Raw genomic sequence first — 169005 nt, forward strand, 5'->3', positions numbered from 1 at the left:
CCAGCCCTCCGCGGCCGCGTCACCACCGGCCGGGTCCGCTCCGCGGGCGCGCGACGTCGCGGCGGGACCCTCGGGTCCCGGTCGCTCCGTGTCGTCGTGCGCCATCGGACCAGGTTATCGCCGTGGCCGCCGCGACGCCCTCGGCCCGGCCCCGGCGCGGCCGGAGCGTGCCCGATCGGTGCCCCGCCGCGGACGGGCCCCGGGGCGGGGGTTCGAACATACTGTCGGACCCCGCGGCTACGGTGCGCAGGTGACCTCCTGCTCCCCGCAGCTCACGTTCGACGAGCTGGGCACGCCGCTGCGCGACGTGACCTTCTGCGTGGTGGACCTGGAGACCACCGGCGGCAGCCACCGGACCGACGCCATCACCGAGGTGGGCGCCGTCGCGGTGCGCGGCGGCGCGCGGATCGCCGAGCTGGGGACCCTGGTGGACCCCGGCGTGCGGGTCCCGGCCGACATCACCCGGCTGACCGGCATCACGAACGCGATGCTGGGCGGCGCGCCGCCGCTGGGCGCGGTCCTGCCCTCGGTGCTGGACATGCTGCGCGGCGCGGTGCTCGTGGCGCACAACGCGCCGTTCGACACCGGGTTCCTCCGGGCCGCCTGCGACCGTCACGGGCGGCCCTGGCCGGGGCCCCCGGTGCTGTGCACCGCCCGGCTCGCCCGGGCCGTGCTGCCGCACGCCGAGTGCCCCAGCGTGAAGCTGGGGGCGCTCGCGCGGCACTTCGGCTGCCCGACCACCCCCGACCACCGTGCGCTCACCGACGCCCGGGCCACCGTCGAGGTGCTCCACCACCTGCTGGAGCGGATCGGCAACCTCGGCGTGCAGAGCCTGGAGGAGCTGCTGCAGCTCGTGCGCGACCGGGCCCCGCACCGCCCGACCACCGCGCAGCGCCGCCGTCGCCACCTCGCGAACGGCGTCCCCGCCGAGCCGGGCGTCTACCTGTTCCGCGGCGGTGACGGCGAGGTGCTCTACGTCGGCACCAGCGGTGACCTGCACCGGCGGGTGCGGTCGTACTTCACCGCCGGGGAGAAGCGCCGCCGGGTGCGGGACATGGTCGCCCGTGCGGAGAAGGTCGACACCGTCGTCTGCGCGCACGCGCTGGAGGCCTCGGTGCGGGAGCTGCGGCTCATCGCCGCGCACCGGCCGCCCTACAACCGCCACTCCCGCAACCCCGGGCGCGCGTTCTGGGTGGTGCCGACGGCCGAGGCGTTCCCCCGGCTCTCGGTGGTGACCACCCCGCGGGCCGGCGCGCTCGGGCCGTTCGGGTCCCAGCGCGCCGCCACCGACGTGCTGGACGCGGCCCTGGACGCGATGCCGCTGCGGCGGTGCACGATCCGGATCCCGGCGCGCGCCCCGTCGGCCACCCCGTGCGCACTGCACGAGCTGGGCCGCTGCGCGGCCCCGTGCGCGGGCCTGCAGCCCGCCGAGGACTACGCACCGGCCGTGCAGGCGTGGGACCAGCTCGTCGCCGGGCGCGACGACGCCCCGCTGCGCGTGCTCGCGGGCGAGGTCGACGACCGCTCCGCGGGCGGGCGCTACGAGGCCGCGGCCCGCGCGCGGGACCGGCTCGCCGTCCTCGCCGGCGGGGTGGACCGGGCCGCGACGCTGGCCGCGCTGGCGGGGATCGACGAGCTGGTGGGCGCCCGTCCGGACGGGGCGGGCGGCTGGGAGCTCGCCGTGCTGCGCCACGGGCGGCTCGCCGCCGCGGGCACCGCGCCGCGCGGCGTGCGCCCGATGCCGGTGGTGGAGGCGCTGCGGGCGGGCGCGCAGACGGTCCTGCCGGAGGACGGGCCCCTGCGGGGCGCCCCGGCCGAGGAGGTCCGGCTGCTGCACCGCTGGCTCACCACCGGTGGCACCCGGCTCGTGCACAGCCAGCCGTCCTGGTCCGAGCCCGCCCGCGCCGGCGGCGCCTGGCGGGAGTGGGCGCAGCGGGCGCGCGAGGCGTCGCACCGCACCGGAGAGCACTCCCCCGACGAGTCCGCCGGCGTCTGAGCCCCCCACACGACGGCGGGCCCCGCCGGGACCGTGTCCCGGCGGGGCCCGCCGTGTCGTGCGTCCGGGCCGTGGCCCGGGTCGTGCTCAGTCCCGCGGCTGCTGCGGGCGACCGCCGTCGTCCGGACGGCCCGCGAGCTCGCCGTCGCGCGACTCCAGCTCCGCACGCGCGCTGCGGCGCGCGCCCGACTCCTCGAGCTCGCGCTCGTGGACGTCGTGGCGGGCCTTCGCCAGCGCCCGCGACTCGTCGGCCGGGTCCGGCGACAGCAGCGACCCGGAGACCGGCTCGCCGGCCAGGCCCAGCTGGTTCATCCGCTTGGGCACCGAGGCGCCCTGGTACTCCAGCGGGATCGCGTGGCCGTGCGTGTCGACCCCGGCCAGCGGCTGGTGCACCTCGATGAACTCACCGTGCGGGAGCCGCTTGATGATGCCGGTCTCGATGCCGTGCTCGAGCACCGCGCGGTCCGAGCGCTGCAGACCGATGCACCACCGGTAGGTGACCCAGTACACGATCGGCGGCACGGTCAGCAGGCCGATGCGGCCCGCCCACGTGGTCGCGTTCAGCGAGATGTGGAAGAAGTACGAGATCCAGTCGTTGAACCCGCACATCACCAGCCACAGGTAGAACGAGATCGCCATCGCGCCGAGCGCGGTCCGGACCGGCACGTCGCGCGGGCGCTGCAGCAGGTTGTGGATCGCGTCGTCGCCGGTGAAGCGCCGCTCCAGCGCCGGGTAGGCCGCCGCCAGGGCGAACAGCACCGGCAGGAAGCCCGCGGTGGGGATGAACGCGGCCGGGATCGTGTAGGTGTCGAAGAGGTAGAACTCCCACGGCGGGAAGATCCGGCCCATGCCCTCGGACCACAGCATGTAGAAGTCCGGCTGCGACCCGGCGGAGATGTGCGAGGCGTCGTAGGGGCCGAGGTGCCAGATGGGGTTCATCTGGAACAGCCCCGAGATCAGCGCCAGGACACCGGCGACGACGAAGAAGAACGCGCCGCCCTTCGCCGCGAACTGCGGCATGATCCGCACGCCGACCACGTTGTTCTCGGTCCGGCCGGGACCGGGGAACTGCGTGTGCTTCTGGTACCACACGAGCCCGAGGTGCACGGCGATCAGCGCGAGGATGATCCCGGGCAGGATCAGCACGTGGATGATGTAGAGCCGCGGGATGATCTCGGTGCCCGGGAACTCGCCGCCGAACAGCGCCCAGTGCACCCAGGTGCCCATGATCGGCACGGTCAGCGTGATGCCCGAGGCGATCCGCAGGCCGACGCCGGAGAGCAGGTCGTCCGGCAGGGAGTAGCCGGTGAAGCCGGCGAAGGTGCCCAGCAGGATCAGCACGACGCCGATGGTCCAGTTGGCCTCGCGCGGCTTGCGGAACGCACCGGTGAAGAACACCCGGAACATGTGGATGATCATCGCGGCGACGAACAGCAGCGCCGCCCAGTGGTGCAGCTGGCGCATGAACAGCCCGCCGCGGACCTCGAGGGAGATCTCGAGCGCGGACTCGTACGCGCGCGACATGTGCACGCCGCGCAGCGGGTCGTACGGGCCGTTGTAGACGACCTCCTGCATGGAGGGGTCGAAGAACAGCGCCAGGTACGTGCCCGACAGCAGCACGATGATGAAGCTGTACAGGGCGATCTCGCCCAGCATGAACGACCAGTGCGTCGGGAAGACCTTGTTGAACTGCTTACGCAGCCCGCTCGCGGCGTGGTACCGCTGGTCCGCCTGGTCCAGGGCCTCGGCTCCCTTGGCGGCCAGGCCGCCGGAGGAGGACGTGGGTGTGGTGATCGAACTCATGTCGTCTTCGGCCTCTCCCAGAACGCGGGTCCGACGGGCTCCACGAAGTCGCTGCGGGCGACGAAGTAGCCCTCCTCGTTGACCGTGATCGGCAGCTGCGGCAGCGGCCGGGCGGCGGGCCCGAAGACGGGCTCGGCGTCCTGCGTCGCCAGGAACTGCGACTGGTGGCACGGGCAGAGAATGCGGTTGTCCTGCGCCTGGTACAGCGAGGTCGGGCACCCGAGGTGGGTGCAGACCTTCGACCAGGCGTAGAAGTCACCGTAGTTGAAGTTCTCCTGGCCGGGGCGCTTCGTGACCTGCGTCCCGGGACGGAGACGGATCAGCATGACCGGCGCGTCGGAGGCGCGCTGCGCGTGCAGCAGCTTCTCCTCGTTGCCCCGCTCGCTCTCGCGGTAGGGGAAGACGGTCATCATGGCCCCCGGCTCCATGTCCTCGGGTCGCACTCGTGCGATCTCGGACACGATACCGGTGTCGGTGCGCAGGTACACCGTCTCGCCGTTCTCGGGCCGCCAGCCGGTGTGCCAGAGCGGCGCGTCGTCGCCCTCGGCCCACGGGTTGCGGATGATGCCGCCGAGCGCGACGACACCGGTGCCGATGCCGGCCACGGCCGCGGCCAGCCCCGCGCTGCGGATGATCAGCTTGCGGCGCCCGATCGTGGTGCTCTGCCCGGCGCTCGCGACCTGCGCCAGGAAGGTGGCGCGGTCGACGTCGTCGGACGGCCCGTCGTGGCGCTGCTGGACCGAGACCTCCTCCGGGAACAGCTTCTTGACCATCTGGATGACCGCGATGCCGATGGAGAGCACCGAGAACCCGAAGGTGAAGCCGATGACCGGGGTGTAGAGGTTGTACAGCTCCTGGCCGGGCTCGCCGACGTTGACGTACTCCCAGGGCCACCAGATGAAGGCGACCACGAAGGCGAGCATCGAGATTGCCGAGATGACGAACCACAGCGCGACCGAGCGCTCGGCCCGCTTCTCCGCCCGGGTCCCCGCGACCGGGAACGCCGGGGTGTTGTGCACGACCTCGACCTCGTCGAGCTCACCGGCCAGGCGGGCCAGCTGCTCCGGCGACATCGCGTCGAGCTCCTCTCGGGTCGGACGGCGGTCCGACCCGGTGCTGACATCGCTGCTCAACTCTTCGCCCCCAACCAGATGGCGAACCCGACCAGGCCGGACATGACGACGGCGAAGATGAAGATGCCCTCGGCCGTCGGCCCGAGACCCAGCAGCGAGTACCCGCCCGGGTCGTTCTCGTGGTTCACCGACTTGATGTACGCGATGATGTCCTGCTTCTCCTGCGGCGTGAGCTGCTGGTCGGAGAAGCGCGGCATGTTCTGCGGACCGGTCTGCATCGCGGTGTAGATCTGCTCCTCGCTCGCCGGTTCGAGCGCGGGCGCGTACTTGCCGGAGGACAGCGCGCCGCCGACCCCGGTGAAGTTGTGGCAGGACGCGCAGTTCAGGCGGTAGAGCACGCCGCCGCGGCCCGGGTCGTCGCCGCGCAGGGCCTCGCCGGTGGCAGCCGGGGTGACCGGGCCGCCGCCTTTGGCCTGGACGAACGCACCCAGCGCCTCGAGGTTGGCCTGCCCCTCCTGGGTCTCCGGGTCGAAGATCGGCAGCGGGTGCTTGCGCGCGGCCTGTGCCTCCTGGCGGGCCATCGGCATGCGGCCCGAGGACACCTGGAAGTACACCGCGGCGTCGCCGACGCCGATCAGGCTCGGCCCGCGGTCCTGCACGCCCTGCAGGTTCGCACCGTGACAGGTGATGCAGGTGTTGTTGTAGAGCTGCTCGCCCTTGGCGACCAGCGCGGCGTCCGGCTGGGCCTGGGCGACCTGCGGCTGGGGCGCGAAGGCGGCGTAGAGGAAACCGACGGACAGCAGGCCCAGCCCGATGGCGAGGGCACCGGCGATGCGGCGCTTCATCCTGCCGTGCGGACGGGTGCGGCCCCCGGCCTTCTCGTCCGGCCGGGCGGCCGGTGGTGGGTTCTGGTTCTCGGTCATCGCTGGGGGTCTTCCAACCTCGACGTCGTGGCGGGTGCTGTCAGGGAACGGGCGGCGCGATCGGTCAGCGGATGAAGTAGATCGTGGCGAACAGCCCGATCCACACCACGTCGACGAAGTGCCAGTAGTACGACACCACGATCGCCGCAGTGGCCTGAGCGGGTGTGAACTTGCTCAGCTTCGTGCGGATGATGAGGTAGACGAACGCGACGAGGCCGCCGACCACGTGCAGACCGTGGAAGCCCGTGGCCAGGTAGAAGACCGAGCCGTAGGCGCTGGAGGAGATCGTCGTCTCGTGCGCGGTGACCAGCGTGTAGTACTCGAACGCCTGGCCCAGCACGAAGATCGTCCCCATCACCAGCGTCACCACGTACCAGCGGCGCAGGCCGAACACGTCGCCGCGCTCGGCGGCGAACACGCCGAACTGGCAGGTGAACGAGGACGCGACCAGCACGATCGTGACCGTGAGCGCGTAGGGGACGTCGAGCTCGGTGGGCGGCGGCGGCCAGGGGCCGTCGTTCTGCGCCCGCGCGGTGAAGTACATCGCGAACAGCCCGGCGAAGAACATCAGCTCGCTGGAGAGCCAGACGATGGTGCCGATGCTGACCAGGTTGGGTCGGTTCAGCGAATGGATCCGCGCGCTGATGTTGGGTGCCGCTGTCGTCACGCCGGGCATTATGACCCGAGCCGAACTTCTACGGCTTGTCGGGATACCCCTCGCGCCATCACGATCGGCGAACGGTGGCCGTGATCGGGAACTCCCCGGCTGGTCGGAGCGACCGCGCGGGGGCCCCGCGTGGCCTCCGGCACGACGACGTTCGGGGGTGTCGGGGGGTTCCCCTAGTATCGGCGGGCGTGAGCGGACGAGCGGCAGAGATCGGCAGCGCGGCCGGATCGGTGACGGGGACGAACACGGTGCTGGTCTACAGCCACCGCCCCGAGGTCCGCGCCGGCATCATCGAGGCGGTCGGGCGGCGCCCCGCCCCGGACGTGGGTCGCGTGCGGTGGGTGGAGGCCTCCGGCATCGCCGAGGTCCTCGCCGCGTGCGACGCGGGCGAGGCGGACCTGCTGGTCCTCGACGGCGAGGCCCAGCCGACCGGCGGGATGGGCGTGGCCAAGCAGCTGCGCCACGAGATCGTCGACTGCCCCCCGATCGTGCTCACCGTGCGCCGCCGCGACGACCGCTGGCTGGCCACCTGGTCCGAGGCCGACGCCGTGCTCGTGCACCCGCTCGACCCGATCGAGGCCGCCGAGGTCGTCGCGCAGGTCCTGCGCGACCACCGGGCCGGCACCCTGACCCAGCCGTAGCGAGTAGAGGACACCGCCTGCCGTGAGCGCTCCCACCTGGCCCTCCGTGATCGGCCGCCTGATGCGCGGAGACGACGTCTCGGCCGAGGAATCGACCTGGGCGATGGGTCAGGTGTTCGCCGGGGAGGCCACCCCCGCGCAGCTCGCCGGCTTCCTCGTGGCGCTGCGGGCCAAGGGCGAGACGCCCGCGGAGATCTCCGGCATGGCCGACGCGATGCTCGCCCACGCGCTGCGGGTGCGGGTGCCCGGCCGGGCGGTCGACGTCGTCGGCACCGGCGGGGACCAGGCGCACACGGTGAACATCTCCACCATGGCCGCGATCGTCGTCGCGGCCGCGGGGGCGCCGGTGGTCAAGCACGGCGGGCGCGCCGCGTCGTCGCAGTGCGGGACGGCCGACGTGCTGGAGGAGCTCGGCGTCGCGATCGAGCTCACCCCGGCGGCGGTGGAGCGCTGCGTGGCCGAGCTGGGCGTGGCGTTCTGCTTCGCCCAGTCCTTCCACCCCGCGATGCGCTACGCCGGCGGGGTGCGCCGCGAGCTGGGCGTGCCGACGGCGATGAACCTGCTCGGCCCGCTGTCCAACCCGGCCCAGCCCGAGACCGGCCTGATCGGCTGCGCCGACCCGCGCCACGCCGCCACGATGGCCGAGGTCTTCGCCCGGCGCGGCAAGTCGGTGCTGGTCGTGCGCGGCGACGACGGGCTCGACGAGCTGACCACCACCGCGTCCAGCACCGTCTGGGTCGCCGACGCCGGGTCGGTGCGCGAGGAGCGGCTGGACCCGGCCGATCTGGGCGTGCGGCCCGCGACCGCGGAGGACCTGCGCGGGGGCACCCGGGCGGTGAACGCGGCCGTCGTGCGCGACCTGGTGGCCGGCAAGACCGGCCCGGTGCGCGACGCCGTGCTGCTCAACGCCGCGGGCGCGCTGGCCGCGCACCGGGGCGTGGGCCCCGACCTGACCGCCTCGATCGGCGACGCGCTGGACACCGTCGCGGCCGCCGTCGACTCCGGGGCGGCCGCGGACCTGCTCGCCCGCTGGGCCGCGCTGTCGACCGAGCTCGCCGCGGCCTGACCCGCCCGGGCCCGCCGGGCTCAGTCCAGGCCGATGGCGAACGCGGCGTCGGTGTCGGCCTTGGAGTAGGACCGGAACGCGATGTGGGTGTCGGTCCCGACCACCCCGTCGATCTTGCTGAGCCGGCTCGCGATCACGTCGGCGAGCTGCTCGTGCTCGCGCACCTTCACGACCGCGATGAGGTCGACGTCGCCGGCGCAGGAGTAGACCTCCGAGACGCCGTCGAGGTCCGCGATGGCCTGCGCGGTCTCGGGGATCCGGTCGGCGGCGGTGTGCACCAGGACGATCGCGGTGATCACGGCGGGGCTCCCCCTCGGGTCAGGACCTGCGGACGCCGATCAGGTTAGTGCCGCGATCCCGTGTGGCGCAGGCCGCACCGGAGTTGCTAGGGTGATCGCCATGCGCACCGTCGAGCACACCCTTGCTCCGAGCGCAGCGCTGCCCGCACGACTCCTCGCGGTAGTAGCACTGCGCGTCGGCTGATCCAGGCCGCCGACGCGCCCGCGCCGAATCCCGGCGCCTCCCTCCCGCACATCGCGGTGAGGATTCCCGAGACCTGGCTCGCGTTCCCGCTTCTCTCTCGCGCAACGCACGGAGCCACCCATCATGAGCATCACCGTCGACCGTCCGACCACCTTCTCCTTCCCCGCCGGGTCCGGCGGCGCCGCTGACATCGCGTCGCGGATGCCGCGCCGGCACACCGTCGTCACCGGCGACGGCATGTCCGGCGTCATGCAGATCGCCGCCGCGCTGCAGGGCTGCGGCCGGACGCTGCGCGAGTTCTGCGTCGACGTCCGCGAGGGCGTCGCCTACAGCTCGGTCACCTGCACCATGTCGATGACGCCGGCCGAGGCCGACGACTTCTCCCACGGCATGCTCGCGCTGCCCGGCGTCATGGCCGTCGACCCGTACTGAGCACCCCGCGCGGGCGTCAGGTCCGCGAGCTGCGGCTCCGGGCGGCGTCGAGCATCGCCGCCCGGTCCGCGATCTTGACCCGTTCGGTGCCGCCGCGGCGCTCCCCCAGTGCGACCTCGGCGGCGTCGAGGCGCAGCCAGTCCTCCCACAGCACGGGCTCCACCCCGTACTCGCGCATCCGCTCCGGCACCGCGTCGCCCCCGGGCCGCGGCGGCGTCGCCAGCGTCGGCAGGTCCGCCAGCACCGACGCGGCCGTCTGCGCCCCGTCGCCCTTGTTCGTGCCGATCACCCCGGTCGGGCCGCGCTTGATCCAGCCGGCCACGTAGCTGCCGCGCACCGGCTCGCCGCCGAGCAGCACCCGTCCCTCGTCGTGCGGGACGGTGCCGGTCGCCGCGTCGAAGGGCAGTCCCTCGATGGGCTCGCCGGCGTAGCCGATGGCGCGCACCACCAGTCCGGCGTCGAGCGTCTCCCGCTCCCCCGTGCCGTGCACCCGGCCGTCGGCGTCCAGGGCGTTGCGCTCGATCTCGACGCCGCCGACGCGGCCGGTGCCGTCGTCGACCAGGCGCACCGGGGAGCGCAGGAAGCGCAGGTGGATGCGCCGCGGGGCGCCGGTGCGCTCGCGCGCCGCCCACTCGGTGAGCATCTCGATGTTCTGGCGCATCCGGCGGTCCGACGGCTCCCCGGTCCCGGCGGCGAGCAGCCCGTCGTCGTGCACGACGACGTCGACGTCGTCGAGTCCGCCGAGCCCGCGCAGCTCGGCCGGGGTGAACTTCACGTGCAGCGGGTCGCGGCGCACGAGCACGTGCACGTCGGTGACGGCGCTGGCGCGCAGCGCGTCGAGCACGGCGTCGTGGGCGTCGGTGGCCGCGAGGTCCTCGGCGGGCCGGGCCAGGACCCGGGCGACGTCGACGGCCACGTTGCCCGCCCCGACCACGACCGCACCCGGACGGTCGAGCAGCGGGCCCGGCCCGACGGCGTCGGGGTGGCCGCAGTACCAGGAGACGAACGCGCCGGACCCGACCGACCCGGCGAGGTCCTCACCGGGCACCCCGAGGTCGCGGTCGACCGCGCTGCCGGTGGCGTGCACGACCGCGTGGTAGTGCTCGCGCAGCACCTCCCCGGGGATGCCGCCCGGTCCGACGTGCACGTCGCCGAGGAACCGGACGCGCTCGGAGTCGTCGAAGGTCCGCACCAGCGCCCGGATCACCGACTTCATCTTCACGTGGTCGGGGGCGACGCCGTAGCGGACCAGGCCGTAGGGCGCGGGGAGGCGGTCGATGACGTCGACGTGCACCCCGGGGTCACCCGCCAGCAGCGCCTCGGCGGTGTACAGGCCGGACGGACCGGACCCGATCACCGCGATCCGGTACGGGCGTGGGGCGGGGACCTGCGGGGTCGTCACGTGCGCACCTCCGAGCCGGGGACGGTGACGACGCTAACAGCGATGCCCCGGCCGGGCGATCACCGCACGCGCAGCGACGTCCCGACCGCGCGGACGGCCGGGCGGCCGTCGGGCAGCAGCAGCTCGGTCTGCAGCGTGCGGAACCGGCGGCCGTCGCGGATCGCGGTGGTCCGTGCGCGCAGCCGTGCCTCGACCTGGACCGGGCGCAGGAAGTCCACGGTCAGCGAGAGCGGTCGGGCCCCCTCCCCGCCGGGGTGGGACCGCTGCGCCGCGGCGGCGAGGCCGGAGAGCACCGCGCCGTGCGTGGTGCCGTTGAGGTTGGCCGTGGACGGCCCGGGGGTGAACACGACGTCTCCGTCGTCGCCGTCGCGCTCGAGGTGCTGCAGCCGGGCCGGGTCGAACGGGGGCAGGGCCGCCCGGAAGTCCTCGTCCGGGGCCGCGGCGGGGTCACCGGCGCCGGCGCTGCCGGGGTCGGCGAGCCCGCCGGGGCGCGACGGCACGCCGGTCAGCGCCATCGTGGCCACGACGTGCGCGACGACCACCCCGGTGTCGTCGCGGATCTCGGCCCGCCCGACGCCGGTCTGCTCGTCGAGGTGCAGCAGGCTCAGCTCCGCGGTCAGCCACCGCGCGTCCGGCGACGGCGGCGCGGTGAAGTCCAGCCGCAGGTCCACCGTCGGGGCGCCCGCGACCAGGCGCGCGGTCGAGAACACCAGGTAGCCGATCCCGGAGTCGGCCAGCAGTGCGGGCAGCACGGCCAGCACCCCGCCGTCCGGCGTGCGCACGTCGTCGTGCAGCGGGGCGCGCAGCACCACCCGCTGCCGGGTCGAGGACGGGTCGGGCACCATGCCGAGCCCGGTCTCGACCGGGGCCCGGCGCATCCGCTCGCGGGTGCCGGGCCCGGGCCGCGGGCCCGCCTGTCGTGACTGCGCCGTCGGTCCGGTCATCCGCTCATCGTGCGATACGACGACGTTTCGCTGCGGCCCGGGTCCCTGTGCCGTCCCTCACGCCGGCGGGCCGCTCACGGGGCGGGGTGCCAGGCGGCGAGCCGCTCGCCCTCCTCCGCGACCGCGCGCGCGTCGGCCGCGTCGAGGGCGGTGAACGGGCTGGTCACGACGCGCTGCCCGCGCCGCTCCCAGGTGCCGGCGACCCGGCCGTGCAGCAGGAACGTCGGCGCCGAGCGGGGCTTCGTCGTGGCGAACACGTGCGCGCGGTGCGCGGCGGGCACGATCCGGGCGCGGGCGGCGTGCCCGAGCAGCAGCACGGCGTCGAACGGGCCGAGGAAGCGGACCGGCAGCGGGGTGCCCGGACCGGGCAGCGGGGCGCGGGGCACGTCGAGCAGCTCGGCGCCGTCCTCGCCGGTGAACCGGCGCAGCGTCAGCTCGCCCAGCGCCGCGCGGGCGACGGCGACCGGCCAGCCGGCGAAGCGGGCGACGTCCGGCGCGGTCGCCGGGCCGAACGCGCGCAGGTAGCGGCGCGCGAGCTCGCAGCGGTCCTCCGGTGTCGGCTCGCGGGTGCCGGCGGGGCCGTACACGTGGGCGCGCGGGGTGTCCCACGTCCCGGCGGGCGGCACCCGCACCAGCCCGGTCCAGTGCTGCACGCCCGGCCAGGTCCCGGCGGGGAGGCCGTGGGCGGCGAGCTCGGCGGTCAGATCGGCCTGGCGGCGCGGGCCCGCCGCGACCGCCCCGGCGACGACGCCGGCGGCCGCGGCCATGTCGGCGCCGGTGACGTCGCGGCGCAGCCGCAGCCAGTCGGCGCGCTGCTCGTCGCGCACCGCCGCGGTGAAGCGCGGGTGGTCGCGGGCCGAGAGCATGTGGATCGTCGAGCGCATCGCCCAGGCCTGCACGACCCGCCCGTCGTGCAGCATCGCGGTCAGCGCGGCCCGGTCGAACCCCTCGAGGCGGGCGTGCAGGCCGAGGTAGCCGGACGGCGCGTGCTGGGTCTGCAGCCCGCACAGCCGTTCCAGCGCGCGCGGGACGGTGGTCGCGACGCGGCCGGTCAGCAGCTGGCGGGCGAGCAGGGCCCGCAGCGCGTCGTCGGCGGTCAGGACGCGCACGTCGGCGGCCGTCGCGATCAGGCGCGGGCGTAGCGGCCGGCCGGGCGGGTGAGTCCGAAGCGGTCGCGCAGGGTGCCGTCGTAGGGGGCCGGGGCCCAGGCGTCGCCGAGCGCGGGCAGCAGCGCGTCGACGATCTCGCCGACCCCGTCGGGCAGGGCGAGCGGCACGAGGACGAAGCCGTCCGCGGCCCGCTCCTCCGCCGCGTCGCGCAGCAGCTCCGCGAGCTCGGCGGCGCCGCCGGTGTGGCGCAGGGTCGCGGGCGCGGTGTCGGCCCCGGCCGGGGCGAGCGCGTCCAGCTCGCGCAGGCGGGCGCCGGCGTCGTCGCCCAGCAGCGTCTCGACGTCGAGCAGGACCGCCACCCGCTCCGGGTCGCGCCCGGCGCCCGCGACGGCGGCGCGGACCCGGTCGCGCGCCTCGGCGGCCGCGGCGACGGAGCCGGCCGCGACCCGGACGACGTCGGCGTGGCGGCCGACGACGGCCAGCGCGGCCTGCTCGTCGCCGCGCAGCACGGTCAGCGGGTGGCCCTGCGGCGGGCGCGGGGTGATCGACGGGCCCTTCACCGAGAAGAACTCGCCGGTGAAGTCGATGTGGTGCAGCCGGTCGCGGTCGACGAACCGGCCGGTGGCGGCGTCGCGGATCTCGGCGTCGTCCTCCCAGGAGTCCCAGAGCCGGGCGGCGACCTCGACGACCTCGCCCGCCTCGCGCCACAGCGACGCGGCGTCGCGCCCGGCCGTCTCGGCGGGGGTGGCGCGGCCGAACAGGTCGGCCTCGGCCTGCGTGCGCGAGACCTCCGGCTGCCACCCGGCGCGGCCGGTGGACACGAAGTCCAGGGTGGCCACGGCCTTGGACAGGTGGAACGGCTCGGTGTGGGTGACGGTGACCGCGGGCACGATCCCGATGCCGGGCACCGCGGGCGCGACCCGGGCGGCGACGGCGACGGCGTCGAGGGTGCCGGGCAGCGCGGCCGGGTCCGCCGAGGGCGGCTGCAGCGAGTCGGGCAGCACGACCAGGTCGAGGCCGCCGCGGGCGGCGGTGCGCACGAGGTCGAGGTGGTGGCCCGCGGTGAACAGCCGGGCCGGGTCGGCGCCGCCGGCCCGCCACGCACCGGGGTGGCGCCCCGCCGCTCCGAGTTCGACCGCCAGGTGCAGACGTCCGCTCACCGTGCCTCCGTACCGTCTCGGCTCGTGTCCGGTCCTGTCCCTGGGCGCAACCCGGCCGCGGCGCCGTCTGTTCCCGCCGGCTCAGCCCGCGGTGCGCAGGTCGGCCTCGATCGCGGCGGCGCAGGCGCGCAGCTCGGGCAGCACCTCGGCGCGCAGGTCGGCGGCGTCGCGGCGGGACACGTGGGTCGAGACGTTCGCCGCCGCGACGACCCGGCCCGCCCGGTCGTGCACCGGCACCGCGACCGAGCGCAGCCCGGGTTCCAGCTCCTGGTCGACGACGCAGTACCCGTCGGCGCGGACCCGGTCGAGCTCGGCGGACAGCGCGCCGGGGGTCGTGACGGTGTGCGCGGTGAGCGCCGTGGGCTCCAGCGCGTCCAGGTGGGCCCGCAGCGTGGCCGGTGGGAGCGCGGCGAGCAGGACGCGGCCCATCGACGTCGCCCAGGCCGGGAAGCGGGTGCCGATGGTGATCGTCACGGTCATGATCCGCGAGGTCGGGACCCGGGCGACGTAGACGACGTCGTAGCCGCCGGCCGGGTCGCCGTCGAGCACGGACACCGATGCCGACTCCCGCACCGTCGCGACCAGGCGTTCCAGGTGCGGCGCGGCGATCTCGGGCAGCCCCATCGCCGACAGGTAGGACCAGCCGAGCTCGAGGACCCGCGGGGTCAGCGCGAACAGCCTGCCGTCGGTGCGGACGTAGCCCTCCTCGACCAGGGTCAGCAGGAACCGCCGGGCCGCGGCCCGGGTCAGGCCGGTGGCGCGGGCGACGTCGGCGAGGGTCTGCTCGGGGTGCTCGGCGTCGAAGGAGCGGATGACGGCGAGCCCGCGCGAGAGCGAGCGGACCTGCTCGGTGCGCGGCGCGGGGGCGCTCACCGGGGCCGCCCGGCGAGCACGGTGTCGACGAGCTCGGCGGCGTGCCCGGTGCCGTGGCCCTGGGCGCCCGCGGCGAGGGCGAGGTTGCGCGCCATGGCGTCCGGGTGCACCTGCAGACCCTCCAGGCAGTCCCGCAGCCGGGCGGCGGCGCCCGCGGTGACGCGCAGCAGGTCCACCAGCGTCTCCCACTCCGCGTGCCAGGCCCCGGCGGCGCGCTGGAACTCCTGCTCGGCCCCGGCCAGCAGGGTCGCGACCAGCGCGGGGGCCCGCTTGGCGGCGCCGCGCGCGGTGACGGCGGCGGCCGGGTTGCGCTTGTGCGGCATCGAGGAGGAGTCACCGGGCGCGCCCTCGGAGACCTCGCCGAGCTCGGTGGCCGAGAGCAGCACGACGTCGCCCGCGGGCTTCGCGCACGCCCCGGCCGCGACGCCGAGCGCCCCGGCGAGCTCGCCGATCCGGGTCCGTTCGGTGTGCCACGGGACGCCCTGGGGTGCGAGGCCGAGCCGGGCGGCCAGCGCGTCGGCGACGGCGGGGCCGTGCGGGTGGGTGGCCGCGAGCGTCCCGGCGGCGCCGCCGTAGGAGACGGGCAGCGCGTCGAGGGCGCGGGTCAGCCCGGTGCGGGCCCGGTCGAGCCCGCTGCACCAGCCGGCCGCGACGAGGCCGAACGTGGTGGGCAGCGCCTGCTGCCCCAGGGTGCGGGCCGCGCAAGGCGTGTCGCGGTGACCGGCGGCGAGCGCGGCGGCGGCGTCGGCGCAGGCGGCGAGGTCGGTGCCGATGCGGTGCCCGGCACGGCGGGCCAGCAGCACCAGCGCGGTGTCCATGACGTCCTGGCTGGTCGCGCCCGGGTGCACCGCCCGCTCGGCCCCCGGCTGGATCCGGGCCGCGGCCGCCTTGAGCCGCTTGACCAGCGGGATCACCGGGTTGCCGCCCTCGCGGGCCTCGGCGGCCAGCAGGTGCGGGTCGACCCCGGCGACGGCCGCGACGGCGCGCTCCACGCCGTCGGCGTCGGTCCCGTCGACCGCGCCCTGCTCGGCGGCGACGGCGGAGAGCGCCAGCTCGACCTCCAGCAGCGCGGCGATCCAGGCGCCGTCGTCGAGGAGTGCGTCGACCCGGTCGGTACCGGACAGCGGCCCGAACAACGTGTTCGCCATGCGTACGAGTGTACGGCTTCCGCACAGGCAGAATCGTCCCCGTGCTGACCCACATCCTGCTCGACCTCGACGGCACCCTCGTCGACTCCGCCCCCGGCATCCTCGGCTCGCTGCGCCGCGCGATCGACGAGGTCGGTCTCGACGTGCCCGGCCCGGCGCTGGGCACCCACCTGCTCGGCCCCCCGCTCTACCGCAGCCTGCCCCCGATCCTCGGTGACGACGGGACCGCCGCCGTGCTGCCGGTCTACCGCCGGCTCTACGGCGACGAGGACGGCTGCCTGGACTGCACCCCGTACCCGGGCGTGGAGGAGCTGCTGCGCGCGCTGTCCGACGCCGGCGTCACGATGGCGCTCGCGACCAGCAAGGCCGAGCCGTCGGCGCGCAAGATCCTCGCCCACCACGGCTGGACCGACCTGTTCACCGAGATCGTCGGCGACACCCGCGCCGCGGACCGCCCGACCAAGGGCGCCGTCGTCGCCGAGGCGCTGCGCCGGCTGTCCGACCACGGCCACCCCTACGACACCCCGCCGCTGATGGTCGGCGACCGCCTGCACGACGTCGAGGGCGCCGCCGAGCACGGGCTGCGCTGCGAGGGCGCGGGCTGGGGCTACGCCGAGCCGGGCGAGCTGCAGGCCGCCGGCGCCACCGTGGTGCACGACTCGGCGACGGCGCTGCGCCGCGCGCTGCTCGGCTCCTGAGCGTCGCATCCGGGTGAAACCGGGGCACGGGCGCACGCATCCGCGGGGCGGTCGCGCGGACCGGCTCCTCAGCTGAGGACCGGCTGCGCGGCCCCCTCCGATCGGACCGTGCGCCTGCTCCGGACGGGCGGATATACACCGGACATGACGGTCGCCGCGCTGTACCGCTACCCGGTCAAGTCGATGCTCGGGGAGTCCCTGACCCGGGCCACCCTCACCGACCGCGGGGTCCTGGGCGACCGCGCGTACGCGGTGCTCGACGTCGCGACGGGCATCATCGCCAGCGCCAAGGTCCCGAAGAGGTGGCTCGGCCTGCTGAGCTTCTCGGCCCGGTTCGTCGCCGAGCCGGTCGCCGGCGAGCACGCTCCCCCGGTCGAGATCACCTTCCCCGACGGGTCCGTGCTGCGCAGCGACGACGAGGGCCTCGACATCGCGCTGTCGGCCGCGCTGGGACGGGAGGTGTCGCTGATCTCGGTGCCGCCGGAGGGCGCGTACTTCGAGGAGCTGTGGCCCGACATCGAGGGCCTCACCCCGCAGCAGCTCGCGCCCCGCACGCTCATCGACGCCACCACGACGCGGCACGAGGACACCGGCGAGACGATCAGCCGGTTCGACGTCTCCGCGTTCGGCGCCCCCGGCACCTTCTTCGACCTGTCCTCGCTGCACGTCATGACCGAGTCCACCCTGGACCGGCTGCGCGAGCTGGCCCCGGACGCGACGTTCGACCCGCTGCGGTACCGGCCCAACATCGTCCTGCGCGGCGACGACGCCGGCTTCGTCGAGAACGACTGGCCCGGCGCGACGAGCACGCTGGGCGACGCGGCCCGGATCACCTTCTCCTTCGCCACCATGCGCTGCGTGATGACGACGCTGGCGCAGGGCGACCTGCCCGACGACCCGGACACCCTGCGCGCGATCGCCCGGCACAACCGCATCGAGATCCCGCAGGTCGGCGGCGTGTGGGCCTGCGCGGGCGTCTACGCCGAGGTCGCCGCGGGCGGCGAGATCGCCGTCGGGGACGCCCACACCACCCCCGAGCCGGCCCCGGCACCCGCCTGAACCACCCACCCGCATCCCCGGTCGGATGCGTCCGTCACCGGCACCGTCACGGAGGTCCGCGGACCGAGGTGTTCGCAGAGCGAACGCTTGTGCGTCGAGCGAACGCTGCGTACAGTGCCGGACGACGGAGGTGCGTGATGGACAAGGTGGTGGCATCCGCCGCGGAGGCGGTCGCCGACATCGGCGACGGCGCGTCGCTCGCGGTCGGCGGTTTCGGCATGTCGGGGGTCCCGACGGTGCTGATCGCCGCCCTGCTCGAGCAGGGCGCGACCGAGCTGGAGACGATCTCGAACAACCTCGGCGTCGACGGCTTCGGCCTCGGCACCCTGCTCGCCGCCGGACGCATCCGGCGCACGATCGGCTCCTACGTCGGCAACAACAAGGAGTTCGCCCGCCAGTACCTCGCCGGTGAGCTGGAGCTGGAGCTGACCCCGCAGGGCACGCTGGCCGAGCGGCTGCGCGCCGGCGGTGCGGGCATCCCGGCGTTCTACACCCCCGCCGGCGTCGGGACCCTGGTCGCCGAGGGCGGCCTGCCGTGGCGCTACGCCGCCGACGGCTCGGTCGCCGTCGAGTCCCCGGCCAAGGAGACCCGCGAGTTCGACGGTGTCGCCTACGTCCTCGAACGTGCGCTGACCCCGGACTTCGGGCTGGTCCACGCCTGGAAGGGCGACCGGCACGGCAACCTCGTCTACCGACGCGCGGCCCGCAACTTCAACCCCGACTGCGCCGCCGCGGGCCGGGTCACGATCGCGCAGGTCGAGCACCTCGTCGAGCCCGGTGAGCTGGACCCCGACGAGATCCACACCCCCGGCATCCACGTGGCGCGCGTGCTGCACGTGCCCGGCGTCGAGAAGCCGGTCGAGTTCAGGACGGTGCGTGAGAAGTGAGCCTCACCCGCGACGAGATGGCCGCCCGGGTCGCCCGTGAGCTGCCCGACGGCAGCTACGTCAACCTCGGCATCGGCATGCCGACCCTGGTCCCCGGCCACATCCCGGCCGGCCGCACGGTCGTCCTGCACTCGGAGAACGGCATCCTGGGCGTCGGCCCCTACCCCACCGACGACGAGGTCGATGCCGACCTCATCAACGCCGGCAAGGAGACCGTCACCGTCGCCGACGGCGCCGCGTTCTTCGGCTCCGCGGACTCCTTCGCCCAGATCCGGGCGGGCAAGCTCGACGTCGCCGTCCTCGGCGGCATGGAGGTCGCCGCCAACGGCGACCTCGCCAACTGGGCCGTGCCCGGCAAGATGATCAAGGGCATGGGTGGCGCGATGGACCTCGTCCACGGCGCGAAGAAGGTCGTCGTGATGATGGACCACGTCTCCAAGGACGGGTCGCCGAAGATCGTCGAGCGCTGCTCGCTGCCGATCACCGGCCTGGGCTGCGTCACCAGGATCGTCACCGACCTCGCCGTCATCGACGTGACGCCGGACGGGCTCGAGCTGGTCGAGACCGCGCCCGGCGTCAGCGCCGACGAGGTGCGGGAGAGGACCGGGGCGCCGCTGCGCGGCGCCTGATCCCGCGCTCAGGCCCGCGGGGCGCCCGGGACGACCGGCATCCGGGTGAGCCCGCGGACCAGGGTGGACTCGCGGTAGGTCAGCTCGGACGGGTCGACGGCGAGCCGCAGGTCCGGGCGCTGCGCGACGAGCCTGCCGATCGCGACGCGGCCCTCGGTGCGGGCGAGCTGGGCGCCCAGGCAGAAGTGGATGCCGTGCCCGAAGAACACCCCCGACGACGCGTCGCGGGTGATGTCGAGCCGCTCCGGGTCCGCCACCCAGGCCGGGTCGCGGTTGGCGGCGGCGAGCCCGAGCATGACCGTGGCGCCGGCCGGGATCGTCACCCCGGAGTAGGTGACGTCCTCGGCGGCGAACCGCATCGGCGCGTTGGACACCGGGGACTCGAAGCGCAGGAACTCCTCGACCGCCGAGGTGATCAGCGTCGGGTCCTGCTCCAGACGGGCGCGCTGCTCGGGGTGGGTCAGCAGTGCCAGCACGCCGTTGCCGATGAGGTTGACGGTGGTCTCGTGGCCCGCGATGAGCAGCAGCGTCGCCATCGCGACGAGCTCCTCGGGCGAGAGCCGGTCGCCGTCGGCCTCGCTGACGGCCAGCAGCGAGCTCAGCAGCGCGTCGTCGGGCTCGGTGCGCTTGCGGTCGATCAGCTCGGCGAGGTAGCCGGACAGGCTGCCCATCGCGGCGAACTTCTCCTCCGCCGGGGAGTCGTCGACCATCACCGACGACCACGCCGAGAACTGGTCGCGGTCCTGCGCCGGGACGCCGAGCAGCTCGCAGATCACCAGCACCGGGACCATGAACGCGTAGGAGCGCATGAGGTCGACCGGGCCCTCGGCGGGCAGCGCGTCGAGCAGCTCCTGGGTGATCTCCTCGACCCGCGGCTGCAGCTCGGCCATCCGGCGCACCGTGAACGAGCGGCTCACCAGCTTGCGCAGCCGGGTGTGGTCCGGCGGGTCCATCAGGATCATCATCGGCGTCGGGGCGGCCGGGTGGGCGTCGCGCTGGTCGGCGGGCAGGGTGTACCGCCAGTCCTTGCTCAGCCGCGGGTCGACGAACGCCTCGCGGACGTCGGCGTAGCGGCTGATCAGCCACGCCGTGCCGTCCGGCAGCGCGAGACGGCGCACCGGCTCCTCCTCCCGCAGCGCGGTGTACGCGGGGTGCGGGTCGGTCCAGAACGCGCCCGAGAACAGGTCGTGCCGCTCGGTGCCGGTGGTGGTGAGGCCAGTCGTCGGAGCCATGGCCCCATGGTGCCAGGACCGTGTAAGCGCGTGCTTACATCAGACGGGTGACCGAGACCACCGCCGGGTCGAGGGCGATGTCCGGCGGGACCGCGTGTCCCAGCACCACGGCCGCGGCCAGCGCCGCCAGCGCCGGGGAGGACTCGATGCCCGAGCCGCCCTGACCGGCGACGAAGTAGAAGCCGGGGTGCCCGGGCCGCTGTCCCAGCACCGGGGCCCGGTCCGGGGCGAAGGTGCGCAGCCCGGCCCACGCGGTGCGCACCGACCGCAGTCCCAGCGTGGTCGCCGCGGCGACCCGGTCCACGGCGAGTGCGACGTCGAGCTCGTCGGGCCGGGCGTCGCCGGGCGCGGCCGGGGTCTCGTCGGCCGGCGAGACGAGCACGGTGTCGGCCTCGGCCTTGAGGTACCAGCGCTCGGCGGCGTCGGCGAGCATCGGCAGCGCGGCGCCGTCGACCCGCAGCGCCGCCGGGTCGGGCGCCGCGCAGGCCGCGATCGTGCGCCGGTAGGCGGTGAGCCCCGCCCCGGGGACGCCGGCGAGCGCGGCCACCGCGTCGGCCCAGGCCCCGGCCGCGTCGACGACGACCCCGGCGAGCACCCGGTGCCCGGCGGTCGTCGTCGCCGCCCAGCCGGCGCCGTCGCGGGCGAGCGCGGCCACCCGGGCGCCGCGCAGCAGGGTGCCGCCGCGGGCGCGCAGGCCGCGCCGGTAGCCGTCGTGCAGGGCGGCGGTGTCGACGTCGCAGGCACCGGCGGTCCACGCCGCCGCGAGCGGGGCGCCGCGCAGCACCGGGGCCCGCCGCCACGCCTCGTCCGGGTCGAGCGCGACCGGGGCGCCGGGCTCGCCGTGCTGCGCGCGCAGGGTCGCGGCGAGCCGCCCGGCGGCGAGCTCGTCCTGCGCGACGTGCAGCACCGGGCGCGGGGAGAGCAGCGGCGGGGTGCCGAGCTCGTCGGGCAGGGCGGCGAAGCGCGGGCCGGAGGCGTCGATCAGCGCGCGGAACGGCCCCGAGCCGTGACCCGGGATGTAGGTGGCGGCCGAGCGCGCGGTCGCGTGCACCGGCAGGTCCTGCTCGGCCTCGACGAGCACGACGCGGGCGTGCGCGGCCAGCTCCCGGGCCACCGACACCCCCGCGATGCCGCCACCGACCACCAGCACGTCCGCCGTCTCCATGCCCCGACCCTAGGAAAAACCGGTGGCCGCGAACCGCGCGGGCGCCGTAGCGTCGCCGCCATGCTGATCCGGTTCCTCTGAGCGGCCCGCGGGGCCACGGTCTGCCACCGCCCCGCCGCCCGCCCGGCCCGTGACGTCGTCACCGGCCGTGGAACCGTGCCCGGCCCCCGTGCCGGCCCGTCCGCGTCCCCTGCCACGTCACCGGCCCTCCCGGTCCGAGACCGATCCACTCCCAGGAGGCCCGCATGCGCACCACCCGACCCGTACCCACGAGCGTGCCCACCGGCACGGGCGCGACCACCACGGCACCGGCCAACCGCGCCGAGCGGCGCGCGGCGCGGCGCGGCCGCGACACCGGGGCCGGCGGCCCGGCCGTGCCGCGCACCGCGGGACCCACCCCGCAGGCGCGGCCCGCGCACGTCCGCACGGACTTCGCGGCCCGGCGCACCGGCTGAGCCCGGCCGCGGCGGGGCGGATCACGGCGTCGCCCCGCCGCGGCGGCCACCGCCCCGTGGGAGGCTGGACGCCGTGACCGTCACCGTCTGGTGGGCCGCCCCGGCCGATCCGGGCGTGCGCCCCGACCTCGTCGCGCTGCTCGACCAGCACGAGCGCGAACGGATGGCCGCCCTGCGCCGCGACGCCGACCGCGCCCGCTACCTCGCCGCGCACGCCCTGGCCCGCCTCGTCCTCGGCGAGCACCTCGGCACCGACGCCGCCGCGCTGCACCTGGACCGCACCTGCGGCTGCGGCGCCCCGCACGGCAAGCCCCGCCTCGCCGCCCGGCCGGACGACCCCGGCTTCTCCCTCACCCACTCCGGCGCGCTCGTCGGGCTCGCGCTCGGCCCCGGGCCGGTCGGCGTCGACGTCGAGGCGCACCGCCCGCTGTCCTCGCTCGACGGGCTCGCCGAGCACGCACTGTCCGCCGCCGAGCGGGCCGCGGGCACCCCCGCCGCGGCCGCGTTCCTGCGGACCTGGACCCGCAAGGAGGCGCTGCTCAAGGCGACCGGCGACGGTCTGTCCAGCCCGATGGACGCCATCACCCTGTCCCCGCCGGACGCCCCCGCCCGCGTCCTGGACTGGGCCGGGGCCGCCGGGCGCTGGTGGGTCGCCGACGTCGCCACCGGCCGCGACGACCACCCGGCCGCCGTCGCGGGGGCCGGGCGCGAGGTCCCGCCCGTCACCGTCGCCGACGGCGACGCGGTCCTCGCGCCCCGCCCGCGCCGGTGAGCGCCGGCACCGACCGCTGGGTCCTGCACCTGGACATGGACGCGTTCTTCGCCTCCGTCGAGCAGCTGACCCGCCCCACCCTCGCCGACCGCCCGGTCCTGGTCGGCGGGGCGGGACCGCGCGGCGTCGTCGCGGGGGCCAGCTACCAGGCGCGGGTGTTCGGGGCCCGCTCGGCGATGCCGATGGGCCAGGCCCGGCGGCGCTGCCCGCACGCCACGGTCCTGCCGCCGCGGTTCACCCTCTACAAGGCGGTCTCCGACGAGGTCATGGCCGTGCTCGCCGAGCACTCCCCCGTGCTCGAGCCGGTGTCGGTGGACGAGGCGTTCGTGGAGCCGCCCGACCTGGTCGGCGCGACGCCCGGGCAGGTGCAGGAGTGGGGCACCCGGCTGCGGGCGGCCGTGCGCGACCGGACCGGCCTGCCCGCCTCGGTCGGCGCGGGCTCCGGCAAGCAGGTCGCCAAGATCGCCTCCGAGCTGGCCAAGCCCGACGGCCTGCGGGTCATCGCACACGCCGAGCAGGCCGCGGTGCTCGACCCGCTGCCCGTCCGCTCGCTGTGGGGCATCGGGCCGGTGTCCGGCGAGGCGCTGCGCCGGATCGGGATCGAGACGATCGGCGGGCTCGCCGCGATGGACGCCCGCGAGGTCGCCGGGGTGCTCGGCGGCGCGGTCGGCACCGAACTGCACCGCCTGGCCCGCGGCCTCGACGACCGCCCGGTCGCCCCGCGCGGCGCGGCGAAGCAGATCAGCGCCGAGACGACCTTCGACACCGACCTGACCGCGATGACCGCGGTGCACGCGGCCGTCGGGTCGATCTGCGTCGCGGTGCACCGCAGGCTCGTCGCCGACGGCCGGGCCGCGCGCACGGTCACGGTGAAGGCGCGCACCGGGGACTTCACCACCCACACCCGCTCGGAGACCGCGCCGTACGGGACCCGGGACCTGGCGACGCTGAGCGCGATCGCGCGCCGGCTGGCCGGGCACGCCGTCGGCGAGGGCGGGGTGCGGCTGCTGGGCGTGTCGGTCTCCGGCTTCGGCGACGAGCCGCCGCTGGCGCTGTTCGAGGCGGTCCCGTCCGGGTCCGGCTGGACCACCGCCCCCGCCGCGCCCGACGGCCCGGCCGACCCCGCCACCACCGCACCGGAGCCCTCCGACGACCTCCCCGGCGGCGTCCTCGGCGACCTCCCCGGCGGGCCGGGCCCGGCACCCCTCGCGCCCGGCCCGTCCCGCCCGGACCGCCCCGACCGCGAGCCGGACCCGGACCGCCCGTGGCGGGCCGGCGACGACGTCACCCACCCCGAGCACGGGCACGGCTGGGTGCAGGGCGCCGGGCACGGTCGCGTCACCGTCCGGTTCGAGACGGCCGCGACCGGCCCCGGCCGCACCCGCACGCTCGACGCCGCCGACCCGGGCCTCGTCCGTGCCGACCCGCTGGGCAGCTGGCGGGCCTGACCTCAGCCGATCAGCGGGCTGCGGTGCGGCGGGGCGACCCGGGTACCGGGGGTCGTCACCACCAGGCCCGGGACGGCGCGGGAGAGCCCGTCGAGCACCGAGCCGAGCGCCGGGTCCGCGGCTGGGTCACCCTCGACGAGCAGGACCGCGGGCCCGCCGCCGCAGCGGGCGGCGATGCGGGCGACGGCGTCGCGCGGGACGACCCGCTCGACCCGCCACGCCTCGGCGTAGAACAGGGCGGTCGACTCGGCCTGCGGGAAGACGAACACCGTCCCCGCGCCGGCGAGCAGGTCCGCGGCCGCGGACGCGGCGGTGCCGGGTGCCCCGGCGTCGGACGGGGCCGTGCCGAGCACGACCAGGGCGTCGCTCATCGTGTCCTCCTCGAGGGTCCGCGCCCTCACCAGTGGGAAGTCCTACGACGACGGACAGTCTCCTGGCTCCCGGATCGACACGCCCTCCCCGGCCTTCCCGCCCGCGGGGGGCGGTGGCGCCGGGTGGGGAGGGCACTCCCCGGTGACAGTGGCGGGACCGCGCCGGACTCGCACCGGCTTCCTGCCCCGTCGTCGTGATGAGCCCACCACGGCGCCGGGGAGCCGGTCAACCGGTACCGGCGGACCGCACACCGCGCAGATGGTCGAGGACGTCGTGCTCGGCGAGGCTCCCCACCGTCTCGCCGCCGTCCAGCACGGCCAGCGCGTCGCCGCGGTGCGCGGCGAGCACCCCGAGGACGTCGTGCACCGGGGAGTCCGCGGTGAGCACCGGCAGCGCCGGGTCGGGTGCGACCGGCCCGGCCGGCCGCATGACCTGGGCGACGGTCACCCGGCGCAGCGCCTCGTCGGTCGGGGTGTCGGCGGCGAGGTCGATGCCGCGGCGCAGCAGCTTGAGCGTGTAGATGTTGTCCCGCGACACCAGGTGCGACAGCCCGGTGGCCAGCACGACCGCCGCCATCAGCGGCAGGATCAGGGCGTAGTCGCCGGTCAGCTCGAACACGATGAGCACCGCGGTGATCGGAGCGTGCGCGGCCCCGGCGAACACCGCGGCCATGCCGACCAGGCCGAACGCGCCGGGGTCCAGGTGCATCCCGGGCAGCAGGGCCGCCGCGGCGAACCCGAACGCGGTGCCCACGGTGCCGCCGATGAACAGCGACGGCGCGAACACCCCGCCGGAGCCGCCGATGCCGATCGTCAGCCCGGCCGCGAGGATCTTCCCGACGACGAGCAGCAGCAGGAACCCGACGACGTAGCGGCCCTCGACCGCGGCCTCCAGCACCGGGTAGCCGACGCCGTACATCTGCGGCAGCGCCAGCAGCAGCCCGCCGAGCAGCAGCCCGCCGACGGCCGGGCGCAGCCACTCGGGGCCGCGCCACACCGCGTCGCAGGCGTCCTCGACGACGTAGAGGATCCGGGCGAACGCCCAGCCCAGCAGGCCCGCGAGCAGGCCGAGCAGTGCGTAGAGCGGCAGCTGGGCGGGGCTGCCCAGGTCGAAGTGCGGCAGGGTGAGGATCGCGCGGTCCCCGGCGATCCCCTCGGCGACGACGTTCGCGGTCACCGAGCTGATGACCAGCACCCCGAAGGCCTCCGCGCTGAACGAGCGCAGGATCAGCTCCAGGCCGAACACCACCCCGGACACGGGCGCGTCGAAGGTCGCGGAGATCCCGCCCGCGGCGCCGCAGGCGACCATCAGGACCAGCCGGGTCGCCGGCACCCGCAGCCACTGCCCGATCGCCGAGCCGAGCGCGGACCCGATCTGCACGATCGGGCCCTCCCGCCCGACCGAGCCGCCGGTGCCGATGCAGATGCCCGACGCCAGCGCCTTCACCCCCGCCACGGTCGCCGGGATCCGCCCGCCGCGGCGCGCGACGGCGAGCATCACCTCGGGCACACCGTGCCCGCGGGCCTCCGGCGCGAAGCGCTGCACCAGCGGGCCGTGGACCAGGCCGCCGACGACCGGGGCGAGCAGCAGGAACCACACGCCCAGCCACGGCAGGTGGGGTGAGGCGACGCGGCCGGCGTCGGAGTAGTCGTCGCGGCCGGTGACCAGCCACGTCACGCCGAGGATCAGCTCGTGGAACAGCACCGACCCGATGCCGGCGCCGACCCCGATGATCAGTGCCAGCCCGACCAGGCCGGGCCGGCTGCCGACGAGCGCGCCGTGCAGCGCGCGCACGGCCCTCACCGCGCACCCCCCTCGGTCCCCAGCGGCGCGACGGCCCAGTCGGTCTCGCCGACCTCGCCCGCGGCGTCGGCGAAGCGGCGCAGCGCGTCGCGGACCGCGACCCGCTCCGCGGCGGGCAGGGTCGCGAGCAGCCGGTGCATCTCGGCGCGACGCAGCCGGGTGACCTCGTCGACCAGGGCGCGCCCGGCCGGGCTCAGGACGAGGGCGACCTCGCGGCGGTCGTCGCCGGTACGGGCCCGCTCCACGAGGCCGCGCCCGACCAGCCGGTCGCACATCCGGGTCGCCGTCGACGCCGACACGGCCAGCGCGGTCGCGAGGTCGGCCGGGCGCCGGGTGCCGTGCTGGGCCAGGACGACCAGCGCGCGGTACTGCGGCAGGGTCACCTCGCCCGCGCTCCCGCCGGACGGCTCGCCCGCGGCGGCCAGCGACCGGGCCACCACGGAGAGCATCGCCCGGCTCGCGGTCATCACCGCGTCGACGACGTCATCGATCTCGTCGGTCATGCGCCGACCATTGCACACTGCAAGCTTGCAGTGTGCAATGAGTTGCCGGGGTCACCCCCCGACGGGCGCCCGCAGCCCGGCCACCGGCCCGACGACCACGATCGCCGGCGGGCTGACCTCCTGCTCGGCCGCGACGCGCTCCGCGGTCTCCAGCGTCGCGCGCACCGAGCGCTCGATGCGGGTGGTGCCGTCCTGCACGATCAGCACCGGGGTGTCGGCGGGGCGGCCGTGGGCGATCAGCGCGTCGGCGAAGCGACCGAGGCGCTCCACGGCCATCATCAGCACGATCGTGCCGGTCATCCGGCCCAGCGCCGCCCAGTCGGTGAGGCTGCGCGGGTCGTCCGGGGCCACGTGCCCGGACACGACGACGATCTCGTGCGCGACCCCGCGGTGGCTGACCGGGGTCCCCGCGACGGCGGGCGCGGCGAACGCGCTGGTGATGCCGGGGACGACGGTGACCGGGACGCCCGCGGCGGCGCACGCCTGGACCTCCTCGAAGCCGCGGCCGTAGACGAACGGGTCGCCGCCCTTGAGCCGCACGACGAACCGCCCGGCCCGCGCGTGCTCGATCAGCAGCTCGTTGATCTTCTCCTGGGCCATCGCCCGGCCGTAGGGGATCTTGGAGGCGTCGATGACCTCGACCTCGGGGGACAGCTCGTCGAGGATGTCGCGCGGGCCGAGCCGGTCGGCGACGACGACCTCGGCGCGGGACAGCAGCCGCCGCCCGCGCACGGTGATCAGCTCCGGGTCGCCGGGCCCGCCGCCGACCAGTGCCACGCCCGGCTGCGGGGGCTCGGCGCTGTCGTCGACGACACCGGCCTGCAGCGCCTCCACCAGGGCGGTGCGCACGGCCGCGGAACGGCGGTGCGCGCCCCGGGCGAGGACGCCGACGGTGAGCCCGTCGTACTCACCGGTGGCGGGGGTGACCGCCGTGCCCTGCGTGCCGTCGTCGGCGCGGACGCAGAAGACCCGGTTCCGCTCGGCCTCGGCGACCACGGCGGCGTTGACGGCCGCGTCGTCGGTGGCGGCGATCGCGTACCAGGCGCCGTCGAGGTCGCCCGCGGCCCAGCGGCGCGCGGTCCAGGTGATCTCCCGGGCCGAGGCCATCCCTTCGACGGCCGGGGTGACCTCGGGCGAGACGACCTCGACCTCCGCCCCGGCGGCGATGAGCCGCGCGGTGCGGCGCTGGGCCACCTGCCCGCCGCCGACGACGACGACCCGGCGTCCGGCCAGGTCCAGTCCGACCAGGTACTGCTCGTTCAACGACGTTCCTCTCCCGCGGGGGTACTCGGTGACGGTGTCCGGCTCCCGCCCCGGCCACTCGCGCGGGCACGGTCGCGGCGGGGATCGCCCGGTGACCCGGGCCCCACGCCGCGGCGGCGGCCGAGGATAGCGGGGTCGGCGAGGGTCCAGGCCGTTCCGGAGGCCGATCCCACACCGACGGCCAGGGTCACGCCGTCGCCGACGGTCCTGGTCACCAGCAGCCGCGCCCCGGGGCCCGCGGCCAGCAGCGCCGCCGCCTCGGCCACCGACGGCGTCCCGGTCGCGGCCGCGACCCGCGCGCTCGGACCCGGCACCGCGACGGCGGCCAGCGCCGCGGCGGGGTAGCCGTGCGGCACCGCCGGGGCGACGGCGTCGCACAGCCCCGGTTCGGCGGCCCGCCGGTCCAGGGTGGCGACCACGGCGCCCGCCAGGTCCAGCCCGTGCGCGGCGGCGACCCGGTCGAGCAGGGCCCGCACCGCCGCCGCCGGGGTGCCGGGGCGCAGCCCGACCCCCACGGCGAGCGCCGGGCGCGGCGCGGCGGCGCCGGTCACGCCGGGACCGTGGCGGCGTGGGCGCGCGCGGCGGCGACGAACCGGGCGACCGCACCGGGCGTCCCGGCCGGATGGGTGTGCAGGAACGACGCGTGCACCCCGCCGGTGACGTGGCCCTCCGGCTGCCCGCCCCGCCACGCCCACGCGGGCGCCGTCCCGGCGCGGGGGGTGACCGCGCAGCGGTGGAACTCGTGCGCCCCGACCCGCTCCCCCGCCCCGAACAGCGGCGACGCCGACACCGCGACGGCGTCGCGGTAGCCCAGCGTCAGCCGCGGGGTCATGGCCGCGTCGGCGTCGAGGACCCCGCACATCGGTGTCCCGTCCAGCTCGCGGCACAGGTAGAGCAGGCCGCCGCACTCGGCGTGCACCGGCGCCCCGGACGCGGCCAGCGCGGCGACCGCCGCCCGCAGCGGCGCGTTGTCCCCCAGCGCGCCGACGTGCTCCTCCGGGAACCCGCCGGGCAGGACCAGCCCGGACGCCCGCTCCGGGAGCCCCGGGTCGCGCAGCGGGTCCACCGCGACGACCTCGGCCCCGGCCGCGGCGAGCAGCTCGGCGTGCTCGGCGTAGCCGAACCCGAACGCGGGCCCGCCGGCGAGCGCGACCACCGGCCGCGGCACCGCGGTGTCCCCGGCCGGGCCGGTGGCGGCGAGCTCCGCGGCCGGGTCCCAGGCCGGGCCGCCGGGCAGCGGGCGGGCCGCCGCGACGACGGCGTCGAGGTCCACGTGCTCGGCCACCAGCGCGGCCATCGCGTCGACGGCGGCGGTCGCGGCGGCCCCGTGCTCGGCCGCGGTCACCAGACCCAGGTGCCGGCTCGGGACGGCGAGCTCCGCGCGGCGCGGCACGGCGCCCAGCACCGGCAGGCCGACCTCCTCGGCCGCGGCGCGGCACACCCCGGCGTGCCGGTCGGAGCCGACCCGGTTCAGGATCACGCCCGCGACCTGCACCGACGGGTCGAACGACCGGAACCCGTGCAGCAGCGCGGCCAGCGACCGCGACTGCCCGCGCACGTCGACGACCAGCACCACCGGCGCCCCCAGCGCGGCGGCGACCTGCGCGGTGGACCCGGCGCCGTCGGCGATGCGGCCGTCGAACAGCCCCATGACCCCCTCCACGACGGCGACGTCGGCGTCGCGGGCGCCGTGGCGGGCCAGCGGCCCGAGCCGGTCGGGACCCTGCAGCACCACGTCGAGGTTGCGGCCCGGCCGCCCCGCCGCGAGCGTGTGGTAGCCGGGGTCGATGTAGTCGGGCCCGATCTTGAACGGGGCGACCCGGGTGCCGCGCCGGCTCAGCGCGGCCATCAGCCCGGTCGCGACCGTCGTCTTCCCGCTGCCCGACGACGGCGCCGCGACCACGAGCGCGCGCGCCGTGCTCACCACCGGCTCACCACTCGATCCCCCGCTGGCCCTTCTGCCCGGCGTCCATCGGGTGCTTGACCTTCGTGGTCTCCATGACCAGGTCGGCCGCGTCGACGAGCGCCTGCGGCGCGTCGCGCCCGGTGACGATCACGTGCTGGCGCCCGGTCCGGGCGGTCAGCACCGAGACGACCTCGTCGACGTCGATCCAGCCCCACTTGAGCGGGTAGGTGAACTCGTCGAGGACGTAGACCTGGTGCTCCTCGCGCTCGATGCGGCGGCGGATCTCGGCCCAGCCCTCGGCGGCGTCGGCGGCGTGGTCGGTCTCGGTGCCGGCCTTGCGCGACCACGACCACCCCGACCCCATCTTGTGCCACTCGACGGGCCCGCCCTGCCCGGTCCGCTCGTGCACCTCCCCGAGCGCGCGGAACGCCTCCTCCTCGCCGACCTTCCACTTCGCGGACTTCACGAACTGGAAGACCCCGATCGACCAGCCCTGGTTCCAGCCCCGCAGCGCCATCCCGAACGCGGCCGTGGACTTGCCCTTCATCGCCCCGGTGTGGACGACCAGCAGCGGCCGGTTGCGGCGCTGGCGGGTGGTCAGCCCGTCGTCGGGGGTGGTGCTCACGCGTCCTTGCGGCACGGTCGTGCTCCTCTCACGCGGCCCGCGCGGTGCGCACGAGATCGCCCACGCTGTCGGCGGTCAGCTCGTCGAGGGTCACCAGCTCGCCGCCCGCGGCGGCGGCCAGCGGCCCGGCCAGCCCGAGCCGGACGTGCCCGGACTCGCAGTCGACGACGACGGTGTGCACCCCGTCGGCGGCCAGCAGCCCGGCCGCGCGGCGGGAGTCGGCGACCGGGTCGCCGCCGTCGCGGGCGCCGACGGTGGCGCGCCCGTCGGTCAGCAGCACCACCAGCGGGCGGCGGCGCGGGTCGCGGCGGCGCTCGGCGTCGAGCACGGCCCTGGTCTTCAGCAGCCCCGCCGCCAGCGGGGTCCGGCCCCCGGTCCGCAGCCGCGCGAGCCGCTGCTGCGCGGTGGGCACCGACGACGTCGGCGGCAGCGCCAGCTCCGCGGCACGGGCCCGGAACGTCACCAGCCCGACCTTGTCGCGGCGCTGGTAGGCGTCGCGGAGCAGGCCCAGCACGGCCCCCGAGACCGCGGTCATGCGCCGGCGCGCGGCCATCGAGCCCGACGCGTCGACGACGAACAGCACCAGGTTGCCCTCGCGGCCCTCGCGCTCGGCGCGGCGCAGGTCGTCGCGGTGCAGCAGCAGCCCCGGCCCGCGGCGGCCGCGACCGGCCTGGTGCGGCGCGGCGGCGAGCACCGTGGCGGGCAGGTGCACGTCGGCGGCCCGCCCGGCGCCCGCACCGGAGGCCCGCACGACGCGCCCGGCGTGGGTGCGGGCCCGGGAGCGGCGGCCCGGGGCACCGGCACCGAGGCCGGGGACGGTGAACGCGCGGACCGTGGCGCGGTGCAGCCGCGCGGCCTCGCCGACGACGACGGCACGGCCCTCGCCGCCGTCCCCGCCCGCGGGCCCGGACGCGGCGTCGGTGGCGGGGGCGGGGTCGGTGGCGGGGTCGGTGGCCGGGCCGGGGGTGTCGCCCGGGTCCTGCGGGGGCGCGCCGGGCGGGTCGGCCGGGCCGGGCTCCTCCGCCCGCGGGGCGCCGCCCGGCCCGTCTCCGCCCTGCCCGTCCCCGCCCGGCCCGTGACGGGCGCCGTCGTCGGCGGCGCCGGTGCCGTCGGAGGCGCCAGTGCTGTCGGCGGCGCCGTCGGTGCCGGTGCCGGTGTCGTCGTCGGGCCCCTCCGGCGGGTCGCCGGGGCCGCCCGGGTCGTCGTCGGGGTCCTCCGGGCCGAGGTGGTCCTCGGCGTCGGCCAGCGCGCGGTCGAGCTCGGCCTCGTCGAGGCCGGGCTCGTCGAACGGGTCGCGGCGGCGGCGGTGCGGCAGGGCGAGCCGGGCGGCGACGCGGACGTCGCCGGCGTCCACGGCGGGGCGGCCCTCCCAGGCGGCGTGCGCGGCGGCGGCGCGGGTGATGACCAGGTCGGCCCGCATCCCGTCGACGTCGAACCGGGCGCAGACGAACGCGATCCGGCGCAGCTCGCGGTCGCTCACCCGCACCGAGGCGACGCGCTCCTGCGCGGCGCGCAGCCGGGCGGCGGTCGCGGCCTCGTCCGGCGCGAAGCGGGCGGTGAACCCGGCCGGGTCGTCCTCGAACGCGATCCGGCGCCGGGTCACCTCGACCCGGGTGTCGACGTCGCGGCTGGCGCGGACCTCCACGGTCAGCCCGAACCGGTCGAGCAGCTGCGGGCGCAGCTCCCCCTCCTCCGGGTTCATGGTCCCGACCAGCAGGAACCGGGCGGCGTGCGAGACCGAGACGCCGTCGCGCTCGACGTGCGCGCGGCCCATCGCGGCGGCGTCGAGCAGCAGGTCGACGAGGTGGTCGTGGAGCAGGTTGACCTCGTCGACGTAGAGCACCCCGCGGTGGGCGTCGGCGAGCAGGCCCGGCTGGTAGGCGCGCCGGCCCTCCGCGAGCGCCTTCTCCAGGTCCAGCGACCCGACCAGGCGGTCCTCGGTCGCGCCGACCGGCAGCTCGACCAGGCGCGCCGGGCGCCGGTCACCGGGGGCGCCCGCGGGGTGCGGCCCGTCCGGGCACGCCGGGTCCGCCACCGCCGGGTCGCAGCCGAACCGGCAGGCCACGACGACGTCGTGGTCGGGCAGCAGCGCCGCCAGCGCGCGCACCGCCGTCGACTTCGCGGTGCCCTTCTCCCCGCGCACCAGCACCCCGCCGACCCCCGGGTGCACCGCGTTGAGCAGCAGTGCCAGCCGGAGGTCGTCGTGGCCGACGACGGCGGAGAACGGGAAGCGCGGGGGGCCCGCGACGGCGGTCGAGGTCGTGCTCACGCCGGTGAGGCTGCCAGACCGGAGGTCAGCACCGGGAGATCCACGGGCGCACCGTGTCCGATCACATGTTCAAGTGAGGATGTGTCCAGATGGTGTTCGACCAGGTCGGCCAGCAGATCGGCCTGCCGGGTGCGCTCGGCCGCGAACGACGTGTCCTGCGCCACCCGGAACCCGGTCCGCCCTGCCTCGTCGGCGAGGCGGGTGAGCAGCAGCCGGCGGAAGCCGTCGTTCTCGGCCAGGCCGTGCCAGTGGGTCCCGAGGACGTGGCCGCGGTCGCTGCCCTCGTCGCCGACCAGGCCCGGGTCCCCGGAGCGCACGACGCGGCCGTGGTGGATCTCGTAACCGGTGACGGGCTCGCCCCAGGCCGTCGCGGTGGGCGTCGCGAGGTGCTTGACCGGGTCGAACGCGATCTCCAGGTCGAGCAGCCCGAGGCCGGCGACCGTGGTGCCGGGGGCGGCCTCGGCACCGTCCGGGTCGCTGACCGCGTGCCCCAGCATCTGGTAGCCGCCGCAGATCCCCAGCACGGGACGACCGGCGGCGGCGTGCGCGTGCACCGCCTCGGCCATCCCGGACGCCCGCAGCCACGCCAGGTCCGACACCGTGGCCTTCGTCCCGGGCAGGACGACGACGTCGGTGTCGGCGATCCGCGACGGCTCGGTCACGTACCGCACCGCGACGCCCGGCTCGCAGGCCAGCGCCTCGGCGTCGGTGGCGTTGGAGATGCGCGGGAACCGGACGACGGCGACCCGCAGCCACTGCTCGCCGCGCGGCGGGGCCGGGCGGCCGAGCACGCCGTCGGCGACGGCGGACAGCGAGTCCTCGGCGTCGAGCCACAGGCCGTCGGCGAAGGGCAGCACGCCCAGCGTCGGGCGCCCGGTGAGCTCGCGCAGCCGGTCGAGGCCGGGGTCGAGCAGCCGCGAGTCGCCGCGGAACTTGTTGATCACGAAGCCGGCGACCAGCGCCTGGTCGGCCGGTTCGAGGACGGCGAGGGTGCCGAACAGGTGCGCGAGCACGCCGCCGCGGTCGATGTCGCCGACGACGAGCACGGGCAGGTCGTTGCGCCGGGCGAAGCCCATGTTGGCCAGGTCGGTGGCGCGCAGGTTGATCTCCGCGGGCGACCCGGCGCCCTCGCAGACGACCACGTCGTGGCGTGCGCGCAGCCGCGCGAGGGACTCGGCGACGACGTCGGCGAGCGCCGCGGTGCGGTGCCGGTAGGACAGCGCCGAGACCTGGCCGTCGGCCCGCCCGCGCACGACGACCTGCGAGGTCCGGTCCCCGCCGGGCTTGAGCAGCACCGGGTTCAGGTCGACCGACGGCGCGATCCCGCAGGCGAAGGCCTGCATCGCCTGGGCGCGGCCGATCTCGCCGCCGTCCGGGGTGACGACGGAGTTGTTGCTCATGTTCTGCGCCTTGAACGGCGCGACCGACACCCCGCGCCGGTGCAGCCACCGGCAGATCCCGGCGACGACGGCACTCTTGCCGGCGTCCGACGTCGTGCCCGCGACGAGCACCGCTCCCTGCACCACCACGCCCGGCAGTATCCCCCGCCGCCGTGGCTACCCTGGGGGACGTGCGTTTCCTGCTGCGTCCCGGGTGGATCGCGTTCGTCGTCGCGGTGATCGCGTTCGCGGTCACCTGCTACACGCTGCTCGCGCCGTGGCAGTTCGACCGCGAGGCCCAGCGCACGCAGCAGGAACAGGCGATCGCGACGGCCGACGCGACCCCCGCGGTCCCGTTCGCCCGGCTGGTCCCCGCCGGGTCCGGCGTGGGCGCCGACGACCAGTGGCGCCGGGTCACCCTCACCGGCACCTACGACCGCGGCGCCGAGACGCTGGTCCGGCTGCGCGTCGTCGACGGGGCGCCGGCCTACGAGGTCCTCACCCCGCTGCGCCTGACCGACGGGCGCACCGTCGTGGTGAACCGCGGGTCGGTGGCCGCGGCCGACCGGGGCGCCGTGCCCGACTACGCGCCCGCCCCCACCGGCCCGGTCACCGTCGAGGGCAGGCTGCGGCTGGACGAGAACGACCCGCAGGGCCGCCCGCCGCTGTTCGAGAACGGCACCCGCCAGGTGTACGCCGCGGACTCCCGCGCCCTCGCCGCGGCCACGGGGCTGGCGCCGGTGCCGGGCGTGGTCGTGCTGGAGGCCGGCGGTGCGGGCGTCCTGGACCCGATCCCGGTCGCCCCGGTCGGCGGCGGCGCCCCGTTCAGCAACTTCTCCTACGCCCTGCAGTGGCTGACCTTCGGTGCCGTCGCGCTCGTCGCGCTCGGCCTGTTCATCCGGCTGGAGCTGCTGCAGCGCAACGGCAGGCGCGAGCGGGCCGGCAGCCTGCGCGACCAGCTCTCCGGCCGCGACGGCTACGGCGACCCGGCCGACCCGGCCGGTCCCGCCCGGGACGCGGACCTGCCGGTCCGTACGCCGGGCAGCGGAACGTGACCGCCCTCACCTGACCGTCGGGTCAGGACCGCCGCGGTGGCCCCGCCCGGCGGCCGTCCTGCGCCGCGGCCGCCGCGACCGCCAGCGCACCGGCCCCGGCGGCGACGAGCCGCGACAGCCGCGCGACCCGGTGCAGGTCCGCGATCCGCGGCGGATGCCCGTCCCCGAGCTGCGGGCGCTGCTCGGTGCCGTGGGCGTAGGTCGTCGGCCCGCCCAGGCGCAGGCCCAGCGCACCCGCGGCGCTCGCCTCGACCGGGCCCGCGTTGGGGCTGGGATGCCCGGCCGCGTCGCGCCGCCAGGCACGCAGCGCGGCCGCCGACGACCCGCCCACCAGCGGCGCGGCGGCGACGGTCAGCACCGCCGTCAACCGCGCCGGGACCAGGTTGACCAGGTCGTCGAGACGGGCGGCGGCCCACCCGAAGCGGGCGTGGCGCGCCGAGCGGTAGCCGACCATCGCGTCCAGGGTGTTCACCGCGCGGTAGCCGAGCAGCCCTGGGACCCCGGCGACCGCGCCCCACACCAGGGGCCCGACGACCGCGTCGGAGGTGTTCTCCGCCAGCGACTCGCTCCCGGCGCGGGCCATGCCGTCGGCGTCGAGGAGCTGCGGGTCGCGGGCGCACAGGTGCGGGATGCGGGCCCGGGCGGCGGGCAGGTCACCCGCGTCGAGCGACGCGGCCAGCGCCGAGCCCTCCCGCACCAGCGAGGTGCCGCCGAGCACCGCCCACGTCGCGGCCGCCGTGAGCACGGCCCGCACCAGCGCCTCGCGGCCCTCCCCCGCGCGGGGCCGCCGCGCGCCGCCACGCCGCCCGGCGCCCGACCGGGTCGCGACGGCCTCGGCGGCGGCGCCGAGCGCGACGGTCCCGCCGACCAGCAGCGCCGTGTACGCGACGCCGGGGACGACGGCGTCGCGGTGCATCCGCCGTTCCAGACCTGCCGCGACCGTGCCGAACCCGGCGACCGGGTGGCCGCGTCGCGGGTCGCCGAGCACGGCGTCGGCGAGGAACCCGGCGGCCAGTCCGGCCGCACGGCCACGGGTGCGCATGCCCGCGACGGTAGAGCGGCGCGCGGCCCGCGCGGCGGGCGGGCAGGATCATCCCCATGCGCACGGACCTGAAGCCGGACGAGATGGGCGCCGGCCCGTTCTACAAGCTCCTGACCAGCGTCGTCGTCCCGCGGCCGATCGCGTGGGTGTCGACCCGCTCGGCCGCGGGCGTCGACAACCTCGCCCCGCACTCGTTCTTCACGGTGTCCTGCGTGGACCCGCCGATGATCCAGTTCACCTCGGTCGGGAAGAAGGACTCGCTGCGCAACGTCTCCGAGACGCGCGAGTTCGTCGTGTGCCTGGCCGGCGAGCCGCTGTTCGAGAAGATCAACGCGACCGCGACCGACTTCCCCGCCGAGATCAGCGAGTTCTCCTCGGTCGGGCTGACCGCCGAGCCGTCGGCCGTGGTCGCCCCGCCCCGGGTCGCCGAGTCCCCGGTCGCGCTGGAGTGCGTGCTGCACGCCGGCATCGAGCTCGGGAACTCGACGGTGGTCATCGGTCGCGTCGTGCACGCCGCGGTCGAGGAGAGCGTGTTCGTCACCGACGAGCGCGGCAACACGCTGCCCGACGTGCGACGGCTCGCGCCGCTGGCCCGCCTCGGGCGCAACGAGTGGTCGCGCCTCGGCGAGGTCGTCGAGATCACCCGGATCCCGTACCGCGACTGGCCGGGTCACTTCGACGGCGAGTGACCCGGCCGCCGGGCCTACAGCGTGTACTCGGCGGGCGGCGTCGCGGCCGGGTCGGCGTGGATCTCGCCCTCCCGGCCGCGCAGCTCCACGCGGCGGATCTTGCCCGAGATCGTCTTCGGCAGCTCGAAGAACTCCAGGCGCCGGATCCGCTTGTACGGGGCGAGGTTGTCGTAGGCGAACTGCAGGATGGCCTTCGCCGTCTCCTCGGTCGGCTCGTGGCCCTTCGCGAGCACGACGTAGGCCTTGGGGACGGCGAGGCGCACCGGGTCCGGCGACGGCACGACCGCGGCCTCGGCCACGGCGGGGTGCTCGATGAGCACGCTCTCCAGCTCGAACGGGCTGATCCGGTAGTCGCTGGCCTTGAACACGTCGTCGGCGCGCCCGACGTAGGTGATGTAGCCGGACTCGTCGCGGGAGCCGACGTCGCCGGTGTGGTAGTACCCGCCGGCCATCGCCTCGGCGTTGCGCTCCGGGTCGTCGGCGTAGCCGACCATCAGCCCGGTCGGGCGGTGCTCCAGGTCCAGGCAGATCTCGCCCTCGTCGGCGACGGCCCCGGTCGCCGGGTCGACCAGCGTGACGACGAAGCCCGGGATCGGGCGCCCCATCGAGCCGGGCCTGACCGGCTGGCCGGGCGGGTTGCCGATCTGCACCGAGGACTCGGTCTGGCCGAACCCGTCGCGGATGCGCAGGCCCCAGGCCTTCTCGACCTGCTCGATGACCTCGGGGTTGAGCGGCTCCCCCGCGCCGACGACCTTGGCGGGCGGCGTCGCGAGCCCGGACAGGTCGGCCTGGATCAGCATCCGCCACACGGTCGGCGGGGCGCAGAAGCTCGTGACGCCGCAGGAGTCCAGCACCGACAGCACGGACTCGGCGTCGAAGCGGGCGTAGTTCATCACCAGCACCGTCGCCTCGGCGATCCACGGCGCGAACACGTTGGACCAGGCGTGCTTGGCCCAGCCCGGCGAGGAGATGTTGAGGTGCACGTCGCCGGGCTCGAGCCCGATCCAGTACATCGTCGACAGGTGCCCGACCGGGTAGGACGTGTGCGTGTGCTCGACCAGCTTGGGCTTGGCCGTGGTGCCGGAGGTGAAGTACAGCAGCAGGGTGTCCGAGGCCTTCGTGGCGCCGTCGGGGGTGAACTCCGCGGGCGCCGAGTACGCCTCGCCGGTGTAGTCGCGCCAGCCGGCGACCGCGCCGCGGACGGCGATCCGGGTGTAGTCGCCGTCGACGCCGTCGAACTTGCCGGTGTCGTCCGCACCGACGACGACGTGCTTCGCCCGGCCCCGGTCCACCCGGTCCTGCAGGTCGGCCGGCGTGAGCAGGGTCGTCGCGGGGATGACGACCGCGCCCAGCTTCATCGCCGCGAGCAGGGTCTCCCACAGCTCCAGCTGGTTGCCGAGCATGAGGATGATCCGGTCGCCGCGGGCGACGCCCTGCTCGCGCAGCCAGTTCGCGACGCGCGCGGAGCGCTCGGACAGCTCGGCCCACGTCCAGTGCGCCTGCGACCCGTCCTGCTCGACGATCCACAGCGCGCGCCGCGCCCCGCGCTCGGGGTCGGCGGCGACGACGTCGAAGTGGTCCAGCGCGAAGTTGAACTCCTCCAGCTCGGGCCAGCGGAAGTCGCGGTAGGCCGTGTCGTAGTCCTCGCGGTGGGTCAGCAGGAAGTCGCGAGCGGCGAGGAACTTCTCCGTCGCCGGGCCGGCTGTCGCCATGGGGTGCACCTCGGTGGGCTCGTGCGAAGGGGCCCGTGCCCCGGGCCCGCGTGCGGGGGCCGCCGCGGCGGCCGCACCGCGACCCTAGTCACTGCCGCGGCCCCGCGGCAGGTCCCGGCCGGGCCGGTGGGCACCCGCCCGGCGGGCCCGCCGCACCGGTCGTCGTCGATCACCGGATGGTGGCGGCGAGGCCGGGCCGTGCCGGGGCGCCGGTGATCGTATGGTGCCCCGGTGACCGCGCCGAACCTTCCCGAGGTGACGCCCTCCGCCGTGCCGGTCGTCCGCAGCGGGCCGGCCCGTCTGCGGGTCGGCCGCTACGGCCCGCGCCTGCTGCTGCGCGGCCTGCTCGTGGTGCTCGCGCTGCTGGTCCTGGTCCTGCTGCTGGCCGGCTGCGGCAACGGCGAGCTGCCGGCCGCGTGGCGGACGCCGTCGCCGGCCGCGACGCCGGCCCCCACCGCGACGCCGACCCCCACGCCGACCCCCACCCCCGGCCCGACACCGTCCGCCACCCCGACGACGGGCGCCTCGCGCACCGCCACCGCACCGCCGGCCGGGCGCGGCGACGGCGGCACGGCCGGCGCGGGCGCGGGCGCGGCCGCGCGGGCGGGGTCCCCGATGTGGCCCGCCGGCGACATCGCCACGGCGCGGCGCATGCAGCAGCAGGCCGACTCGGGCGGCGACCCGTGGCTGCTGGACCCCGAGGAGGTCACGATCTCCTACGTCGGCAGCGAGCTCGGCTACCGCGACCCGGCCGTCACCCGGCTCGGCAACGGCGTCTACGCGGTCCGCGACGGCCGTTCGGCGCAGCGCGCGACCCTCACCCTGACCCAGCCGGTCCGCTCCGGCACCGGCGGGATCTGGGTCGTGCAGCGCACCGACCGCTCCTGACCGGTCCCGCCGCGCCCTACCGCGCGTCACCGGATCCGGGCCGTCGCCGCAGGCTTGCCGGCTCGTTACACCCACTGCGCCACAAAGATGGCGTGAGGTGAACGACAGTGGCGCGAACGGGTGAAACCGCGCGCCGGGTGCAGCGTCCGGGCCCTGTCCGGCGATGTTCCGTGTGAGACCGCCGCGGCACCGCGGGGGTGCGGGCGGGTCCACGAGAGGCGGAGCACGATGGCCAGCGAGTCGGTCCAGCAGGACGTCTTCACCGTGTTGCACGGTCAGGCGTCCCCGATCGTGAGCCGCTGGGCGTACCGCGCGTCGGACCCGTTCGCGATCTCGTTCTCGGTGCGCCGCTCCTCCGACCGCTGGATCGAGTGGCTCGTCGCCCGCGACCTGGTGATCGAGGGCCTGACCACCCCGACCGGCATCGGCGACATCCGGATGGCGCCCCGCCGCATCGACGGCTACGACGTCGTGGAGATCGAGATCCGCTCCGACGGCGGCTCCGCGGTCCTGGAGGTCGACCGCGACCTGCTCGCCCAGTTCGTGGACTCCACGCTGGAGATCGTCGACCTCGGCGAGGAGCACGACCACCTCGACCTCGACGGCGCGATCGCCCGGCTGACCGGCAGCGCCGCGGGCCCGACCGCCCCCTGACCCGCACCCGCACGCACGAGGGCCCCGGACCGCGACGGTCCGGGGCCCTCGGCCGTACGGCGGCTCAGCCGCGCCGCGCGGCGCGGTCCTCCTCGCGCAGGCTCGTCCCGGCGTCGCGCTCGGCGTCGGCCGCGGCCTCGTCGGCGTGGTCGGCGTCCTCGGCGAGCTGCGCGCTGACCTCGGGGTCCCCGGCCGGGGACTCGTCGACCACCGGCACGATCGCGGGGTCGACGTCGTGCACCGCCGCCTCCTCGGCGCCGGCCGCGCCGCCGTCGATGCCGACGTCGACCCCGACGCCGTCGACGGCCGGGTCGCCGGCGGAGGAGCCGGCGGCGCCCACCAGGCGCCCGGACCGGGCCGGGTCGCCCGGCGGCAGCTCGTCGGGCAGCTCGCGGGCCAGCCGCGCGTCGTGCGACTCGCCCTCGCGCTCACCGGCCGGGGTGACGGCGTTGTCCTCGACGCCGTAGGGGCGGTCCGGCGGGACGTAGCCGGAGTCCAGCGGGTCGGTGTCCGAGGGGCCGGTCAGCGCCTCGTCGGTGTCCAGCTGCATCGCCGAGGCCATGTCCGGTGCCTCGGGCTGGAACTCGTTCTCGTCTCCGGATGCGGGCATCGCCATCGCAGGTCGCGTCTCCTCGGGGTCTCGACGCCGGACGGCGGCCGGGGTGCCGGCTCGTCCGGGGTATCGACCAGGCGTACCCCGCGCCGGGCCCCCTCATGCGCCCCGGACGGGCGCTACGGTCGCGGGCGTGACCGCCGCCCCGTCCGCCCGTTCCGGCGACAGCACCCGCCGGGCCCTGCTCACCGCGGCCGCGGCCCTGTTCACCGAGCACGGCTACGACCGCACCTCGGTGCGCGCGATCGCCGAGCGGGCGGGGGTCAACCAGGCCCTGCTGTTCCGCTACTTCGGCAGCAAGGACGCCCTCTACGCCCGTGTCGCCGCCGAGCGCGCGCTGACCGTGCTGCACGACGGCCCGCCCGAGGAGCTGCTCGAACGGCTCCTGCGCTCCATCCTCGACGGCCGCGACGGCCCCGAGCACGACCTGTTCGGCTCGGTGGTGCGTTCCGCGGGCACCTCCGAGGCGGCCGCCGCGGTCCGGGTGGAACTGGCCGGGGCGTTCACCGAGGCCTTCGCCGCGCAGGCCGACGGCGCCGCCGACCGGGCCGACGCCGAGCTGCGCGCCGAGCTCGTCCTGACCTGGCTGCTGGGGCTGAGCCTGGTGCACCCGCTGCTGCCCGAGGGCGCGGTGGGGCGGGCCGCCCCGGAGGCGGTCCTGGGCCACGTCACCCGGGCGGCGCGGACGCTGCTCGCCGCCCCCGCCGGATCGGGCGTCAGCCGGTGAGCCGGTCGACCTCGGCGAGGAACCGCTCGCGCTGCGCCGGGGTCTCCCGGGTCCGCGCCAGGTAGTGCTCCGGGCGCGGGGCCCGGTCGTGCCAGAACCGGCCGGTCCCGATCGCCTGCGCGGGCGCCGCGGCCAGCCACACCGCGGTGTCCGCCCCCTGCTCGGGGGTGCGCAGCACCGGGCCGACGACGCGGTCGAACAGCGGCAGCGAGCCGGTGACGCCCGGCGTGCGGGCCCAGCCCGGGTGCAGCGCGTGCACGGTGATCCCGCGCGGGCCGAGCTCGTCGGCGAGCAGCCCGGTCAGGACGACCTGCATCCGCTTGGTGCGCGCGTAGGCGGCGGTGCCGCCGTAGTCACCGGTGCGGAACTGCAGGTCGTCGTCGCGCAGCGGCTGGGCGTACATCCCGCCCGAGGACATGACGACCACCCGCGACGGCGTGCCGGACCGTTCCGCGCCGGCGGCCAGGGTCCCGGCGAGCAGCCGGGTGAGCAGCAGCGGGCCGAGCACGTGCACGGCCAGGGTCAGCTCGTTGCCCTCGGAGGTCTCCGACCGCTGCGACGGCAGCAGCCCCGCGTTGTGCACCAGCACGTCCAGGGCGTCCACCTCGGCGGCGAACCGCGTCGCGAACGCGCGGACCTCGGCGAGCTCGCCCAGGTCGCACACCTGCACCGGCAGCCGGTCGCGGGACAGGCCGGGGACGGCGTCGAGGATCCGGTCCTGCGCCGCGACGCCCTTGTCGTGGGACCGGACGAGCAGGTGCACGGTGGCGCCGAGGCGGACCAGGCCGGTCGCGATGGCCTCGCCCAGCCCGCCACCGGCCCCGGTGACCAGCGCGGTGCGCCCGCTCAGCGCCCCGCGCGGCGGGTCGGCGCGGTCCCCCGTCCAGCCCGGCCTGCGCAGCAGGTACCCGATCCGCGAGTAGCCGGGGACCAGGGTGCGGTCGAGGACGGTGTCGAGAAACGCGCCGGGCACGTCGTCGATCCGACCACAGCCCGGCGCGGCCCGCGCGGCGATCTCCCCGCTCAGCCCTGCAGGCCGGGACCGGAGACGTAGGGGACGCCCGGGACGTTCGCCGTCGGGAGCTTCGGGACGGCGCCGGTGACCGGGTCGGCGGTCGAGACGCGCTCCATCGCCCCGCAGCTCGACAGCGAGTACGACAGCGGGTTGACCGGGGCGGCCGACGCGGAGTCGAACCCGTGCTCGACCTTGCGGATCGACATCGTGCCGCCGGTGAGCTTGTACATGTTCCCCGACGGGTTCGGCGCGTCCAGGGTGCCGTTGCCGTTCTCGTCGACCTCCCACTCGCCGACGGTCTGGCCGCCGGGCAGCGGGTTGGTGCCGTCGAGGATGCAGGGGTTGTTGTTCGTCGCGCTCGAGGTGGCGCCGTAGAAGAACGAGACGTAGCGGGCGTCGGGGTCCATGCCGGTCGCGGTGCCCGAGACGCGGTCCTCGTCGACGGTGGCGGTGCCGGCGACGCCGTCGGTGTTCTTCGAGGCCAGGTCGACCTGCGTCGGCCCGGTGCCGGGCCCGCCGACGACCCCCGCGACGTCGGGCAGCCCGCCCAGGCCCGAGTAGTCGGGCAGCCCGGCCGCCTGCGCGACGCCGGACAGGTCGGGCAGCGGGCCGTCCGCGCCGGTCAGCGGCGAGGTGTCGGGCAGACCGGCGATCTCGTTGAGCCCCTCCAGGGGGCCGCCCGCGGTGACGCCGGGGACGTCGGGCAGCTCGTCGGTGCTGCCGTCGGTGACACCGGGCACCGACGGCACGGCCCCGCCCAGGCCGGTCAGCGCACCGGTCGCGCCCGCGGCCGGGCTGCTCGTCGAGCCGGTGCCGAGCACGGAGCCCGCGGTGCCCACCGCCGTGTCGACGACCGAGCCCGCCTGCCCCGCGCCGGGGACCGAGGAGCTCGCCCCGGCGACGGTGTCGGCGGGGTCGGGCAGCGCGGTGAGCGGCGTCGTGGGGGTGTTCAGGTCGACGCCCTTGCCGAGGCCGCCGGTGAGGCCGCCGAGGCCGGGGACGGCGTCGAGCGGGCCGGTCGCGGGGGTGGCCGGGCCCGGGCCGCCGTCCTGCCCGCCCGCGGCCGGGCCGTCCGCGGCGCCGGAGCCCGATCCGTCCGACCCGGACCCCGTGCCCGAGTCCGTGCCCGAGCCCGTGCCCACGTCCTTGCCGGAGTCCGTGCCCGAGCCCGAGCCCGAGTCCTTGCCCGAGTCCGTGCCCGAGCCCGAGTCCTTGCCCGAGCCCTTGCCCGAGTCCTCGTCGTCGCCCGAGTCCTTGCCGGAGTGCGTGCCCGAGCTGTCCGACCCCGACTCCGAGTCGCCCGGTCCCGAGTCCGAGGACGAGCCCGGGCCGGTGGAGCCCGGGGACCCGGACCCCAGCACCGAGCCGACGACGTCGGCGCCGGTCACGAGCTCACCGAGCCCGTCGGCAGCACCCCCGGACGCGGAGCCCGAGGAGTCCTCCGAGTCGGAGGAGCCGGACGGGTCCGGGGAGCCCGCCGACGTCGCCGAGCGCGACGAGCCGTCCTCCCCGTCCTCCCCCGCGAACGCCGTGCCCGCGGTGCCGCCGGAAGCGACGAGCAGCGCCGCGAGCGTGGCGGGCGCGGCGATCCGGCGGGCGACCGGGACGGACGGGGCGGCGTGCCGGCGCCGACGGCCGGGGACCCCGCCGACGACGGCCGCGGCGACGGTGGAACGGTGGCGGGCCCGGGTGTGCTTACCCATCTCGAGCAGTCCTTCCGCCTCGCGCCGGGCGAGGTGCTGGGGAGCGGTGGAGGACGGCGCGGGCACCGGCGGGCCGGGGTGCGGGGGCACCCGGGGAGCAGCCGGATCGTGCCGGTGTTCCCGGCTCGTCCGGTCTGCGACGGTACGAAACGGGACCCCGGTGGGGTTGCTTTCCTGAGAGGGCAGGTGCCGACGGCGCGATCATGAGTCGGCGGCGGACGACGAGCGACCGCGCGGATGGACCGAACGGCCCAGCAGCCTGCGACGGACACGCTCCGCGCTCTCAGGATCGCCGGATACCCCCACCGTTCAACGAGTGGGCGCACCGGAGGTGACGGTTCGTCGCGGATCCGGTGCCGTTCGGTTCCTCCGGGGCATCGGCCGCACCCCGGACGGGAACTACGCCAGCCGCTCGCGGACGGCGTCGAGGTTGCGCTCCATCCCGGCCCGCCACTCCCGCAGCCGCCCCTCGACGATCCGCTCCTCCTTGTCGGGCATCCGCGCGATGACCTCGGTCAGCCCGGACGGCCCCGGCCCCATGCGGGCCCACTGCCGCAGCGCGGTGCCGTCGCCGTCGGGGGTGAGGTCGAACCCCCAGACCGCGGCCTCCCCGCCCTCGGCCCCGGCCTCGACGGTCCACTCGAACCGCCGCGCGGGCTCCCAGGCGGTCACCGTGGACACCGTGGTCCAGTCGCCGCGGGCGTCGTGGTGGTGGTGCCCGCGCAGCCGCGCCCCCGGACCGGGGGCGTCCCCGTCGAGCCACTCGGCGCGCTGCATCTCGGTCGAGACCCCGGCCAGGAACCCCGGGTCGGTCACCAGCTCCCACACCGCCTCCGGCGGCGCGGCGACCCGGGTGCGGGCCTCGGTGGTGGGTCCGTCGGCGTAGCGCATACGACCTCCTCGTCGTGGACGCGCCGGGGGCGGGTCAGCGCTCGTCCGCGCCCCGGCGCAGCAGGTAGGTGTCCATGATCCATCCCTTGCGCTCGCGGGCCTGCGCCCGCACGCGCACGATCTCGTCCGCGACCTCGTCGAGCGGGCCCGCGACGAGCAGCTCGTCGGGAGTGCCCAGGTAGGCGCCCCAGTAGATGTGCAGCTCACGGCGCTGTGCGGGCGGCAGCGCGGCGAACGCGGTGCGCCCGTCGAGCATGACGACGACGTCGTCGACGTCCCCGGGCATCCCCTCGGCGACCCGGCGGCCGGTCGTGATGAGCACCGGGCGCCCGACGCGGTTGAGGATCAGCCGGTGCGCCGCGGCCAGTGCGGCGACGCTGGAGATCCCGGCGACCGACTCCACCGCCCACTGCTCCCCCGCGCCGTCGAGGACCTGCTCCAGCAGGCGCAGGGTGCCGTCGTAGAGCGACGGGTCGCCCCACACCAGGAACGCGCCGGTCGCGCCGTCGGGCAGCTCGGCGTCGAGCATCTCGCGGTAGAGCCGCGCGCGGCGGTCCTGCCAGTCGACGACGACGTCGCGGTAGCGCTCGTCGTCGCGGGCGACCTCGCGGCCGCGGTCGCGCCCGACCTCGAGCGCGGTGACCAGCCGGTAGCCGCCGTCGGGACGGTGCCGCCGGAGGATCTCGGTGCGCAGGGCGAGCAGGTCGTCCTGGCTCCCCCCGCCGTCGAGGCCCTTGTCGATGACGAAGACGACGTCGGCCCGTTGCAGGGCGCGGACCGCCTGGAGGGTCAGGTGGTCGGGGTCGCCCGCCCCGATCCCGATCACGAGCACCGTGCGCACACCGTGACCGTAGTGGACGGCGCGTGCGGTCCTCCCCCACCGGGTGCGGGGACGGGCGGGGGCGTCGCGCCGCGTCGTCACGCCGCGTCGTCACTCGGTAGGGTGACGGTCACCGCCGACCGATCTCGCGCCGCACCCCGGGAGGCCACGTCACCGTGAGCACCAGCACGCCCCTCACGATCGGACACCTCGTCGAGTCCCTCGAGGACCACGGCGTCGCCGCCGCGCTCGGCGACCTCGCCGCCGCCGGCCCGGACGCCGGGTTCCGCGTCGTCCTCGTCGCGCTGGCCCCGTCCGGCCATTCCGCCGTCGCCGACCGCGTCGCGCGCGCCGGCGTCGCCCCGGTCGAGCTGAACGTCGCGCCGTGGGACCCCCGGGCGGTCACGAAGGTGCTCGCGGTGTTCCGGGCCCACGGCGTGGACCTCGTGCACACCCACGGGGCCCGCCCCGACGTCGTCGGCTCGGCCGCGGCGGCCCGGCTGCGGGTCCCGGCCGTGTCGACCCTGCACCACATCCACGAGCACCCCGCCGACCGCGGCGACCAGCTGCGCCGCACGGCACGGACGATGGCGCGCAAGCGGTTCATGACGCGCACGATCGCCACCTCGGTGCTGCAGCGGGACTGGTACCGCCGCGCGGCCGGGTCCACCGAGGGGCTGTCGGTGATCCCCGACGGCGCCGCGGACCCCGGCGAGGGCACGGTGCAGGAGCGGCTGCGGCTGCGCCACGGGCTCGGCGTCGACGAGAACGAGGTCGTCGCCGTCTCCGTGGCCCCGATGCGCCGCGGCCGCGGCCAGGACCTGCTGCTCGACGCCGTCGCCGAGATCGGCCCGGACGAGCCGCTGACCGTCGTCCTCGGCGGCGACGGCCCGCTGCGCCCCTGGCTGGAGTCGCGGGTGGCCGCCGACGACGCGCTGTCCGGCCGGGTCGCGTTCCGCCGCAGCGCGGACCCGGTGGAGCTGCTGCGCGCCGCCGACGTGCAGCTGCACACCACCCGGCACGACACGATGCCGCGGATGCTGCTGCTCGGCCAGGGCACCGCCACCCCGGCCGTCGCGACCCGGGTCGGCGGCATCCCGGAGATCGTCACCCGCGACACCGGCGCGCTGACCCCGGTCGACGCGACCCGGATCGCCGACGAGCTCGTCCGGCTCGTGCGCGACCCGGACCTGCGCGCCCGGCGCGGGGCGGCCGCGCGGGCGCGGTTCCTGCAGCGCTTCGAGTCCTCGGTGTGGGCGGCCTCGCTCGGCGACGTCTACCGCAGCGCCGCCGGCGTGGCCGGGGCACCGGCACCGGCCGAGCTCGACACCCCGGAGCCGGTGGGTCGGGGCTGAGCCGCTCGACGGCCACCCGGTCCCCCGGCTGCACCGGACCGGCCCCGCCGGGGCTGCCGGTGAGTCGGGACCGGCCTGGGCCGGGCGGTCAGGGCCGGGTCAGCGGCGGGCAGGTCCCGCCCTCGGCGAGCACGTCGCGCCGGCTGCGGACGTAGAGCATCGGCCCGCCGGCGAGCCCGCGCAGCTTGCGGGCGGCGGCGCCGCTGGGCAGCGCGCCCGCGTCGGCCGGGGCCGCGACGGCCTCGGCCGGTGCCTCGGCCACGACCACGCCGCCCGGCCCGCGCCGCGACGGTGCGACCGGCGGGCGGGCCGCCGGTCCGGTCGTCCGGCGCACCGGCAGGACGGTGCCGGAGCCGGGCTCACCGCCGGACTCGCGGCGCACGATGTCGCGCAGCCGTCCCAGCGCGGCCGGGAACCGGCGCACCGCCAGCCGCCGCGCCCGCGGGTCGAGCGCCACCTTGCCCAGGAAGGCGCCCAGCCCGAGCGCGTAGCCGCCCATCTGGTCGCGCAGCTCGCCCGCCGAGGGGCGGTGGTGGTGCCAGACCCAGGCCGAGGGCAGGTAGGCCAGCGTCCCGCCGTCGAGCACGATGCGCACGAGCAGCTCGATGTCCTCGCCGCCGCGGGTGGGCCGGCCGGGGCCGAGCGCCTCGTCGAAGCCGCCGAGGGCGCGGACCGGTGCGGCGCGCACGGCCATGTTGGCGCCGATCCCGAACAGCCCCGGGGAGAACGGGAAGACCGGCGAGTCCGCGGGCGGGTCGTCGAGCCGGAACCGGCGTGGCAGGAACCCCTTGTTCCAGGCCAGCGCGACGTCCGCGGCCCGCTCCTCGGCCGTCTCCAGGCGCGCGGCGAGCACCGGCCCGCTCAGCGCGCTCAGGCCCGGGTCCTCGGCGAACGCCCCGGCGATGCGCGAGGCCCAGCGCGGGTCCGGCTCGGTGTCGTCGTCGGTGAACGCGACGATCGCGGTCGCGGCCTCGGCCAGCCCGCGGTTGCGCCCGACGGAGACACCGCGGCGCGGCTCGCGCACGTAGCGCACGCGCGGGTCGGCGCACTCGCGCACGACGTCGCGGGTCCGCTCGTCGGGCGGGTCGTTGTCGACGACGAGCACGGTCACGGCCGGGTGGTCGCCGGCCAGCACGGCGGCCAGGCAGCGCCGCACGCTCTCCGGCCGCCCGCGGGTGGCGACGACGACGGTCAGCGGCTCGGCGGACACCGCGGGCTCGGCGGGCGGCTCGGCCCGGGCGGCCGCGGCCGCGGCACGGGCGAGCAGGTCGGCCGGGGCACGGCCCCCGCGCAGCGGGACCTCGACCTGCCCGACGGGGACGCCGCCGTCGGTGACCAGCAGCCGCGCCGCACCGAACCGGTCCGGGACCACGAGGTCGGCGGCCGGCGCACCGGTGTGGTCACGCCCGGCCCGCCGGTGGGCCAGCTCGCCCACCCACACGGGTCCGCGCGATCGGTCGTCCGGCACTGCTGCGCCCCTCCTGGTCGGTCACCGGGCTCCGTCGGCCCCGGTCCGTCGATCCTGCCCCGCCGGGCGCGGTACCGCCGTCCCGTGGTGGGTTCGCACCCCGCGCCCGCACGGTTCACCACCCGCCGTCACGACGGCGGCCGGGCCGGCGGCCCCCGGATCGGCACCGATGGTCGCAGAGGGGGTCGCAACCCCGCCCACCAGGCACGGGACGCCCGGCCGCGCTGCTCCGTCCGGACCGCGCCACGGCGCCCTGCCGGGCGTACCGGCGACCCGGGGACCCCGCCGCGCCGGCCCGGTGCCGCGCCGGGTTCGTCACCTGCTGGGCCGTCCGGGGCGTTCCCGTGCACAGCGCGCGACGCGACCTCCTCCACGGTCAACCGTTCGGCGCAGCGGAACGACCGTACGACTCGAACGGCGCACCGCCCGTACCGCTGGGCGTGCGACAGCCACGCGGGTCGCGCCGGACCGGCCGTTCGCCGCAACCCCGGCGGGCCCGGTCGGCGCGCGAGTCACGGACCGGTTACGGTCCCTGACAGCTGGTCGGCACCTGCCGGCTGGTGCGCCTGGTCGGTCCCCTGCTCCCCGCTGGCCGACACTCCCCCTGGCGCCCACCCAGCACGCAGCGGGGCGGAGCCGTGTCCGGTACGAGAGCCGGGGCCGGTTCCGGGGCGGCGAGGACCCCCGGATGACCACTGCACTGCACCCCCACGAGCTCCCGGCCGACGCCCCCCGACGTCGCCGCGACCGTGACGCCGGAACCGGCATCTCGGCCGCCGAGCTGCTCGCCCGCTACTCCGAGGCCGGCTTCGACACCCCCGTGTCCGGCAGCCGCCGCGCCCGCCGTGCCGCCGGCCCGGACCTGGAGCGCATCGACACCCCCGCCACCGGCCTGCCGGAGAGCGGCCACGGAGACACCGTCGTCACCCGCGACGCGCCGGACACCCCCGCCGGCGTCACCTCGCGGTCCGCGATCGGCCTGATCCGCGGCGGCTCGGACACCGGGCCGCTCGGCCGCAACCCGCGGGCCGTGATCGCCACGATGTCGGCGACGCTGGTCGGCGCCACCGCGGTCATGGGCGTCGTCTCGACGCTCGGCGCGCCGCAGCAGTCGCCGGAGACCACCGCCGACATGGACCTCGCCGGGGCCTCGAACGAGGCCACGATGAAGCTGTCCGTCCCGGCCGCGGGCTCCGAGGACGGCGGCCCCGGCACCAGCGACGCCGCCAGCGCGCTGACCGACGGGTTCGAGCACGTCACCGCGTCGGTGCCGCAGGCGTTCGAGAAGGCCGACGCGGCCCGGATCGCCGCGGTCGCCCAGAAGGAGGCCGCGGTCAAGGCCGCCGAGGCCCGCGCGAAGGCCGCCGAGGCCGCCCGCAACGGCGGCGGTGACGACGGCGACGGCGGCGGCATCGGCGACCTGGTCGGTGGCCTGACCGGCTCGTCCGACGGCGCCCAGGCGCTCGCGCAGGCGAAGAAGCAGCTCGGCAAGCCCTACCAGTGGGGCGCCACCGGCCCGAGCGCGTTCGACTGCTCCGGCCTGATGGTCTACATCTTCGACAAGATCGGCGTCGACCTGCCGCGCACCTCCAGCGCGCAGTCCCAGATGGACGGCACCCCGGTCTCGAAGAGCGAGCTGAAGCCGGGCGACCTGGTGTTCTTCTACTCGCCGGTGAGCCACGTCGGCATCTACGCCGGCAACGGCAAGGTCCTGCACGCCTCCACCAGCGGCGAGCCGGTCAAGTACTCCGACATCGACGCGATGCCGTTCCACAACGCGGTCCGCGTCTGACCGACCGCGTCACCGACGTCCGAGGCCGGTGCCCCTGGGGAGGGGCGCCGGCCTCGACGCATGTGCGGGTCAGAGCGCGCGCAGCCGCTCCGCGACGGCCTCGGGCAGCACGTCGGAGATGAACGCGCCCGCACCGGACTCCGAGCCGGCCAGGTACTTGATCTTCCCGGGGGCCCGGCGGATCGAGTGCACACGCAGGTGCAGCCGGGCGTCGGAGCGGCCGTCGGACTCCAGCACCGGCGCCTGGTTCCAGCCCGCCACGTAGGGCAGCTCGTCGTCGTAGAGGGCGTCGAGGCGGCGCAGCACGTCCAGGTAGAGGTGCGCGAACTCCTCGCGCTGGGCCTCGTCGAGCGCGGGCAGGTCCGGGGTCGGGCGGTGCGGGTAGAGGTGCACCTCGACCGGCCAGCGCGCGGCCTGCGGCACGAACGCCGTCCAGTGCTCCCCGGCGACGACGACCCGCTCCCCCGCCCGCTCGTCCGCCAGCAGGGTGTCGAACAGGTTCTCCCCGGTCGCCTCGCGGTGCGCGGCGACGTGGGCGAGCATCCGCTGCGGGAACGGCGGGACGTAGGGGTAGGCGTAGATCTGGCCGTGCGGGTGGGCCAGCGTCACGCCGATCTCGGCACCCCGGTTCTCGAACGGGAACACGTAGCGCACGCCGGGCCGGGCACCCAGCTCGGCGGTGCGGTCCGCCCACGCCTCCAGCACCAGCCGCGCCCGGGCCGGGGTGAGCCGGGAGAACGGGGTGTCGTGGTCGTCGGTGAAGCAGACGACCTCGCAGCGGCCCGACGCCGCCTGCGGCACCGGGCCCGGCTCGGGCAGCGGCGCGCCCGGCGCCGACCCGAACGACGGGAAGCGGTTCTCGAACGCCACGACGCCGTACTCCGGGCTCGGCACCTCGGTGAGCCGGCCGTCGCGGCTCGGGCACAGCGGGCACTGGTCGGCCGGCGGCTTGTAGGTCCGGTCCTGGCGGTGCGCGGCCATCGTCACCCACTCGCCGGCCAGGGCGTCGTAGCGCAGCTGCGAGGCGGGCTCGACGCGCGGCAGGTCCCGCCGGTCGACGAGGTCGGCCGGGTCGCGCGGAGCGCGACCGGGGTCGTCGAACCAGAGGATCTCGCGGCCGTCGGCCATCCGGGTCGCGAGCTTCTGCACCTTCTGCACGTCCGTCACCTTCCGGGGCGAGCGATGATCACGCGGTCCACCTCGCCCTCGAGGACCGCCCGGTCGGCGTCGGCCAGACCGGAGTCGGAGACCAGCACGTCGGCCTCGGACAGCTCGGCGATCGTGGAGATGCCGACCGTCCCCCACTTCGTGTGGTCGGCGACGACGACGAGCTGCCGGCCGGCGTCGACCAGCGCCCGGTTCGTGTCGCGCTCGGTCAGGTTGGGGGTGGAGAACCCGGCCGCGGCGCTCATGCCGTGCACGCCGAGGAAGACGGTCTCCAGGTTCAGCGACCGCAGCGCGGCGATCGCCACCGGGCCGACCAGCGCCTCCGACGGCGTCCGCACGCCCCCGGTGAGGATCACCGTCGTCCCGCGCGCGTCGGCCCCGCCGGTGTGGAACGCCTCGGCGACGGCGACGGAGTTGGTGACCACGGTCAGCCGCGGGACCGCGGCCAGGTGCTGCGCGAGCCGCCAGGTCGTGGTGCCCGCGGACAGCCCGACCGCCGCGCCCGGGGTGACGAGCTCGGCGGCCGCGGCGGCGATCGCGTCCTTCTCCTCCAGCTCGCACACCGACTTCGCGGCGAACCCGGGCTCGGAGGTGGTGTGCTCGCCGACGGCGGTCGCGCCACCGTGGACCTTGTCGACCAGCCGGCGGCGGGCCAGCACGTCGAGGTCGCGGCGCACGGTCATCTCCGAGACGCCGAGGTGCTCGGCCAGGTCGGACACCCGCACGGCCCCGCGGCTGCGGACCTGCTCCACGATCATCTCGCGCCGCTGCTCGGCGAGCAGGCTCATGGCGACCGGACCGGGCACCGACGGGGCTTCACCCGCACAGAATGCAACACAAACGAACGTGCGGCAAGGCTCGACCGCGCGTGACGCCCCGATCGCGTTCCGGCGTACAGGTCACCGGGAGGTCTCGACATCGCGCGAAAGTGTTCACTTCTGATCGACTGCGGTCTACCTTGTGCGTTGGTCCGTGCAACGTGCCGTCGTGCACCCGTACCCGCGGACCGCACCGCACACGCACTCGACGGCGAGGAGCTTTCCGAGATGGACCATCGCGAGACGGGCCGGCGGGCCCCGCGGACGACCCGGGAGGACGCGGCATGACCGCCCAGGAGGTCCTCCGGCTCAACCCGAACCTGGTCGACTACCTGCTGGTCGCCTTCTACTTCGTCCTGGTGCTCGGCATCGGCTTCGCGGCCCGCCGGTCGGTGTCGTCCAGCCTGGACTTCCTGCTGTCCGGCCGCTCGATGCCGGCCTGGATCACCGGGCTGGCGTTCATCTCGGCCAACCTGGGCGCGATCGAGCTGATCGGCATGGTCGCCAACGGCGCCCAGTTCGGCATCCCGACGGTGCACTACTACTGGCTGGGCGCGATCCCGGCGATGGTGTTCCTGGGCATCGTGATGATGCCGTTCTACTACGGCTCGAAGGCCCGCAGCGTCCCGGAGTTCCTGCTCAAGCGGTTCAACAAGACCACGCAGCGGGTGCAGGCCGTGATCTTCGCGGTCGCGTCGATCCTCATCGCCGGGGTCAACCTGTTCTCCCTCGGCCTGGTGCTCGAGGCACTGCTCGGCTGGTCGCTCTACGTCGCGATCCCGGTCGCCGCGGTCGTCGTGCTCGGCTACATCTCGCTGGGCGGGCTGTCCGCGGCCATCTACACCGAGGTCCTGCAGTTCTTCGTGATCCTCGCGCTGCTCATCCCGCTCACCGTCGCCGGGCTCAACCGGGTCGGCGGCTGGGACGGGCTGACCCGCGCGGTCACCGAGGGCCCGAGCGGCGGTGCCGACCTCAACGCCTGGCCGGGCACCCCGCTGACCGAGATCGCCAACCCGTTCCTGTCGGTGCTGGGCATCGTGTTCGGTCTGGGCTTCGTGCTGTCCTTCGGCTACTGGACCACCAACTTCGCCGAGGTCCAGCGCGCACTGTCGGCCAAGTCGATGTCCGCCGCGCGGCGCACGCCGATCATCGGCGCGTTCCCGAAGGCGCTGGTCGTGCTGGTCATCGTGACCCCGGGCATGATCGCCGGGATCCTGGTCCCGCAGATCGCCGCGGTGAAGACCGGCGGCGGCGACGCCGTGGAGGGCATCACCTACAACAACGCGCTGTCGCTGCTGATGAAGGAGGTCCTGCCCAACGGGATCCTCGGCGTCGCGATCGCCGGCCTGCTGGCCGCGTTCATGGCGGGCATGGCGGCGAACATCAGCTCGTTCAACACCGTGTTCACCTACGACATCTGGCAGGACTGGGTCCGCCCGGACCGCTCCGACCGGTACTACCTGTCGGTCGGGCGGCTGGTCACGATCGTCGGCTGCGTGCTCGCGATCGGGACGGCGTTCATCGCGTCCGGCTCGCAGAACCTGATGGACTACATCCAGTCCCTGTTCAGCTTCTTCAACGCGCCGCTGTTCGCGATCTTCATCCTCGGCCTGTTCTGGAAGCGGATGACCGGGCCCTCGGCCTGGATCGGCCTGCTGTCCGGTACCGCCGCGGCGGTCGTCGTCGACGTCCTGGTCCGGACCGGGGTGTTCTCGATGTCGAGCCAGGCGGGAAGCTTCGTGGGCGCCATCGCGGCCTTCGTGGTCGGCGTCGGCGTCTCGGCGGCGGTCTCGATGGTCACGCAGCCGAAGCCGGACTCCGAGCTCGTCGGCCTGACCTGGAGCCTCACCCCGAAGGAGGCCCGCACGCACTCCACCGAGGGCGACGACGCCGGCTGGTACCGCAGCCCGGGCGTGCTCGGTGCGGTGGTGCTGGCCCTGACCGTCGTCCTCTACGTCGCGTTCGGCTGAGCGGAGACCTGACATGACCGAGAACCACCCCGGCGACCACGCCGGGTCCGACGCCCCGGTCTCCTCGACCGCGGCCAACCTGTTCGACCTGCGGTCGGTGATCGCCCTGCTGTTCGGGGTCTACGGCATCGTCCTGCTGATCATGGGCATCGTCTCGGGCGACGACCCGGAGAACCTGGCCAAGACCGGCGGGACGAACCTCAACCTCGACACCGGGATCGGCATGCTCGTCATCGGTGCGCTGTTCGTGCTGTGGGTGTACCTGCGGCCGCTGCGGCTGGCCCCGCCCACGCAGGACTGACCGCCGCCGGTCGGCCGGGGGTGCTCAGCGCTCCCGGCCGGCCGGGGTCGGGTAGACCGGGTTGAACGCCGCGAGGGTCCAGTCGTCGACCCGGCGGGCCACGCGGGTCAGGCCGGAACGCAGGGTGCGGAGGGTGTCGCTCATGGGTGGTGTTCCCTTCGTCGTCGTACGGGAGCGAGGGAGCCACGCGCCGGGTGGGGCGGGCGGCCTCCTCACCGGACACGTCCAGCATGCACTGAATCGATCCCGACGCGCTGCCGATCGCGAGCGCGGTCACGATGTGAGCCGGGTCGCCGGGGGCGGCACGACGTGCGGGTGATCGCCCGGGACGGCACGCACGAGATCGAGATCGCGCGCTCCCGCTTCCGCTGCACCGTCGCCCGCGTCGACGCCGTCGACGCCGCGCAGGCCGTGATCGACCGGGTCCGCCGTGCCGGTCCCGACGCCACCCACCACTGCACCGCGCTGCGGATCGGCGACCCGGCCACCGGGGACCTGGCCGCCCGCAGCAGCGACGACGGCGAGCCCTCGGGCACCGCGGGCGTCCCGATGCTGGAGGTGCTCACCCGCCGCGGGCTGACCGACGTCGTCGCGGTGGTCTCGCGCTGGTTCGGCGGCACGAGGCTCGGCGCGGGCGGGCTGGTCCGGGCCTACTCCGGGGTGCTCGCCGCCACCCTGGACACCGTCGGCGAGCTGCGCCGCGTGCGTCACCGCGAGCTGCTGCTCGCCGTCGGCCACGACCGGGCCGGACGCCTGGAGCACGACCTGCGGCACTCGCCCTACCGGCTGTGCGGGGTCGAGCACGGCGCCGACGTCACGCTGACCGTCGCCGTGCCCGAGACCGCCACCGGGGCCTTCGCCGCCTGGCTCGCCGAGCACACCGCCGGCGACGTCGAGGCGCTCGACACCGGCCCGCGCGACCTCTACCTACCCTGAGCCCGTGCACATCCGCGACGCGACCGACGACGACCGGCCGGCCATCCTGGCGATCCTGCGCCCGATCTTCGCCGAGGGCCGCACCTACACCGTCCCGCCCGACGCCGACGACGACTGGATCCGGGGGATGTGGTTCCGGCCCGCGCCCGCACGCGTGGTGGTCGCCGTCGAGGGCGACACCGTCGTCGGGACGGCCAAGACCGGCCCCAACCAGCCCGGACCGGGCTCGCACGTGGCGACCGCGAGCTTCGCCGTCGACCCCGCGCGGGCCGGGCGCGGCACCGGGCGCGCGCTCGGCGAGCACGTGCTGGAGCTCGCCCGCGCCGCCGGTCACTCCGCCATGCAGTTCAACGCCGTGGTGCAGACCAACACCCGCGCGGTGGCGCTGTGGCACTCGCTCGGCTTCGCCACCGTCGGCATCGTGCCCGACGCGTTCACCCTCCCCGACGGCACGACCACCGGCCTGCACGTGATGCACCGGAGGCTGTGACGCGGGAGGGACTCCCGCTCGGAGTTAGTCACGCCTACACTTCGTCTTCGTCGGACCTCATCCACGCTGCGGGGGGCGCACATGACGGGTACGGACACCGCGGAGCCGGTGACGGTCGAGCAGCTGCGCCGGCGCGGCTGGCGGGGCCGGCTCGCGGTGCTCGGCCCGGCGTTCGTCGCCGCCGTCGCCTACGTCGACCCCGGCAACTTCGCGACGAACTTCTCCGCCGGCGCCGGCTACGGCTACCTGCTGGTCTGGGTGATCGTCGTCGCGAACCTGATGGCGATGCTGATCCAGTCGCTCTCGGCCAAGCTCGGCCTGGCGACGGGGAAGAACCTGCCCGAGCTGTGCCGCGAGCACCTCACGCCGTGGCGCAACCGGTTCATGTGGGCCCAGGCCGAGCTGGTCGCGATCGCCACCGACCTCGCCGAGGTGATCGGCGGGGCGGTCGCGCTGCACCTGCTGTTCGGGATCCCGCTGTTCACCGGCGGGCTGGTCACCGGGCTGATCGCGTTCGTCCTGCTCGGGCTGCAGTCGCGCGGGCACCGGCCGTTCGAGCGGGCGATCGTGTTCCTGCTCGCGATCATCCTGGTCGGGCTGGTGTCGACCCTGGTGCGCACCGACGTCGACGGCCCGGCGCTGGCCGCGGGCCTGGTCCCCGGCTTCGACGGCATCGGCTCGCTGGTGCTCGCCACCGGCATCCTCGGCGCGACGGTCATGCCGCACGTCATCTACCTGCACTCGGCGCTGACCCAGCGCCGGCTGGTCGCCCGCGGACCGGAGGACACCCGGTTCCTGCTCCGCGTCGGGCGCACCGACATCGTGCTCGGGATGGGGCTGGCCGGCCTGGTCAACCTGTCGATGCTCGTCGTCGCGGCGGCGCTGTTCGCCGGCTCGGCGGTGCCGGGCACCGACACCCTGGAGGGGATCTTCGCCGGGCTGGGCACCGAGCTCGACGCCGTCGCCGCGTACGGGTTCGCGATCGCGCTGCTCGCCTCGGGGTTCGCCTCGTCCGGGGTCGGCACCTACGCCGGGCAGGTGATCATGGCCGGGTTCCTGCGCCGGCGGATCCCGCTGCTGCTGCGCCGGCTGCTGACCCTGGCCCCGGCGCTGGTCGTGCTGGGCCTGGGGATCGACCCGACGCAGGCCCTGGTGCTGTCCCAGGTCGTGCTGTCGTTCGGCATCCCGTTCGCGCTGGTGCCGCTGGTGTGGCTGACCGCCCGCCGGGACGTGATGGGCGGGCTGGTCAACCACCGGGTCACCACGGCCGCGGCGGTCGTCGTCGCCGCGGTCGTGGTGGGACTGAACGGGTTCCTGATCTGGGAGGCCTTCGGCGCCTGAGGCGCGTCAGCTCCCCGTCCAGACGGGGTCGCGCTTCTCGGCGAACGCGGTCGCGCCCTCGCGGGCGTCGGCCGAGGTCAGGACCGGGGTGACGATCGCGTCGTGGCGCTCCCAGCGGTCGGCGCCCCAGCCCGGGCTCTCCCGCACGATCCGCTTGGACGCCGCGACGCCCAGGGGCCCGTTCACCGCGATCCGCGCGGCCAGCTCGAGGGCCGCGTCCAGCGCGGTGCCGTCGTCGACGACCCGGTTGACCAGCCCCGCGGCCTCGGCCCGGGCGGCGTCGATCGGGTCGCCGGTCAGCAGCATCTCCAGGGCGAGCGCCCGCGGCACCCGGTTCGCGAGCTCCAGGGCGCCGCCCGCGGCGGCCACCAGGGACCGCTTCACCTCGGGCACCCCGAACCGCGCCCCCCGCCCGGCGACAACGAGGTCGCAGGCCAGCATGATCTCGAAGCCGCCGGCCAGCGCCCAGCCCTCGACGGCGGCGATCATCGGCGTCGCCGGCGGGGTCTGGGTGATGCCGCACAGCCCGCGCCCGGGCACCGAGGGCCGCTCCCCGCGCAGGAACGCCTTGAGGTCCATCCCGGCGGAGAACACCCCGCCCGCCCCGGTGAGCACCCCCACCCGCAGGTCGGGGTCGGCGTCGAGCTCGTCGACGGCCGCGGCGACGGTGCGCGCCACGTTCTCGTTCAGGGCGTTCTTGGCGCGCGGCCGGTTGATCGTGATCAGCAGGACGCCGTCCCGCCGTTCGACGACCACTTCCTGCTCGGAAGCGGTCAGCTCTGACTGCTCGGTCATGCGCCCACCCTATCCACCAGCGGGACCGAGTGCTCCCAGTCCGCGAGCAACGTCCGCAGCGCGGTCACCAGCGCCAGCGGCTGGTCGATCATCACGTGGTGCCCGGCCCCGGGGATCTCGACGACCGGCGCCGGGCGGCCCATCCGGTCCACGACCATCTCCCCCATACCCGCCGGGACGAGGCCGTGCTCGGCGCGGAACAGCGCCACCCGGCAGCCGGGACGGCCCAGCTGCCCGGGGGTCAGCCCGATCCCCGCGAAGATCGCCGGGTCGAACTTCCAGCTCCAGCCGCCGTCGACGGCCCGCACGCTGTGCTCGGCGATGTGGTCGTGCACCCACGGCAGGTCCCCCGGCTGCGGGGGGATCGTCCGGAACCGGGCCACCAGCGCGGCGCGGTCGGCGTGCACCCGCGCCGGGCCGAACGCGCGCTGCTCGCGGGCCGCCCGCTCCTCCGGCGACCGGTCCCGCACCGGGGAGTCGACGGCGACGGCGCCGGCGAGCTCGTCGCCGTAGCGCTGGGCGGCGGTCAGCGTCACGAACCCGCCCATGCTGTGCCCGATCACGGTCGGGCGCGGGCCGAGACCGGCGGCGGCGATCACCGCGCGCAGCTCACCGGCCCAGCGCTCCAGGTCGTAGGACGGGGCCCGGCCCGAGTCCCCGTGCCCGGACAGGTCGACCGCGACGACCCGCCGGGTCCCCTCGACCAGCAGCGGCGCCACGTGGTCCCACCAGCGCGAGTGCGCCGCGCCGCCGTGTACCAGCAGCACGCCCGGCCCGCCCGGCGCACCCCAGCTCCGGTAGGCGATCTCCACGCCGCCGGCCCGCGTGCGGCCCGGCTCGGCGTCGACGGCGAGGGCACCGGTGAACCAGGCGGGTGGGTCGGCGGGCACGGGAGCACCTCCGGTCGGCGGCGGCGGGCGGACCGTCGCAACGTACCCCGTCCCCAGTTCTGACCATCCGCGGTAACGACCGGCGGCGGAGGGGCGACCGCTGCCACGAGAGGGCCGTGCGGCAGCGGGAGGGACCATGGACGCAGCGAGGACGCCGACGGTGCTGCGCGCCGTGCCCCGCACACCGCGGGCGTGGGCGGGGGTGGACCGGCGCGTGCGCACCGTGCTGGCGGTGCTGGCCCGCGACCCGGGCGCGCCGGTCGCCACCCCGGCCGCGGTCCGGGCCTGGCCGCGGCTGGCCGCGCCGCTGCGCGCGGCCCAGCGGCGGCCCGCCTACGAGCCGGGGCCGTGCCCGGACCTGTGCCTGGTGGCCGTGCTGCCCGACGACGTCGACGCGCTCGGCGGGCTCGCCGCCGCGCTCGGCGCGCTGCGGCTGCCCGGCGCCGACGACGCACCGCTGCGCCGCGCGGCCGCCGCGACGTCCGCGACACCGGCCGCGGTGGTGCAGGAGCTGGCCCGGGTGCACGGGGTGCTCGACCTGGACCTGGGCGCGGAGGGCGAGCTGCTCTACGCGCTGGCCGGGGTCCGGGTCGCCCGCACGACCGGGGTCGCCGCCGCCGCGCACGACGCCGTCGCCGCCCGGGTGGGGGCCATGTGGGCGGCCGGGGAGCCGTACGCGGGCCCGGCGGTGGGCGCGGTGTCCCGGGACGGGTGACCCGCTCCGACTGGACCGTTGTTGACAGGTTTTCTACGATGACGCGGTGTCTCACAGTGATGTGCACGCCGGCACCCGGACGGTCCTGACCACCGACGGGCTCGAGCTCGTCGTCGAGGAGCGGGGCGACCCGGCCGCGCCCACCGTCGTCGCCGTGCACGGCTACCCCGACGACCGCCACGTCTGGGACGCCGTGGCGGCCGACCTCGCCGCCGACCACCACGTGGTCACCTACGACGTGCGCGGGCACGGCGGCTCGGGCGCCCCCGGCGGGCAGGCGGGCTACGACCTGGAGCTGCTCGCCGCCGACCTGCGCGCGGTGTGCGACGCCGTCTCCCCCGGCGAGCCGGTGCACCTGCTCGCCCACGACTGGGGCGCCATCCAGACCTGGCATGCGGTGACCTCCGAGGACGGCGTGCCGTCGGCGCTGGACGGCCGCGTCGCCTCCTTCACCTCGATCTCCGGGCCGTGCCTGGACCACGTCGCGCTGTTCCTGCGCCGGCGCCGTCCCCGCGACCTGCGCCCGGTGCTCGCCCAGGCGCTGCACTCCTGGTACACGCTGGCGTTCCGGCTGCCGGTGCTGCCCGAGCTGATGATCCGCAGCGGGCTGCTGGGCTCGGTCCTGGCCCGCTCCGAGCGGATCCCGCGACCGTCGGTCCGCGACGCCGTGCACGGCTTGGAGCTCTACCGGCGCAACCTCCCGCGCCGCCTGGGGCGGCCCCGCCCGCGGCGCACCGGCGTCCCGGTGCAGATCCTCGCCCCGCGCGACGACGCCTACGTCACCCCGGCGATGGCGACCAGCGCCGCGGAGTTCGCGACGGACCTGCGCGTGCGCTACCTGCCGGGCGGGCACTGGATGGTCCGCAGGCGCCCGGCGGTGATCGCCCGCTGCGTGCGCGAGCTCGTCGCCGCCCCGCGGGGCGGGGACGGCGAGGCCCCGGCGCTGCGCCGGGCCCGCGAGCGGGGCGCCGCGCTGGTCCGCACCGGGGGACGGCCGGACCGGGCGTCGCGCTGGGCGGGCGGGCTCGCCGTCGTCACGGGGGCGGGCAGCGGGATCGGGCGCGAGGTCGCGCTGCGGGTCGCCGAGCTGGGCGGGCGGGTCGTCGTGGCCGACGTCTCGGCCGAGGGCGCCGCGGGCACGGTCGCGCTCGTCGAGCGCCGGCACGGGCCGGGCCGCGCGGTCGCCGAGGTGCTCGACGTCGCCGACGAGGACGCCGTCGCCGCGCTCGCCGGGCGGGTCGCGGCCGAGCACGGGGTCCCCGACCTCGTCGTCAACAACGCCGGGATCGCGGTGGCCGGGCCGTTCGCCGACACCACCGCCGCGGAGTGGCACCGCATCGTCGACGTGAACCTGTGGGGCGTGGTGCACGGCTGCCGGCACTTCGGCGCCCTGCTCGCCGCGCACGGCGAGGGCGGCACGATCGTCAACACCGCCTCGGCGGCCGCGTACCTGCCGTCCCGGTCGCTGCCCGCCTACGCCACCACCAAGGCCGCGGTGCTGATGCTCTCCCAGTGCCTGCGCGCCGAGCTGGGCCGCGCCGGGGTCGGGGTCACCGCGCTGTGCCCGGGCTTCGTCGACACCCCGATCGTCGCCGCGACCCGCTTCGCCGGCACCGACGAGGACACCCAGGCCGCGCGGCGCCGCACCACCGCCGCCGCCTACACCCGTCGCGGCTACACCCCGCAGCGCGTGGCGGCCCGGCTGGTCCGCGCCGTCGAGCGCGACCTGCCCGTCGCCCCGGTGACGGCCGAGGCGCACCTCGGGCTGCTCGCGTCGCGGCTCTCGCCCGGGCTCGTCCGCGCGCTGGCCCGCGTCGACGGCGCCCGCTGACCCCCGCCCCACCCGGAAGGAGCCACCGTGACCGAGGACCGCATCTCCCTGCAGGCGCGCGACGTGCACTTCGACTTCGACGGACTGCGCACCGACTGGATCCCCGGCGAGCCGTTCGCCTCGCACCTGATCGACGTCCTGCACCTGCTGCTGCCCGAGGGCGAGCGCTGGTTCGTCGAGGTGTTCTCCCAGGCCCTGCCCCTGGTCCGCGACGAGGCGCTGGCCGAGGACGTGCGCGGGTTCATCGGCCAGGAGGCCGTGCACGCGACGTCGCACCAGGGCGCGCTGGACCACCTCGTCGCGGCCGGTGTCGACGTCACCCGCTACGTCGAGCAGGTCGAGTGGATCTTCGGTGAGCTGCTGGGCGAGCGCGGCCTGACCGGCGACGAGGCCCGCGCGTGGCTGGTCGAGCGGGTCGGCATGATCGCCGCGATCGAGCACTTCACCGCGGTGCTCGGCTCCTGGATCATCGACTCCCCCGCCCTCGACGGCGCCGGGGCCGACCCGCAGATGCTGGACATGCTGCGCTGGCACGGCGCCGAGGAGGTCGAGCACCGCAACGTCGCCCACGACCTGTACGTCCACCTCGACGGCCGCTGGCTGCGCCGGGTCCGCGCGATGCTCGTCACCGGCCCGGCGCTCGCCTCGCTGTGGGCCGACGGCACCCGGCACCTGTGCGCCCGCGACCCGCACCTGCGCGGGACGCCGCAGCGCCGGGCCCGGGTACGGGACTACCTGCGCGCCGCCCGCCGCGGCCTGGTGCCCGGCCCGTGGCTGTTCGCCCGCGCCGTGCTGACCTACCTGAGCCCGCGCTTCCACCCCGACGCGCACGGCGACACCGACGCCGCCGTCGCCTACCTCGCCGTCTCCCCCGCCGCGCGGGCCGCCGGGACCGGGCACCCCGCCGGGGGCACCGGCACCGGTCCCGGCACCGCTGACGGCACCGGCGGGGCCGCCGCGTGACGCCCCCGCTGCGCACCGGCCGGGTCGCGCCGCCGCCGCACCCGCACCGCGGGGCGACGGCGCTGTCCGCGCTGACCACGCTGACCGCCGGCCTCGCGACGGCCGGGGCGCGGCGCCGCCGACCGGTCACCGAGGTCGACCGCACCGTGGCCGTGACCGTCGGCGCCGTGACCCGCCCGTGCCGCGACGTCGCGGTGCTCGACCTGGTCGGCGACGGCGACGGCGACCTGCCCGCGTGGCGGCCGGGTGCGCACGTCGACGTCGAGCTGCCCTCGGGACTTCTGCGCCAGTACTCGCTGTGCGGGGACCCCGCCGACCGGCGCCGCTACCGCATCGCGGTGCGCGCCGTCCCCGGCGGCAGCGGGTCGGCGCAGGTGCACGCGCTCACCCCGGGCACCCGGCTGCGCCTGCACGGCCCGCGCAACGCGTTCCCGCTGGCCACGGCGCCGGCGTACCTGTTCGTGGCGGGCGGCATCGGGATCACCCCGATCGCGCCGATGGTCCGCGACGCGCACGCCGCCGGTGTGGAGTGGCGGCTGGTGCACACCGGACGGGACCTCGCGTCGATGCCGCTGTCGGACGAGCTGGCCGCGCTCGCGCCGGACCGGGTGCTGCGCCGTCCCGACGACGCCGGCGGACCGCCGTCCGCCGGGGCCCTGCTCGCCGGCGCCGACCCCGAGGCCGCGGTCTACTGCTGCGGGCCGCCGCCGATGATCGAGGCGCTGCGCGCGGCGCTGCCGGCCGGGCAGCGCTTCCACTCCGAACGCTTCTCCCCGCCCCCGATCCGCGACGGCCGCCCGTTCACCGTGGCGATCGCCGGCGGCCCCGAGATCGCGGTGCCCGCCGACCGCACGGCGCTCGACGCCGTGCGCGAGGTCCGCCCGGACGTGCCGTACTCGTGCCGGCAGGGCTTCTGCGGCACCTGCCACGTGCGGGTGCTGGAGGGGACCACCGTCGCCGACCCGGCCGGGCCGGGCCGCACCGCGCTGTGCGTGGGCCGCGCGGCGGGCGAGCGGATCGTCGTCGACCTCGGCCGGTGACGCGGTGTCCGTACGCTGGCCGGTGATGCCCCCGCCGGACGCCCCCACCCGATCCCCGCGACGGATGTCGCCGCAGGCGCGGCGCGCCCAGCTCGTGTCGGCCGCGCTGGACCTCTACGGCGCGCGCTCGCCCGAGGAGGTCGCCGTCGAGGACGTCACGCGCGCCGCGGACGTGTCCCGGGCGCTGTTCTACCGGTACTTCTCCGGGATGGAGGAGCTGCACGTCGCAGCGCTGGGCAGCGTCGCCGACGAGCTCATCGACCGGGTCGCGCTGCCCGGCGACGGCGCGCTGGACGACCAGCTGGCCGACGCGCTGGACGTGTTCCTCGACGTCGTCGGGCGGCACTCGCGCGCCTACGTCGCGCTGCTGCGCAGCGGCTCGGTCGTCTCGACCGGCGAGACCGACGCGCTGGTCGACGGGGTGCGCGACCACATCGTGGACCTGCTGTGCGTGCGCGGCGGGGTGCCCGAGCCGAGCGCGCTGCAGCTGATGACGCTGCGCGGCTGGGTGGCGCTGGTCGAGGGCTCGGTGCTGGCGTGGCTGGAGGCGGGGCGGGTGCCGGACCGGTCGGGGCTGCGGGACTGGCTGGTCGCCCAGCTGTTCGCGATGCTCGGGGTCACCGTCGCGCGCGACGGGGACGCTCAGTTCTCCACGACGCCCAGCGCGTTCGGCACCAGCCGGTAGGCGTCCTCGGACGGGGTGTTCACGACCTGCCCGCGGAACACCAGCGTCGACGAGCCGCCACCGTCGAGGTTGACGCCGTCGACCGCGCCCGCGCGGCGCAGCTGCTCGGCGGTCTCGGCCAGCGTGATCCCGACCGAGGTGGACTCGCGGCCGTCGGCGGTGAGCAGGACCAGACGTCCCTGCGCGGTGTAGCCGGCGGCGCTGCGCGGGTCGCGCGAGCGGGTGTCGAGCCCGGCGACGGGCGCGCCGTCGCGCAGGATCGGGCTGCCCCCGACGGCGGTGCGCGGCGGTGTCCCGGACTCCGCGGTGAGCTCCTGGCGGACGGTCACCCGGTCGCCGACGGCGAGCGCCCGCAGCGCCGCGGCGCCCCGGTCGCGCCCGGCGAGGACCTGCTCCCCGGCCGGGACCGGGCCCGCGCCGGGCGGGCGGACGGCGGTCACCGCGCCGTCGCGCACGACGACCTCGACCCGGTCCGGCGCGCAGGGCGCGTCGCGGTCGGTGTCGCTGCCGCACAGGGCCGCGGCGCGGTCCCCGGCCCAGTCCGGGGTGAACAGCCCGATCCCGTCGACCGGCACGGCGTAGGCGTTGAGGGTGTCGACGCCGATCCGGCCGCCCGGGCCGGTCGCCGACGCGGCCAGGGTGAGCCGGTCCAGCCGCGGCGTGCCGTCGGCGTCGACGGCGAGCACGTCGCCCTGCCGGGTGCCGGGGACGGCCGGCGCGTAGCGGCGCCCGGGCGGGACGGCGGAGGTGAGGGCGCGGCCGTCGCGCACCGAGGGGCCGGCCGGTGCGTTGCTGCGGGCGAGGTCGAAGAAGTCGCCGTTGATCGCCGCGGCGGCGCCGCCGCGCTGCGCGTGGGCCGGGACCGAGGACCGCTCCCCCACGGTCGCCCCGGTGAGCAGGGTGGCGCGCAGCTCGGGGCGGCGCAGGTCGGCGACGACGACGTCGACGGTCACCGGCCCGGCCGGGGTGTCGACCCGCTCCTCGCGGTGGGTGATCGCGGGCGCCTGCGCGGCGACGGGTTCCGCGGTCGCGGCGACCGGGGCCACGCGGACGGGGACGGCGGACGCCCGCGGGGTGACCGGCACCAGCAGGCCGATCGCCAGCGCGGCCGCCACCACCGCGCCCCGGCCGCCCGTCCACCCCGCCATGCCCGCACTCCCCCGGTCGACACCCTGATCGGGACCGAGGTGACCACGGCGGGACCGGGCCGGCGCGCGACGTCACGCGTCGGTGGTGCAGGGCCACCCGGTCGGGGCCGGGAACCGGCTCCGGCGGGCCCGGGGCGCCACGGAACGCGACCACGACCGGGCGCCGCCGCGGTGATCGGCGGGAGTGGAGCGACGGGGCGGGTCGGCTGCACCCTGCGCTCCACTCCCGGCGATCACGCGGGCCGCGACGGGAGCGTGCGGTGCGCCGAACCGGGGTGGTCCTCCGCCAGCCGGGCGCCGTCGCCGGTGCCGTAGCGCTCGCGCAGGGTGGGGCCGCCGGCGTCGGCGGGGGCCGGCATCCGGCCGCGGCGGCGCAGCTCCGGCACGACGTGGGTCACGACGTCGCGCATCGTCCCGGGCGTCACGGCGTAGGCGAGGTTGAACCCGTCGAGGTCGGCCTCGTCGGCCCAGCGCTCCAGCTCGTCGGCGACGGTGGCCCCGGACCCGACGACGACCGGCCCCCGCCCGCCGACGGTCACGAACTCGGCGAGCTCGCCGACGGTCCAGTCGCGGTCCGGGCCGGTGAAGGACGCGAGCGCCGAGCGGGTCGACTCGGTCTGCACGTACTCGAGCTTCTGCTCCGGCGAGGCGCCGGACAGGTCGACCCCGGACCAGCCGCCGAACAGGGCCAGCGCGGCCTCGGGGTCGGTCAGCGCCAGGTACTCCCGCAGCGTCGCGCGGGCGGCCTCGTCGGACTCCCCGGCGATCGCGGTGAGCATCGCGAAGATCCGCACGGAGCGCGGGTCGCGTCCGGCCCGCCCGGCCTCGGCGCGCACCGCGTCGACCGAGCGGCGCACCACCGCGGGCGAGGGACCGGACACGAAGACCGCCTCGGCGTGCGTCCCGGCGAAGCGGGCGCCGCGCGGGGAGGCGCCCGCCTGGAAGATCACCGGGGTGCGCTGCGGCGACGGCTCGCACAGGAACGCGCCGGGCACGTCGAACCAGCGGCCGTGGTGGCCGACGTCGCGCACCTTCGACGGGTCGGTGAACACGCCGCGCTCGCGGTCGCGGACCACGGCGTCGTCGGCCCAGGAGCCCTCCCACAGCTTGTAGCAGACCTGCAGGAACTCCTCGGCGAGCTCGTAGCGCTCGTCGTGCGGGATCTGCCCGGAGCGGCCGAGGTTGCGCGCCGCGGAGTCCAGGTAGGACGTGACGACGTTCCAGGCGACCCGGCCGCCGGTGAGGTGGTCGAGCGTGGTGAACCGCCGGGCCAGCGCGTAGGGGTGCTCGTAGGCGACCGACACCGTCACCCCGAACCCGAGGCGCGACGTCACCGCCGCCATCGCCGGGACCAGCAGCAGCGGGTCGGCCAGCGGCACCTGCGCCGCGGCGCGGACGGCCGCGTCGCGGGAGCCGCCGTACACGTCGTAGACGCCGAGGACGTCGGCGAGGAACAGCGCGTCGAACCCGCCGTCCTCCAGCATCCGGGCCAGCGACGTCCAGTGCGCCGGGTCGGTGTAGCGGTGCCCCTCGTCGGACGGGTGGCGCCACAGCCCGGCGGACTGGTGCCCGACGCAGGCCATGTCGAAGGCGTTGAGCAGGATGCGGCGGCTCATGCGGGCACCTTCTCGCGGTCGTCGCGCAGCCGGTCGCGGTGGGTCTCGGGCAGCAGCACCGTCGACACGACGCACACCGCGAACAGCACCGCCAGGTAGGCCCAGATCAGCCAGGGCCGCCCGCCGCCCGCGTAGAGCAGCGCGGTCGCGACCAGCGGCGTCGTCCCGGCGACGACGGAGCCGACCTGGTAGCCCAGCGAGGCGCCGCTGTAGCGCACGCGGGTGTCGAACAGCTCGCCGTACCAGGCGGCCTGCGGGCCGTACATGGCGTCGTGGAACAGGTTGACCAGCACGACCATGCCGAGCACGACCAGCACTGTGGAGCCGGTGTCGAGCAGCAGGAAGAACACCCCGAGGAACAGCGGCGCCCCGACCGCGCCCACCAGGTACACCGGGCGGCGGCCGATCCGGTCCGACAGCACCGCCCACAGCGGCGTCGAGACCAGCCCGACGGCCGAGGCGACGATGACCGCCGTGAGCCCCGCGGTCTCCGACGCGGACGTGCCCTGCGCCAGGTAGGTCAGCGCGAACGTGGTGGCCAGGATGTAGAGCGCGTTCTGCGCGATCCGCGACCCGATGGTCAGCAGCACCGTGCGCCGGTCGGTGCGCAGCACCTCCAGCACGGGGCGGCGGGCGAGCCGGCCGGCGTCGCGGGCCTCGGTGAACACGGCGGGATCGGCCAGGCGCAGCCGGATCGCCAGCCCGACCACCACCAGCACGATGCTCAGCAGGAACGGGATCCGCCACGCCCCGGCCAGGAACGCCTCCCGGCCGGCGACGGCGAGCACGCCGGTGTAGACGCCCGAGGCGAGCAGCATCCCGGCCGCCGAGCCGATCTGCGGGAAGCTGCCGAAGAAGCCGCGCCGCCGCGCGTGCTCCTCGCCCGAGGCGTGCTCGACGGCCATGAGCACCGCCCCGGCCCACTCCGCGCCGACCGCCAGCCCCTGCAGCAGGCGCAGCACGACCAGCAGCACCGGCGCGAGCAGCCCGGCCGCCGGGTAGGTGGGCAGCAGCCCGATGAGCGTCGTCGCCGCGCCCATCAGGACCAGCGACCCGACCAGCACGGCGCGCCGCCCGACCCGGTCCCCGAGGTGCCCGGCGACGACGGCGCCGACCGGCCGGGCGCCGAACCCGACCGCGTAGGTGGCGAAGGAGGCGAGCACCCCGGCCGCCGGGCTGACGTCGCTGAAGAACAGCGGCGCGAACACGAGGGCGGCGGCGGTGGCGTAGAGGTAGAAGTCGTACCACTCGATGGTGGTGCCGACGAGGCCGGCGACGGCGGCGCGGCGCGGGGTTGCCCCGGGGCGCGCGGCGGTGCCGGAGGTGGTGCTGGACATGGGTGGACCTGCCGGAGGGGTCGACGGGCCGCGGGGCGGCCCGGTGCGGGAGGGGCTGACGTCGGGGTCAGCGACAGGCGTGCGACGACAGGCGGCCGTGGTCCAGCCACCGCCGCCGGGTCAGCTCCGTGCGCTCCACCCGCTCAGCCGAACAGACGACCCCGCTGCGGCGCAACGGATGGTGAGCGAGCGCTCCGTGCCCGCGCCGGGTTCCCGCGCTCCGGGGTCACGACACCTAGTCCGCGAGGTCCGCGGGCGGGGCGGGCCAGCGCTCCAGCACGTGGTCCGGGTAGTCGCCCGAGACGGTGCCGGGGAACGCCGGCGGGCGCTTCTCCAGGAACGACGTGACGCCCTCGGCGACGTCGCGGCCCTGCCCGAGGTGCGCGATCGCGGCGGAGTCTGCGCGGTGCGCGTCCCACGGCGACGGCGCGCCGAGCATCCCCCACAGCAGCTGGCGGGTCAGCGCCACCGACACCGCGGAGGTGTTCTCGGCGATCTCGCGGGCGATGCCGTACGCGGCGCCGAGCAGCTCGTCGTCGGGCAGCACCCGCGACACCAGGCGCCCGTCGAGGGCCTCGGCGGCGTCGAACACCCGGCCGGTGGCGGCCCACTCCATGGCCCGCGAGATCCCGACGATCCGCGGCAGGAACCAGCTCGACGCGGCCTCGGGGACCAGGCCGCGGCGGGCGAACACGAACCCGAACCGGGCGGACGCGCCGGCGAGGCGGACGTCGGCGGGCAGCGTCATCGTGGCGCCGATGCCGACCGCAGGGCCGTTGACGGCGGCGATCACCGGGGTGCGCAGCGACGCCATCCGCATGGTCACGGTGCCGCCGCCGTCGCGCGGGGCGCCGCCGATGGTGCCGACGCCGGCGCGGTCGGCGGCGCGCCGGGGGTCGGTGGGGTCGAAGGATGCGCCGCCGTGGCCCAGGTCCGCGCCAGCGCAGAACCCGCGCCCGCGCCCGGTCAGCACGATCGCGCGGACGTCCTCGTCGGCGTCGGCGGTGTCGTAGGCGGCGATGAGCTCGCGGGCCATCGTCGGGGTGAAGGCGTTGAGCTTCTCGGGCCGGTCGAGCGTGATCGTGGCGACCCGGTCGGTGACGTCGTAGGCGATCTGGGTGAAGGCGGGAGCGGCGGTGCTCATGATCGGCGAGTCTGCCCCGCCGGGGCCGCGGGCGACAGGGGCGGCCGCCCCGCGGTGCCGCGGGACCGGGCCGGAGGACGTCAGGACACGTGCGGCCGGTCCCCGCCGCGCACGACGCCGCCGTCGTCGGCGGGTTCGAACCGGCGGGTGCGGACGGTGACCCCGCCCTCGGGGCGCCCGCCCGCGATGCGTGCCGCGCGGATGCAGGCGTGGGTCCACATGTTCAGCTGCACCTCCTTGGCGACGCGCAGCCGGTTGTAGAGCAGGTGCGACAGCCGGTCCCCGGGCCGCGCCCAGGACTCGATGTCGAAGCGCAGCAGGTCCGGCCGGTCGGTGTCGCGGCGGGTGCGGAACTCGATGCGCCCGGCCTCGAGGTGCCCGCGCAGGGTGACGAACGCGAAGGCCGACTTCCCCGCCGAGCAGACCCGGACCGGGCCGTCCCACGGGCCGGGCATGCGGATGAGGAACTCGTCGCCGACCGCCATGTGCCCCGGCTCCCCGCGGGTGCGGCGGAACACCGCAAACTCCGGGGACCACCGGTCGGGGTCGGCGGCGAGGCGCTCGATCAGCTGCTCGGGGGACAGCCGCGAGCCGCGGATGCGCACCGAGTAGCGGCGGTGCAGCAGGGTGCCGTACCCGTCCGACGGGCGCTGCACGTCGGCGTCGTCGGCGCCGCGGGGCGCGGCCGGCGGCAGGTCGCCGAGGTCACCGGCGACGTCGCTGCGGTGGATCGGCGTCGTCCGCCAGAAGTAGCGCCAGGACACCAGCGCGCAGCCGACCGGCCAGCGCAGCACGGCGGCGACGCGCCGGGACCGCAGGTCGCCGGTCACCGGGTCGGGCCGGTGGGTCATCGGGGCCGTCCTCTCATCCGCACATCGCAGCACGGCACCGCGTACCCCGCGAGCGCGGTTACATCCCCCGGGTGCGGGGAAGGACAGGACATGACGGTCGGACGTGTCCTGCACCGCGCCGGGCTGCGCGGTGCCCAGCTCCAGTGGTTCTCCCTCGGCTCGGTGGGCCTGTCCATCGGGTTGTGGCTGCGCGCGAAGACCGTCGACCAGGACGAGCGCGGCAACGCCGAGCGGCGCGCGATCTTCGTCGGGCTGTGGCCGTCGATGTTCTGGCTGATCGGTGACTCGATGCGCCGCGAGGAGAAGGGTCCCCGTCGCACGTGAGCCGCCCGGATCCCGAGCACCGCCGCGCCGATCTCGACGGCCTCGCCGCCCGGCCGGTGAACTTCGACGACGCCGAGGCCCCGGCCGACGCCCACGACCCCCGCTGGCACGTCGACCACGGCCGCGCACTCGTCGGGCACGAGACGCCCGGGGACCCGGTGCCCGGCGGGGACTGGGAGCGCGCCTGCGCCGCGCTGCGCGACTACCAGTTCACCGACCCGCGGCGCCTGCGCGGCGCGTTCCGCCCGACCGACCCCCTGATGGGGCGCGACATGCTGCTGGAGGGCCGGTTCGGCCCGCTGCGCTTCCACCTGGGCGTCCGGGTGACGGCACTGGTCGACGAGGTCCGCGACGGCCGCCGCGTCTGGGGCTGGACCTACGAGACGCTGCAGGGCCACCTGGAGCGCGGCCGGCTCACCTACGAGGTGGTCAAGGACCTCACGACCGGCGACGTCGAGTTCGTCATCCGCGCCTTCTCGCGCCCCGCGCACATCCCCAACCCGCTCTACCGGCTCGGGTTCGGGCTGTTCGGGCGCGCGGTGCAGCTGGAGTTCTACCACCGCGCCGGGCAGCGCGTCCGCGACCTCGTCGCGGCCGCCGGGCGGGGCCGCCCGCTGCCGCAGCCGGTGCCGGGACCCGACGGCATCACCGTCGCACCGCAGGGCAGCGGCCGGCACTGGACGGACCGGGTCGCGGTACTGGTCCGTCATCCCGGAACATAGACCGACGATGAGCGAGGAGATCCGCCGCCCGAACCCGGTCCGCTGGCTGGCCTACGCCTTCGGTGCCCGCCTGCCGCGGCGGCACCGGCGCTGGGTGCTGCACGACGTCACGACCCGCACCTGGGTGCTGCGCCACCTGAGCCGCACCGCGGTGCAGCTGCTCCCGCTGCTGGTCGTGCTGTACCTGGTCGTGCCGGGCCCGTCGTGGGTGCGGCTCGGCGCGATCGCCTCCGGCGCGGTGATCGGCTTCTTCTACTCGACGGTCTACATGGTGGAGGCCTGCGAGACCCGGGTGATGAAGGCCGGCTACCCGGTCGGCGCGGCGGCCTCGACCCGCGAGGCGCGCCGGGCCGAGCAGCACGTCGAGGCCCGGCTGCGCCACGACGAACAGTTCCGCGACGAGCGCAGACGGCACGACCGCCGCGGCTGAGCACGGCGGTCGTGTCCGGTCAGGGGATGACGACCGGCCCGGTCCCCGGCGCCGGGTCGTCGGCCCAGCGGTGCCCGGTCTCGCGCGGGGTGACGCCGTGGTCGGCCCACGCGGCGAGCAGCTGCGCGACCTTCGCGTGCATCACGGTGCGGAGCTTGTCGAACGAGGTCTCCGGGTCGTCGTCGACCTGGCCGAGCAGCAGCCACCAGGCCCACGCGACGGCGCCGGCGTTCGCGACGAAGTCCGGCAGCACCGGCACGCCGCGGGCGGCGAGCATGGCCTCCGCCTCGGGCGTGGTCGCGGCGTTCGCGGCCTCGACGACGACGCGTGCGCGGACGTCGTAGGAGTTGTCCGGGGTGATCGCGTAGGAGATCGCCGCCGGGACGAGGATGTCGACCTCGGCGGACAGGATCGCGGTGCGCGGCAGCTGCTCGACGCCCGCCGGGAGCCGGGAGCGGTCGATCTCGCCGAAGCCGTCGCGCAGCGCCAGCAGCGCCGGGACGTCGAGCCCGTCGGCGCAGTGCAGGGTGCCCGCGGCGTCGGCCAGCGTCGTGACGCGCATGCCGGCCTCGTGCAGGTAGAACGCGGCCGCGCCGCCCATCGTGCCGACGCCCTGGATCGCGACCGTGGTGTCGGCCGGGACCTGGCCCCAGGAGACGGCGGAGGCGAGGCAGGCGTGGGCGACGCCGTAGCCGCCGATCACGTCGCCCAGCTCGAACCCGCCGTCGACCTCGGCCTTCAGCCCGGTGCGCACCCGCTGCAGGGTGGCCGCCGGGTCCGCGGCGCGGCTGATGGCGGCGTGGTAGCTCTGCCCGAGACCGAGGGACTCGAAGACCTCGTCGATGAGGTGCTGCGGGACGCCGAGGTCCTCCGCGGTCACCCAGTGCGCGTCGATCCACGGGCGCATCGCCTCGCAGAACCGCCCGAGCACCTCGACGGCGCGCGGGTCCTTCGGGTCGAAGTCGATGCCGCCCTTCGCCCCGCCGATGGGCAGGTCGAACGTGGCGGTCTTGTTGGCCATGCCGCGCGCCAGGTCCTCGACCTCGGACAGCGTGCAGCCGGCCCGCATGCGGGTGCCGCCGGTCGCGAGGCCGGCGCGCAGGGTGTGGACGACCAGGTAGCCGACGGCGCCGGTCACGGAGTCGTTCCACTGCAGGCGCATGTAGGGCTCGGGACGGCGGACGACCGGGGTGACCGCGGGTGCCGCGGCGCCGGGGACGTGGGGGACGGCCGTGGCCGCGGTCTGCGGGGTACCCCCGGCCGGGTTCTGCATCGTCGTCATGGCGACCCACCTCCTTGTCGTGCTGCACCGGTCGTCGCCACCTGGGGACGCGCGGTCTGCCGTTCGTGGACCTCGTCGTCCCCGGTCGCCTCGTTCGCCGACCGATGGCCCCAGGTTGCGGGCGCGGGCGCCCCGGCGTCCATTTACGGATCATTCACGGCGCTGTTCACCGTTCCTGCACAGCGCAATAAGCTCCTCCACATGGAGCTGTCCCTGCCGCGGCTGCGGATGCTGCGTGAGCTGCACCGGCGGGGGACGATCACCGCGGCGGCCACCGCGCTGCACTACACCGCGTCGGCGGTGTCCCAGCAGCTCGCACAGCTCGAACGCGACGTCGGGACCCGCCTGTTCGAACGGCGGGGACGGCGGGTCCAGCTCACCGACCTCGGGGTCCTGCTGGCCGAGCACGCCGAGGAGATCCTCGCCTCGGTGGAGCGGGCCACCCAGGCGCTGGAGGAGGCCGGGGAGACCGTTGCGGCCAAGCTCACAGCGGGGGTCTGGGCCTCGGTCGCGTCCGGCCTGCTGCCCGACGCGCTGACCGCGCTGGCGCGCACCCACCCCGGCATCGAGGTGCGCACCCGCGAGCTCGCGCCGGAGGCGACGGCCGCCGCGGTCCGCGACGGCGCGCTCGACCTGTCCTTCGTCATCGACTACTCCAACTACCCGATGACGTGGGACGCGGGCCTCGAACGCGCCGTCATCGCGGTCGAGCGCCTCTACGCCGCCGTCCCGGCCGGTGCCGTGCCCGCGGCGAGCGTGATGCTCGCCGACCTGGCCGAGCACCCGTGGATCGTCTCCCCGGCGCGGTCGCACTTCGGGCACGCCGTCCGGCTCGCCTGTCAGAGTGCGGGCTTCGAGCCCCGCATCGACCACGAGGTCGAGGAGCAGGCCACCGCGATGGCGATGGTCGCGGCCGGGCTCGGCGTGACCCTGGTGTCCGACCTCGGCCTGGCGCTGCGCCCGCCGGGTGTCGACATCGTCGCGCTCGGCGACGCGCTGACCCGGACCGTGTCGCTGGCTTACCGGACGAACACCGCCCGGCGGGCCGCGCTGCCGCTGGTCATCGACGCGGTGCGCACGGTGGCCGCGGAGAAGGGGCTCGGCGCGGAGGCACCGGCGGCGCCGGGCGCCGACCCGCTCGGTTTCGCCTGACCCGCCGTTCCACGACGGAACGACGAACGGTCCGAACCGTTCCCGGCGGGGCCGACGAACAACGGTCGTGCTGACCGAGAACCGGGCGAGCGGAATCGCGGACACCGTTCCGTCGCGTTCCGCCGCGATCGTCGTGGAACTGCTCGCGGTCACCGCGGCGGTCACCGCGGGACATCTCGTCGCCGGACTCCTCGCGCCCGCCTCGTCGCCGTTCGTGGCCGTCGGCGACGCGGTCGTGCGGCTCTCGCCGCAGCCGGTCGTCGAGTTCGCGAAGTCCACCTTCGGGACGGCCGACAAGCCGGTCCTGCTGGCCGGGATCGGCGCGCTGCTGGTGCTGCTGGGAGCCCTCGCCGGGCTCGCCGCCCGGCGGCGCCCCGCGGTCGGGCCTGCGGCGGTCGCCGTGCTCGGGCTGCTCGCGGTGGCGGCGGTGCTCACCGGGCCGGTGCTCGTCGCGGCCGACCTCGCCGCACCGCTCGCGGCGCTGGTCGTGGGGCTGGCCGTGCAGCGCGGTCTCGACCGTCTCGCGCGCCGGCCCGCACCGGGACCGGACGCCGGGGGGCACCGACTGCCCCGGCGCACCGTGCTCGCCGGGGCCTCGGCCGCCGTCGCCGCCGGGTCGCTGGCCGCGGGCGGCGCGGGCGCGGTCCTGGCCTCCTCGGCCGGAGGTGTGGCGGCCTCGCGCGCCGCGCTGACCGCGCGGCTCGCCGCCGCCACGCTCGCCGAGAGCGCCCCGCCGGTCCCCGCCTCCGCCGCGTTCCCGCGGCTCGGCACCGTCCCGTTCGTCACCCCGAACGCCGAGTTCTACCGGATCGACGTCGCGCTGCAGATCCCCGCGGTCCGCGCCGAGGACTGGTCGCTGCGGGTGCACGGCCGGGTCGGTCGCGAGCTCGTCCTCACCGTCGACGACCTGCTGCGACGCCCCCTGGTCGAGCGGCTGATCACGATGACGTGCGTGTCCAACACGGTCGGCGGGAACCTGGTCTCGACCGCGGTGTTCACCGGCGTCGAGCTGGCCCCGCTGCTGCGCGAGGCCGGGGTCGACCCGGCCGCGGACCAGATCGTGTCCACCAGCCGCGACGGCTGGACCGCCGGCACCCCGACCGCGACCGTCCTCGAGCCCGGCCGGGGTGCGCTGCTGGCGCTGGGGATGAACGGCGAGGCGCTGCCGCCCGAGCACGGCTTCCCGGTCCGGATGGTCGTCCCCGGCCTGTACGGCTACGTCTCGGCGACCAAGTGGCTCGCCGACATCGAGCTGACGACCTTCGCCGAGCGCAGCGTGTACTGGCGCGACCGCGGGTGGGCCGAGCGCGCCCCGATCAAGACCCAGTGCCGCATCGACTCCCCCGCGGGCTTCGCCCGGCTTCCCGCCGGGCGGGTGCAGGTCGCGGGCGTCGCGTGGGCGCAGCCGGTCGGTGTCGCCGCCGTCGAGGTCCGCGCCGACGACGGCCCGTGGGTCCGCGCCGAACTGGCGACCGAGGTCTCCCCGAACACCTGGCGGATGTGGCGCGCCGAGCTCGACCTGCCGGCCGGCGGCCACACCCTCACCGCCCGGGCCACCGACCGGCGCGGCGACGTGCAGACCGAGGCGCGCGCCGACCCGATCCCGGACGGCGCGACCGGCTGGCCGAGCACGATCGTCACCGTCGTCTGAACCGTTTCCGAACCCGATCCGGCGTCGATCCGGAAAATTGTGGAAAAAGTTCCGGACGACCCCGAACCGATCCACCGCACCGCCCGAACAACAGAGCGACAGTCCACACAGGACAGAGTCGGACAACCGTTTCCTCGAAAGGAACGAGAAATGCGCGTCACTCGCACCCTCGCCACCGTCGGCCTGCTCGCCTCCCTGTCGCTCGGCCTCGCGGCCTGCGGTGGCGGCGAGGCGTCGGCGCCGGCCGCCCAGGCCCCGGCGTCGTCCTCCGCGCCCGCCTCGACCCCCGCGGCCGCCGACGGCGTCACCACCAACGCCGACGTGTTCGGCCCGGCCTGCAGCAAGCTGCCCCAGGGCGACGAGCCCGGCTCGCTGGACTCGATGGGCCCGCAGCCGGTCGCCACCGCCGCGAGCACCAACCCGCTGCTGACCACGCTGGTCACCGCCGTGGGCAAGGTCCCGGGCCTGGCCGACACGCTGAACCAGCAGAAGGGGATCACCGTCTTCGCCCCGGCGAACGACGCCTTCGCCGCCGTGCAGAAGCAGCTGGGCGAGCAGAAGTTCAACGCCCTGCTGGCCGACACCAGCGGGCTGCAGGGCCTGCTCTCCTACCACGTGACCCCGGAGCGCCTGGACGCCGCGGGCCTGGTGGAGAAGAAGACGCTGAACCAGCTCGCCGGCGGCGACCTGACCATCGGCGGCACCGCGGAGGCCCCCACCGTCACCGACGGCCAGGGCAACACCGCGAACGTCCTCTGCGGCAACATCCCGACCGCGAACGCCACCGTGTTCGTGATCGACAAGGTCCTCATGCCGAAGAGCTGACGACCTGCTCCACACGGCGGGCCCGGGGTGCGAACCCCGGGCCCGCCGTCGTACGAAGACCGGGTGTGACCGTCGCCCCGCTCCGCGCACCCACCACCCTGACGACGCCGTGGGCGTTGCTCACGGGCATCCTCGGCGTCGGGTCGGCGCTCGCCGCCGGTGACCTGGTCGCGGGGCTGGTGGCGCCCGCGTCGTCGCCGTTCCTGGTGGTCGGCGACCGGTTCGTGCGGCTGACACCGGAGTGGCTCAAGCAGGCCGCGATCGCCGCCTTCGGCACGGGCGACAAGCTCGCCCTGCTGACCGGGATGGCGGTGGTGCTGGCCGTGCTCGCCGTCCTCGCCGGGCTGGCGGGGCGCCGCCGCCCCGGTCCGGGGATCGCCGTCGTCGTCGCGACGGGGGCGGTCGCGCTCGTCACGACAACGCTGGCGCCGACCTTCCGGGCGGTCGACCTGCTCGCCCCGCTGGCCGCCCTGCTCGTCGGGACGGCGGTGTACGCGGCGGTGCGCGCCGCGGCGGCCGGGGCGGCCCGGCCGGCCCGGCACGGCGCCGGGGTGTCGCGGCGCCGGGCGCTCGCCCTGGCCGGCGGGGTCGCGGCGGGCTCGCTGCTCGCCGGGGCCGCCGGCCGGCTGCTCGCGGCCGCCCCCGCGACGAGCGGCGCCGCCGTCGCGCTCCCGCCGGCCCCGCCCGCGCCCTCGCTGCCCCCGGACGCGTCGCTGCCGGGCACCCCGGCCTGGCTCACCCCGTCCGCGGACTTCTACCGGATCGACACCGCGCTGCAGGTCCCCCGGGTCGACCCGGCGGCCTGGACGCTGCGCCTGCACGGGATGGTCGAGCGCGAGCTCACCCTGACCCTGGCCGACCTGCGGTCGCGCCGGGTCGTCGAGGCCCCGGTCACGATGGTCTGCGTCTCGAACCCGGTGGGCGGGACGCTGGTGTCCAACGCCCGCTTCACCGGCGTGCGCCTGGCGGACCTGCTCGCCGAGGCCGGCGTGCGGCCCGGCGCCGAGCAGCTGCTGTCCACCAGCGTCGACGGGTTCACCACCGGGACCCCGGTCCGTGTCGTCACCGACGGCCGCGAGGCGCTGCTCGCCTTCGGCATGAACGGCGCCGCGCTGCCGGTGGAGCACGGCTTCCCGGTGCGGATGGTCGTCCCCGGGCTCTACGGCTACGTCTCGGGCTGCAAGTGGATCACCGACATCGAGGTGACGACCTGGGCCGGGGCCACCCCGTACTGGGCCGAGCGCGGCTGGGCCCGCGAGGGCCCGGTGAAGACCCAGTCGCGGATCGACACCCCGGCAGCCGGGGCGACGGTGCCGTCCGGACGGGTCGCGGTCGCCGGGACGTCGTGGGCGCCGCACGTCGGCATCACCCGGGTCGAGGTCGCCGTGGACGGCGGGGCGTGGGTCCCGGCCCGGCTCGGCGCCGAGGTCGGCGTGGACTCGTGGCGGATGTGGCGCACCGAGATCGAACTGGGACCCGGTGAGCACACCCTGAGCGTGCGCGCGACCGACCGGACGGGCACGGTGCAGACCGGACGCGAACAGGTCTCGATCCCCGACGGCGCGACCGGCCGGCACACCGTGCCGGTCACGGCGGTCTGACGGGGCAGGCCCGTCCGCGCCGCGCTCCCCCGCCGATCCGATCCGGAAGTCGATGCACCCCACCACCCCTCCCGTCCCCCGCCGCCTGGTGGTCGCGACCCTGCTCGTGGGTCTGCTCGCGGGCCTGCTCGCCGCCCTCGTGCCGTTCGCCCCCGTCGACACCCGCGCGACGACCGTCACCTGGCCCCGGGCGGGCGAGCAGCCCGTCCCGACCACGGCGGCCTTCCAGCCCTACGCCCCGGAGTCGCTGCGCGTCGAGGTGCCGTGCCGGGTGCTGCGCGCCGCGCAGGCCCGGTCGGCAGGCACCGGCGCGGAGACGACCGTCGCGGCCTCGGAGCGGCCGGGTGCGACCGGCATCGGGTTCGCCGTGCTCACCGCCGCGGACGGGGCCGCCCGGGTGCTCGTCGGCGGGCGCGAGCTGCTCCGCGCCCCGGTCCCGGCCGGTGAGCGCTGCGGCCTGGTCCTCGACGCCGACGGGTCCGGCTCCCGCGTCACGGTCGGCGACGGCGCCCCGCGCGCCTTCCCCGGCGACGTCGTCCGCACCGTCGCCGCGTTCACCACCCAGCTCTCCCCCGCCGACGCCGACGGCCTGCGCGTCACCGCGCGCACCGCGGACTGGTTCGCCGCCGCGTCGTCCCCGGCCAAGGTCGCGCTGATCGCCGGGCAGTGGCTCGCCGCCGCCGTCGCCGCGGTGCTGCTGGCCCGGCTGGCCGGGGACCGGTTCCGCCCCCGGCGCGGCGCGGCCCGGCTGGCCCGCGCCCGGCTCGCCGCGCTGCGCGGGCCCGCGGGTGCGGGCCGGGTCCTCGCCGACGTGCTGGTCGTCGCCACGCTGGCCGCGTGGACGGTGCTCGGCCCGCTGTCCACCGACGACGGGTTCACCGAGTCCATCGCGCGCAACGCGACGAGCAGCGCCACCGGCGACTTCGGCAATGTCTACCGCTGGGGCAACGCCTCGGAGGCGCCGTACACGCTGGTGCTCCGGATGGTGCAGGCGCTCGCCGGCGCCGGGGTGGGGCCGCTGGGGCTGCGGGTGCCGTCGGTGCTGGCCGGGATCGTGGTGTGGCTGCTCGTCTCACGGGTCGCGCTGCCCGCGCTGCTGCCCCGCCACCACCGGCGGGCCTGGGTGCGGGGCACGCTCGGGGTGGCGCTGCTGGCCTGGTGGCTGCCGCTGAACCTGGGGGTGCGGCCGGAGCCGTTCGCGGCGCTGGCCACGACGGCGGCACTGTGCTGCGCGGTGCGGGCCGCCGCCCGGCCCGGCGGCCGCGCCGGTGCGTGGACGGCGGCCGCGGCGCTGGCGTCCGGGCTCGCGCTGGCCGTCACGCCGTCGTCGGTGACGGTGGCCGGGGCGCTGGTCCTGCTGCTGCCCGCCCTGTGGCGCCGGGTCACCCGCGGCGGCACCGCGGGCGTGGCCGCCGGGGTGGCCGCGGTCGTCGCGGCCACCGGGATCGCCGCCGCCGGGCTGCTGGTCGTGTTCACCGGGCAGAGCCTGTACACGGTGCTGCGGGCCACCGAGATGCACCAGTTCTACGGCCCGGCGACGCCCTGGTTCCAGGAGCTGGGCCGCTGGAGCCGCCTGCTCGGGTTCGGGACCGAGCAGGGCGGGCTCGGGCGGCGGGTGCCGGTGCTGCTGTCGGTCGCGATGCTGGTCGCCGCGCTGCCGCTGGTCGCGCGCGGGGCGCACCGGTGGTCGCCGGGGCTGCGCCGGGCCGCGGTCCCGACCGTCGGGCTGGCGCTGGGGTTCGTGCTGCTCACCCCGGCGCCGTCGAAGTGGACCCACTACTTCGGGACGCTGGCGGGGACCGGTGCGCTGGCCGTCGCCGTGGGGGCGGTCCTGGTCGTGACGGCGGCGCGGCGCAGCGGCGACCCGACGGTGCGGGGCGCGGCGGCGGCCGGGACGCTCGCCGCGGTCGTCCTGGCCGCGCTGGCCTTCGCCGGGCGCAACGAGTGGTTCCTGTGGTCGGGCTGGGGTGTCCCGCGCGCCGACGGGCCGTTCACACCGCTGAACTCGCCGCGGACCTGGGTCGCGGTCGCGGTGCTGCTCGCCGCGGGTGGCACCGCGCTGCTGCTGCTCCGGCGCCGCGGCGGGCGGCACGCGGGACGCGGCGCGGCCCTGGTCCGCGCGGCGGCCGGTGCCGGGGCCGCGCTGCCCGCCGCGGTGGTGGTCGTCGCGCTGGTCACCGGGGTGTCGGTGGTCGTCGGGTCGTTCGTCGTCGCCCCGCTGCGCCAGGGCGGCGGCTACTCCGTCGGCGGGCAGATGTGGGACGAGCTGACCGGGCGCGACACCTGCGGCATCCTCGACCACGTCACCGTCCCGGTCGACGGGGGCACACTGCAGGACGCGGACGGCGCCGACACCCTGGCCGGGTTCACCGAGGGCCGCGGCTGGGCCGAGGACCCGCCGCGCGCCGGCCTCGCCTGGGGCAGCCTCGACGGCGGCGTCGGCACGACGGGGACCCTCACCACCCGGTGGTTCCGGGTGCCGTCCGGGCCGGCGGGCCGGGTGCTGGCGGTCGACGTCGCCGGGCGCACCGGGCAGGGCGACACCCTGGAGCTGGAGTACGCCCGTGCCGGGTCCGCGGGCCCGGACGGCCGGGTCACGCTCGACGACACCGCCACCGCAGGCGACGCCCGCGCCACCTACCCGGCCGAGCGCGTGCAGGAGGACGCGCCGCTGGACCGCCCGGGGTGGCGCACCGTGCGGGTGCCGCTCGCGTCGCTGCCCCCGGGCACCGACCGGGTGCGCCTGCACGCCGCCGACACCGCGGTCGGGCCCGGCGGGTGGCTCGCCGCGGCCGCGCCACGGCTCGTCACCCCGATGCCGGTGGTGCCGATGCTGCGGGCCGCGGACCGGCCAGTCTACGTCGACTGGTCGATCCTGTGGGCGGCGCCGTGCCTGCGCGACCTGCCCGCGGTACGTGCCGGTCTGGTGCAGACCCCGCGCTACCTGGTGCTGGGCCCGTCCTCGCTGGGGTTCGCGCTGGACGTGTCGTTCGCCGACGTCGCCGGGGGCAGCTTCGCCGCGATGCGCCGCACCACCACCGAGCAGGTCGTCGCGACCCGGATCGACACGGCAGACGACCCGGACCAGGCCGACTGGGGTGCGGTGACACGGATCGACACCGGCCTCGCCGTCGACGACTACGACGTGGCCCACGCGATGGTGCGCCGGTGGGGCTGGGAGGGCGACCGCGGCCCGGTCGGCTATCCCGCCCTCCCGCCGCCGTGACCACCCTCCGGTCGGAGGGGGCACCGGACCGGGCACGGCTGATAGACACGTGCATACATCGACATCAGGCGTAGCAAGGGAGCTCTGCCGTGGCCTTCCCCGGTCTGCAACACGTCGCCCTGACCGTCAGCGACCTCGAGCGCAGCACGCGCTGGTACGCGGCGCTGTTCGGCGCCGAACCCGTCCTCGACGAGGACGAGGAGGGCGGCCGTTTCCACCACACCGTCTTCGCCCTCGACGGCGGGATGCTGTTCGGCCTGCACACCCACCAGGGCCGCGAGTCCGGTGAGGCCTTCAGCGAGGAGCGCACCGGGCTCGACCACGTCGGGTTCACGGTCGGCTCGCACGCCGAGCTGGAGCAGTGGGCGCAGAAGCTGACCGAGCTCGGCATCGCCCACGACGGCATCAAGAAGGCGCACTACGGCAGCGGCATCTCCTTCCGCGACCCGGACAACATCGCGCTGGAGCTGTTCGCCTTCCCCGAGGGCTGAGCCGCTTCCCCGCTGTCCGGACAGGGCCTGCCGCGGGTCCACCTGCCGGTCGGCCCCTTGCGCCCTGCCCCGGGGCGGGGTCGAATCATGCGGTGATGCGCACGCTGCTGGAGCAGTTCTGGCCCAGCCGCCGTGTCGTGCAGTTCGACGAACGGTGTCGGTGGGCCGCGTAGCGCCGCCCGGGCGCCGCGCGGCCGCTCCGCGTCCCGCTCGCGGGCGCGCCGCCCGCGACCACCGCCACCCACGGGAGCCCCTGTGTCCGTCACCGACGAACTGCTCGAGAACAACGCCCGCTACGCCGAGAGCTTCTCCGGTCCGCTGCCCCTCCCGCCGGCGCGCAAGCTCGCCGTCGTGGCATGCATGGACGCCCGGCTCGACGTCTACCGCATCCTCGGCCTCGCCGAGGGCGAGGCGCACGTCATCCGCAACGCGGGCGGAGTCGTCACCGACGACGAGATCCGCTCGCTGGCGATCAGCCAGCGGTTGCTGGGGACCGAGGAGATCATCCTCATCCACCACACCGACTGCGGGATGCTGACCTTCACCGACGACGGCTTCAAGGCCTCGGTCCAGGCCGACACCGGGATCAAGCCGGAGTGGGCGGCCGAGGCCTTCGCCGACCTCGACGACGACGTCCGCCAGTCGATCGCCCGGATCCGGGCCAACCCGTTCGTCCCGCGCACCGACGCCGTCCGCGGCTTCGTGTTCGACGTCGCGACCGGGCGGCTGAACGAGGTGAAGTAGCCCCGTCCACCCCGCGTGCGGCCGTCGCGGCGGGTGCGACGGCCGCGCGAGGGGTGTGCGGGCCGCGGGTCAGGACGGCAGCAGTGCCAGGACGGCCGCACCCGGCACCCCGGCCTCACCGAGCAGGTAGGCGGTCCGGTCGACGCCGCCCAGACGCACCCGGGGCCGCCCGAACGCGCCGACGCCACGGCACTCCCACAGCGGTGCCCGCTCCGGGGCGTCGGCGCGCAGGGCGTCGCGGACCCCGCGGGTGCCCGGATCGGTGGGGTCGAGGTCCGAGGCCATCCGGAACCGGCGGTGCAGTGCGGCGAGCAGCTCGTCGGGTCCGGGGCCGGGGCACGACAGCACCGCCGGGCCGGGGTGCGGCTCGAACCGGGCCCGCGCCGCGGGGTCGGCCGCCAGCTGCCACAGCACGTGGCGCCGCCCCGGGTCGTCGTCGGCGGGACGGCCGACCGCGGCCTCCCACGCGTCGTTGGCGGCGACGACGCCGAGCCGGGCGTCGAGCAGCACCGCCGGGTGGCCGGGCCAGCTCGCGAGCACCGGGGCCAGCTCCTCCGGTGCGGTGCCCGCCGCCGGTCCCCCGTCACGGGACAGCCGGGTCAGGTGGGCGATCCCGGGGCCGTCGATGCCCAGCACCCCGCCGACCGCGGTGAGGACCTCGTCGGAGGCGGTCACCCGCCCCTGTTCGAGCCACGTGTACCAGGTAAGACCGACCCCCGCGAGCGCCGCGACCTCTTCGCGGCGCAGCCCCGGCGTGCGCCGGCGACCGCGGTCGGGCAGCCCGACCGTCGCCGGTGCGACCCGCTCCCGGTAGGAGCGCAGGCAGGCGCCCAGCTCACGGCGGCGGTCCGCCGTCGCGGTCCGGGACCGGGCCGTCGCCGATCCTGTCACCACGGGTACCCCCATCGGTTCGCTCCTGGTCCGGGCCCGGCCGTCGTCGCACGGTGGGCCCATGATCGGTATCGGTGTCAACCTCGCAGCCGGGCTCGAGGATTCCGGGTCGGCGAACCTGGTGGAGGAGATCGTGGACCGCGCCCGGGCGGTCGCCGCGGCGGGACTGCGCACGGTGTGGCTGCCGCAGGGCTACGGGTTCGACACCCTCACCCTGTACGCCGCCGTGGCCCGGGAGGTGCCGGACGTCGAGCTGGGCGCGTCGGTCGTCGTCGTGCAGCCGCGGCACCCGCGGGTGCTGGCCGCGCAGGCGCTGACCGTGCAGGCGGCGTCGGGTGGGCGGCTCACCCTGGGGCTCGGGGTCAGCCACCCGGGGCTGCTGGAGGTGTACGGCGTGCCGTTCACGCGGCCGGTGGCCGCACTGTCCGACCACCTCGACGTGCTCGCCCCGCTACTACGCGGCGAACGGGTCCCCGGCTCGTCCGGTCCCGGGTCGGATGCGGCGGACACCGCGGTGCCCGGCGCCGCGCCGGAGGTCCCGCTGCTGCTCGGTGCGCTGGGCCCGCGGATGCTGCGGCTGGCGGGTGAGCGGGCCACGGGCACCATCACCTTCCTCACCGGGCCGCGGACGATCTCCGGGCACGTCCGGCCGTTGCTCGACGCGGCGGCGGCCGGACGGCCGTCGCCGCGGGTGGTCGTCGGGGTGCCGGTGTCGGCGACGACCGAGCCGGACCGGGTGCGGGCCGCCGCCGCGGCCGACTACGCGGCCTACGCCCGGCTGCCGTCCTACGCCGGGGTGCTGGACCGGGAGGGGCTGAGCTCGCCGGGCGGGCTCGTCGTCGCCGGGGACGACGACGTGATCGCCGCCGGGATCGCCCGCTACGCCGACGCCGGTGCCACCGACCTGCTGGTCAGCCCGCTGGGCGACGCCACCGAGCGGGCCCGCACCGTGGCCGTCCTCGGCCGGATCACGGCGTCCTGAGCAGCACCGCGTCCGGCGGTGGCCCGCACGCCGGCCGGTCCGGTGGCACCGCGCCGCGCTCCTGTGCGCGCCGAGATGCAGCCCAGCGGGCACCCGGGGTCACGCTGCGCCCCCTGAGCTGCATCTCGGTGTCGTCCCGGGTCCGCCGGGACGCGACGGGCGTGCCGCGTCCCGGCGGAACGGGTCAGGCGACGCGCGGGCGGCGGCGCAACGCGGTGCGGGCCGCCGCGAGCTGCTGGGCCACCTCGGCGGTGATCAGCTCGGCGTGTAGGGCGTCGTTGCCGGGGTCGCCGCCGCCGCGCAGCGCGCGGTGGCGCCGCACGAGGGCGTCGAGCCCGTCGAGCAGCTGGGTTCCCGGATCAGCGGTGGGCAGGGTCGGAACGCTCATGGGATGTCTCCTGGTGACGAGGTGTCGGTGTCGATCCGTCGGGACGATCGACCGGCCGACACAGCGTCGAGGAGATCCGCACGTAGTCGATGTGACGCCGCCGGGACAGGACGGTGCGGGTCATGACACCACCCCCGCCCGTCTACCGGCGATCGCGGCGAGCAGCTCTGCGGTGTACTCGTCCTGCGGGTCGTCGAACAGCTCCGCGGTGGGCCGCAGCTCGCGGAGCCGGCCGTCGCGCAGGACACCGGTGCGGTGCGCGACCCGCCGGACCACGGCGAGGTCGTGCGAGATGAACAGGTAGGACAGGCCGTCGCGCTCCTGCAGCTCGGCGAGCAGCTCCAGCACCTGGGCCTGCACCGAGACGTCGAGCGCGGACACCGGCTCGTCGGCGACGACGAGGTCCGGCGACAGCGCCAGCGCCCGGGCGATCGCGACGCGTTGACGCTGACCGCCGGACAGCTCGCCCGGCCGCCGGTCGAGCATCCCCGACGGGAGCGCGACCCGGTCGACGAGCTCCGCGGCACGGTCGGCCTGCTCGGCGGCCGAACCGACGGAGAACGCCCGCAGGGGCTCGGTGACGAGCTCGCGGACGGCGAACCGGGGGTCCAGCGAGGCGTAGGGGTTCTGGTAGATCAGCTGGGCGCGGCGGCGCAGCGCCCGCCACGCCTCCCCGCGGACGCGGGTCACGTCGTCGCCGCCGAGCAGCACCTGCCCGGAGGTGGGGTCCTCCAGGCGCAGCAGCAGCCGCGCCGTCGTCGACTTGCCCGATCCGGACTCCCCGACCAGCGCGACGGTCTCGCCTCGGGCGATCGTGAACGACACCCCGTCGACGGCGCGGTGGGTGCGCCGCGTCCAGGAGCCGCGGGCGCGGGGCAGCGGGAACTCCTTCACCAGGTCGCGGACCTCGGCGACCGGGGTCCCCGCCGTGTCGACGGGCGGGAGCACCGGCGGAGCGGTGAGCGCGAGACCGGGGGCGGCGGCGAGCAGCTCCCGGGTGTAGGGGTCCTGCGCCCCGGCGAGCAGCTCGGCCGGGGTGCCCTGCTCCACGACCCGGCCGTGCCGCATGACGACGATCCGGTCGGCCCGGTCGGTGGCGACGGCGAGGTCGTGGGTGATCAGCAGCAGCGCGGTGCCGAGGTCGCGGCGCAGCGCGTCGAGGTGGTCGAGGATCCGCCGGGCGACGGTCGCGTCCAGCGCGCTGGTCGGCTCGTCGGCGACGACCAGCGCGGGCCCGGCGGCGATGGCGATCGCGATGAGCACGCGCTGGCGCATCCCGCCGGACAGCTGGTGCGGGTACTGCCCGGCGCGGGTCCCCGGATCGTCGAGACCGGCCTGCCCCAGGAGCTCGACGGCACGGGCCGGTGCGGAGCGGCGGTCGGCGAGCCGGTGGGTGCGCAGCACCTCCGCGACCTGCACACCGACCTTCTGCACCGGGTTCAGCGCGACACCCGGGTCCTGCGGGACGAACCCGATCCGGGCGCCGCGCACCGACCGGTACGCGCGCTCGGACAGCCCGGTGAGGGTGGTGCCGTCGAGGGAGACGGTGCCCGCGGTGACGGCGCCGGCGGCGGGCAGCAGTCCGAGCACCGCGGCGGCGAGGGTGGTCTTGCCCGACCCGGACTCCCCGACGACGGCGACGACCTCCCCGGGCGCGACGGTCAGGTCGACCCCGCGCACGACGTGCACCGTCCCGCCGCCCCCGGCGTAGGCGACCTCCAGGCCCTCGACCTGCAGCAGGGCGCTCATGCGGACCGCCCCCACTCGCCGTCCAGGGCGCGGGAGATGCGGTTGACCGACAGCACGGTCGCGGCGATGACCAGGCCGGGCATCGCGCACACCCACCAGGCGACGGCCAGGTAGTTGCGGCCGTCGGCGACCAGCGAGCCCCACTCCGAGGCGGGCGGCGGGGCGCCGTAGCCGAGGAAGCTCAGCGCGGACACCGCGAGGATCGCCAGGCCGAACTCCAGCACCGCGAGCACGACGACCGGCCCGGCCGCGTTCGGCAGCACGTGCCGCCACAGCGAGACGTACCAGCGGGTGCCGACGGCGCGTGCGGCCTCGACGTAGAGGGCGCGGCGCACCCGCAGGGTCTCGGCGCGCATCACCCGGGCGAAGCTCGCGACGCTCGCCACGCCGACCGCGATCGCGACCTTCACCGTCCCGAAGCCGAGCGCGGTGATCAGGGCCAGCGACAGCAGGATCGCGGGGATCGCGAGCAGCACGTCGACGCCGCGCATGAGGACCTCGTCGACCCAGCCGCCGGCGAACCCGGCGAGCAGCCCGATCAGCCCGCCCGCGACGAGCGCGACGGCGACCGCGATCACGGTGGCCTGCAGCGACAGCGAGGCGCCGTGCACGACCCGGGTCCAGACGTCGCGGCCGAGGTGGTCGGTGCCGAACCAGTGGCCGGGCCCGGGCGGGGCGAGCCGGCGCGCGGTGTCACCGACGGCGGGGTCGCCGGGCGCGAGCAGCGACGGCACGAACGCCGCGGTCAGCACGAGCAGCACGACCGCCCCGGCGAGCACCAGTCCGGGCCGGGCCCGCAGGAACCGTCCGAGCCGGGCCCGGGGGCGGCGGCCTTCCGGGCGCGGTGCGTCGCGGACGCCGGGCGCGGTGAGGGGGGCGCGGTCGAGCAGGGTCATCGGGTGCTCCCGGGGGCGACGGCGACCCGCGGGTCGAGCAGCGGGTAGGCCAGGTCGACGAGCAGGTTGACCACGACGAACGCGAGCGCCGCGAACAGCACGATGCCCTGCACGACGGGGATGTCCTGCGCCCCGACCGAGGCGACGGTGAGCCGGCCCAGGCCGGGCCGGGTGAACACCGTCTCGACGACGACGGACCCGGCGAGCAGGTTCCCGACGACGTAGCCGAGCACGGTGAGGGCGGGGATCGCGGCGTTGCCCAGGGCGTGGCGCAGGTGCACCGCGGCCGCACCCACCCCCTTGGCGCGGGCGGTCGTCACGTACGGCGAGTCGAGTGCCTGGGTGAGGCTCTTCGCGAGCACCTGGGCGACGAGCGCGCCGGTCGGGAGGCCGAGGGTGACCGCCGGGAGGATCAGCGACTCCGGTCCGCGGTCGCCGACCGAGGGCAGCCAGCCGAGGGAGAACGAGAACAGCTGCACCAGCATCAGCCCGACCCAGAACACCGGCAGCGACACCGCCAGCGACGGCAGCGACGCCAGCACCTGCCGCAGCCACGGCGTCCGGGCCCATGTCGCGGCGAGCGCCACCGCGGTGCCGCCGACGACGGCGACGAGCAGCCCGGCGGCGGCGATCTGGAGGGTCGGTGGGAGGGCCTGCGCGACCGCGGTCCGCACGTCCTGCCCGCTGGCGAACGACGTGCCGAGGTCGCCGTGCAGCGCCGCCCACAGCTTCGTCACGTACTGGACCGGCAGCGGCTGATCGAGGCCGTAGCGGGCGCGCAGCGCGTCGAGCTCGGCCGGGGAGACCGGCTCGCCGTCCGACGCCGACGCCATGGTCGCGACCGGGTCGCCGGGCAGCAGGTAGAGCACGACGAAGCTGACCGTCCACGCCGCCCACAGCACGACGGCGGCGAGCCCGAGGCGGCGCAGCAGGTAGGGGACGGTCATCGCGCGTCGGACTTCCAGGCGTCGTGCAGCTGGATGCGCGAGGACGCGTCGAACGCGACGCCGTGCGCGTCCGGGCCGACGCCGAGCACGGTGGTGAGCTCCACGACGGGCGCGGTGTCGAACCGCTGCGCGAGCAGCCTCTGCGCCTGCCCGGCGAGTGCCGCGCGTTGCGCCGGGTCGACCGTGGCGGCCTGCGCCACCAGCGGGGCCTGCAGCGGCCCGGTGGGCAGCCGGTAGCGGTTGGCCCCGTCGGTGCCGTAGGTCGACCGCAGGATGTCCGGATCGGCCCGGGTCAGGTTGCCCCACGCGGCGACGAAGTCCCCGCCGTCGAGGACGGCCTGGGTCTCGGCGATCTGGATCTCGCGGAGCTGGAGGTCGATCCCGATCCGGCGCAGCTGCTGCTGGATCAGCTCCAGCGCGGGCTTGGTGGTGCCGATGTTCTGGGCGAACGTCAGCGGCACGGTCAGCCGCTGCCCGCCCTTGGCGCGGATGCCGTCGGGGCCGGGCACCCACCCGGCGCGGTCGAGCGCGGCGGTCGCGGCGGCCGGGTCGTAGCCGACGAGCGCGGACTGGTCGGCGTAGGACGGCGTCGTCGACGACAGCGGGCTCGTCGCCGCCCGCGTCTGGGTCGGGTAGACCGCGGCCACGACCTCGTTGCGGTCGATGCCCCGGCTCACCGCCTCGCGGACGGCTGCGTCGGCGCCGAGCGGGGTGCCCTGGTTGAACGTGATCCCGAACGGCAGGCCCGGGTTCGGCCGGGCCGGGAGCTGGACCCCGGCCCCGGTGAGCGGGGCCTCGTCCTGCTGGCCGACGCTGGCGATCGCGTCGACCTCGCCGGACTGCACGCTGCCCGCCCGCACCCCGGACTCGGGGACGACGCGGAACTCGGCCCGGTCGAGCCAGGCCTCGCCGGGGTGGGTGAACAGCTGCGAGCCCCAGTCGTAGCCGGCCCGCTTCGCGAGCACCGTGACGTCGTTCTTGGCGTAGCGCTCGAGGGTGAACGGGCCGGAGCCGACGACGCCGGCGCAGCGCTCGTCGTCGGAGCGGAGGGCGCTGGCCGGGGAGAGCAGGCCGAGGCTGTGGGTGGAGGTGCCCTGCAGGAACTGCACGTTGGGCTTCGCGAACCGGACGGTGAACTCGGTCGGGCTCGTGACGTCGGTGCCGGTGTACCCGGCCAGGTAGCCCTTGGGGAGGCTGCCGCGGGCGCCCAGCTCCACCGCCCGGTCGAGGTTCGTCTTCACCGCGGCCGCGTCGACGGGCGCGCCGTCGGAGAAGGTGGCGCCGGGGCGCAGGGTGAACGTCCAGGCGGTGGCGTCGGCGTCGGACGACCAGCGGGTCGCCAGCCAGGGCACGATCGCGCCGGTGGACGGATCCTGGTCGGTGAGCGAATCGACGACCTGGCGCAGCGAGTAGATCGAGTCGTTGCTCTGCACCTGCTGCGGGTCGGCGCAACCCTGGTCCGAGGACACCGCGAACACCAGCGTCCCGCCCGGCTGCGGCGGGCCCGCGTCGGCCGCGGCACCACCGGCGCCGGAGCCACAGGCGGTGAGGGTGAGCGCGGTGGCGGCGAGCAGCACGGCCGAGCGGCCGGCGGGCAGGTCCCGCCACAGCCGGAACCGGCGCGTCACGACGCGACCTCCGCACGGCGCTCGCCGAAGCGCGACGGGTGCGCGAGCCCGAGGTTCTCCCTCAGCGTGGCGCCCGGGGCGTAGTCGGTCCGGAACACCCCGCGCTCCTGCAGGATCGGCACCACCCTGTCGACGACCTCGTCGAGGCCGGACGGGCTGACGTGGGAGCCGAGGATGAACCCGTCGGAGGCGTCGTTCTGCACGTAGCGGTCGATCTCGTCGGCCACGTGCTCCGGGGTCCCGACGAACACGGCGCGGTCGAAGGCGTGCTTGACCGTCTCGCGCAGCGAGTACCCGTGGGCCTGCGCGAGCTCGCGCCAGGCGCGGACGGTGGCGTGCGCGTCCTGGGTCAGCGGCGCCCGGCCCTCGATCCACCTCGGTGCCTCGGGGGTGGGCTCGACGTCGGGCAGCGGGCCGTCCGGGTCGTACGCCGACAGGTCCCGGTTCCACACCATCTCGGCGAGCACGATCGAGGTCCACGGGTCGACCTGCTGGTCGTGGATGTGTGCGTGGCGCTCGCGGGCCTCGGCGTCGGTGTCACCGAGGACGACGCCCGCGCTGGGTAGGATCCGCACCTCCTCGGGGTCGCGGCCGGCCTTCCTGACCCGTGCCTTCACGTCGTCGTAGAAGGCGCGGGCCTCGTCGAAGCGCTGGTAGCGGGAGAAGATCGCGTCGGCGGACGCGGCGGCGAAGTCGCGTCCGGCCGGGGACTCGCCGGCCTGCAGCACCACCGGGTGGCCCTGCGGGCTGCGCGGGGTGGTGAAGCGCCCGGCGATGTCGAACTGGTTGCCCGAGACCGTGAAGTCCCCGACGTGGCCGTCACGCAGGAAGGTGCCCGACGCGGGGTCGGCCACGACGGCGTCGGAACCCCAGGAGTCCCACAGCGCGCGGACCGCGGCGAGGGTCTCCCCCGCGCGCTCGTAGCGCTGGTGGTGCCCGAGGAACGCCCCGCGGCGGAAGTTCTCGCCGGTGGGGGCGTCGGAGCTGGTCACGACGTTCCACGCGGCGCGGCCGCCGGAGAGCAGGTCGAGGGTGGCGAACTTGCGCGCCAGCTCGTAGGGCTCGTTGAAGGTGGAGTTGATCGTGCCGGCCAGCCCGACGTGCTCGGTGACCGCGGCCAGCGCGGCGAGCACGGTGAAGGTGTCCGGGCGCCCGACGACGTCCTGGTCGAAGACCTCGCCGCCGCGGGTGCGCAGCCGCAGCCCCTCGGCGAGGAACAGCAGGTCGAGCTTCCCGCGCTCGGCTGTGCGGGCCCAGTGCTCGAAGGACTCCCAGTCGATGTGGCTGCCGGAGGCGGGGTCGCTCCAGACGGTGTCGTGGTTGACGCCCGGGAAGTAGGCACCCAGGACGATCTGCTTCCTGCGGCTCATGCGCCGGCTCCTGCGGGGGTCGGGACGAGGGCGGGGGTGGCCCCGTCGGCGTAGCGGCTGACCGGGCGGGGCAGCCCGAAGCGGGCGCGCAGCGTGGTCTCGCCGTAGGAGGTGCGGAACGCCCCGCGGGCCTGCAGCTCGGGGACCAGGCCGTCGACGACCGCGTCGAGGTCGGTGGGCAGGACGGCCGGGCGCAGCCGGAACCCGTCGAGACCGGCGCGGCGCCAGTCCAGCAGCGTGTCGGCGAGCCGTGCGGGGGTGGTCGCGAGGACCGCGGCGTCGGAGGAGAGCGGGTCGAGCGCGTCGAGGCGGGCGAGGCGGTCGCGGGCGGCGGCCTCGCCCGCCGCGAGGACGACGACCACGTCACCGAGCACCCGCAGCGGGGGCGCGGTCCGTCCGGCCGCGTGCTCGGCGGCCCGGACCTGGGCGACGACGCGGGCGGCGTCGTCGGCGTCGGCCGGGGTGGTGAGCACGACGTCGCCGACGCGGGCGGCGAGCAGCGCCGCCTCGTAGCCGTGGGCCAGGGACACGACCAGTGGCTGGCCCTGCGGGGGCCGGGGCACGATCGACGGCCCGGCGACGCCGAAGTGCTCGCCGGCGAAGTCGACGCGGTGCAGCTTGTCGCGGTCGACGAACCGGCCGGTGAGCGCGTCACGGATCTCGGCGTCGTCCTCCCAGGAGTCCCACAGCCTGCGGACGACCTCGACGGCGTCGGCGGCCTCGCCGAACAGCTCGGCGACGAGCCGGCGCGCCGCGGGCGTGCCCAGGTCGGCACGGCGCAGCGGCGGGATCGTGCGCCGGCCCACGTGGGCGGCCTCGTCGGCCCGCACCGAGGTCTGCACCCGCCACCCGGCGCGGCCGTGGCTGTCGTGGTCGAGCGTGGCCAGCGCCGAGGCGACGTGGAACGGCTCGGTGTGGGTGGTCGTGACGGTCGGCACCAGCCCGATCCGCGACGTCGAAGGGGCCAGGAACGCCGCGACCAGCGACGCGTCAAGCCGGCCCTGCACCCGGTCGGTGCGCCGCTCGGCCCCGGCGAGGTGGCCCCCGGACTGCAGCCCGAACCCGTCCTCGATCGTCAGCAGGTCGAGCAGGCCGCGCTCGGCGGTGCGGGCCAGACCGGTCCAGTAGCGGGCGCCGAACAGCTCGGCGGGACGTGCGCCCGGCTCGCGCCAGGCGGCGGGGTGCCAGCCGGCACCGTCGAGGGCGACCGCCAGGTGCAGCGGACGGCCGGAAGTGTCCGATGTGGACATACGAGTATCGCTTCCTCGCCGCACGGCGGTGCGACGGAACGGGGTGGCGCGGCAGGACGCCGCGGTCCGGGGTCGGACGACGGGAGCGGATCAGCCCCGACAGGCGGCGCCCGCCACCCGCATGAGATCGACGTGGCGGCGGTAGCGGGGATGGTGCGCCGCGCGCACCTGCTCGGCGATCGACCGCATGATGTCCTCCATCGGTCCCGGCTGGAGCACCCTCACCCACGTGCTGCGGGGGGTTGCTGCGGCGTCGTCGAGCCGGGTCTCTCGGCCGCTCCGGATGGTGTACCCGCCGACTGTAGGGACGAGGCACCCGACGGTGTCAACCCGCACCGCGACCGAGTGACCCGCACCGCAGCACCCCTCCCGACCTGCGGAATCGACGGGGTCCGACGCCACGACCTGTCCGGACACCTCGCCCGGTTTCCTGGTCGGTGGACGCGGGGTTGTCCGGGGAGGTGACCACGACGCACCCTGTCCGGGTGACGACGAGCCAGCGGCGGCCCTCGCGCCCGCAGCGGTTCGTGCGGCCCGCGACGGCCTCCGTCCCCCGGACCCTGCGCGTGGTCCCGCTGCGCCCGACCGGCCTCGAGGAGTTCTGGCCGAGCCGGCGCGCGCCCGCCTACAGCGAGCTGTGTCGCTGACGGTCCCCTCCGGTCACCGGTAACGCCACGCGCCCCGCGGGCGGGGCATCCGCCGACCGGGATCGCCCGCCGGACACCGTCCGGCCCGCACCCGTCCCCCTCCCCCGGCACGCCCTCGCCCAGGGCCGGCCGGCCCCGGCGCGCGGCGGCACCCGTCCGCGCCGCCCCCACGGAAGGACCCCGTCCCGCGATGTCCCCGCACGTCCCGCGCCCCGGATCCCGGGCGCGCACCGCCGCCGTCCTGCTCGCGCTGCTCACCGCCGTCGGGCTGCTGGCCGGCTGCTCCCGCGCCGAGGAGAGCGCCCCCGCCGCGTCCGGCGGCGCGACCTCCCCGGCCGCCGAGGTGCGTCTCGGCTACTTCCCGAACATCACCCACACCCCGGCGCTGGTCGGGGTGACGCAGGGCCTGTTCGCCGCCGAGCTGGGGAGCACGAAGCTCACCACCCAGACCTTCAACGCGGGGCCGGACCAGGTCAACGCCCTGCTCGGCGGCTCGATCGACGTCGCGTTCATCGGCTCCGGCCCGGCGATCAACGCCTTCACCAAGTCCGACGGCGAGGCCGTGCGCCTCGTCGCGGGCTCCACCTCGGCCGGCGCCCAGCTGGTCACCCGGCCCGACATCACCTCGCCCGAGCAGCTCAAGGGCACGATCATCGCGACGCCGCAGCTCGGCAACACCCAGGACATCGCGTTCAAGACCTGGCTGAAGGAGAACGACCTCCCGATCGGCTCCGGCCCGGACGCGGTGACCGTGCAGAACATCGAGAACCCGCAGACCCTCGACCTGTTCAAGCAGGGCAAGGTCGCCGGCGGCTGGCTGCCCGAGCCGTGGAGCTCGCGCCTGGTCGACGCCGGGGCGAAGGTCCTGGTCGACGAGAAGTCGCTGTGGCCCGGCGGGAGGTTCCCGACGACCGTCGTCATCGTCCGGACCGAGTTCCTGGCGCAGCACCCGCAGACCGTCGAGGCGATCCTGCGCGGCGAGCAGAAGGCCATCGCCCTCATCCGCGACGACCCCGCGCAGGCCAGGACCGTCTCCAACCAGGCGATCGCCGAGATCACCGGCAAGCCGCTGGCGGCCAACATCCTCGACCGCGCGTTCACCGAGCTGTCCTTCGACACCGACCCGCTCGCCTCCACCTTCCCGCAGCTGGCGAAGGACTCGGTCACGGCGGGCATCGCGACGAGCGAGGCGGACCTGACCGGCTTCCTCGACCCGACCGCGGTCGACGCGGTCCGGACGAGCTCCGGGGAGGCCGCCGTGGACCCGGCCGGCCTCGCCGCCGCGAACTGACCTTTCCGATCGACGAGGGGAACCACCGATGACGGTCGACCTGACCACCCGGCGCCCGCCGGCCCGCGACACCGCCGTCGCGCTGTCCGGGGTCGCCAAGACCTTCGGCACCGGGGCCGGGGCGGTGACCGCGCTCCACGGGATCGACCTCACGGTCGGCGACGGCGAGTTCGTCTGCGTGCTCGGCGCGTCCGGCTGCGGCAAGTCGACGCTGCTCAACCTGCTCGCCGGGCTCGACGCCCCCACCTCCGGCACCGTGGCGGTGGGGGCGCCCCGGCCGTCGTTCATGTTCCAGGAGGCCGCGCTGATGCCGTGGCTGACCGCGCTGCGCAACGTCGAGCTGCCCCTGCAGCTCGCCGGGCACGGCCGGGCGGCCCGCCGCGCGCGGGCCGAGGAGCTGCTCGCGCTGGTGCGCCTGGAGGGGCTGGGCGCCAAGCGCCCGCACGAGCTCTCCGGCGGCATGCGCCAGCGGGTGTCGCTGGCCCGCGCGCTGGCCGCGGCCACCGGGCTCGGCGACGCGCCCGGTGCGGGCGGGCTGCTGCTGATGGACGAGCCGTTCGCCGCGCTCGACGCGATCACCCGCGACGTCCTGCAGGGCGAGCTGCTGCGCGTGTGGCGGGCCACCGGCACGACCGTCGTGTTCGTGACCCACGACGTCCGCGAGGCCGTCCGGCTCGCCGAGCGGGTCGTGCTGCTGTCCTCGCGGCCCGGCACCGTCGTGCGCGAGTGGACGGTGCCCGCCGGCGGGCACGACACCGAGGCCCGGACCGCGCTGCACGACGACATCACCGGACGGCTGCGGCAGGTGATCACCAGCCATGCCGCGTGAGGACACCTCGATCGCCGTCGTGAACGACGACCGCGACTCCGCGGCCGCCGTCGCCGGGCTGGACGCGCTCGACACCCCCGTCGAGCGGACCACGCCGTGGTGGCAGCGGTTCCTGCGGGCATGGCTGCCGCCGATCGTCGCGCTCGCCCTGATCGTGCTGGTCTGGCAGGTCGTGTGGGCCTCGGCCGTGCTGCCGGAGTACCAGCTGCCCGCCCCCGGGGACGTCGCGGAGGCGTTCGGGCGGACCGTGGTCACCGGGGAGATCTTCTCGATCCTGTGGACCTCGGTCAGCCGCGCCGCCCTCGGTTTCCTGCTGGCACTGGTGATCGCGACACCGCTCGGACTCGTCGTCGCGAAGGTGCCGGTGGTGCGGGCCGGGATCGGGCCGCTGCTGACGGGGCTGCAGTCGCTGCCGTCGGTGGCGTGGGTCCCGGCCGCGGTGCTGTGGTTCGGCCTCACCGACGCCACGGTGTTCTTCGTGGTCCTGCTCGGCTCGGTGCCGTCGATCGCGAACGGGCTGGTCGCGGGCATCGACCAGGTGCCGCCGATCCTGCCCCGCGCCGGGCAGGTCCTCGGCGCCACCGGCTACCGGATGGCCCGCCACGTCCTGCTCCCCGCGGCGCTGCCCGGCTACCTCGCCGGGTGCAAGCAGGGCTGGGCCTTCTCCTGGCGCTCGCTGATGGCCGCGGAGATCATCGCGGCCGGGCCCGCGCTCGGCGTCGGGCTGGGCGCCTACCTGAAGAACGGCGCCGACGTGAACGACATCGTGCAGGTGTTCGCGGCGATCCTGCTGATCCTCGTGGTCGGCATCGGGATCGAGCTGCTGGTGTTCCGGCCGCTGGAGCGACGGGTGCTGCGCGCCCGGGGCCTGGCCCTGTCCGTCTGACCCGTCCCGGCCCGCGGACGGGTGTCCGGACCACCCGCGATCAGGCCTCCCACCAGGCAGGACGCGCGTGATCCGGGTCGCGCGACGCTGGGAGCGACCCGTCCGCGCGGGCTAGGATCACGATCATGACCGGCTCGGCGATGCTGACCTCGCGCCAGCACGTCGACCTCGCGCGTGTCGCCTCCGCGCTCTGTCGGCCCTGACGCGTCGCCCCGACGGGTCGTCCCCGGCGACCCACCGTCCGCAGCCCGCGCGACCGCATCCGCCGTGCCCCGGCGCGGCCCGTCGCGCCGCGCCCACCCCCGGCCGCCGCCACGTCCGGCGACGGTCGCCCACGTCCGGAGGGACCACCATGACCACGACCGCAGACCCCCGCACCGCCTGGACCGACGAGCAGCTCGACGCCGTCTTCGCACCGGTGTTCGCGCGCATCGCCGCGGACGCGGTGCGCCGCGAGCAGGACCGGTCGCTCGCCCACGACGAGGTCGCGGCCCTGCGCGCCGAGCGCTTCGGCGCGCTGCGCGTGCCGGTCGCGCTGGGCGGCTACGGCGCGAGCGTGCGCCAACAGTTCCGGCTGCTCGCCGACCTCGCCGCCGCCGAGTCGAACCTGCCGCAGGCGCTGCGCGTGCACTGGTGGTACGTCGACGACCTGCTGCTCGCCGCCCCGGGCGAGGACCGCGACCGCCGCCTCGCCGCCGTCGCGGAGGGGACGCTGGTCGGCAACGCGATCACCGAACCGGGCGTCGGCGCGATCGACCGCTACCGCACCGCCCTGACCCCCGACGGCGACGGCCACCGGCTCACCGGCACGAAGTACTACTCGACCGGCAGCCTGTACGCCGACCAGATCCTCGTCGCCGCCGACCTCGACGGCGAGCGCGTCTCGGTCCTCGTCGACGGCGACGCCGAGGGGGTCACCCGCCACGACGACTGGGACGGGTTCGGCCAGCGCCTGACCGCCAGCGGCACCACCGTGTTCGACGACGTCGCCGTGCCCGCCGACCGGGTCCTCGGCCCCGGCTACGGCTCGGCCGGCCGTACGTGGGGCACGTCGTACCTGCAGCTCGTGCAGCTCGCCGTGCTGGCCGGGATCGCCCGCCGCGCCACCGACGACGTGGCCGCGTGGGTCCGGGAGCGCACCCGCACCTTCACCCACGCCGCGGCCGACCTGCCCCGCCACGACCCGCTCGTGCAGCAGGTCCTCGGCCGGCTGTCCGCGGCCGCGTGGTCCTCGCGGACCCTCGTGCTCGCGATCGCCGAGCAGCTCGACGAGCTGCTCGCCGCGGGCGGGGAGGACCCCGCGCTGCTCGACCGGGTCGAGCTCGACGTCGCCCACGCCCAGGCGACCGTCGTCCCCGCGGTGCTCGACGCGACCACCCAGCTGTTCGAGGTCGGCGGCGCGTCGATCACCTCGGAGGCGCTGCGCCTGGACCGGCACTGGCGCAACGCGCGGGTGATCTCCGTGCACAACCCGCTGATCTACAAGCTGCAGTCGGTCGGCGACCACGTCCTGAACGGCACCGACCTGCCCTACGCCTGGAGCGCCGGGAAGCGCTGACCCGCGCGGGTCGCGGTGCCGCCGTCCGGGGGGTGTCGGGGCGCCCGGGAACACCGCGGCCCGCCGGGTGTTGCACAGAGCGGGGACCACGCCGGCCGTCGGGAGGACACGCATGCCGCGCAAGCAGATCCACCTCGCCGCCCACTTCCCGGGCGTCAACAACACGACGGTGTGGAGCGACCCGGCGTCCGGGAGCCACATCGAGTTCGAGTCGTTCGCGCACTTCGCGCGCACCGCCGAGCGGGCGAGGTTCGACTTCCTGTTCCTCGCCGAGGGCCTGCGGCTGCGCGAGCACCGCGGGGAGATCTACGACCTCGACGTGATGGGCCGCCCGGACACCTTCACGATCCTCAACGCCCTGGCCGCGGTCACCGAACGGCTCGGCCTGGCCGGGACGATCAACTCGACCTTCACCGAGCCCTACGACGTCGCCCGCCAGTTCGCCTCGCTGGACCACCTGTCCGGCGGGCGGGCCGCCTGGAACGTGGTGACCTCGTGGGACGCGTTCACCGGCGAGAACTTCCGCCGCGGCGGCTTCCTGCCGAAGGAGAAGCGCTACTCCCGGGCCAAGGAGCAGCTGGCCGCGACCGCCGCGATCTGGGACTCGCGCACCGGTCCCGACGACCGCGGGGAGTTCGCCTACTCCTCCGACCAGTTCGACGTGCACGGGCGCTTCTCGCTGCCGCGCAGCCCGCAGGGCCGCCCGGTGATCCTGCAGGCCGGGGACTCCGAGGAGGGCCGCGAGTTCGCCGCCGCCTCGGCCGACGCGATCTTCTCCCGGCACGCCGAGCCCGAGGCCGGGCGCGCCTTCCTCGTCGACGTCAAGGGCCGCCTCGCCCGCTACGGCCGCGGGTGGGACGACCTGAAGATCCTGCCCGCGGCGACGTTCGTGCTCGGCGACACCGACGCCGAGGCCGCCGAGCGCGCCGAGGTCGTGCGCTCCCAGCAGGTCAGCCCGCAGACCGCGATCGTGTTCGCCGAGCAGCTGTGGAACACCGACCTGTCCGGCCGCGACCCCGACGGCCCGCTGCCCGAGTTCGACCCGGTCGAGGGCGAGCTGGTCTCGAAGGGGCGGGCGAGCGTGCGCCAGTACCGCGACCCGAAGGCCGTCGCCGACCAGTGGCGGGCGCTGGCCGCGGAGAAGAACCTGACGCTGCGCGAGACGGTGATCGAGGTGACCGGGCGGCACACCTTCGTCGGGAGCCCGCGCACCGTCGCCGACGCGATCGACGACGCCGTGCAGAGCGACGCCGCCGACGGCTACGTCCTCGTCCCGCACGTCACGCCGGGCGGGCTCGACGAGTTCGCCGACCGCGTGGTGCCGCTGCTGCAGGAGCGCGGCTCGTTCCGCACCGACTACTCCGGCACCACCCTGCGCGAGCACCTGGCGCTGCCGGCGGTCGCGACGACGACCGACCCGACCGCGGCCGCGACGGCGGCGCCCGGCGCCTGAGCCGCGCGCCGGGACCCGGGCCCCGCACGCGCCGTCCGGACCACGCGCGGGACCCGGGAGCTCAGGGGCGGGGCTCGGCGTCGCCGTCGGGGCCCGCGGTCGCCTGCTCGCGCCGCGCGCGGAACGCGATCCAGGCCATCGCCACCGGGATGCCCAGCAGCAGGCCGAACGACAGCAGCCCGGCCAGCCAGTCCGACGGCACCAGCACCAGCGCGATCACGCCGATCGCGACGCCCTGCAGGATCCGGTCGGCGCTGCCGCCGGGCGCGGCCCGGGGCGCCGGGTCCGGCGGGCTCAGCCGCAGGTCCGGGTCGGAGCGGCGCAGCTCGTCCTCCAGCCCGGACAGCACCCGTTCCTCCTCGCGGTCCAGCGGACGGGCCGACGGCCGGGGTTCGGGGTCGCCGGTCCCGCCGTCCGGCGGCGGCGGGAGCGGCGGTGGTGTGACGGACATCGTGACCTCCTCGGTGCCACGGACCGGGTTCCCGGCCCGGCCGTGTCCGAGCCCTGCGGCGAACGTCACGAAGTCTACCGAAACGGACATATCCTCTCCGCGCGGGCGCGACGGGCCGGGCAGGATCGACCCCATGGAACGCTGGACCGAGCCCGTGGCGCGACACGACGCCGTCGCCGTCCTCGACCGGCTCGACGGGCGGGCGGCGCACGAGGTCGCCGACGCGCTGGCCCGGATGGACGCGGTCGACGCCGGCTGGGTGTTCCGGCTGCTCGACAAGGAGCGGGCGCTCGCGGTGTTCGAGGAGCTCCACCCGCTCGACCAGCAGGAGCTGCTCGCCGGACTGCGCGAGGACGCCGTCGCCGCGCTGGTCGAGGAGATGGACCCCGACGACCGGGCGCGGATGCTGGGCGAGGCACCCGCCGGCGTCGCGACCCGGGTGCTGGCGGGCCTGTCCCCCGCCGAGCGCTCGATGACCGCGGCGCTGCTCGGCTACCCGGAGGGCTCGGCCGGGCGGGCCATGAGCCCGGAGACGGTCGCGGTGCCGGTGGGGAGCACGGTGACCGAGGCGCTGGCGGTCGTGCGGCGCAAGGGCGCCGGCGCCGAGACCGTCTACACCCTGCCGGTCACCGACGCCGGGCGCCGGGTGATCGGGACCGTCTCGCTGCGCGACCTCGTCCTCGCCCGGCCCGGCTCGGCCGTCGCCGACCTCGTCGACACCGGCGCCCCGCGGGTGCCCGCCACCGGCCCGGCCGAGGACGCGGCCCGCCTGATGGGCGAGGCGAACCTGCTCGCGCTGCTCGTCGTCGACTCCGAGGACCGGCTGCTGGGGCTGCTCACCATCGACGACGCCGTCGAGATCGTCGAGCGCGCCGACACCGAGGACACCGCCCGCCAGTCCGGCGCGACGCCCTGGTCGGGCCACTACATGTACGTGCGCGTGACCCGGCTGGCCCGGACCCGTGCCGTCTGGCTCGCGGTGCTGCTGCTCGCCGCCGTACTGACGGTGAACGTGCTGCAGGTCTTCGAGGACGCCCTGGAGCAGGTCACCGCGCTCGCCCTGTTCATCCCGCTGCTGGTCGGCACCGGGGGCAACGCCGGAGCCCAGGCCGCCTCGGCGGCGGTGCGGGCGATCGCCGTCGGCGAGGTCCGGCTCGCCGACCTGCCCGCCGTCGTCTGGCGGGAGCTGCGGGTCGGGCTGCTGCTCGGCTCGCTGCTGGGCCTGCTGGGCCTGGCGGTCGCGTCGCTGCTGGTCGGGCCGCAGGTCGCCACCGTCGTCGCGGTGACGCTGGTGGCGATCTGCGGCTGGGCGGCGACGGTCGGCGCGACGATGCCGCTGCTGGCCCGCCGGGTCGGGATCGACCCGGCGGTCGTGTCGGCGCCCCTGGTCACGACCCTGGTGGACGCGACCGGCCTGCTGATCTACTTCTCGGTGGCGCGGCTGGTGCTGGGGGTCTGAGCGAGCTCCCCGGCCTCCGTGTCACCGCCCTGCGCGGCCCGGCGGCGCGACACGACCAGGCTCGCGACGGCGGCGACGGCGATCGTCCCCGTGATGACCAGCAGCGACAGCCAGATCGGCACCTCGGGCACCGGCACCGGCTGACCGCCGTTGATGAACGGCACGTTGTTCTCGTGCAGTGCGTGCAACGTGAGCTTGACGCCGATGAAGGCGAGGATCACCGACAGGCCGTGGGCCAGGTAGATCAGGCGCTCCAGCAGGCCGCCGATGAGGAAGTACAGCTGGCGCAGGCCGAGCAGGGCGAACGCGTTGGCGGTGAAGACCAGGAAGGGCTCCTGGGTCAGGCCGAAGATCGCCGGGATCGAGTCGAACGCGAACAGCAGGTCGGTCAGGCCGATCGCCACGATGACCAGGGCCATCGGCGTGAGGACGCGGCGGCCGTCGATCCGGGTGCTGAGCTTGGCGCCGTCGTACTCGGTGGAGGTCGGCAGGACCTTGCGCACCATCCGGATCAGGCGGGAGTCGCCGGCGTCGGCGTCGTCGTGGCCGTCGCCGGACAGCGCCTCCCTGATCTGCGACCAGGCCAGCCAGAACAGGATGATCGCGAACAGGTAGAACACCGCGACGAACTGCTCGATGATCACCGCACCGACGGCGATGAACGCGCCGCGCATGACGATCGCGATCGCGATGCCGATCAGCAGCACCTTCTGCTGGTGCACCTTCGGCACCGCGAAGCTGGTCATGATCAGCAGGAAGACGAACAGGTTGTCGACCGAGAGCGCCTTCTCGGTGAGCCAGCCGGCCATGTACTCGCCGCCGTACTGCCAGCCGGAGAAGACGCCGACACCGACGCCGAACAGCAGGGCGACGGCGATGTAGCCGACCGACCAGATCGCGGACTCGCGCAGCGTCGGCTCGTGCGGGTCGCGGGCGTGTCCGACGAAGTCGAACACGAGCATCCCGATGACGACGGCGATCGTCGCCAGCCACACCCAGGTGGGCACGTTCATGTCAGGGTCCTCCAGCGCAGGTCGGGGCGCTGAAGGTCTCCTCCGCCCGCCGCGGTGACCGCGGTGGACCGGCGCCACCGGGACCAGCTCGTCCTGGTTCCGTGATGACGGCGACGCCGTGTTCGGGAGTACTCCCCTTCGTCTGTGGAGGAACGCTAGGGCATGCCCCCGCGTTCCGACAGTGGGGGGTACGCGAGGCTCGTCACATCTGTCCGTTTCCCGGACCGGGGTGCTCAGCCGGCGGCGAGCCGCACGGTCGGCGCCTCGCGGACCGGCTGGACCGGCCGCGGCGGGGCGTCCGGGCGGCGCACCGCGCGCGGTGCGACGGCGGGCAGCGGCCCGGTGCCCGACACCCGCGGCGCCGGGAAGTCCTCGGCCGCGACGTGCGCGGGGCGGGCCGGCAGCTCGGGCAGCGCGGGCAGGTCGGCGGCACCGGCCGGCAGCACCCGCACCGGGGCGGGGGCCCCGCGGAACGGCGTGGGCACCGGCGACGGCCGGGTCGCCCCGCCACCGGCGTCGCCGCGCTCCAGGCGCGTGCAGTTCTCCCGGCCGCGCCCGGCGACCCGGGCGGCGAACCGCAGCGCGGTGCGCGGCGCCTCCAGGTAGCCGACCAGCGCCCGGTACACCCAGCCCGGCGCGGACAGGGTGCGGCCGCGGGCGAGGTCGTCGAGCGAGCGGCGCACGACGTCGGCGGGCTCGAGCCACAGCGGGCCCTGCGGGTCGTCCTCGGCGCGGATCCGGCCCGCGGCCACCGCGGTGACGGTGACACCGGTGCCGGCCAGCGACGCCGCGACGGTGTCGGTGAACGCCAGGACCCAGGACTTCGACGCCCCGTAGGCGTTGCCGCCCGAGGGGAGGTAGCCGGCGAAGCTGGCGACGTTCAGGACGCCGCCGCGACCGCGGGCGGTCATCGCCGGGACGGCGGCGCGGGTGAGCCGCATCAGCGCGGTCACGTTCAGGTCGATCTCGGCGGTCAGCGCGTCGACCGGGGCCTCGGCGAACACGGCGTCGCTCTCGACGCCCGCGTTGTTGACCAGCAGCTCGACCGGCAGGTCGCGCGCGGTCAGGCGCGCCTCCACCGCGGCGAGCCCGGCGGGATCGGTGAGGTCGGCGGGCAGCACCTCGACGATCGCGCCGGTGGCCCGCCCGATCCGCTCGGCGACGGCCGCGAGACGCGCGGCGTCGCGCGCCACGAGGACGACGGCGTACCCGCGGTGGGCGAGCTCGTGGGCGTAGACCTCGCCGAGTCCGCGGCTCGCTCCGGTGACCAGTGCTGTGGGCATGGGACGGACGGTAGGGACCGTTCGCTGTGGCGTCCCTGAGAACGGCCGGCCGCGCTGAGAGCCCGCTGAGAGCCGGGCCGCCGGCCCGCCACACCCTCCCCCGCGGTAAGGGTGCGCCGGACGGGGGCTGCACCGGTACGGTCGGACCGGCACGGCGGACGGCCGGAAGGAGCGGCGTGCAGCAGATCGGCGAGGTGGCGACCCGGGTCGGTCTGTCGCTGCGGACCATCCGGCACTGGGACGAGCTGGGCCTGGTCACCCCGTCGGCCCGCAGCGCGGGCGGCTTCCGCCTCTACACCGAGGACGACGTCGAGCGCCTGCGGTTCGTCAAGACGCTGAAGCCGCTCGACCTCGGCCTGGACCAGATCCGGGAGCTGATGACGGTGATCGACTCGGCGCGCGCCGAGCTCGACGCCGGCGAGCCGGTCGGCGACGACGCCCGCAACCGGCTGGCGCTCTACCGCACCGCGGCCGAGTCCCGGATCGAGGCGCTGCACGCCCAGATCCACGGCCTGGAGCTGCTGTCGCGCGAGCTGCGGAGACTCGCGGGACCGCGCTCGGGCTGAGCCTGTCCCCGCCGCCCGCAGTGGCGTCCGCCGTACCGCCGGTCGCGCCGACGCCCGGCCGGACCGCGCCGTTCAGCGCGCCGCGGCCAGGTCCTCCGGGACGTCGACGTGGCGCCACAGGTCCGCGAGCCCGGTCAGCGGGCGGTCCGGGAGCGCGGCGTCGAGCACCTCGTACAGCAGCGGCCGGGCGTCCTCGGCGCGGGCGGCCGCGAGCAGCTCCCCGCGGCTCACCGGCCCGTCGCCGAACAGCTCACCCACGAAGTCGAGGACCTCGACCCGGGTGACGGGAACGGTGTCGGCGTGGCCGGTCGGGGTCATCCGCGCTCTCCTCTCCACGCCCGCGCAGGGGACCCGCGCGCCGAGGCCCGGACTCTACCCTCACGCCCGGAGAGTGTTGTCCGGCCGTCGCCACCTCGCGGCGCGCGGCCCGTCGCCCGGCGCCGCGGCGGCGGGGCACGCGGGCCCGGGGTGACGGTCGGACGTCCTGCTCCGGGCACCGGGACGGCGGCCGGACGGCCCGTCCGTGCGCGCCGCTCAGGCGGTCGCGCCCTGCGGGTGCACCGGGTGGCGGCCCCGCGCGAACTCCTCGACCAGCGTCGCGCAGAACGCGTCCAGGTCGTCGGGGTTGCGGCTGGTGACCAGGCCCTCGTCGCAGACGACCTGCTCGTCGACGACGGTCGCGCCCGCGTTGCGCAGGTCGGTGCGGATGCTCGGGAACGAGGTCAGCGTGCGGCCCCTGACGACGTCGGCCTCGACCAGCGTCCACGGCCCGTGGCAGATCGCACCGACCGGCTTGCCCGCGGTGAAGAAGGCCTTCACGAACGCGACGGCGGTCGCGTCGGCGCGCAGGGTGTCCGGGTTGACCGTGCCACCGGGCAGCACGAGCGCGTCGTAGTCGTCGGCGGAGACGTCCGCGACGGCCCGGTCCACGTCGATCTTCTCGTCCGGGTTGATGTCGGCCGACATCGACTGGATGGGGTCGGCGGACAGCGAGATCACCTCGACCCGGGCGCCCGCCTTGCGCAGCTCCTCGCGCGGCTGGACCAGCTCGACCTTCTCGACGCCGTCCGCGGCCAGGATCGCGACGGTCCGGCCCTCGAGTTCGTTCGCCACTGGGTTCCTCCTCGGTCTGTGGATGGTGTTCTCCCACCGACTTCCCGTTCCCGGCGCGGTCAATCGCGCACGACGGGACCGCGGTGGCCTTCCCCGGCGGCGCCGGGGCGGCTACGGTCGATCTGAGTAGCTCATCGATACCCAGGAGGGACCGTGGACGCGCGCACCGCCGCCGCCGGCCAGGTCTGCTCGGTCGCGCGCACCGCCGCGCTGCTCGCCGACCCCTGGACGGTGCTGGTGGTGCGCGACCTCGGCCGCGGCGTCACCCGGTTCGACGCGCTCGCCGAGCGGCTCGGCGTCGCACGGACCGTGCTGAGCCGGCGGCTGGACGGCCTCGTCGGCGACGGCGTCGTCGAGCGGGTGGACTACCGCGAGCCCGGTTCGCGCACCCGTGCGGAGTACCGGCTGACCCGGCGCGGCCGCGACCTCGGCGTCGTCCTGGCCGCCCTGATGGACTTCGGCGACCGGCACCTCGCCGGTGACGCGGGACCGCCGGTCGTCCGCGTCCACGAGCACTGCGGCGCGCCGGTGCGCCTGGTGAGCGTCTGCGCCGAGGGTCACCGGCTGGGCGGCGACGACCGCGTCCGCCTCGTACCGGGCCCCGGGGCCCCCACCGGAGAGCAGGAACCACGATGACCACCGAGACGCCCGCCGGGACCCCCGCGACCGCGGCGCCCGCCCGCCGTCGCGAGCACGAGTGGGCCGACCCGGTCGCGCTCGCCGCCGCGGCGTCCGGGCTCGACGGCCTGGAGTACCTGCGCCGCATCGTCGACGGCCGCCTCCCCGGCGCGCCGATCGCGAGCCTGGTCGGCTTCCGCGCGGTGTCGGCCGAGCACGGTCGCGTCGCCTTCGCGTTCGAGCCGGGCGAGCACCAGTACAACCCGATCGGCTCGGTGCACGGCGGCGTGTACGCGACGCTGCTCGACTCCGCCTGCGGCTGCGCGGTGCACTCGACGCTGCCCGCCGGGACCGGCTACACCAGCCTGGACCTGTCGGTGCGCTTCCTGCGCCGGATCACCGTCGACACCGGGACGGTCACCTGCACCGGCCACGTCGTGCACGCGGGACGGCGCACGGCGCTGGCCCGGGCCGAGCTGACCGACGCCGGCGGGCGCCTGCTCGGCGAGGCCACGTCGAACTGCCTGATCCTGCCGGGCTGACCGGGCCGGAGCGGCGGGGTCAGCGCACCGGCGCGACCGGGCCCTGCGTGCGCGCGGCACCCGAGCGGGCGGCGCGCTGCGCGGCCTCGACGCAGGTCGCCACCCGCACGGCGCCGGCCGCGTCCGGGCCGGTGCCGTAGACGGCCGGGCCGGGCAGCTCCGGGGTGAGGGCCCGCGCGTCGTCGGTGACGGCGGCGAAGCCCTGCCGCCCCCAGGCCCACACCGCGCGGTCCCCCGCGCCGCGGACCGTCCCGGTGATCGGCGCCGAGACGAAGGTGAGGTCGCCGTCGGCGACGACGAACCGCTCGCTGCCCGGTACGGCGCCGGCCGGGAGCGCCCCGGCGAGGGCGTCGACGTCGGTGCCGCGGGCGGGCGTGCAGGAGCGCAGCGCCGCCGCGGGATCGTCGGCGGCGAGCCGGGTGAAGGCGGTGACCGGGTCGACGTCGCGGTCGGAGCGCGCCTCGGCCGGGGCGACGAACGCGCCGAACCCGGCGACCACGGCGACGAGCACGGCGGCGCCCGCCAGCAGGACCCCGGCGCACCAGGCGACGGTCCGCAGGACCACCGACCCGGATCCGCTCATGTCCCCAATCTATCCGCGTTCCGCGGGGCCGGCCGTGCGATGACATGATCGGTTATCCAGCGGTGACACCGTCCGGGTCGACCACGATCACCGACGGGGTACGCGCGTTCCGTTCCGGACCGCGCTGGGGTAGGACGCGCGACCACGCGCCGTGTGCCCCACGGCCTGCCGCTGCGGCGGGACGCTCCGGCCCGGCCGCTCCGCCGTCCGGGCGGACCCACAGCGGAGTGACCTGCGCCACACCCCGTGCGGTAGCCTGCGCGCACCACGACCGCGGAGGTGCAGCGATGCCCGAGGACCGGACACGGCCCGCCACCGTGGTCCCGCTCTGCCGCGCCGTGCGGCACGACGACCTGCCCGGGGTGCACTGCCCGCACTGCGCCCGCCCGGCCCGCGACGACGGCGACGCCCTCCTCCTGCGCCTGCCCCCACCCTCCGACGACGGGACACTCGCGCGCGAACTGTGACCCGCGTCCGCACGCCGATCCGCAGCCCGCCGATCCGCAGCCCGCACGCCGATCCGCAGCCCGCCGATCCGCAGCCCGCACGCCGATCCGTCGCACGCGGTGATCCGCAGCCCGCACGCTGATCCGTCGCTCGCGCGGTGATCCGTCGCTCGCTCGTGCTGCAGCGCGAGCGCGGACGGGATCGGCGCGCTGACCGACGATCACCGGCCGCCCCGCACCCGCCCCCGCCCCCGCGCTCGCGCTCGCCGAGCCGTCCACAATTGTCGGAACCGTCCACAGCCGCCGGATCGGTCGCCGCAGGCGTCGCCCGCGGGCGCAGGGTCGGACCATGGACGACATCCTGCTGCGCCGCGACCTCCTCGGGCTCGGCGTCACCGACGACGACATCCGCCGGTTCCTGCGCAGCGGCCGCTGGACCGAGCTCCGTCCCGGCGCCTACCTGGAGGCCGGGGACCCCCGTCGCCGCTACGCGACCACCCTGCACCGCGCGCTCGTCGGCGCGACGCTCCCGCTCCTGGGGGCCGGCGCCGTCGTCAGCGGGGTCTCCGCGGCGGTGCTGCACGGCCTGCCGGTCTGGGGCGTCGACCTGTCACGCGTGCAGGTCACCCGGGACCGTGGTTCCGGCGGGCGGGGCGGACGCCGCCTCGTCCTCCGTGTCGGCCCGCTCCCCGACGACGACGTGGTCGTCGTGGACGGTGTCGCGACGACGTCGCCCGCACGCACGGTGGTCGACGTCGCCCGGACCGTCCCGTTCGAGGCGGCCGTCGTCGTCGCGGACGCCGCGCTGCACCGCCACCTCACCACCCGCGAGCAGCTCGACGCCGCCGTGTACGACGCCTGCGGCCGTCACGGCATCGGCCGGGCACGCGCCGTCGTCGCGTTCGCCGATCCACGTCCGGACGGGCCGGGCGAGTCGCGCAGCCGCGTCCGCATGCAGGAGCTGCACGTCGTCCGGCCGGTCCTGCAGCACCCGGTCACCGACCGGGACGGACGGGCGATCGGGACGGTCGACTTCTGGTGGCCCGGCCACGGCCTGATCGGCGAGTTCGACGGCCTCGAGAAGTACGGGCGCTCGCGTCGGCCCGGTGAGAGCCCCGGCGACGTCGTCGTGCGCGAGAAGCGGCGCGAGGACGCGCTGCGTGCCCGGCCCGGGGTGACCGGCGTGGTCCGCTGGACCTGGGCGGAGGTCGCGGACTTCGCCGCCGTGGCCGCGCGGCTCCCACGCCGGTGACCACCCGGCCGACGCCGCCGCCGCACGGCTCCCACGCCGGTGACCACCCGGTCGACGCCGCGGCCCGCTGGACCGGTCGGCTGGACCGGCCCGCTGGAGCGGTCGGCCGGATCGGGCTCCGCCGGGTCCGGCCGGGCGCCGGTCCGCGGGCCCGTTCCCGGCCCGTCCCGCGGTGGTGATCGTGTTCCCGCGCGCGTCTCCCGGCCCCGCACGCGACGCAGCACGCGCGGGGACACCATCACCGCGCGGACCAGGGATCAGCGCGCGAACACCGGATCACCGCGGACCCGCGTCACCGGCCGCGAGCCGCGGCCGTGGCGCGCCGGGGAGGAGGCGACCGGGGAGGAGGCGACGGGGACGGCATGCGGCGGTGCCGGAGCGCTCAGCCCTCGGCGGGGCGCAGCACGGCGGCCCCGAGGACCCGGCAGGCGTGCAGGGCCACCTCGACGTCGAGGCGGTCGGCGTCGCTCACCCCCAGCGGCCGTCCCCGCACCTCCTCGGCGCGGCGCAGCCGGTACTGCACGGTGTTCTTGTGCAGGTGCAGCTCCGCGGCCGCGGCGGCCAGGCTGCCCCCGCCGCGCAGGTAGGCACCGACGGTGTCGCGCAGCCGCTCGTGCTGCTCGTCGTCGAGGGCGAGGTCGCCGAGGACGTCGGCGACGCGCGCCGCGAGCAGGTCGGTGCCCGAGCCGAGCAGCAGCAGCGGGCCGAGGTCGTCGGCGGTGGTGACCGGGCGGCACGCGGCGGGCGCGGCGGCGGCGGCGACGGCCTGCACCCGGCGCGCGACGGCGTGCGAGCGGCGGAACCCCTCGACGCCCGTCCCGGGCGGGCCCAGCGCGGCGCGCACCGGGCCGTCGGGCAGCTCCACCGGACCGCCGGCGCAGGGGTACCAGGCCCACAGGGTGGCCGCGTCGGGGGCGACGACCAGCGGGGTGCGCGCGCAGCCGAGCTGCTCCCCGACGGCGCCGACGGCGCGTTCCAGCGCACGGCCGGGGTCGGGCGCCTCCGGCCCGGCCCAGAACACCGCGGCGCGGTGCTCGCCGGTCACCGGGTGCCCGAGTGCGGACTCGATCTCCGCGGTCGTCCCGCCGCGGCCGCCGAGCACGGCGTCGACCATGGCGAGCCGGGCGGCGTCGCGGCGGCGGACCCAGCCGTCGCGCTCGGCCTGGTGGACCGCGACCATCTCCTCGGAGACACGGTCGACGTAGAGGTGGGCGACGGCGGTGAGCTCGCGGACGGCGGCGACCATCTCGTCCGGGCCGAGCCCGGCGCCGGCGATGCGGGTGATGACGTCCTGCTGGAAGACCGCCTGCCCCAGCCGGTAGGCGCGCAGCAGGACCGTCACCGCGACGCCCTGCTGGGCCAGGCGCCGCGCCAGCTCCCCGGCCACCGGCGGCAACGGCACCTCCTCCGGGTCACCGCTGCCGACGAGCACCGCGAGCGCGCCCTCCAGAGACCCCTGGACCGTCCCGACCAGCAGCTCCCGGACCCGCGGGTCGCGGCCCAGCTCGGGCAGGCCCGCATCGATCTCGACGAGCACCCGACCGGCGAGATCCGCCAGGTCCGCGCGCACGGCGACCGCGAGCGGGGCGAGCGGACCGGTCACCGACGACACGGCCGAACGGTAGCGCGCCGCCCGCCCGCCCCCGCGCGGACGCGGGGACGGGCGGGCGGATACGGCGGCGGGATCAGCTCTCGACCAGGGTCAGCGCCCGGGCCGGGCAGGACCGCACAGCGGCGTCGACCACGGCGCGGTCGTCCTCCGGCGGGTGCTCGTCGTGGACGACCACCACGTCGTCCTCCCCCACCTCGAAGTAGGCGTCGGCCATGGCCTCGCACATCCCGATGCCCTGGCAGGCGTCGAGGTCGGCGACGATGCGCATCAGACCTGCTCCTCGGTCAGGGCGACGAAGTCGACCTTCTCGCGGACCCCGCAGTCCGGGCAGCACCAGTCGTCGGGGATCTGCGACCAGGGGGTGCCGGCCGGGAAGCCCTCGGCCTCGTGACCCGCGGCGACCTCGTAGGTGTAGCCGCAGCCGGGGCAGCGGGCGGCGGTGACGGCGTCGCCCTGCGCGCGGCGGGTGACGTCGGCGGCCGTCTCCGCGGCAGGGGCGGGCGCGGCGGGCGGCGGGTAGGCGGCGAGCAGCGTCGCCTCCTTGCCGGGCTGCAGGTTGGCGTAGCGCAGGTCGCCGTCGTAGTGGGCCACCACCAGCGGGTCCATCAGCCGGCGGAACACCGGCGGCACGGTCGCGGCCAGCATCATCCCGGTGTAGCCGGTCGGCAGGACCGGGGCCTCCGGGAAGTCGCGCAGCGTCTGGAACCGGCGCACCGGGTTGGCGTGGTGGTCGGAGTGGCGCTGCAGGTGGTAGAGCAGCACGTTGGTGGCGATGTTGTTGGAGTTCCAGGAGTGCTCGGGCAGCACGCGCTCGTAGCGGCGGCGGTCCGGCGGGCCGACCATCTGGCGCAGCATCCCGTAGTGCTCCATGTAGTTCACCAGCTCCAGCAGGGTGAACCCGAAGACGGCCTGGACGAGCAGGTAGGGCAGCACGCCCCAGCCGAACAGCGCGACGATCGCGCCCCACAGCACCAGCGACATGAGCCAGGCGTTGAGGACGTCGTTGCCGATGCGGAACGGGTGCCGGTCGCGGCGGGCGTAGCGCTTGCGCTCCAGGCGCCACGCACTGGTCAGCGAGCCGAGGACGGTGCGCGGCCAGAACCGGTAGAAGCTCTCGCCCATCCGGGCCGAGGCCGGGTCGTCCGGGGTGGAGACGCGCACGTGGTGGCCGCGGTTGTGCTCGACGTAGAAGTGGCCGTAGAACGACGGGGCGAGCGCGATCTTGGCGGCCCAGCGCTCGACGTCCTCGCGCTTGTGCCCCAGCTCGTGGGCGGTGTTGATGGCGACGCCGGCGACGGTGCCGAGCGTGATCGCGAGACCGATGTTGCCGACGACCGGCGCCCCCGCGGTGGCGATGTAGAACATGCCGGCGAACAGACCGGCGTACTGCAGCGGGAGGTAGGCGTAGGTGACCCAGCGGTAGTAGCGGTCCTCCTCCAGCTCCTCCATCACCTCGTCCGGCGGGTTCGTCGGGTCCTTGCCGGCGAACAGGTCGATGGTGGGGACGATCCCGAGCACGACGATCGGGCCCAGCCACAGCGTCACCGACAGGTCGGTGAGCACGTGCAGCCCGATGGCGAGGAAGGGCAGCACCGGGACGAGCAGGCCGAGCAGCCAGGCGTAGCGCTTGCCGTCGTGCCAGGTCTCCTGGCCGTCCACCGGTTCTGACAGGGCGTAGGTGCGCACCGTGCTCCTCCTCGTGTCGGCTCTGACGGGACTGGTCGCAGACGCTAGGGAGATCGGGTCGCGATTCCTCGGTCGGCGGGAACGAAGATCGGTGCCCCGTTCGGTCCCGCGGACCGAACGGGGCACCGCCCGCGGTGCGCGCGGGGTCAGGTCCAGCGGAAGAAGCGGACCGCCACCCCGGCCCCGACCAGCACCGTCACCGCGAGCCCGGCGACCGCACCCGGGTCCGGCGCGACCCCTCGCCACGCCGTCCCGAGCACCTCCGCCGTCGCCCCGTAGGGCAGGACCCGGCCGATCCCGGCGAGCGGGCCGGGCAGGGCGCGCGGGTCGCCGAACATCCCGCCGAGCATCCCGGTGCCGAAGAAGAGCACCACGCCGGCGGCGATCGCGGCGTTCGCCGTCGGGGCCAGCGCCGCCACGGCCGCGCCGAGCGCGAAGAACGCCGCCGTCGCCAGGACCAGGCCGCCGAGCGCCGCCCACGGCGCGGCCGGGATCCCCGCGCCGAACGCCACGGCGGCGACGCCGAACGCCACCCCGATGCCGGCGGCGACCTGCGCCACCCCGACGATCCCCTGCGCGAGCAGCACCGGGGCGGGCCCGGCGGGGGTGACGCCGAGCCGGCGCAGCACCCCGCTGCGCCGGTAGGTGGCGACGAAGCTCGGCACGTTGACCATCCCGACCAGGGCGAGCACGGTCGCGCACGCGATGGGCAGCCCCACGACCTCGACCACCGACCGGTCCCCCAGCACCTCGGGCGGCAGGTCCGGCGCCGTCGTGCCGACCATGACCAGGATCAGCGGGGGCAGCAGCAGCGGCACGACCAGGCCGGAGGTGTCGCGGGCGACCATCCGGGCCTCGGCCGCGACGAGTGCGCCCCACCCGCGGGCGGGCAGGCCGGTGCGGGCGCTCACGCCGCCACCTCCGCCCGCGGGCCGGCGCGGTGCCCGGTCAGGGCGAGGAACGCGTCGTCGAGGGTGGGGCGCTCGGCGCGCAGCCCGGTCGCGACGACCCCCTGCCGGACGAGCTCGGCACCGACCGGGCCGAGCAGCTCGCCGCGGCCGGTCACGGCCACCTCGTGCCCGGTGCGGGTGACGGCGTCGACGCCGGGCAGCGCGCACAGCGCGGACCGGTCGACCACGGCGTCGGTCCGGAACCGGACCCGGGGCGCCAGGCCCGCGGCCGCGACCAGCCCGTCCGGGCTCGCGTCGGCGACGACCCGGCCGGCGTCGAGCAGCACCGCCCGGTCGCACAGCCGCTCCACCTCGTCCATGCGGTGGCTGACCAGCAGCACCGCGACACCGCCTGCGGCGAGCCCGCGGACCAGGTCGAGCACCGTCTCCCGCGACGCCGGGTCCAGCCCGGTGGTGAGCTCGTCGAGGACCACCACCCGCGGCGCGCCGACCAGCGCGAGCGCGACGGACAGCCGCTGGCGCTGCCCGCCGGACAGGCGGTCCGACCGGATCCCGGCCTGCGCGCCGAGCCCGACGGCGTCGAGCAGCCCGCCGGGGTCGCGCCCGGTCCGGTGCAGCGCCCGGTGCAGCGCCATCAGCTCGCCGGCGGTGAGCATGTCGTGCAGCGCCGCCTCCTGCAGCTGCACGCCCAGCACCGCGCGCACGGCACGCCGGTCGCGGCGCGGGTCGAGCCCGAGCACCCGCACCGTCCCGGAGTCGGGCGTGCGCAGCCCGGCGACGCACTCGACCGTCGTCGTCTTGCCGACCCCGTTGGGCCCCAGCAGCCCGACGACCGTGCCGGCCGGGACGGTCAGGTCGACCCCGTCGGCGGCGGTCGTGCCGCCGTAGCGCTTGCGCAGCCCGCGCACCTCGATCGCATCCACGACGACGACCGTGCCGGTCGCGGGGGGCACGCCGGCAGTGCCGGACGTCGTGACCCGCGGCCATGACTTCCGGCACTGGGCCGCCCCGCGGGCCGGCCGTAGATTGTCCGGTATGCGCCGGATCGACCCGAACGTCGTCGCGGGCGTCATCATGACCGCGCTCTGCGGGATCCTCGCCGTTCCGGTCGCGCTGGAGCAGCTGGCCGGGGTCACGAGCCCGGCCGGGCCGCCCTGGCTGTGGTGGGCCGTCTACGCCGCGTTCCTCGCCGCGCTGCTCGTGGGCGGCTGGCTCGACGAGGTCGTCGGCGCGCCCGCGGCCCGGGCCCTGCTCGGGGTGCTGGTCGTGACGTCCGCGGCGCTGGTGCTGCTCGGCGCGGCGTTCGGCTGGCTGCCGATCCTGCTCGTGGTGACGGCCTCGCTGTCGACCTACCACGCGCCGCGGGCGGTCACCGCGGCCATCGTGGCCGGCAACGTCGTCGTCGCCGCGGCCGCCACCCGGGTCGCCGGGGCGCCGGTGGAGGTCGCGCTGGTCACCGGCGCGATCTACCTGCTGCTGCAGAGCGCGTCGGTGCTGCTCATCGTGGCGCTGCACCGGGAGGAGGCGGCGCGGCGCCGGCTGGCCGCCGCGCACGCCGAGCTCGCCGCCGCGGGTGCCGCACTGGCCGAGACCAGCCGCGCGCAGGAGCGGCTGCGGATCTCCCGCGAACTGCACGACCTGGTCGGGCACCAGCTCACCGCGCTGGCCCTGGAGCTGGAGACCGCCACCCACCGCGGCGCGGACCCGGGCGGCCACGTCGCGCGGGCCCGCGGGCTCGCCGGGGACCTGCTCGCCGACGTCCGATCCACGGTCGGGGAGCTGCGCCGGCGGGCGCCCGACCTCGCCGCGACGCTGCACCGGATCAGCACCCAGCTGCCCCGCCCGGTCGTGCACGTGCGCGTCGCCGACGGTCTCGCGCCCGACGAGGAGCGCACCGTCGCCGTCGTGCGCTGCGTGCAGGAGATCCTCACCAACGCGATCCGGCACGGCGACGCCGGGACGGTCTGGATCGACGTCTCCCCCACCGGCGACGGCGGGCTGCACCTGAGCGCCCGCGACGACGGCCGCGGCGCCGGCGCCCGGGTCGTGCCCGGCAACGGGCTGCGCGGGATGGCCGAGCGGGCCGCCGCGCTCGGCGGCACCGTGCGGTGGGGCCCGGCCGCACCGCACGGGTTCGCGGTCACGGCGGTGCTGCCGTGACCGTGCGGGTGCTGCTCGTCGACGACCAGACGCTGGTCCGCCACGGCATCCGCGGCCTGCTCGGGCTCGCCCCCGACGTCGAGGTGGTCGCCGAGGCCGCCGACGGTGCCGCGGCGGTCACCGCCGTCGCCGAGCACGCTCCCGACGTCGTGCTGCTGGACCTGCGCATGCCCGGCCACGACGGGCTGTGGGCGCTGCGCCGGCTGCGCGAGCGCGGCCTGGAGGTGCCCGTCCTGGTGCTCACCACCTTCGACGACGACGATCTCGTCCTCGCCGCGCTGCGCGCCGGGGCGCGCGGCTACCTGCTCAAGGACGTCACCCTCGAGGCGCTCGTCGGGGCGGTGCACACCCTCGCCGACGGCGGGACGCTGATCAGCCCGGCCGTCACCGACCGGCTGCTGCGCGCGGTGCGCGGCACGCCGTCCCCCGTGGACGGCGGCGCGCCGGTGCAGGAGCTGTCACCGCGCGAGGTCGAGGTGCTGCGGCTGCTGGCCGCGGGGCACAGCAACCGCGAGATCGGTGAGGTCCTCGTGCTGGCCGAGGGCACGGTGAAGAACCACGTGTCGAGCGTGCTGCTCAAGCTCGGCACCCGGGACCGGACCCGTGCGGTGCTGCGGGCACTGCACCACGGCCTGCTGGACCCGCCGCGGGCGCGGGACGGGCGGGACCGGGGCTGAGGGTCAGTCGTCCGACGGCGGCGGGGCGGTGGTGTCCTCCCCGACCAGCGGCGGGTCGGTGGGCAGCACGCCCGCCTCGAGCCCCGCCTCGTCCGCGGTGCGTCCGGGCGCCTGGCGTTCGACGGTGTTCTGCTCGGTCAGGAACTCCTCACCGGCGGGGTCGGGTGCGTCCGCGGGGTCCTGCGTGTGTGCGCTCATGCCGGCCGGTACCCGGTGGCACCTCGGTCACGCGTCGCGTCTCAGAACGAGACAGGGTGTCGCCGTCACCGACGGTCGCGGCGATTCACCCGTCCCGATGCGGTTGGACCGGCAGGCGCGGGGTACTCGTGCCCTGGCCGGGTGAAGATCGACGGAGGGATCGTCATGACGAGTGCACTGGTGGGTATCCGTTGCGGGCACCGTCCGTGTCGTCGTCACACGTTCGCCGACCGCCGGTCCGCCGGCGGCACCCGGTGACGCCCGAGCTCGCCCGGGCCGCCGACGCCGTCGCCCGCCTGCTCGACGAGCTGGGGCCGGGGGTGCGCCCGGAGACCGTCGTGGCCGCCGTCGCCCAGGCCTGCGACGACCTGCGCGGCAACCCGGTGGGTGCGCTGCCCGAGCTGGTGGAGCGCCTGGCCCGTGCCCGTCTGACCCCCGGCTGAGGGCCGGTCCGGCATGCCGGACGCGCGGAGGGGGTATCGCAGGGGTGTGAGCGACCACGAGCGCGAGATCCCGCTGGACCCCGAGCGGGCCGTGGACGAGCTGGAGGAGCGCGTGCTCGGCCGGCGGACCGACGCCGGCGGGGCGGACGACGACGGGCACGACCCCGTCGACGGCGCCGGGCCCGGGGACCCCGGCACCGGCGTGGACGGCGAACCGAGCGGCTGACCCCGGCCGGTCCGGGGCCGTCGCGCGACCCGTCCGACGGCCCGCCCGGACGCGGGACGGGACGACCCGGACGAATCAGGTCATGCTCGGATGGTGACGAGCGGCAGGGATCCGGCATATGGTGCCTCGTCGACGACGACGTCCGAGGAGGACCGCCCATGACCGAGGTGTCCGACCGCACCGCCCCACCGGGGGCCGGGAGCCGCTCACGGGCCGGGGTGATCGCCCTGTGCTGGACGGCGATCGTCGTCGACGGCTACGACCTGATCGTCTACGGCACCGTGCTGCCGACCCTGATCGCCGGGGAGTGGTCGCTCGACGCCGGCACCGCCGGCTGGATCGGGTCGATGGCGCTGCTCGGGATGCTGGTGGGCGCCCTGCTCGCCGGGATCGTGACCGACCGGATCGGCCGTCGCCGGCTGATGATCCTGTGCATCGCGTGGTTCTCCGTCGCGATGGCGCTGTGCGCGCTGGCGCCCTCGCCGGAGGTGTTCGGGGTGCTGCGCTTCGTCGCCGGCGTCGGGCTGGGCGGCGTGGTGCCCACCGCGATCGCGCTGACCGTGGAGTACGCCCCGCCGGGGCGGCGCAACGGGGCCAACGCCCTGATGTTCTCGGGCTACTCCGTGGGCGGCGTCGTCGCGGCGCTGTCGGGGATCGTGCTGCTCGAGCAGCTGGGCTGGCGGGCGCTGTTCTGGATCGGCGCCGGTGTCGGCGCGGTGCTGCTGGTCGTGGTCGCCGTCGCGCTGCCCGAGTCGGTGGCCTACCTGGCCGGCCGGGGCCGGCGCGAGGAGGCGGCCGCGCTCGCCGCCCGCTACGGCATGGCCGTCCCCGACGCCGCACCCGCCGGTGGCCGCTCCGGCGGCGTGCGCGCGCTGCTGGCCCGCGAGCACCTGCGCGGCACGCTGCTGTTCTGGGTCGGCACCGGCTTCGGGCTGCTGCTGGTCTACGGGCTCAACACCTGGCTCGCGCAGATCATGCGCCAGGCCGGCTACCCCCTCGGCGGCGCGCTCGCGTTCCTGCTGGCGCTGAACCTGGGCGCGATCGTCGGGGCCCCGCTACTGGGTTCGCTCGCCGACCGCGTCGGGCCGCGCCCGGTGGTCACCGGCATGTTCCTCACCGCCGCCGCGTCGATCCTGCTGCTGATGAACCGCTTCCCGACCCCGGTGCTGCTCGCGCTGATCGCCGTCGCCGGGGCGTGCACGATCGGGACGACGATCATCGTGAACTCCTACACCGCGACCTTCTACCCCGAGCACCTGCGCGCCGCCGGGCTCGGCTGGTCGCTGGGCATCGGGCGGATCGGGGCGATCGCCGGGCCGCTCTACGGCGGGGTCGTGATGGCCACCGGCGCCGGGTTCGCCGCCAACTTCCTGGCCTTCGCGATCCCCGCGGTGCTCGGGGCGGTCGTCATGGCGCTGGTCCCCCGGCGCGCGACGACGGCCTGACCCACCGGTGCGCAGCGCGGCCACCGGCCGCGCGGATCGGATCGTGTGACGGGTGCGGCGCGGCCCACACTCGCCGCACCCGTCACCACGACCCCCTCCGGGAGCACCCCATGGTCAAGCCCGTCGCGGACGGCAAGGGCTTCAAGCTCGGCCTGTTCTCCGCCAACTGCAGCTCCGGTCTCGCCGTCACCCGCGTCCCCGAGCGCTGGTCGGGCAGCTGGGAGGACAACCTGCGCCTGGCCGAGCTGGCCGACGAGGTCGGGATCGACTTCCTGCTCCCGATCGCCCGCTGGATCGGCTACGGCGGGGAGACCAACTTCCACGAGGGCGTCCTCGACCCGACCGCGCTGGCCGCCGCGCTGCTCGCCCGCACCCGGCGGATCACCGTGTTCGCCACCGTGCACACCGCGTTCAACCACCCGGTGGTCGTCGCCAAGCAGCTCGCGACCGCCGACCTCGTCGGGCAGGGCCGCGCCGGCATCAACGTCGTCGCCGGGTGGAACGAGCCGGAGTACCGCGCGCTGGGCGCGACCCTGCCCACCGACCACGACGCCCGCTACGCACTGGCCCAGGAGTGGTGGGACGTGATCCACCGGATCTGGACCGAGCCGGGCCGCTTCGACCACGAGGGCCGGTTCTTCCGGCTGGAGGGCGTCGAGGGCATGCCCAAGCCGTACGACGGCCCGCTGCCCGTGCTGAACGCGGGCTCCTCGGCGCAGGGCCGCGACTGGGCCGCCCGCAACGCCGACGTCGCGTTCACCGTGGTCGGCGGTCCGGAGGACGGCGCAGGCATCGTCACCGGCATCGCCGACCGGGCCCGACAGGGCTACGACCGGCGGGTCGGCACGTTCACCCTGGGCCACGTCGTCTGCCGCCCCACCCGGGCGGAGGCGCAGGACTACCTGCGCCACTACGCCGAGGACAACGCGGACTGGGCCGCGGTCGAGAACCTCATGCGCCTGCAGGGACTGCACGCGCAGTCCTTCACCCCCGAGATGCTGGAGACCTTCCGGCACCGCTTCGCGGCGGGGCACGGGTCCTGCCCGCTGGTCGGGACGCCCGACGAGGTCGCCGACCGGATCGCGGCGTTCCACGCCGCCGGATTCGCCGGGATGACGCTGTCGTTCGTGGACTACGTCGGTGAGCTGGGATACTTCGCCCAGGAGGTGCTCCCCCGGCTGGAGGCGCGGGGCGTCCGCGTCCCCGTGTGAGCAGGAGGCGACGAGTGACCGACCCGGCGCTGCCCGCGCGCCGCAGCGACCGGCTCGCGGAGCTGCGGGAGACGGTGCAGCAGGTCACCGTCGTGCACGAGATCTCCGTGCGCCGCGGCCGTCCCGACGGGGCGGTCGCGGTCGCCGGGCTGGACGGCGTCAACGTCGCGTTCGTGCGCTACGGCGCCGAGGTGACCGTGGACGCCTTCCCGACCCGCAGCCGGTTCGCGCTCACCGTGCCGCTGGGGCCGATGCGGGTGCGGGCCCCCGGTGTCGCCGACGGCGGGGTCGTGCCCGGCGCGTTCGTGCTCGCCGCCGACGGCCACACCGTGATGGAGCCCGACCCGGTCGCCGGGGCGCTGGTCGTCTCGGCGGGTGCGGGGCGGGTCGAGGAGCACCTCGCCTCGCTCACCGGCCGGGCGCCGGGGCGGGCGCTGCGCTTCCTGCCGCCGGGGGCGGTGGCGCCGGCCGCGCCGCCGTCGCTGCTGGAACAGGCCTGGCGCACGACGTGCGCGGTGCTCACCGACTGCGGCGGGCGACCGGCCCCGCTGGTGCGCCGGGTGCTGTCGGACCAGCTGCTCACCGCGGTGCTGCTGACCCAGCCGCACACCGCGTCGGACGCGCTGCGCGGGTCACCGGCGGGCGCGCCGGCCGACACCGTCGACCGCGCGCTGGCGTGGATCGAGACCCACCACGCCGAGCCGGTGACCGTCACCGACATCGCCCGGGCGACGGGGGTGGGCGTGCGACGCCTGCAGGAGGAGTTCCGCGCCCGGCTCGGCACCGGACCGGCGGCGGTGCTGCGCGAGGTCCGCCTCGGCCGGGCGCACCGGGCGCTGGTCGCGGGCGGCCCGGCCCCGGTGTCGGACGTGGCCCACGCCTGCGGCTTCGGGCACCTGGGCCGCTTCGCGCACGACTACCGCGACCGCTACGGCGAGCTGCCCTCGGAGACCGCCCGGCGCCACCGCGGATGACCGGGGCGGCGCCGGGCGCGGGTCAGCGCCGCAGCCGCGACCGCAGCCGCTGCCCGGGGCCGGGGGTGCTGAGCCGGTCGGCCACCAGGAACCCCGACGCCCCGCCGAGGCCGGGGCCCGGGTGGGTGGAGGCGCCGATCTGCCACAGGCCGGGGACCGGCGTCGCGTGGCTCCCGGCGCCGGGCAGCGGCCGCCACCAGAAGTTCTGGTCCAGCTCGGCCGAGCCCGCGTAGGGGTCCCCGCGCAGCGCGTTCGGGTTGTGCGCGGCGATCGCCGCCGGGTCCAGCACGTCGACGTGCAGCACCCGCTCGCGCAGGCCGGGGGCGTGCGCGGCGACCCGGTCCAGGACGCGGCCGGCGTAGCCCTGCGCGAGCGCGCCGTCCCAGCCGCCCGCGGTGCCGAGCTCGCCCGCGGCGTCGCCGACCGGCTCGAACGGCAGCTCCTGCAGCTGCAGCCAGAGGGCCCCGGCCCCCTCGGGCACGCGGGTCGGGTCGAGCACGTGCTGCTGCCCGACGACGACGGTCGGGCGGCGCGGCAGCAGTCCCGCCTCCGCCTCGGCGCAGGCGATCGCGGTCGAGGACGACCCGTCGGCGACGTGCACCAGCGGCACCGCGCCCAGCCGGGCGTCGGCCCACGGGACCGGCCCGGACAGCGTCACGTGGATCTGCATCGCGGCGCGGCCCGGCCGGTAGCGGGCCGCCGCGTCGGCGACCGGCGCCGGCACCGCCCCGGGCGGCAGCAGCGAGCCGTACAGCGCGGGCGGGGTCACCGAGGCCAGCACCGCGCGCCGCGCGTGCAGCGCGAACCCGTCCCCGGCGACGCCGGTGGCGCGCCCGGAGGCCACCGTGACCCGCTCCACCCGGCGCCCGGTGTGCACGGCGACGCCGAGCTCGTCGAGCAGCCGCTCCCAGGCGGTGAGGAAGTTCCCCGCGCCGCCGGTGGCGACCGGCAGCCCCGCGCCGTGCATCGTGGCGGCGAGGACCGGCACCATCAGCCCGCCGGACGCGGAGTCCGGCGCCAGCCCCGCGTGCAGCAGCCACGGCGCCCACAGCCGGTCGGTCTCGGGCCCGGCGAAACGGGCGCGCATCCACGACCGGCCCGACGTCAGCGCGTCGCGGGCGTAGGACTCCAGCCCGGCGACGCCGGCCGCCCGGGCCAGGGTCGCGACCGGCCCGAGCGACGACGGCGCGTGCAGCTCGGCGCCCAGCAGCCCGCCGATCCCGGCGGCGTGCGCGCCGAACCGCTCGACCATCGCGCGGTAGGCGTCGCGGTCGGCCGCCTCGGCGAAGCCGTCGACGGTCTCCTCCACCGAGCGTTGGGCCAGCGCCACCTCGCCGGTCCCGGTGACGGTCGCGGTGAGCGGGCCGTCGGTGTTGGCGTAGGCGAGCCCGTGGCGGTGCAGGTCCGCGCCGAACGCGGCGTAGGCCGGCCCGGTGACGAACAGCGGGTGCCAGCTCGACCAGGTGTCCTGGGTCCAGCCGTCGCGCCGGCGCGCGGCGACGAACCCGCCGACCCGGTCGTGGTCGTCGACGAGCGCGACCGACCAGCCGCCGCGGGCGAGCCGGGCGGCGGCGGCCAGGCCGTTGATCCCGCCGCCGACGACGACCGCGTCGTACGTGGCGTGCACGGCTCAGGCCTCGACGAGCGCGAGGACACGCGCCGGGCTGCCCGAGCCGCCGACGATCGGCAGCGGGCACACCACGAGCACGGCACCGGTCGCCGGGAGCGCGTCGAGGTTGCGCAGGCTGGTCAGGCCCCACTTGCCCGCGCCCATCAGCTCGGAGTGGCAGGGGAACGCGGGCTCCAGGTTCGGGGCCTGCCCGGCGTCGGTGCCCACGGTCTCCACGCCGAGCCCGGCGACCGGGGTCTCGCGGGCGAGCCAGCGGGCGCAGTCCGGCGCGACGCCGGGGGTGTGCGGGCCGTTCTCGTCGGCGTTGGCGAAGGCCGCCTCGTCCTCGCCGCGGGCGGCCCAGCCGGTGCGCAGCAGCAGCCAGCCGCCGTCGGGCAGCGGGCCGTGCTCCGCCTCCCAGGCCCGGACGTCCCCGATCTGCAGGAGGTGGTCGGCGTCGGCCTCCACCTGCGCCGTCATGTCGATCACCGCGACCGGCGCCACCAGCGTGGACATCGGTGCCTGCGCGACGTCGAGCCCGTCCCGTCCGGTGATCCAGTGGTTCGGCGCGTCCAGGTGGGTGCCGGTGTGCTCGCCGGTCCGGATGTTGTTCCAGTACCAGGCCGGGCCGCGGTCGTCGTAGCGGGAGATCTCCTCCAGCTCGAAGCGGGCGGTCTGGCCGAACGGCTCGGGCAGCTCCAGGATCGGCGTCGAGGCCTGCAGCGGCGTCGTCAGGTCGACGACCCGGACCGAGCCGGAGCGGGCGGCGTCGAGCAGGGCGGAGAGCACGGACACGGGGACCTCCAGGTCGGTCGGGGCGTGCCGGACAGCTTCCCGGCACCGATGCGCGCACGGCCATCCGTTGCGCGCGGCGGCTGTCCGCGCAGCGTCGCGCCGCCGGGCCGTCCGGCGGCGCGGGCTCTCACCCGCGCAGCGTCTCGGACGGGGACTCGCCGAACCGCTCCCGGTAGGCGACGGCGAAGCGGCCCAGGTGCGCGAAGCCCCAGTCCGCGGCGACCTGGGAGACGGTGCGCCGGGTCGGGTCGGCCTCGCGCAGCTCGGCCCGCACCCCGGCCAGACGGGCCTCGCGCAGCCGGGCGGTGGGGGTGGTGCCGAGGTGGCGGCGGAACCCCTCCTGCAGGCTGCGCACGCTCGTCCCGACGGCCTCGGCGACGTCGTCGACGGTCAGCGGCTCGCGCGCGTGGCCCTCGATCAGCGCCTCCGCGCGGCGGATCACCTTCGGCACCGCGGGCGCGGTGTCCGGCGGTGCGAGCAGCTCGTCGCTGGCCGAGTGCGGCACCGCGGCGAGCAGCTGGCTCATCAGCAGCTGCTCGGCCTGCGCGCGCAGCGCCGGGTGGGCGAGGCCGCCGGGGCCGTCGAGGTCGGTCCGGACCATGTCGACGGTGGACAGCCAGGACCGCGCGGCCGGGGTCGTCAGGTCCACGCTCGTGGCCAGCCGCAGCGGCTTCGACGGCGGGCGCCCGAGCAGCCGGTGCAGCTGCGCCGCCAGCGCGTCGCGCCCGACCCGCACGATCAGCTGCTCGTTGCCCGCCTCCCAGGTCATGTCCAGGCCGGCGTCCGGGTCGGGCACCGACGCCGTACCGGGGTCGGAGACGACCTCGGTGCCGCCGGTGCGCACCAGCGCGCGGCCGGAGAGCGGGATCTGGACCAGGACGAACGAGCGCAGCGGCTGCGGCCGGATCCGGACCGTCGCGCCGTAGGCCAGGTAGGACAGCCCGACCGCGCCGAACGTGGCGGTGTTGAACCGGACGGGTGCGGGTGCGGCCCGCTCGACGGGTTCGAGCCGGTGCGGGCAGAACACCTCCCCGACCCGTTCGCGCGCCTCCTCCAGGTCGGGCGAGTGGACCCGCCGGAACCCGCTCAGCACCTCGGTCATGGCACCTCCTCGTGCTCGACCCCGGTTCCCGTGGCCCGGTCGCGTCCCCCGGACAGCGACCGCGTGGTGGGGATAGTCACGTCGACTATATAGCCAAAAGATGACTGCCATCACGGGTCCGCTAGATGACTGTTCTGTTTCGGAGGCTCCCATGACTGACCTGCACGGCCGCACGGTCCTGGTGACGGGCGGTTCCACCCTGGTCGGGCACGGCGTCGTCCGCGCCCTGCACGGCGCCGGGGCCACCGTCGCGATCGCCGACGTCGACGCCGCCGGCGCGAAGCCCCTGCTCGACGAGCTCGGCGACCGCGTCACGTTCCACCCCACCGACATCACCGACGACGACGCGGTGGCCGCCACCGTCGCGGCGGTCGCCGCCCCGGCCGGGCTGCACGGCCTGGTCAACCTCGCCTGCAGCTACCTCGACGAGGGCGCCGGCACCGGACGCGCCGACTGGCTGCGGGCGCTCGACGTCAACGTCGTCGGCGCGGTCCAGACCACCAGGACCGCGCGGGCGCACCTCGCGGCGGCCCGCGGCGCGGTGGTCAACCTGACCTCGATCTCGTCCAAGGTCGCCCAGACCGGGCGCTGGGTCTACCCGGCCTCCAAGGCGGCGCTGGTGCAGGTCACCCGCTCGATGGCGATGGACCTGGCCGGCGACGGCATCCGCGTCAACTCGGTGTCCCCGGGCTGGACGTGGTCGAAGATCATGGACGAGCTCTCCGGCTCCGACCGCGCGCACACCGACCGCGTCGCCGCGCCGTTCCACCTCACCGGCCGCGTGGGCGACCCGGACGAGGTCGGCGCCGTCGTCGCCTTCCTGCTCTCCCCGGCCGCGTCCGCCGTCACCGGCGCGGACTGGGCCGTCGACGGCGGCTACTCGGCCATGGGCCCGGAGCAGGCCGTCCCCGCCATCCCCCGACTCGCGACCGCCTCGGAGTGACCACCATGAAGATCGCCGTCGTCGGGGCCGGGTTCGCCGGCCTCTCGTCCGTCAAGGTCCTGACCGGGTTCGGTCACGACGTCACCGCCTTCGAGAAGGCGCCCGACGTGGGCGGGGTGTGGAGCGCCAGCCGCCGCTACCCCGGCCTGACCACGCAGAACGACAAGGGCACCTACTCGCTGTCGGACTTCCCGATGCCGCGCCACTACCCGGAGTGGCCGTCGGGCCAGCAGGTGCAGGAGTACCTGGAGGCCTACGCCCGGCACTTCGGCATCCGCGACCGGATCCGGACCGGCACCGAGGTGCTCTCCGCCGAGCCCCGCGACGGCGGCGGCTGGGTGCTCACGACCGGCTCGGGCGTCGAGGAGTTCGACCACCTCGTCGTCGCGAACGGGATCTTCTCCGAGCCGTTCCTGCCCGCGTTCCCCGGCACCGAGGAGTTCCGCGCCGCCGGCGGCCGCTACTGCCCGCCGTCGGAGTTCACCGACATCGACGACGCCCGCGACCGCGACGTCGTCGTGATCGGCTACGGCAAGTCCTCCTGCGACGTGGCGGTCGCGCTGGACGCGGTGTCCCGCTCGACGACCGTCGTGGCGCGCGAGCTGCTGTGGAAGATGCCGCGGCGCATCGGCGGGGCCCTGAACTACAAGTACCTCCTGCTCACCCGCCTCGGCGAGGGCCTGTTCCGCTACGCCCGCCTGGCCGGCTTCGAGAAGTTCCTGCACGGCCCCGGCAAGGGCGTCCGCAACGGGATGATGGCGAGCCTGCAGGGCCAGATCGTGCGCCAGCTGCGGCTGCGCGAGCTCGGCCTGGTACCCGACGGCTCGCTGGAGGACATCGCCCGCTCGACGGTGTCGCTGGCGACCGAGGGGTTCTACGAGGGCGTCGCCGACGGCTCGATCACCGTCCACCGCGACACGCTGATCACCGCGCTCGGCGCCCGCGACGGCAGGCCCGTCGCCGTCCTGGAGGACGGCAGCGAGATCGCGGCCGACGTCGTCGTGGCCGCCACCGGCTTCCACCAGCGGGTGCCGTTCCTGTCCGCGGCGGTCCGCGACCGGCTCGTCGACGAGCGCGGGAACTTCGAGCTGTACCGGCAGATCCACCCGCACGCGGTCGCCGACCTGAGCTTCTGCGGCTACAACTCCTCGTTCCTGTCGCCGCTGTCCGCGGAGGTCGCGGCGCTGTGGATCGGGGTGCACCTCGCGGGCGGGTTCGACCTGCCCCCGGTGGAGGCGCGCCGGGCGTTCGTCCAGGAGCGGCTGCGCTGGATGGAGGAGCGGACCGAGGGCAAGCACGCCCGCGGGACGAACATCATCCCGTTCTCGCTGCACAACATCGACGAGATGCTGTCCGACCTCGGCGCGACGATCGGCCGCCGGCGCCGGTTCACCGAGTGGCTGCTGCCCGTCGACCCGGGCGCCTACGCCCGGATCACCGCGACCCTGACCGCCCGCCACGCGCCGCTCACCGCAGGACCGGCCCCGCACCCGGGCGCACCGCTGCGGGCGGCCGGATGAGGAGCCCCGCTCCCCCGCGACGCGCCGCACCGTCCACCCCGGACGGTGCGGCGCGTCCGCGTGTGCACCCGCGGGGCCACGCCGCGCCCGACGGTGCCGCCACGCCGGGACGCGCACGACCGGTCGGCACCCCCGCCCGGCCGTACGATGCGCTCGTGACGACCGTCGCCGAACCGGAGGAGATCCTCGCGCCCGTACCGCCGCGACGGCTGATCGTGACGGTCTACGGGCTCTACGCGCGCGAACGCGGCGGGGCGCTGTCGGTGTCGTCGCTGGTCCGCCTGCTCGGCGGCCTCGGGGTCGACGGCCAGGCCGTCCGCTCGGCGGTGTCCCGGCTCAAGCGGCGCGGGCTGCTGGAGCCGGTGAAGGTGGACGGCGCGGCCGGGTACCGGCTCTCGGCCGCGCTGGCCGACGTGCTCGCCGAGGGCGACGACCGCATCTTCTCCCGCCGTCGCGCCGGGGCCGGTGAGGGCTGGCTGCTGGTCGCGTTCTCCGTGCCCGAGTCGGCCCGCGACCAGCGCCACCAGCTGCGCAGCCTGCTGATCCGGCTCGGCCTGGGCACCGTCGCGCCCGGGCTGTGGGTCGCGCCCGCGCACCTGGAGGCCGAGGTGTCGCACGCACTGGACCGCGCCGGTCTGCGCGGCTACACCGAGCTCTTCCGCGGCCGGCACGTCGCCGGGCGCGCGCTGCGCGAGACCGTCGCCTCCTGGTGGGACCTCGACGCGCTCGCCGCCCAGTACTCGGCGTTCCTCGCCCGCCACGAGCCCGTGCTGGGGACCTGGCGCGACGGCGAGGGCGGCGCGGAGCAGGCCTTCGCCGACTACGTGACGCTGGTGACGGTGTGGCGACGCCTGCCCTACCTCGACCCCGGGCTGCCGCTGGACGCGCTGCCGCAGGGCTGGGTGGGCGACCGCGCGGAGGAGCTCTTCGGCGACCTGCGCGCCCGCCTCGCCGGGCCGGCCCGCGAGTACGTCGGCGGTGTACTGGACGGCTGAGCCGCTACCCCGGTCCGGCGGCCTTCCGGCGGGCACCGCACATGCCGGTGCCCGCCGGGCCACGCCGGCCGCGGGCGCGGGTCAGACCCGCCGCGCCGCGACCGCCTCGATCTCGATCAGCGCCTCCGGCTGCCACAGCGCGGTGACCCCGACGCCGGTCATGGCCGGGTAGGTCCGCCCGCACAGCTCCTTCCAGATCGCGCCGATCTCCCGGCCCCGGGCCTGGTAGCCGGGGATGTCGATCAGGTAGATCCGCACCGACAGCAGGTCCGCGGGCTCCGAGCCGGCCGCGCGCAGCGCGGTGAGCACGTTGGTCATGGCCTGGCGGAACTGGTCGACGATGTCGCCGTCGACGATGCGCCCGCCGGCGTCCATCGCGGTCTGGCCGGACAGGTGCACGGTGTCGCCGTGGCGGACCGCGTGCGTGAACCCCGAGGGCCGGGCCAGGGTGTCCGGGTCGATGAGCTCGACGGCGGATCCGGTGCCGGTGGTCATGTCAGTGCTTCCCCTTCTTCGACGGGACGGTGGTGGGCAGCCCGGCCCCGGACAGCTGCGCGCGCAGGGCGGCACCGTCCTCGTCGGACAGGGCCGCGGAACGCAGGCGGGCGAGCGTCGCGGCCGCGTCGGGGCGGCCGCGCAGGCCGCAGGCGGCCTGGCAGAGCAGGGCGAAGCTGTCGTCGCCGTGGGCCCAGGTGGCGCCGTAGCCCTTGAGGACCTTCTGGCAGACGACGATCTCCGTGGCGAGCCCGGCGTCGTCGGCGACGACGTCGAGCGCCAGTGCGGTCCAGGCGTCGATGGCCCGCTGCTCCTCGACGAACCGCAGCGAGCGCGGCCGCAGCGGGCGCATCCGGGCCATCGTCGCGAGCATCGCGTAGCCGCGCACCGAGGTCGTGTTCAGCACCATGCCGTCGCGGGTGACCCGGTCGACGGCGCGGGTGAAGGCCTTCGAGCGGCGCAGCACCTTCCCGAGCCGGTAGGGCAGGGTGTCGGTGATCTCCTCGGCCTGCGGGTGCAGGTACTCGCGCACCTGCGACAGCTGCGCCGCGCTCACCCCGGCCTCGTCGCGGACCCGCTCCAGGCGTCGGGTGCGGGTCTTCTGCAGCGCGACCTGGATGGTGTCCTGGTAGCACATCCACAGCGCCAGGTGCCGCGCCGCCTCGGTGGTCAGGCGGGCGTCGCCGTAGGGGTCGGGGTCGACGGCGGCGAACGCGCGGACCCGCTCCAGGTACCGGGCGGCGTAGCCGAGGTCCTGGTAGACCCCGGTGCGCACGAGGCCGTGCAGGACGGTCGAGCGGGCCGCGGCGGGGAGGTCGCCCACGGTGGCGGCGAGCGGGCGCAGGTCCGGCCCGACGAGCGACCCGGGGTCGGTCGCGGCGACCGCGGTGCGCCGCGCCTCCTCGCGCGCCTTGCGCTCCTCGGTCGACACCGGGCGGGGCCCGATGCTGATGTCCACCGGAGCCGGAGCGGCGGCCGGGGCCGCCGTCGCGGGCGGGGCGAGCGCGACGTCGACGGGCCCGGTCCCGGTCCCGGCGGAGTCGGCGTCGGACTGCGCGACGGCGAGGGCGGCGCGCGCCGCGTCGACGCCACCCGCGAAGGCGGCGAGGCTCGGCCCGACGCCCTTGCCGGCGTCGCGGATCGCCTGCTCGAACTGCTCGCGGGTGAACGGCAGCGCGCCGGACCCGGCGAGCGCGCCGAACAGCGCCGCGGAGATGACGCTGCGGTGCTCCTGCGCGATGGCGGCGAAGTCCGCGGCGACCAGGCTGCGCGCGGCGCGGCCCGCGGCGGCGACGAGCTCGGCGGAGTCGACGCGGCCGTCGCCCAGGTGCATCTTCTCGTCGATCGAGTAGACCCGGTTGGTCGAGGTGATCAGGGTGGTGCGGTCGGGGGTGGCGAAGCCGCGCTGCACGGCACGGCCGCACTCCATCAGCTCCGAGGCCACGACGACGTCGACCTCCCCGGGCGCGGGGAACACCGACAGCACCGGCTCCGGGCGGCCCGCGTCGTCGTGGGCGGCCACCGGCGGGTGGAGCTCGGCGTAGTAGACGGTGGCGCCGGTGCGCTGGGCGACACCGGCGACCGAGGTGGTCTGGGCGTGGTAGCCGGCCGCCTCGGCGACGGCGACCACCCAGTCGGCCAGGACGCCGCCGCCCTCGCCGCCCATCGCCAGGATCGCGAGGGTGATCGGGCGGGTCCCGGCGTACCAGGACCCGGCCGCGGTGCCGGTCGGTGCGGGCATGACGGTGGGCATCAGACGGCCTCCATCCGGGCGGCGCGACGCTCCAGGCCGCGCCCGACGAGGGTGATCCACCACGACCGGGCGCGGGCGCGCAGCCGCTCGCCGACGGTGGGGTTGTCGACGACGTCGGTGCGGTAGAACGACGGGCACAGCACCGCGGCGTGGGCGTTGTTGCCGCACACCCCGCAGCCGACGCAGGAGTCGAGGACGGTCGCGATCGGGTCGGTGCGCAGCGGGTCGGGGTTGTCGGTGATCGTCAGCGACGGGCAGCCGGAGATCCGGATGCAGGCGTGGTCGCCGGTGCAGGTCTCCGGGTCGACGCCGAACCGCTCGCGCACGACGCGCTCGCCGCGCTCCAGCTTCGCCGCGCGGTCCTTCTTCACCCGGCGCTGCCGGTTGAGCTGACACTCCGACTGCATGACCAGCAGCTCGGGGCCGCGGTCCTTGCGGCGGAACGCCTTGAGGAAGGTGTCGCGCACCCTCGCCACGTCGTAGGTGTGGTCGATGGTGGTGGCGTCGGTGATCCCGAGGCCACGGGCGGCGGTCTCGATGGGGTGCTTGGTCGACCGGCGTTCGGAGTCGGCGTGGCTGGACAGCACGTCCTGTCCGCCGGTGGCGGCGGCGTAGTCGTTGTCGACCACCACCATGAGCTGGTCGGACTTGTTGAACACCGCGTTGCCGATGCCCGAGACCAGCCCGTTGTGCCAGAACCCGCCGTCTCCCATGATCGACACCGGGCGCCTGCCGGAGGTCCCGCCCGCCAGCGCGGACGAGCCGGCCGCGCCCATGCCGTAGCCCATCGTCGTCGCGCCCAGGTCGAACGGGGCATTGATGGCGAACAGGTGGCAGCCGATGTCGGCGGAGATCTGGTGCTCGCCGGTCTCGCGCTCGGCGAGCTTCAGGCCGGCGAAGATGGGCCGCTCCGGGCAGCCGGTGCACAGGCCGGGCGGGCGGGGCCGCACGACCTCGGCCGCGACCCGCGGCGCGAACGGGCTCGCCGGGTCGCCCGGGTCGAGCAGCAGCGACGGCCGGTGGGTGACGACCTCGGGCGCGTACTTGCCGAGGAACGACTCCAGCCCGCGGGTGATGACCTGCGCGGTGTACTCCCCCGACGGCGCCAGCATGTCCTTGCCGTGCAGCACGGCGGGGACGTCGGCGCGGCGCAGGATCGCGTGCAGGTTCTGCTCGATGTAGTCCGGCTGCCCCTCCTCGACCATGATCACGGCGCGCTTGCCGGTGGCGAACTCGACGATCTCGGAGTCGACGACCGGATAGGTCACGTTCATGACGTAGGTCGGGACGCGGGTGCGGCCGAACGCGTCCGAGCAGCCCAGCAGCTCCATCGAGCGGTTGAGGGTGTTGTAGAGCCCGCCCTGGACGATGACGCCGACGTCGTCGGCGGTGCCGTCGCCGGGGAACAGCTCGTTGAGCCCGCGCTCGCGGACGAACTCCACCGCCCGCGGCCAGCGCGACTCCAGCTTCTCCCGCTCGTGGGCGAACGACGCCGGCGGCAGCACGATCCGGTCGACGCTGCGGCGCGGGGCGTCCGCGGCCTGCGCGACGGTCATCGGGGGCCGCACGTTGTCCTTGGCGACGAAGCCGCCGTGCAGGTGGCAGGAGCGCAGCCGCAGCTCCAGGAACACCGGGGTGTTCGAGGCCTCGGACAGCTCGAAGCCGGTCTCGACGGCGTTCACGATCGCGGTGGTGTCCGGGCGCGGGTCGAGCAGCCACATCTGCGACTTCATCGCGAACGCGTGCACGCGCTCCTGCATGATCGAGGAGCCCTCGCCGTAGTCCTCGCCGAGGATCACCAGCGCGCCGCCGGTGACCCCGCCGGAGGCCAGGTTGGCCAGCGCGTCGGAGGCGACGTTCGTGCCGACCGGGGACTTGAAGGTGATCGCGCCGCGCAGCGGGTGGTGCACCGACGCGGCGAGCATGGCCGCGGCCGTCGCCTCCGACGCGGAGTTCTCGAACCGGATGTCGAGCTCGTCGAGGATCTCGCGGGCGTCGCCCAGGACGTCCATCAGGTGCGAGATCGGCGCGCCCTGGTAGCCGCCGACGTAGGCGACACCGGACTGCAGCAGCGCCTTCGTGACGGCGAGGATGCCCTCGACGTGCAGCGTCTCGCCGGCGCCCGCGCGCAGCTTCTGCACCTCGGCGGCGAAGGACCGTTCGGCCATGGCCGTCCTCTCGTCGTGGTGGTGGGGGTACTTCGGATGACGCTAGGCACTGACGGCGGCCACGCCTATCCCGTGGGCGTGCCCGCTGTCCGGTGGGCGCTGCGCCTACACGTCCAGGTCGGTCAGGTGCTCGAAGCGCAGCCCCAGGTCGGTGACGGCGACGGCGACCGGCGCCAGCGCGGCCCGCAGGTTGGCCGCGACGCACGGCGGGAGGTCGTCGCGCCGCAGGGCCGCGACGATCCGGTCGTAGATCTCGAGCAGGGCCCGCTCGGCGTCGTCGAGCGGGGCGCCGAGCAGGTCGCCCGGCGCACCGCCGGGGGTGGTGCGCGGGGCGTGCGCGGGGGTGGTCGCGGCGGTGGTGGTCATGGCGGGCTCCTCGCGGGTGGGCCGGGCGGGGCCCGGGTCAGACGGCCGGGCGCAGGTCGGTGAGCCGCCGGGCCTTCAGCTCGAAGCGGGGCAGCTCCCCGGTGGCCGCGCGGCGCACCCGGAAGCGCAGGCCCTCGTGGGCGTCGGCGAGCTCGGCGCCGACCCGCTCGGACAGCAGCGCCCACGCCGTGTCGTCGACGGTGGTGGAGGGCTCGAGCAGCAGCTCGATCTCGTCGCGGTCGCCCGGGCGGGAGATGCGGATCTGGAACTCCTCGACCCCGTCGAAGCCGCGCACGATCGCCTCGACCGCGCCCGGGTAGACGTTCGTGCCGCGGACGAGCTTCATGTCGTCGACCCGCCCGATGATCCCGCCCTGGTAGAGGTCCCAGGTCCGGCCCGAGGTGGTGGCGGTGTGCGGGACCCGCACCACGAGGTCGGCGGTGCGGTAGCGGATCAGCGGCGTGGTGGACCGGCCGAAGGAGGTGCAGACGCGCTCGCCGCGCTCGCCGTAGCCGATCTCGCGACCGGTCGCGGGGTCGATCACCTCCTCCAGGAGGTGGTCCTCGATGACGTGGCAGCCCCCGGGCTGCTCGGCCGGGGTGAACATGACGATGGTCGACACCTCGGTCATGCCGGCGGTGTCGAACGCCTGCGCACCCCACTTCCGCTCGATCAGCGCCTTGGTCTCCGGGATGGACCCGGCGGGCTCCCCGGACAGGATCACCCGGCGGACCGGGCCGTTCACCAGGTCGATGCCCAGCTCCTCGGCCTCGGCGGCCAGGCGCAGCGCGTAGGTCGGGGTGGACGCGACGACGGTCGCGCCGAAGTCGTGGATCTGGCGGACCCGCTGGGCGGTGGTCTGCGCGCCGCCGGGGACGGTCAGCGCGCCGATCTTCTCCAGCCCGTTGTGCAGGCCCCAGAACCCGATGAACGAGCCGTACCCGAACGCGACGTAGCCGACGTCGTGCGGGCGCACCCCGGCGCCCCACAGCGCGTAGCACCACATCTCCGCCGACCACGACCAGTCCTTGCGGGAGTCCAGCGCGCGCAGCGGGGTGCGCCCGGACGTCCCCGAGGTGGTGTGCAGCCGGATCGCGCGGTCCGGGCCGGTGACCGGCAGCTCCCCGAACGGCGGATGCGCCTCCTGCGAGGCCATCCACTCCTCGCGGGTGAGGAACGGGATGCGCGCCAGGTCGTCGCGGGTGCGGATGCGGTCCGGGTCGACGGCGGCGAGGGTGCGCCGGTAGTGCGGGCTGCGGGCCTTCGCCCAGGCCAGCACGCGACGGAGCTTCGCGAGCTGCAGCTGCGCGAGGTCCTCGCGCGCCATCAGCTCGGTCTTGGGGTTCCAGAACGGCTGGTCGGTCACCTGGTGGGCCACGGGGTCCCCTTCTCCCGGCGAGCGCCGTATATCGCGAACGTGACGCCAGTCATCAGAGCATGAGCCATAGCGCGCGGGCAACCCCCGTACGCGCGCCGGATCACGCGGAGATCAGCACGTCGTGGCCGCGGGACGCGGATGCTGTCCACTGGACGCAGGTCACACTTCCGACCTTGCCGCCGTCACTGCATCGTGTTTCAGTAGTCAGCGTCATCGATACGACATAGGAGGTCGGCATGCGTCTGGCGACCCTGCGGACCGGCGGTACGACCGTCGCCGCCGTCGCCGCGGGCGGCAGCTGGGCGCCCCTGCCCCACCGCGACGTCGGTGCGCTGCTGCGCGACGCCGACGGCCTCGCCACCGCCCGCGCGAGCGCGGGGCCGGGGCCGCTGCCCGCCGGCGCCGACCTCGCCCCGGTCGTGCCGCACCCGGCCAAGGTCGTGTGCTGCGGGCACAACTACGCCGGTCACATCCGCGAGATGGGCCGCGAGCTGCCCGCCCACCCGACGCTGTTCACGAAGTTCGCCGACACCCTCACCGGGCCGGCCGACACCGTGACGGTGCCGGGCCTGGCCGCGGACCTGGACTGGGAGGCCGAGCTGGCCGTCGTCGTCGGGGCGCCGCTGCACCGCGCGACCCGCGACGGCGCCGCCGCCGCGATCGCCGGGTACACCGCCGCGAACGACCTGTCGGTGCGGTCCTGGCAGCGGCACACCGGCCAGTGGCTGCCGGGCAAGGCGTTCGACGCGACCACCCCGCTCGGGCCGGTGCTCGTCACCCCCGACGAGCTCGACCCGGCCGCCGGGCTCGCGCTGACCTGCCGGGTGAACGGCGAGCGCGTCCAGTCCGGCGACACCGCCGACCTGGTGTTCGACGCGCCCGCGCTGCTCGCCTACATCTCCGCCTTCACCCGGCTGTCCCCCGGCGACGTCGTGCTCACCGGAACCCCCGCCGGGGTGGGCGCCGCGACGAGCCCGCCCCGCTTCCTCGCCGACGGCGACGTCGTCGAGGTGTCGCTGCAGGGCGTCGGCGTCCTGACCACACCGATCCGCATCGAGTTCGAGGAGTGCGCATGAGTGAGCAGAGCAAGCAGGACGGCACCGAGCTCGCCTGGTCCGCCGTCCCCGTCGTCACCCGCGCGGGGTCCGAGGACACCGGCACCGGCCAGTCCGGCGGCTGCGTGCGCGTCTCGGGCGTGTCCCCGCAGCACACCCCGGCCACGAGGATCTGGTTCGGACGCGTCTCCAACGAGCCCGGCTACCGCTCGCTGCCCCACCACCACGGCGAGGCCGAGACCGGCGGCTACGTGCTGAAGGGCACCGGCCGCATCTGGTTCGGCGAGGACTACACGCAGTGGATCGAGATGACCGAGGGCGACTTCGTGTTCGTCCCGCCGTTCATGCCGCACGTCGAGGGCAACATGTCCACCACCGAGGAACTGGTGTGGCTGACCTGCCGGACGCCGGACAACATCGTCGTCAACCTCCCCGAGGTCGACGACGCGAGCCTCGAGGGGTACCGCCGCGCATGAGCACCCAGCACACCACCCTCATGCCCGCGGAGACCGAGCGCTCCGTCGCACCGCTGCTGGCGGCGCTGGACCTGACCAAGGACGGCGACGACGCGTTCCTCGCCCGCCACCAGGTCATCCCGTCGGGGCGCGCCTACGGCGGCGAGCTCGTCGCGCAGGCCGAGCGGGCCATGACCCTGACCGTCGGCGACGACCGCCGCGTCGCGAACCTGCACGGCTACTTCCTGCGTGCCGGCGACGTGCACACCCCGACCCGCTGGGAGGTCGAGCGGGTCCGTGACGGCCGCGGGTTCTCCCACCGCGCGGTGCGCGGCCTGCAGGGCGGCAAGGAGATCTTCCGCGCGATGGCCCAGTTCGCGGTGCCCGCCGCGGGCGCCGTGGAGCACGCCGACACCCTGCCCCCCGAGGCGGGTGACCCCGGGGAGCTGCCGAGCACGGCCGACGTGCTCGTCGGCGCGGACACCCGCGACGCCGAGTACTGGCGGTACCACCGCTCCTTCGACGTCCGGCACCACCCGTCGGCGCTCTACACCGACGCCTCCGGCGAGCGCGTCGCCCGCCAGACGGTGTGGCTGAAGGCCTGGGAGCCGCTGCCCGACGACCCGGCGATCCACCGCAGCGCGCTGGCCTACGTCTGCGACTACACCCTGCTCGAGCCGGTCCTGCGCCGCCACGGCGCCGCCTGGGCCGACGACGGCGTCGTCACCGCCAGCCTCGACCACGCCATGTGGTGGCACCACGACGGACGCATGGACGACTGGGTCGCGCTGGTCCAGACCTCGCCGGTGGCCACCCGGGGCACCGGGCTCGGCACCGCCCGCCTCTACTCCGCCGACGGCCGCCTGCTGGCCTCGGTCGTCCAGGAAGGACTGGTGAGTCTCCCGTGAGCGCCCACTCCATCGCCTCGGTCGGCGGCGGCCCCGGCGGGCTGTTCTCCGCGATCCTGCTGAAGCGGTCCGACCCGTCGCGCGAGGTCGTCGTCTACGAGCGCAACCGCGCCGACGACACCTTCGGCTTCGGCGTCGTGTTCTCCGAGGAGACCCTCGACAACATCCGCGCGGCCGACCCCGAGTCGCTCGACCGCATCGCCGCGGAGTTCCGGCACTGGTCGGCGATCGACGTCGACGCGTTCGGCGTCCGCGAGCGCAGCGACGGCCACGCCTTCGCCGCGCTGGAGCGCAAGCGCCTGCTCGGCATCCTCGGCGAGCGCGCCGCGGAGCTCGGCGTCGCGCTGCGCTTCTCCACCGAGGCGCCGGACCTGGACGTCCTGCGCCGCGGGCACGACCTCGTCATCGCCGCCGACGGCGTCAACTCCCGGATCCGCGAGGCACTGGCCGGCGAGTTCCGCCCGAGCCTGGACCGGCGCACCGCCCGCTACGTCTGGTTCGCCACCACCCGCCCGTTCGACTGCTTCACCTTCCAGTTCGTCGAGACCGGGTTCGGCCTGTTCTGGGCGCACGTCTACCCCTTCGACGGCGAGCGCTCCACGTTCATCGTCGAGACCGACGAGGCCACCTGGGAGCGCGCCGGGCTCGCGGAGTTCGCCGCCGCCGAGCGCCGTCCCGGGGAGAACGACGAGCGCTCGATGCGGTTCTGCGAGGAGGTCTTCGCCGACCTGCTCGACGGCCACGGCCTGATCGGCAACAACTCCGGCTGGCTGTCGTTCGGGGTGATGCGCAACGAGTCCTGGCGGGCCGGCAACGTCGCGCTCGTCGGCGACGCCGCGCACACCGCGCACTTCTCCATCGGCTCGGGCACCAAGCTGGCGCTGGAGGACGCGATCGGGCTGGCCGCCGCGGTGGACCGGGAACCCACCGTCGAGGCCGCACTGAAGGCCTACCAGGAGGACCGCAAGCCGGTCGTGGAGTCGCTGCAGCGTTCCGCGCAGACCAGCCTGGAGTGGTTCGAGGGCGTGCGGCGCTACCGCGGGCTGGCCCCCGAGCAGTTCGTGTTCCAGCTGCTCACCCGCTCCCAGCGGGTCACCTACGACAACCTGAAGCTGCGCGACGCCGGCTACGTCGGCCGGGTCGACTCCTGGCTGGCCGACCGCACCCGCGAGCAGGGGCTCGAGGTCGAGACCGGCACCCCGCCGATGTTCCACCCCTACCGGCTGCGCGGGATGACGCTGCCCAACCGGATCGTCGTCTCGCCGATGGCGCAGTACTCCGCCGTCGACGGCGTGCCGACCGACTGGCACCTGGTGCACCTCGGCGGGCGCGCGCAGGGCGGCGCCGGCCTGGTCATGACCGAGATGATCTGCACCTCGGCCGACGGCCGGATCACCCCGGGCTGCCCCGGGCTGTGGACCGACGCCCAGCGCGACGCCTGGGCCCGGGTCGTGCGCTTCGTGCACGAGGACACCGACGCGAAGATCGGCGCCCAGATCGGGCACGCCGGGCGCAAGGGGTCGACCAAGGTCATGTGGGAGGGCATCGACGAGCCCCTGTCCGACGGCAACTGGGAGATCCTGGCGCCCTCGCCGGTGCGCTACCGCCCGGACAGCCAGGTCCCCCGCGAGGCGACCGAGGCCGACCTGGACCGGGTCGTCGCCGACCACGCCGACGCCGCCCGCCGCGCCGACGAGGCCGGGTTCGACATGATCGAGCTGCACTTCGCGCACGGCTACCTGGTGTCCAGCTTCCTGTCCCCGGTGTCGAACCGGCGCACCGACTCCTACGGCGGCAGCCTGGAGAACCGGGCCCGGCTCGGCCTGCGGATCCTCGACGCCGTCCGGGAGGTGTGGCCGGCCGACAAGCCGGTCAGCGTGCGGATCAGCGCCACCGACTGGGTCGAGGGCGGCTTCGACGGCGACGACGCCGTGGCCCTGGCCCCGATGCTGGCCGCGCACGGCGCGGACGTCGTCGACGTCTCCACCGGCCAGACCAGCACCGAGGCGAAGCCGGCCTACGGGCGGCTCTACCAGACGCCGTTCGCCGACCGGATCCGTCAGGAGACCGGCGTCCCGACGATCACCGTCGGCGCGGTGTCCAGCGTGGAGGACGCGAACACGATCATCGCCTCCGGCCGGGCGGACCTGTGCGCCATCGCCCGCCCGCACCTGGTGGACCCGTACTGGACGCTGAACGCGGCCCTGGACCAGGACTACCGCGGGCACGCGATCCCGAGGCAGTACCGCTCGGGGCTCTCCGCGCGGCGCCGGGCCCAGGTGCCGTGACCGGTACCGGCACCGGGTGCGCTCACCAGGTCGGCAGGGAGCCCGGGTAGAGCGCGTTCACGATCTCGCCCCACACCTGCTGGCTCGGGACGGCCTCCGCGTCGGAGCCGTTGCCGGCGACGACGACGGTCGCGCCCCGGCCCGGCAGGTGGAAGGTGAGGTTGCTGTAGCCGAAGATGGCGCCGTCGTGACCGACCCAGTCGCCCAGGCGCAGCACGCCGAGGCCGTACTCCAGCCGGACGCCGGTGTCGGTCAGCGGGGTCCAGGACCTCCGCAGGCGTGCGGACCCGGCGGAGAGACCCGTGCCCGAGGCGAGCAGCCCGGCCCAGCGGGTCATGTCCGCGACGTCGGACACCATCGCCCCCGCGGCGCCGGGCACCGCGGGGTTCGACTCGGTGACGTCGCGGTAGCCGCCGGGCGGGGGCGGGGACGTGCCGTCGGTCAGGTAGCCGCGCAGCACGGGCGCGGGCAGCCCGTCACCGGTCGGCCACCACGTCGCACGCAGCCCGAGCCCGCGGGCGAGCCGGGTCAGGACCTGGGCCTGCGGGCGGCCGGTCACCTTCTCGAGGAGCATGCCGAGCAGCACGTAGTTGCTGTTGACGTAGACCGTGCGGCGGTCGGGCGCGGTGAACTCGCCGGCGTGCGCCCGCATGATCGCGAGCGACCGCGCGTCGGACCAGGGCAGGGTGGGCTCGGCGGTGTAGCGCCGCAGGAACCCGGCGTCGGCGATGAAGTCGTAGGCCCCGCTGCGCATGCCGAGCAGGTCGCGCACGGTGATCGCCTCCCCGCGGGGGACGCCGTGCACGTAGCGGGAGATCGGGTCGTCGAGCGCGACCCGCCGCCGGTCGACGAGCCGGAGCACCGCGTCGGCGGTGAAGGTCTTGGTGACGCTCGCGATCCGGAACCGGCTGTCCGTCCGCAGCGGCGCGCCGCCGTCGTCGGCCGCCCCGTAGGCCTTCACCAGGGCGCCCCGGCGCGGGTCGGCGATGCTGACGAGCACCCCGGTGACCCCCGCGGCCAGGCCGCGCCGCGCGGCGGCGTCGACGGCCGCGACCTCCTCGCCGGTGAAGCCGGCCGGGGCCGCGGGCCCGGCCGTCGCGACGGGCGCGGTGCCCCACGCCGTCATCAGGACCGCGGCGCCGACCCCGCCCAGCAGTCCCCTCCGGCTCATCGCCATCGTGACCTCCCGGGCGGCTCGGACGACCGCGATCACCCTCCCGCCGGGCGATCCGGCGGACAAGCCGCCTTCCGGACGCCGGTACCGGCTACAGCGCGGTCCGGACGGCGTAGAGCTCCGGGAAGAACGTGAGGTCCAGCGCCCGGCGCAGGAAGTCCCGGCCGCTGGACCCGCCGGTCCCCCGCCGCACCCCGATCGTCCGCTCGACCGTCTTGAGGTGACGGAACCGCCAGAGCTGGAAGTTCTCCTCGATGTCGATCAGCTCCTCGCAGGCCTCGTAGACGTCCCAGTGGGTGTCGGGGTCGGCGTAGACCTCGGCGAACACCGGCACGAGGTCCTCGCGGTAGGTGTGGGCGAGGGTGACGTCGCGGTCGAGCAGGTCGGCCGGGATCGCGGCGCCGCGCCGGGCGAGCAGCCGCAGGAACTCGTCGTAGAGGCTCGGCCGGTGCAGCGCCGCGTCCAGCAGCGCGTGCGCGGCCGGGTCCGCGCCGAACAGCTCCAGCATCGCGGCGTCCTTGTTGCCGAGCAGGAACTCCACCGCCCGGTACTGGTAGCTCTGGAACCCCGAGGAGGTGCCCAGCGCGCCGCGGAACTGGCCGTACTCCGAGGGCGTCAGCGTCGCCAGCACCGACCACTGCTCGATCAGCGTGCGCTGCACGTGCTTGACCCGGGCGAGGCGCTTGAGGGCGAGCGCGAGGTCGTCGGCGGCCATGTCGTCGGCGGCGGTGCCCAGCTCGTGCAGCACCAGCTTGAGCCACAGCTCCGAGGTCTGGTGCTGCACGATGAACAGCAGCTCGTCGTGGTGCTCGGGACGGCTGCGCGGGTGCTGGGCACCGAGGACCCGCTCCAGGTCGAGGTAGCCGCCGTAGGAGAGGTTCTCGCGGAAGTCGCGGACGACGCCGTCCTCGATCGGGCGCGTGCCGTCCCCGCCGCTCACCGCGCGACCTCCTCGGCGAGGGCGGTCATGCCCGCCAGTACCTCGGCGAAGGAGGTCGACAGCGGGGCGAGCCCGATCCGGATGCCGTCCGGGGCGCGGAAGTCCCCGATCACGCCGCGCTCCCACAGCCGGGCGTTGACCTGCTCGAAGTCGGGGCGGCGCAGCGTGACGTGCCCGCCGCGGCGGTCGGGGTCGCGCGGGGACGCGACGAGCACGCCGTGCGGGGTGAGCAGCGCGTCGGCCAGGTCGAGCGCGAACGACGTGAGGCGCAGCGACTTGGCGCGGACCGCCTCGATGCCGGCCCGTCCCAGCTGCTCCAGGCCGGTCTCCAGCGGCACCGACGCGAGCACCGGCGGGGTGCCGGACAGCAGCGAGCGCACGTCCGGGGCGGGTTCGTGCCCCGGCCCCATCGCGAACGGGGTGCGGTGGCCGAACCAGCCGGTCACGGGCTGGCGCAGGGTGCCGATGTGGCGGGCGGCGAGGTAGCCGAACGCGGGGCCACCCGGGCCGCCGTTGAGGTACTTGTAGCTGCAGCCCACGGCCAGGTCGGCGCCCCAGTCGTCGAGCCGGACGGGGACCGAGCCGACCGAGTGCGACAGGTCCCAGAGCACGAGCGCGCCGGCGTCGTGGGCGATCCGGGTGATCGCCGGGGCGTCGGCGAGGAACCCGGACCGGTACGCGACGTGCGACAGCAGCACGAGCGCGGTGCCCGGCCCGGCGACCCCGGCGACCTGCTCGGGCGTCACCCCCGACGCCGGGTCGGCCTCGATCCAGCGCAGCGTCGCGCCGCGCTCGGCCGCGATGCCCTCCAGGACGTAGCGGTCGGTCGGGAAGTTGTCGGTGTCGACGACGATCTCGGTGCGCCCGGCGGCGACGCCGTGGTCGACGGCGGCGCGGGCCAGCTTGTAGAGCAGCACCGTCGTCGAGTCGGCGACGACGACCTGTCCCGGCGCGGCGCCCAGCGCGACGGCCCCGAGCCGGTCGCCGAGGGTGCGCGGCCGGTCGACCCAGCCCTCGTCCCAGCCGCGGATCAGCCGGGTCCCCCAGTCGGCGTGCACGAACCGCTCCATCCGCTGCGCCGTCGCGCGCAGCGGGCGGCCCAGGGAGTTCCCGTCGAGGTAGGCGACGACGCCGTCGGCGGGCAGGAACTCCGCACGCAGCGCGGCGAGCGGGTCCGCGGCGTCGAGCCGGGCCGCCTCGGCCTCCAGGTCCGGGGTCACGGTGTCTCCTTCCGTCCGGGGGCGCCCAGCCGGTGCAGCCGCAGCGCGAGCTGCAGCTCCAGCCCGCGGTCCGGCTCCTGCCAGCCGGGGCCGAGCAGGGTCGCGACCCGGTCGAGCCGCTGGGCGACGGTGTTGACGTGCACGTGCAACGCCGTCGCGGCCCGCGTGGGGCTCGCGCCGGCGGCGTAGTAGGCCTCCAGGGTGCGCAGCAGCTCGCTGCCGCGGCGCTCGTCGTGCTCGGCGACCGGGCCGAGCACGCCGCGCACGTACCCGGCGACGTCCGGGCGCTCACCGAGCAGCAGACCGGCGAACCCCAGCTCCGACGCCGACGCGCACTCCCCCTCGCGCTCCAGCGCCACGAGCGCCTCGGCCGTGCGGCGGGCCTCGGCGAGCGCGGTCGCGGCACCGTCGGCCGGGCGCAGCGGACCGGCCCCGCCGACGGTGACGGCGGCGTCGGGGTCCTGCTCGGGCGCGGGCCGGGCCAGCCGCGCCCCCGCGGCCGCCGGATCGTCGCCGGGCAGCAGCACGACGACGGCGCCGTCCTGCTCGGCGACCAGCCCGGAGCGGCCCCCGAGCACGGCGGCCTCGCGGGCCAGCGCCCGCCGGCGCGCGGGATGGCAGCGGCACACCAGCAGCACGTGCGGGCGACGGGCGGACACGCCCAGCGCGCCGAGCCGGGTCAGCGTCGCCGGGCGGGGCTCGGCGGGGGCCGCGAGCAGCTCGGCGAGGGCGTCGGCGCGGTCGAGCCGGTCGGTCTCGTCGGCGCGCTGGGCGAACAGCAGCACCAGCGCGGTCACCACGACCGCGCGCTCCACGGTGCGGACCTGCGCGGGGCTGAGCTCGTCGCCGGGACCGCCGAGCACCAGTGTCCCGAGCCGCTGGCCCCCGGCGACGACGGCGGCCGCGCGCACCCCGCGCTGCCCCGGCACCGCCACCGGGCGCCCGGCGCCGTCGGGCTCGCCGGCGCGGCGCACCGCGGCGGCGGTGTCCAGCCCGGGCGGCACCGGACCGTGGGCGGCGGCGGGGGCACCGTCGGCGTCGAGGACGGCGACCCAGCCACCCAGCAGGCGCCCGAGCGCCTCGGCGATGTCGCCGACGTCGCCGCCCTCCAGGACGACACCGGCGAACCGGTCGTGGGCGTCGGCGGCCTCGGCGATCGCCGCGTGCGCGCCACGCAGCTCCCGCAGCGTCGCGGCGGTGTCGGCGAGACGGCGGGTCTGCACCAGCGACACCGCGGCCAGCGCGGCCAGCGACCCGAGCAGCGCGACGTCCTCGGGGGTGAACGGGCGCGCGGACCGGTTCGCGGCGAACAGGACGCCCATGAACTCGTCGTCGACCAGCAGCGGGGTGCCGCAGATCCCGACGATGCCCTCCTCGGCGACCGCGGTGTCGATCTCGTCGGTGTGCCGGTAGCGGTCGTCGCCGGCGTAGCGGCCGGTCCAGTGCGGGGTGCGGCTGGCGGCGACGAGGCCGCCGAGCCCGGCGCCCAGCGGCAGCCGCAGCGTCTGGAAGCGGTGCGACACCGACCCGGAGGTGACCCGCATGAACGTGTCGCCGCGGGCGGGGTCGTACAGCGTCAGGTACGCGACGTCGGTGCCGAGCAGCGCGCGGGCGCGGCGCACGATGGCGTGCAGCACCGAGCCGGGGTCCACCTCGGACGCGAGGTCGCGGGCGATCCCGACCAGCGCGGCGAGCTCGGACTCGCGCCGCCGCCCGGCGTCCATCCCCGCACGGACCCGCAGCGCCAGCGCCCCGGCCTCCGGCTCGGACGCGGCGAGCTCGGCGACGGCGCGGTCGAGCTCGCCGGAGCCCGCGTCGCCGTCGGCCCGGTCGGCCAGCAGCCGGAGCAGGTCGAGGACGGTGCGCACGCGCCCATCCTGCCGTGCCGGGCGGTCAGTCGGACTTCCACGCTCCGGGACGGCCGTAGATGTCGCGCAGGTCGAGCAGGTGGCTGCGCATCGCCTCCTCGGCCTCGGCCGCCTCACCGCGCGCGATGTGCTCGGTGATCGTCGCGTGGCACGCGTCGACCTCCGTCCAGTGCTCGGCCGCGACGACGTGCCGGTTCAGCCGGGTGCGGAGCACGTCGCCGACCGGCTGGCCCATCATCGTGATCATCAGGTTGCCGGTGGCCATCAGCACCGTGGTGTGGAAGTCCATGTGCTCGACGAAGCCGCTGGGGTCGCGCGGGTCCCGCGGTGCCGCGGCGGCCGCCCGCAGCGCCTCGACCGTCTCCGGGGCGGCGCGCTGCGCGGCGAGCCGGGCCGCCGCGGGCTCGAGCAGCAGGCGGGCCTCCAGCAGGTCCGCCATGCCGAGCTGCGGGGTCGCGACGAGCACGCCGAGCGCACCGCCGACGTCCTCGACGAGCCGGGCCGGGTCCGGCGCCGCGACGAACGAACCGCCCTGCACACCACGCCGGGTCTCGATCAGGTGCTGGCTGGCCAGCACCCGCAGTGCCTCGCGCACGGTGGAGCGGCTGACCCCGAACATCCCGGTCAGCTCGGACTCGGCAGGCAGCCGGGTCCCGGCGGGCAGGGCGCCGCGCATGATCTGCGCGCGCAGCTCGTCGGCCACCTGCCGGTAGGCGGGCCGCACCCGCTGGACGTGCAGCCGCGCCGTCGGTGGACGGTGCCGGCCGCCGGGCCGCTCCTCCGTGGGCACGGCGACGCCGTCACCCGGGTCACCGGTCGCAGCCATCGTCACGCCCCGCATGTCGGTCCTCGCGCGCCGCGCGGTCCGCGGCACGCCTCAGCGTACCGGTCCGGCGATCGCGCGGCGCGGAACGTCACCCCATAGGTCGGACAGATCATCCTCTGCCATTCAGCCGGTTCGGATCGATGCGGCAGGGTTGCACATCAAAGTGTCAGACGTTTACGGTCCGAGGGCGGGGCCGGCCGGCTCCGCACGGTCGGCAGGCGCGCGACGACGCGCGCCGAGGGGAGCTCGTGATGACCGTGGACCCGTGCGGTGACCAGACCGGGACCAGGCCGCCGCCGGCTCCCGCAGCGGACCTGGCCGCGCGCCTCGACCGGATCCCGGTCGCGACCCCGACGCACCGGCGCTGGGTCGGCGTACTGGGCGCGCTGTTCGTCTTCGACCTCGTCGACCTCAACTCCTTCGCCTACGCCGCGCCGGCCCTGCGGGCCGAGTGGGGCCTGTCGATCGGCGCGGTCGGCGCGGTCACCTCCGCGGCGTTCGTGGGGATGTTCGCCGGCGCGATCGTCGGCGGCCGGCTGTCGGACCGGTTCGGACGGCGCCCGGTCCTGCTCGGCGCGGTGGTGTTCTTCTCGGTCTGCTCGCTGCTGAGCGCCCTGAGCTGGGACGCCTGGTCACTCGGCGTGCTGCGCGTGCTCACCGGGTTCGGCCTGCAGGCCACCACCGGGGTCCTGCTGGTCTGGGTGAGCGAGATGTTCCCGCGGTCGCTGCGCGGCCGCTACCAGGCCCTGCTGCTCGCCGTCGGCCTCGCCGGCATCCCGATCGCGGCCTGGCTGGCCCGCATCGTCGTCCCGCTCGGCCCCGGTTCCTGGCGGTGGGTGTTCGTCGTCGGGGCGCTCGGCGCGGTCGTCGCCCTGGTGGCCTGGCGGACGGTGCCGGAGTCGGTCCGGTGGCGCGCGGCGCAGGGCCGCCCGGCCGACCCGCGCGACGAACGGCTGGTCGCCCGCATGGAGGCCGAGGCCCGGGCGCGGCTCGGCACCGAGCTGCCCGAGCCCGTCGCCGACACCCCGGTACCGCAGGGCCGGCCCGCCGACCTGCTGCGCGGTGCGATGCTGCGCCGCACGGTGGTCGCCTCCACGGCCTGCGTGTTCCTGATCCTGTCGTTCTACGGCTTCAGCTCCTGGGTGCCGACCCTGCTCGTCGAGCGCGGCTACACGACCGCCGAGAGCCTGACCTTCGCCTCGGTGCTGGCCGTCGCGGCGGTGCCGGGCGCGCTGCTCGTCGCCCCCGTGGTCGACCGCGTCGACCGGCGGGCGGTGATCCTCGTCCTGCAGACGCTCTCGGCCGGGCTGCTCCTCGCGTTCGGCCTGGTGACCGACCCCGTCGCGATCGCGGTGACCGGCTTCCTGGCGGCGATGTCCATGCAGGCCACGGTGCCGGTCCTCTACACCTACATCGCCGAGGTCTTCCCGCTGCACCTGCGCGGACTCGGCTCCGGCGTCGCGAACGGCTCGGGCCGGCTGGCCGGCGTCGCCGGCGGCCTGCTCGTCGCCGCGACGTTCGCCGGGCTCGGCCTGACCGCCGTCTACGTCTTCCTCGCCGCGACGGCGCTGCTGCTCGGCCTGGTCATGGCCGTGTTCGGCGAGCGCACCACGAACCGCCGCCTCGAGGACATCGAGCGCGGATGACCACCACCCACCGGAAGGACGACGAGCACGTGACGATCACGCAGGGATGGCAGGGACGGTTCTTCGAGGACTTCGGGATCGGGGACGTCTACCAGCACCCGCTCGGCCGGACGATCACCGAGACCGACAACACCTGGTTCACGTTGCTGACAATGAACACCAACCAGGCGCACTTCAACCGGCAGGTCGGCGAGTCCTCCGAGTTCGGCCGCATGCTCGTCGTGTCGCCGCTGACGATCGCCGTCGCGATGGGCCAGTCGGTCATCGACACCACCCAGAACGCGTTCGCCAACCTCGGCATGGACGACCTGCGCCTCACCGCGCCGGTGTTCGCGGGCGACACGATCTGGTCGGAGTCGATCGTCCTGGACAAGCGCGAGTCCTCCTCGCGGCCCACCGCCGGGATCGTCACGATCCGCACCCGCACCCTCAACCAGGACGGCGTCGAGGTCCTCACCTTCCGGCGCACGTTCTACGTCCACAAGCAGGGCGCGGCGGGGGCCGCCTCGCAGTTCCCCCGGGCCGCGACCCCGCTGGCGCTGGAGCAGGTGTGAGGCCGCTGGCGGACGTCCGCATCGTCTCGCTCGAGCAGTACGGCGCGGGCCCGTTCGGCTCGATGCACCTCGCCGAGCTCGGCGCGGAGATCATCAAGGTGGAGGACCCGACGGCCGGCGGCGACGTCGGCCGGTCGATCCCGCCCTGGGCGCAGGACGACGACTCGCTGTTCTTCCAGTCGTTCAACCGGGACAAGGCCTCCATCACCCTCGACGTCCGCACCCCCGGCGGCCGGGAGGTGTTCCACGACCTGGTGCGCTCCGCCGACGCCGTCTACTCCAACCTGCGCGGCGACGTCCCGGCCAAGCTCGGGATCCGCTTCGACGACCTCAAGGACGTCAACCCGCGGATCGTCTGCTGCTCGCTCACCGGGTTCGGCATGACCGGGCCCCGCTCGCAGGAGCCCGGCTACGACTACGTCCTGCAGGCCCTCGGCGGCTGGATGTCACTGACCGGCGAGCCCGGCGGGCCCCCGCAGAAGACCGGGCTGTCGCTGGTCGACTACTGCGGCGGCTACGTCGCGGCGATCTCCCTGCTCGGTGCGATCCACGGCGCGCGCCGCGACGGCGTCGGCACCGACTGCGACCTGTCGCTGCACGACACCGCGATCAGCCTGCTCACCTACCCCGGGACGTGGCACCTGAGCGCCGGCTACGAGCCCGGGCGCACCCGGCACTCGGCGCACCCGTCGCTGGTGCCGTTCCAGGCCTTCGAGGCCGCCGACGGCTGGCTGGTCGTCGGCTGCGCGAAGGAGAAGTTCTGGCAGCGGCTCACCGTCGTCCTGGACCGCACCGACCTCGCCGACGACCCGCGCTTCGCGACCTTCGCCGACCGCGCCGAACACCGCGACGCGCTGCTGCCGCAGCTGGAGGCGCTGTTCCGCACCCGCACCGTCGACGAGTGGCTCGCCCCGCTCTACGCCGCGTCGATCCCGTGCGCGCCGATCAAGGACGTGGCCGAGGCGCTCACCGACCCGCACACCCTGGAGCGCGACCTGGTCGCCGAGACCCCGCACGACACCTTCGGCACCGTCCGCACCCTGCGCAGCGCGGTCCGGGTCGGGCCACCCGGCGCGGACCGCGTACCCACCCGGCCCGCGCCCGCGATCGGCGCCGACACCGACCGCGTCCTGCGCGACCTCGGCTACGACGACACCCGCATCACCGCGCTCCGCGACGCCGGCGCGCTGGGGAAGGACTGAGATGGACTTCCGGTTCACCGACGAGCAGCGCCTCTACCGGGAGACCCTGCGCGACTTCGTCGACAAGGAGATCGTCCCGGTCGCACGGGAGTGGGAGCACTCCGGCCGCTACCCGACCGAGATCGTCGAGGGAATGCGGCAGCTCGGCCTGTTCGGGCTGGCCGTGCCCGAGGAGTACGGGGGTCTCGGCGCGGACACCGTGTCCTTCGCCCTGACCTTCGAGGAGATCTCGCGCGGCTGGATGGGCATCGCCGGGATCCTCGGCAGCCACTCCGTGTCCTGCTTCCTGCTCGCCCGGCACGGCACCGAGGAGCAGAAACGCCGCTACCTGCCCGACCTCGCCACCGGCGCCCGGCGCACCGGGATCGCGCTGACCGAACCCGGGGCGGGCACCGACCTGCAGGGCATCCGCACCACCGCCCGCCGCGACGGCGACCACTACGTCGTCGACGGCACCAAGATGTGGATCACCAACGCGCGGCACGCCGACCCGCTGCCGGTGCTGGTCAAGACCGACCCCTCGGCCTCCCCCGCGCACCGGGGCATGAGCATCCTGCTGGTCGAGGCGGGTACGCCCGGCTTCGAGGTCACCGCCGACATCGGCAAGCTCGGCTACAAGGGCACCGAGTCCTGCGAGGTCGTCCTCGACGGCGTCCGGGTCCCGGAGTCCCAGCTGCTCGGCGGGATCGAGGGCCGGGGCCTGCAGCAGGCGCTGTCGTCGCTGGAGACCGGGCGGATCAACATCGCCGCGCGCAGCGTCGGCATCGCGCAACGCGCCTACGACGAGGCACTCGGCTACGCCCGCGAGCGCACCGCGTTCGGCCAGGCGATCGGCGAGTTCCAGGCCGTCCAGCAGCGGCTCGCGCAGATCGCCGTCCGGCTGCAGGCGGCACGCCTGATGACCTACTGGGCCGCGTCGCGGATGGACGACGGCGTGCGCATGGACACCCAGTCCGGGATGGCGAAGATCTTCGCCTCCGAGCAGGCGCTGGAGTGTGCCGTCGACTCCATGCGCATCCACGGCGGCTACGGCTACTCGACCGAGTTCGAGGTCGAGCGGCTCTACCGCGACGCGCCGCTCATGTCGATCGGCGAGGGCACCAACGACGTGCTGCGCGGTGTCGTCGCGAAGGCGCTGCTCTCCGGCAAGGCCACCGTCCGGTGAGCACGGCCGAGGAGCTGGGTGCGCTCGCCGCGCGGCTCGGCTACGCGCTCGACCCCGGCGACGTGCACGCCATGCACGCCGCCGTCGCGGGCGCCGAGCCGGCGGCGGCGGCGCTGCGGGCCGTCCCCGTGCCGGACGGGTTCACCGACCCCCAGCGGGCCGAGCGGTGGCTCGCCCCGCCCGCCGCGGGCGACGGCACGCCGGCCGGTCCGGACCCGTGGGCGGCGCGGCTGCGCGCCGGCTGGTCCGGGCGGGCCCCGGAGGCCGCCGAGCGGCTGGAGCGCCTGCACGCCGAGCTGAACTGCACGATCCGGGTGCTGCACGACCGGGCCCGCGGCCACCGTCCGCCGGACGGTCCGCCGCGGCCGCTGGAGGGCGTGCCGTTCGCGGTCAAGGACGTCATCGACGTCGCGGGCGTGCCGACGACCGGGGCGTCGCGCACCCGCGCGGACGCCGCACCGGCGGCGGTCTCGGCCACCGTCGTCGCCCGGCTGGAGGCCGCGGGCGCGGTGGCCGTCTCCAAGGACGCGACCACCGAGTTCGCCGTCGGCGGTCCGCACCCGCCGCTCACCGGCGCCTGCCGCAACCCCTGGGACACCGCGCGGTGGGCCGGTGGCTCGTCGACCGGGACCGCCGCGGCGGTCGCCGCCGGCGTCGTCCCGTTCGGGCTCGGCACCGACGTCGGCGGGTCGGTCCGGCTGCCCGCCGCATGGTGCGGTCTCACCGGGATCAAGCCGACCGCCGGGACCGTCCCGCGGACCGGGGTGATCCCGCTGTCGTTCACCACCGAGACTGTCGGCCCGCTGGCCCGTGACGCCCGCACCGCCGGGCTCGTCCTGGCCCTGCTGCGCGGTCCGGACGGCAGCGACCCGCGGGTCGGTGCGACGCCCGCGCTGCCCGCGACCGGCGCCCCGCCGGACCTGCGGGGGCTGCGGATCGCGCTGCCCGGCGGGTACCTGACCGAGCTGTGCGACGCGGCGGTCCGGGCGGGCGTGACGCACCTCGTCGACGTCCTGACCGACGCCGGCGCCACGGTGGTCCCGGGCGAGATCCCGTCGGCCGCGCAGGCGCTGCCCATCGGCTACCAGGTCGTGTTCACCGAGGCCGCGGCGCTGCACCGGCGCGACGCCGACCGCTGGGGCGACTACGACCCGGTCACCGTGCGCCGGATCAGCCAGGGCATCACCACCCCGGCGGCGGACTACCTGCGCGCCCTGCAGTTCCGCGCGGTGCTGCAGGCCGAGCTGGACGCCGTGTTCGCGACCGCGGACCTCGTCGTGGTGCCCACCACCCCGTCCACCGCACCACGGCTGCCGGACTGCACCGTCGTCGTCGACGGCGAGCACCACCCGCTCTACGCCGCGCAGTCGCGCGCCACGATGCTCGGGAACCTCACCGGGGCGCCCGGTCTGGCGCTCCCGACCGGGTTCGCCCCGGACGGCTGCCCCGTCTCCGCGCTGCTGATCGCCCGCCCGCACGCCGAGCACACCGCGCTGCGGGTCGCCGCACTCTTCCAGGACCGCACCGACCACCACCGGCGGGTCCCGCCCGTCGTGGACCGGATCGGCGGCCCCGCCCCGTCCCCGTCCGCCTGAACGTCCGAGAACCCACCCGACCAGGAGGTCACCGATGACCACGCTGCCGGCCCCGTCCCGCACGACCTCGCTCGCCGCGACGGTCGGGGAGTTCGCCGCCCGGACCACCCTCGACGACGTCCCCGCCGAGGTGCGGGAACGGGCCCGCCACCTCGTCCTCGACGCCGTCGGGCTGGCGTTCGCCTCCACCGCGTACCCGTTCCCCGGCGTCGCGCTGTCGGCGCTGTCGGCGTTCGGCGGTGCCGGGGAGCAGCCGGTGCTGGGCCTGCCCGACCGGCTGCCCGCCCGGGACGCGGCCGTCCTCAACGGCGTGCTCGTCCACGGGATGGACTTCGACGACACCCACATCCCCGCGGTCACCCACGTGTCGGCATCGGCGCTTCCGGCCGCGCTGGCCGCCGCCGTCGCGGCGGGCGCGGACACCCGGACGCTGCTGCTCGCCTACATCCTCGGCGTCGAGGTCACCTCCCGGGTCGGGATCGGCGGGGCGGGCGGATTCCACGACGTCGGCTTCCACCCCACCGCGGTGGCGGGGGCGTTCGGCGCCGCGGTCGCCGCGGGGAAGGTGACGGGGCTCGACGCCACCGGGTTCGCCGCGGCGCAGGGCGTCGTCGGCTCGATGAGCTCCGGGCTGCTGGAGTTCCTCGCCGACGGCGCCTGGACCAAGCGGCTGCACCCGGGCTGGGCCGCGATGTCCGGGCTGACCGCCGCCGGGTTCGCCGCGGCCGGCTGGAGCGGCCCGACCGCCGTCTACGAGGGCCGGTTCGGCCTGTACGCCTCCCACCTGGCCGGGCGCGACACCCGTCCGGACGCGGTGGCCGACGGTCTCGGCGGGACCTGGGAGCTGATGCGCACCGCCGTCAAGCCCTACCCTGTCTGCCACTTCATCCACGCCTTCGCCGACGCCGCCCTGCTGCTGCGGCCCGAGATCGGGACCGCCACGGTCACCGGGATCCGGTGCGCGATCCACCCGGTCCCGGGCAAGGTCGTCTGCGAGCCGCCGGAGGCCAAGTGGGCCCCGCGCGACGAGTACGACGCCAAGTTCAGCCTCCCCTACGTCGTCGCCACCACGCTGCTGCGCGGCCGGTTCGGCCTCGCGGAGCTGTCGGACCGCGCGCTCGCCGACCGCGCCGTGCTCGACCTCGCCCAGCGGGTGCAGGTCGTCGACGACCAGGACAGCGCCTTCCCCGCCGCCTACTCCGGCGCGATCGAGATCGAGCTCGACGACGGGCGCGTCCTGCGCCACCGCGAGCAGGTCAACCGCGGCCACGACGAACGTCCGCTGACCAACGACGACGTCGTCGCCAAGTTCCGGGAGACGATCGGGACGGTCGCCTCGCCCGCGGTCGCCGACCGGGTGCAGCGCGCGGTGCTCGCGCTGGGCGACGACACCCCGGCGGCCGAGTTCGCCGAGGCCTGCCGTGGCTGACCGCCCGGTGCGGGTCGGGGTGTTCCTCACCCACCAGCAGCCCGCCGGGCGGGACCCGCTGGTCGCGCTGGCCGAGCAGCTGTCGCTGGTCCGCACCGCCCGGGACGGCGGCCTGGACTCGGTGTTCGCCGGCCAGCACCACCTGCCCGAGTCGTTCTCCCACATCCAGCCGCTGCCGTGGCTCGCGCGGCTCGCCGCCGAGGCCGGTGAGATGCGGATCGGCACCGGCATCCACCTGCTGGCGCTGCACAACCCCGTCGACACCGCGGAGAGCTACGCGGGGCTCGACGTCGTCACCGGCGGCCGCTCGGTGTTCGGCGTGGGCCTGGGCTACCGGGAGGTCGAGTACGCCGCGTTCGGCATCCCGCCCGGGGACAAGGTCCGCCGGTTCACCGAGAACCTGCGCGTGGTCCGCGAGCTGTGGACCGGGGAGCCGGTGCACGCCGACCTGCCCTGGTGCCGGCTCGACGGTGTCCGCGCCACGACGCTGCCGACCGCCACCCCACCGGTGTGGATGGCCGCGAACTCCGACGGCGCGGTCCGCCGCGCCGCCCGGCTCGGCGACACCTGGATGATCAACCCGCACGCGACGACGGCGACGGTGCGCCGGCAGCTCGACCTGTTCCACGCCGAGCGCGCCGCCGCGGGCCGCGGGCCGCTGACCGAGCTCCCGCTGATGCGCGAGATCTACTGCGCGCCGACCCGGGAGCGGGCCGTGGAGCTGGCCCGGCCGCACCTGGCCGGGAAGTACGAGGTGTACGCGGACTGGGGCCAGGACCGGGTGCTGCCCGGGCAGGAGACCTTCCGCACCGGCTACGACGAGCTGGCCCGCGACCGGTTCGTCGTCGGCACCCCGGAGGACTGCCTGGCCGCCCTGCTCCCCTGGCGCGACGAGGTCGGCGTCGACCACTTCGTGCTGCGGACCGACTGGGCGGGCATGCCGGTCGGGCATGCGCGTGCCTCGCTGGAGCTGCTCGCCCGCGAGGTGGCGCCGGTGCTGCGCGCGGGGACCCGGTGACCGGCGGGCCCCGGCGCGTGCCGGGGCCCGCCCGGGCTCAGCCCGTCGCGACCGGCGCGCCGGCTCGGCTCAGCAGCGCCACCGCCCGGTCGACGACCGGCTTGTCCACCAGCGCCCCGTCCAGCACGGCCACAGCGCCCTCCCGGGCGGCCGCCACGACCCGGGCCGCCCAGGCCAGCTCCTCGTCCGACGGGCGCAGGGCGGCCGCGACCAGGGCGACCTGGGCGGGGTGGATGCAGAGCTTGGCGGTGAAGCCCAGCGCGCGGCCCTCGGCGCAGTCGGCGGCCAGCCGGGCGTCGTCGCGGACGGCGGTCGTGACCCCGTCGACGGGTGCCGTGACACCGGCGGCGCGGGCGGCCAGGACCAGCTCGCAGCGGGCGTGGCGCAGCGCGACGTCGTCGAGGTGGTCCACCCCGAGGTCCACGGCGAGGTCGACGCTGCCGAACGCGGGCCGCACGACGCCGGGTGCGGCGCAGATCTCCTCGGCCCGGCGCACGCCGAGCGCCGTCTCGACGACGGGGAGGACCGGGGTGCCCGCCACCAGCCGGTCGGCGAGTGCGGCGAGCTCGGCCCCGCCCTCGGCCTTGGGGAGCAGGACGGGGCAGCCGAGACCGGCGACGAGTGCGACGTCGTCGTCGTGCCAGGGGGTGCCGGTGCCGTTGACCCGCACCGCGGCCCGTCCGCCTGCGGTGAGCCAGGCCCGGACCTCCTCACGGGCGGCGGCCTTGCCGTCGGGGGCGACGGCGTCCTCGAGGTCGAGGACGACGACGTCGGCCCCGCTGGCGACGGCCTTGTCGTAGCGGTCCGGGCGGGAGCCGGGGACGAAGAGGAACACGGTGGCGAGATCGAGCCGGAGCATGGCGTCATCTTTAATGTCTGATGTTTTGCTGTCAACGGCCCGCATACTCCTGTATCGGGCCAAATCCCCGGCCGAATAAATCATCGGACAATTCGTTGAAACAGGGCGCTCGTCGTGACAGGCTGCCTGTGACGCCCCACACGGTCCACGTCGGACCGTGCCACCCCCGACCGGTCGCCGACGCCCGGCCGGTGCCGTGGCCCCGCCCGCCCCGCGGGCGAGCCGCGTCGCCGTCCCCGCGCAGTCCGACCGGGACGACGCCGAGAGGAACCGATGAGGACGCTGGGCAACGGAGCCGGGCTGACGGCCTGCCTCGTCGCGGCCGTCGCGCTGCTGACCGCCTGCACACCCGCCCGGGAGGCGCCCGCGCAGGGGGCGGCCCGCACCCTGGTGGTCGCCGACTCCTACCCCGTGACGCACCCGGCGTCGCGCGACGGGATCGTGTACTTCACCGACCGGGTGCGCGAGCTGACCGGGGGCGGGCTCGAGGTCGAGTACTACCCGTCCGAGCAGCTGGGCAAGGCCACCGACTACGTCAAGCTCGTCGCGAGCCGCGCGGTGGACATCGGGGTGGTGTCGCCGCCGTACCTGTCGGACAAGCTCCCGCTGTCCAACGTCGGCGACCTGCCGGGCCTCAGCACGGACTCGTGCACCACCGCCCGCGCGGTCGGCGAGCTCACCCGCGAGGGCGGGCTGCTGCACCGCGAGGAGTTCGCGCCGCGCGGGCTGCGGACGCTGTTCGTCGGCGTCGTCCCTCAGTACGAGCTGTTCACCAACGGCCCGGTGACCGACCCGGCGCAGCTGGCCGGGCTGCTCACCCGGTCCCCCGGCGGCGTGGTCGACCAGACCCTGGACACGCTCGGGGCCACGCCGGTCTCCCTCGCCGGCCCCGAGGTGTACGAGGCGATGTCGCGCGGCACCGTCGACGCGATGACGCTGCCGCCGATGAGCGCCGTCCCCTTCCGGCTCGACGAGGTCGCCTCGCACGCCACCGAGGGCGCGCCGCTCGGCGGGTTCACCCTCACCTTCGCGATCTCCGAGGCGCTGTGGCAGGAGCTGCCGCAGTCCCACCGCGACGCGATGGCCCGCGCCGGCGAGGAGACCTCCCGCCACCTGTGCGCGGTCATGGACGAGCAGACCGAGCAGGCGCGGTCGACGCTGGAGGACGGCGGGATGACCTTCACCTCGCTGAGCCCCGCACAGCAGCAGCGCTGGCAGGCCGCGGTCGCCTCGGTGCGCGCGGAGTGGGCCGCCGACATGGAGGACCGGGGCCGTCCCGGGCGCGCGGCGCTGACCGCGATGCAGACCGCCCTCGACCGGGCCCGCGACGGCGACGTGGAGGCCGCACGATGACCACGCACACCGCCCGGCGCGATCCCGTCGACCGCGTGCTGCGCACCGTCGAGAACGCCGCGGCCGCGGTCGGTCTGGCGGGTGTCGCCGCCACCGTCGCGCTGATCGTGATCGACGTGGCGCTGCGCTACCTCGTGGGCGCGCCGCTGTCCTGGTCGGTCGGCTTCGTCGGCGACTACGTCCTGGTGGGACTGTTCTTCCTGGGGCTGTCCTTCACCGTGCGCGAGGGCGCCCACGTGCGGATCGACCTCGTGCACAAGCGGCTCGGCCCGGCCGGGCGGCGTGTGCTCGCGGTGGCCGGCTCGGTCCTGACCGCGGCGTTCCTGGCGCTGGTCGGCTGGGGCGGGTTCCTCCTGACCGCCGGCGCCGTGCGCCACGGCGACATCCCGCTCGCCGGGGCCTCGGAGCTGTCCTGGCCGGTGTGGACGTCCGCGGTCCTGGTGCCGCTCGGCGCGGGACTCGCGGTGCTGCGGGTCCTGCACACCCTCGCGCTCGACCTGCGCGGCCCCGCTCCCGCCGCTGCCCCGACCCCGACCGCGGAGGAGATCGCCTGATGGTGCTCGCCGGAGTCCTCGTCCTGCTGTTCGTCCTGCTGCTCGCCCGGGTGCCGGTCGGTGTCGCGATCGGGGTGAGCGGTGTCGTCGGCCTGCTCGCGCAGGGCGGGCCGTCCGCCGCGGTCGGCTTCCTCGAGACCACGCCCTACGCCGCGGTCTCCACCTACACCCTCGCGGCGATCCCGCTGTTCATCCTCATGGCCCAGCTCGTGCTCAAGAGCGGGGTCACCGCCGAGCTGTTCGCCGCGGCCCGCGTGTGGGTCGGGCGGGTCCCGGCGGGCCTCGGTGTCGCCACCACGGCGACCGGCGCCACCTTCGCCGCGGTGTCCGGCTCCAGCACCGCGGCCGCCGCGGCGCTGGCGTCGACGACCATCCCGGAGATGGAGCGCGAGCACTACGACGGCCGCCTCGCCAACGGCCTGGTGGCCGTCGTCGGCACCCTGGCCGCGATGGTCCCGCCCAGCATCATCCTGGTGTTCTACGCGATCCTCGCCGAGGTCAGCGTGGGGCAGATGCTGGTCGCGGGGCTCGTCCCCGGCCTGCTCGTCACCCTGACGATCATCCTCACGACGCTGTTCCTCGTGCGCCGCACGCCCTCGCTCGCGCCGGCGGGCCGGCGCTACGGCATCGGCGAGAAGCTCCGGACGATCCCGGTGCTCGGTCCGGTGGCACTGCTGTTCCTGCTGGTCGTCGGCTCGATCTATCTCGGGCTCACGACACCGACCGAGTCCGCGGGCCTCGGCGTGGCCGGGGCGCTGGCCATCGGGCTGGCGAGGCGGCGGCTCGACGCGGCACGCATCCGCGACGCACTGGTCGAGACGCTGACCTCGACCGCGATGATCCTGCTGATCATCGCCTCGGCGTACCTGTTCGGGTACTTCATGACGCTGACCCGGATCACCGGGACACTGGTCGAGGCCATCGCCGGTCTCGCCGTCCCGCCGCTGCTGGTCTTCGCGCTGATCGCGCTCGTGTACCTCGTGCTCGGGGCGTTCCTCGACCAGCTGGCGATCCTCGCGCTCACCGTCCCGGTCGTCCTGCCGGTGATCGAGCAGCTCGGCTTCGACCCGATCTGGTTCGGCGTAATGGTCATCCTGCTGGCCGAGATCGGTCTGGTCACCCCACCCCTCGGGATGAACGTGTTCATCGTGTCGACGTCGACCGGGCGCCCGGCGGAGGAGATCTTCGTCGGGGTGCTGCCCTACGTCGCGGCGCTGCTGGTGCTGGTCGCGGCGCTCGCGGCGGCGCCGGGGGTGGTGCTGTGGCTGCCCGAGACGATGGGCGGGTGAGCCGGCTCAGCGACGCCAGCGCCGCTCGTACCGCTCCCGGGCGGCCGCACGCGTCCCCTCGTCCGCCCGCTCCCGCACCGCGGCCGCGTGCCCCACCGGGTACCCCGCCTTGGCCACGCGGTGCTCGGCCGACTCGTACATGTAGGCCACGGAGTAGAAGTAGCCGAGGATCGCCCCGGCCAGCACCGACAGCGCCTTGACGTGGACCGGGCCGGGGATGAGCAGGTACAGCAGCACCCCGATCGGCAGCAGCTGGACGGTCGTGCGCACCAGGTGGCGCAGCTGCCAGGTCCGGGTCGTGACGTCGTGCACGACCCAGCTGCCGTGCCGTGCGGGCAGGCCGGCGCCGTAGCAGTAGGCCAGCCACCGCAGCGGGTTCGGCCGGATCGGCTCGTCCACTCTTGGTCCCCCAATTCTTGGTACACCAACAATGTACGATGACGGACATGGGGAGCGCAGCCGCGGGTGACGGGGACGACCTGCTGCGGCTGGACCGGCAGGTGTGCTTCGCGCTGGCCGTCGCCTCGCGCACCGTGATCGGGCTGTACCGCCCGCTGCTGGAGCCGATGGGCCTGACGCACCCCCAGTACCTGGTGATGCTCGCGCTGTGGGAGCGCTCCCCGCGGTCGCTCGGCGACCTCGCCCGGGCGCTCGCCCTCGACCCCGGCACGCTGTCGCCGCTGCTCAAACGGCTGGAGGCGGCGGGCCTGCTGACCCGCGGACGCGTCCCCGGCGACGAGCGCACGATGGCGGTCGCGGTGACCGCCGACGGGCGCGCGCTGCGGGCCCGGGCCGAGCGCATCCCGCCGGCGGTGGTCGAGCGGCTGGGGATGCCGCTGTCCGAGCTCGAGGAGCTGCGGTCGGTGCTGGACCGGGTGATCGCCGCCGCGCGACGCGACCCTCAGATCCCCGACGACTCCGCCGGCGCCGCCGGCCCGCCCGCCGGCGACCCGGCGCCGCCGGGAGCGGCGTCGCAGCGCAGCCCCAGCGTGTAGGCGGTCATCGACAGCGATCCGTAGGCGTAGCCGTCGACGAGGACCTCGGGGCGCTCGTCGCCCGCCGCGGAGGCCAGCCCGGCCAGGTAGAGCGCCGGGATGAAGTGGTCCGGGGTGGGCACGGCGAGCCGGTGGTCGGGGTGGGCGTCGAGGGTGGCGAACTCGCCCGGGCGCTCGGTCATCAGCTCGCGGGCGGACTCGTCGAACCGCTGCGCCCAGTCGAAGCCGGCGTCGGGGCGGGAGAAGTCGACTCCCGCGAGGTTGTGCACCACGTTGCCCGAGGCCAGCACCAGTACGCCGGTCTCGCGCAGCCGGGCGAGCTTCGCGCCGAGCTCCAGGTGGTGGTCCCACGGCTTGCCGGCGTCGATCGACAGCTGCACGACCGGGACCGACGCGTCGGGGAAGGCGTGGACCAGCACCGACCAGGTGCCGTGGTCGATGCCCCAGCTGTCGGCGTCGGCGCCGACCCACGTCGGCTGCACGATGTCGGCGACCTCGTCGTGCAGCTCGGGCAGCCCGGGGGCGGGGTACTGCACCGCGAACAGCTCCCGCGGGAACTCGAAGAAGTCGTGGATGGTGCGCGGGCGCGGCATCGCGGTCACCGCGGTCGCGTTGATGTACCAGTGCGCGGAGACCACGAGGATCGCGCGCGGACGGGGTACGGCCCGGCCGAACTCCCGCCAGGCACGGGTGTAGCGGTTGGTCTCCAGCGCGTTCATCGGGTTGCCGTGCCCGACGAACGCGGCCGGCATCAGCGGGGCGCCCACCCCGCCAGACTAGTGCCGTCGCGGGGCGGGCGGCCGTAGCGTGAGGCCGGTGCTGATGAACTCCGACGCCGCGGTCCTGCTGCTAGTCGACCTGCAGGAGCGCCTGGTCCCCGCCGTGCACGACGGCGAGCGGGTCGTCGCCCGCGCCACCCGGCTCGCCGAGGCCGCCACGCTGCTCGACGTCCCGGTGATCGCGACCGAGCAGGTCCCGGACAAGCTGGGACCCACCGTCGAGGCACTGGCCGGGTTCCCGCACCTGGTGATGGCGAAGTCCCGCTTCGCCGCCGACGACGACGCGCTGTTCCCGCCGGGGCGGCGCGAGGTCGTCGTCGCCGGGGTGGAGGCGCACGTCTGCGTGCTGCAGACGGTGCTGGAGCTCGTCGGGCCGGACCGGCGGGTGCTCGTCGTCGCCGACGCGGTCGGCTCCCGCTCCCCCGACGACGAGGCGCTGGCCCTGCAGCGCGCCCGCGCGGCGGGCGCGGAGGTCGTCAGCTCGGAGATGGTGCTGTTCGAGTGGCTGCGCGACGCCGCGCACCCGCGGTTCCGCGAGGTGCAGAAGCTCCTCATGTAGTCCGCACAGCCGCCGCACAGGGTCGGGCGCGACGGTGTGCGGGTGGTGAGCGTCAGCGTCCGGTCCGCACGTCCGGTCCCCGTCGCCGTCGTGGCGGCGGTCGTCGGGGCGGGGCTGCTGCTGGTCGCCGCGGCGACCGGGTGGGCGTTGCCGGCGACGGCGACCGCCCGCAACTGGGACGTGGTGTGGGCCGGCCTCGACGTCGGGACGGCCGCCGCCGCGCTGGCCACGGCCGCCCTGCTCCGGGCCGGCGACGTCCGCGCCGCGCTGACCGCGACCGCCGGGGCCGCCCTGCTGGTGACCGACGCCTGGTTCGACGTGACCACCGCGGCCGGGACGTCGGCGGCCGGGCTCGCGGTGGCCGAGGCGGTGCTGCTGGAGCTGCCGCTGGCCCTCGGCGGGGTGCTGCTCGCGACCCGGCTGCTCCGGACCCACCGGTGACCCGGCGGTACGGAGCGCACCTCCCCGGCCTGCCGGCGGTCGCGGACGTGTCCTAGCCGCTGCGGGCCTGCAGGTACGCCGGATCCGGGCCGGGCAGCGGCACGTCCGGACGGCCGTCGAGCAGCGGGGCGACGGCGGCGAGGAACGGTGGTGCGGCCACCGTCCCGCCGAACGCTCCGTGCCCGCAGTTACCCAGGTGCACCGGGGTTCCCGGGCAGATCTCGGCCGGGTCCGGGCCGTCGGCGAAGACCATCGAGGACCCGGCGACACCGTCGGCCCCACCGGTCCCCCCGACGAACGCGACGGACTCGGAGGTGTTGGTCGTACCGGTCTTGCCGATCATCGGGCGGGTCCAGCCCGCGGCCCGGGCGGCGGCCGCGGACGTCCCGGTGACGGTGTCGCCGCCCAGGCCCGCGGACAGCGTGTGCGCGATCCCGGGGGCGACCGCCTGCTCGCAGGCGGGCCGCGCGAGCGGCACGGCGGCGCCGTCGCGGTCGGTCACCGACAGCACGGCGTCGGGGGCGCACCACACGCCGTCGCTCTGCAGGGTGGCGGCGACGTTGCCCATCTCCAGGGTGGACACCGGGCTGACCCCGAGGGTGAACGACGGCAGGCCGGCGTAGAACTGCGACTGCGGCTCGGCGATCCGCGGGTCCGGTGAGGACGGGTCCGGCGTCCCGCCCGCCGCGTTCGACGCGAGGGTGTCGCGCAGCCCGAGCCGGCGGGCCATGTCGACCACCTTGTCGGTGCCGGTCCACTCCTCCAGCCCGACGAACGCGGTGTTCGGCGAGGTCGCGAGGGCATCGGGCAGCGAGATCGGGTCCGGGTAGGACGTGCCGTCGTTCCCGACCGGGTAGCACGCGCTGCCGACGCCGGGGAAGCACGCCGAGGGCGGGTCGGGCAGCGTCGAGTCGTAGCCGACGGTGCCGGCCTCCAGCGCGGCCGCCGTGGTGAAGATCTTGAAGGTGGACCCGGCGCCGAACACGTTCGACGGCGCGGCGACGAGGTCGCGGGTCGTGTCCCCGGCGGCGGCGTCGGTGCCGGGGCGCCGGTTGGCGACCATGGCGAGGATCTGCCGGTCGTCGTGGCCGGGGCGCAGCAGCGCCAGGGTGTTCGCGACGCCGTCCTGGGTGCGCGGCACGTTCGCGTCGACGGCCTGCTGGGCCGACGCCGTCGCGGCCGGGTCGAGAGTGGTGCGGATCGTGTAGCCGCCCGTGTCGAGCTGCTGCTCGGTGAACCCGGCGCGCTCCAGCTGGGCGACGGCGTACTCGCAGAGGAACCCGGCGCCGTCGGTGGCGCCGTAGCAGTTGTGGCCGGGGACCAGCGGCCCTGCGGCGCGCACGCCGAGGGGGGCGGCGGTGGCGTCGGCCGCCTGGGCGGGGGTGATCGAGCCGGCGTCGCGCATCGCCGCGATCACCGTGTTCCGCCGGTCGGTGGCGGCCTGCGGGTGGCGGAACGGGTCGAACAGGGTCGGGTTGTTGACGGTCCCGGCGAGCAGCGCGGCCTGCGGCACGGTCAGGTGCGCGGCGTCGGTGCCGAACCAGGACCGGGCGGCGGCCTCGACGCCGTAGACGGAGCCGGAGAACGCGACGGTGTCGAGGTAGCCGGCGAGGACGTCCTGCTTGGACTGCGAGTGGGCCAGCCGCTGGGCGAGCACCGCCTCGCGGACCTTGCGGGCGGGGGTGTCGGCGCGGTCGTCCTGCTGGGCCGCGGGGTCGTCGCGGTCGGCGACGTCGACCAGCCAGTTCTTCACGTACTGCTGGGTGATGGTGGACCCGCCCTGCACCGCGCCACCCGCGGCGTCGGTGACCAGGGCGCGCAGCGTGCCGACGGGGTCGACGCCGGACTCGTCGAAGAAGCGCCGGTCCTCGACGTCGACGATCGCGGCCACCATCGCCGAGGAGATCCGCGAGTACGGCACCGGGATCCGGTACTGCTCGTCGAGGTAGGCGACCGGGGTGCCGTCGCGGTCGGTGAGGACGGTCGCGGCGGGCAGCGCCGCGGTGCTCGGGAGCTCACCGGTCGCGCCGTCGGGGACGGTCGAGGCGACGGCCGCGACCCCGGCGGCGGCCGGTGCGGCGCAGCCGGCGAGCACGAGGCCCCCGGCGAGCACCGCGACACCGAGACGCCGCCAGGTCCGCGGGTCGGCGCGCGCCACCGCCGTCCCCCCGGCCCCGGCCCCGGCTCCGGCCCGAGACGCCCCCCGGGCCCGACGCCCCGTCACCCACGCGCTCCGAGGGGCACCTTCGTTGCCCCCTAAGCCCCGAGGGTTCCCCTCGGGGCGCCCGGAGGGGGGCCCCGAGGGGGGCGCGGAGGGGGGCTCGGGGACCGGGCGGCGGATGGCCGCCCGGATCCGGTCGATCAGCTCGCGTGCCGTCGTGCGCTCCCCCACGCCGGCGATTGTGCGCCGCAACGCTGAGCGGGGACTGAGATCCTCCCGGGCGTGTCGCTGAGAGTCAGCCGGCCAGGGCGGCCAGCCGCTCCCGCGCGGTCTCCCGGAACCGCTCGACGTTGCCGAGCTTGACGTCCTCGTAGCCCCGCACCATCTCCGCCGTCCCCGCCAGCTCCACGACGGCGTCGGCGGTGGTCGCGTCGAGGTGCTCCAGCCCGGCGCGCACGAGGGCCTGGTACTCCCCGACCAGCTCCCGCTCGACGCGACGCACCTCGGCGCGGCCGAACACGTCCAGCGCGGTGCCGCGCAGCCGCCGCGCGGCGCGCAGCGCCCGGAAGGCCGGGGCGGCGACACGGCCGTCGAGCGCGATCTTGCGGGTCATGCCCAGCGCGCGCAGCACCGGCGGGTGCAGCATGACCGACACCCGGGCGTCGCGGCCGAACTCGGCCTCGCGGCGGGCGACCTCGAGCGGGTCGAGGTGCAGCCGGGCGACCTCGTACTCGTCCTTGTAGGCCATGAGCTTGTGCAGGCCGTCGGCGTAGGCGGCGGCGACGCGGGCGCCGGCCGCCTCCCCCGCGCGGACGGTGGCGATGGCCGCGACCCGGCGGACCTCCTCGGCGTAGCGGGCGGCGTAGGCCGCGTCCTGGTAGCCGGTGAGGTCGGCGATGCGGGTGGCCAGGGCCTGTTCGAACCCGGCGCCGGCGGCGACGGAGCGGGCCAGCGTCACCGACGCGGCGTCGAGCGCGACCGGCGCGGGCTGCGGTGCGATCACCGCGGCGCGCACGGCGTCGGCGTCGAGCACGACGGCCCGGCCCCACCGGAACGCGGCGAGCGTGGTCTCCACGGCCGCGCCGTTGACCCGGATGGCGTCCTCGATCGACTCGGCGGACACCGGCAGCACACCGTGCTGGTAGGCGGCGCCGAGCAGCAGCATGTTGGTGGGCAGGTGGTCGTCGAACAGGGCCTCCGACAGCGTCTGCGCGTCGACGGTGAGCAGGTCGCGGGTGACGGCTCCGATGCGCTCGACGGCGTCGTCGGTCGAGCCGGGCAGCACGACCCGGCCGGTGACCATGGCCGCGGTCGGCACCAGCGAGGTGTTCACGACGGCGACGGTGTGCCCGGGCCGCGCGACGGCCAGGGTCGCGTCGGACGCGGTCCCGACCAGGTCCATCCCGATCAGGACGTCGGCGGTGCCCTTCGAGGCGCGCAGGATGCCGTGGTGGGGCTGCTTGGAGATCCGGACGTCGGAGACGACCGGGCCGCCCTTCTGGGCCAGCCCGACCTGCTCGAGCCCGGCGGCGAACAGGCCGTCGAGGTGCGCGGCCATCTGCAGGACCGCCGAGGCCGTGACGACGCCGGTGCCGCCGATGCCGGGCATCCGGATCAGCGTGGCGGTCGGGTCGACCCGCGGCTCGGGGTCGGTCAGGCGCACCGGCAGCGCCGGGACGCCGCGCTCCTCGCGGGTGCCCGGCACCACGGTGAGGAACGACGGGCAGTCGCCCTTGAGGCAGGAGAAGTCGGTGTTGCAGGAGGACTGGTGGATGGTGGTCTTGCGGCCGAACTCGGTCTCGACCGGCAGCACCGACAGGCAGGTCGACTTCTCGCCGCAGTCGCCGCAGCCCTCGCAGACCCGCTCGTTGATCAGCACCTTCTCCGCGGGGGCGGGCAGCGTGCCGCGCTTGCGGAGCCGGCGCTCCTCGGCGGCGCACCGGTCGTCGTGGATCAGGACGGTGACGCCGTCGACGGCCTTGAGCTCGTCCTCGACGGTGGCGAGGTCGTCGCGGTGGCGCACGGTCGCGATCGGGTCGAGGGCGACGCCGCGGTAGTCGCGCACCTCGTCGGTGGTGACGACGATCCGGCGCACACCCTCCAGCGCGAGCGAGCGGGTGATCTCCGGGACGCCGAGCCGCCCCTCGGCGCGCTGCCCGCCGGTCATGGCGACGGCGTCGTTGTAGAGCAGCTTGTAGGTCATGGTGACCCCGGCCGCGACCGCCGCCCGGATCGCCAGCGAGCCGGAGTGGTGGAAGGTGCCGTCGCCGAGGTTCTGCACCAGGGTGCGGTCGTCGGTGAACGGGGCGAGCCCGATCCACTGCGCGCCCTCGCCGCCCATCTGGGTCAGCCCGATCTGGCGGCCCCGGTGCTCGCCGTCGAGGGCGATCATGGCGTGGCAGCCGATCCCGACGCCGACGAGCGTGTCGTCGGAGGTGCGGGTGGAGGTGTTGTGCGGGCAGCCGGAGCAGAAGTACGGGGTCCGGTTGCCGAGCAGGTCCAGCCCGATCCGCGACGGCTTCGGCGGCGCGAGTCGCTCCAGGTGCGCCGCGGCGGCCTCGGGCAGGGTCGCGCCGGCGGCGGCGAGGCGCGCGGCGACGGCGCGGGCGACGTCCTCGGCGCTGAGCTGGCCGCGCGCGGTGAGCAGCGGGCGGCCGCGGTCGTCGCGGCGCCCGGTGACGCGCGGCTGGTGGGCGCGGCCGTAGAGCGCGTCGCGCAGGTGGCCCTCCAGGAAGGGCACCTTGTCCTCGACGACGAGCACCTCGGCGCAGCCGTCGACGAGCCCGGCGAGGGCCTCGGCGTCGACCGGGAACGGCATGGCCAGCCGGACCAGGCGGACGCCGAGGGCGTCGAGCTCGGCCTCGCCCAGGCCGAGGTCGTCGAGGGCGCGCAGCACGGTCGCGTAGCCGGTGCCCGAGGCGAGCACCGCCAGGCGCGGGTCGCGGGAGGTGAAGGTGACCCGGTTGAGCCCGGTCTCGCGGGCGTACTGGCGGGCCAGGTCGAGCCGCCGGGTGAGCTGGTCGTGCTCGGCCTCGACGGCGGCGGGCCCGACGAGCGCCCCGGCCTGCGCGCGGTCGGTCGCGGGCGGGGCGGGCACGCCGATCAGGTCCGGGCGCAGGGCGCCGAGGTCGACGGTGTCCGAGGCGTCGGCGACGTCGGCGATGATCTTCAGGCCGGTCCAGAGGCCGGTGGCCCGCGAGAGCGCGACGGCGTGCAGGCCGAACTCGACGACCTCGGCGACCGAGCCGGGGGCGAGCAGCGGCATGGCCAGGCTCTGCGCCATCGGCTCGCAGGAGCTCGGGACGGTCGAGGACTTGCACGACGGGTCGTCGCCGATGATCGCGACGGCGCCGCCGAGCCGGGCGGTGCCGGCCAGGGTGCCGTGCCGGATCGCGTCGGCGGCGCGGTCGAGGCCGGGGTTCTTGCCGTACCACCAGCCGACGACGCCGTCGTGGCGGCGGCCGGGGACGGCGTCGAGCAGCTGCGTCCCGGCGACGGCGGTCGCCGCGAGCTCCTCGTTCAGGCCGGGCCGGAACACGACCCGCTCGGCGTCGAGGTGGCGGCGCGCGCGGCCCAGCTCGGAGTCCAGGCCACCCAGCGGGGAACCCTGGTAGCCGGAGACGAACGACGCGGTGTCGAAGCCGCGGCCGGCGTCGAGGCGGGCCTGCTCCAGCACGAGGCGCACGAGCGCCTGGATGCCGGTCATCGGGGCGCGCCCGTCGGTCGCGACGTACTTGTCGTCCAGCACGGTCATGGTCGCGGCTCCTCGTCGAGTCGGGCGTGGGCTGCGAGCAGCACAGCGTGACCGCCACCACCGACGCAACAGTCGATGCGGAGTCGACCGGCAAGACGCAACGGATACCGTGGACGGGCCCGATCGACGACGATCCGTTGCGCTGGAGGCGCCGTGCCCGAGACCGAGATCGACGACCTGGACCACGCCCTCCTGCGGCTGCTGCACGAGGACGGCCGCCGCACCTTCGCCGACATGGCGCAGCGGATCGGACTGTCCACCGCGGCGACGAAACGGCGGGTGGACCGGATGCGCGAGGCGGGGGTCATCACCGGGTTCACCGTGCAGGTCGACCACGCGAAGCTGGGCTGGGCGGTCGAGGCGTTCAGCGAGATCCGCTACGCCGGCACCGCGAGCATCTCCGACATCGTCGCGACCGCGTCGCGCCAGCCCGAGGTGCAGGCGATCTACACCCTGGCCGGCGACCTCGACGCGCTGGTCCAGGTCCGGGTGCGCGACCTCGCGCACCTGCAGGAGGTGATCGACCGGATCCGGCGCAGCGGCACGGTGACCGGGACGCGCACCCTCATGGTGCTCGGGCGCTGGACCCGCACCTGATCGTTTGCCCGGCGCAACGATCCGGTCGATCATGGAGGGGTGCGTGTCCTCTGCAGCGTGACCGGCTCCCCGTCGCACGGCCGCGCCGTGCTCCCCTTCGTCCGCGCGCTGGGCGCGGCCGGGCACGACGTGGTGGTGGCCTGCCCTCCCGACGTGGCTCCGGTCCTGGACGGCGCCCCGGCGAGGGTCGAGCCCGTGCTGGCGACGATGGCCTCGGCCGCGGAGCACCTGGGCCCGGTGGTCGAGCGGCTCGGCGGGGCGCCGGCGCTCGCCCGTCTCTCCCCCACCGAGCTGACGACGGCGATGCTGCCGACGCTGTTCGCCGGGCCGCAGGTGACCGGCTCGGCGCGCACGCTGCTCGGGCTCGTCGACGTCCACGGCAAGCCGGACCTCGTGCTGCGCGACGGCGGCGAGACCGCCGGGTTCCTCGTGGCCGAGCACCTGGGGGTGCCGTGCGTGTCCGCGCCGTCGGGGGCGGGCAACGTCCTCGGCCCCGACGTCGTGGCGGCCGCGCTGTCCGAGCGTCGCCGCGAGCTGGGCTTCGCCGAGCCCGGCGACGCGGCGGCCCTGCACCGCTGGGGCAGGCTGGACTGCATGCCGGCCGCGTTCTCGCTGGCCGCGCCGGGGATGGCGGCGGCGCGGGCGTTCCGACAGGACGACGAGGTCGTGCGCGGGGAGGTCCTGCCCGGCTGGGTCGCCGCACTGCCGGCGGGACGGCCGCTCGTCGTCGCGGGGCTGGGGACGGCGATGCCGATGATGGCCGGGCGGGGCGGGCGGCGCGCCCCGGTCGACCCGGCGGCGGCGCTGCGGACCGTGGCGGCAGCGGTGTCCCGGCTCGACGCCGAGGTGGTGCTGGCGACCGGTGGGCTGCCCGTCGACGACCTGGACCTGCCCGCGCACGTGCACACCGCGGCGTGGGTGCCGCAGCCGCTGCTGCTGCAGTGCGCGGACCTGTTCCTGACCCACGGCGGCTACAACGGCGTGCGGGAGGCGGTGCGGCACGGGGTGCCGCTGGCCGTGCTGCCGCAGTTCGGCGACCAGGAGCACAACGCGCGGCGGGTCGCGGAGCTCGGGCTGGGGGAGCACTGCCCGCCCGACCCCGACGGCGTCGCCGAGGCCTGCGCGCGGCTGCTCGACGGGTCGACCCGTACCGGTGTGCGCGCCGCCCAGCGGGCGATGCTGGCGCTGCCCCCGGTCGGGGACGCCGTCGGCGCACTGGAGGACCTCGCGGCCGGTCGGGTGGCCGCGCTGACGCCGTGACCCCGGCGGGCCTCAGCCGCGGGGCGCGCGCGGCCCGCAGGCCACGACGATCCGCGCCCACGTCGCGAACAGCACGCACACGCCGAGGACGGTCACCACGAGCCCGGGCCCGATGTCGCCGCCGACCACGGCCGTCTGACGCGCCCACACGGCCCACAGCCCGGTGACCGCGCCGATGCCGGTGACCGTCGCGGCGAACCAGGCCAGCGGCCAGTGGCGCACGAGCAGCGCGACACCGGACACGACCGCCCCGGTGACGGCGGCGACGGTGAACAGCCACGGCAGCGGCCCGAGCCCGACGGTCCCGGCGAGGATCTCCCACCCGGTGGCCCGCCCCGACCACGGCATGAGCAGCGCGGCGAGGACGGCGGCCACCCCGGCCCCCGCGACGACCGCGCCGGGCCCCGGGTCGATCCACCGGTCGACGCGCCACGCGATGCGGGTCAGCTCCGCGGCCAGCTCGGGTGAGGCCTGCGGGGACAGCGCGCCCGGACCGGGTCTGCGCGGTTCGCTCATGCGGTTCCCCCGTGGTCGGCGGCTGGTGTCCATTCCATCACGGCGGCGGGACGGCGCGGTCCCGCCGATCGGTGCCCGGTCGGGCTCAGGCGGCGCGGACGGCGCATCGGCACGGCGCGCCCTGCTGGCAGCCGCATCCGCAGGTCTGCAGACAGCCGCAGGCGGTGCGGGGCGCGTCGGCTCCGGTGGCCGCGGGCTCGTCACCACAGCAGCCGCCGGACAGACAGCTCAGCACGGGCACGGCGGTGCTCACCGGCTCCGGCTCGGGTGCGGTGACGCCGAGCGCGGCCAGGACGGCGTCGGTCAGGTCGGGCAGCGGGTCGGCAGGCCCCACCCGGGACGGCCGCCCGAGCCGGGCGGCGCCGTCGCGGAACGCACGGCAGGACGCGCAGCCGGCCAGGTGCTCGGCGGCCGCCGCGCGTTCGCCGGCCGCCGCCTCGCCGTCGAGGTCCGCGGACAGCACCTCGCGGTAGAGCTGACAGTCCATACCGTCACTGTCGTACACGGGGGCCGTCCGGTTCCACCCGACCCCCACCCGAGTGACGCGGTGTCGTGGCCGTGATCGGTGGACCGCGGACGATCGGTGCCGCCGCCGGCACCGGACGTGCGCAGGGTGCTCGTCTCCGGGTCGGCACCCCTCCGCACAGCACCGAGATGCGGCGGACCCCAGAAATGGCACCCCGGAAACGAGG

The 169005-nt window shown here is 76.0% G+C and carries 162 protein-coding genes, 1 pseudogene and 2 riboswitches (1 of these 165 cut by a window edge); of the genes and pseudogenes, 81 read left to right on the forward strand and 82 right to left on the reverse strand.

Annotated elements, in window-relative coordinates:
- Positions 1-105: the 5' portion of an NYN domain-containing protein gene (locus tag WJX68_RS12730; protein WP_340290120.1), read on the reverse strand. It extends 1434 nt beyond the left edge of the window; only the first 105 of its 1539 coding nucleotides appear in the window; the start codon lies at positions 103-105; its stop codon lies off the left edge, out of view.
- 145 nt (positions 106-250) lie between these two features.
- On the opposite strand from WJX68_RS12730, the gene WJX68_RS12735 reads away from it, so the two are divergent.
- The gene (locus tag WJX68_RS12735; protein WP_340290123.1) at positions 251-1996 is read left to right on the forward strand and encodes a DEDD exonuclease domain-containing protein; all 1746 of its coding nucleotides are present in this window, start codon (positions 251-253) and stop codon (positions 1994-1996) included.
- A gap of 87 nt (positions 1997-2083) precedes the next feature.
- On the opposite strand, the gene qcrB is transcribed toward WJX68_RS12735, so the two are convergent.
- From qcrB to ctaE, 4 genes are all read right to left on the reverse strand, one after another.
- Entirely contained in the window at positions 2084-3799 is a 1716-nt protein-coding gene (gene qcrB / locus WJX68_RS12740) for a cytochrome bc1 complex cytochrome b subunit (RefSeq protein WP_340290126.1), read from the reverse strand.
- Positions 3796-4932 (reverse strand): cytochrome bc1 complex Rieske iron-sulfur subunit, encoded by a 1137-nt coding sequence (gene qcrA, locus WJX68_RS12745; protein WP_340290129.1) that lies wholly within the window; start codon positions 4930-4932, stop codon positions 3796-3798. Before qcrA ends, qcrB begins: the two co-directional genes overlap by 4 nt.
- Complete coding sequence (gene qcrC / locus WJX68_RS12750) at positions 4929-5795, reverse strand: cytochrome bc1 complex diheme cytochrome c subunit (RefSeq protein ID WP_422785698.1); 867 nt, start codon at positions 5793-5795, stop codon at positions 4929-4931. The genes qcrA and qcrC overlap by 4 nt, the downstream gene beginning before the upstream one ends.
- A 64-nt stretch (positions 5796-5859) precedes the next feature.
- Positions 5860-6471, reverse strand: coding sequence for an aa3-type cytochrome oxidase subunit III (gene ctaE / locus WJX68_RS12755; protein ID WP_340290132.1), 612 nt, complete (start codon positions 6469-6471; stop codon positions 5860-5862).
- A 179-nt stretch (positions 6472-6650) separates the two neighbouring features.
- Between ctaE and WJX68_RS12760 the strand changes: the two genes are divergently transcribed.
- Entirely contained in the window at positions 6651-7103 is a 453-nt protein-coding gene (locus WJX68_RS12760) for a response regulator (protein WP_340290135.1), read from the forward strand.
- Positions 7104-7125: 22 nt separating this feature from the next.
- Positions 7126-8169, forward strand: a complete 1044-nt coding sequence (gene trpD, locus WJX68_RS12765) for an anthranilate phosphoribosyltransferase (RefSeq protein ID WP_340290138.1) — start codon at positions 7126-7128, stop codon at positions 8167-8169.
- A 20-nt stretch (positions 8170-8189) separates the two neighbouring features.
- Here the strand turns inward: trpD and WJX68_RS12770 are convergent, their stop codons facing one another.
- Entirely contained in the window at positions 8190-8468 is a 279-nt protein-coding gene (locus WJX68_RS12770; RefSeq protein WP_340290141.1) for an Lrp/AsnC family transcriptional regulator, read from the reverse strand.
- Between the two features lie 307 nt (positions 8469-8775).
- Between WJX68_RS12770 and WJX68_RS12775 the strand changes: the two genes are divergently transcribed.
- The gene (locus WJX68_RS12775) at positions 8776-9084 is read left to right on the forward strand and encodes a hypothetical protein (protein WP_340290144.1); all 309 of its coding nucleotides are present in this window, start codon (positions 8776-8778) and stop codon (positions 9082-9084) included.
- A gap of 16 nt (positions 9085-9100) precedes the next feature.
- Here WJX68_RS12775 and WJX68_RS12780 read toward each other — a convergent pair whose 3' ends face one another.
- The 6 genes from WJX68_RS12780 to WJX68_RS12805 form a co-directional block, all read right to left on the reverse strand.
- On the reverse strand, positions 9101-10486 hold the full coding sequence (locus tag WJX68_RS12780; protein ID WP_340290148.1) for an FAD-dependent oxidoreductase: 1386 nt from the start codon (positions 10484-10486) through the stop codon (positions 9101-9103).
- Between the two features lie 59 nt (positions 10487-10545).
- Positions 10546-11430, reverse strand: a complete 885-nt coding sequence (locus WJX68_RS12785) for a PaaI family thioesterase (RefSeq protein ID WP_340290151.1) — start codon at positions 11428-11430, stop codon at positions 10546-10548.
- 74 nt (positions 11431-11504) lie between these two features.
- On the reverse strand, positions 11505-12539 hold the full coding sequence (locus WJX68_RS12790; RefSeq protein WP_340290154.1) for a winged helix DNA-binding domain-containing protein: 1035 nt from the start codon (positions 12537-12539) through the stop codon (positions 11505-11507).
- A 17-nt stretch (positions 12540-12556) separates the two neighbouring features.
- Positions 12557-13699, reverse strand: a complete 1143-nt coding sequence (locus WJX68_RS12795; RefSeq protein ID WP_340290157.1) for an LLM class flavin-dependent oxidoreductase — start codon at positions 13697-13699, stop codon at positions 12557-12559.
- A gap of 81 nt (positions 13700-13780) precedes the next feature.
- A complete protein-coding gene (locus WJX68_RS12800) occupies positions 13781-14572 on the reverse strand; it encodes an IclR family transcriptional regulator domain-containing protein (RefSeq protein ID WP_340290160.1) in 792 nt (263 codons plus the stop codon).
- Positions 14569-15720, reverse strand: a complete 1152-nt coding sequence (locus tag WJX68_RS12805) for a lyase family protein (RefSeq protein WP_340290163.1) — start codon at positions 15718-15720, stop codon at positions 14569-14571. The genes WJX68_RS12800 and WJX68_RS12805 overlap by 4 nt, the downstream gene beginning before the upstream one ends.
- A gap of 41 nt (positions 15721-15761) precedes the next feature.
- Here WJX68_RS12805 and WJX68_RS12810 point away from each other — a divergent pair, with 41 nt between their 5' ends.
- From WJX68_RS12810 to WJX68_RS12825, 4 genes are all read left to right on the forward strand, one after another.
- Positions 15762-16418 (forward strand): HAD hydrolase-like protein, encoded by a 657-nt coding sequence (locus WJX68_RS12810; protein ID WP_340290166.1) that lies wholly within the window; start codon positions 15762-15764, stop codon positions 16416-16418.
- A 144-nt stretch (positions 16419-16562) separates the two neighbouring features.
- Entirely contained in the window at positions 16563-17477 is a 915-nt protein-coding gene (locus WJX68_RS12815; RefSeq protein ID WP_340290169.1) for an MOSC domain-containing protein, read from the forward strand.
- Between the two features lie 137 nt (positions 17478-17614).
- Positions 17615-18364 (forward strand): CoA transferase subunit A, encoded by a 750-nt coding sequence (locus WJX68_RS12820; RefSeq protein ID WP_340290172.1) that lies wholly within the window; start codon positions 17615-17617, stop codon positions 18362-18364.
- The gene (locus WJX68_RS12825; protein WP_340290175.1) at positions 18361-18993 is read left to right on the forward strand and encodes a 3-oxoacid CoA-transferase subunit B; all 633 of its coding nucleotides are present in this window, start codon (positions 18361-18363) and stop codon (positions 18991-18993) included. The genes WJX68_RS12820 and WJX68_RS12825 overlap by 4 nt, the downstream gene beginning before the upstream one ends.
- A gap of 8 nt (positions 18994-19001) precedes the next feature.
- Here the strand turns inward: WJX68_RS12825 and WJX68_RS12830 are convergent, their stop codons facing one another.
- Both WJX68_RS12830 and WJX68_RS12835 read right to left on the reverse strand, forming a co-directional pair.
- Positions 19002-20225, reverse strand: a complete 1224-nt coding sequence (locus WJX68_RS12830; RefSeq protein ID WP_340290178.1) for a cytochrome P450 family protein — start codon at positions 20223-20225, stop codon at positions 19002-19004.
- Positions 20226-20259: 34 nt separating this feature from the next.
- The gene (locus tag WJX68_RS12835; protein WP_340290181.1) at positions 20260-21390 is read right to left on the reverse strand and encodes an NAD(P)/FAD-dependent oxidoreductase; all 1131 of its coding nucleotides are present in this window, start codon (positions 21388-21390) and stop codon (positions 20260-20262) included.
- Positions 21391-21635: 245 nt separating this feature from the next.
- On the opposite strand from WJX68_RS12835, the gene WJX68_RS12840 reads away from it, so the two are divergent.
- The 3 genes from WJX68_RS12840 to WJX68_RS12850 all read left to right on the forward strand — a co-directional run bounded on the left by WJX68_RS12840 (position 21636) and on the right by WJX68_RS12850 (position 24065).
- Entirely contained in the window at positions 21636-21845 is a 210-nt protein-coding gene (locus tag WJX68_RS12840) for a hypothetical protein (RefSeq protein ID WP_340290184.1), read from the forward strand.
- A gap of 73 nt (positions 21846-21918) precedes the next feature.
- The gene (locus WJX68_RS12845) at positions 21919-22617 is read left to right on the forward strand and encodes a 4'-phosphopantetheinyl transferase family protein (protein WP_340290187.1); all 699 of its coding nucleotides are present in this window, start codon (positions 21919-21921) and stop codon (positions 22615-22617) included.
- Positions 22614-24065 (forward strand): DNA polymerase IV, encoded by a 1452-nt coding sequence (locus tag WJX68_RS12850; protein WP_340290190.1) that lies wholly within the window; start codon positions 22614-22616, stop codon positions 24063-24065. The genes WJX68_RS12845 and WJX68_RS12850 overlap by 4 nt, the downstream gene beginning before the upstream one ends.
- Before the next feature lie 2 nt (positions 24066-24067).
- Here the strand turns inward: WJX68_RS12850 and WJX68_RS12855 are convergent, their stop codons facing one another.
- From WJX68_RS12855 to WJX68_RS12895, 9 genes are all read right to left on the reverse strand, one after another.
- Positions 24068-24436 (reverse strand): hypothetical protein, encoded by a 369-nt coding sequence (locus WJX68_RS12855; RefSeq protein WP_340290193.1) that lies wholly within the window; start codon positions 24434-24436, stop codon positions 24068-24070.
- A 35-nt stretch (positions 24437-24471) separates the two neighbouring features.
- A riboswitch (cobalamin riboswitch) is annotated at positions 24472-24659 on the reverse strand.
- Between the two features lie 3 nt (positions 24660-24662).
- The gene (locus WJX68_RS12860; protein WP_340290196.1) at positions 24663-26231 is read right to left on the reverse strand and encodes a chloride channel protein; all 1569 of its coding nucleotides are present in this window, start codon (positions 26229-26231) and stop codon (positions 24663-24665) included.
- Between the two features lie 5 nt (positions 26232-26236).
- Complete coding sequence (locus WJX68_RS12865; RefSeq protein WP_340290199.1) at positions 26237-26743, reverse strand: MarR family winged helix-turn-helix transcriptional regulator; 507 nt, start codon at positions 26741-26743, stop codon at positions 26237-26239.
- Positions 26744-26794: 51 nt separating this feature from the next.
- Positions 26795-28006: a uroporphyrinogen-III C-methyltransferase gene (gene cobA / locus WJX68_RS12870; RefSeq protein ID WP_340290201.1), complete on the reverse strand. Its 1212-nt coding sequence runs from the start codon at positions 28004-28006 to the stop codon at positions 26795-26797.
- A complete protein-coding gene (locus tag WJX68_RS12875; RefSeq protein ID WP_340290204.1) occupies positions 28003-28557 on the reverse strand; it encodes a cobalamin biosynthesis protein in 555 nt (184 codons plus the stop codon). Before WJX68_RS12875 ends, cobA begins: the two co-directional genes overlap by 4 nt.
- Positions 28554-29930 carry a cobyrinic acid a,c-diamide synthase CobB gene (locus WJX68_RS12880; protein WP_422785699.1) on the reverse strand — a complete coding sequence of 459 codons (1377 nt, stop codon included), beginning with the start codon at positions 29928-29930 and terminating at the stop codon, positions 28554-28556. Before WJX68_RS12880 ends, WJX68_RS12875 begins: the two co-directional genes overlap by 4 nt.
- A gap of 7 nt (positions 29931-29937) precedes the next feature.
- Positions 29938-30552: a cob(I)yrinic acid a,c-diamide adenosyltransferase gene (gene cobO, locus WJX68_RS12885; RefSeq protein WP_340290210.1), complete on the reverse strand. Its 615-nt coding sequence runs from the start codon at positions 30550-30552 to the stop codon at positions 29938-29940.
- 13 nt (positions 30553-30565) lie between these two features.
- Complete coding sequence (locus WJX68_RS12890; RefSeq protein WP_340290213.1) at positions 30566-32806, reverse strand: VWA domain-containing protein; 2241 nt, start codon at positions 32804-32806, stop codon at positions 30566-30568.
- Entirely contained in the window at positions 32803-34329 is a 1527-nt protein-coding gene (locus WJX68_RS12895) for a cobyric acid synthase (RefSeq protein ID WP_340290556.1), read from the reverse strand. The genes WJX68_RS12890 and WJX68_RS12895 overlap by 4 nt, the downstream gene beginning before the upstream one ends.
- Positions 34330-34376: 47 nt before the next feature.
- Here WJX68_RS12895 and WJX68_RS12900 point away from each other — a divergent pair, with 47 nt between their 5' ends.
- Entirely contained in the window at positions 34377-35240 is an 864-nt protein-coding gene (locus WJX68_RS12900) for an SURF1 family cytochrome oxidase biogenesis protein (protein ID WP_340290216.1), read from the forward strand.
- 22 nt (positions 35241-35262) lie between these two features.
- Here the strand turns inward: WJX68_RS12900 and WJX68_RS12905 are convergent, their stop codons facing one another.
- Entirely contained in the window at positions 35263-36282 is a 1020-nt protein-coding gene (locus WJX68_RS12905) for a cobalamin biosynthesis protein (RefSeq protein WP_340290219.1), read from the reverse strand.
- Between the two features lie 56 nt (positions 36283-36338).
- Between WJX68_RS12905 and WJX68_RS12910 the strand changes: the two genes are divergently transcribed.
- Positions 36339-36971 carry a flavin reductase family protein gene (locus tag WJX68_RS12910; RefSeq protein ID WP_340290222.1) on the forward strand — a complete coding sequence of 211 codons (633 nt, stop codon included), beginning with the start codon at positions 36339-36341 and terminating at the stop codon, positions 36969-36971.
- Positions 36972-36985: 14 nt separating this feature from the next.
- Here WJX68_RS12910 and WJX68_RS12915 read toward each other — a convergent pair whose 3' ends face one another.
- Positions 36986-38683 (reverse strand): AMP-binding protein, encoded by a 1698-nt coding sequence (locus WJX68_RS12915; RefSeq protein ID WP_340290225.1) that lies wholly within the window; start codon positions 38681-38683, stop codon positions 36986-36988.
- A gap of 231 nt (positions 38684-38914) precedes the next feature.
- Between WJX68_RS12915 and WJX68_RS12920 the strand changes: the two genes are divergently transcribed.
- Positions 38915-39571: a hypothetical protein gene (locus WJX68_RS12920; RefSeq protein WP_340290228.1), complete on the forward strand. Its 657-nt coding sequence runs from the start codon at positions 38915-38917 to the stop codon at positions 39569-39571.
- 228 nt (positions 39572-39799) lie between these two features.
- Positions 39800-40225, forward strand: coding sequence for an SsgA family sporulation/cell division regulator (locus tag WJX68_RS12925; protein WP_340290231.1), 426 nt, complete (start codon positions 39800-39802; stop codon positions 40223-40225).
- A 64-nt stretch (positions 40226-40289) separates the two neighbouring features.
- Here WJX68_RS12925 and WJX68_RS12930 read toward each other — a convergent pair whose 3' ends face one another.
- The gene (locus tag WJX68_RS12930; protein WP_340290234.1) at positions 40290-40835 is read right to left on the reverse strand and encodes a DUF5709 domain-containing protein; all 546 of its coding nucleotides are present in this window, start codon (positions 40833-40835) and stop codon (positions 40290-40292) included.
- 136 nt (positions 40836-40971) lie between these two features.
- Between WJX68_RS12930 and WJX68_RS12935 the strand changes: the two genes are divergently transcribed.
- Entirely contained in the window at positions 40972-41565 is a 594-nt protein-coding gene (locus WJX68_RS12935; protein WP_340290237.1) for a TetR/AcrR family transcriptional regulator, read from the forward strand.
- On the opposite strand, the gene WJX68_RS12940 is transcribed toward WJX68_RS12935, so the two are convergent.
- The 4 genes from WJX68_RS12940 to cobF all read right to left on the reverse strand — a co-directional run bounded on the left by WJX68_RS12940 (position 41555) and on the right by cobF (position 46015).
- Positions 41555-42538, reverse strand: coding sequence for an SDR family NAD(P)-dependent oxidoreductase (locus WJX68_RS12940; RefSeq protein WP_340290240.1), 984 nt, complete (start codon positions 42536-42538; stop codon positions 41555-41557). The two genes, WJX68_RS12935 and WJX68_RS12940, sit on opposite strands and share 11 nt — an antisense overlap.
- A gap of 50 nt (positions 42539-42588) precedes the next feature.
- The gene (locus WJX68_RS12945; RefSeq protein ID WP_340290243.1) at positions 42589-44283 is read right to left on the reverse strand and encodes a hypothetical protein; all 1695 of its coding nucleotides are present in this window, start codon (positions 44281-44283) and stop codon (positions 42589-42591) included.
- Positions 44284-44682: 399 nt separating this feature from the next.
- Positions 44683-45174 carry an SRPBCC family protein gene (locus WJX68_RS12950; protein WP_340290246.1) on the reverse strand — a complete coding sequence of 164 codons (492 nt, stop codon included), beginning with the start codon at positions 45172-45174 and terminating at the stop codon, positions 44683-44685.
- Between the two features lie 34 nt (positions 45175-45208).
- Positions 45209-46015 (reverse strand): precorrin-6A synthase (deacetylating), encoded by an 807-nt coding sequence (gene cobF / locus WJX68_RS12955; protein WP_340290248.1) that lies wholly within the window; start codon positions 46013-46015, stop codon positions 45209-45211.
- Between the two features lie 155 nt (positions 46016-46170).
- Here cobF and WJX68_RS12960 point away from each other — a divergent pair, with 155 nt between their 5' ends.
- A complete protein-coding gene (locus WJX68_RS12960; RefSeq protein ID WP_340290250.1) occupies positions 46171-47349 on the forward strand; it encodes a glycosyltransferase family 4 protein in 1179 nt (392 codons plus the stop codon).
- Positions 47350-47437: 88 nt separating this feature from the next.
- Here WJX68_RS12960 and WJX68_RS12965 read toward each other — a convergent pair whose 3' ends face one another.
- On the reverse strand, positions 47438-48784 hold the full coding sequence (locus WJX68_RS12965) for a glycosyltransferase family 2 protein (RefSeq protein WP_340290252.1): 1347 nt from the start codon (positions 48782-48784) through the stop codon (positions 47438-47440).
- Positions 48785-49505: 721 nt separating this feature from the next.
- Here WJX68_RS12965 and WJX68_RS12970 point away from each other — a divergent pair.
- Positions 49506-50609, forward strand: coding sequence for a C40 family peptidase (locus tag WJX68_RS12970; RefSeq protein WP_340290255.1), 1104 nt, complete (start codon positions 49506-49508; stop codon positions 50607-50609).
- A gap of 69 nt (positions 50610-50678) precedes the next feature.
- Here the strand turns inward: WJX68_RS12970 and galT are convergent, their stop codons facing one another.
- Positions 50679-51758, reverse strand: a complete 1080-nt coding sequence (galT, locus tag WJX68_RS12975; protein WP_422785700.1) for a galactose-1-phosphate uridylyltransferase — start codon at positions 51756-51758, stop codon at positions 50679-50681.
- Positions 51759-51772: 14 nt separating this feature from the next.
- The gene (locus WJX68_RS12980) at positions 51773-52564 is read right to left on the reverse strand and encodes a DeoR/GlpR family DNA-binding transcription regulator (RefSeq protein WP_340290562.1); all 792 of its coding nucleotides are present in this window, start codon (positions 52562-52564) and stop codon (positions 51773-51775) included.
- 314 nt (positions 52565-52878) lie between these two features.
- On the opposite strand from WJX68_RS12980, the gene WJX68_RS12985 reads away from it, so the two are divergent.
- From WJX68_RS12985 to WJX68_RS13005, 5 genes are all read left to right on the forward strand, one after another.
- Entirely contained in the window at positions 52879-54564 is a 1686-nt protein-coding gene (locus WJX68_RS12985; RefSeq protein ID WP_340290258.1) for a sodium:solute symporter family protein, read from the forward strand.
- A 13-nt stretch (positions 54565-54577) separates the two neighbouring features.
- Positions 54578-54865, forward strand: a complete 288-nt coding sequence (locus tag WJX68_RS12990; RefSeq protein WP_340290260.1) for a hypothetical protein — start codon at positions 54578-54580, stop codon at positions 54863-54865.
- Between the two features lie 309 nt (positions 54866-55174).
- Positions 55175-55801: an IMPACT family protein gene (locus tag WJX68_RS12995; RefSeq protein ID WP_340290263.1), complete on the forward strand. Its 627-nt coding sequence runs from the start codon at positions 55175-55177 to the stop codon at positions 55799-55801.
- Positions 55802-55805: 4 nt separating this feature from the next.
- Positions 55806-56291, forward strand: a complete 486-nt coding sequence (locus WJX68_RS13000) for a GNAT family N-acetyltransferase (protein WP_340290266.1) — start codon at positions 55806-55808, stop codon at positions 56289-56291.
- 81 nt (positions 56292-56372) lie between these two features.
- The gene (locus WJX68_RS13005) at positions 56373-57632 is read left to right on the forward strand and encodes an Nramp family divalent metal transporter (RefSeq protein ID WP_340290269.1); all 1260 of its coding nucleotides are present in this window, start codon (positions 56373-56375) and stop codon (positions 57630-57632) included.
- 6 nt (positions 57633-57638) lie between these two features.
- On the opposite strand, the gene WJX68_RS13010 is transcribed toward WJX68_RS13005, so the two are convergent.
- Complete coding sequence (locus tag WJX68_RS13010) at positions 57639-58427, reverse strand: crotonase/enoyl-CoA hydratase family protein (protein WP_340290272.1); 789 nt, start codon at positions 58425-58427, stop codon at positions 57639-57641.
- Positions 58424-59317: an alpha/beta fold hydrolase gene (locus WJX68_RS13015; protein ID WP_340290275.1), complete on the reverse strand. Its 894-nt coding sequence runs from the start codon at positions 59315-59317 to the stop codon at positions 58424-58426. The genes WJX68_RS13010 and WJX68_RS13015 overlap by 4 nt, the downstream gene beginning before the upstream one ends.
- A 136-nt stretch (positions 59318-59453) precedes the next feature.
- On the opposite strand from WJX68_RS13015, the gene WJX68_RS13020 reads away from it, so the two are divergent.
- The 5 genes from WJX68_RS13020 to WJX68_RS13040 are packed head-to-tail and all read left to right on the forward strand — an operon-like array spanning position 59454 to position 64551.
- Positions 59454-60032 (forward strand): hypothetical protein, encoded by a 579-nt coding sequence (locus tag WJX68_RS13020; RefSeq protein WP_340290278.1) that lies wholly within the window; start codon positions 59454-59456, stop codon positions 60030-60032.
- Between the two features lie 46 nt (positions 60033-60078).
- The gene (locus WJX68_RS13025; RefSeq protein WP_340290281.1) at positions 60079-61863 is read left to right on the forward strand and encodes an SDR family oxidoreductase; all 1785 of its coding nucleotides are present in this window, start codon (positions 60079-60081) and stop codon (positions 61861-61863) included.
- 27 nt (positions 61864-61890) lie between these two features.
- The gene (locus WJX68_RS13030) at positions 61891-62826 is read left to right on the forward strand and encodes a metal-dependent hydrolase (RefSeq protein ID WP_340290284.1); all 936 of its coding nucleotides are present in this window, start codon (positions 61891-61893) and stop codon (positions 62824-62826) included.
- Positions 62823-63866: a PDR/VanB family oxidoreductase gene (locus WJX68_RS13035; RefSeq protein WP_340290287.1), complete on the forward strand. Its 1044-nt coding sequence runs from the start codon at positions 62823-62825 to the stop codon at positions 63864-63866. The genes WJX68_RS13030 and WJX68_RS13035 overlap by 4 nt, the downstream gene beginning before the upstream one ends.
- Positions 63867-63891: 25 nt before the next feature.
- Positions 63892-64551: a TetR/AcrR family transcriptional regulator gene (locus WJX68_RS13040; RefSeq protein WP_340290290.1), complete on the forward strand. Its 660-nt coding sequence runs from the start codon at positions 63892-63894 to the stop codon at positions 64549-64551.
- Here WJX68_RS13040 and WJX68_RS13045 read toward each other — a convergent pair.
- The 5 genes from WJX68_RS13045 to WJX68_RS13065 all read right to left on the reverse strand — a co-directional run bounded on the left by WJX68_RS13045 (position 64509) and on the right by WJX68_RS13065 (position 70647).
- The gene (locus WJX68_RS13045) at positions 64509-65699 is read right to left on the reverse strand and encodes a phosphodiester glycosidase family protein (protein WP_340290292.1); all 1191 of its coding nucleotides are present in this window, start codon (positions 65697-65699) and stop codon (positions 64509-64511) included. The two genes, WJX68_RS13040 and WJX68_RS13045, sit on opposite strands and share 43 nt — an antisense overlap.
- A gap of 233 nt (positions 65700-65932) precedes the next feature.
- The gene (locus WJX68_RS13050; protein WP_340290294.1) at positions 65933-67315 is read right to left on the reverse strand and encodes an LLM class flavin-dependent oxidoreductase; all 1383 of its coding nucleotides are present in this window, start codon (positions 67313-67315) and stop codon (positions 65933-65935) included.
- Positions 67312-68652: an MFS transporter gene (locus tag WJX68_RS13055; RefSeq protein WP_340290297.1), complete on the reverse strand. Its 1341-nt coding sequence runs from the start codon at positions 68650-68652 to the stop codon at positions 67312-67314. Before WJX68_RS13055 ends, WJX68_RS13050 begins: the two co-directional genes overlap by 4 nt.
- A 235-nt stretch (positions 68653-68887) precedes the next feature.
- Positions 68888-69796, reverse strand: coding sequence for a crotonase/enoyl-CoA hydratase family protein (locus tag WJX68_RS13060; RefSeq protein ID WP_340290299.1), 909 nt, complete (start codon positions 69794-69796; stop codon positions 68888-68890).
- Positions 69797-69876: 80 nt separating this feature from the next.
- On the reverse strand, positions 69877-70647 hold the full coding sequence (locus WJX68_RS13065; RefSeq protein ID WP_340290301.1) for a DUF1990 family protein: 771 nt from the start codon (positions 70645-70647) through the stop codon (positions 69877-69879).
- A 90-nt stretch (positions 70648-70737) separates the two neighbouring features.
- On the opposite strand from WJX68_RS13065, the gene WJX68_RS13070 reads away from it, so the two are divergent.
- The 3 genes from WJX68_RS13070 to WJX68_RS13080 are packed head-to-tail and all read left to right on the forward strand — an operon-like array spanning position 70738 to position 72123.
- Complete coding sequence (locus WJX68_RS13070; RefSeq protein WP_340290303.1) at positions 70738-70971, forward strand: hypothetical protein; 234 nt, start codon at positions 70738-70740, stop codon at positions 70969-70971.
- Positions 70968-71693: a DUF1990 domain-containing protein gene (locus WJX68_RS13075; protein WP_340290305.1), complete on the forward strand. Its 726-nt coding sequence runs from the start codon at positions 70968-70970 to the stop codon at positions 71691-71693. The genes WJX68_RS13070 and WJX68_RS13075 overlap by 4 nt, the downstream gene beginning before the upstream one ends.
- 7 nt (positions 71694-71700) lie before the next feature.
- Positions 71701-72123, forward strand: a complete 423-nt coding sequence (locus WJX68_RS13080; protein WP_340290307.1) for a DUF5313 family protein — start codon at positions 71701-71703, stop codon at positions 72121-72123.
- A gap of 19 nt (positions 72124-72142) precedes the next feature.
- On the opposite strand, the gene WJX68_RS13085 is transcribed toward WJX68_RS13080, so the two are convergent.
- Positions 72143-73285: a Glu/Leu/Phe/Val dehydrogenase dimerization domain-containing protein gene (locus WJX68_RS13085; RefSeq protein WP_340290565.1), complete on the reverse strand. Its 1143-nt coding sequence runs from the start codon at positions 73283-73285 to the stop codon at positions 72143-72145.
- A gap of 321 nt (positions 73286-73606) precedes the next feature.
- On the opposite strand from WJX68_RS13085, the gene WJX68_RS13090 reads away from it, so the two are divergent.
- The 7 genes from WJX68_RS13090 (at position 73607) to WJX68_RS13120 (ending at position 83095) form a co-directional block, all read left to right on the forward strand.
- Complete coding sequence (locus WJX68_RS13090; protein ID WP_340290309.1) at positions 73607-74557, forward strand: LysR family transcriptional regulator; 951 nt, start codon at positions 73607-73609, stop codon at positions 74555-74557.
- Between the two features lie 67 nt (positions 74558-74624).
- On the forward strand, positions 74625-76208 hold the full coding sequence (locus WJX68_RS13095) for a molybdopterin-dependent oxidoreductase (protein ID WP_340290312.1): 1584 nt from the start codon (positions 74625-74627) through the stop codon (positions 76206-76208).
- A 150-nt stretch (positions 76209-76358) separates the two neighbouring features.
- Positions 76359-77033 carry a fasciclin domain-containing protein gene (locus tag WJX68_RS13100; protein WP_340290315.1) on the forward strand — a complete coding sequence of 225 codons (675 nt, stop codon included), beginning with the start codon at positions 76359-76361 and terminating at the stop codon, positions 77031-77033.
- A gap of 65 nt (positions 77034-77098) precedes the next feature.
- A complete protein-coding gene (locus WJX68_RS13105) occupies positions 77099-78634 on the forward strand; it encodes a molybdopterin-dependent oxidoreductase (RefSeq protein ID WP_340290318.1) in 1536 nt (511 codons plus the stop codon).
- 52 nt (positions 78635-78686) lie between these two features.
- Positions 78687-81860: an arabinosyltransferase domain-containing protein gene (locus tag WJX68_RS13110; protein ID WP_340290321.1), complete on the forward strand. Its 3174-nt coding sequence runs from the start codon at positions 78687-78689 to the stop codon at positions 81858-81860.
- An 89-nt stretch (positions 81861-81949) separates the two neighbouring features.
- Positions 81950-82351: a VOC family protein gene (locus tag WJX68_RS13115; protein ID WP_340290324.1), complete on the forward strand. Its 402-nt coding sequence runs from the start codon at positions 81950-81952 to the stop codon at positions 82349-82351.
- Between the two features lie 255 nt (positions 82352-82606).
- Positions 82607-83095 carry a beta-class carbonic anhydrase gene (locus tag WJX68_RS13120; RefSeq protein WP_340290327.1) on the forward strand — a complete coding sequence of 163 codons (489 nt, stop codon included), beginning with the start codon at positions 82607-82609 and terminating at the stop codon, positions 83093-83095.
- A 69-nt stretch (positions 83096-83164) separates the two neighbouring features.
- Here the strand turns inward: WJX68_RS13120 and WJX68_RS13125 are convergent, their stop codons facing one another.
- A complete protein-coding gene (locus WJX68_RS13125) occupies positions 83165-84001 on the reverse strand; it encodes a helix-turn-helix domain-containing protein (RefSeq protein ID WP_340290330.1) in 837 nt (278 codons plus the stop codon).
- 46 nt (positions 84002-84047) lie between these two features.
- Here WJX68_RS13125 and WJX68_RS13130 point away from each other — a divergent pair, with 46 nt between their 5' ends.
- Entirely contained in the window at positions 84048-84968 is a 921-nt protein-coding gene (locus WJX68_RS13130; protein WP_340290333.1) for a TIGR03564 family F420-dependent LLM class oxidoreductase, read from the forward strand.
- Between the two features lie 184 nt (positions 84969-85152).
- Here WJX68_RS13130 and WJX68_RS13135 read toward each other — a convergent pair whose 3' ends face one another.
- The 8 genes from WJX68_RS13135 to WJX68_RS13170 form a co-directional block, all read right to left on the reverse strand.
- The gene (locus WJX68_RS13135) at positions 85153-85356 is read right to left on the reverse strand and encodes a hypothetical protein (RefSeq protein WP_062396219.1); all 204 of its coding nucleotides are present in this window, start codon (positions 85354-85356) and stop codon (positions 85153-85155) included.
- Between the two features lie 120 nt (positions 85357-85476).
- Positions 85477-87105, reverse strand: a complete 1629-nt coding sequence (locus WJX68_RS13140; protein ID WP_340290341.1) for a dipeptide ABC transporter ATP-binding protein — start codon at positions 87103-87105, stop codon at positions 85477-85479.
- Complete coding sequence (locus WJX68_RS13145; protein WP_340290344.1) at positions 87102-88001, reverse strand: ABC transporter permease; 900 nt, start codon at positions 87999-88001, stop codon at positions 87102-87104. The genes WJX68_RS13140 and WJX68_RS13145 overlap by 4 nt, the downstream gene beginning before the upstream one ends.
- Positions 87998-88948, reverse strand: a complete 951-nt coding sequence (locus WJX68_RS13150; protein WP_340290347.1) for an ABC transporter permease — start codon at positions 88946-88948, stop codon at positions 87998-88000. The genes WJX68_RS13145 and WJX68_RS13150 overlap by 4 nt, the downstream gene beginning before the upstream one ends.
- Positions 88945-90576 (reverse strand): ABC transporter substrate-binding protein, encoded by a 1632-nt coding sequence (locus tag WJX68_RS13155; protein ID WP_340290350.1) that lies wholly within the window; start codon positions 90574-90576, stop codon positions 88945-88947. The genes WJX68_RS13150 and WJX68_RS13155 overlap by 4 nt, the downstream gene beginning before the upstream one ends.
- Entirely contained in the window at positions 90573-91946 is a 1374-nt protein-coding gene (locus tag WJX68_RS13160; RefSeq protein WP_340290353.1) for an NtaA/DmoA family FMN-dependent monooxygenase, read from the reverse strand. Before WJX68_RS13160 ends, WJX68_RS13155 begins: the two co-directional genes overlap by 4 nt.
- The gene (locus tag WJX68_RS13165; RefSeq protein WP_340290356.1) at positions 91943-93196 is read right to left on the reverse strand and encodes an LLM class flavin-dependent oxidoreductase; all 1254 of its coding nucleotides are present in this window, start codon (positions 93194-93196) and stop codon (positions 91943-91945) included. Before WJX68_RS13165 ends, WJX68_RS13160 begins: the two co-directional genes overlap by 4 nt.
- Before the next feature lie 90 nt (positions 93197-93286).
- Positions 93287-93415, reverse strand: coding sequence for a putative leader peptide (locus tag WJX68_RS13170; protein WP_340290359.1), 129 nt, complete (start codon positions 93413-93415; stop codon positions 93287-93289).
- Positions 93391-93486: riboswitch (SAM riboswitch) on the reverse strand. Its footprint overlaps the gene before it by 25 nt.
- A 195-nt stretch (positions 93487-93681) precedes the next feature.
- Between WJX68_RS13170 and WJX68_RS13175 the strand changes: the two genes are divergently transcribed.
- The 7 genes from WJX68_RS13175 (at position 93682) to WJX68_RS13200 (ending at position 99860) form a co-directional block, all read left to right on the forward strand.
- Positions 93682-93843: a hypothetical protein gene (locus WJX68_RS13175; protein WP_340290362.1), complete on the forward strand. Its 162-nt coding sequence runs from the start codon at positions 93682-93684 to the stop codon at positions 93841-93843.
- Positions 93844-94033: 190 nt separating this feature from the next.
- Positions 94034-95134, forward strand: coding sequence for an ABC transporter substrate-binding protein (locus WJX68_RS13180; RefSeq protein WP_340290365.1), 1101 nt, complete (start codon positions 94034-94036; stop codon positions 95132-95134).
- Between the two features lie 40 nt (positions 95135-95174).
- Positions 95175-95963 (forward strand): ABC transporter ATP-binding protein, encoded by a 789-nt coding sequence (locus WJX68_RS13185; protein ID WP_422785701.1) that lies wholly within the window; start codon positions 95175-95177, stop codon positions 95961-95963.
- Complete coding sequence (locus WJX68_RS13190) at positions 95953-96849, forward strand: ABC transporter permease (RefSeq protein WP_340290371.1); 897 nt, start codon at positions 95953-95955, stop codon at positions 96847-96849. The genes WJX68_RS13185 and WJX68_RS13190 overlap by 11 nt, the downstream gene beginning before the upstream one ends.
- A 140-nt stretch (positions 96850-96989) precedes the next feature.
- Positions 96990-97052, forward strand: a complete 63-nt coding sequence (locus tag WJX68_RS25230) for a putative leader peptide (RefSeq protein ID WP_422785702.1) — start codon at positions 96990-96992, stop codon at positions 97050-97052.
- Positions 97053-97201: 149 nt separating this feature from the next.
- Positions 97202-98407: an acyl-CoA dehydrogenase family protein gene (locus tag WJX68_RS13195; protein ID WP_340290374.1), complete on the forward strand. Its 1206-nt coding sequence runs from the start codon at positions 97202-97204 to the stop codon at positions 98405-98407.
- A 112-nt stretch (positions 98408-98519) separates the two neighbouring features.
- A complete protein-coding gene (locus WJX68_RS13200; protein WP_340290377.1) occupies positions 98520-99860 on the forward strand; it encodes an NtaA/DmoA family FMN-dependent monooxygenase in 1341 nt (446 codons plus the stop codon).
- Positions 99861-99921: 61 nt separating this feature from the next.
- On the opposite strand, the gene WJX68_RS13205 is transcribed toward WJX68_RS13200, so the two are convergent.
- A complete protein-coding gene (locus WJX68_RS13205; protein ID WP_340290380.1) occupies positions 99922-100311 on the reverse strand; it encodes a DUF3040 domain-containing protein in 390 nt (129 codons plus the stop codon).
- A 133-nt stretch (positions 100312-100444) separates the two neighbouring features.
- Here WJX68_RS13205 and mgtE point away from each other — a divergent pair, with 133 nt between their 5' ends.
- Positions 100445-101770: a magnesium transporter gene (mgtE, locus tag WJX68_RS13210; RefSeq protein WP_340290382.1), complete on the forward strand. Its 1326-nt coding sequence runs from the start codon at positions 100445-100447 to the stop codon at positions 101768-101770.
- On the opposite strand, the gene WJX68_RS13215 is transcribed toward mgtE, so the two are convergent.
- Positions 101734-102783 carry a TerC family protein gene (locus tag WJX68_RS13215; protein ID WP_340290385.1) on the reverse strand — a complete coding sequence of 350 codons (1050 nt, stop codon included), beginning with the start codon at positions 102781-102783 and terminating at the stop codon, positions 101734-101736. The two genes, mgtE and WJX68_RS13215, sit on opposite strands and share 37 nt — an antisense overlap.
- A 233-nt stretch (positions 102784-103016) precedes the next feature.
- Complete coding sequence (locus WJX68_RS13220) at positions 103017-104066, reverse strand: SDR family NAD(P)-dependent oxidoreductase (protein ID WP_340290388.1); 1050 nt, start codon at positions 104064-104066, stop codon at positions 103017-103019.
- A 176-nt stretch (positions 104067-104242) separates the two neighbouring features.
- Here WJX68_RS13220 and WJX68_RS13225 point away from each other — a divergent pair, with 176 nt between their 5' ends.
- Positions 104243-104632 carry a MerR family transcriptional regulator gene (locus WJX68_RS13225; RefSeq protein ID WP_340290391.1) on the forward strand — a complete coding sequence of 130 codons (390 nt, stop codon included), beginning with the start codon at positions 104243-104245 and terminating at the stop codon, positions 104630-104632.
- Positions 104633-104704: 72 nt separating this feature from the next.
- On the opposite strand, the gene WJX68_RS13230 is transcribed toward WJX68_RS13225, so the two are convergent.
- Complete coding sequence (locus tag WJX68_RS13230) at positions 104705-104950, reverse strand: hypothetical protein (RefSeq protein WP_340290394.1); 246 nt, start codon at positions 104948-104950, stop codon at positions 104705-104707.
- Between the two features lie 216 nt (positions 104951-105166).
- Positions 105167-105745 carry a type 1 glutamine amidotransferase domain-containing protein gene (locus WJX68_RS13235; protein WP_340290397.1) on the reverse strand — a complete coding sequence of 193 codons (579 nt, stop codon included), beginning with the start codon at positions 105743-105745 and terminating at the stop codon, positions 105167-105169.
- A 153-nt stretch (positions 105746-105898) separates the two neighbouring features.
- Between WJX68_RS13235 and WJX68_RS13240 the strand changes: the two genes are divergently transcribed.
- A complete protein-coding gene (locus WJX68_RS13240) occupies positions 105899-106381 on the forward strand; it encodes a winged helix-turn-helix transcriptional regulator (protein WP_340290400.1) in 483 nt (160 codons plus the stop codon).
- Positions 106378-106905 (forward strand): PaaI family thioesterase, encoded by a 528-nt coding sequence (locus WJX68_RS13245; RefSeq protein WP_340290403.1) that lies wholly within the window; start codon positions 106378-106380, stop codon positions 106903-106905. Before WJX68_RS13240 ends, WJX68_RS13245 begins: the two co-directional genes overlap by 4 nt.
- A 19-nt stretch (positions 106906-106924) precedes the next feature.
- Here WJX68_RS13245 and WJX68_RS13250 read toward each other — a convergent pair whose 3' ends face one another.
- Complete coding sequence (locus tag WJX68_RS13250) at positions 106925-107488, reverse strand: hypothetical protein (RefSeq protein WP_340290406.1); 564 nt, start codon at positions 107486-107488, stop codon at positions 106925-106927.
- Positions 107489-107775: 287 nt separating this feature from the next.
- On the opposite strand from WJX68_RS13250, the gene WJX68_RS13255 reads away from it, so the two are divergent.
- Positions 107776-107955, forward strand: a complete 180-nt coding sequence (locus WJX68_RS13255) for a hypothetical protein (RefSeq protein ID WP_340290408.1) — start codon at positions 107776-107778, stop codon at positions 107953-107955.
- Between the two features lie 328 nt (positions 107956-108283).
- Positions 108284-109186 (forward strand): hypothetical protein, encoded by a 903-nt coding sequence (locus WJX68_RS13260; protein WP_340290411.1) that lies wholly within the window; start codon positions 108284-108286, stop codon positions 109184-109186.
- Between the two features lie 382 nt (positions 109187-109568).
- On the opposite strand, the gene WJX68_RS13265 is transcribed toward WJX68_RS13260, so the two are convergent.
- The 5 genes from WJX68_RS13265 to WJX68_RS13285 form a co-directional block, all read right to left on the reverse strand.
- A complete protein-coding gene (locus tag WJX68_RS13265) occupies positions 109569-110798 on the reverse strand; it encodes a PucR family transcriptional regulator (RefSeq protein ID WP_340290414.1) in 1230 nt (409 codons plus the stop codon).
- 73 nt (positions 110799-110871) lie between these two features.
- Complete coding sequence (locus WJX68_RS13270) at positions 110872-111066, reverse strand: ferredoxin (RefSeq protein WP_340290417.1); 195 nt, start codon at positions 111064-111066, stop codon at positions 110872-110874.
- On the reverse strand, positions 111066-112484 hold the full coding sequence (locus WJX68_RS13275) for a fatty acid desaturase (RefSeq protein ID WP_340290419.1): 1419 nt from the start codon (positions 112482-112484) through the stop codon (positions 111066-111068). Before WJX68_RS13275 ends, WJX68_RS13270 begins: the two co-directional genes overlap by 1 nt.
- A gap of 146 nt (positions 112485-112630) precedes the next feature.
- Positions 112631-113395 (reverse strand): ABC transporter permease, encoded by a 765-nt coding sequence (locus WJX68_RS13280; protein ID WP_340290421.1) that lies wholly within the window; start codon positions 113393-113395, stop codon positions 112631-112633.
- Positions 113392-114318 carry an ABC transporter ATP-binding protein gene (locus WJX68_RS13285; RefSeq protein WP_340290423.1) on the reverse strand — a complete coding sequence of 309 codons (927 nt, stop codon included), beginning with the start codon at positions 114316-114318 and terminating at the stop codon, positions 113392-113394. The genes WJX68_RS13280 and WJX68_RS13285 overlap by 4 nt, the downstream gene beginning before the upstream one ends.
- Positions 114319-114430: 112 nt before the next feature.
- Between WJX68_RS13285 and WJX68_RS13290 the strand changes: the two genes are divergently transcribed.
- Both WJX68_RS13290 and WJX68_RS13295 read left to right on the forward strand, forming a co-directional pair.
- Positions 114431-115555, forward strand: coding sequence for a sensor histidine kinase (locus WJX68_RS13290; protein WP_340290425.1), 1125 nt, complete (start codon positions 114431-114433; stop codon positions 115553-115555).
- A complete protein-coding gene (locus WJX68_RS13295; RefSeq protein ID WP_340290427.1) occupies positions 115552-116232 on the forward strand; it encodes a response regulator in 681 nt (226 codons plus the stop codon). Before WJX68_RS13290 ends, WJX68_RS13295 begins: the two co-directional genes overlap by 4 nt.
- A 3-nt stretch (positions 116233-116235) precedes the next feature.
- On the opposite strand, the gene WJX68_RS13300 is transcribed toward WJX68_RS13295, so the two are convergent.
- Positions 116236-116430 carry a hypothetical protein gene (locus WJX68_RS13300; protein WP_340290429.1) on the reverse strand — a complete coding sequence of 65 codons (195 nt, stop codon included), beginning with the start codon at positions 116428-116430 and terminating at the stop codon, positions 116236-116238.
- A gap of 254 nt (positions 116431-116684) precedes the next feature.
- Here WJX68_RS13300 and WJX68_RS13305 point away from each other — a divergent pair, with 254 nt between their 5' ends.
- From WJX68_RS13305 to WJX68_RS13325, 5 genes are all read left to right on the forward strand, one after another.
- Entirely contained in the window at positions 116685-116873 is a 189-nt protein-coding gene (locus tag WJX68_RS13305; RefSeq protein WP_340290431.1) for a three-helix bundle dimerization domain-containing protein, read from the forward strand.
- Positions 116874-116919: 46 nt separating this feature from the next.
- Entirely contained in the window at positions 116920-117099 is a 180-nt protein-coding gene (locus WJX68_RS13310; RefSeq protein ID WP_340290433.1) for a hypothetical protein, read from the forward strand.
- A 158-nt stretch (positions 117100-117257) separates the two neighbouring features.
- Positions 117258-118544 (forward strand): MFS transporter, encoded by a 1287-nt coding sequence (locus WJX68_RS13315; protein ID WP_340290436.1) that lies wholly within the window; start codon positions 117258-117260, stop codon positions 118542-118544.
- 110 nt (positions 118545-118654) lie between these two features.
- Positions 118655-119755, forward strand: coding sequence for an LLM class flavin-dependent oxidoreductase (locus WJX68_RS13320; RefSeq protein WP_340290439.1), 1101 nt, complete (start codon positions 118655-118657; stop codon positions 119753-119755).
- A 14-nt stretch (positions 119756-119769) separates the two neighbouring features.
- On the forward strand, positions 119770-120729 hold the full coding sequence (locus tag WJX68_RS13325; protein ID WP_340290441.1) for an AraC family transcriptional regulator: 960 nt from the start codon (positions 119770-119772) through the stop codon (positions 120727-120729).
- A 22-nt stretch (positions 120730-120751) separates the two neighbouring features.
- On the opposite strand, the gene WJX68_RS13330 is transcribed toward WJX68_RS13325, so the two are convergent.
- The 3 genes from WJX68_RS13330 to WJX68_RS13340 form a co-directional block, all read right to left on the reverse strand.
- Entirely contained in the window at positions 120752-122356 is a 1605-nt protein-coding gene (locus WJX68_RS13330) for a phytoene desaturase family protein (RefSeq protein ID WP_340290444.1), read from the reverse strand.
- Between the two features lie 3 nt (positions 122357-122359).
- A complete protein-coding gene (locus WJX68_RS13335; protein WP_340290446.1) occupies positions 122360-123133 on the reverse strand; it encodes a cyclase family protein in 774 nt (257 codons plus the stop codon).
- 127 nt (positions 123134-123260) lie between these two features.
- Positions 123261-124235: an AraC family transcriptional regulator gene (locus WJX68_RS13340; RefSeq protein ID WP_340290448.1), complete on the reverse strand. Its 975-nt coding sequence runs from the start codon at positions 124233-124235 to the stop codon at positions 123261-123263.
- A gap of 151 nt (positions 124236-124386) precedes the next feature.
- On the opposite strand from WJX68_RS13340, the gene WJX68_RS13345 reads away from it, so the two are divergent.
- From WJX68_RS13345 to WJX68_RS13355, 3 genes are all read left to right on the forward strand, one after another.
- Positions 124387-125178, forward strand: a complete 792-nt coding sequence (locus tag WJX68_RS13345; protein ID WP_340290450.1) for an SDR family oxidoreductase — start codon at positions 124387-124389, stop codon at positions 125176-125178.
- Positions 125179-125183: 5 nt separating this feature from the next.
- The gene (locus WJX68_RS13350; protein WP_340290568.1) at positions 125184-126698 is read left to right on the forward strand and encodes a flavin-containing monooxygenase; all 1515 of its coding nucleotides are present in this window, start codon (positions 125184-125186) and stop codon (positions 126696-126698) included.
- Between the two features lie 155 nt (positions 126699-126853).
- Positions 126854-127693, forward strand: coding sequence for a PaaX family transcriptional regulator (locus WJX68_RS13355; protein WP_340290453.1), 840 nt, complete (start codon positions 126854-126856; stop codon positions 127691-127693).
- Between the two features lie 81 nt (positions 127694-127774).
- Here WJX68_RS13355 and WJX68_RS13360 read toward each other — a convergent pair whose 3' ends face one another.
- The 5 genes from WJX68_RS13360 to WJX68_RS13380 all read right to left on the reverse strand — a co-directional run bounded on the left by WJX68_RS13360 (position 127775) and on the right by WJX68_RS13380 (position 133853).
- A complete protein-coding gene (locus tag WJX68_RS13360) occupies positions 127775-128188 on the reverse strand; it encodes a RidA family protein (RefSeq protein WP_340290456.1) in 414 nt (137 codons plus the stop codon).
- 1 nt (position 128189) lies between these two features.
- Positions 128190-129941, reverse strand: coding sequence for an indolepyruvate oxidoreductase subunit beta family protein (locus tag WJX68_RS13365; RefSeq protein WP_340290459.1), 1752 nt, complete (start codon positions 129939-129941; stop codon positions 128190-128192).
- A complete protein-coding gene (locus WJX68_RS13370; RefSeq protein ID WP_340290462.1) occupies positions 129941-132109 on the reverse strand; it encodes a thiamine pyrophosphate-dependent enzyme in 2169 nt (722 codons plus the stop codon). Before WJX68_RS13370 ends, WJX68_RS13365 begins: the two co-directional genes overlap by 1 nt.
- 105 nt (positions 132110-132214) lie before the next feature.
- Positions 132215-132475, reverse strand: a complete 261-nt coding sequence (locus WJX68_RS13375; protein ID WP_340290465.1) for a hypothetical protein — start codon at positions 132473-132475, stop codon at positions 132215-132217.
- A gap of 37 nt (positions 132476-132512) precedes the next feature.
- Positions 132513-133853 carry a phenylacetate--CoA ligase family protein gene (locus WJX68_RS13380; protein WP_340290468.1) on the reverse strand — a complete coding sequence of 447 codons (1341 nt, stop codon included), beginning with the start codon at positions 133851-133853 and terminating at the stop codon, positions 132513-132515.
- 236 nt (positions 133854-134089) lie between these two features.
- Here WJX68_RS13380 and WJX68_RS13385 point away from each other — a divergent pair, with 236 nt between their 5' ends.
- Genes WJX68_RS13385 through WJX68_RS13400 form a run of 4 tightly spaced genes read left to right on the forward strand, consistent with a single transcriptional unit; the run spans position 134090 to position 138559 of the window.
- The gene (locus WJX68_RS13385) at positions 134090-134929 is read left to right on the forward strand and encodes a fumarylacetoacetate hydrolase family protein (RefSeq protein ID WP_340290470.1); all 840 of its coding nucleotides are present in this window, start codon (positions 134090-134092) and stop codon (positions 134927-134929) included.
- Positions 134926-135384 carry a cupin domain-containing protein gene (locus WJX68_RS13390; protein WP_340290472.1) on the forward strand — a complete coding sequence of 153 codons (459 nt, stop codon included), beginning with the start codon at positions 134926-134928 and terminating at the stop codon, positions 135382-135384. The genes WJX68_RS13385 and WJX68_RS13390 overlap by 4 nt, the downstream gene beginning before the upstream one ends.
- The gene (locus tag WJX68_RS13395; protein WP_340290474.1) at positions 135381-136271 is read left to right on the forward strand and encodes an acyl-CoA thioesterase; all 891 of its coding nucleotides are present in this window, start codon (positions 135381-135383) and stop codon (positions 136269-136271) included. The genes WJX68_RS13390 and WJX68_RS13395 overlap by 4 nt, the downstream gene beginning before the upstream one ends.
- Positions 136268-138559 carry a bifunctional salicylyl-CoA 5-hydroxylase/oxidoreductase gene (locus tag WJX68_RS13400; RefSeq protein ID WP_340290476.1) on the forward strand — a complete coding sequence of 764 codons (2292 nt, stop codon included), beginning with the start codon at positions 136268-136270 and terminating at the stop codon, positions 138557-138559. Before WJX68_RS13395 ends, WJX68_RS13400 begins: the two co-directional genes overlap by 4 nt.
- Positions 138560-138581: 22 nt before the next feature.
- On the opposite strand, the gene WJX68_RS13405 is transcribed toward WJX68_RS13400, so the two are convergent.
- The 5 genes from WJX68_RS13405 to WJX68_RS13425 all read right to left on the reverse strand — a co-directional run bounded on the left by WJX68_RS13405 (position 138582) and on the right by WJX68_RS13425 (position 144587).
- Complete coding sequence (locus tag WJX68_RS13405) at positions 138582-139730, reverse strand: serine hydrolase domain-containing protein (protein ID WP_340290479.1); 1149 nt, start codon at positions 139728-139730, stop codon at positions 138582-138584.
- A 94-nt stretch (positions 139731-139824) separates the two neighbouring features.
- The gene (locus WJX68_RS13410) at positions 139825-140673 is read right to left on the reverse strand and encodes a tryptophan 2,3-dioxygenase (RefSeq protein WP_340290482.1); all 849 of its coding nucleotides are present in this window, start codon (positions 140671-140673) and stop codon (positions 139825-139827) included.
- Positions 140670-141893: a kynureninase gene (locus tag WJX68_RS13415; protein WP_340290485.1), complete on the reverse strand. Its 1224-nt coding sequence runs from the start codon at positions 141891-141893 to the stop codon at positions 140670-140672. The genes WJX68_RS13410 and WJX68_RS13415 overlap by 4 nt, the downstream gene beginning before the upstream one ends.
- The gene (locus WJX68_RS13420; RefSeq protein WP_340290487.1) at positions 141890-143761 is read right to left on the reverse strand and encodes a helix-turn-helix domain-containing protein; all 1872 of its coding nucleotides are present in this window, start codon (positions 143759-143761) and stop codon (positions 141890-141892) included. Before WJX68_RS13420 ends, WJX68_RS13415 begins: the two co-directional genes overlap by 4 nt.
- Before the next feature lie 25 nt (positions 143762-143786).
- On the reverse strand, positions 143787-144587 hold the full coding sequence (locus WJX68_RS13425; protein WP_340290571.1) for a FadR/GntR family transcriptional regulator: 801 nt from the start codon (positions 144585-144587) through the stop codon (positions 143787-143789).
- 251 nt (positions 144588-144838) lie between these two features.
- Here WJX68_RS13425 and WJX68_RS13430 point away from each other — a divergent pair, with 251 nt between their 5' ends.
- The 7 genes from WJX68_RS13430 to WJX68_RS13460 are packed head-to-tail and all read left to right on the forward strand — an operon-like array spanning position 144839 to position 153196.
- Positions 144839-146233: an MFS transporter gene (locus WJX68_RS13430; RefSeq protein ID WP_340290490.1), complete on the forward strand. Its 1395-nt coding sequence runs from the start codon at positions 144839-144841 to the stop codon at positions 146231-146233.
- On the forward strand, positions 146230-146787 hold the full coding sequence (locus WJX68_RS13435) for a MaoC family dehydratase (protein WP_340290493.1): 558 nt from the start codon (positions 146230-146232) through the stop codon (positions 146785-146787). The genes WJX68_RS13430 and WJX68_RS13435 overlap by 4 nt, the downstream gene beginning before the upstream one ends.
- Positions 146784-147989: a CaiB/BaiF CoA transferase family protein gene (locus WJX68_RS13440; RefSeq protein ID WP_340290496.1), complete on the forward strand. Its 1206-nt coding sequence runs from the start codon at positions 146784-146786 to the stop codon at positions 147987-147989. The genes WJX68_RS13435 and WJX68_RS13440 overlap by 4 nt, the downstream gene beginning before the upstream one ends.
- A 1-nt stretch (position 147990) precedes the next feature.
- Positions 147991-149154 carry an acyl-CoA dehydrogenase family protein gene (locus tag WJX68_RS13445; RefSeq protein WP_340290499.1) on the forward strand — a complete coding sequence of 388 codons (1164 nt, stop codon included), beginning with the start codon at positions 147991-147993 and terminating at the stop codon, positions 149152-149154.
- Positions 149151-150749: an amidase gene (locus tag WJX68_RS13450; RefSeq protein WP_340290502.1), complete on the forward strand. Its 1599-nt coding sequence runs from the start codon at positions 149151-149153 to the stop codon at positions 150747-150749. Before WJX68_RS13445 ends, WJX68_RS13450 begins: the two co-directional genes overlap by 4 nt.
- A gap of 34 nt (positions 150750-150783) precedes the next feature.
- Positions 150784-152178: an MmgE/PrpD family protein gene (locus tag WJX68_RS13455; RefSeq protein WP_340290505.1), complete on the forward strand. Its 1395-nt coding sequence runs from the start codon at positions 150784-150786 to the stop codon at positions 152176-152178.
- Entirely contained in the window at positions 152171-153196 is a 1026-nt protein-coding gene (locus WJX68_RS13460) for an LLM class flavin-dependent oxidoreductase (protein WP_340290508.1), read from the forward strand. The genes WJX68_RS13455 and WJX68_RS13460 overlap by 8 nt, the downstream gene beginning before the upstream one ends.
- A gap of 37 nt (positions 153197-153233) precedes the next feature.
- On the opposite strand, the gene WJX68_RS13465 is transcribed toward WJX68_RS13460, so the two are convergent.
- Positions 153234-154055 (reverse strand): HpcH/HpaI aldolase/citrate lyase family protein, encoded by an 822-nt coding sequence (locus WJX68_RS13465; protein WP_340290511.1) that lies wholly within the window; start codon positions 154053-154055, stop codon positions 153234-153236.
- Between the two features lie 273 nt (positions 154056-154328).
- Here WJX68_RS13465 and WJX68_RS13470 point away from each other — a divergent pair, with 273 nt between their 5' ends.
- From WJX68_RS13470 to WJX68_RS13480, 3 genes are read left to right on the forward strand one after another with little or no spacing between them, the layout of a single operon-like run.
- Positions 154329-155408: a TRAP transporter substrate-binding protein gene (locus tag WJX68_RS13470; protein WP_340290514.1), complete on the forward strand. Its 1080-nt coding sequence runs from the start codon at positions 154329-154331 to the stop codon at positions 155406-155408.
- Complete coding sequence (locus tag WJX68_RS13475; protein WP_340290517.1) at positions 155405-155962, forward strand: TRAP transporter small permease; 558 nt, start codon at positions 155405-155407, stop codon at positions 155960-155962. Before WJX68_RS13470 ends, WJX68_RS13475 begins: the two co-directional genes overlap by 4 nt.
- Positions 155962-157251, forward strand: coding sequence for a TRAP transporter large permease (locus tag WJX68_RS13480; protein WP_340290520.1), 1290 nt, complete (start codon positions 155962-155964; stop codon positions 157249-157251). The genes WJX68_RS13475 and WJX68_RS13480 overlap by 1 nt, the downstream gene beginning before the upstream one ends.
- A gap of 6 nt (positions 157252-157257) precedes the next feature.
- Here WJX68_RS13480 and WJX68_RS13485 read toward each other — a convergent pair whose 3' ends face one another.
- Positions 157258-157650, reverse strand: a complete 393-nt coding sequence (locus WJX68_RS13485; protein ID WP_340290523.1) for a DUF5313 family protein — start codon at positions 157648-157650, stop codon at positions 157258-157260.
- Between the two features lie 47 nt (positions 157651-157697).
- Here WJX68_RS13485 and WJX68_RS13490 point away from each other — a divergent pair.
- A pseudogene (locus WJX68_RS13490) lies at positions 157698-158138 on the forward strand (MarR family winged helix-turn-helix transcriptional regulator); the annotation flags it as partial.
- A 14-nt stretch (positions 158139-158152) separates the two neighbouring features.
- Here the strand turns inward: WJX68_RS13490 and ygiD are convergent.
- Complete coding sequence (ygiD, locus tag WJX68_RS13495; protein WP_340290526.1) at positions 158153-159013, reverse strand: 4,5-DOPA-extradiol-dioxygenase; 861 nt, start codon at positions 159011-159013, stop codon at positions 158153-158155.
- A 55-nt stretch (positions 159014-159068) separates the two neighbouring features.
- On the opposite strand from ygiD, the gene WJX68_RS13500 reads away from it, so the two are divergent.
- Together WJX68_RS13500 and WJX68_RS13505 are read left to right on the forward strand one after the other, a co-directional pair.
- On the forward strand, positions 159069-159584 hold the full coding sequence (locus WJX68_RS13500) for an isochorismatase family protein (protein ID WP_340290574.1): 516 nt from the start codon (positions 159069-159071) through the stop codon (positions 159582-159584).
- 45 nt (positions 159585-159629) lie between these two features.
- The gene (locus WJX68_RS13505) at positions 159630-160025 is read left to right on the forward strand and encodes a hypothetical protein (RefSeq protein ID WP_340290529.1); all 396 of its coding nucleotides are present in this window, start codon (positions 159630-159632) and stop codon (positions 160023-160025) included.
- Positions 160026-160077: 52 nt separating this feature from the next.
- On the opposite strand, the gene WJX68_RS13510 is transcribed toward WJX68_RS13505, so the two are convergent.
- Both WJX68_RS13510 and WJX68_RS13515 read right to left on the reverse strand, forming a co-directional pair.
- Positions 160078-162183 carry a transglycosylase domain-containing protein gene (locus WJX68_RS13510; protein WP_340290532.1) on the reverse strand — a complete coding sequence of 702 codons (2106 nt, stop codon included), beginning with the start codon at positions 162181-162183 and terminating at the stop codon, positions 160078-160080.
- Positions 162184-162481: 298 nt separating this feature from the next.
- A complete protein-coding gene (locus tag WJX68_RS13515; protein ID WP_340290535.1) occupies positions 162482-165940 on the reverse strand; it encodes an indolepyruvate ferredoxin oxidoreductase family protein in 3459 nt (1152 codons plus the stop codon).
- 153 nt (positions 165941-166093) lie between these two features.
- Between WJX68_RS13515 and WJX68_RS13520 the strand changes: the two genes are divergently transcribed.
- Together WJX68_RS13520 and WJX68_RS13525 are read left to right on the forward strand one after the other, a co-directional pair.
- A complete protein-coding gene (locus WJX68_RS13520) occupies positions 166094-166537 on the forward strand; it encodes an Lrp/AsnC family transcriptional regulator (protein ID WP_340290538.1) in 444 nt (147 codons plus the stop codon).
- A 57-nt stretch (positions 166538-166594) separates the two neighbouring features.
- Entirely contained in the window at positions 166595-167797 is a 1203-nt protein-coding gene (locus WJX68_RS13525) for a glycosyltransferase (protein ID WP_340290541.1), read from the forward strand.
- A gap of 12 nt (positions 167798-167809) precedes the next feature.
- Here the strand turns inward: WJX68_RS13525 and WJX68_RS13530 are convergent, their stop codons facing one another.
- Both WJX68_RS13530 and WJX68_RS13535 read right to left on the reverse strand, forming a co-directional pair.
- Entirely contained in the window at positions 167810-168313 is a 504-nt protein-coding gene (locus WJX68_RS13530; protein ID WP_340290544.1) for an Rv2732c family membrane protein, read from the reverse strand.
- A gap of 85 nt (positions 168314-168398) precedes the next feature.
- Positions 168399-168800, reverse strand: coding sequence for a zf-HC2 domain-containing protein (locus WJX68_RS13535; protein WP_340290547.1), 402 nt, complete (start codon positions 168798-168800; stop codon positions 168399-168401).
- Positions 168801-169005: the final 205 nt, after the last annotated feature.

Origin of the sequence: Pseudonocardia spirodelae, from assembly GCF_037727765.1 — a bacterium.
GTDB lineage: Bacteria > Actinomycetota > Actinomycetes > Mycobacteriales > Pseudonocardiaceae > Pseudonocardia > Pseudonocardia spirodelae.

Excerpts from the sequence above, each read along its gene's own strand:
- qcrB (WP_340290126.1), bottom strand. The coding sequence starts at position 3,799 with ATGAGTTCGATCACCACACCCACGTCCTCCTCCGGCGGCCTGGCCGCC.
- qcrC (WP_422785698.1), bottom strand. The coding sequence starts at position 5,795 with ATGACCGAGAACCAGAACCCACCACCGGCCGCCCGGCCGGACGAGAAG.
- ctaE (WP_340290132.1), bottom strand. The coding sequence starts at position 6,471 with ATGCCCGGCGTGACGACAGCGGCACCCAACATCAGCGCGCGGATCCAT.
- WJX68_RS12775 (WP_340290144.1), top strand. The coding sequence starts at position 8,776 with ATGAGCATCACCGTCGACCGTCCGACCACCTTCTCCTTCCCCGCCGGG.
- WJX68_RS12785 (WP_340290151.1), bottom strand. The coding sequence starts at position 11,430 with ATGACCGGACCGACGGCGCAGTCACGACAGGCGGGCCCGCGGCCCGGG.
- WJX68_RS12805 (WP_340290163.1), bottom strand. The coding sequence starts at position 15,720 with ATGGCGAACACGTTGTTCGGGCCGCTGTCCGGTACCGACCGGGTCGAC.
- WJX68_RS12815 (WP_340290169.1), top strand. The coding sequence starts at position 16,563 with ATGACGGTCGCCGCGCTGTACCGCTACCCGGTCAAGTCGATGCTCGGG.
- WJX68_RS12820 (WP_340290172.1), top strand. The coding sequence starts at position 17,615 with ATGGACAAGGTGGTGGCATCCGCCGCGGAGGCGGTCGCCGACATCGGC.
- WJX68_RS12830 (WP_340290178.1), bottom strand. The coding sequence starts at position 20,225 with ATGGCTCCGACGACTGGCCTCACCACCACCGGCACCGAGCGGCACGAC.
- WJX68_RS12835 (WP_340290181.1), bottom strand. The coding sequence starts at position 21,390 with ATGGAGACGGCGGACGTGCTGGTGGTCGGTGGCGGCATCGCGGGGGTG.
- WJX68_RS12840 (WP_340290184.1), top strand. The coding sequence starts at position 21,636 with ATGCGCACCACCCGACCCGTACCCACGAGCGTGCCCACCGGCACGGGC.
- WJX68_RS12855 (WP_340290193.1), bottom strand. The coding sequence starts at position 24,436 with ATGAGCGACGCCCTGGTCGTGCTCGGCACGGCCCCGTCCGACGCCGGG.
- WJX68_RS12865 (WP_340290199.1), bottom strand. The coding sequence starts at position 26,743 with ATGACCGACGAGATCGATGACGTCGTCGACGCGGTGATGACCGCGAGC.
- WJX68_RS12905 (WP_340290219.1), bottom strand. The coding sequence starts at position 36,282 with ATGCGCACCCGTGGCCGTGCGGCCGGACTGGCCGCCGGGTTCCTCGCC.
- WJX68_RS12910 (WP_340290222.1), top strand. The coding sequence starts at position 36,339 with ATGCGCACGGACCTGAAGCCGGACGAGATGGGCGCCGGCCCGTTCTAC.
- WJX68_RS12915 (WP_340290225.1), bottom strand. The coding sequence starts at position 38,683 with ATGGCGACAGCCGGCCCGGCGACGGAGAAGTTCCTCGCCGCTCGCGAC.
- WJX68_RS12925 (WP_340290231.1), top strand. The coding sequence starts at position 39,800 with ATGGCCAGCGAGTCGGTCCAGCAGGACGTCTTCACCGTGTTGCACGGT.
- WJX68_RS12930 (WP_340290234.1), bottom strand. The coding sequence starts at position 40,835 with ATGCCCGCATCCGGAGACGAGAACGAGTTCCAGCCCGAGGCACCGGAC.
- WJX68_RS12945 (WP_340290243.1), bottom strand. The coding sequence starts at position 44,283 with ATGGGTAAGCACACCCGGGCCCGCCACCGTTCCACCGTCGCCGCGGCC.
- WJX68_RS12950 (WP_340290246.1), bottom strand. The coding sequence starts at position 45,174 with ATGCGCTACGCCGACGGACCCACCACCGAGGCCCGCACCCGGGTCGCC.
- WJX68_RS12970 (WP_340290255.1), top strand. The coding sequence starts at position 49,506 with ATGACCACTGCACTGCACCCCCACGAGCTCCCGGCCGACGCCCCCCGA.
- WJX68_RS12980 (WP_340290562.1), bottom strand. The coding sequence starts at position 52,564 with ATGAGCCTGCTCGCCGAGCAGCGGCGCGAGATGATCGTGGAGCAGGTC.
- WJX68_RS12985 (WP_340290258.1), top strand. The coding sequence starts at position 52,879 with ATGACCGCCCAGGAGGTCCTCCGGCTCAACCCGAACCTGGTCGACTAC.
- WJX68_RS12990 (WP_340290260.1), top strand. The coding sequence starts at position 54,578 with ATGACCGAGAACCACCCCGGCGACCACGCCGGGTCCGACGCCCCGGTC.
- WJX68_RS13005 (WP_340290269.1), top strand. The coding sequence starts at position 56,373 with ATGACGGGTACGGACACCGCGGAGCCGGTGACGGTCGAGCAGCTGCGC.
- WJX68_RS13010 (WP_340290272.1), bottom strand. The coding sequence starts at position 58,427 with ATGACCGAGCAGTCAGAGCTGACCGCTTCCGAGCAGGAAGTGGTCGTC.
- WJX68_RS13020 (WP_340290278.1), top strand. The coding sequence starts at position 59,454 with ATGGACGCAGCGAGGACGCCGACGGTGCTGCGCGCCGTGCCCCGCACA.
- WJX68_RS13040 (WP_340290290.1), top strand. The coding sequence starts at position 63,892 with ATGCCCCCGCCGGACGCCCCCACCCGATCCCCGCGACGGATGTCGCCG.
- WJX68_RS13045 (WP_340290292.1), bottom strand. The coding sequence starts at position 65,699 with ATGGCGGGGTGGACGGGCGGCCGGGGCGCGGTGGTGGCGGCCGCGCTG.
- WJX68_RS13050 (WP_340290294.1), bottom strand. The coding sequence starts at position 67,315 with ATGAGCCGCCGCATCCTGCTCAACGCCTTCGACATGGCCTGCGTCGGG.
- WJX68_RS13055 (WP_340290297.1), bottom strand. The coding sequence starts at position 68,652 with ATGTCCAGCACCACCTCCGGCACCGCCGCGCGCCCCGGGGCAACCCCG.
- WJX68_RS13060 (WP_340290299.1), bottom strand. The coding sequence starts at position 69,796 with ATGAGCACCGCCGCTCCCGCCTTCACCCAGATCGCCTACGACGTCACC.
- WJX68_RS13065 (WP_340290301.1), bottom strand. The coding sequence starts at position 70,647 with ATGACCCACCGGCCCGACCCGGTGACCGGCGACCTGCGGTCCCGGCGC.
- WJX68_RS13070 (WP_340290303.1), top strand. The coding sequence starts at position 70,738 with ATGACGGTCGGACGTGTCCTGCACCGCGCCGGGCTGCGCGGTGCCCAG.
- WJX68_RS13080 (WP_340290307.1), top strand. The coding sequence starts at position 71,701 with ATGAGCGAGGAGATCCGCCGCCCGAACCCGGTCCGCTGGCTGGCCTAC.
- WJX68_RS13085 (WP_340290565.1), bottom strand. The coding sequence starts at position 73,285 with ATGCGCCTGCAGTGGAACGACTCCGTGACCGGCGCCGTCGGCTACCTG.
- WJX68_RS13090 (WP_340290309.1), top strand. The coding sequence starts at position 73,607 with ATGGAGCTGTCCCTGCCGCGGCTGCGGATGCTGCGTGAGCTGCACCGG.
- WJX68_RS13100 (WP_340290315.1), top strand. The coding sequence starts at position 76,359 with ATGCGCGTCACTCGCACCCTCGCCACCGTCGGCCTGCTCGCCTCCCTG.
- WJX68_RS13110 (WP_340290321.1), top strand. The coding sequence starts at position 78,687 with ATGCACCCCACCACCCCTCCCGTCCCCCGCCGCCTGGTGGTCGCGACC.
- WJX68_RS13125 (WP_340290330.1), bottom strand. The coding sequence starts at position 84,001 with ATGGGGGTACCCGTGGTGACAGGATCGGCGACGGCCCGGTCCCGGACC.
- WJX68_RS13130 (WP_340290333.1), top strand. The coding sequence starts at position 84,048 with ATGATCGGTATCGGTGTCAACCTCGCAGCCGGGCTCGAGGATTCCGGG.
- WJX68_RS13135 (WP_062396219.1), bottom strand. The coding sequence starts at position 85,356 with ATGAGCGTTCCGACCCTGCCCACCGCTGATCCGGGAACCCAGCTGCTC.
- WJX68_RS13140 (WP_340290341.1), bottom strand. The coding sequence starts at position 87,105 with ATGAGCGCCCTGCTGCAGGTCGAGGGCCTGGAGGTCGCCTACGCCGGG.
- WJX68_RS13145 (WP_340290344.1), bottom strand. The coding sequence starts at position 88,001 with ATGACCCTGCTCGACCGCGCCCCCCTCACCGCGCCCGGCGTCCGCGAC.
- WJX68_RS13150 (WP_340290347.1), bottom strand. The coding sequence starts at position 88,948 with ATGACCGTCCCCTACCTGCTGCGCCGCCTCGGGCTCGCCGCCGTCGTG.
- WJX68_RS13160 (WP_340290353.1), bottom strand. The coding sequence starts at position 91,946 with ATGAGCCGCAGGAAGCAGATCGTCCTGGGTGCCTACTTCCCGGGCGTC.
- WJX68_RS13165 (WP_340290356.1), bottom strand. The coding sequence starts at position 93,196 with ATGTCCACATCGGACACTTCCGGCCGTCCGCTGCACCTGGCGGTCGCC.
- WJX68_RS13180 (WP_340290365.1), top strand. The coding sequence starts at position 94,034 with ATGTCCCCGCACGTCCCGCGCCCCGGATCCCGGGCGCGCACCGCCGCC.
- WJX68_RS13190 (WP_340290371.1), top strand. The coding sequence starts at position 95,953 with ATGCCGCGTGAGGACACCTCGATCGCCGTCGTGAACGACGACCGCGAC.
- WJX68_RS13195 (WP_340290374.1), top strand. The coding sequence starts at position 97,202 with ATGACCACGACCGCAGACCCCCGCACCGCCTGGACCGACGAGCAGCTC.
- WJX68_RS13200 (WP_340290377.1), top strand. The coding sequence starts at position 98,520 with ATGCCGCGCAAGCAGATCCACCTCGCCGCCCACTTCCCGGGCGTCAAC.
- WJX68_RS13205 (WP_340290380.1), bottom strand. The coding sequence starts at position 100,311 with ATGTCCGTCACACCACCGCCGCTCCCGCCGCCGCCGGACGGCGGGACC.
- mgtE (WP_340290382.1), top strand. The coding sequence starts at position 100,445 with ATGGAACGCTGGACCGAGCCCGTGGCGCGACACGACGCCGTCGCCGTC.
- WJX68_RS13215 (WP_340290385.1), bottom strand. The coding sequence starts at position 102,783 with ATGAACGTGCCCACCTGGGTGTGGCTGGCGACGATCGCCGTCGTCATC.
- WJX68_RS13220 (WP_340290388.1), bottom strand. The coding sequence starts at position 104,066 with ATGCCCACAGCACTGGTCACCGGAGCGAGCCGCGGACTCGGCGAGGTC.
- WJX68_RS13230 (WP_340290394.1), bottom strand. The coding sequence starts at position 104,950 with ATGACCCCGACCGGCCACGCCGACACCGTTCCCGTCACCCGGGTCGAG.
- WJX68_RS13245 (WP_340290403.1), top strand. The coding sequence starts at position 106,378 with ATGACCACCGAGACGCCCGCCGGGACCCCCGCGACCGCGGCGCCCGCC.
- WJX68_RS13250 (WP_340290406.1), bottom strand. The coding sequence starts at position 107,488 with ATGAGCGGATCCGGGTCGGTGGTCCTGCGGACCGTCGCCTGGTGCGCC.
- WJX68_RS13255 (WP_340290408.1), top strand. The coding sequence starts at position 107,776 with ATGCCCGAGGACCGGACACGGCCCGCCACCGTGGTCCCGCTCTGCCGC.
- WJX68_RS13260 (WP_340290411.1), top strand. The coding sequence starts at position 108,284 with ATGGACGACATCCTGCTGCGCCGCGACCTCCTCGGGCTCGGCGTCACC.
- WJX68_RS13270 (WP_340290417.1), bottom strand. The coding sequence starts at position 111,066 with ATGCGCATCGTCGCCGACCTCGACGCCTGCCAGGGCATCGGGATGTGC.
- WJX68_RS13290 (WP_340290425.1), top strand. The coding sequence starts at position 114,431 with ATGCGCCGGATCGACCCGAACGTCGTCGCGGGCGTCATCATGACCGCG.
- WJX68_RS13300 (WP_340290429.1), bottom strand. The coding sequence starts at position 116,430 with ATGAGCGCACACACGCAGGACCCCGCGGACGCACCCGACCCCGCCGGT.
- WJX68_RS13315 (WP_340290436.1), top strand. The coding sequence starts at position 117,258 with ATGACCGAGGTGTCCGACCGCACCGCCCCACCGGGGGCCGGGAGCCGC.
- WJX68_RS13320 (WP_340290439.1), top strand. The coding sequence starts at position 118,655 with ATGGTCAAGCCCGTCGCGGACGGCAAGGGCTTCAAGCTCGGCCTGTTC.
- WJX68_RS13340 (WP_340290448.1), bottom strand. The coding sequence starts at position 124,235 with ATGACCGAGGTGCTGAGCGGGTTCCGGCGGGTCCACTCGCCCGACCTG.
- WJX68_RS13345 (WP_340290450.1), top strand. The coding sequence starts at position 124,387 with ATGACTGACCTGCACGGCCGCACGGTCCTGGTGACGGGCGGTTCCACC.
- WJX68_RS13350 (WP_340290568.1), top strand. The coding sequence starts at position 125,184 with ATGAAGATCGCCGTCGTCGGGGCCGGGTTCGCCGGCCTCTCGTCCGTC.
- WJX68_RS13360 (WP_340290456.1), bottom strand. The coding sequence starts at position 128,188 with ATGACCACCGGCACCGGATCCGCCGTCGAGCTCATCGACCCGGACACC.
- WJX68_RS13365 (WP_340290459.1), bottom strand. The coding sequence starts at position 129,941 with ATGCCCACCGTCATGCCCGCACCGACCGGCACCGCGGCCGGGTCCTGG.
- WJX68_RS13370 (WP_340290462.1), bottom strand. The coding sequence starts at position 132,109 with ATGGCCGAACGGTCCTTCGCCGCCGAGGTGCAGAAGCTGCGCGCGGGC.
- WJX68_RS13375 (WP_340290465.1), bottom strand. The coding sequence starts at position 132,475 with ATGACCACCACCGCCGCGACCACCCCCGCGCACGCCCCGCGCACCACC.
- WJX68_RS13385 (WP_340290470.1), top strand. The coding sequence starts at position 134,090 with ATGCGTCTGGCGACCCTGCGGACCGGCGGTACGACCGTCGCCGCCGTC.
- WJX68_RS13390 (WP_340290472.1), top strand. The coding sequence starts at position 134,926 with ATGAGTGAGCAGAGCAAGCAGGACGGCACCGAGCTCGCCTGGTCCGCC.
- WJX68_RS13395 (WP_340290474.1), top strand. The coding sequence starts at position 135,381 with ATGAGCACCCAGCACACCACCCTCATGCCCGCGGAGACCGAGCGCTCC.
- WJX68_RS13405 (WP_340290479.1), bottom strand. The coding sequence starts at position 139,730 with ATGAGCCGGAGGGGACTGCTGGGCGGGGTCGGCGCCGCGGTCCTGATG.
- WJX68_RS13425 (WP_340290571.1), bottom strand. The coding sequence starts at position 144,587 with ATGGCTGCGACCGGTGACCCGGGTGACGGCGTCGCCGTGCCCACGGAG.
- WJX68_RS13430 (WP_340290490.1), top strand. The coding sequence starts at position 144,839 with ATGACCGTGGACCCGTGCGGTGACCAGACCGGGACCAGGCCGCCGCCG.
- WJX68_RS13435 (WP_340290493.1), top strand. The coding sequence starts at position 146,230 with ATGACCACCACCCACCGGAAGGACGACGAGCACGTGACGATCACGCAG.
- WJX68_RS13445 (WP_340290499.1), top strand. The coding sequence starts at position 147,991 with ATGGACTTCCGGTTCACCGACGAGCAGCGCCTCTACCGGGAGACCCTG.
- WJX68_RS13455 (WP_340290505.1), top strand. The coding sequence starts at position 150,784 with ATGACCACGCTGCCGGCCCCGTCCCGCACGACCTCGCTCGCCGCGACG.
- WJX68_RS13465 (WP_340290511.1), bottom strand. The coding sequence starts at position 154,055 with ATGCTCCGGCTCGATCTCGCCACCGTGTTCCTCTTCGTCCCCGGCTCC.
- WJX68_RS13470 (WP_340290514.1), top strand. The coding sequence starts at position 154,329 with ATGAGGACGCTGGGCAACGGAGCCGGGCTGACGGCCTGCCTCGTCGCG.
- WJX68_RS13475 (WP_340290517.1), top strand. The coding sequence starts at position 155,405 with ATGACCACGCACACCGCCCGGCGCGATCCCGTCGACCGCGTGCTGCGC.
- WJX68_RS13480 (WP_340290520.1), top strand. The coding sequence starts at position 155,962 with ATGGTGCTCGCCGGAGTCCTCGTCCTGCTGTTCGTCCTGCTGCTCGCC.
- WJX68_RS13500 (WP_340290574.1), top strand. The coding sequence starts at position 159,069 with ATGAACTCCGACGCCGCGGTCCTGCTGCTAGTCGACCTGCAGGAGCGC.
- WJX68_RS13515 (WP_340290535.1), bottom strand. The coding sequence starts at position 165,940 with ATGACCGTGCTGGACGACAAGTACGTCGCGACCGACGGGCGCGCCCCG.
- WJX68_RS13530 (WP_340290544.1), bottom strand. The coding sequence starts at position 168,313 with ATGAGCGAACCGCGCAGACCCGGTCCGGGCGCGCTGTCCCCGCAGGCC.
- WJX68_RS13535 (WP_340290547.1), bottom strand. The coding sequence starts at position 168,800 with ATGGACTGTCAGCTCTACCGCGAGGTGCTGTCCGCGGACCTCGACGGC.